We start from the raw sequence: 230,686 nt of genomic DNA, 5'->3' as shown, positions 1-230,686 counted from the left end.
GCAGCGTGGTGCCGATCGAGAGGTGCAGCGGATGACAGAGCACGTACCGCATGCGCTCCCAGCCGTCGCGATCGGACGCCGAGGCGCGTCGCGAGGTGGACGAGCTCTTGGCGGCGCGCGCGCTCGTCAGGGCCCCGGAGGTGGAGTGAAGCTCGAGCGGCATTGCGACCTGAACGAGCACGTAGTCCCGCGCCGCGCGCTCTGGAAGGCAATCGCGCGCGACGCTTGCGCGTGCGCGTGAGGTGGTGCGCGCGCCCACGTCTCCGCGCCGGGAGCTTCCGCGCGTTCTCGCGCTCGTCGATGCTTCCCCGCGCGAGGTGGTCCGATGGCGAAGCCGAAGTCGAAGCTCTTGTCGAGACCCGCAGCGAGGCTCGCGCGCGACGCGCGCGGGCACGACACCAGCGTCCCGGCGCGCGAGAGGCTCGAGCTCTCCGTGACGCTCCCGATCGATCCGAGCGCGCTCTACGCGGCGTGGCTCGATGCGCGCGAGCACGGCGCGTTCACCGGCGGCCAAGCGAGCTGCGAGCCGCGCGTCGGCGGGCGCTTCACCGCGTGGGACGGATACATCGAGGGCGAGACGCTCGAGCTCCACGCGGGCGAGCGCATCGTGCAGGCGTGGCGCACGAGCGACTTCGAGGACGACGACGCGGACTCGCGGCTCGAGCTGCGCTTCGTGCCCGAGGGCGACGGCACGCGCCTCGTCCTCAAGCACACCGAGCTGCCGAAGGGTGGCGCGCACAAGTATCGCGAGGACTGGAAGCAGCTCTACTTCGCGCCGATGTCGAAGTACTTCACGCGCTAACTAGTTCCTCTCCGACTTCGGAGTCGTCCGCTCGAGGGGGAGCGCCAGCGCGCGTGCGGCGCGCTTCGCCTCGCGCGCGGCACGCTTCGCCTCGCGCTGCTCGTCGCGCTCGCGCTTCTTCGCGAGGCGCGCGACGCGCTTCGCGCACGCGTCTTCTCCTTCGACCGCGGCGGTGCGCCCGGCGTGCGCCAGCGCGGCCGCGGGATCGCGCGTGCGGTGCTCGAGGTGCTTCGCGAGCGCGAGGTGCAGAGGCGCACGTCGCGCGTCGTCGGGCGCGGCGTCGAGCGCGTCGCGCAACAGGCGCAGCACCTCGTCGTGCCGAGCACGAGCGCGCGCCGCGGAGCTCGCGACGAGCAGCGCGTCGACCGTCAGCTCCGCATCACCACCGCCGCTCGCAGCCGCTTCCGCGAAGCGCGCCGCGCGATCGAGATCACCGTGCCGCAGCGCGACCCGCGCGATGCCGAGGCGATCCTCGGGCTCGTGGGCGGGCAGCACGTCCTGCCAGCGCTCGCCGAGCGTCGCGAGCAGCGCCGCGAGCGCGACGAGATCGTTCGCGTTGTGCTCGATCACCGGGCTGATCACCGAGCCCTCCGCGCCGCGCACGAAGTCCCAGTAGAGGTGCGGGATCTCCGCGCCGTCGACGTCGCGCTCGCGGCGCATGCCGAGCACCTCGGTCTCGATCTGGACGAGCCGCACCTGGCCCAGCCGTCGCGCGAACACACGACGCGCGCAGTGCAGCAGATCGAGGTGCGCGCGCGGCGTGGGCACCGGCACGCGGTTGAGCACGGCGCGCGTACGCAGCAGCGGCCAGTCGAAGCTCTTCCCGTTGTAGGTGACGATGCACGAGCTCTCGGCGATGCGCTCCGCGAGCCGCGCGAGCAGCGGGCGCTCCTCGCCCGGGCGTCGCAGGAAGAGCTGCTCCACGCGCAGGCTCTCGTCCTCGAACCACGCCATCCCGATCAGGAACGGCAGCGTCCCGGTTCCGCCCGAGAGGCCCGTGGTCTCGGTGTCGAGCAGCAGCATCTTCCGGAGATCGACTCCGTCGAGCGCGGGATCGAGCGCGAGCGCCGCGGCGATCTCGCTGCGCACTTCGAGCGCGCGCGCGATCGCGATGCGCCCGTGGTGGTGCGCGGGCGGGAGGTACTGCACCACGCGATGCAGCGGGCCGTGCGGCGTGTCGTCGAGCGTGCCCGGGAGCGGTGTCTTCACCGCCGCGGGGCGGGGCGCGGTGCGCATCGCGACGCGGTCGCGCGACTCGAGCCGATCGATCGTCGCGCGCAGCCGCGCGATGCGCTCTCGGCGCTCGAGGTCGACCGCGGAGAGGACGGGCTCGGGCGGTGGAGGCGCTGGCTGCGGCGCGGGCCCCGGCGCGCCGAGGCGGGCGAGCTTTCGTTTGAGGTCCAACGGTTCGCCCTCAGTGGGTGGCGCCGACGCCGAGGGCGTCGAGCAGCGTGAGCGCGAGGTGCTTGAGGTCGCTCGATGCGCTGGTGACGATCTCGGCGCGTGCGGCGCTCGCGGGCGGAGGCGAGACCAGCGCGCCGATGCACGCGGGGCATCCACCCGTGCACTCGCAGCCGTCGATCAGCGCGCGGGTGCGGCGCATCAGCGACTCGCGGTCCTCGAACAGACGCGGCGCGAGCCCGACCCCGCCGGGCACCGCGTCGTAGAGGAAGATCGTCGGATCGAACCCGGGCCCTGCAGCGAGGGAAGACAGCGGCTCGCCCTTGCTCGGCAGCTCGCCCTCTCCGCCGCGATCGCCCAGCGTGTGCCCGAGGTCGCGCGGATCGCACATCAGCCCGACCGACGCGACGAGGTGCATCGCGTTCATGACGCCGCGGATCGCGTCGAGCACGATCGCGCGCGGCTGGGGCATCGCGCGCACGACGTCCTCGTCGATCGTCATCCAGCACGCGCTCGTGTGCATCTGCATCTCGGGCAGGCGCACGTCGCCGTAGCCGACGTTCTCGTGCGTGTGGAACTTGATCTTCTTGTATCCGACGACCTTCTCGATGACCGAGACCTCGCCCATCCCGCTCGAGAGGCCGGCGCTCATGACCGCGCCGTCGTCCTCCTGCGTGATCGCGACGCGCGTGTACGTCATCGCGGTCGTGTAGTAGTCGGGCTCGACCTTGCGGACGAAGGCCTTGTGGTTCTCGAAGTCGAGGCGCTCGACCTGGTACTGCTCGCCCTCGTGCTGGTAGATCGCCTGCACGTGCAGCATCGTGTGCGTCGCGCGCCAGTCCATCTCGGCGATGGTCTTGTCGGTGTCGAGGTCGATGACGACGAAGTTGTCCCAGCCGACGCTGCGCAGGCTGACGTGGGTCGCGGGGTACGCGTCGGTCGCCCAGTGGTAGACGGTCTTGCCGCCCGCGCCGGCGCCGGCGTGCACGACCTGGTGCTGCGCGAGGTAGTCGAGCGCGTCCTTCACCGCGGCGGGCGGCACGTCACCGAGCGCCTCGCCTTCTTCGAAGGGCAGCTCGAACGCTGCGCACTTGAGGTGCTGCACGAGGATCTCGACGTTGTCGGGATCGATCCGCGCGTGCTCGACGGGCGCGCCGATCACCGTGTGCGCCTGGAGCGCGAAGAACTGATCGAGCGGCTGGCTCGACGCGACCATCAGCGCGAGCGAGGGATCGCTGCGGCGACCGGCGCGACCGAAGCGCTGCCACAGCGCGGCGATCGAGCCCGGATACCCCGCGCACACGACCGCTTGGAGTGATCCGATGTCGATGCCGAGCTCGAGCGCGTTGGTCGCGACGACGCCGCGGATCGAGCCGGCGCGCAGGCCCTCTTCGATGCGGCGTCGCGTCTCGGGGAGATAACCGCTTCGATAGGCCTGGATGCACTCGGGATCGATGCGATCGGCGGCGAGGCGATCGCGGAGGTACTTGAGCATGACCTCGACCGAGTTGCGCGACTGGCCGAAGACGATGGTCGGCACCTCCGCGCGCAGCAGATCCGCGGTGAGCGAGACCGCCGTCTTCAGGTAGCTCGCGCGCACGCCGAGCTCGGGGTTGAGGACCGGCGGGTTGTAGACGACGACGTGGCGGGGACCGGTCGGCGCGCCGCTCTCGTCGATCAGCGTGACGTCGCGGCCGATCATCCGCTGCGCGTGCTCGCGCGGGTTCCCGATCGTCGCGGACGCGAACACGAACGTGGGATCCGCGCCGTGGAAGCGCGCGATGCGCTGGAGGCGACGAAGCACGTTCGCGAGGTGCGAGCCGAAGACGCCGCGATACGTGTGGAGCTCGTCGACGACGACGTAGCGCAGGCACGCGAAGAAGCGCGCCCAGCTCGCGTGGTGCGGGAGGATGCCCGCGTGGAGCATGTCGGGGTTCGTCAGCAGGATGCCGCTGCGCTCTCGCGCGGCTCTGCGTGCGTCGCCGGGCGTGTCGCCGTCGTAGGTGATCGCGCCGTGGGTGAGGCCCACGTCCTTCATGAGCGTGCGGAGCGACGCTTCCTGATCGCGCGAGAGCGCCTTCGTCGGGAAGAGATAGAGCGCGCGCGCGTCGGGCTCGCGGGCGAGGCGATCGAGGACGGGCAGGTGGTAGCAAAGCGACTTGCCGGACGCGGTGGGCGTCGCGACGACGATCGACTGGCCCTCGCGCGCGAGATCGAACGCGCGCGCCTGGTGGGAGTAGAGGCGCTCGATGCCGCGGCGCGCGAGCGCATCACGGAGCAGCGGGTGCAGCGCGTCGGGGACCTCGGCGTGGTGCGCATCGCGCGGTGGGACGACGTGATGGAGCGCGACGTTGCGCCAGAGCCCGCCGTCGTCCTGCCAGCGCTCGAGGACGGATGGGAGGCCGCGGGCGGACGTCCAAGGCGCTTGGGGGCGAGCGAAGGGCGGGTCGTCCGCGAGCATCGTGGTCGGCACTGTACGAATGTGCCGGGGGACGGGGCAAGTGTTCAGGATGGGGATCTGTCTCGAGATCGGCGACGTGTCGGCGGGGGCGCGGGGGTGGGGGTCCGGCGCGCCGGTGCTCGCGGCTGCCGTTCAGCGAGGGCGCGAGCTTCGGGAGGCGGCGCTTCGCTCGCTCGCGCGCTGCACGCGCAGCGCTCGCTCGCCGACGAGCTCGCGTTGCCGTCGACCCGACCCGCTGCGTGGGCGCGCCGGACCCCCACCCCCCGCGCCGTGACGCGGAGTCTGCCGTCTCGGTTTTGTGGCGGTGGGATGGCTCGCGACCGATCCGCGCTGTTCGCGCGGCTCGGTCGCTCGCGGGTCGCAGCGCGCGCCTGCGGCGCCCGACTGCGCGCCCGGTGGCGCGGGTCTTTGGGGCGCAGAGTGAAGTCGTGGGCGAATTGCTGAACGATTTCCGTGCGTCGAGAGGACTTGGATCGACGGGCGCGACGATTCGGGTCCTCCGGAGGAGGTGGGATCGACGCGCGGGACGATCTGGGTCCTCGAGAGGACGTGGGATCGACGCGCGGGACGATCTCGGTCCTCGGGAGGAGGTGGGATCGACGCGCGGGACGATCTCGGTCCTCCGGAGGAGGTGGGACCCGGCGCGCGGGACGATCTCGGTCCTCGGGAGGAGGTGGGATCGACGCGCGCGTCGATTTCGGTCCTCGGGAGGAGGTGGGATCGAGGCGCGGGACGATCTCGGTCCTGCCGAGGACGTGGGAACGACGCGCGGGACGTTCCGGGTCCTCGGGAGGAGGTGGGATCGGCGCGCGGGAGGGTTCGGGTCCGGGGGTCCACGCCGGACGTTCGCGCTTCGCGCGACGGCTCCGCCGCGTTCGTCGTCACATCCGGGCGCGTCGTCGGCACTCGTCCATCGTGCGGATCTTCGCCTTCCTCGTGTCGCTCGCGCTCGCCGTTCCGACGGTCGTGCTCGCGCAGCCAGTCCCGATGGGGCCGACGCGCGAGGTGCGCGCGCTCGATGCCGGGCTCGTCTCGGTCACGACGACCTGGAGCGAGGCGCGCGGACGACGCGCCGCGCGCGTCACGGCCTCGCTGGGCGCGGCGCGACCTCTCGTGCTCCACGACGGCGCGACCGTGCGCACTGCGATCGGTGGTGAGCGTGACGCGCTGCTCGTCGTCGCGTTCCACGGTGGCGAGCACGCCTTCGTGCGCGCTCGCCTCGCGCGCGTCGTCGAGGGCGGTGCGCTGAGCGCGGGGCCCACGCTCGAGCTCTCTCGCGAGCACGCGGCGCGACGTCCGACGCTCCGTCCGGCGGCCGCGCTCGTCGCGACGACGCCCGACGGGTTCACCGTGCTCGTGCAGGAGCAGGACACGCGCAGCCCCGACGCCGACGTCGTGACGACGATGACCCGCATCGCGCACGACGGCGCGCTGATCGAAGCGCCGCGCGTCGTCGCGATCCCGTGGGCGCTCGGTGCGCTCGCGTGGAACGGGCGCGGGTATCACCTCGCGGTGCTCTGGGGCGGCTGGGGCACCGAGCATGCGGGCACCGCGCGCGTCTGCCTCGTGACGCTCTCCGAGCAGGGCGCCCCGCAGGAGCATCCGTGGTGGGCGAGCACGTTCGACGCGCTCTCCGACGTGCAGCTCGCGCGGCGCGACGACGGCGCGATGGTGCTCGTGTGGCGTCGCGGGGACGCGCTCGCGGTGATGGCGCACGTCTCGAGCGCGCCCGGTCGCTGGGGCGCGGAGCCGGCGCCGGCGATCGAGGTCGCGCGCATCGCGCCCGATGCGCCGTTCGCGCTGCAGCTCGACGGCGAGCGCATCGTCGCGCGCACCGAGTGACGCGCTCCGCGCGCGCGAGCGGGGCCGGCCTCCCGGCAAAAACGCCTCGCCGCGCACACGGGCGTGGTGAGCTGACACGGAAGCGTGGCGAGAAAGCGCGAGAGCACGCGTCTTCGGGCGTGGCCTGCACCTTGCTCAGCAGCGAGGCCCACGGGGAGGCCACGGAACACCATGAACGCGACCGAGCTCTTGTCCGATCGTGCCCGCGATGTCCGCGCACTGCTCGACGCCGTCGAGTCCACCGACGATCAACTTCGTCTCCGCGATCTCGCGAGCCGTCTCGCGGCGCACCTGCGCGTCGAAGAGGAGATCCTCTTCCCGCTGGCGCGCACGAGCGGCGACCTCGAGGACCGCACCGTGTCCGCCGAAGTGCTGCGCCGGATGAGCGCGCCGGGCGCGGACCACGCGAAGCTTTCGCGGGTGATGGAGCTCGCCGAGGCGCGCCTCGACGGCGCGTACGACGCGTATGACGACCTGCTCCACCACGCGATCGACGACGCGACCCTCGAGCGCATCGGCGACGCGCTCGCGGCGCGCTTCGAGGACGGAGTGCGCGGCACCACGCGCGGCCTGCGCACCGGTGCGCGCCGTGCGCCCCAGCGTCGCGCGCGTCCGATGCGCGCGGCGGCGCGGCGTCGCTGATCAGAGCTCGAGCGGCGTCGGACGCGGCGGGACGGCCGGTCGCGCCTCCCACGGCACCGGCGAGTCGGCGAGCCGATCCTCGGGATCGATCTCGACCTCGACCGCCGCGTCCTCGAGCTCGATCGTCGCGCGTGCCATCCGCGAGGCGGGCGCGAGGCCGAAGTCGACGCGCGCGATCACGTCGCGCGTCGCGCTCGCGACCCGCACCTCGACGAGCATCGGGAACGCGCGCTCGCCCGGGCCGCTCTGGGTGACCGTGACCTCGGCGCGCCCTTCGCCGAGCGCGACGACGCTCGCCTCGAGGTGGGGCAGCGGAGGCTCACCCGCGCCGACGATCCACGCACTCGTGTAGGCGTCGAGGTCGCGCCCGGACGCGCGCTCGATCTCGGCGATCAGCGCGTCGGTGTCGCGCGCGCCGCCGTCGCGGAGGAACGCGAAGATGGCGCGCAGCAGCGCGTCGCGGCCGACGAGCGGCTCGAGCTGGAGGAACGTCGCCATCGGCGCGAGCCCGTACGCGACCGCGCGGATGACCGCGGGGTCGGGATGGTCGATCGGGCGCGGGTACGCCGGCGGGAAGCGCGCGTTGCGGTGCCAGGTCGCGCGCGTCGCGTCGGCCTCACCGGGCGGACGGCGCTCGTCCTCGAAGACGTAGACGAGGTACTCCGCGATCGCTTCTTTCCACGCGAAGTCCGCCATGCTCGCGGGCGTGGTGCGATCGCCGGCCCACTGGTGCGCGATCTCGTGCAGCAGCGTGTGGAGCGCCGGACGCGCGTAGCCGGTGTCGGTGCGCGTGGCGAGCGCGTCGTTCAGCACGATGTTCGCGGGGTGCTCGTAGCCGAGCCAGGTCGACGGCATCGTGGCGACGCGCAGCTCGTCGCCGTAGGGCAGGGGGCCGAGCTCGCCGACCAGCCACCGCACGAGCTCGGTCACGGCGCCGGCGTCGATGCTCTGCGCGACGCGGCCATCGCTCGGCTCGAAGAACGTCACGCGCGCTCCGTCGATCTCGGCGAAGGGCCGGGGGACCCATGCATCGCTCGCGGCGAGCGCGAGGGCGACGTAGGGCGGCGCGGGCGTGTCCGCGAGGGTGCATCGGGTGTGATCGTCCGCGACGATCGTGCGCGCACCGGGGCAGAGCACGAGCTGCTCGCGCGCGTGGCGGACGTCGAGCGTGACGTGCTGGAGCGCGCCGATCGTCGCGTCGCAGGGCACGGTCGCGCCGCAGGTGCCGAGCCACGCGGCGAGGCGGGTGTAGCGCCGCCCCGCTGCGTCGGTGAGGCGCTGGAAGCCCGCGTCGGTGCCCGGGACGACGTGCTCGCGGAGCGCCGACTCGAGCTCGAGCGTCGCGCCGCCCGCGCAGGCGCACGCGCCGCAGGCCTCGATCGACGCGCCGTCGCGAGTGACCTCGACGGGCGCGCCGTTCCATCGCGCGCGCTCGATCTCCGGCTCGCACGCGAGCGACGCGCAGCACGCGCCGTCGGTGCGCAGCGCGTGCGTGGCGCGCACGTGGTCGCGCGTCAGATCGATCTCGAGCGTGGTCGCGCGCACGACGGCAGCGCCGGGATCCGGCGCGCATGGCGGCGCGTCGGGAACACACGCGACGAGCACGAGCGCGAGCAGGGCGAGCCGTCGCATCGGGCGAGAACGTGTCGACGATCGCGCGCGACGTCGAGCGCCCGCGTGCGCTATGCCTGTCGCGCGATGCACCTCAAGATCGACGCGCTCGCGCACCTCGATCCGCAGTCGACGCCGCTGCCGCACGGCACCGAGGTCGTCACGCGGGTCGCGCGCGAGCACGGCGAGCGTTGCGTGCCGCAGGGCACGGTGGGGCGTGTGGTCGGCGGCGCGGACGACGCGATCGACGTCGCGATCGTCGGGGTCGGCACGCTGCGCTTCGCGCGCCACGAGCTGACGCCGCGGCGCGTCGGACAGGCGGTGTTCGCGCGGCGTCGCGAGGCGAGCTGGAGCGCGCTGCGCGGGTGCGTGGTGATCGAGACGGTCGTGGGCTCGCGCGCGTGGGGGCTCGCCGGCGAGGGCTCCGACACCGATCGCCGCGGCGCGTTCGCGCTGCCGCTGCCGTGGCGCACCGGGCTGCTCGCGCCGCCGGAGGATCTCGTCAGCGCGGACTCGACCGAGGCGTACTGGTCGATCGACAAGACGATCCGACAGGCCCTCCGCGCCGATCCGAACACGCTCGAGATGCTCTTCGTGGAGTCGGCGACCGCGCGCGATCCGATCGGCGCGTGGCTGCTCGAGGCGAAGGGCGCGTTCGTGTCGCGCGAGATCTACGGGACGTTCGCGCGCTACGCGCTCGCGCAGCTGCGCCGGCTCGAGCAGGGGATGCGGCTCGCGGAGCATCGTCACCTCGTGATCGAGTGGCTGCGCGACGAGCCGGCGCTGGATCTCGACGCGCTCGCGGCGCGCCTCGCTGCGCGCTCACCGCGCGCCGCGCCCGACGAGGCGAGCGCGCTCGCGACCGCGCGGCAGTGGGTGAAGCAGCTCTATCGATCGATGCACGACCAGGGGCTGATCGATGCGTCGGAGCTCGATGCGCTGCGACGCTTCGCGCGCGATCGTGCCGCGGCGCTGGCGCTGCCGCGCGAGCTGCGCCCGAAGAACGCGTACAACCTGCTGCGCCTCCTGATCACGGCCGAGGCGTGGCTGCGCACCGGCGAGCCTTCGTTCGTGGTGCCCGACGCGGCGCGCGATCGCCTGCTCGCGATCAAGAACGGCGAGGTCGCGCTCCATCTCGTGCTGGCCGAGGCCGAGGCGCTCGCGCCTGCGCTCGAGGCCGCGCGCGACGTGTCGCCGCTCCCGATGCGCCCCGACGTGCGACGCGTGGACGCGCTCTCGCGACGCATCGGCGAGGAGCTCGCGCGCCGTTGGATCGAGCGCGCGCCGGGCCCGTTCGGCGCGGATGCGCCGGAGCCGCCCGAGCTCGAATGGCGGGAGGACGCATGATCGAGACGCTGCTCGATGCCCACGCGCGCGACGTCGCGCGCCGTGTGATCGCCGAGGAGTCCGCCCGGCGCGAGCACGTGGTCGTGTACCTCTCGGGCGCGCACGCGTACGGCTTTCCTTCGCCGGACAGCGATCTCGATCTGAAGTGCATCCACGTCGCGCCGACGCGCGCGCTGCTCGGGCTCGCGCCTCCGGTGCCGACGTTCGATCGCGCGGAGATCCTCGACGGAGTCGAGATCGACTACACGTCGAACGAGCTCGGGCACGCGCTCACCGGCATCCTGCGCGGCAACGGCAACTTCCTCGAGCGCGTGCTCGGCAGCGCGGTGCTCGCGCCGTCGTCGATGCTCGAGCGCCTGCGCGAGATCGGCGCGCGCTCTCTCTCGCGGCGCGTGCATCGACACTACCGCGGGTTCGCCGAGAGCCAGCTGCGCGAGCTCGACAAACGACCGACGGTGAAGCGCTTGCTCTACGTGATGCGCACCGCGCTGACGGGCACGCACCTGCTCGAGACCGGCACGCTGATCACCGATCTCCCGACGCTGCTCGACGCGCACGATCAGCGCGACGCCGCGGTGCTCATCGAGCGCAAGCGCGCCGGCGAGCGCACGCCGCTCGAGGATGCCGAGCGCACGCGATGGCGCGCGCGCGTCGACGCGCTCTTCACCGCGCTCGACGATGCGCTCGCGCGCTCGCCGCTCCCCGAAGCGCCGCAGAACGAGGCCGAGCTCGACGCGTTCCTGATCGAGGCGCGCCGCGCGCGTCTCTAGGCGGTCGCCATCGGCGTCGGCACGCCGACCTCGCCGAGCGAGACGTCGCCCTGACGCTCGGGGTGCTTGCCCTTCTTGTCTCGGTAGAACTCGCGCAGCAGCTCGAAGTCGTGCGCGATGTCGCCCGTCGGATGCAGGAGCTCGCCGAGCCCGCCGCGCTTCTTCGCGAAGTCGAGGAAGCCCAGGACGATCGGCACCTCGGCCTCGACCGCGATCCAGTAGAAGCCCGTCTTCCAGCGCTTCGCGACGCCGCGCGTGCCCTCGGGCGGCACGATGAGCAGGATGCGCTCGCTGTCCTTCACCACGTCGGCGATCGCCTTCACGGCGTCGTTCTTCGTGCGGCGATCGACGCCGATGCCGCCGAGCGAGCGCAGGAACGGGCCCCACACCGGCAGCTCGAAGAGCGTGTGCTTGCCGACCCACTTCATGTCGAGGTCGAGCGACCACGCGATCGCGAGCGTGAACGGGAGATCCCAGTTCGACGTGTGCGGCGCCGCGACGACGACCGCTTTCTCGACCGGCGGCGCACCGCCGTCGATCTCCCACCCGAACGCGCGCAGCCACGCTCGTCCGCACGCGTTCCGCACCCGACGACGCAACTTCATCGAGAGACGAATTTACGAGAGCAGCGACCCGCGATCCGTCACGGAATGGTCATCACGAAGACGCGACGCAGCGCGTCAGCGCTTCCGTTCTCGACGCCGCGGCCGTATTCAACGGGCCCATGCGAGACACGCTCTACACCTGGGGCACACCGAACGGCCTCAAGCCCATCCTGATGCTCGAAGAGCTCGGCGCGGACTACGAGCTCGTGAAGGTCCACATCGGCAAGGGCGAGCAGAAGACGCCGGAGTTCCTCGCGCGGAACCTCAACGCTCGGATCCCCGTCCTCGACACGACGATCGACGGCTCGCGCGTGTCGATCGCGGAGTCCGCCGCGATCCTGATCCACCTCGCGGAGCGCGAGGGTCGCTTCCTGCCGACCAAGCCCGCGGCGCGCGCGCGCACGATGCAGTGGGTGATGTTCCAGATGAGCGCGGTGGGCCCGATGTTCGGGCAGGCCGGGTTCTTCCTGCGCCAGCGCGAGCGCAACGAGGGCGCGATCGAGCGCTACGTGAACGAGACGAAGCGCATCCTCGGCGTGCTGGACACCCAGCTGGGGCAGCACGCGCACCTCGCGGGCGACGAGTACACGATCGCCGACATGCTCACGCTGTTCTGGACGCGGAGCCCGTCGTACTTCGGGCTCACGCTCGCCGAGTGGCCGAACGTGCAGCGATGGGTCGCGCAGCTCGAGCAGCGCCCCGCGGTGCAGCGCACGCTGGCCGTCACGTTCCCGTGAGCTGTGTTCTCGGGAGGGGTCTTGGAAGACCACTCCCCCCACCGGCAGAGCCGGATCGGGGCCCCTCTCCCCGAACGCTGCACGCGGGGCCCCAGCCCTGCTTGCCCGCTCCGGGCGCTCGGCTCGATCTCTCGGCATCCGCTGACGTACGCTGCGCGCGCCATGCCGCGCTTCCCGCAGGTCGCATCCAGCTCCGACGGGCTCACCGATCGCGTCTTCTCCCGCCTCGCCGCGCGCGCCAAGGAGCGCGGCGGGCTCGTCCATCCGCTGCACGTGGGCGACACGTGGCTCGAGCCGCTCGACGTCGCGCGCGCGGAGGCGCAGCGCACCGAGAGCTTCCCGCGCCTCCACAACTACGCGCCGGTGCAGGGCGAGCCCGCGCTGATCGACGCGATCCTGCGGCACGTCGATCGGCGCGCGGGGGTGCGGCTCGATCGCGAGCTCGTGCAGGTGATGAGCGGAGCGACCGCGGCGCTCTCGGTGATCGCGGACGCGCTGATCGAGCCCGGCGAGGAGGTGCTGATCCCCGCGCCGTTCTGGCCGCTGATCCGCGGGACGGTGCGGCGTCGCGGTGGGCGCGCGATCGAGGTCCCGTTCTTCGATCGGCTGAGCGATCCCGCGTTCGATCCGGAGGCGGTGCTCGAGGCGCGCGTGACGCCGCGCACCGTCGCGATCTACGTGAACACGCCGCACAACCCGACCGGCGCGATGCTGCCCGAGCGCGCGCTCGCCGCGATCGCGCGGCTCGCGAAGCGGCACGACCTCTGGATCCTCAGCGACGAGGTCTACGAGGATCTCTACTTCACGAGCGCGCCCCCCGAGCCCGCGTGGGCGCGCGAGGACTTCCGCGGTCGCACGATCGTGGTGCACTCGCTCTCCAAGGCGTTCGGGCTCGCGGGCGCGCGCGTCGGGTTCGCGCACGGGCCGGCGGAGGCGATGCAGGCGATCCGCGGCGTGCAGACGTTCTCGACGTACTGCGCGCCGCGTCCGATGCAGCTCGGCGCGGCGCGCGCGCTCGACGAGGGCGCGGCGTGGCTCGAGAACGCACGCCGGCTCTATCGCGACGCCGCCGAGCGCACGGCCGCGACGTTCGACCTGCCGGCCCCGATGGGCGGCACGTTCCTCTTCGCCGACGTGCGCCCGTACCGCCGCGAGGGCGAGGACACGATGGGCTTCCTCGAGCGCTGCCTCGACGAGGGCGTGCTGCTGACGCCGGGCAGCGCGTCTGGCACCGACTACGAGGGCTGGGCGCGCGTGTGCTTCACGTCGGTGCCGCCCGACGATCTGCGCGACGCGCTCGCGCGGCTGCGGCGCGTGCTCGGTCGCTGAGCGCTCATCGCGCGCCGGTCACGCGGCGGGCACGCACCCACTCGCGGTAGGCGTGCACCAGCGCGGCGAGCACGGTCGCGACGTAGGCGTGCTGCGCGCGCTCGGGCCAGATCGCGCCCACGATCGCGGCGCACGCCGCGAACCCCGCGAACAGCGCGAGCCGTCGGAACGCGAGCAACGTCGCGCTCGCCATGAGGATCGCGAGCGCGGCGAGATCGAACACGAAGATCGCGGGGAGCGCGACGTCCTGCGCGAGCCCGAGCGCGCGCACGAAGAGCGAGCTCGCGAAGATGCCGCCGAGCGTCGCGACCGCGCGCGTGTTCGCGGTGTTCGTCAGCAGCGCGCGCCGGAAGTAAGCGACGATCGCGGCGTACCCGACCGCGAGCACGCCGGGCGTGACCAGCACCTGCCAGCGCGCGCTCGCGGAGTCGAGCGAGAGGCGCATCACGATCGCGGTCGTCGCGGTGATCGCGCCGAGCACGCCGACCGCGAGCAGCAGACGGCTGCGCGCGATCGCGTCGGCGTCGAGATCGAGCTCGTGCTCGATCGCGCGGCGCTCCGCGAGCTTCGCCTCGAGCGCGCGCACCAGCGCGTCCTCGTCGCTCGTCGTCGCGCCGAGCTCGCGCAGCTCCTGCAGCGCGACCCGCGCGGTCGCGGGCTGCTCGCGCGTGACCTCGACGCGCACGATCGCCCGCAGCGCGCGCACGCGCAGCGCGGCGACGTCGGGATTGCGCGCCCAGAGGCGCTCGGCCTCGTCGAGCGCGATGCGCGCCTCGAGCATCGCGCGGTCGACGCCGTCGCCGGCGTCTTCGATCGCCGCGACGTGCGCGCGGGCACGCGCGAGCAGCGCGTACGAGTCGCGATGACGGAGCCACTCGCGCACCGCGTCGCGCATCTCGAGCGCGCTCGCGGGGCGCTCCTCGGGACGCGCGCTCGTCGCGCGGTTGCACAGCGACGCGAGCTCCCCGGGCACGTCGGGCCCGTACGCGAAGGGCTCGACCATCGCGGCGCCTCCGAGCGCGGCCTCGACGCTCACCGTGCTGTGCCGCGGCGATCCCACGAGCGCGTGGTGGAGCGTCGCGCCGAGCAGGAACACGTCGGTGCGCTCGTCGATCTCGCGCTCGTCGCCGCGCACCATCTCGGGGGCCGCGTACGTCGGGGTGCCCGCGAACGGCGCGTCGTCGCGCAGCGGTCCGTGTCGATCGAGCGCGACGCCCCAGTCGGTCAGGTAGACCTCGCCGAGGCGGCCCACCATCACGTTGGCAGGCTTGATGTCGCGATGGACGATCCCGCGCTCGTGCGCGACCGCGACGGCGTTGCACACCGCGCCGAAGATCTCGAGGTGCGCGGCGAGCCGATCCTCGCTGCCCGGCACGCGCGCCCAGTGCGGATGATCGGACGCGCGGATCAGATCGAGCCAGCGCACGCCCTCGATGCGCTTCATGACGAGGAAGGGCGCGCCCTCGCGCTCCGAGCGCGCGAGCAGGTGCACCGGCACGACGTTCGGGTGCTCGAGCATCCCGATGATGCGCGCCTCGCGGACGAGGTCGTCCTGCATCGCGCTCGGGTCGTGCACCATCTTGATCGCGACGTCGCGCTTCAGCGATCGCTGGCGCCCGAGCAGCACGCGGCCCATGCCGCCGACGCCGAGCACGCTCGTGACCGCGAGCTCGGCGCCTGCTTCGTCGCTCCCGAACGCGCCGAGCGTCGCGGGCCCGTGCAGCGACACGATCGGCAGCTCGGCGCGCGGGGAGGGCGCGTGCTCCGGAGCTCGCGCGCGCGGGCGCGCCGCGATGGTCTCCTCGGGCGCGCGCTTGGCGGCGCGCGTTCGCTCGTCGTCGCTCATCGGCGCGCCGAGGGTACCCCCGGCGGCGCGATCAACGCTGCGGGATCGGCGGCAGCTCGTCGCCGCGGAACGGCGGGAGCTCGGTGTTCACCACGATCTCGTGGCGCGCGCTGCGCACGCTCTCCGCGTTCTCGCCGAAGCGCGCGCCGATCGAGAGATCGACGAGCACCTGGTAGCGCCCACCGCTCTCGAGCGCGCACGGCGCGGGCAGCGAGACGAACAGCGAGCCGCCGGGCGCGATCGCCGCGGTGTCGGGCACCGCGACGGGCGCGCCGAGGCAGCCCTCGATCGCATCGCCGTTCGCGCGCTGGATGCGCGTGCGCGCCCACGACGACGCGACCGACAGGTCCTGCCCGCCGGTGTTCTCCGCCTCGAGCACGACGCGGTACGCCTCGAGCGCGTCCGCGCTCAGCACGCCGATCGGCGTCGGCGACCAGACGCGCAGCGCGACGCCGTCACCCGGACGACGCGCACCTTCTTCGCCGACCGCGGCCGACGCCGGGAAGACCAGCGCCTCCGCTCCGGCCGAGGGCTCGTCGGGCTTGCCCGCCGCCACGCCTGCGTTCGCGCCGTCGTGCCCGCCGCACGCGATCGCCAGCATCGCGAGCATCAGGATCGTCTTCCGCATGATCGAAGCGCCTCCTGCTCTGGGGGTGTAGGAACGAGTGCGCGATGCTCAACCGGGGCGAGATGTCGCGTGGGGGATGGGCGCCCGGGGCGAGGGCTCGCGACCCCAGGCCGGATCGCGAAATCCACAGTAAAATCGCGAGGCACGGGCACTGCAGCAGAGCGGGCCGGGCGATCAGGGGAGGTGCGATGCAGTCGCTCGGTCAGCTCGACGGCGAGGTCGGTCGGTGGCTCGACACCTACGACCGCGACGTCCGCCGCGCGTTCGAGGAGTGCCGCCGGGGCGACTGGCTCGTGCGCATCGCGATGAGCGTCGGCGTGTCGCGCCCACTCGTCGTGATCGCGGCCGCCGACGCGGCGAGCCTCGCGATCAAGCGGACACGTCCCGCCGATCTCCGGCCGGGACGCGCGGTGTTGACCGCGACGAAGTGGGCACGCGGCGAGTGCGGACCCGCCGACGCGTGGGCCGCGGCGTTCGCTGCGACGCAGGCCGCGGAGGAGATCGCGAGGGACTCGGTGCTCGAGTCCGAGGCGGCGCTCGCCGCCGCGGCCGCGTGCTTCGCCTGCGATCCGCGCGCGGACGACGCGTACTACGCGCAGCGCGCCTACGCGGCGCAGGCCGTCGAGCACGCGGTGCGCGCGTTCGGGACCGAGGCGCACGTCGGCCGGCAGCGCTGTCTCGAAGCGACGCGCGAGCGCATCACGCTCGACGTGCTCGCGGGCGCGGTCTCGCGGGCGAGCGTGCTGCCACCCGCGCGTTGAGCCGGCGGCTCCGCCCGACGAGCGGAGCCGGATCGCTTCAGCTCGCGGGCTTCTCGGCCTTGTCCGACGAGGTCGTCTTCGCGGCGCCGTTCGCGTCGCGCACCCGCACGTCGATCACGCCGACCTTGTCGCGCAGCTCGCGGAGCTCACCGCGCACGCGCTCGAGCTCGTCGCGCAGCGCGGAGACCTCCTTGCCGCGCGCGCTGCGATCGCGGAGGTCGCGCAGCGACTCGCGCGCCTGGCGCCGCACGCGACCATCGAGATCACGATCGACGAGGCGCGCGATCGCGCCGGTGCCCGCGCCGTCACGCAGCGCGACCAGCGCGCGGCACGCGGCGATGCGCACGCCGGGATCGAACGCGGTCATCGTCTGCTCGATCGCCTCGCGCACCTTCACGGTGATCGGGCCCTCGTCGACGATCTCGCGCGCGCGGCCGAGCGCGCCGAGCGCGGAGCGACGCACACCGGGGGCCTGCTCGTCGCCGAGCACCTCCATGAGCAGCGCGAGCGAGCGCGGATCGCGCGTCGCGGCGAGCCCGTCGACCGTGCCCTGGCGCACCACGTCGGCCCACGACACGCCGTCTTCCGCGAGGCGCTTCGAGAGCACGTCGAACGCGCGCGGATCGCGGGTGCGACCGAGCGCACGGCGCGTCTCGCTCTCGACGAGGTAGCTGCGATCGCCGCGCTCGATCCACGCGAGCAGCGCGTCCGCGGCGCGCGATCCGAGATCGCCCGGCGTGATCGCGCGGAAGCGACCGAGCGCCGCCGCGACGGCGCGCCGCACCTTCGGGTTCGCGTCGACGACGCCCGCGAGCAGCGCGCGCAGCGCGTCCTCGGTGCGCTGCTCTCCGAGCGCGCTCGCGCACTCCGCGCGGACCGCCCAGAACGCGTCCGCCGCCGCGAGGCCCTTCGCGAGCGCCGTGACCGCGCGCGGCTCGTTGCGCTTGCCGAGCGCGCGCGCGGCGCGCCAGCGCGGCTGCGCGCTCGTCGACTTCACGAGCTGCTCCGCGAGCAGCGCGGTCGAGAGGCGATTGTCGACCGTGCCGTGCACGCTCGAGCGCGGATCGACGATCACCATCTTCGGCGCGCTCGTGCACTTGAGCGCGAACGTCTCGCGCTGCTTGCTCACCGGCACGCGGTGCTCTTCGCTGCCCTCGTCGGTCACGACGATCACCGGCAGATCGAACGTGAACATCGGGTGGGGCTCGTGTCCCTTCGCCTGCGCCTGCGTCACCGTGAGCTTGAAGACGCCGGACTCGTGCTCGCCCGAGATCTCGAGCTGCGGGTGGCCGGGCTTCATCACCCACTGATCGAAGAACGCCTCGAGCGAGCGACCCGTCGCGTCCTCGATCGCGCGCATCAGATCGCGCGTCTCGGCGCCCTTGCCGCGCATGCGCTCGAGGTAGTGCGCGATGCCGCGCCAGAACGCGTCGTCGCCGAGGTGCGAGCGCAGCGCGTGCAGCGTGAGCCCGCCCTTCTGGTAGAGGTGACGATCGAACACGTCGATCGGCGCGGACCAGATGTTCGTGACGATCGGACGGCGATAGCGATCGCGATCCTCGTCGAGGTACGTGTCGAGGTCCTGCTCGATGCCGTAGAGGTACGCGTCGGCGCCCTCCGCGTGCTCGCGCCAGACGTGCTCGAGGTACGTCGCGAAGCCCTCGTTCAGCCACGCGTGGCTCCAGTCGCGGCACGTGACGAGATCGCCGAACCACTGGTGCGCGAGCTCGTGCGACACGAGCGACTCCATGTCGACGTCGAGCGCGGCGCGCTCGTCGAGCAGCGCGCGATCGAAGAGCGTCGTCGCGCTCGTGTTCTCCATCCCGCCGAAGATGAAGTCGCTGACGACGACCTGCGCGTACTTCACCCACGGGAAGGGCGTGCGCAGCTTCTCCGCGAACACGCGGATCATCTCGGGCGTGCGACCGAGCGAGCGCTCGATGTGCGCGCCGTCTCCGCGCGGCACGTAGTAGTCGATCGGCAGCGCGCCTTCCTTCGTGTGCGCCTCGTCGAACGCGCCACATGCGAGCGTCACGAGGTACGACGGATGCGGGTCGCTCTGTCGCCAGTGGAAGGTCTCGACGTCGCCCGCGGCGCGACGCGACACGAGCTCGCCGTTCGAGAGCGCGAACCAGCCCTTCGGCACCGTCGCGATCATCTCGGTGCGCATGCGCTGGTTCGGATGATCGGCGCACGGGAACCAGTGGCGGTTGTCCTGGTCCTGGCCCTGCGACCACACCTCGCTCGGCTTCGCGTCGGGCGCGGTGCGCGCGCGCAGCGCGCGGCGCGTGACGAAGTAGAGCCCGCGGCGCGGCGTGCATCGATAGCGCACGCGGAACGTCGCGCCGTGCGCGCCGATCGCGCTCGCGTCGATGCGGATCTCGCGCCCGTCGTAGTGGTGCGCGATCGCGGCCCACTGTCCTTCGCCGCGCGCGATCTCCACGCTCGAGAGCTCGAAGTCGATCGCGTCGAGCGCGACCTCGCGCGCCTCGGGATCGATCCGCTTCACGCCGATCTCGCAGTCGCCGTCGACCGCGCGCGCGTCGAGGTCGAGCGCGACACGCACGACGAGCGACTCGATCGCGAAGGGGCGCGGGCGGCCCCACTGCGGCGCATCGCCGGGGAGCGCGAAGGGACGACCGCCGTCGGCCGCGCTCGCGCTCGCGCTGAACATCGCTTCGGAGCCGTGACACGCGCAGAATCGGTGCGACATCGAGCGCGCTTTAGCGCGCCTCGCGCGCGAATCGCAAGAGCGTGCACGCACGTCCTGCGACGACGTGCGCGCGATGCCCGCTCGAAACGACGGTGGCCCCGTCCAGGCCGGCGGGAACCCTACGGAACGGCTTGACGCAAGGCGTCGCGAGCGAGGACACTCGCTCGACCGAGCCGATGGCGATCCCGCCTCCGAGCGCGCCGGACTCCTCCGGCACGCCCTGCCCGCATTGCGGCGAGCCGCACCCGACGTCGTACACGCACTGCCCGAAGACCGGCAAGGCGCTCACGGTCGGGCGGGCGCTCATCGGCCGTCTGATCGCGGGCAAGTACCGCGTGATCGGGCTGCTCGGCGAGGGCGGCATGGGCGCGGTGTACGTCGCCGAGCACACGCTCATCGGGCGCAAGGTCGCGATCAAGCGGCTCCATCCCGAGCTCGCGCAGGACGAGAAGGCCGTGCAGCGCTTCCAGCGCGAGGCGCGCGCCGCTGCGGCGACGGGCCACGAGCACATCGTCGAGATCCTCGACCTCGGGTTCGCCGAGGACAACGCGCCGTACCTCGTGATGGAGTACCTGCGCGGACAGTCGCTCGCCGCGCTGCTGCGCAAGGAGCATCGGCTCGAGCCGCGCCGCGCGTGCGACGTCGTCGGTCAGGCGCTCGCGGGCCTCGACGCGGTGCACCGACAGCAGATCGTCCATCGCGATCTGAAGCCCGACAACGTCTTCCTCACGCGTCGCGCGAACAACTCCGACTGGGTGAAGATCCTCGACTTCGGCATCTCGAAGGTGCGTCGCGAGGAGGGCGACGGGCTCGATCTCACGCGCACCGGCGTGATGATGGGCACGCCGTTCTACATGAGCCCCGAGCAGGCGCGCGGGATGAAGAACCTCGATCATCGCGTCGACCTCTACGCGGTGGGCGTGATCCTCTACGAGTGCATCACGGGGCGCGTTCCCTTCGAGGGCGAGAACTACCACCAGCTCCTGCAGTCGATCCTGCGCTCGGAGCCGCCGCGCCCGAGCCTGATGCGGCCCGATCTCGATCCCGCGCTCGAGGCCGTCGTGCTGCGCGCGATCGCGAAGGATCCGAAGTCGCGCTTCGAGAGCGCGGAGGCGATGCTCGCGGCGCTGATCCCGTTCGGCGCAGAGGCGCCGTCGCCGCACGGCCTCGACAGCATGGAGGGCTCGGCGCTGCCGATCCCCACGATGATGCAGGCGACGACGCCGGTGTCGCCCGCGGGCCACGCGGATCGCATCGCGGTCATGCGCGATGGGCCGCCCTCGCCGATCGAGCCGCCGCCGGTGCTGCGCTCGCCGCCGTCGCGCCCTTCGCTCGAGCCCGCGTCGCGTCCTTCGCTCGATCCGGCGCGCCGCGCCGCTGCGGCGAGCGCGCTCTCGCAGCCGACGATCGCGACGAGCACGCCGACGATCGCCGCGACGCCGGTGCCGAGCGGCGGTGCGCGTTACTTCTTCGCGGCGTCGGACGACTGGGACGAGGCGCGCGCGCGCGCGGCGATCGAGAGCGCGCATCGAGCGACGCCGTCGCGCGAGATGCCCGTCGCGGTGCGCGAGCCGTCGGCGCCGTTCCCGCGCGAGCCGGTGAGCGGCGTGGTGAGCGCGGCGGCGGTGCGCGAGCCCTCGGGCGCGACGCCGATCGGCCGCGACTCGCTCTCGTATCGTGAGGCGACCGGCCCGGCACGCGAAGGGCCGCGCTTGCTCGCGCCGATCGACCCCGAGCCTCCGGTGTCGCGCGAGTCGTCGTTCGCCTCCGCGACGCCGCTGCCGGTCGATCCGTGGTCGGTGCTGACTCCGTCACGCAGCGGCTCGAGCAGCGCGGACGTCGAGATCAAGGGCTCGCTGGTGATCGCGACGCTCGATCACCTCGAGGCCGCGCACGGCGCGGCGGCGGTCGCGCAGATCCGCGAGCACCTCGATCGCGAGTCGCTCGCGCGCCTCTCGGGCGTGATCCTGCCGATGGCGTGGCTGCCGATGGCGCTCTTCGATCAGCTCGTGCGCGGCGCGGAGCGAGTGCTCGGCGGAGGTGACGGCGCGACGTCGACGGGAATCGGACGCGCGATCGCGGATCGCGAGCTGCCGACGACGCATCGCTTGTTCATGCAGACGGCGAGCCCTTCGGCCGCGACGGAGCGGATCCCGCAGCTGTTCAGGCTCTATCACTCGCGCGGTGACGCGAAGGTGCTGCCGACGCCGGGCGGCGGCGTGCGCGTGGAGATCGAGATCGGCGCGCCGGAGTCGCTGTCGTACGCGTGGGCGCTCGCGGGCTTCTGGCAGCGCATGCTCGAGCTCACCGGCGCGCGTGAAGTGCGCGCGGCGGTCGTGAGCTGCCGCGGTCGCGGTGACGATCGCACGGCCGTGGCTCTGCGCTGGCGCTGAGATCCCGTACGGGAAGGGCGCGTGACGCCGATCTCGAACGACGAGATCGGCGCCACGCGCCCGTCCCGTACGGGATCTCAGCTCGTCGTTTCCCCGGGGGCTTCGCCCCCTGTCGACCCCCGCGGGCCGCGCGATGCGCGGCGAGGCGTGCACGATTGGGCGCTCTCGGAGGAGGAGGAGAGCGCGCCACATCGCGCGTCCCGTACGGGCGCCCGTCGCTGGGCGCGGTGGGAGACGACGCTCGCCGGTGATCGCGCGCTGCTACGAAATCCATAGCGCTACGGATTCCGTAGCGAGCCGTCTCGGCGGACAGGAGGACAACAATGCAGAAGAGAGGACGACGGATGTCGCCCTCTCTTCTGGTGCTGCGGGGCCGGCGTCCATCGGCGCTACGAAATCCGTAGCGCGCGGGAGGGTCAGCCCTCTTCTTCTTCTTCGATGAAGCGGTAGAGAGCGGTCATGCCGATCGCGTGCGCACAGCGCTCGCAGAGCGGCGGCTCCTCGCGCTCGACGTGCTCTCCACGCGGGAAGAGCAGGAGCCCGCGCGCGGCAGGCTCGCCTTCGATCGGCGCGGAACAGGCATCACAAGCGGCCTTCGCAGGACGGCGCCTCTGCATGGCGGCGGCGAGGATAACTCGGGAGATCCTGCCTTGCACCACCGAATCGCGTTCCAGCGTCGCGAGAACTCCGCCCGGCCGCGTGCGCTCCTCCTGCCGTTTCCTGGGCGAATCCGGCGCGCGGGCCCGGTCCACCCCCGGACGTGGCTCCCGGCCGGCGCTCCCGCGCGATCCCGATATCCGCCCACACGGAACGCGGGTCATCATGGGGCCATGAACCGCTTCGTCGTCTTCACGCTCGCGACGTCGCTCGCGACCGGACTCGTGGCCTCGCGCGCCGACGCGCAGGAGATGGGGCAGGGCCACGCGCACATCACGACCCGCTCCGACGTGCGCATGTCCCTCGAGAGCGTTCCTGGCACCGGCGCCGCGCGCCTGGCCGCGCTCGGACGCGCCGCGGGCGCGGGCATGGGCGCGATCCGCGAGTGCTACGGGCGCGTCGTCGAAGAGCGTCCGACCGTCACCGGCACCGTGCGTCTGCGCGTGTCGCTCCCCGAGCGCGGCCGGCCCGACGTGAACGTCGAGCAGGACGGCGCGCGCGACCGCGCGCTCGTCGACTGCGTGCGCGGCGTGCTCACGCGCCAGTCGATGGACGGCATCGAGCGCCCCGCCGCGGCGATCGTCGTGCTCGAGTTCCAGAACACCGCAGCTGCCGGCGCTGCCGAGACCGCGCGCCGCGCCGACGAAGCGGACGAGGTCGCGGTCACGCGCGAAGGCGAGCGCGCGGTCGCACGCGGCGAGGCGCCGGGCATCCGCTTCCTCGTGCGCGGTCGCGAGGACGCGCAGGTCGCCGAAGGCCTGCGCGTCGTGCGCTCGCAGATCGCGGGCATGCTCGACTGCCGTCGCCGCGCGTCGCGCCGCGGGATGGATCCGACCGGCACCGTCGCGCTGACGATGCAGATGCGCGCGCGGCACGCGCCCGAGATGACGCCCGGCCGCAGCACGGTGCGCGACGAGCGCGCGCCGGTCTGTCTCGAGCGCGCGCTCGAGAGCTCGCCGCGCACGCCCGAGTCCGGTGCGCGCCTCGACGTCGAGGTCGAGTTCCTTCCGGGCGAGTGAGTGATGTTCACGACCTGGTACGCAGCGAGCGACGAGCTCGTCGACGTCTTGCTCGAGGGCGTCGGCGAGCCCGAGCCCGCATACCTCGACGGCATCGCCGAGCTCGAGCTGATCGAGCTCGGCGAGCTCCTCGATGCGCCGTACCAGCCCGCGCCGGTGCGCACCGACGGATCGCTCGTGCTGCGCATCAACGCGCCGTTCCTCGCGGCGCTGGCGCGCGTCGACGACCTCGACGCGCTCGCGGTGCAGTGGCGCGAGCGCGCGCCGCAGCTCGTCGAGCTCGAGATCGAGCAGATCGTGGAGACGCTCGGAGAGATGCAGCGCGCCGCGCGCGAGGGGCTCGCGGGGCCCGGCGTCCTCTCGATGCCCGCCGAGTGATCAGCCGCGCTTGAACGGACCGCTCGCCGCGAGCTCTTCGATCTCTTGCTGCACCGCGAACGCCTCGCGCGGCAGGTAGTCCTCGATCGCCGCGGCGAGCCGCGGGTGCCGCAGCCAGTGCACGCTGTGGATCGGCGAGGGCATCAACCCTCGCTTCAGCTTGTGCGTGCCCTGCGCGCCCGCCTCGAAGCGCCGCATCTTCTTCGCGATCGCGCGCTCGATGAGCCGGTAGTAACAGACCTCGAAGTGGAGGAACTCGGTGTCCTCCACGCAGCCCCAGTAGCGGCCGTAGAGGTGCGCGCCCTTCTCGAAGTTGATCGACCCCGCGATCGGCGCGCCCTCGCGATACGCGAGCACCGCGACGAGGCGCTCGGCGCTCGTCGCGCGGATGCGCTCGAAGAACTTCGGCGTGAGGTACGGATACGAGCCGTGCCGCGCGCAGTTCATCCGATAGAACGTGCCGAGCGCGCGCCAGTCGTCGTCGTCGAGCTCGGGGCCGACCTTCACGCGCACGTCGACGCCGCTCTCCGCGACCTCGCGTCGCTCTCGGCGCACCTGCTTGCGCGCGGGCGCGCGGAACGCGTCGAGGTACTCGTCGAAGCTCGACCAGCCCTCGTTGTGCCAGTGGAATTGGATCGAGAGACGCGGGCGCAGCTGCGCGAGCTCGATCAGCTCGCGTCGCTCGTCCTCGCTCACGAAGAGCACGTGCACCGACGACGCGCCGAGCTCCTCCGCCGCGCCGCGCGCCGCCGTGAAGAGCGCGCGGATCACCGCCGCGCGATCGACGCCCTCCGCGATCAACAGCCGCCGTCCCGTGGCGGGCGTGAACGGCACCATCGACGTGAGCTTCGGGTAGTACGCGATGCGCGACTGCTGCGCGGCGCGCGCCCACTGGAAGTCGAAGATGAACTCGCCCCAGCTGTCGTCCTTCGCGTAGAGCGGCAGCGCGCCGACGAGGCGCTCGCCCTCCCACGCGGTGAGGTGCATCGGCAGCCAGCCCGTTCCCTCGCCGACGCTGCCGCTCACCTCGAGCGCATCGAGGAACGCGTGCTCGACGAACGGATCGTCGTCTCCGACGAGCGCGTTCCACGCGGCGGCCTCGACCTCCGCGACGCGCTCGATCACTCGGATCTCCACCGCCGAGAGGCTGGGCCGCCCACTCGATCGCATCAAGCGACTCCCACCCGATGGGGCAGGTCCGCGCGACTCCGCATCTCGGGGTCGATTGCCACGCTCGACCGCGAAATCGCTGACGAACGTGTTAGCCGGACTGGCGCGCTGCGCCTCGGAGGCCCCAGTTCGCGGGATTCTTCGCGTGCCGACATCGGCTCACCGTATCCGACCGAATTGACCGTGAGGAAGAACACGCAGCTTGACACCCTCCAGAAAACGAGGGATAACGCGTCGCGTCATGGGCACTCACTCGCACTCGATGCGCGCGCGCCGGCTGAGCCGGACCGACGTCTGCGCAGTGCGTGAAGAGGCCATGAAGAACGACCGCGCGCGTGCCGAGCGCGCGCCGAGCTGGATGCCCAAGTCGATGGGCACGGCCTCGGCGGCGGCGATGACGGCGGCGGCGACGGTGATGGTGATGAACGGCGTGGGCGCTCTGGCTCCCACGCCGTTCTTCTTTGCGGGCATCGGCGGCTTCTTCGCGGGCGGGATCGGCGGCATCGGGCTCCTCGGCGGGCTCGTCCTCCTCATTCTCGTCCTCGTCGTCCTCGTTCTCATCGGCGACGACTGCGGGAGGCCGGCCTAGCGATAGGCAAATCGAGGGAAGACGGCCCCCGCAGCCACGAGGCAGCGGGGGCCGTTGCGCTTCTGCGCGCGCGCATTCCGAGCACGAACGAGCACGACCATGAGCCACGACGACGAGACGACGAAGACGAAGCACCGCTCGGACGCGATCAAGCGCGGCACCGAGCGCGCGCCGCACCGCGCGCTGCTGCGCGCGACCGGCGTGAAGGAAGAGGACTGGGGCAAGCCGTTCGTCGCCGTCGTCAACTCGTACGTCGACATCGTGCCGGGCCACGTGCACCTGCAGCAGTTCGGTCGCGTGGTGAAGGAGGCGATCCGCGCCGCCGGCATGGTGCCCTTCGAGTTCAACACCATCGGCGTCGACGACGGGATCGCGATGGGCCACTCGGGCATGCGCTACTCGCTGCCGAGCCGCGAGCTGATCGCCGACTGCGTCGAGACGATGATCGAGGCGCACCAGCTCGACGGCATGATCTGCATCCCCAACTGCGACAAGATCACGCCGGGGATGCTGATGGCGGCGGCGCGCCTCGACGTGCCGACCGTGTTCGTCAGCGGCGGCGCGATGCGCGCGGGACGCACGCCGGACGGCGAGGCGATCAACCTCGCGACGGTGTTCGAGGGCGTCGCGCAGCTGAAGGCGGGCAAGACGTCGCTGCAGCGCCTGCAGATGCTCGAGGAGAGCGCGTGCCCGTCGTGCGGCTCGTGCAGCGGGATGTTCACCGCGAACTCGATGAACTGCATGAGCGAGGCGCTCGGTCTCGCGCTGCCGTTCAACGGCTCGGCGCTCGCGGGCACCGACGAGCGCAACGACATCGCGAAGCGCGCGGCGTTCGCGCTGAAGGACGCGATCGAGCGCGGGCTGACGGCGCGGAAGGTGCTGACGCTCGAGGCGTTCGACGATGCGTTCGCGCTCGACGTCGCGATGGGCGGCAGCACGAACACGGTGCTGCACGGGCTCGCGATCGCGCGCGAGGCCGACGTCGACTTCGACCTCGCGCGCATCGACGCGATCTCGAAGCGCGTGCCGTACCTGTGCAAGGTCGCGCCCTCGGGCAAGTTCCACATGGAAGACGTGCACCGCGCGGGGGGCGTGCCGGCGATCCTGTCGGAGCTGCGTCGCCTCGGCGTGCTGCACCTCGATCGTCCGGTGGTCGGCGCGTCGAGCTTCGGCGCGACGATCGAGAGCGCGAAGATCCTCGACACCGAGGTCATCCGGCCGCTGGAGAACCCGTACACGAAGCAGGGCGGGCTCGCCGTGCTCTACGGCAATCTCGCGCCCGAGGGCAGCGTCGTGAAGACCGGCGGCATCGAGCCCTCGATGCGCAAGCACGAGGGCCCGGCGCGCGTGTTCGACGGGCACGACGAAGCGATCGCCGCGATCCACGCGGGCGAGATCGTCGCGGGCGACGTCGTCGTGATCCGCTACGAGGGCCCTGCGGGAGGGCCGGGGATGCGCGAGCAGCTCGAGCCGACGAGCGCGATCAGCGGTCGTGGCCTCGGTGGCTCGGTCGCGCTGATCACCGATGGTCGCTTCAGCGGCGCGACGCGCGGCGCGTGCATCGGTCACGTCGCGCCCGAGGCCGCGGCGGGGGGCCCGATCGCGGCCGTGCGCGACGGTGATCGCATCGCGATCGACGTCGAGGCGCGGACGATCGAGCTGAAGGTGGATGCGGCGGAGATCGCGGCGCGCCTGCGCGCGCTCGCGCCGCGCGAGAAGAACGTGAGCAGTCGCTGGCTGCGTCGCTACGCGAAGCTCGTGCAGAGCGCGAGCCGCGGCGCCGTGATGGGCGATTGAGGCGGAGGGAGAGCGCGATGGACGGTTCCGATCCCAGCACGACGAGCGAAGTGAAGCGCGGCGCCGAGGCGATGTGGGAGGCGCTCGTCGCGGAAGGCGTCGAGGTCGTCTTCGGCTATCCGGGCGGCTGCATCATGCCGGCGTACGACGTGATGCCGCGCTACCCGGTGCGCCACATCCTCTGCCGTCACGAGCAGGGCGCGGCGCACATGGCCGACGGCTACGCGCGCGTCAGCGGCAAGGTCGGCGTCGCGATCGCGACGTCGGGCCCGGGCGCGACGAACCTCGTCACCGGGATCGCGACCGCGATGCTCGACTCGATCCCCGTCGTGTTCATCACGGGTCAGGTCCCCTCGAAGTTCATCGGGACCGACGCGTTCCAGGAGACCGACATCACGGGCGTGACGATCCCGATCACGAAGCACAACTACCTCGTCACGCGCGCGGAGGAGGTCTATCCGATCCTCCGCGAAGCGTTCGAGCTCGCGCGCTCGGGTCGGCCTGGTCCGGTCGTCGTCGACATCACGAAGGACGCGCTGCAGAACGTGTGCGCGCCCGTCGCGCCGAAGAAGACGGCGAGCACGCGTGTGTCGCGCGCCAAGCGCGGCCTCGCGCCGAGCAAGCCGATCTCGGAGCACGATCTCGACGCGGCCGCGGCGCTGATCGCGAGCGCGCAGCGCCCGGTGATCCTCGCGGGCCACGGCATCGTGCGCTCGGGCTCGACCGAGCTCGTCACGCAGCTCGTCGAGAAGTGCGACATCCCGGTCGGGCTCACGCTGCTCGGGCTCGGTGGCTTCCCCGCGACGCACCCGCGCGCGCTCGGGATGATGGGCATGCACGGCGAGGCGTGGGTGAACCAGGCGATCCAGGAGGCGGATCTCCTGATCGCGCTGGGCATGCGCTTCGACGATCGCGTGACCGGCAACCTCGCGACGTACGCGAAGAACGCGAAGAAGATCCACGTCGAGATCGATCCCGCCGAGGTCGACAAGAACGTGCGCGTCGACGTCGCGCTGATCGGCGATCTCAAGAAGGTGCTCGAGCGCCTGCTGCCGCGCGTCGCGGACAAGAAGCACGTCGCGTGGAACGCGGCGCTCGACGCGAAGCGCGCCGAGGTCGCGCCGATCGACATCGTGAACACGCCGCACGACGGGCGCCTCTTCGCCGCGCACGTGATGCACGACCTCTATCGCCTCACCGAAGGCAAGGCCGTGGTCGTGACCGACGTCGGTCAGCATCAGATGTGGGAGGCGCAGTACTACAAGCACGATCACCCGCGCGGGCTCGTGACGTCGGGCGGCCTCGGCACGATGGGCTTCGCGCTGCCCGCCGGCATCGGCGCTGCGTTCGCGGCGAAGGAGAAGGAAGTCTGGATCATCGCCGGTGACGGCGGGTTCCAGATGACCGCGGCCGAGCTCAGCACCTGCGTGCAGGACGGCATCAAGGTCAACGTCGCGATCATCAACAACGGCTACCTCGGCATGGTCCGACAGTGGCAGGAGCTCTTCTACGGCGGGCGCTACGTCGCGACGCCGATCGTGAGCCCGGACTTCGTGAAGCTCGCCGACGCGCACGGTCTTCCCGGCATGCGCGTGACGAAGCGCGAGGAGATCCCGGCGGCCGTCGCCGCGGCGCGCGCGACCGACAAGACGTTCGTCGTCGAGTTCCGCGTGGAGGCCGAGGACGCGGTCTACCCGATGGTCCCGGCGGGCGCGGATCTGCACGACATGATCCGCCGTCCCAGCAAGAACAATGGAGGCGCGAAGTGAGCGATCGTGTGTCCCTGCGGACGTTCGTGGTGTTGGTCGAGGACGTGCCGGGCGTGCTCAATCGCGTCGCGTCGCTGTTCCGCCGCCGCAACTTCAACATCGAGTCGCTCAGCGTCGGGCGCACGCACGAGCCCGGCATCTCGCGCATGACGATCGTGGTGCGCGGTGACGACCGGATGGGCCGCCTCGTCGAGGCGAACCTCTACAAGCTCGTCGACGTCGTGCGCGTCGACGACATCACGCACCGGCCGAGCGTGACGCGCGACATCGCGCTGGTGCGCGTGCGCGCGACGCCCGCGGATCGCGCGGCGATCCTGCAGGTCTGCAGCGTGTTCCGCGCGCGCGTCGTCGACGTCGCCCTCGACTCGATGATGATCGAGTGCACCGGCACCGAGGACAAGATCCGCGGGCTCGTGACGCTGCTCGAGCCGTTCGGCGTGCTCGAGATGGTGCAGGCCGGATCGATCGCGATGACGCGCGGTGCCTCTGCGCAGAGCGCGAGCGCGTCCGGTGAAGCGCGCCCGGAGACCGAGGTCGTCGCGTCCGAGGACGACGACGACGTCGATCTGACCGACGAAGCAGCCTGAGCCGACTGCCCACGAGCCAGAGCGACTGCCACGCATCGGAGCGTGCCAGTCGCGAACAGACGATTTTCGACCGAAGACAGGAATCGAGGAGAGACCACAATGCAGATCCGCTACGACCGTGACGCCGACCTGAGCCTCATCCGCAGCAAGAAGGTGGCGATCGTGGGCTATGGCTCGCAGGGCCACGCCCACGCGCAAAACCTGCGCGACAGCGGGGTCCAGGTGGTGATCGCGCTACGGGACGGCAGCGGCAGCGCGAAGAAGGCGAAGGCCGACGGCTTCGACGTGAAGTCGCCCGCGCAGGCGGCGGAGTGGGCCGACGTCGTGATGATGCTCGCGCCCGACACGTCGCAGCCGGCGATCTGGCGCGAGTCGGTCGCGCCCGCGATGCGCAAGGGCAAGACCCTGATGTTCGCGCACGGGTTCAACATCCGGTACGGCACCGTGACGCCGCCGCCGGACATCGACGTGTCGATGGTCGCGCCGAAGGGCCCCGGTCACCGCGTGCGCGAGACGTTCGCGGAGGGCGGCGGCGTGCCCGCGCTGCTCGCGGTGCACCAGGACGCGAGCGGTTCGGCGGACGCGCTGGCGATGAGCTACGCGTCGGCGATCGGCGGTGGCCGCGCGGGCGTGCTGACCACGACGTTCACCGAGGAGACCGAGACGGATCTCTTCGGCGAGCAGGCGGTGCTCTGCGGCGGCGTGAGCGCGCTGGTGAAGGCGGGCTTCGAGACGCTGGTCGACGCGGGCTACCAGCCCGAGCTCGCGTACTTCGAGTGTCTCCACGAGCTCAAGCTCATCGTCGACCTGATGTACCGCGGTGGCCTCCGCTACATGCGCCACTCGATCAGCGACACGGCGGAGTGGGGCGACTACCAGGCGGGCCCGCGCATCGTCGACGAGCGCGTGCGCGGCGAGATGAAGAAGCTGCTGGGCGAGATCCAGGACGGCACCTTCGCGCGCCGCTGGATCGCGGAGAACGAGTCGGGCCGCGGTCAGTACAAGTCGATCAAGCGCTCCGAGCGGAACCACCAGATCGAAGAGGTCGGCGCGGGGCTGCGCAAGATGATGCCCTTCGTCCAGCCGGTCACGGTCGAGGAGAACGAGTGATGTCCACGGTGGAGAGCCAGGACTACGTTCGCATCTTCGACACGACGCTGCGTGACGGCGAGCAGTCGCCGGGCGCGTCGATGACGAGCGAGGAGAAGCTCGAGATCGCGCGTGCGCTCTCGCGCCTCGGAGTCGACGTCATCGAGGCGGGCTTCCCCGCGTCGTCGCCCGACGACTTCGCCGCGGTGCGCGCGATCGCGGAGCGGATCGGTCGCGATCCGGTGCCGGGCCGCCCGCAGGCGGAGCCGCCGATCGTGTGCGGCCTCGCGCGCGCGACGAAGAACGACATCGAGCGTGCGTACGAAGCCGTGAAGGTCGCGATGCGCCCGCGCATCCACACCTTCCTCTCCACCAGCCCGATCCACCGCGAGCACAAGCTCCGGATGACGAAGGAGCAGGTGATCGAGCGCGTGCGCGAGATGGTCGCGCGCGCGCGCGAGCTCTGCGAGGATGTCGAGTTCAGCGCGGAGGACGCGGGGCGCACCGAGCCCGAGTACCTCTGGGAGGTCGCGTCGGTCGCGATCGCCGCGGGCGCGACGACGATCAACCTGCCGGACACGGTCGGCTATCTGACGCCGTTCGAGCTGCACGCGATGATCGCGGGCGTGAAGAAGAACGCGGTCGGCGTCGACCGCGTGATCCTGAGCGTGCACTGCCACGACGATCTCGGGCTCGGCGTCGCGAACACGCTCGCCGGGCTCGAGGCCGGAGCTCGTCAAGCGGAGTTGACCATCAACGGCATCGGCGAGCGCGCGGGCAACGCGGCGCTCGAGGAGGTCGTGATGGCGCTGGCGGTCCGTCGTGATCGCATGAACCTGCGCACCGGGATCGACCCGACGCAGATCACGCGCACGAGCCGCCTCGTCAGCGCGCACACCGGCATGCTGGTGCCGCCGAACAAGGCGATCGTCGGCGCGAACGCATTCGCGCACGAGTCGGGCATCCACCAGGACGGCCTGCTCAAGCACGAGAAGACGTACGAGATCCTGAAGGCCGAGGACGTCGGCGCGAGCGGCACGCGGCTCGTGCTCGGCAAGCACTCGGGGCGTCACGCGCTGGAGAAGCGTCTCGCCGAGCTCGGCGTGACGATGGATCAGCCCGCGCTCGATCAGGCGTTCAGCGCGATGAAGGCGCTCGCGGATCGCAAGAAGCACGTGACCGACGCGGACCTGCTCGCGCTGGTCTCGTCGGAGCGTCGCGAAGAGCTCGGCGGCTGGCGCCTCGAGGCGCTGCAGATCTCGGCGGGCACGCAGGGCATGCCGACCGCGACGGTTCGTCTTCGCGGCGAGGACGGACGCGACGTGACGCAGGCCGCCGTGGGCACGGGCCCCGTGCACGCGTGCTTCCGCGCGATCGACGCGGTGGTCGATCTGCCGGTCGAGCTGCTCGAGTACACGGTGCACGCGGTGACCGAGGGCATCGACGCGCTCGGCGAGGTCAGCGTGCGGGTGCGCGATGCGTCGGGCGGTCTGCACGCCGGGTACGGCGCGGACACCGACGTGCTCGTCGCGAGCGCGAAGGCGTACCTCGCGGCGCTCGATCGCGCGCGCAAGGAACGCGTGGTGGCGAAGGCCAGCGAACAGGCTCGCTTGAAGGAGAGTGCGTGATGAGCGCGACGGCGGATCGTCCTCGGACGATGTTCGACAAGATCTGGGAGTCGCACGTGGTCGCGGAGCACCCGAAGCGGCCCGCGGTGCTCTACGTCGATCTCCACCTCGTCCACGAGGTGACCTCGCCCCAGGCGTTCTCGACGCTGCGCGAGCGCAACATGAAGGTGCGCCGCCCCGATCGGACGCTCGCGACGATGGATCACTCGACGCCGACGCGTCCCGGTGGTCTCGCGGTCGTCGACTCCGAGGGGCGTCGTCAGCTCGAGCAGCTGATGCGCAACTGCGCGGAGAACAACATCGAGCTCTATTCGCTCGGCACGCCGCGCAACGGCATCGTGCACGTCGTCGGTCCGGAGATGGGGCGCACCCAGCCGGGCATGACGATCGTCTGCGGCGACAGCCACACGTCGACGCACGGTGCGTTCGGCGCGCTCGCGTTCGGCATCGGCACGAGCGAGGTCGCGCACGTGCTCGCGACGCAGTGTCTGCTGCAGCGCCGCCCCGAGCCGGTCGAGGTGCTCTTCGGCGGGCGCGCGCCCGAGGGCGTGACCGCGAAGGATCTCGTGCTCGCGCTGATCGCGCAGATCGGCGTCGACGGCGGCACCGGATGCGTCTTCGAGTACCGCGGTGAGGCGGTGCGCCAGCTCTCGATGGAAGGGCGCATGACGCTCTGCAACATGTCGATCGAGGCGGGCGCGCGCGCCGGTCTCGTCGCGCCGGACGACACGACGTACCAGTACCTGCACGGTCGTCCCGCGGTGCCGAAGGGCGAGGGCTGGGATCGCGCGCTCGCGCGCTGGCGCGCGCTGCCGACCGACGAGGGCGCGCGCTTCGCGAAGACGATCACGATCGACGTCTCGCGCCTGGCGCCGATGATCACGTGGGGCACGAACCCCGCGATGGCGATCCCGATCGACGCGCCGGTGCCGCGCCCCGAGGACGCGCCCGACGGCGCCGAGCGCGCCGCGCGACAGCGCGCGATCGAGTACACGGGGCTCGAGCCGGGCAAGCCGCTGCTCGGCAAGAAGATCGACGTCGTCTTCATCGGGTCGTGCACGAACTCGCGCCTCAGCGATCTGCGCGAGGCCGCGGCCGTGCTCGCGGGCCGCAAGGTGAAGGAAGGCGTGCGCGCGATGGTCGTGCCGGGCTCGCACGACGTGAAGAAGGCCGCGGAGGCGGAAGGTCTGCACGAGATCTTCAAGGCCGCGGGCGCGGAGTGGCGCGAGCCCGGCTGCTCGATGTGCATCGCGATGAACGAGGATCGACTGACGCCCGGCCAGTACGCGGTGTCGACGTCGAACCGCAACTTCGAGGGCCGTCAGGGCCCGGGAAGCCGCACGTTCCTCGCGTCGCCGCGCACCGCCGCGGCGTGTGCGATCGCGGGCGTGGTGGTCGATCCGCGGAAGCTCCCGTTCGTTCCGGAGGTGGCGGCATGAAGCCCTTCGCGCATCTCGAGTCGCACGCGCTGCCGCTGCTCGCGGACGACGTCGACACCGATCAGATCATCCCTGCGCGCTTCCTGAAGACGATCGACAAGGCGGGCCTCGCCGAGGGTCTCTTCGCGGAGTGGCGCAAGGACCCGAAGTTCGTGCTGCACAAGCCCGAGCACGCGGGCGCGCAGATCCTGATCGCGGGGCGCAACTTCGGGTGCGGCAGCTCGCGCGAGCACGCGCCGTGGGCGCTCGAGGCGGGCGGCTTCCGCGCGGTGATCGCGCTGGGCTTCGCCGACATCTTCCGCGGCAACGCGACGCGCAACGGCGTGCTCCCGGTCGCGCTCGCGCCCGAGCCGCACGCCGCGCTGGTGAGCGCGGTGCAGGCCAATCCGAAGATCGAGATCGAGATCGATCTCGAGAACGAGCGCGTGAAGTGGAACGGCTGCACCGCGACGTTCCCGATCGACGAGTTCGCGAAGCACTGCCTGGTGCAGGGCATCGACGAGCTCGGGTACCTCGTCGCGTACGCCGATCGCATCCGCGCGTTCGAGCGTCGCCACGATCTCGAGAGCCTCGCGAGCGGTGAGGAGGCGACGTCATGAGCGAGGTCGTCGACGCGCTTCGCGTCCGGATCTACGACACGACGCTGCGCGACGGCACGCAGCGCGAGGGGCTGAGCCTCACCTGCGAGGACAAGCTGCGCATCGCCGATCGCCTCGATCGGCTGGGCGTGAGCTGGATCGAGGCGGGCTGGCCGGGCTCGAACCCGAAGGACGCGGAGCTCTTCGCGCGGGCGCGCGACCACCAGCTCACGCACGCGAAGTGGGCCGCGTTCGGTGCGACGCGCCGCGCGCACGTGCGTCCCGAGCACGACCCTCAGGTCGAGGCGCTGCTCGAGGCGGGCACCGACGTCGTCACGATCTTCGGGAAGAGCTCGCGCCTGCACGTGACCGAGGTGCTGCGCGTCACGCTCGACGAGAACCTCAAGATGATCGAGCAGACGGTCGCGCTGCTCGTGAAGGAAGGGCGCACCGTCGTCTACGACGCGGAGCACTTCTTCGACGGCTGGCGCGAGGACCCGTCGTACGCGCTCGAGTCGCTCACCGCCGCGCGCAACGGCGGCGCGAGCGAGCTCGTCCTCTGCGACACGAACGGCGGCAGCTTGCCGTGGGACGTCGAGGCGATCGTGGGCCGCATGGTCCGCGCGTTCTCGTGCCCGGTGGGCATCCACGCGCACGACGACGGCGGTCTCGCGGTCGCGAACTCGCTCGCCGCGGTGCGCGCGGGCGCGCGGCACGTGCAGGGCACGTTCAACGGGTGGGGCGAGCGCTGCGGCAACGCGGATCTCTGCACGATCATCCCGGACCTCGAGCTGAAGCTCGGCGCGCGCTGTCTGCCCGAGGGCAAGCTCGCGGAGCTCACCGAGACCGCGCGCGAGCTCGTGGAGCTCGCGAACCTCACGCCCGATCCGCACAAGCCCTACGTCGGGCGCAGCGCGTTCGCGCACAAGGGCGGCGTCCACGTCGCGGCGGTGCGCCGCAGCAAGCGCAGCTACGAGCACGTCGATCCCGAGCGCGTCGGCAACAAGTCGCGCGTGGTCGTCAGCGAGCTCGCGGGGCAGGGCAACGTGCACGCGCACGCCGAGCAGATTGGTCTCTCGCTCGAGGACGAAGAGGCGCGTAGCGTCGTGCGTGCGATCAAGGCCGACGAAGCGCGCGGCTACTCGTTCGACGCCGCGGAAGCGAGCGTCGCGATGCGCATCGAGCGCGCGCGTCCCGGCTACGTCGCGCCCTTCCGTGTGCTCGACTACCGCGTGATCGTGGGCCGTGATCGCGACGGGCAGCCGACCGCGGAGGCGACGGTGAAGGTCGCGATCGGCGATCAGGTCGTCCACACCGCGGGCGAGCACCAGGGCCCGGTCGCGGCGCTCGATCGAGCGCTGCGCGCGGCGCTCGAGCCCTCGCTGCCGCGGGTCGCGGCGCTGCGTCTGGTCGACTTCAAGGTGCGCATCCTCGACGGGCGCCTCGCGACCGACGCGGTCACGCGCGTGCTCGTCGACACGAGCGACGGCGACGACACGTGGAGCACCGTCGGCGCGTCGTCGAGCGTCGTCGAGGCGAGCCTCGAAGCGCTGGTGGACGGAATCGAGCACGGCCTCGCGCGTCACGCGCGCGCGAGCGTGCCCCCGCAGGAGAAGGTCGGATGACGAGCGCGCGGATCGTGGTGTTGGGCGGAGACGGCATCGGGCCCGAGGTGACCGAGGCCGCGCTGCACGTGCTCGGTGTCGCGGCGAAGCGCGGCGGCAAGTCGTTCGAGACGCGCGACGAGCTGCTCGGCGGCATCGCGATCGACGCGACCGGGGAGGCGATGCCCGAGCGCACGCGCGAGGCGTGCGTGGCCGCGGACGCGGTGCTGCTCGGCGCGGTCGGCGGTCCGAAGTGGGACGATCCGCGCGCGAAGACGCGCCCCGAGGCGGGCCTGCTCGGGCTGCGCAAGGCGATGGGCGTGTTCGCGAACCTGCGCCCGGTGCGCCTCCACGCCGCGCTCGCGGACGCGTCGCCGCTGCGCCGCGATCGCATCGAGGGCGCGGACATGGTCTTCGTGCGCGAGCTGACCGGTGGTCTCTACTTCGGCACGCCGAAGGGCCGTGCGGTCGAGAACGGCGTCGAGCGTGCATTCGACACGCTCGTGTACGACCAGAACGAGATCGAGCGCGTGGTCGAGCTCGCGTTCCGCCTCGCGGCGCCGCGCAAGAAGAAGGTCACGAGCGTCGACAAGGCGAACGTGCTCGAGAGCTCGCGGCTGTGGCGCGAGATCGCGGTGAAGGTCGGGGCGCGTCACGGTGGCATCTCGCTCGAGCACCAGCTGGTGGACTCCTGCGCGATGAAGCTGCTGACGCACGCCAAGGACTTCGACGTGATCGTCACCGAGAACATGTTCGGGGACATCCTCACCGACGAAGCGGCGGCGCTCGCGGGATCGCTCGGGCTGCTCCCGAGCGCGTCGCTCGGGGAGGGCCCGCGCGGGCTCTACGAGCCGATCCACGGCTCGGCGCCCGACATCGCAGGGAAGGGCCTCGCGAACCCGGTCGGCGCGATCCTGAGCGCCGCGATGCTCGCGCGTCACTCGCTCGGCTGGACCGACGAAGCGGCCGCGATCGAGCGCGGTGTGGACGTCGCGATCGCAAAGGGCGCGCGCACGCGCGATCTCGGTGGCACGCTCGGGACCCGCGAGATGACCAACGCGGTCGTGGATGCGATGTCGCAGGCGGCAGGGCAGGGAGGCGGAGCGTGAGCCAGGGGACGACGACGGATACGGAGCGTGGGGGCCGGGTGACCGGCGTCGTCTCCAGGGCTTCGGGCGCGGCGCGCGAGGTGGAGGTCCGATACGACGCGCAAGGCGCGCCGTACCTCGCGACGACGCTGCGGGGCGCGCAGCTGCTGCGACATCCGCTGACGAACAAGGGCGCGGCGTTCGACCGTGAGGAGCGTCGCGCGCTCGGGCTCGAGGGCCTGCTGCCGCCCGCGATCACGACACTCGAGCAGCAGGTCGAGCGTGCGTACGCCGGCTTCGGGCTGCAGACGACGGCGCTCGGTCGTCATCTCTATCTGCGCGGTATCCAGGATCGCAGCGACGTGATCTTCCAGGCGCTGCTCGCCGCGCACCTCGAAGAGCTGCTGCCGTACGTCTACACGCCGACCGTCGCCGAGGCGATCGAGCGCTTCGATCACGTGCATCAGGAGCCCAAGGGCCTCGTGATCACGTACGACGACATCGAGCGCATCGACGCGCTGCTCGCGGCGTGGCCCGCGGACGACGTGCGCGTCGTCGTCGCGACCGATGCGTCGGCGATCCTCGGGATCGGCGATCGCGGCCACGGCGGCATCGGGATTTCGATCGGCAAGCTCTCGCTCTACGGCGCGGCGGGCGTCGATCCCGCGCGCACGATGCCGGTGCTGCTCGACGCGGGCACCGATCGCGACTCGCTGCGCGAGGACCCGCTCTACCAGGGCGTGCGTCGTGAGCGCGCGCGTGGCCAGGCGTATCTCTCGCTCGTCGACGCGTTCGTCGGCGCGCTCGCGCGGCGTTATCCGCGCGCGCTGCTGCAGTGGGAGGACCTCGCGAAGGACGCCGCGATCGACGTGCTGCACCGTCATCGCCGCTCGATGCCGTCGTTCAACGACGACGTGCAGGGCACGGGCGCGGTCGCGCTCGCGGGCCTGCTCGCGGCGTGCGCGGGCAAGGGCGAGCGACTCCGCGATCAGCGCGTGGTGATCCACGGCGCGGGCGCGGGTGGCGCGGGCGTCGCGATGGCGATCCAGGCGGGCATGCGCCGCGAGGGGCTGAGCGACGAAGAGGCGCGGGCGCGCGTGCTCGTCCTCGACTCGCGCGGCCTGCTGATCGAAGGCGCGAAGATGGAGGCGTACAAGGCGCCTCTCGCGCAGCGTCGCGCAGCGATCGAGAGCTGGAAGATCACGGGCGAGCGCCCCGATCTGCTCGAGACGGTGCGCGAGGGGCGCGCCACCGTGCTGATCGGCCTGAGCGGTCAGGCGGGCGCGTTCGACGAGACGATCGTGAAGCAGCTCGGCTCGCAGTGCGCGCGTCCGATCGTGCTCGCGCTCTCGAACCCGATCACGTCGTGCGAGGCACGCCCCGCCGACGTGCTGGCGTGGACCGAGGGGCGCGCGATCGTCGCGACGGGATCGCCGTTCGCGCCGGTCGAGCTCGGCGGCAAGCGCTTCGTGATCGGCCAGGGCAACAACGCGTTCGTGTTCCCCGGGATCGGCCTCGGCGCGATGCTCTCGGGCGCGTCCGAGATCACCGATCAGATGGTGCTCGAGGCCGCGTACGCGCTCGCCGAGTACGTGCAGGAGCGCCACCTCGCGAGCGGCGCGATGTACCCGCCGATCCGTGAGCTCCGCGAGGTCTCGGCGCACGTCGCAGCGCGCGTGATGCGTCGCGCGGTCGACGACGGAGTCGGCACGTGGCCCGAGGGCGCGGATCCCGATCCCGTCGCGTTCGTGCGCGCGCGCTCGTGGACCCCGCGGCACCTGCCCGTGAGGCCGGCGTGAGCGACGATCCCCGCGCCTCGATCGAGTCGATCATCACGCCGCTTCCGACGCCGGAGAACGGCGTGCCCGTGCCCGATCTCGCGCTGGCGCGGCAGCGCATCGACTCGATCGACGATCGCATCCTCGATCTCCTCGCCGAGCGCGCGGAGGTCGTCGGTGCGGTGCGTCGCGCGAAGCAGGCGAGCGGTGCGCCCGCGCTCGATCCCGAGCGCGAGAAGGCGCTGCTCGAGCGCCTGCTCGAGCGCGGCGCGGGTCGCTTCCCGAAGCCCGCGATCCTCGCGGTGTTCCGCGAGATCCTGAGCGGCTGCGTGTCGCTCCAGGCGCGCGTGACCGTCGCGTACCTCGGACCGCAGGGCACGTACTCGCACGCGGCGGCGCGCGCGCTCTTCGGCTACGCCCCGCAGTACATCGAGGAAGCGACGATCGACGGCGTGTTCGAGTCGGTGCGTCGCGGCCGCGCAGTGTACGGCGTGGTGCCGATCGAGAACTCGACCGAGGGCTCGGTCGCCGGCGCGATCGACGCGCTGATCGAGGGCGGCTGTCGCATCCGGCGCGAGCTCGTGCTGCCGATCAAGCACTGCCTGCTGTCGAACGTCGAGTCGCTCTCCGAGGTGCGCCGCGTGTACTCGCACCCGCAGGCGCTCGCGCAGTGCCGCAAGTACCTCGCGAACAACCTGCCCCAGGCGCAGATCGTCCACACCGCGTCGACCGCGCTGGCGGTGCGCGAGGCGGGCGGTGACGCGAGCGGCGCGGCGATCGGCAGCTCGCTCGCCGGCGAGATCATGGGCGTGCCGGTGCTGCGCGAGGGCATCCAGGACATCGCGTTCAACGCGACGCGCTTCGTGATGATCGGCAAGGACGACGCGAAGCCGACCGGCCGTGACCGCACGACGTTCACGTTCATCATCGCCGACGAGACCGAACGCGGCGCGCTGCGCCGCACGCTCGGCGTGCTCGAGGACAACGGCGTGAACATGACGCGCATCGAGTCGCGGCCGAGCCGCGATCGCGCGTGGCGCTACGTGTTCGTGATCGACGTCGAAGGGCACCGCGAGGACGAGAACGTCGCGGCCGCGCTCGCGGCGCTCGAGACGCGCGTGCAGGCGCTGACGGTGCTGGGCAGCTACCCGCGCTACCCGGATGCCGAGAAGAAGTGAGTCCCGACCGGAGTGCTCGTCCCGCGGACGGTAGGGACGGGACGTCTACGGCGTCGTCAGCGTGACGACGACGCCGTAGATCGGATCGGAGACGGGCGCTTCTTCCTGCGTGACCGTGAGCGGCACCGCGATGCCGATGGCCGCCGCAGCGAGCGCCAGCGCGACGCCCGACCACAGCCACGGGCTCTCGACGATCGGCGTGCCCGCGCTCGGGCCCGAGAGCACGACGCGCATCAGCTCGCCGCTGTCGACGCGCGCGGTGGTCTCGCGTCGTCCTGCGCTGTCGGCGACCGAGATGCGGTACTCGCCCGGCGGGAGGTCGCGGCGGATCGATCCGGCGCCGCGCACCACGCCGAGGATCTCGACGATCGCCTCGGGCGTCGGGCTCTCGACGACGAGCGTGCCGGGGAGCGTCGAGCCGAGCTCGGCGCGGATCGTTCGGCGTGCGCCGCGCTCGACGACGATGCGCTCCTCGTAGCTCGTGCGGCGCGGCGCGGACGCGGTGACGACGTGCTCACCGGGATCGACGGCGGTCTCGACGACGTCGCCGTCGGGCGCGGTCGCGACCAGCACGCCGTCGATGCGCAGCTCGATCGCATCGGCGCCGGTCACGCGCACCGAGAGGTGCCCGAGCTCGCGCCGCGAGCGCACGAGGAACGACTCGACCTCGCGCCGCTGCTCGGGCGAGAGCGCGCCGTAGCGGTCCGCGAGCAGCGCGTCGAACGTCTCGATCGCGCGCTGCAGCTCGCCGGTGCCGCGCAGCGCTATCGCGAGGTTGAATGCGGATCCGACGTTCGACGCGAGCGCGAGCGAGCGCGCGAGCAGATCGCGCGCGGTCGCGAAGTCACCCGAGCCGAGCGCCTCGCGCGCTTGCTCGAAGAGCGCGCGCGCCTCGTCGCGCTGCGCATGCACCATCGATGCGGGCGCGAGCAGCGCGAGCACGAGCACCACGACGAACGTGCGGAGCCGCGTCACTCCCACTCCCACATCGGGATCTTGCTGCTGCCTGCGCCGCTCGCCGTGCGCCGCGGCGTGCGCGCTGCGCGCCGGGATCGCGTCGTGGGCGCGGCGGGCGCCTCCTCCGCGACGTCCGCTTGCGCCGAGTCGTGCACCGCGGGCGGTGCCGCCTCGATCACCGGCACCGGCGCGGGCGCAGCGACCGGCGCCGCCGCGGCGGGCACGATAGGCGTCGTCTCCGCGCGCTGCTCGTCGTCGGGCGTGAGGCTCGCCCACACCGAGATCGCGGCTGCGATCACACCCGCGACGACGCTCGCCGTGAGCGCTGCGCGCGGCCCCCGCGAGAGCGCAGCGCGCGCCGGTGCGCGCGATCGCTCCCGCTGTCGCTGGAGCTCGCCCGCGAACGCCTCGCGGAGGTGCTCGCCGACGTCGAGCCTGCCCTCCGACCCGACGACGTCCGCGAGCACGTCGTCGAGCACGCGCGAGACCTCCAGCGCAGTGCGCGGCCGGTGCGCCGGATCTTTCGCGAGCATCGAGAACACGAGCTCCACGAGCTCCGGCGCCGCATCGGCGCGCACCTCGCCGAGATCGGGCGGCGGCTCGTGCAGGATGCGTCGCACTCCGTCGTGTCCGTCGACGTTGCGATAGAGGCGTCGTCCCGCGAGCAGCTCGTAGAGCACGATGCCGAGCGAGAACAGATCGGCGCGGCGATCGACCTCCTCGAAGCGCAGCTGCTCGGGCGCCATGTAGCCGAGCTTGCCCTTGAGCACGCCGGTCGCGGTGCGCGTCGTGCGACCGAACGCCTTCGCGACGCCGAAGTCGGTCACGCGCGTGACCCCGTCGAAGCCGACGAGGATGTTCTGCGGCGACACGTCGCGATGCACGAGCGCGAGCGGCTCGCCGCTCGGCGCCGTGAGCTCGTGCGCGGCGTGGAGGCCGCGCGCCGCTTCGATGCCGATGCGCAGCGCGAGCTGGAGCGGGACCTCCGCGCGACGCGCGATCGCGTGCTGGACGATCGCCGAGGCCGGCACGCCCTCGACGTACTCCATGACGAGGTAGGGCCCCTCGTCGTCCTCGCCGACGTCGAGCACGCTGACGACGTTCGCGTGGCGCACGAGGCCCGCGATGCGCGCCTCGTCGAAGAACATCGTGCGGAACTCCGCGTCGTCGCGGTGCGCGTCGTGCAGTCGTTTGCGCGCGTAGAGACGCTCGAAGGATCCCTCGCGACGACGCACCAGCTCGACTCGCCCGACGCCCCCGCTGGCGATCTCCGAGAGCGGCTCGTACGCGCTCGCGCGGCGTGAACGGAGCCAGCGCATCGCGCGCCATTGTATCCTCGCCCGCGGTCGCGACCAATGCCCTCGGACGCCCACATCGAGGCCGATCGCGCCGCGATCGCCGCGGCGCTCGCCGGTGATCGCGTGACCTGTGACGCGCGCGTCGCCGCGATGTCGCCATCCCGGCTCCGCAGCGCCGACGACGCCGATCGCGGATCCGCGGTGCGGGTGCTCGCGGCGAGCGCGCGTCACGCGGCGCTCGCGCTCGACGCCGCGCGCGTGTCGGAGCTCGACGACCGGATCGCCGACGCGCGACCCGCCGCGACCGAAGGCGCGCCCGACGTCGCTGCCGAGCTGATCGGCGCGTGGCGCGCCTTGCTCTCGGGCGCCCACGCGCTCGCGCTCGATCTCGCGACGACGTGCGGCGCACGTGCGTCGGAGCGACGCCAGCCCGATCTCGTGGTCGACGCGGCATCGCTCGCGGGGCTCGCGCGCCTCGCGTCGGGCGACGTCGCGTCGGGCGTGAAGGCGGCGCGCCGCGCGTCGCGCATGGCGCGCACCGAGAGCATCCCGCTGTGCGAGGCGCTCGCGCACCTGGTGCTCGCGCGAGCACGCCGCGCGAGCGGGCACGCGCACCTCGCGCTCCGGATCACGCGCGCGCTCGGCGCGCTGCCGGTCACTTCGCACGGGGCGTGGCTCGCGTTCGAGCACGCGCTCGCGGGAGGCAGCGCGTCCTCGCTCGCGCGCGACGAGCTCGCCGCCGCGCTCCACGCGTGGTGCGACGCGGCGGAGTCGGGCGACCGCGCGCGCTTCGACGACGCGACGCGTGTGCTGCAGGCGCGCGCGGCGAGCGCCCCGCCGTTCCTCCGCGACGACGTCGACGCGCTGGTGCTCGCCTGCGATCCGCAGCGCGATCCGCACGGCTCGCCGCTCGAGTCGTTCCTGCTCGGCGCGACGTCCGAGATCCCACCCGCGCTCCACGGCATCGCGACGACGCGTGGCATCGCGTCCGAGTCCGCGATCCTCTACGCGCTCCAGCATCGTGCATCGGCGCCGCGCCGCGTCGTGCGCCTCGGTCGCGCGCTCGTCCTCGACGGCGTGCCCGCGCTGCAGCAGTCGCGACGACATCAAGGGCGCGCGGAGACCGTCATCGCCACGCTCCTCCTCGCCGGGCCTCGAGGGCTCGACGAGGCAGAGTGCTTCCGCGCCGTCTACGGCTTCGAGTTCGTGCCCGAGATCCATCGCGGCGCGCTCGACGTCGCGCTGCACCGCGCGCGCGAGTGGCTCGGCGGGATCGCGCACCTCGAGCGACAGGGAAGCCACGTGCGGCTCGAGGCCGAGCGCGGCCTGGTGTGCCCCGATCCGCGCGCGGGTCGCTCGCTGGCCGACAAGATCCTCGCGGCGCTCGCCGAGGATCGCGGGCGCAGCGCGAAGGAGCTCGCCGAGGCCGTCGGCGCGCCGCTCCGCGCGGCCCAGGCAGCGCTCGCCGCGCTCGTCGAGGACGGCGCGTGCGAGGCGCGACGCGCCGGGCGCGTGCTCGAGTACCACCTCGAAGACACGACCTTCAGCGAGCCGACGTACGTGCGCTGATCACGGGCGGCGGGAAGCATACGCGTCGCGGCGTCGTCACGCGATCGCCCGCGCCGTCGCCGAGCCCGAGCTGGTCCTCGGTGTTCCTGCCCCAGCACCACAGCGTCTCGTCGGTGCGGATCGCGCACGTGTGATCGCGCCCGAGCCCGAGCGCGCGGAACGCTGCGCGCCCCGGCGCGACGACGTCCGCCGGCCGACTGTTCTGATCGGTGGTGCCGATGCCGACCTGTCCGAAGTCGTTGCGGCCCCAGCACGCGAGCGCGCCCTCCGACGTGATCGCGCACGTGTGCGAGCCGCCTCCCGCCGCGAGCGCGTACGGGCCTCCTTCGATCGGCCCGACCGGGCTCGCCACGTTCGCGAGCAACATCGGCCCGGTGCCGAGCTGTCCGTTCTGCCCGCCACCCCAGCACCAGAGCTCGCCTTCGCCGCGGATCGCGCAGGTGTGGAAATCACCCGCTGCGACGGAGATCCAGTCGTCGACGCACTCGCCTTCGATGCAGCCGACCTCGGTGGGCGCGGTGCGATCGACGAAGTCCCCCGTGCCGACCTCGCCCGACTCGTTGAGGCCCCAGCACAGGACGCGACCGTCGGTGCGCAGCGCGCAGTCGTGGAACCCGCCGGTCGCGATCTGCAGGAAGCGATCGTCGGGCGCGAGCAGGCGCGGTGTCGCGACGCCGCCACCGATGTCCTGCTCACCCACCTCGCCGTTGCGGTTGCCACCCCAGCAGTAGAGACGCCCGTCCTCGCCGATGCCGCACGTGTGGTTCCACCCCGAGTCGATCAGATCGAGCGCGGGCTCGGTCACTTCCGTCGGCCCCACCACTTCCTCGCGCATCGTGCCGTCGCCGATCTGCCCGGCGTCGTTCCATCCCCAGCACTGCCGCTCGCCGAACACGCCGAGCACGCACGTGAAGTCGGTGCCGCACGAACCGACCGACCAGAGGTTCGCGGCGAGGCGCGTCGGCACCGCGCGCTGCTCGCCGATCGACGTCTGCCCCGCGCGATCGCTGCCCCAGCAATAGAGCCCGTCGCCCGCGGTCGTCGCGCACGTGTGGAGCTCGCCCGCGAACACGTTGTGCACGCGCACCGCGGCGCGACACGTCCCGTCCTGACAGGTGTCGCCCTCGCATCCGCACGACGTGCCGTCGCGTCGCGGCGCGCACGCGCCGCTCGTGCACGTCTCGCACTCGCCGCAGAGCGGCTGCGAGCGCGCGGTGTCGCCGAGCGGGCCCGGCTCGAAGCACTCGCCGGTGCACACGCCGAGCTGACAGGTGCGCCCGTCGCCGCACGGCTCGATCCCGACGCACTCGCGATCGAGCCACAGGTGCAGCTCGCGTCGCTCGTGGCTGACGTACCCGCCGACCGCGGAGACCTCGACGAGCACCTCGCCGCGCGCGTCGAGGAGCGCGCCCGAGACGCGGAAGCGGCGGCTCGCATCTCCGTCGCGCGGCACGAGCGGAACGCGCGCGAGGTGCGTCACGCCGTCTCGCGACAGCGGATCGGTGCGATCGAGCGCGTTGCCCTCGTCGGTGTCGACGCGCACGCGGATCGAGGTCGCCTCGGCGGCGAGCTCGTCCTCCGCGTGGAAGAAGACGAGCACCTGCGTCGCCGGCACGGTGCGACAGCCGAGCGCCAGACCTGCGAGGCCGGCGAGGAGCCACGCGCGCATCGCACCTTGTCTACCACGGTCGCAGTCCTCGGCGGTGTCAGCGCGATCGAACCGTAAGTGATCGCGCCGCGCAGTTCGCGCACGCTGTCCTCATGAGCGCCGCGCTTCCACGTCCATCGCTCTTGCTCGCGGCCGTGCTCGCGAGCGCGTGCACCGGCGATCTCGGCGGGGGCCCCGCGGGTCCCAGCGGCTCGAGCCCGCGGCCCGGCCCCGGCGGTCCCGGCGAGCCCGTCGCGTGCGACACCGGCATCCCGCAGGTCGCACCCGCGCCGCTGCGCCGCCTCACGCCGCTGCAGTACCGCAACACCGTGCGCGATCTGCTCGGCGATCCCGGCTACACGCCGAACGTCGACGACGAGGCGCCGGTGATCACGGAGCGCGGTGTGCGACAGCTGCGCGACGCGGCCGAGCTCGCGATCGCGCGTCGCTCGAGCTGGTCGCGCGAGATCTTCCCGTGCGACACGAGCGGCGCGGCGAACGACGCGTGCGCGTCGGAATTCATCGACACGTTCGGCGCCCGTGCGTTCCGCCGTCCGCTCGACGACGACGATCGCTCGGCGCTGCTGGATGCGTATCGCAACGCGCTCGCGAACGATCTGACGTTCGGCGAGGCGATGGAGATCGTGCTCGAGGTGATCCTGCAGTCGCCCGAGGTCGTGTACTTCGAGGAGCACGGCGCGCCCGGTGCGACCGACGCGACCCGCCCGCTCTCGCAGTACGAGGTGGCGTCGCGGCTCTCGTACTTCCTGTGGAACACGACGCCCGACGACACGCTCCTCGGCGCGGCGCGCGATGGATCGCTCGACGCCGCGGGGCTGCGCGCGCAGGCCGAGCGACTGCTCGACGATCCGCGCGCCGAAGAGACGCTGCAGTCGTTCTTCTGGGAGTGGCTCCAGCTCGGCGGCGGTCGCCTGCACCACGCGCTCGAGTCGACGTCGAAGGACGAGACGCTCTACCCCGAGTACGACGCGGAGCTCCAGGCCGCGATGCGCACCGAGCTCGAGGCGCTCGTGCGCGACACCTTCGCGCGCGGCGGCAGCTTCGAGGATCTGCTCACCACGCGCCGCGCGTACGTGAACGGCCCGCTCGCCGCGGTCTACGGCGTCGACGGACCGACCTCGGCGGACGACTGGCAGTGGGTCGAGCTCGACCCGACGCAGCGCGCCGGTCTGCTCACGCGCGCCGCGTTCCTCACCGTGTTCTCGAGCGCGACGGTGCAGTCGCCGATCCGCCGCGGCGTGTTCGTCGTCGAAGAGGTGTTCTGCGTCGAGCTCGGCACGCCGCCGCCGAACGCGAGCGACGTCGTCGTCGACGGCGGCGACGACGGCGACGGCCTGCGCACGGTGCGACAGGACGTGACCGCGCGCACCACGAGCGGCACCTGCTCGAGCTGCCACTCGCTGATCAACCCGGTCGGCTTCGCGTTCGAGCACTACGACGGCATCGGGCGCCATCGAACGGAAGAGCTCACGACGGGCCTGCCGCTCGACGCGAGCGGCGTCGTCGCGGGCACCGACGTGGACGGCGCGGTGCGCGACGCGGTCGAGCTCAGCACGCGCATCGCGACGAGCGCACGGGCGCGTGCGTGCTTCTCGAATCGATGGCTCGAGCGCGCGCTCGGTCGTGTGCCCGCGCGCCTCGACACCTGCTCGATGGAGCGCATTTCCGAGCGCTTCCGCGAGTCCGGCAGCATGCGCGAGCTCGTGCTCGCGATCGTCGAGAGCGACGCGTTCCGCTACGTGAACGTCGGAGAGGTGACCCCGTGAGCCATCGTCTTCACTCGGGCCGTCGCGCGTTCCTCGTCGGGCTCGGCGGCGCGATCATCTCGCTCCCGCTGCTCGAGCACACGCACGGTCGCGCGTTCGCGCAGGGCGACGCGCCGAAGCGCTTCCTCACCGTGTTCGAGCACGGCGGGACGATCTCGAACATGTACCGCGGCTGGCCCAACGGAGACGGCGGCTGGCGCGCCGACGGACGCGGCGAGGGCCACGGGCTCGACTACTGGGCGCCCGCGAGCACGAGCGAAGCGCTCGAGCTCGGCCCGATCCACCAGGACCTCGCGCCGTGGGCGTCGAAGCTCCTCGTGCTCCAGGGCATCGACAACCGCGCGGGCATCCTCCAGAGCCAGTACGCCGACGGCGGGCACGGCACCGCGAACGTCACGGCGCTCACGGCCGCGAGCATCACGAACCCCGGCGACGAGGCGAGCTCGCTCGGTCCTTCGATCGATCACGTCCTCGCCGAGCGCCTCGCCGCGATGCAGCCCGCGCGCTTCTCGCGCATCCACCTCGACGTCTCGGGCCATCAGTACGGATCGCCGTACTTCCGCGCCGCCGGCGAGCGCGTCCACGGCGAGCCCGATCCGCGCGCCGCGTTCGACTCGATCTTCGAGGGCGTCACCGGCGACGGCGAGCCCGATCCCGCGCTCCTCCGCCGCATCCGTCGCCGCCGCAGCGTGCTCGACGGAGCGCTCGATCAGCTCGCGCGCTTCCGCACGCGCGTGACCGCGAGCGATCGCGCCGCGATCGACGCGCACCTCGAGCACCTCCGCGCGCTGGAGCGCGAGCTCGACGCGCTCGAGACCCCGCCGATGTGCGCGCCGCCCGACGAGATCGCGGAAGCGACGCGCGCCGACGTGATCGGCCCGCTGCACGTGCGCATCATCGTCGCGGCGCTGCGCTGCGGCCTCACGAACGTCGCGAACCTCGAGATCGCCGACATCATCACGCCGTGGGTCGGCGGGACCGACTGGGGCTACGAGATCGGCCACTCGCTGCACCACTACGCGCGCGAGATCGGCCCCGACGGACCCTCGGCGGGGCAGCACGACCAGTGGGTCTCGGAGATGCTCGCCAACCGTCGCTGGCGCATGAGCCTCGTGCGCGATCTGCTCGAAGGCCTCGACGATCCGACGTTCCTCGAGGGCGACGCGACGCTGCTCGACAACAGCCTCGTGCTCTGCACGAGCGAGTTCTCGAACGGCGCGGTCCACGTCGCGTACAACGTGCCGATCCTCCTCGCGGGGAGCGCGGGCGGATACTTCCGCACCGGGCGCAACATCGACTACGACACCGCGCCCGGCGCGCTCGAGTACACGTCGCGCGAGTCGACGCACAACCTCTTCACGTCGATCCTCCACGCGTTCGGCGGCGAGGACGCGCACTTCGGGAGCGAGCACGCGGTGCACGAGGGCCCGCTCCCCGAGCTCACTTGATCTCGAAGGGCGGGATCACGCGACCGTCGACGTCGGTGAAGCCGTACTCGCGCGCGAGATCGCCGACGCACAGCACGCGCCCGCTCTTCCGCATCACGTCGTCGTCCGCCGCGAGCGCCGCGACCCCGCGTCCCAGGTAACGCGGCGACTCCGTCGACGCGAGCTCCGGGCGCTCGCGCCATCGCTCCTCGGTCGTGTGGTGCCCCGCGAGCACGAGCTCGGTGCGCATCCATCCCGGCGACACCGCGACCGAGGCGACGCCGTGCGGGCGCAGCTCCTCCGCGAGATCGAACGCGAGCCGATTGAACGACGCCTTCGCGAGGTCGTAGAAGAGGTTGCCGCGCAGGTACCGATCGCGATCCCAGAACGTCGTGGTGACGATCAGGCCGCGCTTCTGCTCGAGGAAGATCGGCGCTGCGACGTGGCTCGCGATCACGTGACAGCGCAGACCGCCGTCGAACATCCCGTTCCAGTGCGCGAGCGGCTGCTCCCAGAACGGCGCGGAGAGCGACTCCTTCGTGAACGTCTCGTGCCCGCCCCACGCGTTGTTCACGAGGAGATCGAGCCGTCCCTGCTCGCGCATCACACGCGCGAAGAGCGCGCGCACGTCGTCCACGTCGCGATGATCGCAGCGCACCGCGATGCCGCGCCCGCCCTCGCGCGTGACGTCGTCCGCGGTCTCCTCGACCGAGCCCGGCATGCGCGACATGCCGCTCAGCTCGACGATGCCGCGGTACACGTCGGGCACGGACTCGCGCGTGCTCCGACCGGTCACGTAGACCGTCGCGCCCGCCGCGCCCAGCTCCAGCGCGATGCCGCGCCCTGCGCCGCGGCTCCCGCCCGTCACGATCGCCACCCGACCCCGGAGCACCTTCTCGTTCGTCATGGACGTGCTCGTACGATCACGCGCCGGCCGCGGATTGGAGAAACCCGAACTCGCGGCGCAGCGCGCCCGGCGTGAGGCCCGTGAACGCGCGGACGTCGTGCACGAGGTGCGACTGATCGACGTAGCCGCACGCGATCACCACGTCGGACCACGCGTGCCCTCGTCGAATCAGCGCGAGCGCCGCGCGGAACCTGGCGAGCCGACACGCGGCCTTCGGCGAGAGCCCGACGTGCTGGTGGAAGAGCTGCTCGAGCCGCCGCTCGCCGACGCCGACGTGCGCCGCGACGTCGCGCACCTTCTCTCGACCGCCGTGCTCCACGATGCGCTGCAACGCCGCGAGCGCCGCGCGATGCGGGCTCGCATCCACGCCGCGCAATCGCTCGCCGAGGATCGCCTCCATCACCGCGACCCGCGCGCGTCCGTGCGGCACCGCAGCGAGCCGCTCGCGCGCTTCGTCGGCCGCGCGTCCCCACAGCGCGTCGAGCGACACGCGCTCGCCTGCGAGCTCACCCGCGGGCACGCCGAGCACGTGGCCGATCGCGCCCGCGCGCAGGTGCACGCCCACCTGCTCGACGCGCCCCGCCATCCGGATGATCACGGGCGCGGTGCTCGCGCCGTGCACCTCCGCGTCGAGCGCATCGTCACCGCGCGGCCCCGGCACCGGATCGCCCAGCGTGAACGCGAGGTGCACCGTGCCGTCGGGCAGCACGCGTTCGACGATCTCCTCGCCTGCCGCGATCGGCTCGAGGCAGAGGTGGATGCGCGTCACGTGCGCGCGCAGCGCGAGCGAGGGCGCCCACGCGGAGTAGGGTGCGCTCTCGCTCGGCGGAGGCGACGCCGCGCTCGGATCCTCGGAGACGAAGATCCGCTCGCTCACGCGCGCTTCCGCGCCATCACCGCGACCACCGCGCCCACGCCGAGCGCGATCACCACGCGCGCCGCGGACCACAGCGGATCCCAGTGACCGGGCCGCAGCAGCGCGACGACCGACCACACGCGCGACGTGATCTCCATCGCGCCGAACGTGAAGACGCCCGCGCCGAGCGCGGTCCACGCGCGCGTGCCCACAGCTTCGATCGCGGGGCCGCTGCGCCACGCGCCGCGCAGCGCGCGAACGCTCCCCGCGAGCGCCGCCGCGAGCGCGACGACCGCCCCGAGCAGGACCAGCACGAGCTCCGCGTCGTGGATCGACACGCCCTCGCGCAGGCCGTCGACGAGCAGCGCGAGGAACGTGCCCACGCCGAGCGCCGCGCCGAGCGACGCGGTCAGCGCGCCGCCGATCGCGAGCGGCCGCGCCCACTTCGCGCGACGGTTGATCGACTTCGCGCGGGACGCGCTCACCGGGCGCGCGTCGTCGGTGATCACCGTGCTGGTGCCGCCCGCATCGAACACCGCGATCGCGTGCTCCATCTCGTCGATCGTCGCGAAGCGCGCCTCGGGATCGCGCGCCATCGCGCGCTCGATCACGGCCTCGACGCCCTCGGGGATCGCGGGCTCGATCGTGCGCGCGCGCTCCGGCGACTCCTCGAGCAGCTTCACCAGCGTGACGCTCGCGTCCGCCGAGCCGTAGGGCGCGCGCCCGGTGAGCATCCGGTAGAGCAGGGCGCCCGCCGAGTACACGTCGCTGCGCGCGTCGACGTTCGCCGCGCCGCGCGCCTGCTCGGGCGCCATGTACGCGGGCGTGCCGACGATCGCGCCGGTGCCGGTGAGCTCGGCGTCGCCGCCGATCTTCGCGACGCCGAAGTCGAGGATCTTGAGCGTCACGCCGCCCGCGGGATCGCGCGCGAGGAAGAGGTTCGACGGCTTCAGATCGCGATGCACCACGCCGCGCGCGTGGGCCGCGGCGAGCCCGCGGCACACCTGCCGGAAGAGCCGGATCGCCTTCGCCACCGGCAGCTTCGTCTCGCGCGCGAGGTGCTGCTCGAGATCCTCGCCCTCGAGCTTCTCCGCGACGATGCACGGACGACCGTCGGGCGTGCGCAGCACGTCGACCACGTCGACCACGTGATCGCTGCGCACCTGGCTCATCGCGCGCGCCTCGCGATCGAAGCGCGCGAGCAGATCCTCGCGCCACGCGAAGCCGTGGTGAATCACCTTCACCGCGTAGCGTCGCTCGAGGCGCAGGTGCTCGGCCTCGTACACGAGCCCCATGCCGCCCTCGCCGAGGCGCGACCGCAGACGGAACGTCCCGGCGAGCACCGCGCCGAGCATCGGATCCTCGGCGCCCGGTGGCATGCTCCCGAGCGGTGTGCCGTCGCTGGGGCACACGCGATAGCTCGTCGGATGCGTCGCGCCGCACGTCGCGCAGCGCAGCTCCCCCGGCGAGGTGCTCGCGCTCCCGAGCGCGTTCGGCTTCGCCAGCACCGTGGCGTCGTTCGACGCACCCGTGGCGGTCACTGCAGCGCCTCCTCGCACACGCGGCGATGTAGGCGCCGATCGCCTGCCTTCGACGTCACGCGCGCCTCACCACGCGGGAGCCTCCGAGCACCGATGTCAGGCACGTCTCCAGTCTAGCGCGACCCGCGCCGCGGAAACGTGACGTGGTGTCTCTCTGCAACGGTTCGATCGGAGCGGATGCGGCGCGTCAGTGCTTCTTGCGGCTGAGCTCGAGCGGGATCGCACCGCTCGCGTCGCGCTCGTCCGAGGACGTCCCGAAGAGCGCCGCGCGCACCCGCCTCGCATGCTCGACGTCGAGCGACGACACGCTGCGGCGACCGGTGCCGAGCCCGAGCTGCTCGCGCGCGTCGCGCACCTCCATCGCGATCGCGTGCATGTCCGGCGCCTCGTCGAGGTGGTCGCGCAGCACGCGGCGCAGCGCGAGCCCCATCGCGCGCACGTCCGGGAAGCGATGCGCAGGATCGCGCGCGAGCGCGGTGTGCACGGCCTCGGCGAGCGCGGGCGGCACGTCGGGGCGGATCGCCATGATCGGCGGCACGCTCGCGCGGGCCACCTTCTGCAGGATCTCGACGTCGCTCGCGCCGTCGAAGAGCCGCTCTCCCGCGAGCGTCTCCCAGAGCACGATGCCGACCCCGAAGAGATCGGTGAGCGCCGACGGCGGATGATCGAGCGTGAGCTCGGGCGCGAGATAGCCGAGCTTGCCCTTCACCGTGCCGGGGTTCGTCACGCGCGCGCGATCGGTGGCGCGCGCGAGCCCGAAGTCCGTGATCTTCACCGCGCCGCTGACCGCGAGCATCACGTTCTGCGGCGTCACGTCGCGGTGGAAGATCGGCGCCGCATCGCCGTCGGGCGTCTCGCGGGTGTGGGCCGCGTAAATCCCGCGCAGCACCTCGACGACGATCGCCACCGCGATCGGCCACGCGACCTGCTCCTCGACGAGCGCGTGCGCGTGGACGAGCCGACGCAGATCGAGCCCCTCGACCCACTCCATCACGAGGTAGTGCTCGCCGTGCTCGTCGCTCCCGAAGTCGTGGATGTGCACGATGTTCGGGTGGTCGAGCGTCGCGTTCACGCGCGCTTCTTCGACGAACATCGCGACGAACTGGGGGTCGATCGCCAGCGCGGGATGTGCGCGCTTGAGCGCCACGGGGCGCTCGAAGCCCTCCGCACCGAGCGTGATCGCACGCCAGACCGTCGCCATCCCGCCCTCGCCGGCGCGCTCGACGAGCTCGTATTTCCCGGCGATCCGCCGCCCCGGTTGGTCCCGCCCCACGGGCCGCGAGGATACCAGCCTCGCGTCTCCGCGGAGTCGAGGCGCCCGGGCCATTTCGTTCATCGCTGAAATGCCGCCGCGGATCAGGTACGCTGGCGCTCGCAGGCTGGAGCGGATGGCGGTCGACGCGCCGGGCAGGATCATCGCGGGGAAGTACGAGCTCGTCTCTCCCGCAGGCGAAGGCGGCATGGCCGTCGTGTGGAAGGCGCTGGCGCGCGGCGCCGGGAGCTTCCAGCGCCCCGTCGCGATCAAACGCATCCAGCACGCGAAGCACGCGGATCCGAGCTTCGTGAGGATGTTCGAGGAGGAAGCCCGCGTCGGCTCCGAGCTCCATCACCCGAACGTCGTGCAGATCCTCGACTTCGGCATGGACGAGGAGGGCGGCTACTACCTCGTGATGGAGTGGATCGAGGGGCTGGACATGTTCCAGTGGGTCCGCTCGTTCCCCAAGGGCCTGCGGGAGACGCCGTGGCCGCTCGTCGCCGCGATCGGCATCGAGGTGTGCCGCGCGCTCGCGGCCGCGCACGAGCGCGTCGACGCGCGCGGGCAGATCGTGCCGGTCTACCACCGCGACGTGTCGCCCTCGAACGTGCTGCTCGGCGTGAGCGGCGTCGTGAAGCTCACGGACTTCGGCCTCGCGCGCGCGATGGATCGCGCGAGCATGACGCGACCGAACGTCATCAAGGGCAAGCTCGCGTACTGCGCGCCCGAGCTGATCAGCGGCGCGAAGCCGAGCTCGCAGTCGGACCTCTTCGCGCTCGGCGTGGTGCTCTGGGAGGCGCTCGCGCAGAAGCGTCTCTTCACGGGCAAGAACGACCTCGAGGTCTTGCTCGCGGTGCGCAAGGGCGACGTGCCGAAGCTCTCGGAGCTGCGCCCGGACGTGCCGTACTCGCTCGCGCTCGCGGTGCACACCGCGCTCGAGACGCACCCCGACGCGCGCTTCGAGAACGCGAAGTCGATGGCGCGCGCGCTCGCCGCGGTGCTGCGCGCCGAGGCGGAGCACGCGGACGCGGAGCCGCTCGGCGCGAGCGTGCGCGCAGCGCGCGTGAGGCTCGGCAAGGACGCGCCGGAGGGCGCGCCGCAGCCGGTGCTCGAGGTGCCGACGCCGAAGCTCGGCGCGCCCGCGCTCACGCCGGTCTCGGAGCCCAGCGCGCAGGAGATCTCGCTGACGGAGCTCGAGGCGGTGGAGACGCCGGCCGTGCTGCCCGCGGAGAGCGCGAGCATGTCGGTCGAGAAGGCGCCGAACAAGACGGTGCCGGGCTCGCCGGCGGTGCTGTCGCCGGCGCCGAGGGGCCTGTGGCAGAGCGACGATCGCAGCGTCGCGGAGCCGCTGCCGCTCGTGAAGAAGAAGTAGCTCGTCGCCCGGCGCGATCTCCGCGCGCACGGTCGAGCTTCGCGTTCGCGCCCGACCCGCCACTGTCGAGATGCGTCGTGTTCGTCCATGATCGACGCGTGAAACCAGCCGTCGCCCGCATCGCGTTGGATCCGTCGTCGCGTGGGGTCGCGTCGCTCGCGAGGACGTTGCTCGTCGGGTCGCTGACGCTCGCGGGATGCGAGTGCGGCGCGCGCACCGGGCTCATCGGTCCCGACGCGGCGCCCCCCGATGCGTTCTTGGTCGACGCGGCGGCGGCCCCGTGCGGGCGCGAGCACCCCGACGTCGCGTGTGTGCCCGGCGGAGCGTTCGAGCTCGCGCGCTACTGGTGGTACGGCGAGCAGCCCGCTCCGCTGGAGATCGAGCCGTCGCCGGTCGCGCCGGCGATCCTTCCGACGTTCTGGCTCGATCGCACCGAGGTCACCGTGGACGCGTACGCCGCGGCGGTGCGCACCGGCGTCGTGCCTGCGCCGCCGGACGACTGCGGGGTGCGCTTCGTGCTCGGCGTCGATCCGGACACCGCCGTGATCGACAGCGTGCCCGAGACGTCCGGCTGGCATGGCGGGGTGCCCGACGACGCGCGCGGCGAGCACCCGGTCGTGTGCGTCACGCGCGAAGAGGCAGAGGCGTTCTGCGAGAGCCACGGAGGACGCCTGCCGCTCGCGCCCGAGCTCATGAAAGCGGCGCGCGGGGTTGGTCCCGGATCGCGGCGTTTCCCTTGGGGAGACGCGCCGCCGACGCGCGAGCGTGGCTGGGCGCTCCCCGCGAGCGGCGGCGAAGAGCAGTGGTGGATCGAGCATGCGACCGTCGGGCTCTGGTGGGGCGAGCCGGTGGCGCTGGAGACCCGCGCCGTGGGATCCGCGCCGCTCGGCGCGAGCCCGTACGGCGTGCTCGATCTCAGCGGCAACGTGAGCGAGCACCTGTTCGATTGCGTGGTCGACCTCGAGACCTCGTATGGCGGCGCGTCGACCGCCGTCATCGAGATCACGCGCCCGGCGTGGCGCGCCGAGTGTCCTCCGTCGGATCTCGCGCGCGGAACGATCCTGCTCGCGGGCAGCAACTGGGCGTCGACGACCGTCGGCGCGCTCTCGTTCGGCGTGGTCCAGCTCTCTCCGCTGCCTCGCGACGTCCACGAGCTCAGCAACGTCGGTGCGAGCGAGCCGATCGGTCATCCCGGGCTCCAGTTCGCCGGCGCGTTCGTTCCGGCGGAAATGCCTGCGGACACGAGCGACGTGCCGTCCGCGGCGGAGCGCCGCTCGTGGCTCGTCGGCTTCCGATGCGCGTACGACGTCGCGCCCGCTTCGCGCTGACTCGCTCGCTGCGCTCTTCGCGCGACTCCCGCGCTCGCGGCACGGCGAGCACGCACCACGATCGCTCGCGCGATTCGCGCGCGCACACCGCGACTCCGACTCTGACGGATGACCCCGACGAGGGACCATTCGATGATGCGCCACGGCGCAGTGCGCCCCGTGAATCGGGTCGCGTTCTTGTCGGCGCCACGGCGGTACCTAGCTCTCTCGTCATCAACGGACTTCCTTCGCGCGGCCCTTTTGCCGCCGATACGGGGAGGAGAAATCGATGTCGAGTGGGATGGGCGCGCGAGCGTGGCTCGCGGTCGTCGCCGCGCTCTTCGCGGTGGCTTGTGGTGACAGCGGCGGTGGCGACGTTCCAGCGGCCGACGGTGGTGGTCTGGGGAGCGAGAGCGACTCGGGCCCCGTCTCGTGCACCGCGGAGATGGCGAACGCCGCGTCGACCGTCGGCTGCAACGGCGGATTCCAGGGCGAGCCCGCGGAGAACGAGCCGGGCGGGCGCTGCACGCCGGGCACCGACGAGATGCCGGCGGGCACCTGCTCGACCGAGATGTCGATCTGCATGGGTGACCTCACGGGCAGCGGGATGGGCTGGTGTGTCAACACCTGCGCTCCGCCGGAGGCGCTGATCGACGCGCAGACGTGCCCCAGCGGATATCGATGCTTCCGCATGGGCACCGGCGTCGACGCATACGGCCTCTGTTATCGCGACTGCGATGCGGAGCACCCGTGTCAGGAAGGCTGGACGTGCAATCCGGAGCTGGGGCGCTGCGAAGAGACGCCGCCCTCGTGATCTAGAGCTCTCCACCGCGAGATCCGGGCCGTGCTCGGGTCGAGCGAGGGAATCGAGAGGCCGCCGCCGGATTCGAAGTCCGGTGGCGGCCTCTTCACGTCCGTCGCGGAGCGTGCCAGTCAGCGTGCCAGTCGTCCGATCCTCACAGTGCCAGTTGCGTCGCGAGTGTCGGGCGGTACGGTCGCCGCTTTTTCGCGATCGGGCTGGAGGGAGCTCGTTCGTTCGCGTGGAGGATGGAGACGTGGCTCGGATTTCAGCAGTGGTTCTTCTCGCGCTCGCGCTCGTGGCGTGTGGTGACGACGACGGCGGCACGACCCCGATGAACGACGCGGGTGGCGCGGACGGCGGTGGCGCGGACGCGGGCGGCGGCACCGGCGATGCGGGCGGAGGCGGCGGCAGCGACGCGGGGATCGAGGGCGATCCCTTCGACGCGGTGCAGATGGCGCAGGTCTCGCTCGCGACGACGCTCTGCGGTTGCGACTACGAGGCGCAGGGCTTCGCGAGCGCCGAGGACTGCGTGCTCGGGAACGCGGGCTCGACCGAGGCGCGCGCGTGTGACCGCGCGGGCTGGGAAGCGGTGAGCGACGAGGCGGCGGCGGAGACGTACTTCGCGTGCCAGGCCCACGGAGCCCGTGCGCTGTCGCAGTGCGCGGCCGACGCGGAGTGCGACGCGGAGGCGCTCGAGGAGTGCGGAGGCGCGGAGTGCGCGAATCCGCCCGAGGCGATCGCGACCGCGTTCCTCGGCGCGGTGGCGGAGTGCGTCGAGTCGACGATCGTCGGGACGACCGCGAGCACGTGCCCGGAGGGCGAGACGTCGAGCGCGCTGGGCGAGGCGGTCTTCTCGGGCACCACGACCCTCGCGGGCGCCGATCTCGCGGGCGGCACCGAGGAGTGCGACGGCGCGGACGCGCCCGATCGCGCGTTCCGTTGGACCGCGCCGGCCGCGGGCACTTACGTGTTCGACACGATCGGCTCGACGTTCGACACGCTGCTGTATCTGCGCGCGGCGTGCGACGCGACCGAGAACCTCGCGTGCAACGACGACGTCGACGTCGAGGCGGGCAACACGCGCTCGCGCGTGATGCTGACGGCGACCGAGGGCCAGGAAGTGATCGTGGTCGTCGACGGCTACTCCGACGTCGATGCGGGTCGCTTCGTGGTGAACATCGCGGCCGCGACCGAGTGATCGCGCTCGCGTGAACGGCGAAGAGGCCGCACCGGCTCGAGCCCGGTGCGGCCTCTCTTCGTTCCGTCGTGCGCTCAGCGCAGCTTCGCGATCGCGCCGAGGCGCCACGGGCTCATGCCCGGCGCGCCTGCGCCGCCACCGCCCATCGCCTCGCGCGCTGACTGCTTCGCGGCGCGATCGTCTGAGAGCGCGCGGTGCACCGCGGCCGCGATCGCCATCGCGTCGCCGGTGTCGCGCGTGGAGCCGCTCGTGAGCAGCGTCGCCTCGTTGCGCGGAATGAAGCCCGTGTCGTAGCGGCCGCGCACGAACTCGGGGTGCTCGAGCAGCGCGAGGTGGAACGGGATGTTGGTGCGGATGCCGCCGACGACGTACTCGCTCAACGCGCGCTTCATGCGCGCCATCGCGAGCTCGCGCGTCGGCGCCCACACGCAGAGCTTGCTGACGAGCGGATCGTAGAAGCTCGGGATCTCGAACCCCTCGTACGCGCCGCCGTCGTCGCGCACGCCGGGGCCGCTCGGCGTGCGCAGCACTTCGATCTTCCCGGGGCTCGGGAGGAATCCCGTCGCGGGATCCTCGGCGTACACGCGGCACTGGATCGCGTGGCCGCGCTGCTGCACGTCGGCCTGCGTGTACCCGAGCGGCTCGCCCGCCGCGATGCGCACCATCTCGCGCACCAGATCGATCCCCGTGATCAGCTCGGTGATCGGGTGCTCGACCTGCAGGCGCGTGTTCATCTCGAGGAAGTAGAACGAGCCGTCGGGCGCGAGCAGGAACTCGACGGTGCCCGCGCTGTGGTAACCCACCGCCTTCGCGGCACGGACCGCGACCTCGCCCATCTTCCCGATGAGCTCGGGCGTGCGCACCGGCGACGGCGTCGGCGTCTCCTCGACGACCTTCTGGTTGCGGCGCTGGATCGAGCAGTCGCGCTCGAACAGGTGCACGACGTTGCCGTGCTTGTCGCCGAGCACCTGGATCTCGACGTGGCGCGGCTCGACGATCAGCTTCTCGACGTAGACGTGATCGTCGCCGAACGCGCTCGCGGCTTCGGAGCGCGCGCGCTCCCACGCGCCCTTCAGATCGTTCTTCGAGTGCACGGCGCGCATGCCCTTGCCGCCGCCGCCGCCCGCGGCCTTGAGCATGAGCGGATAGCCGATGCGATCGGCCTCGCGCGCGAGCGTCTCGAAGTCCTTCGCGTCGGCGCCCGGCACGACGGGGACGCCCGCCTCGATCATCCGCGCGCGCGCCGAGGTCTTGTAGCCCATCGCGTCCATCGCCGACGCGTCCGGGCCGATGAACGTGATCCCCGCCGCGGCGAGCGCGCGCGGGAGCTCCGCCTTCTCGCTGAGGAAGCCGTAGCCCGGGTGCACCGCTTCCGCGCCGGTCTTCTTGCACGCGTCGACGATGCGATCGACGAGCAGGTAGCTCTCGCGGCTCGGCGACGGCCCGATGTGCACCGCTTCGTCGGCGACGCGCACGTGCAGCGCATCGCGATCGGCGTCGCTGTACACCGCGACCGACGCGATGCCCATCTCGCGCAGCGTGCGCATCACTCGCACGGCGATCTCGCCGCGGTTCGCCACCAGGACCTTGCGGAACATCTCGGTGCGTCCTCCGTCCGGAAAAGCGGGCGCAGCATGCAGGACGCAGCACGGCGGCACAACCGCGCGTCGCGATCACTCCGCGTCGGGCGGCACGGGCGCGGGGCCGGGCACCGTGAGCTCGAGGCGATGCCCCAGGAGGGCGCCGCAGTCGAGCACGGCGTGGGCGTGCTCGGCGTGCGGCACATCGTCGTGTGCGGCCACAGCAAGTGCGGCACGGTGAGCGCGCTGGAGAGGGGCGAGGTCCCCACGAAGCTCGCTCGTCGACGGCGGCACGAGCGCGCCGATGCAGCGCACGATGAAGAGTCGCCCGGGTGCGCGTTCATCAGCAGCCCCGGCGAGATGCGGCTGTCCGCGCACGTGACGAACATCGTGTGCGGGTGCTGTCCGTCGGGAGGTGCGCGAAGAGCGCGTCGTCGTGCGGCTTCTGCGCCGCGAGCGCGCGCCCTGCTCGACGTCCTCGGCGAGCCCTCTCGGCGCGAACAGCGCGCGCCACTCCGGCGAGAGCGCGCGCACACCGAGGTCCGCGCGTGGGCGCAGCAGCTCCGACGCCATCTCTCCCTTGGACACCGGGTTCCGGTATCCTCCGCGCGCTCGCATGATCACTTGCCCGCGCTGCCGAGCGCAGAACCCACCCAACGCTCAGTTCTGCGCGTCGTGCGGGCTCCGATTCTCCACCGGCGCAGAGGGCGCGCCGATGACGCGCGTCGGCGAGTCGGTGCCGATGCCCGCGCCCGTCACGGTGCCTTCGCCCGCGCCGCGCATGTCCGCGCCGGGCGCACCGCTCGCATCGTCGCCCGGCGTCGCCGCGCCGCGTCCGTCCGCCGTCTCACCGCCGCAGCAAGCCGCACCGCCGCGCACGATGGCGCTCGATCAGGTGAGCGCGCTCGGGCTCGTGGGCACGCCGCCGCCCGCCACCGAGATCACGCTCGGTCGCGATCCGGCGTGCTCGATCGTGATCGACAACTCCGTCGTCTCCGCGCGCCACGCGCGCATCACGAAGACGCAGCCCGCGGGGCTGCAGATCGACGACCTCGGATCGACCAACGGCACGTACGTCAACGGCGTGCGCGTCGTGCGCCAGGCGATCACGTTCCGCGACGACGTACGCCTCGGCTCGGCGCCGGTGCCGCTGTCGGATCCGCGCATCGCGAACCTGCTCGTGCGCGTCGTGCGACGTCCCGCGAAGGGCCAGCCGATCGTGCTCGGCAGCGCGGCACCGAGCGACGTCACGATCGAGTACCCCGACGTGGCGCCGCAGCACGCGCAGATCGTCGAGACGCCCGAGGGCGTGATGGTCGTGCGCGACCTCGGCGCGCCCGCGGGCACGTTCATCGACGGGCCGCACTTCCGCGTGACCGAGGCGCGCCTGCAGCCGAACTCGCTGCTCTTGCTCGGCGGGTTCCCGCTGCCCGTGCCGCTGCTCGATCGACTGCTCAGCGAGGCGGAGTCGGGCGCGTCCGCGCTCGCCGCCGCGGTCACGCAGAACGTCAACCTCGACCGCCCGGTGCTGCACGTCGGGCGCGGCGCCGAGAACGATCTCGTGCTCCCGCACCCGACCGTGAGCACGCGCCACGCGCGGCTCACGCGCGGCAGCGACGGCACGGTGCGCGTCGAGGATCTCGGCTCGACGAACGGCACCTACGTCGACGGCGAGCGCGTCTCCTCGCGCGGCGCGATCGCACGCCCCGGACAGCGCGTGATGGTCGGCGCGGTCGCGCTGATGATCGGCCAGGGTGGCCGCATCGCGGGCGCACAGCGCGCGAAGGTGCGGCTCGATCTCGTGCAGGTCGGGCTCACGGTGCCCGATCGCGGCAGCGGCAAGCCGCGCACGCTGCTCGATCACGTCTCGATGTCGATCTTCCCGGGCGAGCTCGTGGGCATGCTCGGCCCGAGCGGCGCAGGGAAGAGCACGCTGCTGATGAGCGTGCTCGGCCTCTATCGCCCGACGCACGGCGGCGTGCTGCTCAACGGTCGCCCGCTCTTCCAGCAGTACGAGTCGTTCCGCACGAACGTCGGCTACGTGCCGCAGGACGACATCGTCCATCCGCAGCTCACCGTGCGCGAGGCGCTCTGGTACGCGTGCAAGCTCCGCTTGCCGAGCGGCACCAGCAAGAAGGATCTCGACGCCGCGATCGAGCAGACGCTCAAGCAGGTCGGCCTCTGGGAGCAGCGCGATCTGCAGATCGGCAGCGCCGAGGAGAAGGTGCTCTCCGGCGGTCAGCGGCGCCGCGTGAACCTCGCGGTCGAGCTCGTCACCGATCCCTCGCTCTTGATCCTCGACGAGCCGACGAGCGGCCTCTCGTGGACCGACGCCGCCGACGTCGTCGCCACGCTGCGACGCCTCGCGGATGGCGGCCGCACGATCGTCCTCACGATCCACCAGCCCGACTACCAGGAGTACGAGAAGTTCGACACCGTCGCGATCCTCGGTCGCGGCGGCAAGCTGCTCTTCTACGGTCCGCCTTCGCCCGACTCGTACGAGTTCTTCGGCGCGGCGCCGGGCAAGCCGCGCGAGATGTTCGACCACGTCGAGCAGATGCCCGCCGACGAGTGGCGCGGTCGGTTCCAGAAGACCCAGACGTTCCAGCGCTTCGTCACGCAGCGCGCGCCCGGCGCGGACGCATCGACCCAGGGCCCGCCGCCCAAGCCGCGCAGTCGCTCGTCGCTCCGGCAGTTCCCGGTGCTGCTCGCGCGCTCGCTCAAGCTCACGCTGCGCAACAAGACCGCATTGTTGCTCCTCTTGCTACAAGCGCCGCTGCTCGGACTGCTCATCGGCCTCACCACCGCGGGCTCGACGACGTTCGCCGCGGGCTCGTTCGGATGTCGCGACACGACGGGCCCCGACACCGTCGACGAGTGCGCCTCGGAGCACGAGACGATCGCGTGCGATCCCGAGACCGTGCAGAGCGCGGTGCAGGCGCGCGTGATGCGTGGTGAGCCGCCGTTCAGCGACACGATGCAGCGATGGCGCGACGCGCGGATCCGCGATCCCCGCACCGGCCTGCTCGCGATCCTCATGGCGCTCTTCTTACCGATGATCATCGCGAGCTCGAACGTGCTCGTCGCGGAGCGCACGATCTACGAGCGAGAGCGGCTCGCGGGGCTCAACATCATCCCGTACGTGCTCGCGCGGTTCCTCGTGCTCGCGGGCCTCGGCGCGATCGTCGCGACGCTCAACCTCACGGTCGCGCTGCCGCTGCTCGAGCTGCGCGGCAATCCGTTCTGGTATTGGCTCGTCGGCGTGATGGTGACGAGCTCCGCGAGCGCGATGGGCCTCGCGCTCTCCGCTGCTGTGCGCAACCCGGTCTCGGCGCTCTGGGGCATCAACTTCCTGGTCATCCCGCAGCTGCTCTTCGCGGGATCGATCACGCGCCTCACCGGGTTCACCTGGCTCGTGAGCTGGTTCACCACGACGCGCTACGCGCTCGAGGCGCTGAGCAACGTCGATCTGCGCGCGCGCGGTCACCTGCACGTCTGTCAGATCGAGCGCTACATGGAGAATTTCCCGGGGTTCATCCCCTCGCTCCACATGCCGATCGTCTATGCGGCGACCGGCATCGGCACGCTCACGTTCGGCTGCGTGGTGCTCACGATGTTGCTCCTGCGCCTCAAGGACAAGCGCGTGGGATGAAGCGCGTGATGATGGCGATGATCGTGCTCACCGCGTGCAGCGAGCGCGCCCCGCAGCCCGTGACGACCGAGCGTCGCGACGAGCCGACGGAGCCGATCGCGACCCGTCGCGGTGGTCGCGAGGTGCGCGTCCGATGCGCGCTCGAGTGCGAGGGTGCGCGCGACGAGCTCGGGCGACAGCATCGCGCGTGCATCGACGACCCCACGAGCACGCCGCACCACGTCAGCGATCGCGCCGCGATGATCGCGCTCGGCTGCTGCAGCGAGGTGGAGGGCATCTACGCCGAGGCGTGCGGCGTCGAGTCGATCGAGGCGTGCGTCTCGCGCTGGAGCGCCGAGTGCGCGTCGGGGCGGCTGCAGTCGCCGGAGAAGCTGCAGCCCCGAGGAGGAGCAGCAGAGTGATCCGCGCGGAGAACCTCGGTCGTCGCTTCGGCGACTTCGTCGCGCTCGAGGGGCTCGATCTGGAGATCGCGGAGGGCGAGGTCTTCGGCCTGCTCGGACCGAACGGCGCGGGCAAGACGACCACGGTGCGACTTCTGACCGCGGTCATTTCTCCCACCACGGGTCGCGCCACCGTCGCGGGCTTCGACGTCGCGACCCAGGCCGAGCAGGTGCGCGCGCACGTCGGCATCCTCACCGAGACGCCGGGCATCTACGTGCGCCTCGACGCCGTCGAGAACCTGCGCTTCTTCGCCGACATCCACGGCCTGCGCGACACCGACGCCCGCATCCGCGCGGTGCTCGAGCGGCTCGACCTCTGGGCGCGCCGCAAGGAGCCGGTCGGGGGTTGGAGCAAGGGCATGCGGCAGCGCCTCGCGATCGCGCGCGCGGTGCTGCACGAGCCGAAGGTCGTGTTCCTCGACGAGCCGACGAGCGCGCTCGATCCCGCGGCCGCGCGCACCGTGCGCGAGCTCGTGACGGAGCTGCGCAGGGAAGGGCGCACGATCATCCTCTGCACGCACAACCTCGACGAGGCCGAGCGTCTCTGCGATCGCATCGGTGTGCTGCGCACGCGACTGCTGCGCGTCGACACGCCAGCGGGGCTGTGCCGCGACCTCGAGCGCGCGTGCACCATCGTGCGGCTCGCGACCGCGCACGGCGCGATCGCCGACGTCGCGCGCGCGCTGCCCTTCGTGCGTGACGTCGAGCTCGCGGGCGACACGCTGCGCATCGCGCTGGACGATCCCGAGTCGCAGAACCCCGCGCTGGTGCGCGCGCTCGTCGAGGCGGGCGCGGAGATCCGCACCGTCAGCGAAGAGGTGCGCACGCTCGAGCAGGTCTACCTCGAGCTCGTCGGTGCCGCGAAGGAGGCGCGCGCATGAACGTGCACCACGTCCGCGCGGTGATGCGTCGCGAGTGGATCGAGCTGCGCCGCAACCGCCTCGTGATGCTCACGATGGCGATCCTCCCGATGGCGCTGGTCGGCGCCGCGATCTCGACGACTGCGTTCCTCTCGCGCGTCCCCGACGCGGAGTTCCGCGGCGACGTCCCCGCCGGGCTCGCGCCGCAGCTCCAGGCGCTCGGCCGCGGTCGCGACGCGCTGCTCGCGCTCGTCGCCGATCAGTACCTCTCGATGCTGCTCCTGATCGCGCTCGCGCTGCCCTCGACGATCGCGGCGCACGCGATCGTCGGCGAGAAGGTCGAGCGCACGCTCGAGCCGCTCCTCGCGACGCCGATCGCGACGGGCGATCTGCTGCTCGGCAAGTGCCTCGCCGCGGTCGTGCCCGCGACGCTGATGACGCAGCTCGCGTACGTCATCACGCTCGCCGGCTTCCACCAGACGTGCCCGCCCGCGGTGTTCGCGCTCGCGGTGCGCGCGGTGTGGCCCGCGGCGTTCCTCGCGGTGACGCCGGTGCTCGCGCTGCTGAGCGCGCTCGCCGCGATCGTCGCGTCGTCGCGGGTCAACGATCCGCGAACCGCGCAGGGGCTCGTCGGATTCCTGGTGATCCCCGTCATCGTCATGGGGATCTCCACGGTGATGGGCGAGCTCTTCCTCGACGTGCGGCTCCTGCTCTGGGGTGCCGCGGTACTGCTCGGCATCGACGCGCTCGCCCTGTGGATCGCGGTGCGCCTCTTCTCGCGCGAAGCGATCCTCACGCGATGGAAGTGATCACTGCGGCGCGTCGCCCTGCACCTGCGGCTGCTCCATCACCATGAGCCGCGCGGCGCAGCGACCTTCCTGACAGAGGCATCCACCGCCGCAGTCCATCGTGCCGGAGCGGCAGTCCATCGTGCACATCGCGTCGCCGCAGCTCGGCCCGTTCGCGCGCGCGACGCACGCCGCGGCGTGGCAGCAGTCCGCGGGCACGCAGTCCGCGTCGGTCGTGCACGCGTCGGTGCCGACGACGATCTGCCCGCCGCTGGTCTCGCCGCTGGTCTCGCCGCCGCCGCTCTCGCCGCCCTGATCGTTGCCGGTGCTCGTCTCGGAGCCGCTCGTCTCGTCGCTCGGCGCGCTCTGCTCTTCGTGAGGTCCGCACGCCTGCAGCGCGATCACGAGCGAGAGGACCGAGATCATCATGGGTTGACGCATGCGCGCGAGCGTAGTTCCCGAGAGCGTCACGTCGAGTATCATCGCTGCGCGTGTCCGATTCTCCCGACGACACCAAGACCGACTCCGAAGTGCGCCTGCCCGAGGCGCGCGGGTCGACGCCTCCGCGCGCACCGAGCTCGTCCGGCACGCTCCGCGCTGCGCTCCCGCCGCTGCGATCCGCGCTGCCTCCGCTCGCGTCGTCGGCGCGCACCGGGTCGAGCGCGAGCCCGTCGATCGCGCCCACCGCGCTCCCGTCGAGCGCGATCGCGCGCACCGGCACGAGCCCCTCGGCGCGCCCTCCGCAGTCGCTCGTGCGACCGACCGCGCCGCCGCCGCCCAAGCGCTCGTCGAGCCTCCCGCCCGCGCTCGCCCGCGCGTCGACGCCGCCGCCCGGCAGCTCGCCCGACTTCCTGATCCCGCGCCCGCCGAGCGCGCCTTCGATCGCGACCGCGGCGCGCGCGTCGACGGCGCCCGACGTGTCGCTCGATCCCTGGCGCGAGCGCATCGCGCAGCTCGAGATCCAGCTCTCCGCCGCGCGCGCCGCCGCCAGCCGCGCGCAGCAGGACGCGATCGCGAGCCGCGAGCGCGCGGACGCGCTGAGCGCGCGGCTCGATCGCATCGAGAGCGAGCTCGGTGCCGAGCTCGAGCGCGCCGTGTCCACCGCGCGCGACGCGATGGCGCGCGCGGAGCGACCGCTCCCGCTCGAGGCGCTCGACGCGCGCACGAGCGAGGTCGAGACGCTCGCGCACACAGCCCGCGCGGGCGTCAGCGCGTTCCGCTCCGAGCTCGCGGAGAACCGCCGGCTCGACGAAGCGCGCGCCGTGCGTCTCGCGAGCATCGAGGATCGCGTCGCGCGCATCGAAGGCGATCCGCGCCCCGACGAGCTGCGCCTCGCGATCGATCGCATCGAGACGCGCATGCTCGGCATCGAGCGCGAGCAGGCCGCGATGCGGACGCGCGTCGATGCGCTGCTCGACGAGGTGCGCAGCGAGCGCGCGAGGATGTCGAGCGCGATCGAGAGCGCCGAGAAGGCGTTCGCGCGCATCGAGGAGCTCGCGGAGGCGCAGGACGAGCTGCGCACGGCGTCGAGCGTCGACGCGCTGCTGCCGCGGATGGCGGATCTCGAGTCGCTGGTGATCGAGAACGGTCGCAACGACGCGCGGCTCGAGAAGGAGCTCGAGTCGCTGCGCGCTCGGCTCGACGCGGCGCCCGTGCCTGCCGCATCGCCGGACGCCGCGAGCCTTCGCACGATCGCCGGCATCGGCCCCAAGATCGAAGCGAAGCTGCACGCGCTCGGCATCGCGCATCGCGCGGCGCTCGCCGCGCTCGACGACGACGCGATCAAGCGCGTCGCGTCCGAGCTCGCGATCAAGCGCGAGAAGCTCGCGGCGTGGCGCGACGCCGCCCGCGCGTAGTCAGCGCCCCATCCACAGCCCGCGCGAGCGCGCGATCTCCGCCATCACCGCGAGGCGCGGCACGGCGTTCATCACCGCGAGGTGATCGCCGACGCCGCCCTCCTCCGACAAGAAGCGCACGAGGCGCTCCGGGCTCGTGCGCGCGAACAGCGAGCCGAACACCTCGGGCGCGCTCGTCGGATGGCGCCGCAAGTACGCGAGGAACACGCGATCGTAGAACGTCGTGATCGGCGAGCGCACCGCGACCTCGGGCGGCACCGTCTCGCCGCGATCGACGCGCGCTGCCAGCGCTTCCACGTGACGCTGGATGAACGCGAACGCGTAGCCGCTCGACGGCTTCGCGCTCCCCGCGCGCAGGCCGATCGGCACGATGCGCGGATCGCGACGCGGCGTGATCTGCGCCGTGCTCATCGGGATCTGCCCGCGCTCGCGCCGCACGATCTCGACGCCGCCCGCGTGGTGCGCGTCGAGCCACTCGCGGATCCCGCGCTCGTACTCGGCCACCGCGAGCGGCACGTCGCCGAAGTACGTGTCCTCGACCAGCGCTTCGTTCGCCGCGTACGGGAGCACGTACACGAAGTGCGGCCCACGCGACTGCGACACCGAGAAGTCCATCAGCGTCGCGATCCCGGGCTCGAAGATCGCCCGCTCGGTGCGCACGACCCAGCCGACGAAGTGCTGGATCCAGCGCACGTCGTCCTCGCGCGGCCGCTCGTCGGGCCCGCCTCCGCGCGCGTCCCACGCGATGCGCGCGCGCAGCGTCCCGCCACCGGTCTCGATGCGCACCTGCGCGCCCTCGTCGACGATCGCGTCCGCGCGCACCCCGCGCTCGAGCCGCACGCCCTCGCTCGTTTCGACGCGCGCGATCGCTTCCTCGAAGAAGCGCGTCGAGTCCACGTGCTCGTAGGGCCGCCCCGGCACGCTGCGCTCGATCACGCGCCCGCCGGCGATCACGCGCCACCGATCCCAGCGATGCGTGATCGCGCGCTCGAACGGGTGCGGCGCGCCGCGGAACATGCACCACGTGCGATCGCCGCCGAGCTCTTCGCGCGGATCGATCACGAGCACACGCCCGCGCTCGCGCGGCGTGCGCATCGCGAGCCGCACCGCGAGCGAGAGCCCGGCGCAGCCCGCGCCGACGATCACGTGCTCCGCGTCGAGCGTCACGCGCGCGGCACCCACGGCGCGAGCACGCCGCGCGGCGGCACCGTGCGGATCGGCTCTTCCGCGACGCCCAGCGACGCCGCGATGCCGCTCGCCGCGCGGAACCCCGACGCGACCGCGCGCTCCATCAACGCGCTGGGGAACGGCAGCTTCACGAAGTCGCCCGCGAGCCACAGCCCCGGCACCGGCGTCTCCACACCCGGCCGCGTCGCGTGCGATCCCGGCGCGAACGAAGGGCAGTCGCGACGCACGAGATACCGCTCGTCGAGCACCTTCACGTCGCGCGCCTCCGGATAGATCTCGTAGAGCCCGTCCATCAGCGCGCGACGGATCTCCGCCTCGTCCATCCACTCGTCGACCGCGTACGCGTGCAGCTCGACGATCGAGCCGCCGGTGCGCCGCGCCCACTCCGCGCTCTCGCCCTCGAGCTTCTCGTAGATCGACACGTTGTCGAGGATGCCGAGCCCGGTCGTGCCCGCGAACGGCGCGCGATCGGCGCGCAGCGGTCGATCGATCCAGAGCCTCCACACGACGAACGGCAGCGTCACGTCGAGCGACGCGACCTCGCGCGTCCACGCATCGACGCGCGACGACGAGCCGTTCGCTTCGTCGCGCAGCGACGGCGACGCATCGACGAGCGCGCGCAGCGCCGGCACCGTCACCGCGAGCACCAGCGAGTCGCCCTCCTCGCGACCGCTCGAGTGCTCGACCGAGAGGCGCGCGCCGCGACGCACGATGCGCGACACCTCGCTCTCCATCACGAAGCGCACGCCGCGCGCTTCGAGGTACGCGCGCAGCGGCTTCCACAGCGCGGTGGAGAACGGCTCGCGCAGCACGTCGAACACGAGGCCCTCGGGGTTCCCGAGGAAGTAGAAGTGGAACATCGCGAGCAGCTCGGCCGCCGAGTACTCGTGCTCCGGATTGAAGAACGAGTGCGCGAAGACATCGAACAACATCTGCCGTGCGCGCGTGGGGAACCCGAGCGAGTCGAGGTACTCGCGCGCCGTGACGTGATCCCACTTCGCATACGTCGCGCTCGGATCGAACGCGACCATCTCCGTCGCCGGGCGCACGTCGATGCGCGGCAGATCGCGGAGGCGCAGCGACGGAGTGCGCCACACGAGCGCGAGGAGGTTGAGCGGCACGCGCCGCGGCAGACCCGAGAACGACTCGCTCCATCCGCGCGGGCCGAGCAGCGGATAGTCCTCGAGCGGGCGCAGGCACGAGAGCGACGGATCGATCCGCCGCAGCAGCGCGCGGACGTTGTAGTACTGCCTGAAGAACGCGTGGAACCCGCGCTCCATCTCGAAGCGCGTTCCGTCCGCGAGCTGGTCCTCCCACGCGCCGACGCGCCCGCCGAGGTAGCGCTCCTTCTCGATCACGGTCACGCGCACGCCGCGCTCCGCGAGCACCGTCGCTGCCGCGCACCCTGCGAGCCCACCGCCCACGATCACGACGTGCGCGCGCTCGGCTCCTGGACCCCTCGTCGTCATCCGCACCCTTTCGCGAGAGCCCGAGGACATGGGCACGCTGCTGCGCGACGTCGAGACCGCGCGCGCCGCTACTTACCATGCCGCGAGACCTGCTAGGTTCGCGCCGATGTGTCGCGCGCTCGGCTCGCTCGTGATCGCGATCGTGCTCGCTGCGTGTGGTGGTGTCGATCCCGGCGCCGCGTGCAGCGTCGACGGAGACTGCGGCGGGCGCATGATCTGCGTCGTCGTCGACGAGATGCGATCCGCGTGCATGGCGCCGTGCGACGACGCGACGTGGGTGTGCGCGGACGGCAGCGTGTGCCTCGCGTCTCCGTCGAACGGCCGCGTGTGCTGGTTCGGAGGGCCGCTGCCATTCGACGCCGAGTGCGCCGCCGAGCTCGACTGCGAGCCGGGCGGGATCTGTCAGGACGGCGTGTGCACCCAGTCGTGTCAGCTCACGCCTCCGGCCTACCTCGATCCCGACGACGTCCCCGAGTTCGATCCCGCGTCGGTGTGCGACGAAGGACAGGTGTGTCAGCCGCTCGCGTGGGACGGCAGTCGCGGCTACTGCTCGCCGTGACGATCACACGATCGTGATCGTCACGCGCCGCACGTGCTGCGCGGTGCGGTGCTCCCACAGGTACACGCCCTGCCACGTGCCGAGATCGCAGTGTCCGTCGCTCACCGGCAGCGTGACCGAGACCTGCGTGAGGATCGTGCGGACGTGCGCGGGCATGTCGTCGGGGCCCTCGTCGTCGTGCTCGAAGAGCGCGTCGCCGTCGGGCACGAGCCGCGCGAAGAAGCGCTCGAGATCGCGTCGAACCGCGGCATCGGCGTTCTCGCACACGATCAGGCTCGCGCTCGTGTGGTGCACGAACACGTGACAGAGCCCCTCGCGCACGCCGGAGCGAGCGACCGCGCTCTGCAGCTCGCGCGTGATCTCGTGCGTGCCGCGACCGCGCGTCCGGACTTCGATCCTCTCTCGATGCATCGGGCTCCGATCCTTCAATCGAACAGCGATCGATCGAATACGTAGTCGCGATCGGCAACGAGCGTGTGGCACGAGTTGCACGCTCCGTCGGATGCGCCCGGATATCCCGCGCCCGGAGGCGGGCTCTCGCCGCGCCAGACGATCACGACGCGGCCGTTCTCGTCGATCGCGAGATCGAAGAACTCCCATCCTCGCGCGCCCTCGGCGTTGAAGTCGCCCCCACGCTTCACCATCGCGTGGATCTCCCACGTCGATGGCGCGCCGAGCTCGGCCGTCTTCACGAGGATCGTCCCGACCGGGAAGGGCGCGCTCGCGCTCTCGGGCACGTGCGTGAAGTACAGGCGACGCGTCGCACCGTCGTCGTGCGCCATCGTCAGGCTGCCCGGCGGGAGCTCGAACGAAGGCCACTCGAGGAACCCGTCGAAGTCCTCGTCGCGCGCGACGAACCCACCGCCCGCATCGGGCGCTGCGCACGCGCTCACCGAGCACGCGATCACGAGCGCGACGACCCCTCGGAGCATCGCGCCAGGATGACAATCTGCCGTTCGACTTGACAACGTGCTGCGCGCAAATGAGAGTCGTTATCATGGGTTTTCCGACCAAGGGTCAGCTATTTCGTGCTCCTCTGATCGCGCTCGCGCTGGGCGCCTGCGACGGTGAGAGCACTCCATCGGTCACCGCCGAAGAGTCGCTCGAGGTCACCGAGACCTACGCGAGCATCCTCCACGCCGCGTACTCCGACGCGGTCACGGGCGCGCAGACGCTCGACGGCGCGATCGACGCGATGCTCGCGTCGCCCTCCGAGACCACGCTCGCCGCCGCGCGCACCGCGTGGACCGAGAGCCGTCCCGCGTACCTCGAGACCGAGGTCGCGCGCTTCTACGACGGCCCGATCGACGACCCCGAGACCGGCCCCGAGGGTCTCGTGAACGCGTGGCCGCTCGACGAGGCGTACATCGACTACGTCGTCGACGCGTCGGGCGCGCCCGTGGAGGGCGGCTTGATCTACGACGACACGGAGCTGCCCACGATCGACGCAGCCTCGCTCGCGGAGCGCAACCAGGTGGGCTCGGAGGAGAACGTCTCGACCGGCTATCACGCGATCGAGTTCCTCCTCTGGGGCCAGGACCTCAGCACCACGGGCGCGGGCGCGCGCGCGCACACGGACTACGTCGAGGGCGGCGAGGCGACTGGCGTCGCGCGCCGTCGTGCGTACCTCGTGGCGACCTCGTCGCTGCTCGTCACGCACCTCGAGGAGGTGCGCGACGCGTGGAGCGAGTCCGCCGGGAACTACCGCGCCGAGATGATCGCCGCCGCCGACGAAGACCCGCGCGAGCCGCTGCGCCGCATCCTCGTGGGCATGGGCAGCCTCAGCGGCGCCGAGCTCGCGGGCGAGCGGATGAACGTCGCGTACATGACGAAGGAGCAGGAGGACGAGCACTCGTGCTTCAGCGACACGACGCTCCAGGACCAGCTCCACGACGCGATCGGCATCCGCAACGTCTACCTCGGTCGCTACACGCGCACCGACGGCAGCGTGGTCGAGGGCGCGAGCCTCTCGGATCTCGTCGCGTCGCGTGACGCCGCGCTCGACACGCGCATGCGCGAGCAGCTCGACGCGTCGATCGCCGCGATCGAGGCGATCCCGGGGCCCTTCGATCAGGCGATCCTCGGCAACGACGAGGCTTCGGGCCGTGTCGCGATCGCCGCTGCGGTCGACGCGCTGCGCGCGCAGACGCGCACGATCGCGGAGATCGCGGCGCTCCTCGGTGTGACCATCAACCTCGAGGAGTGATGGAACGCGCGGCGCTGATCGTGTCGATGCTCGTGCTCGCGTGCGCGCCCGCGGATCCCTCCGGCTACGAGCCCGGTGAGGAGCGCTCGGGCGGGGACACGACGGTCTTCGACACGTCGCGCGCCGCGTACTCCATCTCCGCGCGCAACCTCACCTTCGACGAGCGCTCGCGCTTCCTCGTCGGCAACAACTTCTTCGGCGACAACTGGGTCGTCGCGCCCTCGTCGACCTCGGCGCGCGACGGCCTCGGCCCGCTGCACAACGCGCTCTCGTGCGGCTCGTGCCATCTCTTCGACGGTCGCGGTGAGCCACCGGGCGAAGGCGAGGAGATGGTGTCGATGCTCGTGCGCCTCAGCGTGCCCGGCCAGGACGCGCACGGAGGGCCGCTCGGCGAGCCGACGTACGGCGGTCAGCTGCAGCCGCGCGCGATCCCCGGTGTGCCCGCCGAGGGCGCGACGCACCTCGCGTGGGAAGAGGTCCCCGGCGCGTACGAGGACGGCGAGGCGTACTCGCTGCGCCGTCCGATCCTCACGATCGACACGCTCGCGTACGGCCCGATGCACGACGACGTGATGACCAGCGCGCGCGTGGCGCCGCCGGTCTACGGGCTCGGCCTGCTCGAAGCGGTGCCCGACGCGACGCTGCTCGCGCTCGCCGATCCGAACGACGCCGATGGCGACGGGATCTCGGGCCGCATCAACCACGTGTGGGACGCGGCGCGCGGCGAGACGGCGATCGGACGCTTTGGGTGGAAGGCGACGCAGCCCTCGATCCACCAACAGACCGCGGGCGCGTTCCTCGGCGATCTCGGCATCACGACGTCGCTCTTCCCGTCGCAGGAGTGCAGCGAACGCGAGGCCGAGTGTCGCGCCGCGACGACCGGCGGAGAGCCCGAGTGCGAGGACGACATCCTCGACTTCGTCGTGTTCTACGGCCAGACGCTCGCGGTGCCTGCGCGACGCGACGCCGACGATCCCGACGTGCTGCACGGCAAGCGCCTCTTCCGCGACGCGGGCTGCGCGTCGTGCCACGTGCCGCGCCTCGAGACCGGCGAGCACGAGATCACCGCGCTCGCCGATCAGATCATCTACCCGTACACCGACATGCTGCTGCACGACGTCGGCGAAGGCCTCGCCGATCATCGCCCCGACTTCGAGGCCGACGGCCGCGAGTGGCGCACGCCGCCGCTCTGGGGGATCGGACTGCTGCAGACCGTGAACCGCCACCAGCTGCTGATGCACGACGGACGCGCGCGCGGGCTCGCCGAGGCGATCCTCTGGCACGGCGGCGAGGCCGAGGCGTCGCGCGAGGCGTTCCGCGCGATGTCGCGCGACGAGCGCGAGGCGCTCCTGCGTTTCCTGGAGTCGTTGTGAAGAAGCTTCGTCCGGCCGTGATCGCGGGCGCGACGGCGATCGTCGCGACGGCGTGCGTGATCATCAGCAGCAACGGTGGCGGCGTCGATCGCGCGCCGGTGCTGCGCGACTCCGCGGAGCTCGTGATCGTGCCCGGCTATCGCGCGCTCGCGGCCGAGGCGGTCACGCTGCGCGAGTCGCTCGACACGCTCTGCGCCGCGCCCGACGCCGAGTCGCTCGAGGGCGCGCGCACCGCGTTCCGCGCGACCTCACGCGCGTGGGAGCGCACGCTGCCGTGGGCGATCGGCCCGATCGTGGACGAGCGCATCGAGGGCGACATCGCGTTCTGGCCCACGCGCCCGACGACGATCGAGTCGAGCCTCGCATCGGCGACGACGATCGACGACGCGTGGGTCGACGGCCTCGGCGCGACCGCGAAGGGCCTGCCGGCGCTCGAGTACCTGCTCTTCGAGCGCGACGCGGTCCTCGAGGACGCGCGACGCTGCGCGTACGCCGCCGCGCTCGGCGCGCACCTCGCGCGCACCACCCAGCGCCTCGTGGACGCGTGGGAGGGCGGCTACACCGAGTCGTTCGCGACCGCGGGGCGCGGCAGCACCGCGTGGCGGACCCAGCTCGACGCGCTCTCCGCGATGCTCACCGAGATGATCGCCGCGGTGCAGACCGCGAAGCTGATGAAGATCGGCGCGCCGCTGGGAAAGGACACCGGCGGCGTGCCCCAGCCGAGCGCGGTCGAGCTCCCGTACGCGCACGTCTCGATCGACGCGATGATCGCGACGCTCGAAGGGCTACGCGCGCTCTGGCTCGTCGAAGGAGGCGAGGGGCTCGACGAGTGGGTGCGCGAGCGCGACCTCGCGCTCGCCGATCGTGTGCTCGTGGAGATCGACGCCGTGATCACCGCGCTGCGCGCGATCCCCGAGCCGCTGTCGACGTACGTGGAGTCCGGCGATCTCACCGCCGGCGAGACCGCGTTCACCGCGCTGCGCGCGCTCGAGCGCACGCTCGCCACCGACGTCTCGGGCGCGATCGCGCTCTCGGTGATGTTCACCGACAACGACGGAGACTGAGTGCGCGCGACGCTCGAGAGGCCCGTCGACGGCGCGTCGCTCGCGATGTTCCGCATCGCGTTCGGCGTCGTGATGCTGATCGCGATCGTGCGCTTCGCCGCGATGGGCTGGATCGACGAGCTCTACGTCCGCCCCACGTTCCACTTCGCGTTCTGGGGCTTCGAGTGGGTGCGCCCCTGGCCGGGCATCGGCATGCACGTCCACTTCGCGGCCCTCGGCGTGCTCGCCGCGATGATCGCGCTCGGCGTGCGCGCGCGCGTCGCCGCGCTGCTCTTCACGATCGGCTTCGCGTACGTCGAGCTCTGCGACGCGACGTACTACCTGAACCACTACTACGCGATCGTGCTCTTCGGCGCGCTGCTCGCGGCGACGCCCTGTGATCGCGTCTTCGCGTGGGACGCGCGCGGCCGTCGCGATCACGACGTGCCCTTCGCCGCGATCCTCGCGCTGCGCGCGCAGCTCGGCATCGTCTACGTGTTCGCCGGGCTCGCGAAGCTGAACGCCGACTGGCTCGTGCACGGCGAGCCGCTCCGCACGTGGCTCCTCGCGCGCACCGACGTGCCGATCCTCGGCCCGCTCTTCGTGCACCACGAAGTCGCGCTCGCGATGAGCTGGGCGGGCGCGCTCTTCGATCTCTCGATCCCGTTCCTGCTCTCGTCGCGTCGCACGCGCGCGCTCGCGTACGTGGCGGTCGTCGCGTTCCACCTCACGACCGCCGCGCTCTTCCGCATCGGGATGTTCCCGTGGGTGATGATCGCGCTGACGCCGATCTTCTTCGCGCCCGACTGGCCGCGACGTCTGCGTCGCGCCGCACCGATCGAGCGCGCCCGCGAGCGGATCGTGATCTCGCCGCTCGTGCTCGCCGCGCTCGGCGCGTGGATGCTCGTGCAGATCGCGCTGCCGCTGCGTCACCTCGCGTACGACCGCGACGTGTACGCGGGCGATCGCCTCTGGACCGGCGAGGGCATGCGCTGGGCGTGGCACGTGATGATCTCGGAGCGAGCGGGGCTCGCCGAGCTGCGCGCGATCGACGACGAGGGCCGCAGCTACACGATCGATCCGTCACGCGAGCTCACGCCGCTGCAGGTGCGGATGATGGCGATCGAGCCCGACCTCTTGCTCCGCTACGCGCACCACGTGCGCGACGAGCACGCGCGGCGCGGCGAGCACGTGCGCGTGCACGCGGACGTGTTCGTCTCGCTCAACGGACGTCGCAGCCGGCGCCTGGTCGACCCCGAGGTCGACCTCGCGTCGCAGGACGACGGGCTCGGCGGATACGCGTGGGTCTACCGCCGTGACGAAGCGCCGCTCGAGTGAGCGCGTCGTTCGCACTTGACGGACCGGGTCGGGATCGCACATACCAGGCGTGAGAACGATTCTCGGATTCGTTCTCTAGGCTCCCGCAGCCATCGACGCAGCACCCAGCATGGACGCAGCAAGCCCCCGGTTGGACGCGGCCCCGGATCTCGCGAACGAGCGCGTCGAGCGCGTCGGCGAGATGCCCGACATCGACGCGGAGCCGCGATCGCGACGCCCACACGGGCCGCGCGTCACGCCGCCTGCGCCGACGCCCCGCGAGCGTCGTGAGCACGGCGAGGCCGGCGCGAGCATCCCGCTCGTCCTGATGGCCTCGCTCGGCGCGCACGCGCTCCTCGCGGTGGTGCTCACCGCGCTGCCCGCGTCCGCGAGCCTCTCGCTCGGCGCGCCGATGATCGAGATCGAGGTCTCCATGCCGGAGCCCACGATCGCGCCGCCCGAGCCCGAGCCCGAGATCGTCCCCGAGCCCGAGCCCGAGGCAGTGCCCGAGCCGGTCCGCGAGCAGCCGCGCGTGGCCGCTGCCCCGCGCCCGGAGCGCGAGCCCGAGCCGGCGGCTGCCGAGCCTCCTCCGCCCGCGCCGGAGCCGCCCTCGAGCGCGCCGCCGTCGCTCGACGAGGTGTTCGGCGAGCCGCCCCCGCCGCTGCCGTCGCTGACCGCAGCGGGTGGTGAGGCCGGAGCCTTCACCGTGGCCGCGGGCTCGCCCGATGGTGCCGCGGGTGGCGTGCCGGGCGGTCGCGGTCGCGCGGTCGGTGCGTCGGGCGTCGGCAGCGGCAACGGGACGGGCGCGGGCACGTCGGGCCCGAGCGCGGAGGACGTGCGGCGCGCGCTCAACGCCTACAAGGAGCGCGTGCGCGACCTGCTCGCTCGCATCGTGCGGTACCCGGTGCCCGCGAGTCGTAGTGGCATCGAGGGCCGCGTGGTGGTCGCGCTGCGCATCGCGAACGACGGTCGGCTCCTGTCGGCGCGCGTGAGGACGTCGTGCGGCTATGCGCTGCTCGACGACGCCGCGCTCGAGGCAGCGAACGAGCTGCGCCAGGTACCGGCGCCGCCGTCGCTCGTGGCGTGGGACAGCAACCGCGACCTCGTCATCCCCGTCACGTTCGAGATCACGCGCTGACGGAACGCGAACGAGCGCGCCCTCTCGCGAGGAGCGCGCTCGTCGTCGTCGTGATCAGGCGCGCGAGATGACGATCTCGTTCAGCGTGATCGGCGTGCGCGGACGGTCCTGCGCGTCGCGCGGCGAGTGCGTGATCTTGCTGATCAGCTCCTGCCCCGAGATCACGTGACCGAACACGGCGTGCTTGCCGTCGAGCCACGGCGTCGGCACCTCGCAGAGGAAGAACTGCGAGCCGTTCGTGTTCGGGCCGGCGTTCGCCATCGAGAGCACGCCCGGACGATCGTGGCGCAGCTTCGGGTGGATCTCGTCGCCGAAGCGCCAGCCCGGACCGCCACGCCCGGTGCCCGTGGGATCGCCGCCCTGGATCATGAACTCGGGGATCACGCGGTGGAAGATCGTGCCCGAGTAGAGCGGGCGCTTCGTCTTCTGGTTCGTCTTCGGATCCGTCCACTCGACCTGACCGGTCGCGAGCGCGACGAAGTTCGCGACGGTGCGCGGCGCCTCCGCCTCGAAGAGCTTCACGGTGATGTCGCCCATCGACGTCTTGAACGTCGCGCGGAGCTCGCCGGTGCCGGGGACGAGTGTCTCGATCGGCGGAGCAGGAGTGTCGGGATTGGCAGCCATCGCTCTAGGTCTCCTCGTTGGCTCGGATGGAGCGCGAGGATGCCATAGGCACGAGCGAGCGGGTCAACTCAGCGTCTTCGCCTCGAGCGCTTCCTGCGCGAGCGCGTCGAAGCTCGCGGCGCGCGCGCGTCGCTCTTCTTCCTCGTCGTAGAGCACGCGGATCACCTTGGGATCGACGCCCATGATCCGACTGATCGCAGGCCCGAGGATCGGACCGCTCACCGGGTGGTTGAAGAGGTCCTGCAGCGCGCGGAGGAAGCGCGTGAACGGGCGGTTCACGTGATCGGTCTTCCGACCGAGCAGCTGGATGCGCTTGAACGCCTCGATCAATCGCCTGTTCGTCGGATCGACGAGCTCCATCGGCCGGAAGAACACGTCACGGAAGAAGGGCTGCGCGTGGTACATGAAGCCCACGAGCGCCCACGCCGCGCGCGCTTCCTCGAGCACCGACTTCTTCGGTCGCGACGCGAGCCACGCCTCGTACTCGGGCGACGCGTAGTACTCGCTCATGTGGTAGTCGACCGCGATGTGCCGCGACTCGTCGCGGTTGATGAGCTTCATCGCCTGGTGGCTCATCTCGTCGTCGACGTAGTCGTCGAGAGAGCGCAGCAGCGCGACGTCGAGGAGCAGCTCGCCCGTCGTGATGTACGCGTTCGCGATGTCCGGCGCGAGGTGCTGGACCGCGTTCACGAAGTGCTTCTGGAAGCGCACGAGGTGCGGGTTCAGCTCGTAGCGCTGGTAGCGATGCACGTCGTAGTGACGCGCGAGCAGCGTCGCGACGCGCGAGTGACGCTCCTCGTCGACCACGAACGTCGAGAAGATCTTGCGCAGCGTGGCGTCGCGCGCCTGATCGCGCTGCACCTCGAAGAGCGCGCCCGCGAGCAGCTCGATGCCGCTCATGTCGGTGAAGTACTGGCAGACCGCGATCTCGTCCTCGCGCGAGAGCGCGCGCGGCGTGACCGACCAGTCGAGGTCCTCGATCCGCCACTGATCGCGACGGCACATCTCGAGCATCCGAGCGACGTCCATGGCGGCACCTCCACGACTTCCGTGGAGCATACGCGCCGCGCGCACGATCGACGAAGTCGAGAGCTCCGCGCGAGCCCGGGAGCTCAGGGCGTCGCAGTCGGCGCCGCGGGGCGCTCGGTCGCCGCGATCATCGCGGTCGGGCCGTCGTAGCCGTCGAGCAGCGCGCCGTGGAGCACCTCGCCGAGGCGCTGGTACCCACGGAGCGTGTAGTGCACGTGATCGCGCTGCGCCCACGCCGGGTCCTGCGCGGCCCACTGCACCATGTGCATCGGGCCTCCGCCGAAGCCGACGAGATCGAAGAACGCGCAGCCCATCTCCGACGCGACGCGACGCTGCGTGTCGATCACCATCGCGGTGCGCGGACGCTCCGAGAAGGTGCCGTCGCGGTTCGCGATCGGACGATCGCTCGGACCGATCAACAAGCACGACGCGTTCGGCGTCGTCGCGCGCGCGCGCGCCACCACGCGACGCAGATCGCGCTCGTAGATCTCGATCGGCTGATCGTCGTCACCGCTCTCGTTCGTCCCGTACGCGAGCACCACGAGATCGGGATTGCGGCGACGCACGTGCTCGGCCCACAGCGTCTCGTCCCAGAGCAGCTGCGCCGCGGCGCGCGCACCGTTGATCCCGAGCGTGTCGATCACCACCCCGGGCACCTCGCGCTCGACGGCGACGCCGTAGACCGTGACGGGCCCGTCGCCGCGCGGACGGATCTCGAAGCTGTGCGGGCCGTCCGGCACCGTGAAGAGCGCGTAGTCGCCGCCGGTGTCCGCGCCGCGCGTGCGCACCCGACCGACGACGCGATCGTCGATGCGCACCTCGAGCGTGCCGCCCTCGGGCTGGCGCAGATAGAAGAGCTCGAAGCGGCTCGCGTGGCGCTCGCCCGTGACCACGCGACCGAACGCGCGCGACGAGCTCGACGTCAGCGCGACGCCCGCGAGCCCGTACAGCCCCGCGACGCTCTCGCCGACGCGCACGCGCGACGCTTCCCAGAGGCGGTGGTTGCTCTCGACGGTGATGTCGAGGTGGCGATAGTGCGGCCACGGATGCGCGGGCATCACGAAGCCGTGGCCCGCGTCCCCGAACTCCTGCTGCAGCATCCGGCGCAGCGTGCCCGTCGCGAAGTCTCCCGCGACGTGCGAGGCGCCGTACACCACGACGCGCGCTTGTCCTTCGCCCATCGCCGCGCGACGCAGCGCCGCGTGGAACGAGCGCATCGCGGTGCCGCTCGGATCGAAGAGCGGCGTCTGCAGGCCGAGGACGATCTCGCCGTTCTCGTCGAGCACCGGCGCTTCACCCTCGATCGATCCCTCGGGGCCGCTCTCTTCGGCGATCGCATCGGCGAGGCGATCGGTGCGGGGATCGAGGGCCGCGGTCACGTCGCCTTCGAGGGGCGCGCCCCTCCGCACCTGCGGCTGCGCCTCCGCTTCCGCGCCACACCCGATCAGGGTGCCCGCGATCAGGAGCGCCGACAGCGCATCGCGCGCCGAGCGACGAGAGAAGCCCACCGAAAGAAAATGTAGAGACGGAGCGGCCTCGTCAAATTCTACGAGGTCACATGTGCGATGCGCTCATTCATGCGAGCACTCGACACGTGTCGTTCGATCGCAGACGCTGCGACCGATGCGCGCCCGACCACTCCTGCTCATCGCGGCGCTCGTGACGAGCGCGTGCGGTTGCCCCGAGACCCGGCCCGAGCCGCTCGCGCAGTGCGACTCGGGCTGCGACGCACCGCTCGTGGTGCAGTCGAGCGACGCACCGGACGCGCCACCTTTCTTCGCGTGCGACGGGTTCGCGGTCCCGTCCGACGCGTGCAACGAGGCGGTCGCGCTCGACGCGACGCATCGATGGTCGGGCGGTCATGCCGACGTGGTCGCGACCACTCCACCGCGCCTGTTCGGTTGGTTCTATCGGCTCGAGAGCGACGCGCGCGATCGCGGCCGCGCCCGTTTCTGCCGCATGCACGTGACCGACGTCCGAGGCGACGAGTGCGAGCCGGGCTACGAGTGCGCGATCTCGGGCGAGGTCGTTCTCACGAGCGGCGGCGGCGGCTCGGTGCGCGCGACGTTCGCGGGCGGCGAGCTCGTCGAGGGCGCTTGGGCCGCGCCCGCATCGACGTGACCCGCGCGCCACCGAGATCGTTGGAGCTCCAACGATTGTCGGGCGGCATGCCGTCGGTCCCGCCGGTGACCAGTCCCGTCTTCGTCATGGCGCGAGGCTATGCGGCCTCACGCCACGACGCGACAGTCCCTCACTCGACGAAGCTGTCCTGGTACGCCGCGTCCTCCACGCCGCGCGCGGCGTTCGTCGGGCGCAGCGGGAGGAAGCAGTCGAGCATCACCGCGAGCTCGTCGGTGCGGTGCGCGCCGCGGCTCTTCTCGTACGCGCCGGGGTGCGGGCCGTGCGGGATGCCGGCGGGGTGGAACGAGACGCTTCCAGGCCCGACGCCGCGACGCGACGTGAAGTTGCCGCGCACGTAGAAGAGGAACTCGTCGACGTCGACGCTCGAGTGCGGGTAGGGGCAGGCGATCGCGTCGGGATGGAAGTCGACGACGCGCGGCACGAACGAGCAGATGAGCCCGCCGCGGATCGCGAACGTGCCGTGCCACGTCGGCGGAAGGTGCACGAGCCCGGCGCGCGGCTGGAAGTTGAGGATCGGGAACGCCCACGGATAGATCGAGCCGTCCCAGCCGACGACGTCGAGCGGCGAGTGCGTGAGCGCGAACGCGTGGAAGCGGCCGTTCTTGCGCACGACCTGGGTGCGGATGCTCTCGTCGACCGGTCCGACGAAGTCGGGGCGGCGGAAGTCACGGTGCGAGTAGGGCGCGTCCATCCGGAGCTGCCCGACCTCGTTGCGCCACTGACGCGGCAGGTGCAGCCCGCCGTGGCACTCGAAGATCAGCCAGCTCTGCGCGCCCTCGGGGATCCACCGGTGCAGGAGCCCGCGCGGCACGAACACGTAGTCGTCCTGCTCGTAGCGCACGTCGCCGAGCATCGTGCGCAGCGTGCCGCGCCCCTCGAACACGTAGACGAGCGTGTCCGCGTCGCCGTCGACGAAGTAGACGGGATCGGGCGTGCTCGGCTTCGCGATCGAGATCGTGACGTCGGCGTTGAAGAGCAGCGGCTCGCGCGCATCGATCGGCGCGGTGCCCTTCACCTTCAGCTCGTTCGTCTTGTAGTGACGCTTGAGCAGGCGGTGATCCTCGGACGCGCTCGCGTTCGTCGGGATCGTCCACCCGTGCGTCGTTGCGACGAGCCGCTGCTCGTGCGGGCGATGCAGGTGGTACGCGATCGTGTACGGGCCCTCGAAGCCCTGCTGCGTGATGCACTCCTCCCATCGCAGCTCACCGTCCGAGCCGGTGAGCGCGATGTGGTGCTTCGCAGGGATGTCGCCGAACGCGAGACGCTCGATCATCGGTGCCTCCGGCGCTCGTAACTGCGCGTGGAGCTCCGAGGCGCGCTGAGGAAGCGCACCTCGATCAAATACGACCTTCCATCTTGTGCTGGCGCTCGATGCTCTCGAACAGCGCGCGGAAGTTGCCGCCGCCGAAGCCCTGCGAGCCCTTGCGCTGGATGATCTCGTAGAAGAACGGACCCGCCTCGCGCTCGCCGTAGAGACCCGCCGAGTCCTGCAGGAAGATCTGCAGCAGGTACTTCTTGAGGCCCTCGCCGTCGACGAGGATCTCGAGCTCGCGGAGGATGTCGCTTTTCTCGTCGATCTCCTTCACGCCGGTCTCTTCGAGGCGCTGCGGGAGCATGTCGTAGTAGGTCCCGGGCGTCGGCATGAAGCGCACGCCGCGCTCGCGCAGGCCGCGCACCGCCGGGATGATGTCCTTCACGCCGAGCGCCGCGTGCTGGATGCCGTCGCCCTTCTGGTCCTCGTGGAAGAGGTTGATCTGCGACGCGCGGAAGAACGGGCGCTTGGGCTCGTTGTTCGCGAACTTCGCGCCGCTCTTGCGATCCCACATGACCGTCGACTTGAGGCCCGAGCCGCTCTCGCGCTCTCCCGCGACGTCATTCGTGTGGAACTGGATGTCCCAGAAGCGCTCGAAGCCCATCACGTGCTCCATCCAGAGCAGCGCGGGCGACATCGTCTCGAAGTTCGACGTGATGTGATCGATGCCGAGGAAGCCGAACGCGTTCTTCCCGCCCTGCGGCGTCGCGTGCTTCTTCATGCCGGGGTACGTGCCGTCGTAGCGATCGCGCTGCACGAAGCGGAACGTGCTGCCGCCGAACGGCGTGGTGATCGAGAACGTCTTGAACGTGCCGAGATCGTCCTTCGTCTCGATCACGTCGGAGATCGGCGTCGCGCCGCGCGACTCGAGCACGCGCAGCGTGTGCGCCGCGTCCTCGACCTCGAAGATCAGCGTGCCGACGCCGTCCGGGTGCTTCTGCAGCCAGCGCCACGCGCGCCCGCCTTCGCCGACCGGCTGGCTGACGAGCACGCGCACCGCGCCTGCCTCGAAGATCACGCTCTTCTGCTTGCCGCGCGCGGCGAGCGCGTCGTCGGACACCGCCGTCTCCGCGAAGTCGAGCGCGCCCGTGTAGAAGCGGCGGCTGCGATCGAGATCGTGGACGTAGTAGTGGATCGCTTCGAGGCGACGAATTCCGACGGGCTCACGCGAGGTCATTGGGTCTCCGGAAAAATCGTTGGAGCTCAAACGGGCTTGACGGCGTCCTGCTGCGCATCGGGGTGCGCTTGCTGGAACGCGGGGAGCGCGAGGCACGCGGCCTCGACGCGGATGAGCAGCGGGAAGCGCGCCTCGAGATCGGGCACCTCGAAGCGGCGCGCCGCGTTGAGCTGGGGCACCAGGCAGAGGTCCGCGATCGTCGGCGAGTCACCCACCGAGAAGCGGCCCGCGACGTCCTTCGCGCGCGCTTCGTACGCGGCCAGGCCGAGCTCGTTGAAGTGCCGCGCGTGCGCGCGCCCCGCGCCCGCCTGGAGCGCGTCCATGCGCGCCATCGGGGCGAGGTTCTGGTGCGGCTGGATGCCCGAGTTGACGATCTCCGCGAGCTCGCGCGCGCGGCAGCGCAGGTACGGATCACGCGGGAGCAGCGCGGGCTCGGGGTGCAGCTCGTCGAGCAGCTCGATGATCGCGATCGACTGCGAGACGACGACGCGCTCGCCGTTCACCTCGAGCTCGAGCGCGGGCACCTGGTCCATCGGGTTGCGCGCGTGGTGCTCCGCGCTGCGCTGCTCGCCCTGCGCGATGTGCACGGGCACGTACTCGTACGAGAGGCCCTTGAGCGCGAGCGCGGTGCGCACACGCCACGACGCGGACGAACGCCAGTAGTTGTAGAGCTTCATGCTCAGACTTTCGTGCGACGCGTGTCGCTGCGCTTCTCGAAAGGCACGACGGTCTGTGCGATTCGGCCGAAGAGGCTCCGTCCCGACGCGTCGCTCATCTCGATCTCGACGCGGTTGCCGTACGTGAGGAACGGCGTGCTCGGCGCGCCCGTGTCGAGGATCTCGCGCATCCGGCGCTCGGCGAGGCACGAGATCCCGCGCGCGGGATCGGCGTTGCTCACCGTGCCGCTGCCGAGGATCGTGCCCGCGCCGAACGCGCGCGTCTTCGTGACGTGCGCGATCAGATCGTAGAAGGAGAAGTGCATCTCCGGGCCCGCCTCGGGATCACCGACGAGGCGACCGTCGAGCCAGGTGCGCAGGCGCAGGTGCACGCGGCCGTCCTTCCACGCGTCGCCGAGCTCGTCGGGCGTGATCGCGAAGGGCGAGAACGCGGTCGCGGGCTTGCTGCCGAAGAAGCCGAAGCCCTTCGCGAGCTCGTCGGGCACCAGGTTCCGCAGCGTGACGTCGTTCGCGAGCATGAGGAGGCGCACGTGGCGCGCAGCCTCCTCCATCGTCGTGCCCTGCGGCGTGTCGCCGAGGATCACGCAGACCTCGGACTCGAAGTCGCAGCCCCACGCGACGTCGGCGAGCGGGATGTCGTCGGTCGGTCCGAGGAAGTCGCTCGAGCCGCCCTGGTACACGAGGGGATCGGTCTCGAGCGTCGCCGGCGGCTGCGCGCCGCGCGCCTTCCGGACGAGCACGATGTGATTGATGTACGCCGAGCCGTCGACCCACTCGTACGCGCGCGGCAGCGGCGCGCGCAGCTGCGCGACGTCGAGCGGGCGCGACTCGATCTGATCGTGCTCGAGCCGATCGGCGACGGCGCGGAGCGCGGGCTCGACCGCGTCCCACTCGTCGAGCGCGCGCTGCAGCGTCGGCGCGATCTCGGTGGCGGGCGCGTAGCGCGTTCCGTCGCGACGAACGACGACGAGAGCTCCGTCGCGCGTGCCGTTCCTCAGCGTGGCGAGCTTCATGGGCGGGGCAGTCTACTCCTCGCTTCGCAGCGAGCTTCGACGGCGATCCGCGCCGGTGAGCATGCTCACCGGATCGACGCACCGCGGCGTGAGAAGAGATGACGCGCGTGGGCGATCAAGGGGTCGCCGACGTGGGTGCTTCGAGGTACGAGCGCGGGCGCTCGTCGAGGTCGACGCGGATCAACATCGCGCGTCGCACGTGCTCGGGGCGCGGCTCGATCGTGAGCGGCGCGATGCGCTCCACCTCGCGCTCGGGGAGCCAGTAGAAGAGCGAGTCGACGGGCGGCACGAACGCCTGTCGCCGCAGCCCTTCGATCTCGGCGCGCGCGCCGCCGAAGAACGACACGTCCCACGCCGCGCGGAACGCCGCGACCTCGGCGTCGGTGAGCGCGAACGTCTCGCGCAGCGCGCCGTAGATCGCGTCGCGCGCGGGATCGATCGCCACGTCGGGCGCGGCGATCGAGACGGTCGCGCCCGGCGCGGGCACGTCGACGACACGCGCGCGCGTCGCGCTCGGATCGTCCTCGCGATGCACGAGCACGAGCCGCCCCGGCAGCGCGCTCTCGCCCGCGTGGTGCACGCGCAGCGTTCCGTCCTCGCCGCGCGTGATCTGGATCGGCAGCCGCGCGGGGAGCGCGCCGCGATAGAAGAGGTGGTTGAAGTCGCGACCGTCGACCTCGAGGCACGCCGCGTCGGACGCTTCGTAGCGACGCAGCTCCGACGCTTCGCAGTAGAAGCGCAGCGCTTCGTCGCACGGTGCTTCTCCGGGCGCGGGATACGACGAGCCGGTGCACGATTCGGTGCGCGCGGTCGCGCGCCAGCGCACCCACTGCGGGCGCTCGTCGTGATCGGAGGTGAGCGGCCAGTGCTCTTCGATCGTCCCGCCGGGGAGCTCGACGCGCACGCTGAGATCGATCGGCGCGTGACCAGGCGGCAGGTGCACGTAGAGCAGCGGCGCGCGCGGACGACCCACCGGAGGATGCGGCGGCGTGGGCGTCGGCGTCGGCGTGAGACCGAGCGGCACCGGCACGTCGCGCATCAGCTCGTCGCGCGGCACGCCGCGCCCCGGCACGCCCGAGAGCGCGAGCGCTCCGAGCGGACCGCGATCCGCGCGCACGTCGATCACGCCCCACTCGTGCACGGCGAGCCCGGGGATCACCTCGACGTCGCTCAGCGGCGCGGGCGTGGGGGCTTCGGTCGTCGTGGGCGCGGGACGATCCTCGCCGCATGCGGCGAGCGAGAGCGCGAGGAGCGCGAGCAAGGCGTGACGCACGGCGCGAGTATGGCGCACGCGTCGCTTTTTTGACCCGCGATCGCGCGGCGTAGTACCGGCGTCTCCGGAGGCATCGCCATGCACCGATCGCTCGTGACGCTCGTGATCTCCGCGCTCCTCGGCATCGGCTGCTCGGCGGCGCACGAGCCGCGCGACGTCGCGACCGGCATCTACGATCTGCGCGTGCGCGGCGAGGTCGATGCGTGCTCGCCCTCGCGCGCCACCGGCGAGATGGGCCTCGTCGGGATCGTGTCGGGCTCGGGCGTGGTGAACGTCGGCGTGCCCGACGTGACGTCGCTCGCGATGTCGCGCGTGTCGCTCGCGGCGACCGCGGGCTTCCACAGCGAGGCGATCACCGCGATCGAAGGGTGCGACGGCGCGAGCGTGCGCCGCGCGTGGACGCTGCTGGAGACGACGTCGTCGGGCTTCGGGCTCGCGATGACCGAGGAGTGGACGGGCCTCGCGGGATGCGACGCGGCGCGCGACCGCATGCCCGCCGCGCCGGAGAGCGACTGCCGCGCCGAGCGTGTGCTCGACTACTCCCTGATGGAGACGTGCGAGGCCCCGTGCGCGGTGCGGGTGAGCGCCGGCGTGGTCGGCTGCAGCTGCGAGTGAGCGGAATGTCTCGGCGCTGACACCAGCGAAAACCGACGTCGTTCCGATACCTTCGAGATTGATCGTCGTTTCCGGAACTTCCTTCGTCAGTCCCGGCACCTCCTCCGCCCGTTCCCCGACTTCGTTCGCCGAGCCGGCGACCTCCTCCGTCGAGACCGGGACTTCCTCCGGGCGGGAAGCGAGCTCCTGCGCCGTCGCCGCGAGCTCCTGCGCCGTCGCCGTGACCTCCTGCGGCGGCGCCGCGAGTTGCTGCGCCGTCGCCGCGACCTCCTGCGCCGCCGCCGCGAGTTGCTGCGCCGTCCCCGTGGCCTGCTGCGCGCGCGCCGCGACCTCGTCCGCCGTCGCGTCGATCTCCTCCGCGGGCCCCGCGGCCTCCCGCGCGTCGCCTCGCTCACCCGCCGCGTCTCGACCCGAGCGCGACGTCGATCACAGCCAGAGGCGCAGGCCGCCGACCGGGCCCGTGAGCTCGACGCCGCCGCTCCCGTTCGTCGCTTCGAGCGCGACGTGGTGCCAGCCTGCGTAGAGCTCGACCGGGCCCATGAGCACGCCGATCGTGCCGCGCGCCTCGAACACCCACGCGTCGCCCACGATGCCGGCCGCGCCCTCGAAGCTCAGCACGAGCGGCTCGCCCGGGAACATGTCGACGCCGGCGAGCGCCTCGCCGCCGAAGCGCGCGCCCTCCGCGTCCTGCCAGTGACGCAGCGAGCCGCCGATGCGCACCTGGATCGCCTCGTCGTCGACCGCGCGCCAGGCAGCGCCGAGGCGACCGAGCGCGACGAAGTCGGTCTCTCCGCGCTCGCGCGGCTCGAGGTAGAGCGAGTACCCCGCGAAGATCTCGGCGGGCCACGGCAAGAGCACGCGCACGCTCGCGGTGCCGCGACCAACGTCGTCGATCACGTACGAGCCCTCGAGCTGCGCCACCACCATCGTCTCGAGCAGCGGCTCGGGCTCGTCGCTCGCGACGTACACCGAGCCCGACGCGTACACGCCGTAGCTCGGCGCGTACTGCTCCTCGACGTACCAGCGTCGCGGCGCGTAGCGCGCGCGGGGGCGACCACCACCGTCGCCGCGCACCGTCGACGACGCGCGGCCGAGCGTCGAGTCGTCGTCGGAGCTGCTGCTGCCGCTGCTCGATCCGGAGTCGTCGTCGCTCGAGCTCGAGCGGCTCGGCTCGTCGGAGCGCACGGTGTCCGACGCACGATCGAGCAGCTGCGCGGCGGCGCGCGGCGAGGGCGCGAGCGCGAGGACCAGGGCGAGCGAGGCGAGCAGGCGTGGGCTCATGGCGGTCTCGCGCAGAGCAACACGAGTGCCGCCGCGATTTCGTCCGCGGGATCGAAGAGACATCGATCCATCGCGTGTGCGGCGCGCGCGACAGTGTGAACGCGCGCTGACGCTTGAGGTCCGGCGCGCGACGCGGTCTCCTCCGTCCGCATGGACTTCGAAGAACGAGAAGAGCAGCGGATGTTGCGCGAGGGCGTGCGTCGCATCGCGACGTCGTTCGGACATCGCTGGTACGTCGAGCGCGCGCGGCGCGGCGAGAAGACGAAAGAGCTCTGGGACGCGCTCGCGCGCGAGGGCTACCTCGGCGTGAGCCTGCCCGAGCAGTACGGCGGCGGAGGGCTCGGGATCACCGAGCTCTGCATCGTGTGCGAGGAGCTCAGCACGCAGGGCTGCCCGCTGCTGCTGCTCGTCGTGTCACCCGCGATCTGCGGGACGGTGATCGCGCGCTTCGGCGACGACGCGCAGCGCGCGCGATGGCTGCCCGGCCTCGCGAAGGGGAGCGCGACGATGGTGTTCGCGCTCACCGAGCCCGACGCGGGCTCGAACTCGCACCAGGTGTCGACCACCGCGGTGCGCGACGGCGACGGATGGCGGATCTCCGGCCAGAAGTACTACATCTCGGGCGTCGACGAGGCCGAGCAGATGCTGCTCGTCGCGCGCACCGGGACCGACGCGCGCACCGGGCGCGGGCAGCTCTCGCTCTTCGTCGTCGACACCGACGCGCCGGGGCTGAAGCGCGATGCGATCCCGATGGAGATCGTCTCGCCCGAGAAGCAGTTCACGCTGTTCTTCGACGACGTGCGCGTGCCCGCGGATCGGCTGATCGGCGGCGAGGGCAACGGCCTCAAGGCGCTGTTCCACGGGCTCAACCCCGAGCGCATCACGTCGGCGGCGTACTGCGTGGGGCTCGCGCGCTACGCGCTCGACAAGGGCGCGGCGTACGCGCGCGAGCGCAAGGTGTGGTCGACGCCGATCGGCGCGCACCAGGGCATCGCGCATCCTCTCGCGCGCGCGTGCATCCAGATGGAGCTCGCGAAGCTGATGACGCAGAAGGCGGCGTGGCTGCACGACGCCGGCAAGGACGCGGGCGAGGCGTCGAACATGGCGCGCCTGTCGGCGGCCGACGCGGCGATCGAGTCGCTCGACGCGGCGATCCAGACGCACGGCGGGAACGGTCTCGCGTCGGAGTACGGGCTCGCGGATCTCTGGGGCTTCGCGCGATTGCAGCGCATCGCGCCGGTGAGCCGCGAGATGGTGCTCAACTTCGTGTCGCAGCACTCGCTGGGGCTGCCGAAGTCGTACTGAAGAGCAGCATGAAACGCAGAGGGCCGCAGAGAGCCACAGAGAAGAGTCTTCTCTGAGGTCCTCTGCGGCCCTCCGTGGTGAATTCTTCAGACCGCCGAGAGCGCGGCCACGAAGCGATCGAGGTCTTCCTTCGAGTGACGCTCGGTCACCGCGACGAGGAGCTCGCGCTCGCGGCCCGGGAACGACTTCCCGAGATCCACGCCCGCGAGGATGTGCTTCGCCGCGAGCGCCGCGAGCAGCGGGGCCGCCGCGCCGTCGTTGCGACGCACGACGAACTCGTTGAACGTCGGCGCCGTCGTCGCGATCGTGAAGCGCCCGGTCTCCGCGATCTTCTTCTTCAGGTACTCGGCCTTCGCGAGGCACGCGCGGCCGACCTGCTCGAAGCCCTTCTTGCCGAGCATCGAGCAGCGGATCGTCATCGCGAGCGCGATGAGCCCGTGGTTCGTGCAGATGTTCGAGGTCGCGCGCTCGCGGCGGATGTGCTGCTCGCGCGTGCTCAGCGTGAGCACGAAGCCGCGCTCGCCCGCCTGGTCGACGGTCTCGCCGCAGATGCGGCCCGGCATCTCGCGGATGAACTCCATCTTCGTCGCGAAGAGGCCGACGCCCGGTCCGCCGAGCTGCGGCGGGCACGCGAGCGGCTGGCCCTCGCCCACCGCGATGTCGACGCCGTACGCGCCCGGCGGCTTGATCACCGAGAGCGCGTAGGGCTCGGCCGTCGCGGTCACGAGCAGCGCGCCCGCGGCGCGCGTCTTCTCGCGCAGCGTCGCGAGATCCTCGACCGCGCCGAAGAAGTTCGGATAGCCGACGATCACCGCGGCCACGTTCCCGTCCAGCAGCTCGACGACCGACGCCACGTCCGTGCGTCCGTCGTCCGCGACCTTCGCGATGCGGACCTCGATCTCGCCGGAGTCGAAGCCGCGCACGTAGGTCTGCACGGTGTGCACGTACTCGGGGTGGAGCGCGCCCGAGAGGATCACGTGCTTCTTGCCGGTCACGCGGCGCGCCATCAGCGCCGCCTCGGCGACGGCGCTCGCCGCGTCGTACATCGACGCGTTCGAGACCTCCATCCCGAGCAGCTCGCAGACCGTCGTCTGGAACTCGAAGATCGACTGCAGCGTGCCCTGCGAGACCTCGGCCTGGTACGGCGTGTACGCCGTGTAGAACTCGCTGCGGAGCAGGAGCTGGTCGACGGCCGGCGGCACGTGGTGGTCGTAGATGCCGGCGCCGAGGAACGAGAGCGCGCGCGCCGCCTCGTTCTTCGACGCGAGCGCCTCGAGGTGCGCCATCAGCGTGGGCTCGTCGAGCGCGGGCTCGACCGCGAGCGGACGCCCGAGGCGGTGCGCCTTCGGGATGTCGGCGAAGAGGTCGTCGATCGACTGCACGCCGATCGTGGCCAGCATCGCGCGGATCTCGTCGTCGGTATGGGGCAGGTACCGCATGTGCCGTCGCCTTTGCTGGAGCCGCTGCCGACGATCGGCAACGGCCCGCTGTGTTAGCTGGTTCGCGGACGCCGCGAAGCGTCAGTGATCGAGAGTTCCCAGGAACGCTTCGTACGCCGCCGCGTCCATCAGGCCGTCGAGGCCACCGGCGGGCTTGATCGCGATCATCCAGCCCTTGTCGTACGGGCCCTCGTTGACGAGCTCGGGCTTGCCGTCGAGCGCGTCGTTCACCGCGACGACCTCACCGGCGATCGGCGAGAAGAGCTCGCTCACGGTCTTCACCGACTCGATGTCGCCGAAGCGCCCGTGCTCCTCGAGCTTCGTGCCCACCTTCGGCAGATCGACGAGCGTCACGTCGCCGAGCTGCTCGACCGCGTACGCGGTGACGCCGACGCGAACGGTGCCGTCCGCCTCGAGACGCGCCCACTCGTGGTCCTTCGTGTACTTCAGATCGCTCGGGTAGCTCGCCATGGCTCTTCTCCTCGAGGGTCGATGCGTGCGACTCGCGAGCCGACTCGAGCGACTCGCGATCGGAAACGGACGGACGCGCGCTCGCTCAGCGAGGGCGCTTGTAGAACGGCGTCTTCACCACGACGGCTTCGATCGAGCGACCGGGACGCACTTCGATCCCGATCCGCGAGCCGATCTCCGCCAGCGCGGCCGGGACGTACCCGAGGCCGATGTTCTTGTCGAGCGTCGGCGCGGGCGAACCGCTCGTCACGAGGCCGATCGTCTTGCCCGGGGTCTCGCTGCCGGTCCACTCGACGATCGCGTGACCGTGGCGCGCGATGCCGCGGCCGAGCATCTCGAAGCCGACCATGCGGCGGTCGTTGCCCGCCGCCTTGATCTTCTGGAGCGCGGCCTTGCCCAGGAAGTCGCGCGGCTTGTCGAGCTTCACGACCCACGCGAGGCCCGCCTCGAGCGGGTTCGTCGTCTCGTCGATCTCGTTGCCGTAGAGCGAGAGACGACCCTCGAGGCGCAGCGTGTCGCGCGCGCCGAGGCCCGCGGGCTCGAGGCCGAGCGGCTTGCCCGCTTCGATCAGCGCGCGCCACAGCGTCGCCGCGTGCTCGTTCGCGCAGAAGAGCTCGAAGCCGTCCTCGGCGGTGTAGCCGGTGCGCGCGGCGATCACGGGCACGCCCGCGATCTTGCCGTCGGTCAGCGAGAACGACGCGAGCGAGGTGATCGCGTCGTCCGCGCCCGCCGCGCGCGCGACGTCGATCGCCTTCGGGCCCTGGAGCGCGATGAGGGAGAAGCGATCCGACGCGTCCTCGAAGCTCGTCTGGCGACCCTGCGCGTGCTTCGCGAAGTGCGCCGCGATCTTGTCGCGGTTCGACGCGTTGCACACGACGAGGAACTTCTCGCGGCCGCGGCGATAGACGATCAGGTCGTCGAGGATCGTGCCCTGCTCGTTGCACGCGACGCAGTACACGGCCTTGCCGTCGGGCAGCTTCGTGAGATCCGCGGTGACGAGCTCGTCGATCACCGCCTCGCTCTCCGGCCCTTCGAGCAGCAGCTCGCCCATGTGCGAGACGTCGAAGAGACCCGCCGCGGTGCGCACCGCGTGGTGCTCCTTGACGAGCCCGGCGTACTGGACCGGCATGCTCCAGCCGGCGAAGGGGACGATGCGGGCGCCGAGCGCCTTGTGCTCGTCGAAGAGGGGAGTACGGCGAAGGTCGGTCATCGAAGGCGCCGGACATTAGCGGCGTGATCGGGCGCGTTCAAGGCGCTCCGAGGCGCCTCCTGCAGGCGTGACGCGCACTGCTCACGCGGGTGCGCAACGGTGGGAGATCGACGCCGATAGCGCGGCCACGCCTATGGAACGGATCGTCCTGCTGAGAGATGGGGAGCCGCTGCAGACGTTCGACCTCGTGGGGCGCGGTCTCGAGGTCGGGAATCGGCCCGGCGTCGACATCGCGGTCTACGACCCAGCGGTCGCGGAGCGACATTGTCTGCTCTACCTGCGCGACGGAGAGATCGCGGTGCTCGATCTGCGCGACGACGGAGCGCGCGCGCCGACGACGCTGCGACCGAACGAGGCCTTCGCGCTGTCGCCGCGTCACGCGCTGCTGCGCATCGTCGACGCGACGGGGCCGCGCGCGACGGGCGCGCTCCGCACCGAGCCGATCGCGGTGCGCGAGCCCGAGCTCGGAAGGCTGACGCTCGTCGTCGGTCACCACGCGGACGCGCGACGTCACGTGCTCGCCGCGCGTGGTGTGACGATCGGCAGCGCGAAGGGCTGCGACGTCCCGCTGCACGATCGATCGGTGAGCGCGCGTCACTGCCGCATCGAGCCGTGCGCCGACGGCTTCGTGGTGCGTGATCTCGACAGCCGCAACGGCACGTACGTGAACGGGACGCGCACGTACATCGCGCGCATCGGGCCGGGCACGCGCCTGCGCGTCGGGCGCACCGAGCTGCGCATCGTCGCGCGGGATCGCAGCGAGGCGCGCGAGGACGGACTGGTCGCGTCGTCGCCGCAGATGCTGAAGGTGCTCGAGAAGGTCGAGCGCTACGCGCCCACGCCGTTCCCGGTGCTCATCCGCGGCGAGAGCGGCGCGGGCAAGGAGGGCATCGCGCGCGCGCTGCACCTGCACGGACGAAGGCCCGACGGACCTTTCGTGACGGTGAACGCGGGCGGGCTCGCGCCGAGCCTGATCGAGAGCGAGCTCTTCGGACACGAGAAGGGCGCGTTCACCGGCGCGATGGGGCAGCGGCGCGGCGTGTTCGAGCAGGCACACGGCGGGACGCTCTTCCTCGACGAGATCGGCGAGCTCCCCGCGGAGATGCAGGCGCGCCTCCTCCGCGTGCTCGAGACCGGCGAGGTGCGCCGCGTCGGGGCCGAGCACGCGTTCCACGTCGACGTGCGGCTCGTGTGCGCGACGCATCGCGACCTGCAGGCGAAGGTGAAGGAGGGCTCGTTCCGGCAGGACCTCTACTACCGCATCGTCACCTTCATGCTCGAGGTCCCGCCGCTGCGGCAGCGCCCCGACGACGTGCGCGTGCTCGCGATGCACTTCCTCGCGACCGAGCGCGGGATGACCGGTCCGCGCAGCCTGAGCGAGGCCGCGCTCCAGCGGCTGCTCGCGCACGACTGGCCGGGCAACGTGCGCGAGCTGCGCAACGTGATCCAGAGCGCGGCGACGGCGTCGTCGGGGATCGTCGACGTGCGCGAGGTCGAGGAGGCGATCGAGGAGATCTCCGGGCCCTCGATGCGGTGCGACGACGACCGTGCGTCGATCGCGGACGCGGTCGCGCGCTACGGGTCGCAGGCCGAGGCGGCGCGCGCGCTGCGCATCCCGCGCAGCACGCTTCGCGATCGCATGCGCGCGGAGACGTCGCGCAAGAAGAACCGGACGGGATGACGGGTCGCGCGTGGCGAGACGCGGGACTATATGCCCTCGGTGTCCGCTGCGAGCTCGATGACCACACGCGCGCGCTGGGCGTTCGCCCTCAAGCCTGCGAGCTGGCCGAAGCTGCTCGTGCCGATGGCGCTCGGACAGGCCATCGGGATCGACGCGAACGGCGAGGTTTCGATCGCGGGCCTGGTGATCGGCGCGCTGTTCACGGTGCTCGATCTCGTGTTCGTCGTGCTGCTGAACGACTGGGGTGATCAGGAGGTCGATCGCGTGAAGCGATCGATGTTCCCCCACTCGTCGAAGAAGACGATCCCCGACGGGGTCCTGCCCGCTCCGACGTTGCTCTTCGTCGGCGGGCTCGCGGGCTTCGGCGCGGCGATGGTCGCGCTCGCGGGCGAGATCGCGCTCGACCGTCCGTGGCTCACCGTCGCGGCGGTCGCGTCGCTCGGGCTCTTCGTCGCGTACACGTTGCCTCCGCTCCGCCTCAACTATCGCGGCGGCGGCGAGCTGCTCGAGGCGTTCGGCGTCGGGATCGCGCTGCCGTGGATCAACGCGTACGCGCAGAGCGGTCGCGCGTTGCCGCCGGCGCTGATCGTGCTGCCGGGGTTCGCCGCGTTCGCGCTGTCGTCGGCGGTGGCGAGCGGTCTCGCCGACGAGCGCAGTGATCGCATCGGCGGCAAGCGGACGTTCACGACGGTGCTCGGCAACACGCTCGCGCGTCGGCTGACGAACCTCCTCGCGCTCGCGGGCGGGCTCGTGTGGGCGCTCACGGCGTGGATCGGTGCGCGCGGGACGCCGACGATCCCGCTCGTCGCGGCGGCGGCGAGCGCGTTGCTCGCGTGGGACGGAGTGCGGCGCGCGAGCGCGGCCGCGGTGACCGATGCGTTCGACGCGCAGCGCAGCTACAAGTCGTCGTTGCACCGGCTCGTCTGGGAATCGAGCATCGTGCTCGCTGTCGGGATGGCGATCGGACCCCTGCTCGGCTTCTGAATGACGACGACCCAGACCCACGCGCACGAAGACATCGAGGCGCTGCTCGCGGAGCGCGACGCGGCGCTCGGCGTGCGCTGGCGATCGCTCTGTCCTGGGCGCGAGCTCGCGCGTCCGCTCCGCGAGCTGATCCCGGATCGCGCGCTGCCGAGCGACCTGCGGCTCGCGGCGGCGCGCGGCATCGCGACGATCGCGGAGGCGGTGCACCGCAACTTCCCGGACAACCTGTTCTGCGATCTCGAGCTCGTGCTCGCGCGGCTCGAGCGCGGCGGCGCGACCCACGGCGTCGCGTGGGTCGATGCGACGGTGTCGACCGTCGTCGACCTCCACGATCTGTTCGGTCACGGGACGTCGATCCAGTTCCGCTACGTGCACGACTTCCTCTACGGGTTCGACTGGGCACGCTGGGTGCGCCGCGATCCCGAGACGCGGCGCGTGATCGGGCCGTTCGATCCCGGGTTCCTCGCGTACGCGCGGAGGCGCGGCGCAGAGCTCGTCGAGCTGATCGCGCAGGACGACGACAAGTACCACCGCATCCCGCGCGGACGGGATCGCAACCCGTTCGCGTTCCAGCGCGACCCCGCGTCGGAGACGCGGCTGCTCTCGGATCTCGCGGTGCGTGGATGGGTCCCCGTCGAGGCGTGGAAGCGCGATGCCGCGCCCCGCTGGGATCGCGACTACACGTACGAGCGCGAGCGACGGGCGCGCGAGCTCGGGCTGACGATCGGCTGAAGCGCGAGTCACCCGCAGGCGAGCGCGATCGTCCACGCGACGAGCGCGCCGGTGCTCGCGGCGCCGGCGACGATCATGAACACCAGGAGCTCGCTCCGGCGCATGACCTCGCGCGGCAGGAGCGGGAGTGACGCGCCGAGCACGCCGAGCGGGAGCGCGGTCGCGACGACGCGCGCGAGATGCGTGGGGAAGGGCAGCACGATCCCGCCGAGCACGATCGCGAGCGCGACGAGCGCGACGAGATCCCGCGCCGCACGCGGCACGCCGCGGCGCACCGCCCAGGTTCGCTTCGACGTCGCGCGATCGGCGGGCTCGTCGGGCAGCGCGGTGAGCACGTTGCCCGCGAGCCCGAGCACGATCGTGGGCACGAGCGCGAGCCACGGGATCGCGCGCAGTGAGGGCTCCTGCGCGTGGAACCCGACGAGCGGGAGCACGAGCCCGACGCCGATCGCCTGCAGCCACTCGCCGCCGCCGCGATACGAGAGCGCGAGCGGCGGATAGCTGTACATCACCATCAGCGCGATCGCGGCGCACGCGAGCACCGGCAGGAGCGGTCGCTCGAGCGCGAAGGGGATCGTGCCTGCGACGAGCACGATCGAGCACGCGATCGCGAGGCCGAGGATCACGCGCGGCGCGAGGCGACCCTCCGGGAGCACGCGTGAGCCGCCGGAGAACGCGTTGAACCCGTCGTTGCGCGCATCGGCCTCACGGTCGGCGAAGTCGTTCGCGAACACGATGAAGAGGTGATCGACGAGCCCGAAGATCTGCGCGAGCGCGAGCGCGCGCCACGAGAACGCACCGGTCATCGCGTACGCGAGCGCCTGTCCGTAGAGGATCGGCGGCGCGACGTTGGCGTGCGCGAGCGGACGAGTCGCCTGGAGAAGAGCGCGCAGCACGGGGATCTCGTACCATGCGCCCTGCGATGGACGACCTGGTCCTGCTGATCCTCTGCTCTCCGTCAGGCGCCGGGAAGACCACGCTGACGCGCCACCTGCTCGACAACCTGAAGGACTTCACGTTCTCGGTCTCACACACGACGCGCAGGCCGCGCGCGGGCGAGCAGGACGGGCGCGAGTATCACTTCGTCGATCGCGTGCGGTTCCAGACGTTGATCGCGGAAGGCGAGTTCGCGGAGTGGGCCGAGGTCCACGGCAACCTCTACGGGACGAGCGTGCGCGAGATCGAGCGCGCGCGCGCCGAGGGCAAGCGCGGGATCGTGTTCGACGTCGACTACCAGGGCGCGCGCCAGATCAAGGCGAAGCTGCGTGATGCGATCGGCGTGTTCGTGCTGCCGCCCTCGATGGACGAGCTGCGCCGTCGGCTCGAAGGGCGCGGCACCGAGGACGCGGCGGCGGTCGAGCGTCGCTTCGCGAACGCGTGGCACGAGATCGAGCACTACGGCTTCTTCGACTACCTCGTCGTGAACGACGATCTCGATCGCGCGAAGGCCGCGGTGCTCGGCATCGCGCTCGCCGAACGTCATCGCCGGTGGCGTCTCGCGCCCACGGCCGAGCTGCTGCTCAAGGCGCGCTGACGATCAGAGCCCGCGGAAGCGGCGCACGCGGAGATCGACGAGATCGCGCGCGACGCCGACGATGCGGTGCCACTGCGTGCTCTTGCTGTGCCCCGCGCGTCGCGGACGACACGCGATGACGACGGTGTCGATGCGCAGTCCCGCCGAGAGCGCGCGGATCGGGAACTCGAAGTTCAGGAAGAACGTGTCGGGGCGCAGCTGATCGGGATCGAAGAGGCGACGCCGGAAGAGATACGGACCGTCGCTCTTGAGCCACACGCCGTGCACCGCGGCGATCAGCGCGCGCACGCCGAACGAGAACACCTTGCGATCGACTCCGTCGTCGCGGCGGTCGTAGACGGAGAGCACGACGTCCGCGCCGCTTCGCGCCTGCGCTTCGCGCAACGTCGCGACCGCGTCGGGCGCGATCTGACCGTCGGCGGGGAGGAACGTGACGAGCTCACCGCGCGCCGCCATCACCCCGGTCTTGAGCGCCGCGCCGATCCCTCGGTTTCGTTCGTGACGGAGCACCGCGTGCGGCATGCCACGCAGCGCGCGACCCGCGGCGTCGGCGGTGCGGTCGCGCGAGCCGTCGTCGACGAACACGATCTCCGCGCCCGGCTCGTGCTGCTCGAGCCACGCCCGCAGCTCGCCGAGCACGGGCCCGATGTTCTCTTCCTCGTCGAACGCGAAGACGATGATGCTGAGCGGGACTTCTTCGTTCATTCGGGGCGCTCTCGGAGCACGCGCGCGGGGTTGCCCGCGACGACGGAGTAGGGCGCGACGTCGCGCGTGACCACCGCGCCCGCGCCGACTTGCACGCCGCGGCCGATGCGCACGCCGGGGAGCACGATCGCGCCGACACCGAGATCGACGTCGTCCTCGATCACCACCGGCGCGAAGTCGATCGGCGCGTGGAGGATCGGGATCGCGCGGCCGGCCTCGCGGTGCGACGACGTGATCACGTGCACGCCCGGGCCGATGCCGACGTTCGCGCCGATCGTGAGCCCACCCGCGGCGTGCAGGAACACGCCCTGTCCGATCCACGTCCCGTCGCCGATGCGCAGGTCGTTCTTGTAGTAGCCCTTCAGCATCGCGAGGTGCCCGACGTAGACGTCGCGACCGAGGTGCACGCGCTCGGGATGGAAGACGAGGCAGCCCTCCTCGAGCACGCAGCCCTCGCCGCACGACGCGAGATCCTCGATGCGGAAGCGACCGGTGCCGTGGCTGCGAGGAGGCATGTCTCAGGCGCTGGGCGGCGTCGTCTCGTCGCTCGGCGGGATGCGCAAGAGCCCTCCGAGCGCGCCGATCAGATAGTAGGTCGCGGCGAGCATCAGCGACGCGGCGGTCGCGTCCTCGAACGACACGCCGACGTGCGAGTAGAGCTCCTGGAACGCGGCTTCGCGCGCGCCTGCGCCGCCCGCCGTGATCGGTAGGTACGAGGTCGACATCGCGAGCGGCACGATCGCGAACGACGTGACGAGCGGCAGCTCCGGGTGCAGCGCCGCGACGAACACGTGTCCGGTGAGCGCGACGAATGACTGCGTCACCAGCGAGAGCGCGAGCGCGAAGACGAACGGCCACGGGCGCGAGATCACCGGCAGTCCCGCGAGGATGCGCGCGATCGGCCCCGGCGCGCGCGCCGCGAGCTGACGGCCGAGCGCGATCGCGAGCACCGCGCCGGCGCCCGCCGCGATGCCGATCGCGCTCCACATCAGCACTCCGTCGACGCCTCGGATCGGATGGACGATCGACGCCGTGCCGACGATCAGGAGCAGACCGACGAGGCCGAGCACGCGCTCGACGAACACCACCGCGACACCGCTCGTCGCGCCCGCGGGACCGAACGCGGCGCGCGACGCGACGCCGCGCACCACGTCACCACCGACGCCGCCGGGGAGCCAGACGTTGTAGAAGAAGCCGATGAGATAGAGGCGATAGAGCAGCGCGAACGAGGGCAGCTTCGGCGCCCCGTACGCCGCGAGCAGCGCGCGCCATCGCAGCGTGCCGACGCCCATGTTCACCATCGTGACCGCGATCGCGAGCACGAACGCGAGCCACGAGACGCGCAGGAACGCAGCGCCGAGCGCGTCGAGGCTGACGCGCGAGAGCACCCACGCGAACGCGAGCACCGTCACGACGACGCGCACGATTCGCCAGATCCACTGGCGCGACGTCGCCTTGGGCGTCGGGGTCTCGCTCATCGCGCCGGGCTTGTAGCACGGGTCATCGGAGACGCGCTCCGAGCGCCTCGAGCTCGTGCTCGCGATCCGGATGGAGCGCGCGGTATCGCGAGACGGCGGCGCGCGCGGGCTCGACGAGCCCGTCTCCGAGCTGGATCCACGCGAGCTGCAGCAGCGCGCGATCGTCCCCGCGCGTCGCTTGTGCTTCGAGGAGCTGCATCGCGCGCTCGGGCTCGCCCAGCGCGACGAGGACCGTGGCGAGGGCGCGCACCGCGTCCTCCGCGGTCGCGAAGATCGCGGTGGGATCGTCGACGCGGGGCGGAGGCGCGCGTCGCGGCGAGGCGGTGATGCCCTCGGCGATCGCGGTCACGTCGGGCGGCAGCGGCGCCGACGCGCGTCGCAGCGCGGCGATCGCGAGCGGCGCGTGATCCCGCACCAGCCATCGGCTGGCGCGGGCGAGCTCGACGTCGCGCACCACGCCGTGCCCGAGACCGCCGTACCACGCGGGCACGTCGCGCATCGCGCGCGCCGACGCGCCCGCGGTGCGCTCCGCGAACGCGCGCTCGACGCCGGTCGCGTCGGTGGGGAGCACGAGGTACGCGCCGAGCACGGTCCCGCGGCCCGACACCGGCTCGTCGTGCTCCGACACGATCGCGACGTGCCCGAGCGCGCGATCGATCGCGCCCCGCACCCACGCCGCGCGCCCGCTGCCCGCGCCGCGCGCGGGCGTTCCGTCGAAGCGCGGATGACCGGCGAGCGACCGCCAGTGCCACGACGACGTCGCGAGCCCTTCGACCATCACCGCGACGTCGGGGCGCGCACCTTCGACGTCGCGCGCCTGCATCCACGCGGCCGCGACGAAGTCGCTGCGCGTCACGACGAGCGCGCGCGGCGGAGGCGCGTCGACCAGCGAGAACGCGAGCGTCTCGAGGTGCGTCTGCTCCGCGCGCAGCGCGCTCGCGACGTCGCTCGTCGCGAGCGGTGCGATCACGAGCGCGAGGGCACCGACCGAGAGCGCCCCGCGATGCGCGCGCGACGTCGCGAGCGCGGCCCCGCCGAGCGCGAGCAGGAGCGCCATCGCGGGCGCGGCGTACGCGACGTTGTCGGGGTTCGCGGGCTCGTGCGGCTGGAGGCACGCACCGACGATCGCAGCGCACGCGGCCGCACCGATCACCACGACGCGCTTCGAGCGCGCGCGCGCGAGCACCGCGATCGCGACCCCAACGCCCGCGCCGATCAGCACGTACACGATCGGCTCGACGATCACCGCGGCCCACGACCCGCTGCGCGCGCCGAGGTTCGCGCCGTACGCGCGTCCCGAGAGGTACGCGACGATGCCGTCGAGCGTCGTGGGATCGCCCCACGTGCGCGCGCCTGCGATCGCGCGGACCGGCAAATACGCGATCGCGCCGAGCCCGATCACGCACGCGAGCGCGGCCCACCCGACCCCACGCCACGCGTCGCGCCGCCACCCGATCAACGCCACCGCGCCGATCGCGACCAGCGCGAGCGCGTGCGGCGGATGCACCGCGACCGCGAGCCCCGCGAGCATCGCCGCGATCCGAAGCGCCCGACGATCTCCGCACGCCCAAGCGATCAGCCGTCGCGCGCCCGCGAGCGCCAGCGCGAGCGCGAGCGTGTACACCTCGGGACGCGCGAGCTGCGGCGCGATCGCAGGCGCGACGAGCACCGCGAGCGCGGTCACCGCCGGGAGCACGCGCGCGCCGCGATCGTCGCGCTCGATCGCGTCCCGCACGATCCCGGCGGCCTCGTGCGCCGCCCAGAGCCCCATCGCCGCGCTCAGCAGCGCGATGCGCCACGCGAGCGGACCGAGCGGCACGAGGGTCGCGGCGTATCCGAGCAGCGCGTGCAGCGGCTGCCCGGGCGGATGCCCCGCGCCCAGCTGCGCGGCTGCCGCGACGAGCTCGCCCGCGTCGAAGACGTGCGGGCTCGCGGCCGCGCCCCACGTGAGCGCGATCCCCGCGACGACGAGCAGCGCTGCTTCGAGCCCGCGGGTCGAGCTCAAAGCGTGATGCGCGTGCGCGTGGTCTGGCCGGGGTGCACGTCGATCTGCATCGTGCGGCTCTGGCCCGAGTCGGGGTTCGTGCACACGACGGTGTGACGGCCCGACGCGACGCTCCGGTTGACGATCGGCGTCTGACCGAGCGGGCGACCATCGAGCGTCACGTTGCACCACGGACGCGCGTCGATCGTCACGTTGCCGGGCCCGCCCGCCGCCGCGGCCTCTCCGCCGCCGCCACCCCCACCACCGCCGCCCGCCGCGCGACGCTCGCGCTCGAGATCGATGCGGAGCTCGCTCTGCTCGCCGCCAGCGAGCGCGATCTCGCGCTCGTGCGTGCGGAACCCGTCACGCGCGACGCGCAGTCGATAACGACGCGCCGGCACGCGCAGCACGTACGGGCTGCCCCCGGAGTGCCACTCGGTGTCGAGCTGCACCCGCGCCTCGGGCGGATCGGTCGTGATCGTCACGAGGTGCTCGGTCGCCGCGAGCGGCGTGCGCTCGAGCGTGAGCCGCACCTCTTGCACGGCGCCCGCCGAGACCATCACCGGCGCCGTCTGGGTGACCCACCCGTCGAGCGACACGACGATCGTGTGCTGCACGCCGGGCTCGATGCCCGAGACCGTCGCGGGCGAGACGAGGTCGGTGTCCGCGCCGTCGAGCAGGATGCGCGCGCCGGGCGGCGTCGTCTCGATGCGCGCCACACCCATCGCGCTCGCGCTCGGCCGCTCGAGCGTCGCCGCGATCTCCGCGCGCGCCGCGCTCTCCGTGAGCTCGACCTCCTGGCGGAACGGCGCGAACCCGTCCGCGGTGATCGTCACCGCGTAGCGCCCGAGCGGCAGGTGCTCGATCGTCGCGGGCGTGCGCTCCTCGCGTCGCGATCCGTCGATCAGGATCGCCGCGCCCGGCGGCGTGCTCGAGAGCGCGAGCACGCCCGGCCCGGTCGGCGCCGACGACGCGCCTTGCGTCATCGCGAACCACACCGCGCCCACGGCCGCGACCAGGCCCATCATCGCCATCACGATCCACGGCGCGCGGCTCGGCTGCTTGGTGCGCACGCCCGAGCTCGTGCCCTCGTGCGAGTGGCGCGCTTCTTCCTCGGCCGCTGCCTGCGCCGCGATCACCTCGGCGAGCTGGCGGCCCTCCTGCAGCATCTGGCGCTGCTGCTGCAGCTTCTCGCCGAAGAGCTGCTGCATCCACGCGGCCAGCGAGAGCGGCGACACCTTCAGCTGGTTCTCGCGGATGTAGTCCTCGAGCTCCGCCTGCATGTCGCGCGCGCTCTGGTAGCGGCGCCCCGGGTCCTTCTCGAGCGATCGAAGGATGATCTGCTCGAGCTTCGGATGGAGGTTCGGGTTGAGCGCGCGAGGGCGAGGATACTGGCCCTCCACGATCATCTTCAGCGTGTCCATCTCGCTCGCACCGCGGAACAGCCGCTTCCCGGTGCAGAGCTCGAACAGCATGATCCCGAGCGAGAAGATGTCGCTGCGCCCGTCGAGCGGGAGGCCCTGCGCCTGCTCCGGGCTCATGTAGGGCACCTTGCCCTTGAGCTGCCCCGAGCCGGTGTCCTCCATGTGACTGCGGCCCGCCTTCGCGATGCCGAAGTCGACGAGCTTCACGTCGCCGGTGAACGTGACGAGGATGTTCTGCGGCGAGACGTCGCGATGGACGATGTTCATCGGCTCGCCGTCGAGGTCGCGCTTCTCGTGCGCGTAGGCGAGACCGGCGCAGCACCCGAGCACGATCGCGAGCGCGTGCTCGAGCGGGAAGGCGGTGACCCCGACCTTCTTCATCTGGCGCACGATCGAGCGCAGGTCCTCGCCGTGGATGTGCTCCATGGCGATGTAGAACTGCCCCTCGACCTCGCCGACGTCGTAGATGTGCGCGACGTTCGGGTGGTTGAGCGTCGCGGCGATGCGCGCCTCGGTGAGCAGGAGCTCGATGAACGAGCGATCCTGCGCGAGGTTCGGAAGCACGCGCTTGACGACGATCAGCTTCTCGAAGCCGGCGACGCTGCGCTGCAGAGCGAGGAAGAGCTCCGCCATGCCGCCGGTCGCGAGCTTGCGCATCAGCGTGTATTTGCCGAAGCGCCGCGGCATCCCGTCGATGTCGCTGGCGCCGCCGCTGCCTGCCGCGCCGGGCGGGACGGGAGGCGGGTTCGGGACGGACGCGCGAGCAGTGGTCACGACGAACCTCGGGGACGGCCCGCAGTATGGCACGCCGAATCGAGCACGTGTCAATCGTGCACGCGTCCGCGCCAGTAGGTCATGTGAGGACCCCCGCGCCCCGAAATCGGGCCGAAACGCTTGGGCTTGGCCCCCATGCGCGCCGTCGGCCCCACGCGCGCCGTCGGCCCCACGCGCGCCGTCGGCCCGTCGTGCGCGGTCGGCCCCGGGCGCGCGGTCGGCCCCGGGCGCGCGGTCGGCCCCGGGCGCGCGGTCGGCCCCTCGGCGGCGCCGCCGCCGGCCCAGCCGAGGAGCCCTACCCGAGCGAGAGCAAGCGGGGCTGGGGCCCCGCGCGCAGCGTTTGGGGTGGGGGGCCCCGATCCGGCTCCGCCGGTCGGGGGGAGGGGTCTTCCAAGACCCCTCCCGCAAACTCAGTGCCCCATCGCCGGGCCGGCCGGATGCGGCACCCGGATCAGCACGACGTCCACGTTCTTCAGCTTCGCTTCCGTGCGGTAGTCGTGGATCGCGTCGATCACGTCGGGGTGGATGAAGCGCGAGCGCGTCCCGTCGATCTCGACCACCGCGCCCGTCGGGATCTCCTGCAGCGCCTTGATCACCGCCGCCTTGTTCAGGAACGTGACGTTCTCCGAGAGCTCGATGCGCACGTAGGGCATGCCCGCGTCCGTGTGCTTCTCCTTCGTGATGTAGAAGGGCATCTCGAAGTTGCGCTTCAGGATGAAGAAGATCGCGACCGCCATGCCGATCGCGACGCCCTTCAGCAGGTCCGTCAGCAGGATCCCGAGGAACGTCGCGAGGAAGGGCAGGAACTCGCTCCACCCGCGCCGGAACATCTGCCGGAACAGGCTGACCGGCGAGAGCTTGTAGCCGACGTGCAGCAGCACCGCGGCGAGCGCCGCGAGCGGGATCAGGTTCAGCACCGCGGGCAGCGCGAGCACTGCGAGCAGCAGCAGCGCGCCGTGGGCGAACGCGCTCGCCTTCGTGCGCGCGCCCGACTGCACGTTCGCCGAGCCGCGCACGATCACCGCGGTCATCGGCAGGCCGCCGATCAGGCCGGCGATCATGTTGCCGAGGCCCTGCGCGACCAGCTCGCGGTTGGTCGGCGTCGTGCGCTTGTAGGGATCGATCTTGTCGATCGCCTCGATGCTCAGCAGCGTCTCGATGCTCGCGACCACCGCGAGCGTCGCGCCCGTCGTCCAGATCGCGATGTCGCCGATGCGCGAGAAGTCGGGGAAGCGCAGCGACTCGAGCAGCGCGCCGGGCCCGCCGGTCGGGAGCTGCACCGAGTGCTCGGCCGTGATCACGAGGCCGGGCGCGATCGCCCCGAACACGAAGTTCGCGACCGCGCCGAGGGTCACGACGAGCAGCGGCGCGGGCAGCCACTTCGGCCTCTTCGCGGCCGGGATGCGCTCCCACCCGAACAGGATCGCCAGGCCGATCGCCGCGACGATCAGCGCGCCGAAGCGCAGGTTCGTGATCGCGTACCAGATCTCCTCGATCGTGTTGCGCGAGTCCGAGCCGACGAACGACTCGTCGCCCATGTAGTCGGTGTCGAGCCCGATCGCGTGGGGGAACTGCTTGAGGATCAGCAGCGCGCCGATCGCCGCGAGCAGGCCGCGGATCACGGTCGCCGGGAAGTACCAGCCGATGATCCCCGCGCGCAGCGCGCCGAGCCCGATCTGGAACGCGCCCGCGAGCACCACGGCGAGCAGGAACGACTCGTAGCTCCCGAGCGACTCGATGCCGCTCATCACGATCACGGCGAGGCCCGCGGCCGGTCCGCTCACCGCGAGCGCGGACCCGCTCACGAGCGAGACCACCATGCCGCCCACGATGCCGGTGATCATGCCGGCGAGCAGCGGGGCACCGGACGCGAGCGCGATACCGAGGCAGAGCGGCAGCGCGACCAGGAACACGACGACCGACGCCGGCAGGTCGTGCTTCAGCTGCGACAGCGGCCTCGGCGGCTCGACGTGCGGGCCGACCGAGGGGCGCGCGGGGGGACGGCTGCTGCGGCCCGACGTGGTGGACGAGGACGAGCTCTCGGCGGAATTGGACGAAGCACTCATCGGCGTCGCGAACCTAATGGACGGCCGGCATCGGTTCCAGACGATTCGGGGAAATTTTCCCCGAATGGGTGGTCGGATGTGCGCAAACCGCGGAATGCTTCGAAGATCAGAGCGTCACGAGCGCCGCGCGCGTGGTGCCGACGAGCTCGGCGGCCGCGCCCTCCACGTCTCCGCGCAGCGCGTGCATCGCCGCGCGCAGCGTCTCACGGTGCGCGGTGTCGATCGCGAGGCGCGGGCGGGCCGCGAGGATCTGGATCAGCCGATCCGCGACCACCTCGGGCTCCCGATAGAAGTCCGGCGTGCCGTGCCCGCGCACCCGCTCGAGCACGCCGGGCCACCGCTCCGCGCCCGGGCCCGACACCCGCAGCGCGGCGACGATCTGCGCGTCGTGCAGCGTCGCGACCGCGTCGAGGTACGCGCGTCGCGTCGCGTCGTGATCGAGGAGCAGCCCGTCGAGCAGCATCTCGGTGCCGACGTGCGCGACCGCGCGCGCCGCGCCCCATCCGATGCCGCGCTGCTCGAGCTCCGCGCCCCACGTCGCGCAGATGCGCACGAACGCCGGCGCCGAGTGGAACGCGTCGTCGGTGCGGTGATGCAGCGCGACGCCCGCCGCGAGCTCGTGGTGCGACGGCGTCTCGAGGCGCGCGCGCGACATCGACGCGAAGTCCGGCAGCATCGAGCCCAGCACGAACGCCGGCGCGTCGCCGTGATCGAGCGCGACGTGCGCGTGGCCCACGAAGTTCATCGCCCGTGCTCCGCGAAGAACGCGCGGATGCGCGCCTCGCCCTCGGGCGAGAGCAGCGTCTTCGCGTCGGTGCGCCACGCGACGTCGGGCTCGTTGCCCAGCCACGTGCGCTGGCGCCTCGTGTAGACGCGCGTCGACTTGCGCACGTGCTGCACGGTCTCGTCCCACGGCACGCCGTGCACGAGGTGATCGCGCAGCTCGCGATACCCGACGCTGCCGAACGGACGAACGTCCGCGCCCCATCGCGCGAGCAGCGCGCGCGCCTCGTCGAGCCAGCCTGCGGCGATCATCGCGTCGATCCTCGCGTCGATCCGGGCATAGAGCTCGTCACGCGGGAGGTCGAGGGCGACGTGCAGGTACGGATAGCGCGGCGCACCGAGCGCGTGCTCCGCGCGCAGCTCGCCGAGCGGGCGTCCCGTCTGCTCGAAGACCTCGAGCGCGCGCACGATGCGCAGCTCGTCGTTCTCGTGGATCGCGGACGCCGCGCGCGGATCGATCTCGCGCAGTCGCGCGTGGAGCGCCGCGGTGCCGAGCGTGCGCGCGTCGGCCTCCAGCCGCGCGCGGATCGCGGGATTGGGCGCCGGCAGGTCGACGAGCCCACGCAAGAGCGCGCGCTGCCAGAGCCCGGTGCCTCCGACGACGATCGCGATCTTCCCGCGCGCGTCGAGATCCGCGATCGCCGCGTCGGCGAGCGCGGCGTACCGCGCGGCGTCGATCTCCTCGTCGGGATCGATCACGTCGACGAGGTGGTGCGCGATGCCGCCGAGCTCCTCGGGCGTCGCCTTCGCCGAGCCGATGTCGAACCCGCGATAGACCTGCACGCTGTCGCAGCCGATCAGCTCGCCGCCGAGCGTCCGCGCGAGCTCGATCGCCGCGCCGGTCTTGCCCGACGCGGTCGTGCCCGCGACCACGAGCACCGGAGGTCTAACGTCCCACACGACGCGCGAGCTCGAGGAACGAGATCTCGTAGGCCACCGGGCGACCGTGCGGGCAGTGCCGCGCGAAGTCGCCCACGCGATCGAGCGCGCGCAGCAGCTCCTCGCACTCGCGCGGCGAGAGCGTGTCGCCCGCGCGGATCGCGCCGTGGCACGCCATCGTCGCGATCGCGGTGTCGATCGCGTCGCCGAACGCGCGCTCGCCGCTCATCGCGAGCTGCGCGAGCACGTCGTGCACGAGGCGCTCGGGCGACGCGCGCTTCACCAGCGCGGGCACCGCGTGCACCGCGAGCGTCGTGTCGCCGATGCGCGCGAGCTCGAGGCCCAGCGCGAGCAACGTCTCCGCGCGCTCCTCGACGAGCGTCGCCTCCGACGGCGCGACCTCGACGCGCTCCGGGATCAGGAGGCGCTGCATCGCGATCTCGCGCGACTCGTGCTGCTGCCTCAGGCGATCGAACCGCACGCGCTCGTCGGCCGCGTGCTGATCGAGCACGTACAGCCCGTCGTGCGCCTCGCACACGACGTACGTGCGCGCGACCTGCCCCACGACGCGCAGCGCGCCGAAGAACCCCGGCTTCGGGAGCAGCGACGGACCTTCCGCGGCGCGCGACGTCAGCGCGCTCAGCGCGGAGTAGGGCAGCGGCGTGCTCGGCGCAGCCGCGGGCTCGATGGTCCTCGCCGGCGCGGGCGAGTCGACCGCGAGCCCCCACGGGTCGCTCTCGGGCGTGCTCTCCTCCTTCGGGCCCACCCCGAGGCGCTGCGCCCAGAAGTCCGCGCCGCGCGACGACGGCCCGCGGAACGGCGACGTGCCGAGCCCCTGCGCGAGCACGCGCGTGATCGCGTCGAGCACCGCGCGCGCATCGTCGAAGCGCACCTCGGCCTTCTGCGGGTGCACGTTCACGTCGACGCGCTCGGGCGCGATCCGCACGTACACCACGCCGACCGGATAGCGCCCCGCGGGCAGCACGCTCCCGTACGCGAACGCCACCGCGCGAGCGAGCGCACGATCGCGCACCGGACGACCGTTCACGTACAGGTGCAGCTGCGCCGCGCCGTTCCTCGCGCGCTCCGGCGCCGAGAGGAACGCCTCGATCTCGATCGCGTCGCGCACGCCCTCGATGCGCGCCAGCGACTCTTCGGGGAAGAGCAGCGCCGCGCGCTTGCCGAGCTCGCTCGTCGGCAGGAGCTCGAGCGCCACGCGCCCATCGCGCACCAGCGTCAGTCGCAGCGACGCGTCCGCGAGCGCCGCGCGCACCAGCGCCTCGCGCACGTGCGCGCTCTCGGTGCCGACCGCCTTCAAGAACTTCCGTCGCGCGGGCACGTTGAAGAACAGATCGCGCACCGTGACCGTCGTGCCCGGCGCGCATCCGATGTCGCGCACGTCGGGCTCGGCGCCGCCCTCGATGCGCACCTCGGTGCCCGCGACCGCGTCGCGGGTGCGCGTCGCCAGCGAGAAGCGCGACACCGACGCGATCGACGGCAGCGCCTCGCCGCGGAACCCGAGCGTCGCGATGCGCTCGAGGTCCTCGCGCGCCGCGATCTTGCTCGTCGCGTGGCGCCGCACCGCGAGGCGCGCGTCGTCCTCGCGCATCCCGTGCCCGTCGTCGCTCACGCGCACGAGCGCGATCCCGCCGCCCTCGATCTCGACCTTGATCGTGCGCGCGCCCGCGTCGATCGCGTTCTCGACGAGCTCCTTCACGACGCTCGCCGGTCGCTCGACGACTTCGCCCGCCGCGATCTGATCGGCGAGGTCGTCGGGCAGGATGCGCACCGGTCGCATGGCGGGCGACTCTACCAGCCTCGCGGATCTGCGCCCAAAGAGCTGGAAATCACACGCGCTTTCACACGATCGACCCAGGTGTCTCGATTGACCCGCCGCGCGGAACGGGTGTAGCGTCGCCTCGCTCACCGAGGGATCCGCTCGTGGCCGTGATGAAGATCTGCCCCGCCTGCAAGACCGAGTTCCAGGGGGGCGAGGTCTTCTGCCCGAACGACGGAGCGCGGCTCCAGACGCCCTCGCAGCTCGCCGTGCCGCCGCTCGACGCGAGCGACGTGATGGTCGGACAGATCCTCGACGATCGCTACCGCATCCTGCGCCGCATCGGCGAGGGCGGCATGGGCATCGTCTACGAGGCCGAGCACGTCATCATCGAGAAGCGCGTCGCGCTCAAGGTGCTGCGCGACGACTTCAGCTCGCGCCCCGAGGTCGTGCAGCGCTTCCGGCAGGAGGCCAAGAGCGCCTCGAAGATCGGCAACGCGCACATCGTCGACATCTCGGACTTCGGCGAGACGCCCGCCGGCGCGATCTACTTCGTGATGGAGCTGCTCGAGGGCGAAGACCTCGCGAACGTGCTCCAGCGCGACTCGACCATCCCGCTCCATCGCGCGGCGGACATCCTCTCGCAGTGCTGCGTCGCGCTCGGCGCCGCGCACGCGAAGGGCATCGTCCACCGCGACATGAAGCCCGAGAACGTCTTCCTCGTCACCCGCGACGGCCGCCCCGACTTCGTGAAGATCGTCGACTTCGGCATCGCGAAGATGAGCGACATCGAGACCCAGGGCGCGCCGGGTCGGAAGCTCACGAAGACCGGCATGATCTTCGGCACGCCCGAGTACATGTCGCCCGAGCAGGCCGCGGGGAAAGAGCTCGATCACCGCGTCGACGTCTACGCGCTCGGCGTGATCTTCTTCGAGATGCTGACGGGACGCGTGCCCTTCGTGGGCGACACGTTCATGGGCATCCTGACGCAGCACATGTTCGAAGAGCCGCCGCGCATGACGGCGGTGAACCCGAGCGTGAGCGTCGACCCGTCGGTCGAGGGCTTCATCGATCGCGCGCTCGCGAAGGATCCCGCGCATCGCTTCCAGACGTGCGAGGAGATGCGCGACGCGCTCTCGCGCGCGCTCGGCGGCGAGGACGTGCGGGGCGGCACGTTCGTCGGCTACGGCGAGCCGGTGAAGTACAAGCCGAAGGGCGCGCGCGCGGTGTCGCCCCAGGCCGTCACGCAGGAGCTCCCCGCCGCGGGCGGCAAGCGCGGCGGGCTCGGCTTGGCGATCGGGATCGGCGCGGGCATCGGCATCGCGACGGTCGCGGGCGTCGGGCTGTGGCTGATGGGCGGCGGCGCGGAGGCGAACGGCGCGACGACGCCGGTCGCCGAGCCGCCGCGCGGATCGCCCGAGGTCGTCCCGAGCGCGACCGACGCGGGCCACGCGGAGGCGACGATCGACGCAGGCGCGAGCGAGGTCGCGACGACGCCGAGCGAGCCCGACGCGGGACCCTCGGCGATCGCGGTGCGCGTCGTGACGCGCCCCGAGGGCGCGCGGGTGTGGGTGGTGGGCCGCGGCGACGTCTGCCAGGAGACGCCGTGCACCTTCGAGACGGCGCCCGGCGAGACGATCACGGTGCGCGCGCGCCAGGGCCGCAGCGAGGGCGAGATCGAGCTCACGCCGGAGGGCGCGACCGAGCTCACGATCCCGCTCCGCGCGGCCCGCGCCGCCGGCGGCGGCGGCCGCACGAAGCAAGACGACGGCGCCGGCAGCGGCGGCCACGGCGACCTGAAGATCCCCGACGTCTTCCGCCGCCCGCGCTGACCGTTCCGCCCGCCTGCGCGGATCACGCTCGAGCGACGACGCGCGCGTCGTTCCCGAACACCACGACATCAGGTCGACCGCGCTCTCCAATCCCGCGCGAAGCGCGCACACGCGCGTAGCGCGGTGCTACGCGCGAGCGTCCGGGCCGCGGCGAAGCGCGGACCGGCCGCGAGCCATCGACACCTCAGCCAGCGAGGCGGCAGACCCCGCGTACCGGGCGTGAGGGGATGGGTCCGGCGGCCTCGTGCGACGGGGGCCTCCGAGGCCGACCACGGACTGACGACAGCATCGCGGCAGAGCGCGAAGCGCGCGCCGCGATGCGCCCACCGCGTCCCGACGCTCACGGCCGCGCGTGAGGCAGCCCGCGAGCACCCGGCTGCCGGACCCATCCCCTCACGCCATCCACCGAGAGCTCACCGCTCTTCCGAGCGCCCTCACCAGGCCAGCCACATCGCGATCAGCACGTACAACGGAACCAGCACCGCGATCGCCTGCAGCGCATACCCGAAGAAGAGCGGCATCCGGTAGCCCGACTCCTCGGCGATCGCCTTCACCATGAAGTTCGGGCCGTTCCCGATGTACGTGTTCGCGCCCATGAAGACCGCGCCCAGCGAGATCGCGGTCAGGAACGTCGCGGGCACGCCGACCACGTCCGCCGGGAGCTGAAGCGCCTGCGCGGCGCTGAGGAACGTCAGGTACGTCGGCGCGTTGTCGAGCACCGACGACAGCGCGCCGGTGACCACGAAGAATTGCCACGGCGCCCCGAGGCCGAGCTCGTCGCCGCGCGCCTCGAGCAGCGCGAGCGCCGGCACCATCGTCACGAAGATCCCCGCGAAGAGGATCGCGACCTCGAGGATCGGCGCCCACGTGAAGCCGTTCGCGGTGCGCGCCTCGCGCGGCGCGGCGCGCAGGCTCAGCAGCGCCATCCCGACCATCACGATCTCGCGCCACGGCGACGGCAGGAACACCGCCGCGATCACGCCCGCGAGGTACACGACGTTGATCGCGCCGCCCACCCGCACCGGCACCGCCTCGGCGCGATCTCGCGCGAGGGTGTCGCGCGTCTCGAGCGCGTACGCGCGGCGATCGACGACCCAGAAGAGCGCGACGAGGTACCCGACCGCGAGCACCCAGTACGGCGCGAGCCCCAGCGTCCAGGTGAACGGCACGCCGCGCAGGTAGCCGAGGAAGAGCGGCGGATCGCCGAGCGGCGTGAGCAGCCCGCCGCAGTTCGACACGATCAGGATGAAGAAGAAGGGGACGTGCGTGTTGTTCTTCCGCTGCTTGTTGGTGCGCAGCAGCGTGCGGATCAGCAGCATGCTCGCGCCGGTCGTGCCGACGAAGTTCGCGAGCACCGCGCCGAGCGCGAGCAGCCCCGCGTTGCGGCCCGGCGTGCCCTCGAGATCGCCGCTCACGTGGATGCCGCCCGCGATCACGTAGAGCGATCCCAGCAGCACGAGGAACGAGACGTACTCGAGCATGCTGTGCGCGAGCGCGTGCGAGTCGACGAACAGCAGCCACAGCGCGATCGGCAGCGACACCGCGGCCGTGTAGATCGCGCGGTTGCGGTTCGACTCCCACCAGTGCGAGAGCGCGAGGGGCAGCACCGCGATCCCGCCGAGCATCAGCGCGAACGGGATCACCGACCAGAGCGGAGTGGACGCGCCGAGACCGTGCATCGCAGCCGCGTTCTAGCGGATCACGAGCGCGAGCACGATCCGGGAGCGATCCGGCCGTCGCGCGCTGCGATCGTCGTCGAGATCGCACGGCGTCGTGCCGAGACTCCGAGCCGGATCGGGCTCGCGAGGTGCGCGAACGCCCCGGAGCCGCAGTGATCGATCGCGATCTCGACGCGGATCGACGTCACGTTCGTGCGATCTCGATCGAGAGTCGACGAGATCGACGTCGGCGGACCTCCGGAGATCGCAGTTTTCTCGGGCAAACCGGCCGATCTCGAGGGACGTCACCATTCTTGGGGTTCGCGGTGGTGATCGGGTGGGGTCCTCGGTGGTGATCCGATGGGGTCCGATCCCAACGATGGTGACGTCCTCGGTGGTCGTCCGACCAGCGCCGTTCCCAACGATGGTGACGTCGGCGGTGGTCGCGCGAGGGGTCGGACCTGGTGCGTGGTCCAGGTCGAGCTGGTGGGTGGTCCAGGTCGAGCCGGTGCGTGGTCCAGGTCGACCTGGTGCGTGGTCCGGATCGACCTGGTGAGCCCACGGGATCGACGTCGCGGTGCGGTGAGATCCGGGCCGCGTGATCACATCATCGTGCAGGCGCCGCCGGTGCAGGTCTGACCGGCGTTGCAGGGCGGGCCGTCGCCGCACTGGCAGTCGCCGTCGACGCACGAGTCGGCGCGCATCGCGTCGCAGGGGCTGTTGCACGCGCCGCAGTGCGCGAGCGACGACGAGGTGTCGGTCTCGCAGCCCGCGGCCGTCGTGCAGTCGTCGAAGTCCGCGTCGCAGCTGCACGTGCTGCCGCTGCAGCCCGCGTTCGGGCCGCAGTCGTTGCCGCACATGCCGCAGTGCGCGTCGGTGGTGCGGAGGTCGGTCTCGCAGCCCGCGGTCGCGGTGCAGTCGCCGAAGCTCGGCGTGCAGCTGCAGTTGCTGCCGACGCAGTCGGAGCCCGGTCCGCACGCGTTGCCGCACATGCCGCAGTGCGCGTCGTTGGTGCGGAGATCGGTCTCGCACCCTGCCGCCGCGGTGCAGTCGCCGAAGTTGGCGGCGCAGCCGCACGCGCTGCCGGCGCACGTGGAGTTCGGACCGCAGTCGTTGCCGCAGCCGCCGCAGCTCGTCGGGGTGATGCGCAGGTCGGTCTCGCACCCTGCGGCCGCGGTGCAGTTGCCGAAGCTCGGCGCGCACACGCAGCCGCTGCCGACGCAGCTCGCGTTCGGGCCGCAGTTGTTGCCGCACATGCCGCAGTGCGCGGCGGTGGTGCGGAGGTCGGTCTCGCACCCCGCGACCGCGCTGCAGTCGCCGAAGCTCGGCGCGCACATGCACGCGCCGCCGGCGCACGTCGCGTTGGGGCCGCAGTCGTTGCCGCAGCGGCCGCAGTGCGCGGCGGTGGTGCGGAGATCGGTCTCGCAGCCCGCGCTCGCGTTGCAGTCGCCGAAGCTGGGGAGGCAGACGCAGCTGCGCGCGCTGCACGTCTGGTTGGCGCTGCACGCGATGCCGCAGCCGCCGCAGTTCGAGACCGAGGTGCGGAGGTCGGTCTCGCACCCGAGCGTCGCGGCGCTGCAGTCGCCGAAGTTGGTGTCGCACGCGCACCCGCCGCTCGAGCACGTCGCGTTGGTGCCGCACTCGTTGCCGCACCCGCCGCAGTGGAGCTCGTCGCTGCGGGTGTCGACCTCGCATCCGTTGCTGTCGACGCCGTCGCAGTTGGCGCGGGCCGCGGTGCAGCTGCCGGTCTGGCAGGTGCTGTCGACGCACACCGCGCTCGCGCCGGCGCGCATGCAGACGTTGCGGCACGCGCCGCAGTGGCTCGAGTCGGTGCGGGTGTCGACCTCGCAGCCGGTCGCGGGGTTCGCGTCGCAGTCGGCGAAGCCGGCGTCGCAGGTGCAGCGGCCGGCGACGCAGCTCGAGCTCACGCCGCAGACGTTGCCGCAGACGCCGCAGTTGTTCTCGTCGGTCTGGGTGTCGACGCAGCCCGCGCCGCAGCACGTCGCGCCGCTGTCGCAGGGGCGGCCGAGCGTGCCGCACGAGCACGACCCGTCGACGCAGCGATCGGACGCGTCGTCGCAGGCGAGGCCGCAGAAGCCGCAGTTGTCGACGTCGGTCTGGAGATCGCGGCAGCCCGCGCCGCTGCAGCACGTGGTGCCGCTGGTGCACGCGCCGAGCGCGCCGCCCTGCGAGCTGCAGTCGCACACGCCGCCGATGCACACGTCCGCGACGACGTCGCCGCCGGGCACGTTGCACGCGACGCGGCAGCCGCCGCAGTGGAAGACGCTCGTGAGGAAGTCGGTGACGCACGCGCCGGTGCCCGCGCACGTCGGGCCGAGGCGCGCGTCGCCGAGCACGCAGCCGCTCGGGCCGTAGGGCAGGCCCGCGACCGGGGTGCCGAGCACCTCGTTGGTGGTGCCGTCGCAGTCGTCGTCGAGCGTGTTGCAGACCTCGGCCTGGCCCGGCGCCTGCGCTGCGTCGTCCGGGCCGCAGTCGGCGGGCGGGACGTACTGATCGGCGTCGGTGTCGCCGCCCGCGCAGTCGACGTCGGCGATGCAGCTCTGCGCGATGCCGTCGCCGCAGCGCTCGGGCGCGCCGGGGTAGATGCTCGCGCTGGTGTCGTCGCAGTCGGCGCCGCCGGCGGCGAGCGACGCGAAGCCGTCGAGATCGGCGTCGCCCGAGGGGCACGCGGAGTCGGTGCCGTTCTGGTCCTCGTCGAGCCCGTTGCCGCAGAAGTCGATCGCGCCGGGGTGGATGCCGGCGTCGCAGTCGTCGCAGTCGCAGTCGGTGCGCGCGCAGCCCGCGCCGGGGGCGACGTCGGTGCACGCGGGCGAGCCGTCGCGGTCGAGATCGTCGTCGGTGCAGTCGGGCGCGTCGTCGACGAACCCGTTGCAGTCCTCGTCGCGCGCGACGGCGTCCGGATCGTCGCGCGGGGTGCACACCTCGACCGCGCCCGGGAAGATCTCGGGGTCGGTGTCGTCGCAGTCGGGCGAGCCGCCGGTCTCGCGATCGGCCTCGAAGCCGTCGCCGTCCTGATCGCAGATGCCGTCGCGGCCGTCGCAGTCCTGGTCGACGCCGTCGCGACAGATCTCGGTCGCGCCCGGGTTGATCTCGCGGACGCCGTCCTCGCAGTCGCAGGTGCCGGGCGCGTCGGCCGCGCTGCAGGAGCGCCAGTCGTCGCGGTCGCGGTCCTCGCACTCGGCGTCGCGGCCGTCGCAGTCCTGATCGACGTCGTCGCGGCAGAGCTCGGGCGCGCCGGGGTGGATCGTGGCGTCCGCGTCGTCGCAGTCGGCGCCCTCGGAGGCGTCGCACGCGAAGTCGCACGACGTGGTGCGGCCTTCTTCGCCGGGGTCGCGGCAGGTCGCGCCGGGATCGACGGGGAACGCGTCGCCGTCGGCGTCGAGGTCCGCGCCGATCGGACCGACGAGCAGCACGGTGTCGCGCACGACGCCGCCCGCGTCGTAGCAGCGCGTGGCGACGAAGCGCTGGGTCGCGTCTCGCCCGGTCGCGACGACGTGCACGAGCGCGCGCATCGGGCCCGGCAGCGGCACTGCGATGCGCACCGGCTCGCCGGTCTGGATGTCCTCGGCGCTGCGGCGCACCGGGCGCGGGCTGGTGCGCGTGGGCGGGCGCTCGCCCGAGAGATCGATGACCGTGACCTGCAGCGTCTCGACGTCGCCCTGGGAGCGGGCCTCGATCAGCACCGCGTGCTCGGGCTGGGCGCAGCCCGGCAGTGTTGCGGCGGTGCAGACGAGGATCGAAGCGAAGAGCGCGCGCGCGCGACCTGGCGACACGCGAGCATCGTATCAGAACCGGCTCTCGCGCACGGTGGCCGCAGCTCTGCGCCCATGACAGATTCGCCGCGGTGACGTTCGGTTACGTCGGATACGTCTGGGCCATCCTGGGCTGCGCGTCGGTCGTGCTGTTCCTCTCGGCGATCGGCATCGGGCTCTATGTGATCGGCAAGCGCGCGGAGCGCCGCGGTCCTCGCACCGTGGTGCGCTCGCTCTCCGGACGCGACGATTCTTCCAATCCTCCCTCGAACGCCACGCGGTGACCATGGAGACGATCGAGACGCACTCGACGCGATCGAGTGCGGAGGCCGGCGATCTCGGCCTCGCGAAGACGTTGCGCGACCTGCAGTGGTCGCGCGTGGTGGAGGCGGTCGCGGCGCGCTGCGCGGGGCCGCTCGGCGCCCGGCTGACCTCGCTCGCGCTCGCGCCCGATCTCGCGACCGCGCGGGTGTCGATGGAGGAGACGCGCGAGGCGCTCGCGCTGCGCAACGACGGCGAGCCGCTGCCGCTGAGCGGGATCCGCGACGTGCGGTCGAGCCTCGATCGGGTGGCGCGCGCGGGCTCGCTCGAGGGGATCGCGCTGCGCGATCTGCGGGTGACGCTGGGCGCGGCGCGCACGCTGCGGCTCTTCCTGGCGCGGCGGCGGGATCGCGCGCCCGCGCTGGTCGCGGCGTGCCCGATCGATCCGACGCTCGACTCGCTCGAGGAGGAGATCGGCGCGGCGATCGAGGCCGACGGGACGGTGAGCGATCACGCGTCGCCCGAGCTGCGCCGGCTGCGTCAGGAGGTCGCGAACCTCCGCGCGAAGATCATCGCGCGCCTCGAGCAGATGCTGATCGAGCACGGCGACGTCGTGCAGGATCGCTTCCACACGATCCGCGACGGCCGCTACGTGCTGCCGATGCGCACCGACGCGCACGACAAGATCCCAGGCATCGTGCACGGCACGAGCGGCAGCGGCGCGACGGTGTTCATCGAGCCGCGCTCGCTGATCGAGCAGCAGAACCGGCTGACGCTCGCGCTCGGCGAGATGGAGGCCGAGGAGGCGCGCATCCTCGCGCAGCTGAGCGAGCTGGTGCGAGAGCGCCTGCCCGAGCTGCGCGCGGCGGTGGACGCGCTCGATCGCGCGGATCTGCGGAGCGCGTCGGCGCGGCTCGCGGAGGACCTGAAGGCGCGGGTGCCGGACCTGGTGCCCGAGGCGCGCATCGACGTGAAGGACGCGCGGCATCCGCTCTTGATCCTCGAGGGGATCGACGTGGTGCCGAACGATCTCGCGCTCGCCGCGGGGAACGCGCTGGTGCTCTCGGGGCCGAACGCGGGCGGCAAGACGGTCGCGCTCAAGCTGATGGGCGTGTTCGCGCTGATGGTGCGCGCGGGACTGCCGGTGCCGGCGCAGGAGGGCGCGGTCGTCGGGTTCTTCGATCCGGTGCTCAGCGACGTCGGCGACGAGCAGTCGATCGAGAAGAACCTCAGCACGTTCTCGGCGCACGTGCGGCGCCTCGCGACGATCCTCGACGAGGCGGGACCGCACGCGCTGGTGCTGCTCGACGAGGTCGCGACGGGCACCGATCCCGGCGAGGGCGCGGCGCTCGCGTGCGCGGTGGTGGACTCACTGTGCCGGCGCGGCGCGGCGCTCGCGGTGACGACGCACTACGAGCCGCTCAAGGCGATGGCGCTGAGCGATGCGCGGCTGCGCAACGCGTCGGTGGGCTTCGACGTGGCGCGCATGGCGCCGACGTTCCACGTGCGGATGGACGTGCCGGGCGCGTCGAGCGCGCTCGCGGTGGCGCAGCGCTTCGGGCTCGATCGTGTGGTGATCGAGCGCGCGAAGGAGATGCTCCCCGAGCAGGCGCGCACGTTCGACGCGCTGGTGCGGCGGCTCGAGCAGCAGCACGACGAGGTCTCGAGGGAGCGCGAGGCGCTCGCGCTCGAGCGTCGCGCGCTCGAGAGCGAGCGGACGCGCGTGCAGGACGAGCTGCGCAAGCTGAAGGAGCGCGAGGAGCGGAAGCTGACCGACGAGGGCCAGCGCCTGCTCAAGATGATCCGCGAGACGCGTGACGAGGTGCGCTCCGCGCGCACGGCGATGCGCAAGAAGGAAGGCGATCAGGCGCTCGTCGAGGAGGCGCGCAAGGCGGTCGAGCGCGCGGCGCTGCGCACGCGCGAGGGCGATCTCGCGGGGGCGATCGCGCCCGAGGCCGCGCCCGAGGAGCGCGGAGCGCCCGCGACGGCGGGCGCGCTCGGGCCCGGCGTGCGCGTGTGGGTCCCGCGGCTTCGCGCGGAGCTCGAGATCGTCGAGGGGCCGACCCGCGGCCGCGTGCGCGTCGCGTCGGGCGCGGTGAAGCTCTGGGCGAACGTCGACGAAGTGCGCGTGCTGGGCGCGGACGGCGGCGGCGAGGGCGCGGCGAGCAAGGCCGCCGAGCCGGCGAAGACCGAGAAGCGTCGCGAGACGCCGACCCCTGCGCACGCACCGCCGCCCGCGGCGGAGCCGATCGCGGTGCGCACCGACTCGAACACGCTCGATCTCCGTGGTCTGCGCGTCGACGAGGCGCTCGGGCTGGCGGAGTCGTTCCTCGATCGCCTCTACGGGAGCGGCGAGAAGATCGGCTTCCTGGTGCACGGCGTCGGCACTGGCGCGCTGCGCGATGCGGTGCGCGACTACCTGCGCGGCGCGACGCGCTACGTGAAGCGATGGCGCCCGGGGGAGAGCGACGAGGGCGGCGATCGCGTGACCGTGGTGCAGATCGCCTGACCCGAGCGCGCGCCCGGCGACGTCGGCCGGGCGCGCTACCGATCGAGCCGCATCGGAGCTCAGCTCTCGGCGACGTCTCGCACGAGCGCTTGCAGCTCCTCGAGGCGGAACGGCTTCTCCACGCGCGGGTTGGGCACGCGATCGAGGAACGCGCGCGCCTCCGGCGTGTACGCCCCGCCCGTCATGAAGATCATGCGGGCGGCGACGTCGGGCAGGGTGCCCGAGAGCCAGTCGTGAAGGTCCATCCCCGAGACGTCGCGCATCGCGAGGTCGCAGAGGATCGCATCGAAGCTCGCGTCGCGCTCGAGCCGCTCGCGTGCTGCGGATCCCGACGTGACCACGTCCACGTCGTGCTCGTCGCCGAGCAGGATCTGAAGCGTCCGCGCGAGGTGCGGCTCGTCGTCGACGATCAGGAGACGCCGACGGCGCCCCTGCCGAGCGGGCTTCTCGGTCGAGATGCTCGCCATGTCCATTTTACCCCCCACTCCCGCCCCCCCGGGCAGAGGGGCAGCCTAGCAACATGAGGGCGCAAAATTCAATCGCCCTTCGCTCACGCTCGATCGCTTCCCAAGCGATCACACGCTGATGCACTCTCGATCGGCGATGCGCTCGCGCGCCGCGTCTCTCGTGCTCGTCGCCATCATGGGGATGGTCGCGTGCGATCGACAGACGTGGCGTGACGCCCCGCGCGCGTGGTCCGACGCGCAAGAGCGATGGCACACGCAGCGCGATCCCGACGCGTGGCGCGCGTGGGACGCGATCGATCGGGCGACGCCCGAGGGACGCGAGGCGCACCGACTGCTCGCCGAGGCGGACGCGCTCTATCGCGAGGGGATCGCGCGCGTCGACGAGGGCGATCCCGACGCGCGGCGATCGTTCGAGGACGCGCTCTTGCTCGCGCCGATGGATCCGCGGCTGAACCTTCCGCTCGCGCGCGCGTTCCGGCGGCGCGCCGATCTGGACCCCGAGAACCCGCACCTCTTCATCCGCGCGGCGTTCACGTACCGGAAGTTCTTGCTGCTCGTGCCCGACGATCCCGACGCGGCGATCGCGCGCCGCGAGCTCGAGCAGCTCGACCCAGAGGCCGCGGCCTGGCTCGACGCGCTGGGGCCCGAGCCGCAAGCGACGAGCACGACGAGCGGCGCGGATGCCGCGTCGTGGCTCGCGCTCACGTCGCTGGTGCTCGCGCTGATCGCGCTCGTGCTCCTGGTGCTGCGGCCGAGCCGTCGGATGCGGTCGCTCGAAGAGCTCGCGTCGTCGCGCCCCGAGCTGCATCCGGCGATCGCGTACCTCGTGTCGGGCCTGCGGCACGAGCTGCTCAAGCATCGCATCGGCGCGGTCGCGAGCGCGGTGGAGGCGCTCGCGGAGGGGCGCGCGAGCGTGCCGCAGCGCGAGTTCGTGAGCGGTCGGCTCTTCGGCGGCGAGCCGCTGCGCGATGCGTGGGACGGGCACCTGCGCGCGTTCGAGCGAGCGCTCGGGCCGGAGCTCGATCTGCATCGGCGCGATCGCGAATTCGCGCGCGCCGGTAAGGCGATCGTCGCGATCGCGAAGCTGGAGGGCGCGCTGCGCGCGGGCGATGCGAGGGCGATGGCGAAGCTGCGCCGCGCGCACGAGGAGCTGCGCGCGCTCGATCGGCGGCTCGCCACGCTCGTCGCGAAGCTGGTGCGCACGAAGGTCGACGCAGGGTTGTTGCGAGACGTCGTCGACGAGGTGCGCAAGGAGTACGCGCCGTCGCGCGTGGCGCTCGACGCACTCGCGATCGAAGCGCCCGATCCCGCGCCGGCGATCGAGGTGTTCCGGGTCGATCTCGTGCTCGTGCTGAAGAACGTGGTGCGCAACGCGATCCTCGCGGTGGGTCGGAGCGATGCGCCGCGTCGCATCCGGCTCGACGTGCGCACCGAGCTCGAGCCGACGGGCGAGGAGAACGTCGTGGTGCGGGTGCACGACACGAGCCCCGACGCGCTGACGACCGAGGCGATCTACGAGCGACGCGTGGGCAGCGGGCTCGGGCTCGTGACCGCGGCGCTGAGCCGATACGATGGCGCGATCGTGGTCGAGCCGGGTGAGACGGGCTGGTCGAAGGCGGTCGCGCTGCGCTTCTTTCGTGTGTACGACGAGCCCTCGTCGCGCGCGGAGGCCGCGTGAAGATCCTGCTGATCGAAGACGGGCAGGAGTACGAGGAGTTCGCGCGGCTCTTCCTGGCCGATGCGTGCGATATCGCGGCGGCGCACTCCGCGTCCGAAGCGCTGTCGCGCGCGGCGGAGACGCGCTTCGACGCGTTCCTCGTCGATCTGCGGTTCGAGCGCGCGCCGCAGGAGGCGCTCGTCGGCGATCTCGAGGACACGGCGCGCCGCCTGTTCGGCGGTGATCGCGCGCGTGCGCTGCGGTGGCTGAAGGATCAGCAGGGCACGCTGGTGCTCGCGGAGCTGCGACGCGCCGGTCACGCGCAGCCCGCGCTCTTCGTGCACGACTTCCCGGCGCAGCGGCTCGCGAACCTGCGTCGTCTCTACGGCGACGTGCGCGCGGTGCCCGGCTTCGACGCGGCGGCGATCCGCGAGGCGCTCGGAGTCGCGCGATGAGCGAGGCGCGACGGCTCGCCGCGACGCTGCTGCACGACGTCGGCAAGTACGTCGCGCGCACCGCGCGCAACCTTCGCGACGGGCAGATGATCGACGGGCTCTTCGCGTCGATGTTGTTGCGCGACGTGTACGAGACGTACCGCGGGGCGCGTGCATCGGCGCGCTTCGAGGAGCTCGCGCGGCCGCTCGCGGCGATCGCGCCCGACGCGCGGCTCGACGACGTGCGCACGCGCCTTCGTGCGATCGACGCGCGCGAGGCCGACGCGCGCGCCGGGGACGCGGCTGCGCTGAGCGCGATCGCCCGCGACGCGCGCGCGATCGAGGAGACGCTGCGCGCGATCGCGCGCGAACGGACGTCATGAGCGCCACCCGCCCCAAGCTGCTCGTCATCGACGACGGGGATCGTTACGTCGAGCTCGCCCACGCGCTCTTGCGCGACTACGACTACGCGACGCGCTGCGATCAGCCCGGGCCTTGCTGGGACTGCGCGCGTCGCACCGGGTGCACGCTGACGCACGCGCACGACGCGCGCGAGGCCGAGGAAGCGCTCGCGCGACACCGCGACGTCGACGTCGTGCTGCTCGACGTCGCGTTCGACGTGCCCGAGGAACGCTTGCTCCCGTCCGACGAGCCGGACCTCGAGCGTCGGCGGCGCCTCCAGGGCATCGACATCCTCGCGCACCTGCGGCGCGCGCGCGGCGAGCTGCCCGTCGTGCTGATGACGTCGGAGGAGGAGATCGCGTTCGAGGACGCGGCGGAGGCGCTCTCGGTCGACGAGTTCGCGACGCTCGCGGGAGAAGCGGCGTACGACGCGCGCGCTCTCTCGCTGCTCGTGGAGCGCGTGCTCGCGCGACGTCGCGACTCGCCGGAAGCGGGCGGGTACACGTGGGGCGGCGCCGCGACGATGGCGCGCCTGCGCCGCGATGCGCTCGCCCTCGCGCGCACGTCGCTGCCGATGTTGATCCTCGGCGAGACCGGCACCGGCAAGAGCGCGCTCGCGGAGCGCGTCATCCATCCTGCGACGCGGCGCACGGGGCCCTTCGTCGCGGTCGACCTCGCGGCGATCCCCGAGACGCTGATCGCGTCGGAGCTCTTCGGCACGACACGCGGTGCGTTCAGCGGCGCGGTCGATCGTCGCGGTCGCTTCGAGGAGGCGAGCGGCGGCACGCTCTTCCTCGACGAGATCGGGAACCTGCCGCCCGAGGCGCAGCGCATGTTGCTCCTCGCGCTGCAGGACGGACGCATCACGCGGCTCGGTGAGACCGCGCCACGCGCGGTCGACGTGAAGCTGATCGCGGCGACGAACGCGGACCTGCGCGCGAAGGTGACGAGCGGCGCGTTCCGCGCCGATCTCTACGCGCGCCTGAACCCCGCGGCGCGCCTCGTGGTGCCGCCGCTGCGCGAGCGGCTCGAGGATCTCGAGGAGCTCGCGCACGTCTTCGTGCGTCGCAAGCTCGCGGCGGGCGCCGATCGCGCGCTGCTCGCGGAGTACATGGAGGTCGCCGGGATCCGCGGGGCGCCGCACGCCGAGCTCCAGATCGCGCGTCGCGCGGCGCCGAGGCCGCCGTCGCGCGGCGTGGGGTTCGTGCTCGCGCGCTCGAGCCTCGACGAGCTGATGCGGCATGCGTGGCCGGGGAACGTGCGCGAGCTCGAGCTGCTGGTCGCGAGCGCGGTCGTGTTCGCGCTCTCCGACGCGCTCGAGGCCGCGCGCGAAGGACGCGGCGCGAGCGGCGAGCCGGCGCGCACGATCCCGATCCCCGCGAAGCTGATCCGCGAGCTGCTCGGCGCGCTCGCGCCCGACGAGACGCCGAGCGGGAAGGGACCTCGCGTGGCCGCGGCCTTCGACGTGCGCCCCGGCGCGACGCTGCACGAGGTCGCGCGGAGCCTCGAGGCGCAGCTCTACGAGCGGCTCTTCGTGGAGACGAAGGGCGACTTCGACGCGATGGCCAAGCGGCTGCTCGCGGGTCGCGATCCGAGCGGCGCGCGGCGGGTGCGGCTGCGCTTCAACCAGCTCGGGCTCCGGGCGCGGAAGCCCGTCGGGCGCGGTCGCAAATCGTAGAATCATCGCTCTGCGATTCATAGAGTCGTTGGCTCGGTCGGGCGCGAATCGCAGGAAATCTCGCGGTTGTCGCGATGGCTCGGAGGCTGCTGAAGAGGTCCGCCAGAGCGCGTGCTGCGGCACGGCGCGGGAGGCGGCGATGGCGACGAGCGAGAACAGCGTGATGGTGGCCCTCTCGGAGCTCCGACAGCTCGAGTCGGAGCGCCTCGAGGCGCAGCGTCGCGAGGCGGACGAGCGACGTCGCGCCGAGGAGGCGAACGCTGCCGCTGCCGCGCGCCGCGAGATCGAGGCGCGCGAGGCCGCGGAGGCGGAGCGAGCGCGCGAGCGGGTGCGCATCGAGGTCGAGGCGCGGCTGCGCGTCGAGGCCGAGGCCGCGCGTGATCGATCGCTCGACACGCTGCGCGCGCAGATCGCGGCGGTGCAGTCGGAGCGCGAGGCGATGCGCGGCGAGCTCGAGGCGCGCATCGCGAGCGCGGAGTCGTCGCCGGCCTCGCGCCGCGGACCGTGGGCGCTCGCGTTCGGGCTCTCGAGCGTCGTCGCCGCGGCGCTCGCGGGCGTGCTCGTCGTCCAGGCGAGCGCGCCACCGCCGAGCGCGCCGCCGACGATCGTGGAGCGCGTCGTGGTCGCGGCGCCGGAGCCCGAGCCGCAGGTCGAGCCGAGCGCCGCGGCGGAGATCGTCGAGGCCGCGCCGTCGCCTGCCGTCGAGGTCGCGCAGCCGGTCCGTCGGCGGCGGGATCGTGATCGCGATCGGGTGCGGGAGGAGCCGCGCGATCTCTCGCACGACCTCGGCCTCGAGGAGGACGGCGACGAGGTGCTGAGCGATCGCTTCCTGCGCGATGCGACGCGCCCTCGCTGACGAGGCGCACGGAGCGCTCCGCGCTCTTCGTCGATGCTCCGAAAAACCCGTGGTTCGCCTTTGGATCCGAGCGTGCGGATCGTCTACGCTGGCCGCGATCCACGGAGGGCGAATGCGCAGACTGATGACGGTGATGGGACTCGTGCTCGCGGTGGGCTGCGGCGGTGGCGGCGGTGGCGCTGCGGCCGGCGGCGAGGAAGCGGGCGGTGGCGAGGCGACGGCGGGCGGCGAGTACGCCGGCGGCGTCACATCGACCGACGTCGCGCTCGGTCAGGAGAAGTACCAGTCGCGCTGCGCCGGCTGCCACGAGGGCGAGGCGCCGCGGCTCGAGAACATCCACTGGACGCCGGAGCGCATGCGGCGTCAGATCCGCGAGGGCTCGGGCCAGATGGCCGCGATCCCCGAGCACCGCCTGAGCGCCGACGACATGGAAGCGGTCATCGCGTACCTGAACACGATCGGCGCGGTGGACTGAGCTTCCCCGGGGGGCTGCGCGCCCCCCTGTCGACCGCCGAGCTGCGCGCGGGCCCCCACCCGCTTGCGCTTCTCGCGACACGGCCACTCGAAAGAGCCCCGTCGATCGCCGATCGACGGGGCTTCCTCGTCTTCGCTCTCTCGCGCGTCAGCGGTAGGGTGACTCGAGCGGATGCTCGAGGCCGTGCACGAGCGGCGATGCGGGGCCCGGACACGACGCGGCGAGACGCTCGGCGCGCGCGCGCGCCTCGGCGTCGAGCTCGCGCAGCAGCGCCCTCGCGCCGTGGGGCTCGCCTCGGCCCGCGAGGACGTGCGCGCGGGCGAGCGCGATCATCGCGCGATCGAGCGGGCTCGCGAGCACGCCGGTGATCCGGCTGATGCCGATCAGCGCACGTCGCGTGTGGCCGTCGACCGCGTCGAGCAGCGCCCAGACCGCGCGCGCCGTCGAGACCTCGGGCGCGCCGAGCGGTGCACGGCCGAGGGCACGGGCCGTGAACTCTCGTGCGCGCGCCATCTCGCCGCGCTCGATCGCGAGCAGTGCGAGGGCCAGCGAGATGCGCGCGGCCTCGCGAGGCGCGAGCAGCGTGCGCGGCAGTCGCTCGAGCGCCTGCTCCGCCTCGCGCGTGCGGCCCATCGCGTCGAGCGCGCGCGCGATCGCGAGCGTGTGATCGACGCGCAGCGCGCTCGCGCCGCGACGTGCTTCCAGCACGCCGAGCCACTCGCGCGCGTCGCGCACGCCGTCGTCGCGCCGCGCGGGATCGCGCATCGCGTCGAGCACGTGCTCGAGCCGCTGCTCGTCACGACGTGCGGCCCAGACCATCAACAAGAGCGCCGCGTCGAACCCCGCGAGCACCAGCAGCGCGACGCCGTACGAGACGAGCATCGGCGGCAGCGCGAGCGCGTGCAGGAAGATCGCCGCGCGCACGTACGCGGCGAGAGCCTGCGCGCTCCGGTCGGGGTCGTGGATCGCGGCGCGCAGCATGAGCGCGCCGACGACGGGAGCCCAGAGCACGAACAGCAGCACCCACTCCACGATCACGATGCTGGACCCGGCGACCGCGCGTCGCAAGCGGCCTCGTCGCGAGGTGGGGGTCTCGTGTACCTTAAACGCCCACGAATCGAGGCATTCGAGAGCGATGAGCCTGCCCCGTACCTGCATCATCGGCGCCGGGTCCTCCGGCATCGCGACCGCGAAGGTGCTGCACCAGCGTGGTCTTCCCTTCGACTGCTACGAGAAGAGCGACCGCGTCGGCGGCAACTGGGTCCATCACAACAAGAACGGGATGAGCGCCTGCTATCGCGGGCTCTACATCAACACGAGCAAGGGCCGGATGGCGTACTCGGACTTCCCGATGCCCGCCGACTATCCGGACTTTCCCCATCACTCGCAGATCGCCGCGTACTTCGATCGCTACGTCGATCACTTCGGGTTCCGTGGCTCGATCCGCTTCGAGACCGCGGTCGAGCGCGCGGTGCGGCGCGCCGACGGGCGCTTCGACGTGACGCTCTCGAGCGGAGAGACGAAGACGTACGACGCGCTCGCGGTCGCGAACGGGCACCACTGGGATCCGCGCTGGCCCGAGCCCGCGTTCCCCGGGCACTTCGACGGAGTGCAGATGCACGCGCACGAGTACGACGAGCCCGACGCGTGGAAGGGCCAGAACGTGCTGGTGCTCGGCATGGGCAACAGCGCGATGGACATCGCGGTGGAGGCCTCGTACGTCGCGAAGAAGACGTTCCTCGCGTCGCGCCGCGGCGCGTGGATCGTGCCGAAGCACATGTTCGGCAGGCCGCTCGACACGATCATCACCGACGCGCGCGTGCCGTTCCGGATCCGGCGCCGCATCGGCGAGACGCTGCTCGCGATGACCGCGGGATCGCCCACGAATTACGGGCTCCCGATGCCCGATCACCGGTTCGGATCGGCCCATCCGACGATCAGCGGGCGCATCCTCGATCGGCTCGCGCACGGCGCGATCGAGTACCGGCCGAACATCGAGCGGCTCGAGGGCGAGCGGGTGCGCTTCGTCGACGGACGCGTCGAGGACGTCGACGTGATCGTCTACTGCACCGGCTACAAGGTGACGTTCCCGTTCTTCGATCCGTCGTTCGTGTCGGCGCGCGACAACGACCTGCCGCTCTTCCGGCGCGTGTTCCACCCGGCGTACCCGAACCTGTTCTTCGTCGGACTGCTGCAGCCGCTCGGCGCGATCATGCCGCTCGCCGAGGTGCAGTCGGCGTGGATCGCCGACTACCTGCTGGGCGAGTACGCGCTTCCGTCGCGATCCGAGATGGAGCGCGACGTCGCGCACGAGCGCGAGGCGATGTTCGATCGGTACGTCGCGTCACCGCGCCACACGATGCAGGTCGACTTCGACGACTACTTGCTGCACCTCGACGCGGAGCGCGCGCGAGGGCGACGGCGGGCGCGCGATCTGCGCGCCGAAGGGCGGTTCGCGGCGGCGCGCTGAGTTGGAAGCGCGTCGGCGCGCGCCTACGACCAGTCACATGCGGCGTGATCGCAGGTGGGAGGCGTTCAAGCGTCGGCTCCGGATGCCGAGCGATCTCGATGACGAGGCGCATCACGATCTCGATCGTCGTGGGCTGCTGTACGGCATGGACGCGCACTCCCACTCGTACGGCGGGCTCGGGCACCTCGACGAGCGCGACTACGGCGCGTTCGCGGAGCACCGTCCGCCGTGGCTCGGGCCTTCGCGCGACGCGCGGATCATGCAGCCGCGGGTGATGCGGCAGCTGCCGCCGCGCGAAGGGGTGCCCGCGTTCCGCGCGACGCGCAGCGATGCGCGCATTCACGACGACGTGTGCGAGGCGATGACGCACGAGGGATGGCTCGACGCGAGCGATCTCGAGGTGCGCGTCGAGCAGCAGCGCGTGACGATCGAGGGCACGGTCGCGGACCGCGAGCAGAAGTGGCTCGCGGAGGAGATCGCAGAGCACGTGCTCGGCGTGCGCTCGGTGGTGAACCGCATCCGCGTGCGACGCGAGACGACCGCGGAGGTCGCGCCGCGCGTGCCCGAGGGGCACGAGAACGGTCGACGCGCGAGCTGAGCGCTCGCCGTGACGAGCGCTACGATTTCCGTAGCGCGCTCGTCACGGGAGCTCGGCGACGTGCGCTCGCCCGGTGCTCGGGAGCTCTGCGCCTGCGTCGTGGTCGGGCTCGCCGAGCGCGGCGCGCGTGCCCGTCGCGTCGAGCGCGACCGACCAGCCGAGGTTCGGCGTGACGGTCGCGGGCTCGCGCGGCACGACGACGAAGTCCTCGTGGAACGCGCCGTCGCGATGGACGAACACGCGCGCGCTGCCGGTGCCCGCGCGCATGACGACGGGCATGTCACCGGGCGCGCCGACGATCGCGCGCGTGCCGTCCGCGCTGAGCGCGACGGCGCTCCCGAAGCGGCTCGCGGGCGATCCGATCAGCGTTTGTTCCTCGGCCCACGTCGTGCCGCTTCGCAGGTACGCGATCGCGCGCAGCGCGTCGGAGTCACCCACCAACGCGCGCGTGCCGTCGCCCGAGATCGCGACCGGCAAGCGGCCCGTCCCGAGCGTGCCCTCGAGGTTCCACGTCGTCCCGTCGCGCACGAACACGCGGACCGCGCCGTCCGACACCACGATGCGCTCGCCGGTCGCGTCCATCGCCACCGTCACCGCGGTGAAGAGCGACGCCTCGCTCGCGGGGATCGGCGCTTCCTCGGCCCACGTCTCGCCGCTTCGCACGAGCACGCGCGCGCTCACCGTCGCGCCCTCGCCGGTCTCGTCCCAGAGCCCACCGACGACGGCGCGCGTTCCGTCCGCGCTCAGCGCCGCGCTGCCGCCTCGTCCCACGAACGTTCCCGGGCCGGGCGGGACCGTGGCCTCGTCGGTCCACACCTCGTTTTCGCGCCGCACGATGCGATCGCCCGCGATGGCGCGCACTCCGTCGCCGCTCAGCGCGATCACGTCGCGGGCGTCGGCCCACGCGATCTCCTCGGCCCACGCGGTCGCGCCGCGCGCGAAGACACGCGCGCTGCCCATCGCGCTCGCGCCCGCGATCACACGCGACCCATCGGACGACATCGCGATCGTGATCCCGACGCGCCCGTAGGTCGTCGGCTCGTCGAGCATCAGCGGCTCGGTCCGCACGATCGCGGGCACGGTCCAGCGCGGGTCGTCGATCGCACGAGCACACGCGTCGCGCAGCGCGCTCGACGTGTCCGCGCCGAGCGTCGGCTCGTCGACGAACGTGCGCGGATCGTCGCCGGTGATCGTCGCCGCGATCACGCATGCGGCGAGGTACGCGCCGCGCAGCGAGGGGTGCGACTCGTCGGGCTCGTAGAGCGCGTCGAAGTCGCTGCCCTCCGCGTACGGGTCGCCGCCCGCGCGCACGACGTCGTCGTGCACGGCGTGGAACGCGCCGCCGACGGGCGCGATGCGCACGTCGACGCCCTCGTCGCGCAGGAGCGCCGCGAGCCCGAGATACCCGGCGTCGAGCATCGCCTGCATCGATCGATACGTCGTGTAGGGCGGGAACCCGCTCGTGTCGCCGCGCTCGCGTCCCCACGTCGCGTAGAGCACGACGCGCGCGCCGCGTGCGCGCGCGAGCGCACCGAGCTCGGAGGCTCCCGCGATCGACGCGATGCGATCGGCGTCGACGGGATAGAAGCCACCGATCTGGCTCTGCTCCTGGAGCACGACGACGTCGAACGCGCCGTCCTCGTCGAGCGCGCGCGCGAGCGCGGTGCCTTCGGTGCGCGCGTCGGCTGCGTGCTGCGCGAACGTGTAGCCGCCCTCCGTCACCTCTTCGACGCGGCCGCCGGGCACGATCGCGCGGTAGTGGCCCGCGACGTCGTTCACGAAGACGTAGCTGTTGCCGACGAAGAGCACGTCGGGCGGCCCGGCGTCGGCCGGCGCATCGGGCGCGTCGTCCTGCGCGACGGCGTCGGGCAGCTCGCTGCCGCCGTCGCTCGGAGCGGCTCGGCCGTCGCACGCCGCCAGCGCGACGGAAACGACGACTGGGGTCGAGATGCGAGCGCAGTACGAGAGCACGCGCGCAGGATAGCTCGACGCGGTGCTACGGAATGCGTAGCGCTACACATTCCGTAGCAGTCGCGCTCAGCGCGCCAGGCTGCGACGGAAGAACTCGATCATGCGCGTCTGGAGTCGACGCGTGACGAGCGGCTCCGGGACCATGTGCGTGAGCCCGGCGAGCGGCAGGAATTCGTGGTCGCGCCCGGCGCGGAACATCGCGTCGCTCAGCTTGATCGCGTGGCTGAAGTAGACGTTGTCGTCCGCCGTGCCGTGGACGATGAGCAGCGGGCGCTGATCGCCCTCGGTGCGCGCGGCGTAGGTGAGCACCGAGCTCTGCGCGTACGCGCCCTCCTGGCCCTCGGCCTCGGGCAGCCCGAGGTACCGCTCGGTGTAGTGCGTGTCGTAGTCGCGCCACTCGCTCACCGGCGCGCCGGCGATGCCCGCGCGGAACACGTCGGGGCGACGCAGCACCGCCATCGCCGAGAAGTAGCCGCCGAACGACCACCCGTAGATGCCGACGCGCTCGAGATCCATCTCGGGATGCGCCGCGCCCGCGGCCTGCAGCGCTGCGACCTGATCCTCGAGCGGCACGGTGATGAAGTCCCCGCGGATCGCTCGCTCCCACTCGCGGCCGCGCCCCGGCGTGCCGCGACCGTCGAACGTCACGACGATGAAGCCGTGATCCGCGAACCACTGGTTGAGCATCCAGCGGTCGCGATCCGCGCTCACGTAGCGCACGCCGGGGCCCGCGTAGACGTGCACGAGCACCGGATAGCGGCGGCCTTCCTCGAAGTTGCGCGGACGCACGATCGCCGCGCGCCACGCGCGCGCGCCGACGTTCTCGATCGTCACGTTCGGCGCGAACGGCGCTTCCTCGGCGTACGAGCGCACCACGCCGGCCTCGGTGCCGTCGGCGCGCTTCACCGTGCTGGTGCGCGGGCCCTCGAGCGTGCGCGAAGTGTGGACCCACGCGCTGCCGTTCCGCGCGACCACCGCCTCGTGCATCGCGCGCCCCGAGGTCATCTGCTCGGGCTCGCCGGTGCCGTCGAGCGAGACGCGATACACGTGCATCTCGCTGGGCTCGTTCGACGCGCCGACCCAGACCTTGCCGCTCGCTTCGTCGACCGCGACGATGCCGTGGTACCCGAATTCCTGCGGCGTGAGCTCGCGGATCAGCGCGCCGTCCGCGGTGTTGCGCAGCTCGAGGCGCCACTCGCCCGAGCGCTCGCTCGCCCAGAGGAATTGCGTGCCGTTCGCGATGAATCGCGGCACGTCCTGATCGAGGTTGAGCCACGCGTCGTCGCGCTCGGTGAGGAGCGTGCGCTGCTCGAGCGAGGTCGGATCGATCGCGAGCAGCAGTTCCTCCTGCTGAGCGCGATCCTGCACGAGGAGCGTGATCGGCGCGTTCTGCGCCCAGCGCACCGTGGCGAGGTACGGGTAGCGCTCGCGGTCCCAGTCGACGTAGCGCAGCGCGCCGCCGTTCGCCGAGACGAGCGCGAGGCGCACGCTCGCGTTGGGCATGCCGGGGCGCGGGTAGGGCGACTCGTGCGCGGACTGCTCGGGGTGCGAGGGATCGAGGATGTGCATCCGCTCGACGCCGCTCGTGTCGGTCTCCTGCACGAGCAGCGAGCGCGAGTCGGGCGACCACCAGTAGCCCTCGTAGCGGCTCATCTCCTCCTGCGCGACGAACTCCGCGCTGCCGTACTCGACGTGCTCGTTCGGGCGCGTCGTGATGCGTCGCTCGCGCCCGCTCGCGACGTCGATCACGTAGAGGTCGCCCTCGCGCACCACCGCGATCTTCGAGCCGTCGGGCGAGAAGCGCGCGTCGACCGGGAAGCCCGCGCTCGAGATCAGCTCGCGCACCGAGCCCTCCTGCCCGGCGCGCGCGCGATCCACGAGGAAGAGACGACCCGAGAGCGGCACGAGCAGCGTGCGTCCGTCGGGCGAGAGATCGAACCCCGCGATCCCGCGCGACGTCATGCGCATGCGCTCGCGGCGCGCGCGCTCTTCCGCGGAGAGCTCTTCCTCGGCGCCGCCGAGCACCTGATCCGCGGTGAGCAGCACGCGCTCGGTGCCGCCCGCGACGTCGAACGTCCACAGGTCGTTCACGAACGAGCGCGGGCCCGATCGCAGGAAGAGCACCGCGTCGCCCTCGGGCGTGAGCCGGAAGCCGCCGGGGTGACCGTGGTTGAAGCGGTAGGTCACTGCGTACTGCTCCAGGAAATCGGGGTCGGCGATCGAAGCGGGCGCGCTCGGCGCCGCTTCGATCGGAGGTGCGGTCGTCGGATCCGCGCCGGTCTCTTCTTCGCTCGCATTCGAACCGCAGCCGATCACCATCGCTGCCACCGCCGCGCTCGCCCAGGGCCTTCTGAACATGGGTCGCGGAGCATAGCCGATCGAAAAAGGGTGCTACGCCTCCCGCCCCCGTGCGCCGTGCGATCGAACAGGAGCTCGCGGAGCTCGCGCGCCTCGCGACCCCGCTGGTGCTCACGAACCTCGGCAACATGGCGCTGAGCCTCGTCGACATCGCGATCGTCGGGCGCCTCGGCGCGTCCGAGCTCGCCGCCGCGGGGCTCGGCAACGCGATCTTCTTCCTGCTCGCGGTGTTCGGGATGGGCCTGATGTTCGGCCTCGATCCGCTGATCGCGCAGGCGGTCGGCGCGGGAGAGCACCGCACGGCGCGACGCATCCTGTGGCAAGGCGTGTGGCTCGCGGTCGCGGTGACGGTGCCGCTCTCCGCGATCGTCATCGCGATCGGCGAGCAGCTGCATCGATTCGACGCGACGCCCGAGGTGCTCTCGCTCACGCGCACCTATCTGCACGCGCGCTTGCCGAGCCTGCTGCCGTTCCTCGTGCTCGCCGCGTCGCGCGCGTACCTCCAGGCGCTCGGCCGCACGCGCTCGCTCTTGATCGCAGTGGTGGTCGCGAACGTCGTGAACGTGCCCGTCGCGATGGGCCTCTCGTTCGGCTACGCGCCGCTCGGGGTGCCGGCGTTCGGCATCGCGGGCGCGGGGTACGCGACCGCGGTCGCGACGATCGTGCAGCTCGTGATCGCCGCGGCGCCGATCACCGTGCTCGACGTGCCCCCGGGCGACGGCTCGCTGCGTGCGCCCGATCGCGTGCTGCTCGCGCGCGCGGTGCGCATCGGCGGCGCGATCGCGGTGCAGTTCCTGATCGAGGCGGGCTCGTTCTCGCTGGTGACGATGCTGATGACGCGCTTCGGCACCGAGGTGATGGGCGGGCATCAGGTCGCGCTCTCGCTCGTGTCGACGACGTTCCAGATCGCGCTCGGCGTGGGCGCGGCGACGAGCGTGAGAGTCGGCCACGCGATCGGGCGCGACGACGCCGTCGCGACCCGGCGCGCGGGCCTCGTCGGAGTCGCGTCGGGCACCGCGATCATGACGGTGGGCGCGCTCGTGCTGCTCGCGATCCCCGAGCACCTCGCGTCGCTCTTCACGCTCGAGCCCGCCGTGATCCGCACCGCGGTGCCGCTGCTCTTCGTGGCCGCGTGCTTCCAGCTGAGCGACGGCGCGCAGACGATCGCGCAGGGCGCGCTGCGCGGTGCCGGCGACACGTTCTGGCCGCTCGTGATCAACCTGAGCGGGCACTACGCGGTCGGTCTCCCGCTCGGGATCGCGCTCGCGTGGGGCGTGCTCGATCTCGGCGCGGCGGGCCTGTGGTGGGGGCTGTCCGCGGGGCTCACTTGCGTCGCGATTGCGATGACGGTGCGCTTCGTCAGGCTGAGCCGGCGCGCGATCGCGCGGGTGTAGCGCTCGACGCATGCAGCGCGTGCATGCGAGCCTCGAAGGCATGCACGCGCGCTCATGGGTGGTCGCGCTCTCGCTCTCGCTCGTCGCGTGCGGATCGAGCACCGGCGTCGACTTCCCGCCGCGGCGCGGCGTCGATGCCGGCACACGCATCGACGCGGGTCGCGTCGACGCGGCGATCCCTCCGTGCCCCGCGTGCGACGACGGCGTCTTCTGCAACGGCGCGGAAGGCTGCGCGCCCGACGGCACCTGCATCGTCGCGCCGCCTCCGACCTGCGACGACGGCGACGAGTGCACGATCGATCGCTGCGATCCCGCGGCCGACGCGTGCTCGCACGTCGCCGAGGATCGCGACCTCGACGGCGACGGAGCCTCCTCGTGCGCCGGCGACTGCGACGACCGCGACGCGAACGTCGCGCCGGGCCGCCCCGAGCGCTGCGACGGCGCCGATCAGGACTGCGACGCGCGCATCGACGAGGGCGCGCTCTCGGAGTGCCTCGACTGTCGTCCCGGATGTCGACGCGTGCCGGTGCCGGGCGAGACCGGATGGGATCCCGACGGTGACGCGGCCGGCGTGACGGTCGATCCGTCGGGCGAGCTCACGCTGAGCACCTCGCGCACCGAGACCTATTTCGCATGGATCGCGAACACCGCGTTCGCGACGATCACACGCGTCGACACGCGCGATGGACGCCAGGCCGCCGAGTACGACTCCGTGCTGCGCGACGGCAGCAACCACGCGTCGCCCACCGGCGAGGAGTGCGAGACCCAGCGACGTGGCGGCAACTGTCCTTCGCGCACCGCGGTCGATCTGCGCGGCGCGGTGTACGTCGCGAACCGCGCGTTCTTCGCGCAGGGCACGGTCACGAAGATCGCGGGCGTCGAGAGCGACTGCATCGATCGCAACGGCAACGGCGTGATCGACACCTCGCGCGATCTCGACGGCGACGGCGTCGTCGAGCGCACGGTCCCGGGTGAGTTCCTCGGACAGCGCGACGAGTGCCTGCTCTGGACCGTCGACGTCGGTGGGGTCGACGGCGTGCCGCGCGCGATCGCGGTCGACGCCGCGGGCACGGTGTGGGTCGGGCTCTTCAACGAGCGTCGTGCGGTGCAGCTCGATCCCGACGACGGTCACGTGATCCGCACCGTCGATCTCCCGCGCACCACGATCGGTGGGTTCTACCCGTACGGCGCGGCCGCGGACGGTCGCGGCCAGGTGTGGTTCGTCGAGATCTCGACTGCGACCATCGTCGCGATCGACACCGCGACCGGACGCGTCGCGCGCATGGACACCGCGCCCGGTCGCGTCGCGGGGTGCACCGGCTCGTACGGCATCGCGGTCGACGCGGACGATCGCGTGTGGCTCGCGGGCTTCACGTGCGGCGCGGTGTTCCGCTTCGATCAGACCTCGCGCGCGTGGAGCGAGTTCGCGCTGCCCGACTCCGGCGTGACACGCGGTATCGCGGCGGACGCGGGCGGGCGCGTGTACGTCGCGTCGTCGCACGAGTACTACCGCGTGCTGCCGGGCGGCGGCGTCGAGGCGAGCCCGCCGATCTCGCGCGTGACGATCCTCGACGCGAACCGCGGCGCCGTGCAGCGCGTCTGGGGCACGACGCTGGATCCGCTCCCGGGGCGAGGCACGACGGGCGTGGGCCTCGACTCCGCGGGGATGGTTTGGTTGGTCAACCAAGAATCGGCGACCGCGACGCGCGTCGATCCTCGCACCGGTGCGTCGCGCGAGTTCCCCACCGGCATCGCGCCGTACACGTACAGCGACTTCACGGGCTACGCGCTGCGCACGTTCACCGCGCCGAACGGCTACTACCGGACGATCCTCGCGGGCTGCGCGGTGGGCCCGACCGAGTGGGAGCACGTGACGTGGGACGCGAGCGTGCCCGCGGGCACGCGGCTCGAGCTGCGCGCGCGCACCGCGGACGACGTCGTCGATCTCGCCAGCGCGACGTGGGTCGGGCCCTTCACCGCGCGACCGACCGACCTCGTCGCGATGCCCGGTCCGGTGGGCACCGGACGTCACCTCGAGCTCGAGCTCCAGCTCTTCAGCGACGGAGGCTCGCGTGCTCCGTCGATCGAGGATCTCGTCGTGCAGTACAACTGCCCGTGACATGACGAGCACCACGATCCAGACACGCGCGGTCGTCATCACGGGCGCGGGCGACGTCGACGTCCTCACGATCGCGGAGCGCGCGATGCACGGGCCCGGGCCCGGCGAGATCCTGGTGCGCGTCAGCGCCGCAGGGGTCAACCGCGCCGACCTCCTGCAGCGACGTGGGCTCTATCCCGCGCCGCCCGGTGCGCCCGCCGACGTGCCGGGGCTCGAGTACGCGGGCCACGTCGAGGCGCTGGGCGACGGCGTGATCGACTGGAAGATCGGCGATCGCGTGATGGGCATCGTCGCGGGCGGCGGCATGAGCACGCACGTCGTGGTGCACGCGCGCGAGGCGATCCCGGTGCCGAGGGGGATGTCGATCGAGGACGCGGCCGCGATCCCCGAGGTGTTCCTCACGACGTGGGACGCGCTCTTCCTGCAGGCCGAGATGCGCGCAGGTCAGGTCGTCCTGGTGCACGCGGCGGGCAGCGGGATCGGCACTGCGGCGATCCAGCTCGCGCGCGCGGTGAGCGCGATCCCGGTGGGCACGTCGCGCACGCGCGAGAAGCTCGAGCGCTGCAAGGCGCTCGGCCTCGCCCACGCGATCGAGGTGCCGCCGAAGACCGAGCCGGCATTCGCGGCTGCGCTGGAGCGCGAGGTCGGTCGCGGCGCCGACGTGATCCTCGACTCGGTGGGCGCGTCGTACCTCGACGAGAACGTCCGCGCGCTCGCGACGAAGGGCACGATCGTCGTGATCGGCATGCTCGGCGGCGTGAACGGCTCGCTGCCGATGGCGGTGCTCCTCGCGCGTCGCGCGCGGGTGATCGGGACCGTGCTGCGCGCGCGTGCGCTCGAGGAGAAGGCGACGCTCGCGCGCATCTTCGCGCGCGAGGCGGTGCCGCTCTTCGAGCGCGGCGTGCTGAAGCCGGTCGTCGGCGACGTGATGCCGATGGAACGGATCGCCGATGCGCATCGCGCGATGGAGCGCGACGAGACGTTCGGAAAGATCGTCATGCGCTGGTGAGGTCTCGCCGCGAGCGCTGCGCTCGTTCGCTCGTGAGCCGGCTACCGACGCTCGGCGCGCGGATCGCGATCGCCGACGTGCTCGACGGCCTCGAGATCTTCGCCTGAGCGCATCGCGATCCCCGGACGCCGAAGCCTCACCTGCGAACCCACCCCACGATCCGTTCGACCGCTTCGACCACCCGCGCGCAGTGGCGCCGCAGGAACGTCTCGTCCAGCGGCTGCTCGCGCGGGATCACGCTCACCGCCGACAGCGCGCGCGCTCCGTCGAAGTCGACGTACGCGAGGCGCGCCGTCAGCTCCTCCTCGGGACGACCGAACACCGATCCCGGCAGCAGCGCGACGCCCGTCTCGTCGAGCAGCGCCTCGCACAACCCGGTGCTCGTCGTGATCCCTCGCGCGCGCATCGCGCCGCCCACGCCACCGAAGTCCGGGAACACGTAGAACGCGCCGACGGGCTGCGCGCAGTCGATGCCCGCCGCGACCAGCCGTCGCGCGCTCCATCGACCGAGCGCCGCGAGCACGCGCCGCACCTGCTGCAGGTAGCGATCGATGTCCTCGCCGCCCTCGAACGCGACGACCGCCGCGTGCTGCACCGGCGCCGACGTCGACGTGTACGTCTCGCTCGCGACGCACGCCATCGCGTCGAGCAGACCGCGCAGCTCCTGCGGGAACACGAACGCGCCGAGCCGCCAGCCACCTGCGCCGAGCCACTTCGAGATCCCGGTCGAGAGGATCGTGCCCTCGGGATACCAGCGCGCGATGGACGCGTGCTGCCCCTTGTGGTGCAGCTCCGCGTAGATCTCGTCGGCGAGCAGCAGCACACCGTGCTTCTGCGCGACGCGCGCGAGCTCGCGCAGCTCGTCGGCGCGGTACGTGAGGCCCGTCGGGTTGCTCGGATAGTTGAGCACCAGCAGGCGCGGTCGATCGCCGCCGCGCTCGCACACCGCCGCGAGATCGTCCGGGCGCAGCAGGTACTGATCCTCGCGCCGCGTCGGGAGCATCACGACCTCGCGTCCGAGCACGCGCGCCTGCGGCACGTACGAGACCCACGCGGGCGTCGGGATCAGCAGGTCGCCGTTGAACGCGATCTGTAGGAGGAAGACGAGCTCCTTGCTGCCCGGTCCGACCAGCACGTCCTCGCCGGTGCGATCGACGCCGAGCCTGCGCTCGACGTGCGCCGCGATCGCGCGACGCAGCGCGGGCAGGCCCTGCGCGGGCAGGTATTCCTTCTCCGCTGCTGCGACGCGCAGCGCATCGACCATGCGATCCGGGATCGGAAACGGCGACTGCCCGAGCACGAGCTTGTACACGTTGTCGCCGCGCGCGCGCATCGCGTCGCAGCGATCCGCGATGCGCACCGCGGGCGAGGTCATCATCCCGCGCACGTGCGGGCTCAGCGTCGAGTCGAGCGGACGTCTCATTCCGAAGGGCGGCGAGCATAGCAGCGGTCGCACGGACGTCGCTCGATCGACACGCGCGCGGCTTCCGCGCATCGCGCCAATGCGCCAAGGTCCTCTCCGATGCGATCGGGCGACGAGATCCTGCGCGCCGGCACCGACGTGCGCGCCGTGCTCTGCGAGCTGTGCCGCCGCTTCCACGCGCTCGGCTGGGCGTCGGGCACCGGCGGCGGGATCAGCATCCGCGAGGGCGAGCGCGTGTGGGTCGCGCCGAGCGGCGTGCACAAGGAACTGGTCGCCGAGGAGGATCTCTTCGCGATCGATCTCGACGGCGCGCTCGTAGTGCCGCCGCGCGATCCCGCGCTACGCCCGAGCGCGTGCACGCCGCTGTTCCTCCACGCGTACCGGCTGCGCGAGGCGGGCGCGGTGATCCACTCGCACGGCAAGAGCGCGATGCTCGCGACGCTGCTCGGGGGCGACGCGCTCCGCATCTCGCGGCTCGAGATGATCAAGGGCCTCGCGGGGCACGGCTATCGCGACGAGGTCGTGGTGCCGATCCTCGAGAACACCGATCGCGAAGAGGAGCTCGCGGACACGCTCGAGGCTGCGATCCGCGCGCACCCGCGCACGCACGCCGTGCTGGTGCGCGCGCACGGCGTGTACGTGTGGGGCCGCGACTGGCGCCAGGCGAAGGCGCACGCCGAGGTCTACGACTACCTGTTCGACGTGTACGTGCGCATGCGCGAGCTCGGGGTGTCGCGATGAAGGCGTTCTGGCTCGACGACCACGGCGCGATCGACGGCGACACGCTGCGCGCCGAGGGCGTGCACCACGATCACCACGACGTCGGCGCGCACGACGCGCCGCTCGCCGCGCTCATGCGCGAGCACCGCTACGTCGAGCGCGACCAGGTCGAGCTGCGCCCGACGACGCCCGACCTCGACGCGCTGCTCGCGAAGTTCGATCGCGAGCACACGCACGACGAGGACGAGGTCCGCTACGTGCTCGAGGGCGAAGCGATCTTCGACATCCGCTCGCGCGACGATCGCTGGATGCGCGTGGTGGTGAGCGAGGGGGACCTCATCGTGGTCCCGAAGCAGCGCCACCACCGCTTCGAGCTCGGCGCGACGCGCACGGTGCGCGCGGTCCGCCTGTTCCAGGACCGCAAGGGCTGGGTCCCGAAGTACCGCTGACGGCGTCGGACGCGAATCCGGTCAAAGAATCCTGGGGCGAGACGGAACGCGAACGGCGGCTCGAAGGATCGAGCCGCCGTTCATCCGTCCGTCTGCCTCGTTCGGATCAGGTCGGGCCCGGCGCGCCCGCGTTGATCCAGTCCTCGATGAGCTGCCGCTGCGTCGCGTTCGCCGGCATCGTCGAACCGCAATCGGTTCCGTGCGTGCGCAGGTAGAGCACCGACGACTCGGGGTCGTTCGGCACCACGCGGACGTCGTGCTCGTTGCAGCTGTCGTGCGTGCGCTCTTCATCCACGAGCTCGGCGTAGACGTCCTCGTCCGAGCCGCTGAGGGTCAGCCCCGCTCGCCCGCCGCCGCTGTGGCACGACGTGCAGGACGAGAGCTCGGCGCGGAGCTCCGCGAACGTCGGTCCGTCGTCACCACCGCCACCGTCCACGCCGGCATCCGATCCGCCGCCGCCCGAGTCCGCACGACCTGCGTCGACCGGAGCCGTGCCCGAGTCCTCCGTGTCGCCGCCGGCGTCGGTCATCGACTGCATGCCGGAATCGCTTCCGCCTGTCCCGGCGTCGTTCATCGGATCGCCGTCGTCGTCTCCCGCGCATCCCATCATCGCCGAGGCGCACACGATCGCACCCAGCACCAAGCGCCAGTTCCTCATTCGATCCCTCCGCTCCCCGTCCCCCAGGGCGGGAGCGCCGTGAGCATAGACGGTGCCGAGGTCGCACCTCTCGTTTCCGCCGTGCTCGTAGCGCGGGGGCCGGCGACCACGGCCTCGCGGAGCATCGGGGGCTCCAGCCCCGCGGCGCATGGAGCGCTCCGCGCTCCGCGTTTGCTCACGACGCGCGCTGGAGACAGGCGATCCCAGTTGGCTCCATGTCCGCGAGCGTCGCGGCCCATCACTTGCGAAGCGACGCGCGCATGAACGCGCCTGCGCGACGCACGCTCTCACCATCGCCGCTGCTCGCCGCGCTCGCCCTACCTGTCGTCCTCACGGGCTGTCAGGGCGAGCTCTTCGACGGCCCGGCCGGCCCCGGTGGACGCGACAACCCGATCTGTCGACAGGCGGAGGGCTGCGCTCCGGCGGAAGAGCTGCCGTCTCCGTCCTCGCGGTTCCCACGGCTCAGCCACCATCAGTACGAGAACACCGTCCGCGACCTCCTGCGGCTCGACTCGACGAACGGCATCACCGACGCGTACCTCGGCGACGCGACCTCGACGACCTTCGACAACAACGGCAACGAGCTGTACGTCGGAGAGGCGCTCTGGGGCGATTACCAACGCGGCGCGGAAGCGCTCGCGCAGCAGGTGACGACCGACGCGACCGCGCTCGCGCGCATCGTCCCCGAGGGCGCGGGCACCGATCCCCGCGCGTTCGTCGAGGGGTTCGGTCTGCGCGCGCACCGTCGCCCGCTGACGTCGGGCGAGGTCGACGCGTACGTCGCGCTCTTCGCGCGTGGCGCGACGGCTTATCCGGAGATGGACACCTTCGCGGGCGGCGTGCGCGTGGTGCTCGAGGCGATGCTGCAGTCGCCGCACTTCCTCTATCGCGTGGAGCTCTCGACGGAGCGCGCCGGCGACGTCGTCCCGCTGAGCTCGTGGGAGATCGCGTCGCGCCTCTCCTATGCGCTCTGGGACACGATGCCCGACGACGCGCTGTTCGAGGCCGCGCGCGGAGACTCGCTCCGCGGTGAAGAGGGCATCCGCGCGCAGGCCGCGCGCATGCTCGCGGACGAGAACGCGACCGACACCGTCGCGGCGTTCCACTACCAGCTCCTCGACATGCCGAAGTACGAGGACGTGTCGCGCTCGACGATGCTCTTCCCCGAGTTCACCGAGTCGATGCGCGCGTCGATGGTGAACGAGACGCAGTCGTTCGTGCGCCACGTCATCTTCGAGGAGAACGCGGGCTTCTCGCGCCTGATGACGGCGCCGTACACGTTCGTCGACGCGGAGCTCGCGACGGTCTACGGCCTCGACGGCACCTACGACGACACGATGGAGCGCGTCGATCTCGACCCCGGGCAGCGCGGCGGCCTGCTGACGCAGATCGGCTTCCTCGCGTCGCACTCGTCGTCGACCGATCCCGACGCGATCCACCGCGGCGTGTTCGTGAACCACCGCATCCTCTGCGCGCCGCTGCCGCCGCCGCCGATGATGGTCCCGCCGCTCCCCGCCGACGAGAGCGGTGCGCTCACGATGCGCGAGCGCATCGACGCGCACACCGGCCCGGGCACGTGCGGCGCGGGCTGTCACGGCACGATGATCAACCCGATCGGCTTCGCGTTCGAGCACTACGACGCGCTCGGCCGCTGGCGCGAGGAGGATCGCGGTCAGCCCGTCGACGCCAGCGCCGAGTACGCGTTCGACGGCACGATCGTCGACTACGAGGACGCGGTCGCGCTCTCGGGCGTCATCGCCGAGCAGCCGATGGCGCACCGCTGTTACGTGCGGCACTGGCTCGAGTACACGTACGGCCGTCCGCCGTCGGCGCGCGACGCCGCGGTGCTCGCGCGCGTCGGCGACGCGTCGATCGACGACGATCTCTCGGTGCAGGAGATCCTGATCGAGCTCGTCGCGAGCCAGGGCTTCCGCACCCGTTCCACCACCGAGCTCGAGGACTGAGCACGATGCGCATCAATCGCAGAAAGTTCCTGATCGGCGCGGCGGGCGTGACCGTCGCGCTCCCCGCGCTCGAGTCGTGGCTCGGCCCTTCGCTCGGCGGCAGCCGCGCGAGGGCGGGCGGTGAGGACCGCGCGCGCTTCGCGGTGTTCGTGCGCGCCGGCAACGGCGTCGCGCAGCAGTGGAACGACGAGCCCGAGCAGTTCTGGCCGCGCGCGACCGGCGCGCTCACGACGGCGGCGATGCGCGAGCAGAACGCGGATCGCGCGACGACGGAGCTCGCCGACTACGCGCCGCGCCTCAACCTCCTGAAGGGCATCCAGCGCCCGTTCAGCACGCCGACCTGCGGCCACTCCGACTCGATCGTGCAGTGCCTCACGGCCGCGCAGATCAACGCGGGCGCGGGCAACGCGGCGCAGGCACGCGGCGAGTCGGCGGACTGGCGCATCGCGCGGGCGATGAACCCGAGCGGTCGCGAGCCGCTGACGCTGATGGCCGGCCCGGGCTCGGCGTACATCGCGGAAGGCCTCTCGTGGAGCGCCGCGGGCGTGCGCACGTCCGCCGAGCGCTCGCCGCTCAACGCGTACATGCGCATGATGGGCCTCTCGTCGGCGCCGCCGGAGATCCAGGTGCGCATCGCCGAGCGCCGCATGAGCGTCAACGACCTCGTGCGCGACCAGATGCAGTCGCTGCTCGGGCGCACCGACATCAGCGCGCGTGATCGCCGCCGCCTGCAGCAGCACTTCGACGCCATCCGCGACACCGAGATCCGCATGAGCTGCGATCTCGACGAGTCGCTCGTCGACGCGATCAGCGCGATCGACAACCCGCAGGCGAACGACGTGCGACCCGACGTCGTGCGCCGGCACATGGACCTCGTCGCGTTCGCGTTCAGCTGCGACATCAACCGCGCCGCGACGATCCAGGTCGGCGAGGGCAACGATCAGACGCAGTACGAGATCGGCGGATCGCGCCTGCCGCGCTTCCACTGGATCTCGCACCGCATCTACTCGGACGGGTCGGACGGCGAGGCGATCCCGAACGCGGTCACGCTCCACCACCAGGTCGACCGCCTGCACCTGCAGATGTTCAAGTACCTGCTCGACCGGCTCGACTCGTATCCGTCGGCGTACGGCGGCACGCTGCTCGACGACTCGGTCGCGGTGTGGCTGAACGATCTCGGCAACGGCCCGCCGCACAGCGGCGACAAGGTGCCGTGGCTGCTCGCGGGGAGCGCGGGCGGCTTCCTCCGGACCGGCCAGTACCTCGACGTGGGCCGCGTCACGATCAACCGCGTGCTGAACACGATCATCAGCGCGGTCGGCGTGCGGAAGGACGACGGCTCGCTGGTCGACGACTTCGGCGACTCGAGCCTGACCGGCGGCCTGATCGATCAGATCGTCGCGACGTGAGTCACGCGTTCGGGCCGAACGCGGTGATCAGGTAGCCGCCGGACTTCTCGTCGAAGTGCGCGTCGAGGAGCCCGCGGCGCACCGCGTCCTCGAGCAGATCGTTGAACGTGCGGTACCCGTGGAAGCGCTCGGAGAAATTCGGGCGCTTCCGCTTCATCGTCTGCTTCACCATCGAGCCCCAGAGCGCGCCCTCGCGGTCCTGGAAGAGCGCCTCGACGATCTCGAGGACCATCTCCATCGCCTCGAGCTGCCGCTGCTCCGGCGTCTTCTCGCCGTGATCCGACGTCGTCGTGCTCGACGCCGGCGTCGTCGCGCTCGGTGTGGCGGCGGGCTGGGCAGGCGGCGCCGACACGCGCGGTGCCGGTGCCTGCTGCGCGGGCTTCGCGGGGCGCGCGGCCTTGTGCTTCGCCTTCGCGTCGCGCCGCGCGCGCACGAGATCGTCGTAGTAGATGAACTCGTCGCAGTTCTCGATCAGCAGATCGCTCGACGAGTTCTTCACGCCGAGCCCGATCACGCGCTTGTTGTTCTCGCGGAGCTTGCTGACGAGCGGCGAGAAGTCGCTGTCGCCCGACACGATCACGAACACGTCGACGTGCTGCTTGACGTAACAGAGGTCGAGCGCGTCCACGACGAGCCGGATGTCGGCCGAGTTCTTCCCCGAGTACGAGACGTGCGGGATCTCGATCATCTCGAAGGACGCCTCGTGCATGGCGCGCTTCGCGGACTTGTATCGATCCCAGTCCGCGTAGGCCTTCTTGACGACGATCTTGCCCTTGTCGAGAAGGCGCTCGAGCACGAGGTCGATGTCGAACTCGTCGTACTTGGCGTCGCGAACGCCGATCGCGACGTTCTCGAAATCGCAGAAGATCGCCATGTTCGGCGCATCGTCGAAGCGGTCGGTCACGGGACGACCCTAGCGCGAAACGACCGTCCAGCGCGCATTCGCTGCGCTCCCTGGAACTTCGGGGCTCTGCGGGTGTCCGAGCCCGTTCGCCGCGGAGGACGCGTTGGCGCGAGGGCAGCCATTCGACGAGGAGATCGATCGCGAGATCGAGTCGTGGCGTGCGGACGAGCGCGGCCGGATGCGGCGCGGGGTGTCGATCGCATCGATGCTCCTCGCGATGGCGTGCCTCTTCGGGTCGCGGTTCGAGTGGATCGACGCGTGGTACCGAGGCGAGATCGATCTGAGCGGACGCCCGCGCTTCGAGCCGTGGTACCCGATCGATCGCGACGCGATCTCGAGGATCGATCTCGAGCGCGTGCACGCGATCGCGATCCCCGAGTGGATCGAGCGAACGAGCGAGGCGAGGACGCGCGAGGATCGCCGGCGCGCGGAGCTCGCGTGGCTCGAGCTGCGCGACGCGGTCGCGCCGGATCGCAACCTCGCGCGCATCTGGGGCGAGCTGCACGAGCGACTGACGCTCTCTCCGATGGCGAGCGCGCGCCGGATCGATTGGTTGCTCTGGGCACACGATCGCTACGTCGACCAGATCGGCGCGCCGTATCGGATCGAGGCCTCGATGCACGTGCGCGGGCGCCACGCGCACGTCGTGGCGCTCGGGTATCGCGTGCTGGCGGAGACGCGCAGCCCCGACGGCGCGCGCGTGCGCGTGATGCGCCGGATCGACCGCAGCCGCGTGGTGGAGGGATGGCTCGGCCACACGCCGCGAGAGGACGACGGCGCGCTGGTGGTCGCGGATCGAGTGCTGCACTTCGCGGTGCGCCACGTGTGGCCGGCGCTCAATCCGGCGCTCGATGGGCGAAGGCCGGCCGCGGAGCGCGGGCTCCTTCCGTGGGTGCGCGACGAGGCCGAGGACGCGATCCCGCCCGAGCACCTCGCGCTCCTCCGCGAGACCGCGGAGGACGAACAGGTGCTGATCGAGATCGCGCACGCGATCCGATCGCGGCACGCGTGCGGCAGCCGTTTCGAGGTGTTCGATCTGCCGTACAAGGGGCTCTCGATCTCGAGCCATCAGGCGCTGCGGCGCGCGCTCTTCGCGAGCCGGTTCTCGCGCTGTCCCGACATCACGGTGGCCGAGGCCGCGCTGCTCGTCGGCGCATCGGAGCGGTTGAGGACCACCGAGGAGCTCGATCCGGCGCTCGAGTCGATGCTCGGCTGGGTCGCGCGGAGCGTGGCGGTGCACGAGGCGCGTCACGTGCTCGACGGGCCGAGCGAGGACGTCGCGTGCGCGGGCTGCGAGCCGCTCACGACGCGGACCGTGCGCGCGGAGCTCTCGGCCTACATCGCGGCGATGGCGACGCCGGGAGTCGGATACCTCGCGACGCTCCACGCGTGCGCGACGCCCGATCACACGCGCGGTGATCACGCGCGCGCGGTCGAGCTCGCGGTGCGCGCGGTGACGCCCGGCGGGTGCGGTGACGATCCTGGGCTCGCGCTCTACGCACGCGCGCGCGCCGCCGAGCGACGCATGTTCGGCGAGCGCGCGGCGATCTCGCTGCCGGGCGACTTCCCGGGCCCGCTCGCGTTCTTCCCGCGCACTCGCCCCGCGGTCGCCGAGCACTGACGCGCGCAACCGCGCGCACGACGCGTCGATGCGGGCGCCGTGCGCATCGACTACGACCGCGGAACCTTGCTGCTCACTGCCGAGCCCGAACGGGCCGCGGCGCTCCCTCACGTCCGATGGGATCCTCGTGTCGGTCGCCATCGCGCGCCGGCATCGGCGTACGCCGAGATCGTCGCGGCGCTGCGCGACGTGCGCTTCGACGATCGCGTGCGCGCGCCCTCGCCAGCGCCACCGCCCGACCTCGCGTCGCCGGAGCTGCGCCCGTACCAGCAGGCCGCGCTCGACGCGTGGGAGGCCGCGAATCGCCGCGGCATCGTCGTGCTCCCGACGGGCGCCGGGAAGACGCGCGTCGGCGCCGCCGCGATCGCGCGGACCTCGGCGCGCACGCTGGTGCTCGCACCCACCCGCGTGCTCGTGGAGCAGTGGCTGCGGACGCTCTCCGAGCTCGGCCTCGGGCCGCTGGGCCAGTGGGGCGATGGCAAGCACGAGCTCGCGCCGATCACGGTCGCGACCTACGAGGGCGCGCTGCGCGCCGCACCGGATCTCGGGGCTTGCTTCGAGCTCCTCGTGATCGACGAGGTGCACCACTTCGGGCACGGCGCGCGCGACGACCTGCTCGAGATGTCGATCGCGCCCGCGCGCCTCGGGCTCACCGCGACGATGAACGAGGACGATCGTGCGCGCGTGCGCATCGAGGAGCGCGTCGGCTCGGTCGTCGCGCGCTCGACCACCGCCGAGCTGACGGGGCGCTGGCTCGCCGAGCTCCAGCACGTCGTGCTCCATCTGCGGCTGACGCGCGACGAGCAGCGCGCGTACGACGCGGAGAAGCAGACGTTCCACGCCGTCGTCGATCCGATCCTCCAGGCGCGCCCCGGCGCGAGCTGGCCCGAGATCGTCGCGCTCGCGACGCAGACCGAAGCGGGCGTCCGGGCGCTCGCCGCGCTGCGCGCCGCGCGCCGGATCACGACGCACGCGGAGGCGAAACGACACGCGCTGGCGACGCTGATCGAGCGGCACCGTGGCGAGCGCACGCTGGTGTTCACCGAGGACAACGCATCCGCGTACGACGTCGCGCGCACGCACTTGATCATGCCGATCACGTGCGACATCGGGCGTCGTGAGCGAGAGCGTGCGATCACGGATCTCCGCGAAGGACGGCTGCGCGCGCTCGTCTCGGCGCGCGTGCTCAACGAAGGCGTCGACGTGCCCGGGGCGGAGATCGCGATCATCGCGGGCGGCGCGCTCGGCGCGCGCGAGCACGTGCAGCGGGTCGGGCGCGTGCTGCGTCCCGCGCCCGGCAAGGTCGCGATCGTCTACGAACTCGTCGTCGTGGGCACGTCGGAGCGCCGTCGCGCCGCGCGGCGGATCGCGGCGCTCGGCCTGGTGGAGGCACGGCCATGAGCGATGTCGAAGCGTCTCCGCGCTGGCTGGACGCGCGCGATCATCGCTGGCTCGCGGCGTTGATCGCGACGTACCAGCGCGCCGAAGGACGTCCGATCCGCGAGCTCGACGAGATGCTCGTGTCACCGCTCGCGCCGCCGCGGCGCGTGAAGCTCGCGCGCAGCGTGCTCGACGACCTCTGGTCCGATCGCGTCGGCGGTGCGCACGACCCCGAGCACGTACGCTCGATCGTGTTCCGAGCCGCGACGTCCGAGGCCTCTCGCGAGGCCGCGATGCTCGCTGCGTCGCGCGCGCTCGCGCTGCCGGTCGCCGCGATCGAAGAGGCGCTGTTCGCCGATCTGCCGAGCGAGCGCCTCGTCGCCGCGCCGCGCACCGTGCCGAGCCCCGCCGATCTCGCGATCCGCTGCAACCACGCGCTCGCGAGGGCGCTCCTCGCGCGTGCATCGAGCGTGCGGCTGGACGTGGAAGGAGACCCGCACGACGTCGTGCGCGCGTGCAAGCGGCGCGGGCTCGTGTGCGTCGTCCATCCCGAGGAGCACGGCGCGCGCCTCGAGATCTCCGGGCCGCTCTCGCTGTTCCGCGCGACGCGCGTGTACGGTCGCGCGCTCGCGTCGCTGCTCCCCGCGCTGGCCGGCGTGCGCCGGTTCCGACTGCGCGCGCTCGTGGCGGGCGACTCGGGGCCGCGGAGCTGGATCGTCCGCGAGCGCGATCCCGTGTTCGTCGAGGGGATGCGAGCGCCCGCCCTCGACGGCGAGGTCGGAGATGCGTTCGCGAAGCGCTTCGCGCGGCTCACGCACGACTGGGATCTCGTGCGCGATCCCGAGCCGGTGCGCGCGGGCGACGTGCTGGTGGTGCCCGACTTCGCGCTCGTGCATCGCCACGACGCACGACGACGCTGGCTCGTCGAGATCGTGGGCTACTGGACTCCCGCGTACCTGCGCGCGAAGGTCGATCGACTGCGCGACGCGGGCATCGAGCAGCTCGTGCTCTGCGTGAGCGATCGGCTCGCGTGCGCGGGCGACGAGGTCCCCGAGGGCGCACCGATCGTGCGCTTCGCGCAGCGCGTCGATCCTCGCGCGGTGCTCGCGGCGATGGGCGATCCCGTCGTGAAGCGGCGGAAGAAGCGGTGACGACGTCACGCGCGCAGGAACGCGCCGATCGTCGCGATCGCAGCGCGCCCTTCGGGCAGCGCGCCGGCGAACGCCTGGAACACGTGGAAGAGGTCGTCGAACACCTCGAGCGTGACCTCGACGCCGGCCTCCTTCGCGCGCGCGGCGAGGCGCACCGAGTCGTCGAGCAGCACCTCGGCGTCGCCGACCTGCAGCAGCAGCGGAGGCAGCCCGCGGAGGTCCGCGTGGATCGGCGAGGCGAGCGGATGCCGCGGATCGATGTCGCCGAGATAGTGGCGGCACCAGCCCTTCAGCAGCGACGCGGGGAGCATCGGATCGACGCCCGCGCGCGACACCACCGACTCGCCGCATGCTTCGAGGTCGGCCCACGCGGAGAGCGTCGCCGCGCGCGCCGGCAGGCGCTCGCCTGCGTCACGTGCCGCGACGAGCGTGGAGATGACGAGCCCGCCGCCGGCGGAGTCTCCCGCGAGCACGACGCGCGTCGCGGGCTGCTCTCCGTCCGGCCCGTGATCGAACGCGTGCGCGAGCGCGACGCGCGCGTCCTCGAGCGCCGCGGGGAACCGATGCTCGGGCGCGAGCCGGTAGTCGGGCACCAGCGCGACCATGTTCGCCGCGCGCGCGATGCGGGTGACGAGGCCGCGATGGGTGCGCGGCGAGCCGGCGACGTATCCGCCGCCGTGCAGATAGACGAGCCGCTGCGTCACGTCCGCGCCGCGGGGCACGACCCACTCCGCGGGCATGAACACCGCGTCCTCGTCGTCGTAGCGCGGATCGTCGGGCGCGAGGTCGCGCATGAGATCGACCTCGCGCACGTCGAGGCCGGGCGTGACCGCGGCCGAGAACGTCTCGAGGGCGCGTCGGACCTGCAGCGGGTCGAGGCCACGCGTCTCCAGATCCGGCGGTCGCAGGGCGCGGAGTTGGGCGATGAGCTGTTCGAGCGCAGGAGAAGGCATGGTGCAGCAGCGGGAGGAGACTGAAGTGCAGCGGACCGAAGGGGAAGGGCGTCCCGCGGCCTCGCCGCCGGCTTGCCCGTGGTCGGGGCGCGCCGCTACACTGCCGGTCGTGCGCTCACCTTTTCGTTCGACGCTTGCGCTGATCCTCGCGCTGGCGGGAGTCGGCTGCGGTGCCGACCCGGTCGGCGTGACCCCGGCGTCGGCGACCGAAGGGTCCGTGGGCGTGCTGCACGTCGAGCGCTTCGCGGGCGAGGGTGAGCTCGAGGCGGGCCCGACGGTGCTGAGCGCGGCCTTCGCGCGATACCGCGGGCTCGACGGCCCATCGGTGCTCGGGCTCCTGGGCAGCGGCGCCGCGGCGTCCCCCGAGAGCTGCGCGTTCGTCGGCGCGGACGATGCGCTCGGGGCCGATCCGTTGGGGGTCGGGAGCGCCGAGGTCGAGCTGCTCGACGTCGGGACGATCCAGGTCCGCGTGGCGGGCACCGAGGCGCGCCTCTCGCCGCGCGCGTTCCCGGACCTCGCGAGCGTGCTCGCCGGCGTGTTCTACGCGGGCGATGCGGAGCTGGCGGTGCCGCGCGCCGATCTCGACGAGTACGCGTTCCGCGCCGCGGGCAGCGACGAGATCGCGGCGTTCGACGCGGTCGTCCCGGCGCCCGCCGAGCCCGCGGAGCTACGCATCGACGGAACGATGGCGGGCGAGGTCGGCTCGCTCTCGCGCGACGGCGGGTTCGACGTGGTCTGGGCCGCGGGTGATCCCCGCGACACCATCGAGATCGAGGTGCGCGCCCACGGCGACGTGCTCGCGTGCGCGGCGAACGACGACGGCGCGTTCCGGGTGGACGCGGAGTCCCTCGCGATCCTCGCGCCCGACGGGGGTGCGACCCTCCGCGTGCGTCGGGTGCGCGTGACGCCGGTGGACGTGCCCGGGCTCGACGACGCGTACGCGCGCGTGACCGTGACGCGCACGGTCGACGTCGACCTCCGCTGAGCTAGTCCTTCTTTCCGCCGAAGATCTTCGAGAAGAGGCCCGCGCCGCCTTGCGTCGCGGGCTTCGTCGCGTCCGGGCGCTTCGTCGCGTCCGGGCGCACTGCGGCGCCGCTCTTCTGCGCGTCGGGCATCTTGCCGCCGCCGCGCATCTGCGCGAGCCGGACCTCGCGCACCGCGTCGAGGTTCTTCGGGTTCAGCGCCGCGGCCTGCCCGAACGCCGCGACCGCGTCGCTCTCGCGGCCGAGGCGACGGAGGATCATCGCGCGATAGAAGTGCGCGCGATCGCTCTTCGGGTTCAGCGTGAGCGCGGTGTCGACCGACGCGAGCATCTCGGACGCGCGCTCGACGCCAGGATCGAGCTGGAACATCGCCCACCCGAGCGTGGCGTGCGCGTCCGCGTCCTCCGGGCTCATCACGATCGCGCCGCGCATGAGCTCGATCGCGCCCGCGAAGTCGCGACGGCGGATCAGCACCTCCGCCTTCTGATGATCCATCGCGGCCTGGAGCACCGCCCCGAGCTTGCGCTCGGACTCGGGCGTGCCGCCGCCGTCGGAGAGCACGCGCATGTAGTTGCCGCGCTTCTTCTCGTCGCAGAGCGCGTCCTGCGCCGATGTGAGCTGGTGGAAGATGCGCTCGACGAACGGCTTCAGCGTCGCGAGCTCCGCGGGCACGCGGTCGGGGTGCCACTTTTTCACGAGCCCGAAGTAGGCCTTTCGCACTGCATCGGCGCCCGCGTCCTTGGGGATCCCGAGCATCTCGAAGTAGCTCTGCCGATCGATCTCGCGCAGCACGCGCGTGACGTCGCGCCAGAACGCGAGGTGATCGGCGCTCAGGCCCGCGGGCGGCTCGGGCGGGAGCTCGAGCTCCAGCATCCTCCGGGCGCGCGCTGCGGCGGAGCTCGCGGCGGCGGGCGGGCGCTCGCTCGTCGGCGGTGCGGCGGGCGCGCTCGGCATCGAGGGGCGCAGCGACGTGCCCGACGACGACGACGTGCTCGCGACCGAGCCTCCGTACGCCTCGAGGCTTTTCGTGACCGCGAAGAGGTAGAGCAAGCGCTTGCCGATCGTCTCGCCGAGCTCGCACTGCGGCGCGAGCTCGCGCACCGACGCGGGCGCGGCGCGGATCACCTCGACGAACGCGCTCTCCTTCGGCAGCAGCTCGAAGCGCCGGAGATCCGCGCCGGGCTTCATGCGCACCGGCACGTCGCCGAAGCCCGCGAGCACCGACTCGACCACGTCGTCGCGCGAGGGGCCGCGCAGCGATGCCGCGAGCAGCACCATCGGATCGACGCGCCCGCTGCGGACCGCGTCACCACTGCCCACGAGATCGACGTCCGCGTAGAACGCGTACGGCCCCGACGCGCGCGCGAAGAGCGGCAGGAGCCCGCGATCGAGCGCGCCCGCGCGCTGCGTGAGACGTGCCGCGACGAGCGCGCCCTTCTCGAAGCGGATGCGCTCCTGGCCCGGCGGCGACTCGTTGCGCTCGGGCCACACCACGAGCGTCCCGGTGAGCTCGCGCTGATGGCAGTAGAGGAGCGCGTGCGCGAAGGGCGTCTTCGCGAGATCGCCCTGAGCCATCGGTGCCGGCAGCTCGCTCATCGAGCTTCCGAGCATACTCGCGTCGGCGCGATCAGGGGATGCGCCAGGTCGTCCCCGTCGGGCCGTCCATGAGCTCGACGCCCATCGCCACGAGCTCGTCGCGGAGCGCGTCCGCGCGCGCGAAGTCCTTGGCGTCGCGCGCCGCGCGGCGCTCGCGGATCTTGTCCTCGACCTGTGCCTCGGTGATCCCGCGCGCCTTCGCGCGACGCTCGCGGATGCGCATCAGCACCGCGTTCGCGTCCTGTCCGCCGATCCCGAGCTCGGTGTCGAGCGCCGCGAGCGCGCGCTCCGCGGCCTCGATCGCGCCGCGCGCGACGGTGCCCTTCTTGCGCTTGCTCTGCTCGACGAGCTCGTTGACCTGCTTGAGCATCTCGCTCGCGGTCGCGATCGCGATCGCGCTGTTGAGATCGTCGTCGAGCGCGCCCGCGAGCTCCTGCGGGAAGCGCGCGATTGCCTCGGGGATCTCGCCGGTCGCGACGATGCGCGCGGGGTCGATCGACGCGAGCCGCTGGCGCGTCGTGTAGACGTACTCGACGCGCTTCTCCGCGTCCTCGAAGAGCGGGAAGCCCGTGACGTTCCCCGCGTCGTCGAGCGTCCAGTCGAGGTTCAGCGGGCTCCGGTAGTGCACCGTCAGCATCGCGAAGCGGATCGCCTCGGGCTCGTGCCGCTCGAACAGCGCGCGCGCCGTGAAGAAGTTGCCGAGGCTCTTGCTCATCTTGGTCTTCTCGACCTCGACGAACCCGTTGTGCATCCAGTGCTTCGCGAACGGCTTGTGGGTCGCGGCCTCGCTCTGCGCGATCTCGTTCTCGTGGTGCGGGAAGACGAGATCGAGCCCGCCGCCGTGCAGATCGAGCGTCTCGCCGAGGTGCTTCATCGACATCGCCGAGCACTCGATGTGCCACCCGGGACGTCCGTGGCCCCACGGGCTCGGCCAGCCCCACTCGTCCGCGGGCGCGCCCTTCCAGAGCGCGAAGTCCGCGGGGTCTTCCTTCTTGCGCGTCTCGCTCTCGTCGACGCGGCCGCTCGCGCCCGACGCGAGCGCTTCGAGCGTGCGGTGCGAGAGCTTGCCGTACTCGGGGAACGCGTGGACGCGGAAGTAGACGTCGCCGTCCTTCGCGTACGCGGCGCCCTTCTCGATGAGCGTCTCGATGAGCGCGACGATCTCCGCGAGGTGCTCGCTCACGCGCGGCTCGATGTCGGGGCGCACGTTGCGCAGCGCGTCCATGTCCTCGAGGAACGCGTCGGTCATGCGCGCGGTGAGCGCATCCGGCGTCTCGCCGCTCTGGCGGCTGCGCGCGAGGATCTTGTCGTCGATGTCGGTGACGTTGCGGACGTACGTGAGCGTCTGTCCGCGCGCGCGCAGGTGACGCACGAGCACGTCGTAGACGACGTAACAGCGAGCGTGGCCCAGGTGCGACAGATCGTAGACGGTCGGGCCGCACACGTAGATCCGCGCGTTCGACGGATCCTGGGGAGCGAAGGGCTCCTTCTTCGACGTGAGCGTGTTGTAGAGGACGAGGGCCATGCGCCGGGGGTGTACCCGTACGGCCCGATCGTCGCAATGATCTCGGAAAATCAGTCCGCGGGGCGCGCGGAGACGCGGCCGCCGTCGCTCTGGGATCGACCGCTGATCGCGCCGCTCGCGGCCACACGGAGATCGTAGTGATCGGTCGAGACGAGCGTGGGATCGGAGCTCTGGTATCCCGCGAGGTCGAGCGCGCCGGTGGCCTCGTCGTAGTGGCCTTCGACGAGCTCCTCGGCCTGGTGGCCGATGCGCGACTGGAAGTCGGGCCGGGGCGTCTCGAGCAGGCGCCACTCGATCGTGCCCGACGCGTCGCGGCCGTCGCGGCGGAGCGCGATGGTGATCGCGTAGCGCCAGCCCTGGCCGCTCCACGTGCCGCGCCATCGACGTCGCGCGCCCTCGGACCAGACGAAGCGCGTGACGTCGTCGCCCGGCGGCGTGGGATCGCGCTGCACCTCGCTGCGCGCGCGCGACGCGTGGGTCCCTGCATCGTGCGCGGTCGGCGCGACGATCACCGGGCCGGAGTCGGCGATCGCGAGCGCCGCGTCGGCGTGCGCGCCCGCGTCGATCTGCGCCTGCGCGCCCGCGTCGATCTGCGCGTGCGCGACGAGGCGCGGCGGGGGCGGCGCCTCGCGCTGGGCGAAGCGCTGCCACAGCACCAGCCCACCGAACGCGCTGAGCCCCGCGCCGACGAGCGTCGCGACGAGCCCGAGCGCGAGCGCGATGCTGCGCGTGGTGGTCGATCGCGACGCGGGCAGCGACCCGGTCGCCGTCGAAGGGGAGTGCACCGCGTACGGCGTGCTCGCGTGCGGGTGTGGCGCCCAACCCTGCGGCGCGTACGGCGTCGGCGCGTGCGGGTGCACGGGCGAGGGCGTCATCGCGACGGTCGGCGGCACCACGCGACGATGCTCGTGCGTCATCGGGACGTGCGGCGCATCGTCGCGCAGCGAGAGGCCGGGCGAGAGCGACGCGAGCGCGACGCGCGCGTCGGGGAAGCGACGCTCGGGATCGCGGTCGAGGCATCGAGCGAGCCACGCGTCGAAGCCCGCGGGCACGAGATGACCGACGCCGAGCTGCGCGGCGCGCACCGACGCGGGCTCGAGCGGCGTGACGAGCACCTCGGTGAACAGCGCGGTGAGGCGCACCTCGGGGTGGTTGGCGACGCGCCAGTAGGAGCGCCCGGTGAGCAGGTAGAACGCGACGAGACCGAGCGCCCAGACGTCGGTCGCGGGACGGATGCGCGCGTGCTGCTCGGTCTGCTCGGGCGCCATCCACATCGGCGAGCCGACGGCCGCGGTGGTCGACGCGGTGGCGCGCGACTCCTGCGTGAGCTTCGCGATGCCGAAGTCGAGGATCTTCAGCGTGAAGGGCACGCCGCGGCGGCGGCTCACCGCGATGAACAGGTTCTCGGGCTTGAGATCACGATGGACGATGCCCTTCGCGTGCGCCGCACCGAGGCCGTCGCCGAGCTGCTGGAGGATCTCGAACACCTCGCTCGGCGGCAGCGCGCCGCGCTCGCGCAGCGCGTGCGAGAGATCGCGCCCTTCGAGCAGCTCCATCGCGAGCCAGGGCAAGCCCGTGGGCTCGTCGATGCCCGCGGCGACCGTCTCGACGACGTGCTCGCTCTCGATGTGCGCCGCGATGCGCGCTTCTTGCGCGAAGCGCTCGCGCGCGCGCGCATCGACGACGAGCTGCGGGAGCATCGCCTTCAGCGCGCGTCGCTTGCCGGTCGAGAGCTGTTCGACGACGTACACCGCGCCCATGCCGCCTTCGGCGAGCAGATGCAGGATGCGGAAGTCCCGCGCGAAGACGTGTCCGGGGACGAGCTGGGCCAGGGCGGGCACGTGAGTCGAGCTTAGTCGCAAACGCGCGGGGAGGGCTTGGATCGTCGCTGGCGGATCCGCAGCGCGATCGTGGCGGCGACGAGGAACGACGTGACGGCCGTCGTGTGCGTCCGCGCGCCGACGCGGCATCCGCAGCTGCCCGAGATGCTCGCCGGGTCGCGCGCTCCCGCGTCGAGCGCAGCGCCGCCGTCATCGCCGCGGCAGAGGAGATCGCCTCCCGCGCAGTCCTGATCGATCGCGTCGCCGCACGTGTCGATCGCGCCGGGGTGGACGTCGGGATCGGTGTCGTCGCAGTCGAGGTCCGCGCTCGCACCGTCGGCGTCGGCGTCGGGCGCGGGGGCGCACGCGTCGTCGGTACCGGACGGCATCGAGATGCAGCCCCACGCGCAGGGCTCCGTGGTGTCGACGCCGTCGACGCAGCGACGTCGGGCGGTGCGCGCTTCGTCGCACGTCCAGATCGGGAACGTGCCGTCGGGGCACGTCGGCGCTGCGCCGCACGTCGCGCTCGGGATGCCGCGGTGCGCGCCCTGCTCGCTCCATCGTGACGGCGACGTCGGCGAGCACGCGCCGGCGAATGGATCGAACGCGCTCGCCGAGGCACCCCCCGGTGGTCGCGTCTCGAAGTGCAGGTGCGCGCCGGTGCTGCAGCCCGAGCTGGCGATCTGTCCGAGCACTTGCCCGCACGTCACGCGATCGCCGGGCGCGACGCGCACGCTGCCGTTGCGGAGGTGCGCGTAGACGACGCGGGTGTCGCCGTGATCGATCACGACGTGGTTCCCGTATCCGAACCCGAACGCGGTGCCGCAGTTGTCGCCGCCGCACGCGGTGCAGCGATCGAAGAAGCCGTCCTGTGCGCGCACGACCTCGCCGTCGGCGGCGGCGACCACGTCGTGCCCGACGTCGATCGCGGCGAGCCCTCCGCGCAGCGAGAAGTCGGTGCCGCGATGCCCTTCGTAGGTCGAGCCCTCGCAGCTCCAGTCCTGGGTGCCCGCGGTCTCGCCGGTGTGATCGAAGTAGAACCAGTTCGCGATGCACTCGTCGCACGCGAAGGGGCGACGGAACGTCTGCGCCTCGGCGCGCGCCGGCGCGAAGAGCACGAGCGCCGCGAGCAGCACGCGCTTCATCGGGGCACCCGGTGCGTCACGCCGTCGGCTGCGACGAACACGACGTGCTCTCCGTCGCGATGGATCGACGCGCCCGACGGAGGAGGCACGTAGTCGTCGCCCCACGCGCGTCCGGTGCGAAGCGCGCAGTTCGTCAGGCAGCGAAGCTCGTCGTCGAGGATCCAGAGCCCTGCGACGCCGCCGTTCGTGCTGCCGACGAGCGCGATCGAGCCGTCCTCGAGGATCGCGAGCGGCGCCATCGTGCCGGGCGCGCGCGCGAGCTCCACCGGCTCGGCGTCGCGCAGCTCGAATATCGTCGCCTGGGCGTCCGACCACACGAGCCGCGATCCGTCGGTGATCGGCGGTGCGAGCACGTCGTCGCCGAGCGAGCGCTCGCGCCCCGCGCCGTCGATCACGACGAGGCGCCCGTCGCGCGCGAGGTACGCGGCGCCTTCGCCGAGGCGCACCGCCGCGCTCGCGCGACGAGCCACGACGCGCCCGTGGAGCACGACGTCGACGCTCGGGCGCTCGTCGGTGCCCGCGCTCGGGTCGATCTGCGACGCGACGAGCTCCGTCTCGTGCACGGCCGCATCCGGCGCGCACGCGCCCAGGCACGTCAGGAGCGCGAGCAACCGGCGCATCGAAGCGTGAGCATACCGGAGCCCCGCGCGCGCTGGTTCGCGTCTAGACTGCGCCGCATGTCGCTCGCACAGCGCTCGATCGTCGAACGAAAGGCGTGGCTCTCACGGCTCGCCGGCAGCACGCCGAGCGTGCCGATCGACGACCCCGAGACCGGCTGCACCATCTGGCTGAAGCTCGAGTACCTGCTGCCGAGCGGCTCGACGAAGGATCGTGTCGCAGCGTTCATCCTGTCGCACGGCGTCGAGACCGGCGTCATCCGCGAGGACTCGATCGTCGTCGAGGCGTCGAGCGGCTCGACGTCGATCGCGTTCGCGATGGCGTGCGCCGCGCTCGGCGTTCGCTTCTGCGCGGTGATGCCCGAGAACGTCAGCCGCGAGCGCATGCTGATCATCAAGCGCTACGGCGGCGAGTGCGTGCTCACGCCGCAGGCCGGCGGTCTCGTCGGCGCGATCGAGGAGACGCGCGCGATGGCGGCGCGCGATGCGCGCGTGTTCCTCGCGCGTCAGTTCGAGAACCCGCTCAACGCGCGCGCGCACGAGCGGCACACCGGGCCCGAGCTCATCGCGCAGGTGGGCACGACGATCCACGGCTTCGTCGCGGGTGTCGGCACGGGCGGGACGCTGATGGGGATCGCGAGCGCGCTTCGCGACGCAGGTCATCCGGCGCGCGTCGCGCGCGCGATGCCCGAGAAGAACAGCCCGTGTTTCTCGGGCCAGCCCGAGATCTGCGGCGGGATCCCCGGCGTGGTCGACGGGCTCTCCGCGATCCTCGATCCCGCGCGCATCGGGCTCGACGACGACGTGCGCGTGCTCGAGCGCGACGCGATCGACGCGGCGCGCTCGCTCTGTCGTCGCGGCTTCCCGGTGGGCCCTTCGAGCGGGCTCAACTACGCGGCGGCGCGCGCGCTCGCGCGTCGCCTCGGGCCCGGGCACACCATCGCGACGGTGCTGTGCGATCGCATGGAGCGCTACTTCAGCACCGATCTGTTCCAGGACGTCTGCGGCTGACGGAACGAAGAAGGCCGCCCGGAGGCGGCCTCTTCGCTTGGTCGGCGGCAGCGATCAGAGCTGGCTGTTCGCGTGGTCCCAGTTCACCAGGTTCCACCACGACTCGACGTACTTCGCGCGCGCGTTGCGGTAGTCGACGTAGTACGCGTGCTCCCAGACGTCGCACGTGAGGATCGGCTTGCGATCCATCGTGAGCGGCGTGCCCGCGTCGTGCGTGTCGACGATCTCGAGCTTGTCGCCGTTCTTCACGAGCCACGCCCAGCCGCTCGCGAAGTGACCGACGGCCTTCGCGCTGAACTGCTCCTTGAACGTCGCGAACGAGCCGAAGCTCTTGTCGATCGCGCCCTTGATCGCGCCCGTCGGCTCACCACCGCCGCCCGGCCGCATCGAGTGCCAGTAGAACGTGTGGTTCCACACCTGCGCCGCGTTGTTGAACACGGGGCCCTTCGACGTGCGGATGATGTCCTCGAGGCTCTTGCCCTGGAGCGAGGGATCCTGGTCCACGAACTTGTTCAGGTTCGTGACGTAGGTCGCGTGGTGCTTTCCGTGGTGGAACTCGAGCGTCTCGGCCGAGATGTGCGGCGCGAGCGCGTCCTTCGCGTAGGGGAGCTCGGGGAGCGTGAAGGCCATGATCTTCCTCCGGGGTCTCTGCTGGGATGCGGCGTCGGGGCTCTCTAGGACCCGAGGCTCGCATCGAAAGAGGCCCTCGCGACCACCGCGCCGAGGGCGCGCGCGAGAGCCCGCACGTGCGGGAGACGGGAGCCTAGGAGGAACGCACCGCGGGAGTAAAGGCCCGCTCCCGTGCGCTGGCGCGATGCCAACCCATTGGCGTCGTGCGCGCACGCGGCGCGCACCGTTCGCGCACGCGCTCGCGGCGCACGAGATCCCGGAGATCATGAACGATCGCTCAAGAGCACGGCGTGGCACCTCGGTTGCTCTAGCGGTGGCCCACGATGAACGCGACGATCGAATGGGCGCAGCTCACACCGCAGCTGCGCGTGATGGCGAGCGAGGAGCGCGCGCTGATCGTGCGCGCGGACGTGCAGCAGGACGCGCCGACGCTGCGCTTCGCGAGCGACGACGAACACGAGCGCGCGACGCGATGGCTGCTCGACGGCGCGATCCGCGCGGCGTTCTCCGCGGCGCGCGAAGAGCTCGTGCCCGCGATCACGCCGGTCCGTTGGGCGTGGCGCCTCGTGGGCCTCTATCACCTGACGCACTCGACGCCGCGCTTGCTCGAGGAGGCCGCGACGCGCTTCGAGGCGCGCGGGCGCCACGCGCTCGCGACGTGGGCGCGCGACCGAGCGCGCGAAGAGACGTCCCACGATCGGCTCGCGCTGCGTGATCTCGCGGCGATGGGCTACGACGCCGAGCGCGTGGTCGCGTCGATCATGCCGCCGATCGCAGCGCGCCTCGTCGAGATCTTCACGCGCTACGCGACCGCGCCCGATCCGATCCGCTGCGTCGGGTACGCGTACGCGCTCGAGCGCCTCGCGACGACCGTGCGCGCCGAGGACGTGAGTCGCATCGAGGCCGTCCTCGCGCCCGGCGTGCGCGCGACGCGCTGCCTGCGCGTGCACAGCGCGATCGGCAGCGACGGAGATCACGTCGCGGAGACGGTCCGCGTGGTGGCGCGCTCCAGCGGGAGCGAGCGACGAGAGGTCGCGATCGCGGTGCACGAGACCGCGCGCCTCTGCTTCGCGCCGCCGCCCGACGGACATCCGCCGGACGAAGAGATCGCAGCGCTGCTGACGCGCTGAGCGCGATCACCACCCGACGAGAAGAGCACGCGCGGGCCCGAGGGCTCGACGCGCGAACGGACGACGTGTGTCCACGACCCCCCAAACCAACCACCGCAGGAGAGAGAGCACATGGAGCGCAACGACAGCCAGCAGCAGCACGACGCGACGATCGACATGGAGACCCGCGAGGCGCGCGAGCGCTTCGAGGTGAAGGAGAGCGCGGAGACGCTCGAGGTCGTCGAGCTCGAGAGCGCGCCGCTCACCGACGTGAACTTCGGCTTCTGAGACGCGCTGCCCTCGGGCTCGTCGCGCACGAGCCCGAGGGCGCTTGCCCTTTTCGATCACCAGGAGAGAGAGACGATGGCGACGAGCGTGGAGATGGTGGACTGCGTCGTGCTCGGGGGAGGGCCCGCGGGCAGCACGTTCGCGGCGATCGCGAAGAAGTACGCACCCGAGGCGCGCGTCCTGGTGCTCGAGAAGGAGCGCTTCCCGCGCTGGCGCATCGGCGAGTCGACGATCCCCGCTGCGAACGGCGTGTTCAAGGATCTCGGCGTCTACGAGACGCTGCTCGCGTCGCCCTTCGTGAAGAAGATGGGCGTGACCTTCGTGTGGGGTCGCGATCGTCAGCCGTGGAACGCGGACTACCTCACGCTGCGCACCACGACGAAGCACGACGGCGCGGAGATCATCGAGGTCACGGGACAGGACTTCGAGGCGCTGCTCGGCGACGGCAACAAGCGCGACACGCCGTATTCCGCGTTCAACGTCGAGCGCTCGAAGTTCGACGACATCCTGCTGCGCAACGCGGAGCGCTTCGGCGCCGAGGTGCGCGAGGGCACGCGCGCGACCGCGGTGACGCGCGTGCCGGGAACGAGTGCGCACGTGATCGCGTGGGAGGACGATCAGGGCGCGCGCGGGACGATCCGCGCGGGCTTCGTGATGGACGCGAGCGGTCTGTCGAGCCTGCTCACGCGAGGTCAGCGAATTCATGACGACTCGCTCAACAACTTCGCGGTCTACGGATATCTGCGGAACGCGGAGTGGAAGGTCACGTACAGCGGCACGAAGGATCGCTCGACGGTCTTCATCGCCGCGGTCGAGAAGGGATGGATCTGGTACTTCCCGCTCGGCGAGGACCTGATGACGGTCGGCGCGGTGACGAACACGCGCCACTTCAAGGATCGCTTGAAGGACGTCGATCTCGAGACGTTCTTCTGGGAGATGCTGCGCTCGTGCCCCGAGGTCGCGGGGCTCGTCGAGAACGCGACGCTTCGCGACGACGTCCTGCCGGGCAACGCGCGCGTCGGCGCGTGCCGAGACTGGTCGTCGTGGGCGCGCGAGCCGGTCGGCGAGGGCTGGGCGGCCGCGGGTGACGCCGCGATGTTCGTCGATCCGATCCTCTCGACGGGCGTGACGCTCGCGCTGCAGACCGGGCATCGCGCGGCGTACACCTGGCTGACCGCGCGTCGTCGTGCCGATCTCCCGGCGAGCTCGTTGTGGCGCGCGTACGCGGACTACCTGCGCGGCGAGTACGGCGCGTTCCTGCGCCTCGCGCGCTACTTCTACGGCAACAACAAGGCGGCGCCCTCGTGGTGGTGGGAGGCGCAGCAGCTCGTGAACGCGTCGGGGCGCCTCTCGCTGAGCGATCGCCAGGCGTTCACGATGGCGACCGCGGGCTTCTTCCCGGTGCCGCGCGCGCTCGGTGCCGCGGCCGAGGTCGTGGTGCCGCTGCTCCAGGGCATCACGGGCGGAGGGCGCGGCCTCGAGCGCATCTACCACGTGCCCGGCGTGCCCTCGCACGACGTGCTGCCTGCCTGCGCGCTCGAGCTGGTCGCGCCGTTCCGCGTCGATCTGCGCACCGAGCCGAACCTCGAGCGCGGCGTGATCGGATCGCTCGAGGTCTATCACGACCTCGTCACCGAAGAGCCCGACATGACGCACCGTCTCGCGGCCGTCCCGGCGCGCATCGATGCCGCGCTCGCGCCGATCGCCGAGGTGCTGCAGCGCTGTCGCACGGTGAGCGAGCTGCTCGAGCGCGCGCCGAGCGTGATGCCCGCGGGCACCGATCCGCGCGTGGTGCGCAAGGCCGCGCTCGACCTCGTGCGCATCGCCGCGCTGAAGGGGTTCGTGCGTGTCGTGGAGCCTCGCGCGTCGGTGATCGAGGGCGGGGCGTGCGGCTGACGATCGAGCTCGCGCCGCGTGATCCGATCGCGCTGCGCGAGCTCGCCGACGCGGTGTCGGATCCGAAGAGCCCGCAGTATGGCGCGTACCTCGACCGCGCTGCGCTCGAGCAGCGCGTCGTGATCGACGCGAGAGAGCGCGCAGCGATGCGCGCATGGCTCGGTCGTCACGGCGCGTCGCGTGCGGCGCGCGCGGTCGACGGGCCGCGATCGATCTCGGTCTCGACCGACGCGGCAGCGCTCACGTCGATGTTCGGCGCGGCCATCGTGCGCACGCTGATCGCGGAGCGACGCCTCGGGCCCGAGCTCGCGCTCTCGCTGCCCGAGCCACTGCGCGGTCGCGTGCGTGCGCTCGCGCTCGCCCACGATCACGTCGCCCCTCCGGTGTCTCGAGTGCGCGCGACCGAGCGCGTCGTCGCGCCGCCCGAGCGCGGTATCGCGCCCGCGGACGTGCGGCGCGGGTATCGCTTCGATCCGATGCTGCGAGGACGCGGCGAGACCATCGCGGTGATGGCGCTCGGCGGGGTGCCGCGCGCCGAGGATCTGGACGGGTTCTGGCGCGCGCACGACGTACCGCTTCCCGAGATCGATCTCGTGCCCCTCACCGCGCTCGGCGCGTGCGCGAGCGATCCGAGCGCGCGCTTCGAGACCACCATGAGCGTGCAGTGGATCGGCGCGCTCGCGCCGGCCGCGCGTGTCGTCGTGTACGTGATCGATCCCGCGCTGGTCGCGGATCCGTGGAGCACGTTCCTCGAGGCGGTGCTGGACGATGCCGCGCGCGCCCCGACGATCGCGGTCACCAGCTGGAGCACGCCCGAGCGACAGCATCGACGGGTGCACGGCCGCGAGGGCTTCGCGGCGCTGCTCGATCAAGCCGCAGTGCTCGGCGTGAGCGTGATCGCGGCGAGCGGCGACTGGGGCGCGTGCGGCGGGTTCCCGCGGGTGCTCACGCCCGCTGGACCGGTGTGCGCGTCGCTCGCGCCTCACGCGACGTTCCCGGGCTGCGAGGCCCGCGTGCTCAGCGTCGGTGGCACCCAGGTCATCGACGTCGAGCGCTGGCGCGAGCGCGCGTGGAGCGCACCGGTCTCGGACGCGATCCGCGACGCGGTGCATCTGCCGCATCTGGCGAGCAGCGGCGGGTTCAGCGAGACCGTCGCGATCCCCGCGTGGCAGCGCGACGTGCTCGCTGCGTCGTACGCACGCAGCGACGGAACCGCGGTCGTTCCGCACGGACGCGCGCAGCCCGACGTCGCGCTCGCTGCGTGGGGCCCCGCGCACGCGTACCGCGCGCTGCTCGACGACGCGTGGCGCGACGACGCAGGCGGGACGAGCCTCGCCGCCCCGATCTGGGCCGCGATCCTCGCGTGCGCGAACGAAGCGCGACGTCGCGTCGATCGACCGCGCGTCGGCCACGTCGCGCCGTTGCTCTACGCGATGCGCTCTCTCCACCCGATCACCGAGGGCGCGACCGATCTCGATCTTCCCGCGCTCGATGCGCGTGGGCGTCGCACCTGGAAGCGCGTGCCCGGCTACGTCGCGACCAGCGCGTGGAGCCCCGCGACCGGCCTCGGCGTGCCCGACGTCGGCGCGCTCGTCGCCGCGATCACCTGCAGAGAGGAGCCTCCGATGCGAGCCGCCATGTACCAGCGCAAGCACGTCCGCAGCCCGAACGCCGCCCCGAAGGACTACGACTTCATCCGTCTTCCGATGCAGGTCGACGTCGCGCCGCTCGTGGACGAGCTCGAGCGCGCGGGCGCGCTGCCGTACGTGTCGAGCCTGTGGAAGTGGCATCGCGGTACGAGGTTCTGCGTGCTGCGGGCGGGCCCGCCGGGCGCGCTCCCGGGCGACGAGCTCATCACCGGCAAGGACGTCGACGCGCCGATCCTCGCGACGCTCCCGCGCGTATGCGCGCTGCTCGACGAGGCGTTCCCGGTGCGCGCGCCGCTCGCGTGGATCGGTCTCTCCCCCGCGCGCTCGCAGATCCGGATGCACGTCGACAACACGCAGCACTGGGACGAGCACCACCGCATCCACGTGCCGCTCGTGACCACCCCGGGCGCGCGCCTGATGGTCTCGGGTGGCTTCGTGCACATGCCCGCGGGGAGCGTCTGGGCGTTCAACAACAGCCGCCCGCACGGCGCGATCAACACCGGGCCCGATCGACTGCACCTCGTGATCGATCTCGCGTCGACGCCCGAGGTGGAGGCGATGCTCGCGCGCGGCGAGCGCGTCCGCGGCGAGCGCGATCGCGACGCCGTGATCGCGCTCTCGCGAGATCCGCTGGGCGATGGCGGCGCCGGGGAGCGACCCGAGGTGCTCGCGCGCATGCGAATGCAGTGAGAATCGCGCGATTTACACGTTGACCAATCTCATTGCCGCGCGTTTACAGGCGTGGCATCCCGCTGCCCATGCGCGACGCGCACGAGGCGATGGGGCGACGGCTGCGCGAGCTGCGGCTCGAGCGTGATCTGCAGCAGGCGGACGTCGCGCGACGTCTCGGGGTGTCGCCCGCGTACCTCTCGCTGATCGAGAAGGGCAAGCGCGCAGTGCAGCTCCCGCTGCTCTTCCAGGCGCTCGAGCTCTACGGCGTCGGCATGGAGGACTTCATGTCGTCGCTCGGCGAGCCGCGCGTCGACGACGGGCTCGCGCGTCTGCTCGACGAGCCGCTCTTCCGCACGCTCAATCTGTCGCGCGAGGATCTCGCGACGCTCGGTGCCGAGCCGAAGGTCGCGACGACGATCACCGCGCTCTTCAACCTCTACAAGAACACGCGCTCGCAGCTCGATCACCTGCTGCGCGATCTCGCGAAGCAGGAGCGCGATGCGGGCGTCGCCGCGGTGCCGGTGAGCGGCGAGCGCGACGAGCCCTACGGCTTCGACTACTCGCCGTTCGACGAGGTGACCGACTTCCTCGAGGAGGTCGGCAACTGGTTCCCGTCGCTCGAGGAGCGCGCGGATCAGTGGCGTCGCGATCACGGCCTCGCCGAGGTCGAGCGCGTGACCGCCGACGCGCTGACGCGCGCGCTGCGCGAGCAGGACGTGCACGTGCAGCTGGTGCGTGGCGAGACGAGCTCCGTCATCCGGCGGCTCGATCGCGAGGGCGGTGTGCTGCGCATCTCGCGCGACGTGCCCGAGCATCGTCGTCTCTTCCAGCTCGCGCACGCGATCGGGCTGCGCCTGCTCGACGACGAGAAGCTGCACGAGCCGATCATCGCCGAGACGACCGCGGGTCACTCGCAGACCGCGCGCCTCCTCAAGATCCACCTCGCGAACTACTTCGCGGGCGCGGTGCTGCTCCCGTACGAGACGTTCTTCCGCGAGGCGCAGCGACTTCGCTACGACGTCGAGCGCCTCGCGCACGTGTTCGACGCGTCGTACGAGACCGTCGCGCATCGGCTCTGCAACCTGAGCGACCCCAAGCGGCGCGCGGTGCCGTTCCACTTCCAGCGCGTCGACGTCGCCGGGAACATCTCGAAGCGCTACAGCGCGACGGGCCTGAAGTTCCCGCACGGCACGGGCAGCTGTCCGAAGTGGATCGTCCACACCGCGTTCCTCACGCCGCACGCGATCGCGAAGCAGTACTCGCTCTTCCCCGACGGCTCGATCTACTTCTGCTTCGCGAAGGTGATCGCGGAGCCGATCGGTGGCTCGCTCGCGAAGGGCACGTGTTACGCGATCGGGCTCGGCACCCACGCCGACAACGCGAAGCACCTCGCGTACGCCGACGAGATGCCGTTCGTCGACCCGCAGAAGATGGTCGTGCCGGTGGGCACGACGTGTCGCTTCTGCGAGCGCACCGACTGCAACCAGCGCGCGGCACCGAGCTACAAGTTCGCGTTCCGTGTCGACGAGTACATCAAGAAGGACAACTTCTTCTCTCCGCTGGTCGTCGAGGACGAGCTCACCCCCGCGCAGAGCGAGCCGCCGCCCGACGTGGCGATCGCGAGGCTGCGCAAGAGGCGCTGAGCAACGCCGCGCGCCGCGCGTCGATGGGGCGGCTTTCACTCCGGAGGAGACCGTGAGACCAGTCCTGGTGTTGTCGTCGTGTGTGCTCGTCGCCCTGCTCGCTGGATGCGAGTGCGAGGTCGCGTGTGGCCCCGACCTTCGTTTCGATCGCGACCGGGGCATCTGCGCATGTCCGAACGGCGGCGAATGGCGCGCCGAAGATCGCACGTGCCTGTTGCCGGACGGCGCAGTCGTCCCGTTCGACGATGGCGGCATGGGCGACGGCGGGATGCCCTGCGAGACGCAGATCTTCCATCGCGACGCCGACGGCGACGGATTCGGCAATCCCGCGCAGACGATCGGAGCGTGCGACAGGCCGACTGGCTACGTCATCGACGCGAGCGATTGCGACGATGAGTGCGAGTCGTGTCGGCCGGGCGGCACCGAAGTCTGCGACGCCGAAGAGCGCAACGAGGATTGCGAGGGCGGCGCGAACGAGGGCTGCGCGTGCGCGGGCACCGGGGCGCGCGCCTGCGCCGGAGGAACGGAGGAGGGCGAGTGCGCCGCAGGCACGCAGTCGTGTGTCGACGGCGCGTGGAGTGATTGTGTCGGCGCGGTCGGACCGGTCGCGGAGGTGTGCAACGGGCGAGATGACGATTGCGATTCTGCAATCGACGGCCCGTCTGCCTCGGCCGCCTGTCCGGCCGTGTCGCGCTCGACTGCCCGCGCGTGCTCGGCAGGCGAGTGCATCGTGAGCGCGTGCGCGGCCGGATACGACGACTGCGACGGCGTCTATTCGAACGGTTGCGAGGAGTCGCTGACGGTTTCCAACGCGCACTGCGGTAGCTGCCGCAACCAGTGCGGAGTCGGCAGTGTGTGCGAGGCCTCGACCTGTGTCGTGCTCCCGCGCCAGCAAATGCAGCGGCACGTCGATCTTCCGTCCGGCGCGCCGAGCGCGTTCTTCAACGATGTCGCGGTCGACGCGAACGGCGACATCTATGTCGTCGGCGGATTCAGTCAGCCGCTCGCCATCGGATCGACGCTCCTGACGCGCACCGGAATTGCGAACGGCTTCCTCGCGAAGTTCTCATCGGCTGGGGCACCGCTCTGGGCGGTGCAGACCGGCGGGACTGGCGCCGATGCGCTTGGGGCGGTGGCGCTCGACGCCTCGGGCAATCCGATCGTCGCGGGCAGCGAGGGTGCGCCGATTTCCTCTGACCCCTACACCGAGAACCGTGTGCTCGTCGCTTCGTTCACTGCGGCGGGCACGCTCCGTTGGACGCAGCGCTTCGCCGCCGCGTCGGCGTACTACACGGGTGCCACCGACATCGCGGTCGCCGGTGACGGCACGATCTACGTCATCGGAACGTTCGGACGGTCGCTCACCATCGGGGCGACGACGCACACGTCGTCGGGCACCAACGACGCGTTCGTCATCGCCCTCGCGCCCGGTACCGGAGCGATGGTGCGCGGCCGTGTGCTCGGGGCGAGTGGCGGCGAGCGCGCCTCTACGCTCGCTGTCGACGGGAGCTCTGTGTACGTCGCAGGGAACTTCACCGGCACTTCCTCATTCGGCGGCCCCTCGCGCACTGCCGGCGGCGCAGACGGTTTCGTCGTTGCGCTGACGAGCACGCTCGAACACCGCTGGACGACCACGTTCGGAGGCGCTCAGTCCGACAACGTGCGCGGGCTCGTGATCCACCCGAGCGGCTCGCTCTTCGCTGCCGGAGCGTTCGACGGGAGCGTTGCGTTCGGCGCGACGAACCTGGTCGCGATAGGCCAGGACGCGTTCGTCGCGATGCTCTCGCCGACCGACGGGTCCTTCGTCCGAGCGGCGCGCTTCGGCGGCAGCGGCACGGAGCAGTTCACGAGCATCGCGATCGACGGTGCGGGGCTGCTCTACGGCATCGCAGAGAGCAGCGACGCGGCGACGTTCGGCGGCGCATCGCTCGGTGCGCTCGGGGGCTACAGCGATGTCGTCATGGCGTCGTACTCCGTGGATCTCGCGCATCGCTGGTCCGCTCGATACGGAGGAGCGGGATGGGACACCGGTGCGATCGCGGTAAGCCCGGAAGGCCTCGTGACGCTCGCCGCGAACTTCGAGGGCGACGCATCGTTCGGCGGTGCTCCGTTGAGCGCGACGGGACGTGACGCGGTCGTCGCCATCTATCGGGGGCGCTGAGAGGACGTCCGTGACGGAACACGAAGGGGCAGCGGTCACCCGCTGCCCCTTCGCGACGACTGACGCTTGAGCTCAGATCCCGAGGTTGTCCTGCCAGGGGATCACCGTCGGTCCGAGGCGATCCTGACAGCGCATCGCCGCGTTGCACACGAGGGCCGCTGCCGGGAGGGTGGGGTTCAGCCCCGCGCACTCGTCCGCGTCCGCGCAGCTGCCATCCGCCGGCTGAACGAGCGGCGCCGCGCGCCCAGCGGCGAACACGGTGATGACCTCGCCCTCGTCGAAGCTCGACTGGAGATTCGCGGGCGTCGCCGGCACCGGGAGCGGGACCGGAATCGGGCCCAGCGCGCGGGTCGCTTCGGCGCACGCCGGCGCGGCCGCGTTGTGGATGTGCACCGCGAAGGTGGCGCCCGCCGGGGTCGGGTCGATCTCGATGTAGTCCTCGACGTCGCTGAACGCGACGTCGTCGAAGATTCGCGTCGGCTCGCCCGCGCCCGCGCCGTCCGCGTCGTAGCAGACGTCCACGTTGCCGGGGAGGTTCGGCACCGCGTGGAAGAGGCGCACGCGGGCCTTGCCCGCCGCGGGATCCGAGAGGTCGTCTACGGAGATGATCAGCTGCGGCGCCTGCGCGCCCGCGCCGCCGGGCAGGCCGATCGCCGCCACGGTGTGATACGCGCCGGGGGTGAGGTCGGTGCTGACGTCGATCTCCGTCGTGATCAGCGGCGTCGGCGTCGTCGCGGTCTCCGCCGGACACGGCTGCGCGGCGGCTTCGTTGATATCCGCCGCGTTGTAGACGCGCACGGTGTACGGCAGCGAGAGCAGCGGCAGGGCGTTCGTGTAGTTCGAGACGCCGGGATACGGGACGGCCTGCGGAGGCGGCGGGCTCATCATCGTGTTCCGCGTGATGAGGGCGAGCGTGCCGGGGACGCCATCCGCGTGGATGCAGACGTGGACCGGCGGTCCGCCGGGGATCAGGTGCGCGAGGCGGATGTAAGGACGCGGCGTGCCCGCATCGCTGCCGGCGTCGCCGGTGTCGCCACCGCCGTCGGTGCCCGAGTCCATGTCTCCCGTCGTGCCCGAGTCGCGGCCGGCGTCCGCGCGGCCCGCGTCGCTGCCACCGCCGTCGTCATCGTCTCCACAGGCTGCGGTCATGCCGCCCAGAGCGAGCAGCGCCGCGCAGATCGCGACCCTCTTCGTGGTTCCGATCATTCCATTCCTCCTGAAGTTACGCCCGGCCGGTCTCACCCCTCGGTTCGCCGCAGAAGCGAGGCGAGCCGTTCGGCCGATCCAAGCGTCGTGCGCCCCCACGCGCGCACTTCGTCCAGCGTACACCAACCCGATCGGGGAGTGACAAGACCCCGGCGAGTAATCCAACCTCGCTGGATCCATCGGGCTCGTTGGAATCGCAGCGCCGCCCGCTATAGAGTGCGCGCGACATGAGCGTCGCTCCCACGGTCTGCGCCGCCTGCGGGCACACGATCTCGACGGACGCGCGGTTCTGTGGACGCTGCGGCGCGCCGGTGAACGTCGAGATCGCGGCGCCGCCTCCGGCCTCGCGCGGCGGTCACGCGACGATGATCGGCGCGTCGCTCGACGAGCTCCCCGGTGCACCGCAGAAGGAGCCCGCGCGCACGCTGATCGACGCGCCGCTCCCGCCCCCGCCCGGCGCTGCGCCCCTGCCCAGCTCGCCGTTCGCGCCCACGCCGCTGAACAAGACGATGCTCGGCGTGTCGCTCCAGCCGCCTCCCGGCGAGCGTCCCGACACGCTTCCCGATCTGCCGCAGCAGCCCGAGCCCGCCGCGCGCGCGCCACAGAACCGCACGATGCTCGGGATGCCGGCGATCGACGCCGCTGCGATCGCCGCCGCCGCGCAGCGCGCGAGCGCACCACCCGCGCAGCCCGCATCGACCGCCGCGCCCGCCGCGCTCGCACCCCCGGCCGCCGCCCCGGCCGCACCGATGCCTCCCGCGGCCGCACCGATGCCGCCCGCGGCCGCACCGATGCCTCCCGCGGCCGCACCGATGCCCTCCGCGGCCGCACCGATGCCCTCCGCGGCCGCGCCGATGCCGCCCGCGGCCGCACCGATGCCGCCCGCGGCCGCACCGATGCCGCCTGCTCCCGCTCCGATCGCGCCCGTCGCCGCCGAGCCTGCGCCCGCGGCGTCCAAGCGCGCTGCGCTCGGCCCTTCCAACCGCACGATGCTCGGCGTCGTCGTGCCGACCGCCGACCCCGCGCGCGCCTCGCTTCCCCAGGCGCCCGCACCCGCGCCCGCTGCGCCTCCCGCGCCCGCCTACGCGGCGCCCGATCCGCTCGACGCCACCGGCGACATGTCGATCGCCGGTCTGCCCTCGCCCGCGAAGCGCGGTCGCGGGCTCCTCCTCGCGATGCTCGCGATCGGCGTGCTGGTGATGCTCGGCGTCGTCGGTGGGCTCGCGTGGTGGCGCTTCGGTCCGCGCGACACGCCGATCCGCGCGACCGTCGCGCAAGGCGAGCAGGGCGAGGTGCTCGACGTCGAGGTCCCCGGCGCGCCCGAGGGATCGCGCGTCCGCTTCGGCGGCGCCGAGCAGCCGCTCGCGTCCGGCCGCGCGCGCCTGCCGCTCTCCGCCGAGGCGCTGCACGTCGGCGACAACCCGCTCTCGATCGACGTCGTCGCGCCGGACGGCGCGGTCACCACGCATCGCGTGACCCTCACGCTCGAGCTCCGCGTCCGCGCCGATCTCTCGACGCTCGACGCCGCCGAGCCCGCGATCACCGTCGTCGTCGAAGCGCTCCCCGGCTCGACCGCGACGCTCGACGCACAGCCCCTCGCGCTCGACGCGCAGGGACGCGGCTCGCGCGCGTATCCGATCGCCGCGATCACGCCCGGCGCCGATGGGTCGCTCGCGCACCAAGCGCGCTGGACCGTGCAGCCGCCGAGCGGCGAGGCCGCGCAGGGCACGCTCGACACGCGCGTGCCGCTCACGACGATCCAGATCGATCGCCCCGGCGATCAGGTCGTGACCGATCGCGACCGCATCGAGATCGCCGGCGCGGTGCCGCCCCAGGCGACCGTGACGATCGACGGCCAGTCGGTCCCGGTGAACGACGGACGCTTCCTCCACGTGTACCCGCTCGCGCAGGTCGGTGACGCGACGCCGCGCATCGTCGCGCGCGCGCCCGGTCGCGCGCCGGCCACGCGGACGATCACGATCCGTCGCGTCGCGGATCTCGCGCGCGAGGCCGCGAGCTTCGAGGTCGATCGCGCGCTCACCTACGCGCGCATCGCGCAGGCGCCCGCGCACTTCCAGGGCCAGCGCGTCGCGCTCGAGGGCCGCGTCTACAACGTCGACGTGCAGAGCGGGCGCAGCGTGCTCCAGATGCTCGTGCGCGACTGCCCCGCGGGGCAGCGCTGCCCGCTCTGGGTCACGTACCCCGCGGCGACCGAGGTGACCGTCGAGAGCTGGGTGCGCGTGCTCGGCACCGTCGCGGGCGAGCAGCAGTTCCGCAGCGAGTCGGGCCAGGTCCGCACCGTGCCGCGCGTCGACGCGACGTACGTCCTGCCCGCGAGCCCCTGATTGCGCGCGGGCGCGCTCGTCGGTGATCCTCTCGGCACGTGGACGCTGCGGCCGAGCCCGACGTGATCGAGCGCGCATGCCCGCGCTGCGCGCGCCCGAACCCGCACGACGCGCGCTACTGCGCCGGCTGCGGGCACCGCTTCCTCGGGGACGACGCCGAGCCCGAGCCGATGGCCGATCCGCTCGTCGGTCGCACGCTCGCGGATCGCTATCGCATCGAGCAGATGATCGGTCGCGGCGGCATGGGCGTCGTCTACCGCGTCGAGCACGTGCGCATCGGCAAGCTCATGGCGATGAAGCTCCTGCACGGCGAGCTCTCGCGCGAGAAGGACGTGATGCGTCGCTTCCGCCGCGAGGCCGAGGCGGCGAGCAAGCTCGATCATCCGAGCACCGTCCAGGTGTTCGACTTCGGCCACGCCGACGGGCTCACGTACCTCGTGATGGAGCTGCTCGGCGGGAAGGATCTCGGCGCGATCGTCGAGCACGAGGGGCCGCTCCCCTTCGCGCGCGTCGCGCGCATCGCCGCGCAGATCGCGGGCTCGGTCGCGCAGGCCCACGCGCGCGGCATCGTGCATCGCGACCTCAAGCCCGAGAACGTTCGCGTGCTGCACCACGAAGCGGGCGAGGGCGAGCTCGTGAAGGTGATGGACTTCGGCCTCGCGAAGCTGCGCGAGCACGACGACGCGGCGGGCGCGAGCATCACGCGCGCGGGGCTCATCGTCGGCACGCCGTACTACATGGCGCCCGAGCAGATCCGAGGCGACGGAGCGGAGCCGCGCAGCGACGTCTACGCGCTCGGCGCGCTCATGTACAAGTGCCTCACCGGCGTGCCGCCGTTCTACGCGCCGACGCCCGTCGGGGTGCTCACCAAGCACCTCACCGAGCCCGTGGTGCCGCCGAGCGCGCGCGGCCCCCGTCGTGATCTCCCGCCCGAGGCCGACGCGATCGTCCTCCGCGCGCTCGCGAAGGAGCCCGGCGATCGACCGGCGAGCATGGAGGCGCTGCGCGACGAGCTGCTCGCGTGGCTGCGCGCGGAGGGCGAGGACACCGGCGCGTTCGCGGAGCGCGCGACGCTGCCCGCGATCGAGACCGACTCGGGGCGCAGGGTGCAGGTCGCGACGCGCTCGGACGTCGATCGCTACGAGCGCTCGCTGCGCGCGCAGAGCTGGGCGCTCCAGGCGATCGGCGTCGCGGCGATCGCGGCGGTGATCGCCGGCGCCGCGTTCGCGTATCGATCCGCGTCGGCGACGGTCGCGACCACCTCGCGCGCCACGAGCGAGCTCGAGCCCAACGACGGACCGGCGCAGGCGAGCGAGCTCCCCGAGGGGCGCGAGCTCGCGGGACAGCTCGGTCGCCGCATGGACGCCGAGCACAGCGACGCGGACGTGTGGTCGCTCGACAACGCGGCAGGACGCGGTCGCGCCGTCGCGATCGACTTCTCGGGCCTGCCCAACATGGACACGGTGCTCGAGGTGTTCCGCGCGGGACAGAGCGAGCCGCTGCTCGTCGTCGACGGCGCGGGCATCGGCGGCGCGGAGCGCGTGCCGAACCTCGTGCTGGTCGATCCGCGCTACTTCGTCCGGGTGCGCGAGCAGTGGCTGCCCGGGCGTCATCCCACCGAGAACGTGTCCGACGCGTATCGCCTGCGCTGGAGCTACGTCGAGCCCGCGCCGGGCGACGAGCGCGAGGTGAACGACACGATCTCGCTCGCCGAGGAGCTCCCGCTCGGCAGCGCGCGCCAGGGCTTCGTCGGCTGGAGCGGCGATGCCGACGTGTTCTGCGTCGGCGCGGACGCGCCCGAGGCGCTCGCGATCCTCGAGCCGGTGCCGCGCCTCGATCTCGTGCTGCGCGTCGAGGAGCGACACCTCGGCACCTCGCGCACGATCGACGCGAGCGGTGCGAGCGGGGGCGAGCAGGTCGCGCTCTCGGACGTGCGTCGCGGCTCGACGTGCCTCGTGATCTCGGCGCGCGACGGCGAGGGCGCGGCGTCGAGCGATCCGCGCGAGCGCTGGTCGCTGCGCGTGATGCAGGGCTCGCGTGCGACGCCGTGATGCGCTCGTCGCGCTCGGCGTGATCGCGGCATCGAGCCGCGCGCACGCGTGGCCGGTGCGCACCGGTCGCTACGCGGAGCTCGCGCACGGGATCGACCCCGCGCACCCCGAGCCCGGCGAGCACGGCGGCGCGTCGCGCGCGGGGCAGCTGATCGGCGACGTGCCGATGCAGGAGCCGCGCATCGTGTGGACGCGCGACAGCGATCCCGCGGCGCGTGCGCGCTCGCGCGAGCCGATCGTCGCGGCCGACGGAACGATCGCGGTCGCGACGGGGCAAGGCCTGTCGGTGATCGGCATGGACGGCGCGGAGCGCTTCGCGATCGCGCTCGGCCCGGTCGACGGCGCGCCCGCGCTGATGCCGGGCGACGGCATCGTCGCGATCTCGCGCGCCGGGCGCGCGGTGGTCGTCTCGCGCGCGGGCACGGTGCGCGCGCAGGCCGAGCTCGGCTTCGGCGTGTCCGAGTCACCGCTGGTGCTCGACGACGGATCGATGATCGTCGTGGGCACCGATCGCTCGCTGCGGCGCATCGATCCTTCGCTCTCCGAGCGCTGGCGACTCGAGCTCCCGAACGGCATCGGCAAGGCGCCCACCCGTGATGGCGATCGGGCGATCGTCGTCGCGGGCGAGGACCTCGTCGTCGTCACGCTCGACGGCGAGATCGAGCGCGTGATCCCGCTCGGCGGTCGCGCTCACGCGTCCGCGTCGCGCGCGGGCTCGGGACGGCTGTGGGTGCCGCTCGTCCCGGGCGAGCTCGTCGCGATCGACGAGCGCCGTCGCATCGCGCAGCGCATCGCGCTCGGCGCGCGGATGGGCACCGCGGAGCGCATCGCGATCGCGCCCGACGGATCGCTGCGCGTCCCGAAGCGCCAGCAGGGGCTCGTCGCGATCGGAGCGAGCGGCGCGGACACGTGGTCGCTCGCGGCGGAGCTCGCGTTCGACTTCCCGGCGCGCGTCGATCGACACGGCGTGACGCTGGTCGCCGATCGCGGGCCGCGCCTCGTCGCGATCGAGCGCGACGGAACGGTGCGATGGCGCGCGCGCCTCCCGATGCACGTGATGAGCGGCGCGATCGTCACCCGCGAGGGCGCGATCGTGTGCGTCGGCATGGAGGGCTCGGTGTTCGCGATGCGGTGATCGCGACCTGCCGGGCGCGTGGTGGGCCGGCCCACGGGGCGATCCCCACGATGCGGGGAGGGGGTAGAGCCGGCCCACGGGGCGATCCGCAGCGTGGGGATCGGGGGTGGAGCCGGCTCCACGGGCGATCCGCAGAGTCGCGATGGGGGGTCGCGCCGGCCCACGGGGCGATCCGCAGGGTGAGGATCGGGGGTAGAGCCGGCTCCACGCGCGATCCGCAGTGTTGCGGGTGGGGGTAGAGCCGGCCCAACGGGCGATCCGAAGAGTGCGGATCGGGGGTAGCGCCGGCTCCACCCCCGTTCGCGCGCGTTCCGTCGGCCGTAGCGGAGCCCCCTTGATACGTCGCGAGCGGGCGTCCTCAGTGCGCGTGGCAGCTCGGCGGCTCGCCGACGTCGGCGCGCAGGCTCGGCAGCGGCCGCAGCACCGTGATCAATGCGCCGACCGCGAGCACCGCCGCGAGCGAGCGGCGGAACGTCACCGACGATGCCGTGCGCGCGCCGATCGCGCCGGCGAACGCGAGCGCGGCGCCGCTCGCGGACGCGAACCCGATCATCGCGATGGCGCCCGCCGCGATCGATCCCGCGCCCGCCGCGACGATCAGCGCCGACCACGACGCGCCGCACGGCAGCAGCGCCGTGATCGCGCCGAGCACGAAGGGCTCGCGCGGGGCGCGCGCCACGAGCCGCGAGGTGAGCGAAGGGTTCGCGCGACCGCGCGTGAGGCGCGCCGCGCCGACGTCCGCGGTGCGCGCCCACCACCGCGGCGCCCACAGTCGCACCGCGCTCAGCAAGAGCGCCGCGGCGAGCGTGAACGAGAGCGCCGCGCCCGCCCACGACGACGGCGCGAGCGCGCGCAACGCTTGCGCCCCCATCGCGCCGGCGCCTGCGCCGAGCGTCGCGTACGCGGCGAGACGACCGAGCTGCCATCGCAGCGGCCGCGACGCGCGCGCGCTCGTCGTCGCACCGCGCGGCGGCATCGCCGCGAAGGCCGCGAGAGGCCCGCACATCCCGAGGCAGTGCGGCGCCGAGACGGCGCCGAGAGCGAGGCCAGCGAGCAGCGCGGCGATCATGTCGGACGCGCTCTCGCAAGCGAGGTGCCGCGTGGGATCGGACGCGTTCGCAGCGTCGCGCGCATCCGTTGCGCGCGGCGCCGTCGCCCGCGCGAAAACGATGCGCGCGTCGGCGATTCGTTCGAGAAAACCAGGCGAGAGCACGATGGCCCACGCGATGCACAGCGGCGCCGCGTGGCCCTCGCCGAAGCATCGCTCGCCGGCTCGCCGGACGACCGTCGCGCACTCTCGACGCCGCACGCGAGCGCGGCGGACACGACCTGCGCGCACTGCGGCTCTGCGCTCGGCCCCGGCGCGATCGACGCGTACTGCTGCGCGGGATGTCGCGCGGTCGCCGAGCTCCTGCGCGCGAGCGGGATGGAGCGCTTCTACGATCTGCGCGGGGGCGCGGGCGCGCCGGTCGCGCTCGCCGATCCGGCGCGTCGCGACCTCGGGTGGCTCGCGCCGATCGACGCGCAGCGCGCGGAGACGAGCGGCGCGTGCCGCGTCGCGCTCGACGCGCAGGGCATGCACTGCGCGGGCTGCGTGTGGCTCGTCGATCGGCTCTTCGAGCAGCACGACGACGCCCTCCGCGTGATCGCGAATCCATCGCTCGGGCGCATCGAGCTCTGGGTCGGTCCGCGCTTCGATCTCGGCGCGTTCGTGCGCGAGGTCGAGCGCTTCGGGTACCTGCTCGGCCCCGCGCTGAAGAAGGGCGCGCCGCGCGAGGACGCGCTGCTGGTGCGCACCGGGGTCGCGGTCGCGCTCGCCGCGAACGCGATGATGTTCGCGCTCGCGATCTATCTCGGGCTGCGCGAAGGGCCGCTCTTCGAGCTGATGCGCACGCTCGAGGTGGTGCTCGCGGCCGCGACGGTCGCGGTGGGCGCGCCGATCTTCGCGCGCGGTGCGATCGAAGGGCTGCGCCGCGGCGTGCTGCACCTCGATCTGCCGATCGCGCTCGGCATGTTCCTCGCGCTCGCGGGCACGATCTGGGCGTACTTCGCGCGGCCGCACGCGTCGTACGGCGACACCGTCGCGATCTTCGTCGCGCTGATGCTGCTCGGGCGCTGGCTCCAGCAGCGCGTCGTCGCGCGCAACCGCGATCGACTGCTCGAGAGCGAGGGCGCGGACGGGCTCTTCACGCGCCGCGTCGAGGACGGGCGCATGACGATGGTGCGCTGCTCCGAGGTGCGTCGCGGCGACGTGCTGCTGATCGCGCCGGGCGAGCTCGTGCCCGTCGACGCGCGGCTCGAGGGCGCGGAGTCGGTGAGCGTGTCGCTCGACTGGATCCACGGCGAGAGCGCGCCGCGGCGCGTCGAGCCGGGCGCGGTCATCGCCGCGGGCGCGTTCTCGGCCGGGATGCGCGCCTTCACGGTGCGCAGCGAGAGCGCGTTCGCCGACTCGCCGCTGGTGTCGCTGCTCGGGCGCCCGGTGCCCGAGACCGACGCGCGCACCGCGAGCCCGTGGTGGGATCTCGTCTCGCGCGTGTACGTCGTCGCGGTCCTGGTCGTCGCGTCGCTCTCGCTCGCGGCGTGGTGCCTCGCGACCGGCGATCTCTCGCGCGCGCTCGAGGTGACGACCGCGGTGCTCGTCGTGACGTGCCCGTGCGGGATCGGCATCGCGACGCCGCTCGCGTACGAGCTCGCGGGCTCGGGGCTGCGCCGCCTCGGTCTCTACGTGCGGCGCGAGCGACTGCTCGATCGCGTGCCCGCGATCCGCCGCGTGGTGTTCGACAAGACCGGCACGCTGACGACCGGCGCGCCCGAGCTCGTCGACGTCGCCGCGCTCGCGGCGCTGCCGAGCGACGCGCGCGCCGCGCTCGCGGATCTGGTCGCGCGCAGCACGCACCCGAAGAGCCTCGCCGTGCGACGCGCGCTGGGCGGGTCGGTCACGCTGCGCGAGGACGTGATCGTCGACGAGCACCCGGGCTGCGGCCTCGAAGCGCGCATCGACGGCGCGACGTGGCGGCTCGGCCGCGCGGGCTGGGCGGGCGAGGCCGACGCCGAGATGCTGCTCTCGCGCGACGGCGTGGTCGTCGCGGCGCTGCGCACGCGCGAGGCGATCCGACCCGACGCGCGCGAGGAGGTCGCAGCGCTCGCGGCCGAGGGGCACGAGGTCTGGATCCTCAGCGGCGACGAGCCGGCGCGGGTCCGGGCGCTCGCGGCGCAGCTCGGGATCGCGAGCGAGCGGGCGATCGGTGGGTGCTCGCCGGAGGGAAAGGCGGCGTGGATCCGCGAGCACGATCGCGGCGACACGCTCTTCGTGGGCGACGGGATCAACGACGGACCGGCGGCGGAGATCGCGTTCACCTCGGGCACGCCCGCCGTCGATCGCCCGTTCCTCCCGTCGCGCGCCGACTTCTGGTTCACCACGCCGGGCCTCGGGCCGATCCGCGCGCTGCTGCACGTCGGCTCGCGGATGCGGCGCATCGCGCGCCGCAACCTCGTGATCGCGGTCGCCTACAACGGGCTCGCGGTCTCGCTCTGCGTCGCCGGGCTCATGCAGCCGTGGCTCGCGGCGGTGATGATGCCGGCGAGCTCGCTGGTCGTGATCGGCGCGACCGCGCTCTCGCTCTCCCGCGGTGCAGCGTGGCAGTCGCGCGGTGCAGCGTGGCAGTCGCGCGGCGCAGCGTCGGAGTCCGAATCGCGAGACGCGACTCGAGTGGTGTGTACCTGAGGAGACGCGGATGGACGTCCTCATCCTGCTCGTGTTCGTGAGCCTGACGCTCGCTGCCTCAGCGGTGGGCTTCTTCGCGTGGCTCGTTCGGCAACGCACGTTCCAGCACGCCGACCGCCTCGCGCTGCTCGCGATCGAAGAAGACGCGCGCCCCGGTGCGACGACGAAGTCCGCTCGGCGCGCTTCGAAGGTGGAGTGAAAGAGAATGGAAACGAAGAGGATCGTCTACGACGACCAGGTCGTCCGCGCGTTCGTCCTCGCGTCGGTCGTCTGGGGCATCGTCGGCATGCTGGTGGGCGTGATCGTCGCGCTCCAGCTCGCGTGGTGGCCGGCGAACGTGCACGAGATGCTCTCGTTCGGTCGACTGCGCCCGCTGCACACGAACGCGGTGATCTTCGCGTTCGTCGGCAACATGATCTTCGCGGGTGTCTATCACTCCACGCAGCGCCTGCTCAAAGCGCGCACCTGGAGTGACAAGCTCACGTGGGCGCATTTCTGGGGCTGGCAGGCGATCATCGTCGCGGCCGCGATCACGCTCCCGCTCGGGCTCACGCAGGGCAAGGAGTACGCGGAGCTCATCTGGCCGATCGACGTCGCCGTCGCGGTCGTATGGCTCGTCTTCGCGACGAACTTCTTCATGACGCTCAAGGAGCGGAACGAGAAGCACCTCTACGTCGCGATCTGGTTCTACATCGCGACCATCGTCACGATCACCGTCCTCTACGTCGTCAACAACCTGCAGCTGCCGACGTCGCTGGGGCACAGCTACGGTGTCTTCGCGGGTGTCCAGGACGCGCTGGTGCAGTGGTGGTACGGCCACAACGCAGTCGCGTTCTTCCTGACGACTCCGATCCTCGGGATCATGTACTACTACCTGCCGAAGGCGGCAGAGCGACCGGTCTATTCGTATCGACTCTCGATCATCCACTTCTGGTCGCTGGTCTTCATCTACATCTGGGCGGGCCCGCACCACCTGCTGAACACCGCGCTCCCGGACTGGGCGCAGACGCTCGGCATGATCTTCTCGGTCATGCTCTGGGCGCCGAGCTGGGGCGGCATGCTCAACGGCCTGCTCACGCTGCGCGGCGCGTGGGACAAGCTCCGTGACGATCCGGTCCTGAAGTTCTTCGCGGCGGCCGTGACGTTCTACGGCATGGCGACGTTCGAGGGTCCGATGCTCTCGATTCGCTCGGTCAGCTCGCTCGCGCACTACACCGACTGGATCATCGGGCACGTCCACGCGGGCGCGCTGGGCTGGAACGGCTTCATGGCCGCCGGCATGTTCTATTGGCTCGTTCCCCGTCTCTACGGCCGAGAGCTGTACTCGAAGACGGCGGCGAACTGGCACTTCTGGATCGGCACGTTCGGAATCCTCCTCTACATCGTCGCGATGTACATCAGCGGCGTCACGCAGGGCCTGATGTGGCGCGCGGAGGCGGACGGCGGCGGTCTCCTCTATCCGAACTTCGTCGAGACGGTGACTGCCGTCGTTCCGATGTACTGGATGCGCCTGATCGGCGGCACCGTGTACCTGCTCGGCTTCGTCGTGCTGGGGTGGAACCTCCTGATGACCGCGCGGCACGGGAAGCCCGTCGAGACCGCGGTCGACGTGCCGGTCGAGCCCGAGGAGCCCAAGGCGCCCTGGCAGGAGATCGTGTTCGGCAAGCCGGTGATGCTCACCTTCGTCCTCGGCGTGCTGCTCGTCGCGATGGCGGTGGTCAACGAGCTCGCGTCGACGGTGATCGCGGTCGTGGCGCTCGCGGTCGCGCTGCTCGGCACCATCGCCATCGGCTTCGGCAAGGCGAAGCACGGCGAGAAGACGTGGCACGGCATGCTCGAAGGGCGCGGCCTGCTCTTCACCGTGCTCACCGTCGTCGCGGTGCTGATCGGCGGCGTCGCGGAGATCCTGCCTTCGGTCGCGATCGGCGTGCACGACCGGAGCACGACTCCGCAGCAGCCGTATACCGCGCTCGAGCTCGAGGGCCGCGACGTCTACGTCGCCGAGGGCTGTTACACGTGCCACTCGCAGATGATTCGTCCGTTCACCTGGGAGAGCGCGCGATTCGGCGCCATCTCGGACGACGACGACAGTCTGTGGGACTACCCCTTCCAGTGGGGAAGCAAGCGGACTGGCCCTGATCTGGCGCGCGAGGGCGGTCGTTATCCGGATCTCTGGCACGTGAATCACATGCTCGATCCGCGCTCGACGTCGCCGGGATCGATCATGCCCGCGTACGCGCACCTCGGGCGCAATCACGTCGACTTCGATCGCACCCGCGGAAAGCTGCTCGCGCTGCAGAACCTGGGCGTGCCGTACTCGCACGAGCAGGTCGCGCACGCGGCCGACGACGCGCGAGAGCAGGCGCGCGGGATCGCAGAGCGCTTGTCGCGCGACGTCGAGGTCGACTCGGACTCGGAGCTGGTCGCGCTGGTCGCGTACCTGCAGCGGCTCGGTCGAGTGCGCAGTGAATTCGAGCCCACCCGCGCGCCGGACGGCGAGGGCGGTGTGGAGGTCAGTCGGGCGGGAGGTGCGCGATGAGAGCGATTGCGTCGGACTTCTTCGCGACGAGCCCGCTGATGGCGGGGCCGCAGATCGCGATGCTCATCTTCCTCGCGATCTTCGTGCTCGTCGCGGTGCGGATCGCGCGCGGTGGAGCGAGGCAGTGGGACGCAGCAGCGCGACTGCCGCTCGAGGACGAGAAGGAGAGCCGTCATGAGTGAGTCGCGGCAGAGGGATCCGATCCAGGGCGAGATCGTCCACGAGTACGACGGCATCCTCGAGGCGGACAATCGACTGCCGAACTGGTGGCTCGCGACGTTCTTCGGCGCGATCGCGTTCGGAGCGCTCTATTGGTTCGCGTACGAGTCGTGGCACTTCGCGCAGAGCCCGCGTGAGGAGTACGCCGCCGCGATGGAGGCCGCGGCCGAGGCCGGCGGCGAGGTCACCGACGAGATGCTCGCGCTGATCGCCGACAACGATCAGCGGGTGTCGGATGGGCGGAATGCGTTCGCGTCGAACTGCGCCGCTTGTCACGGGCAGCGCGGAGAGGGGCAGATCGGTCCGAATCTGACGGACGCGAATTGGATCCACGGCGGCGCGCCCACGAGCCTCTACGCGACGGTGCGCAATGGTGTGCCGAGCGCGGGAATGCCGGCGTGGGGACCGGTGCTCGGCGAGCGGTCGGTGCAGTCGGTCGTCGCGTATCTGATGAGCATCCGCGACACCAACGTCCCGGGACGCGAGCCGCAGGGCGAAGTCTGGGTGCCGGGCGCGGCGCCGAGCGAGAGCGAGCCCGCGGCGCCGAGCGAGCCCGCCGCGCCGAGCGACGCCCCGAGCGCCGCTGCTCCTTCGGCAGCCGCGCCGAGGATCTGAATCGAGAACGGGGGCGCAGAGGGTCAGAGTCATGAGCACGCCGATTCGCAGCTCCTCCGCGCAACCGCCGACTGGCAAGCTCCATCTGCCCGTCGTGAGCTCGCTGCGGAACGACGGCTCGCGCGCCTATCCGTACCCGGCCGACGTGGGCGGGCGATTCACGTGGGCGCGCCGCGTGACCTTCGCGGTGCTGATCGCGATCTGGGCGGCGCTGCCGTGGATCCACGTGAACGGGCGTCCGGCGATGTTCCTCGACGTGGCGTCGCGCCGATTCTTCCTCTTCGGCGCTTCGTTCAACGCGCAGGACTTCTGGCTCGTGTTCTTCGTCACCACCGCGCTGCTCTTCGCGCTCGTGGTCGTGACGACCGTGCTCGGGCGCGCGTGGTGCGGATGGACGTGCCCGCAGACCGTGTTCCTCGAGGCGCTCTATCGCCCGATCGAGCGCTGGCTCGAGGGGCCGCGCAACGAGCGCATGAGGCGCGATCAGGCGCCCTGGGACTTCGACAAGCTGTGGCGCAAGGGGCTCAAGCATCTCCTCTACGTGTTCGTGAGCCTGTTCGTCGCGCACGTGTTCCTCGCCTATTTCGTCTCGATTCCTTCGCTGTTCGAGATGATCACGCGCAGCCCGGCCGAGCACCCCGAGGCGTTCGGGTGGATGCTCGCGACGAGCGCGATCTTCTGGCTCGACTTCGGCTGGTTCCGCGAGCAGCTGTGTCTCGTCGTCTGTCCGTATGGCCGCCTGCAAGGAGCGCTGATCGACGACGACTCGCTGGTCGTCGGGTACGACGTCGGCCGCGGCGAGCCGCGCGGGAAGGGCAAGCGCAAGGACGGCGACTCGCGCGGTGACTGCGTCGACTGCCATCGCTGCGTGGTGGTCTGCCCGACCGGCATCGACATCCGCAACGGCCTCCAGGTCGACTGCATCGCGTGCACGCAGTGCATCGACGCGTGCGACGACGTGATGGACAAGGTCGGCAAGCCGCGCGGGCTGATTCGCTACGACTCGCTGCGTGGGCTGCGCGGCGAGACGCGCAAGCTCTGGCGCCCGCGGCTCGCGTTCTACGGCGTGCTCGGCGTGCTCGGGATCGTCGCGGCGTCGCTCGCGCTGCGCGCGCACGCACCGTTCGAGGCGAACCTGGTCCGCATGCAGGGCGCGCCCTACGTCGTCGAGCGCGCGGAGGTCGCGGCCGACGACGTGATCCGCAACCAGTTCCAGATCCACCTGGTGAACAAGCAGGACCAGCCGCGCACGTTCCGCCTCGAGGTGATCGACGGCAGCGGCGCGGAGGTCGTGCTCGCGCTCTCGGAGGTGATCATCGAGGCGCTCGGCGATCGACGGATCTCGCTGATCGCCCGAGAGCGTCGCGCCGACTTCGCCGCGGGCGAGCGCATGCGAGTGCGGGTGTCGATGGAGGGAGAGACCGAGCCGCGCGACGTCGAGGCGCCGCTCCTCGGTCCGACCCGCTGAGCGCCCCTGGGCATCCGGCCCGGGCTGCCCCATGAACGCGCCCGCATGAGCGAGGCGCTGCAGGGCAAGGTCGCCGTCGTCACGGGCGCGACCGGCAACGTGGGGTGGGGCGCGGCGCGGGCGTTCCTCGACGCCGGTGCGGAGGTGATCGCGCCCGTGCGATCGGAGTCTGCGCGCGCGCGGCTCGAGCTCGCGGGCCCGCGCGTGCACGCGGTGAGCGCAGACGTGTCGACGGAGCAAGGCAACGCCGCGCTCGCGTCGTTCGTGAAGCAGCGCTTCGGACGCCCCGATCACGTGGTCGCGTCGATCGGCCCGTGGTGGCAGAAGGGCCCGGTGATCGCGCAGTCGCTCGAGGAGCTCCGCGAGGTCATGACGACGTTCGTCGAGAGCCACTTCCTCCTCGCGAGGACGCTGCTCCCGCTGCAGCGCGACGTGCGCGGCACGAGCTACACGATCGTCACCGGCGCCGCGGGCGAGGGCACGATCCGCGGCGCGGGGCTGCTCGTGACCGCGGTGGAGGCGCAGTTCGGCCTCTCGCGCATGCTGCGCGCCGAGCACGCGGGCGACGCGGTGCGCGTGAACGAGCTGCGGATCCACGCGCGCATCGAGCGGCACGCACGCCCCGGCGTCGTGCCTTCGCGGGTCGCCGGCGATGCGTTCGTCGCGCTCGCGATGGGCGACGCGCGCAGCGAGCTGGTGCGGTACCGTGGCCCGGAGGCCGCGCTGCGGCCGGAGGTGGAGTCGTGAGCACGATGAACGAGAACGAGCCGGCCTGCATCGAGCGCGATCACGCGCCGCTCGTGATCGCGAGCCGCCCGCGCGATCTCGGTGGCTTCGCGGTGCGCAGGGTGTTGCCCGCGGCGAAGCGGCGCTTGGTCGGGCCCTTCATCTTCTTCGACGAGATGGGGCCCGCGGAGTTCGAGGTCGGGCAGGGCATGGACGTGCGCCCGCACCCGCACATCGGTCTCTCGACGCTCACCTATCTCTTCGAGGGCGAGGTCACGCACCGCGACAGCCTCGGGACGACGCAGGTGATCCTGCCCGGCGAGGTGAACTGGATGACCGCGGGCCACGGCGTGGTGCACAGCGAGCGCATCTCGCCCGAGGTCCGCGCGCGCGGCGCGTCGCTGCACGGGATCCAGGTGTGGATCGCGCTGCCTCGCGAGCACGAGGAGATCGATCCCTCGTTCGAGCACCACGCCGCGGGCGCGCTGCCGCGCTTCACGCACGGCGACGACGCGATCGAGATGACGCTGATCACCGGGCACGCGTACGGGCATCGATCGCCGGTGAGCACGTACTCCGACACGTTCTACGTCGCGGCCGACGCGCCGCGCGGCGGCACGCTGCGCCTGACCAGCGAGCACGAGGAGCGCGCGATCTACGTCGTGCGCGGCGAGGCCGCGTGGGGCGAGGACGACGGCATGCGCATCGGTCAGGGCGAGATGGTCGTGATCGACGGCAAGCGCGACGTGCCGATCGAGGTGACGCCGGGCTCGCGCGTGATGTTGCTCGGCGGCGCCCACCTGCCGGGCGAGCGCATCATGTTCTGGAACTTCGTCTCGACGTCCGCAGAGCGCATGGAGCGCGCGAAGGCGGACTGGAAGAGCGAGAAGTTCCCGAAGGTGCCGGGCGACGAGATCGAGCGCATCCCGCTGCCGGAGTGAGCGTGCTCTTCGGAGATCCGCAGCGCTTCGCGGTCGAAGCTCGAGTCATCGTTCCTGCCGAGCACACCGGGCCGGAGCACCTGGCCGAGCACGATCGCTTCGTGTACGGGCACTGCTGCTTCTGGGTAGGCGGAACGCAGGTCGGGCGGCTGGCGGAGATCGAGTCCTTGCGCGTCATGCAAGGCGCTTGCGACTCCCTCCTTCGCCATCGTGACGACCGAGAGGCGCGGGAGCTCGCGAGTTGCGAGCCAGCGGAGCTCGTCGCGTTTCTCGATGAGAAGCTCTACGGAGGGCTCGAGCGTTCGCGCTCCGAGATCCGGAGGGACACGCGCATCTACTGGCGCCACAACCTGCATCCGCAGGGCGTGGAGTCGTTCGACCGCATCGGGCGGCTGTTCCTCGTCGAGAACGACGCGGACGCCCGGCTCGTGTATTGCGGCATCGATGCGCAGCCGCTGGAAGTCGAGCTCGAGACGGGCTTCGTCGACGACGTGCTCGCGCAGTTCGTGCGGTGGTTCGACGAGCAGCACCCGCAGAGCCGCTGAGAGCGCAGGCCTTGCCACGCGTGGCGGAACGCTTCACATCTGCCGGCTCCCGTGGACGCACGTGAGCTCGACTTCGATCTCCCCGAGGACCTGATCGCGCAGACCCCGCCCGCGGAGCGCGATGCAGCGCGGCTCCTCGTGCTCTCGTGCGACACCGGCGCGATCGAGCATCGTCGCGTGCTCGATCTGCCCGAGCTGCTCGCGCCTTCGTTGCTCGTCGTGAACGACACGCGCGTGCTCCCGGCGCGGCTCTTCGCGACCAAGCCCACTGGAGGGCGCGTCGAGATCCTGCTGCTCGAGCGCACCAGCGCGCCCGGCACGCGCGAGTCCTGGAATGCGATCGCGCGCGGGACGAAGTCGCTGCGCGCCGGGATGCGCCTGTCGATCGCGAGCGGCTTCGACGCCGAGGTGATCGCGCTGCACGAAGGAGGCGAGCTCGACGTCGCGCTCTCCGCGTCTCCTTCGGTGCGCGACGCGCTCGCGGCGCACGGCCACGTGCCGCTCCCGCCCTACATCCGCCGCGCCGACGACGCGAGCGATCTCGAGCGCTACCAGACGGTCTTCGCGAAGGACGAGGGCTCGGTCGCCGCGCCCACCGCAGGGCTCCACTTCTCGGATCGTTTGCTCGCTGCGCTCGACGCGGCGGGACATCGCATCGCGCGCGTCACGCTGCACGTCGGCCCGGGCACGTTCGCGCCGCTGCGCACCGAGACGCTCGACGAGCACGTGATGCACGAGGAGCGCTGGGAGATCGCGGACGAGACCGCGCGTGCGATCGCGGAGGCGCGCGCCGAAGGACGTCCGGTGGTCGCGATCGGCACCACGGTCGTGCGCACGCTCGAGTCGGCGTGCGACGAGCACGGCATCGTGCGCGCGGGCGCGGGTCGCACCCGCATCTTCATTCGTCCGCCGTATCCGTTCCGCGCGATCGACGCGCTCTTCACGAACTTCCACCTGCCGCGCTCGACCTTGCTCGCGCTCGTGATGGCGTTCGCGGGCATCGAGCCCACGCGACGCGCCTATCGCGAGGCGGTCGATCAGCGCTATCGATTCTTCAGCTACGGCGACGCGATGCTGATCCGAGGCAAGAAGTGAGGACCGAAGGCTTTTCGTACCGCGAGATCGCGCGCGACGGCGACGCGCGACGCGGTGTGTTCACGACGCCGCGCGCGGTGGTGCAGACGCCGGTGTTCATGCCGGTCGGCACGCTCGCGACGGTGAAGTCGCAGTCGCCCGACGAGATCGAGGCGACGGGCGCGCGCCTGATCCTCGCGAACACCTATCACCTGTGGCTGCGACCCGGCGCCGAGATCGTCGACGCGATGGGCGGCGTGCAGAAGTTCCAGAGCTGGCCGCACGCCGTGCTCACCGACAGCGGCGGCTTCCAGGTCTTCTCGCTCGCGGATCTGCGCACGATCGACGACGAGGGCGTCTCGTTCAAGTCGCACCTCGACGGCCGTCCGCTGCGCCTCACGCCCGAGGAGTCGATGCGCATCCAGGCGCTGCTCGGCTCCGACGTCGCGATGGCGTTCGACGAGTGCCCGCCCGGCGGCGCGGAGCGACCGATCATCGAGAAGGCGCTGCGCCGCACCAGCGCGTGGGCGCGTCGCTGCTTGCTCTCGCCGTGGCGCGAAGGACAGGCGCGCTTCGGCATCGTGCAGGGCGCGACGCACGTGGATCTGCGGCTCTCGCACCTCGACGAGATCGCGGGCATGGAGGCCGGCGGGCGCGAGTTCGACGGCATCGCGCTCGGCGGGTTCTCGGTGGGCGAGCCGATCCCCGAGATGTACCGCGCGCTCTCCGAGATCACGCCGAAGATGCCGACCGACAAGCCGCGCTACCTGATGGGCGTCGGCACGCCCTACGACCTGCTGCACGCGATCGGGTGCGGCATCGATCTGTTCGACTGCGTGCTGCCGACGCGCAACGCGCGCAACGCGCAGGCGCTCACGTGGTCGGGCCGCGTGAACATGAAGCAGGCGCGGCACAAGCGCGACGAGTCGCCGATCGATCGCGAGTGCGACTGCCCGGTGTGTGCACGTCACTCGCGCGCTTATCTGCACCACCTGATCCGCGCCGAGGAGATGCTCGGCGCGCGGCTGCTCACGCAGCACAACCTGTGGTTCTACGGCGCGCTCACGCGGCGCGCGCGCGAGAAGATCGAGGCCGGCGGCTACCATGCGTGGGCCGCCGAGGCCGCGGCGAAGATGCGCGAGGGCGACGAGGTCGGGAAGGGCGCGCGCGAGAAGCCCCGCTTTCCGGGTGAAGGAGACGGATGATGGACGCGATGGAGCTGCTCCTCTCACGGCGATCGCTCGGCAAGCTCGGTGAGCCTGCGCCCGAGGGCGCGGCGCTCGATCGCATCCTGCGCGTGGCGCTGCGCGCGCCCGATCATGGCGCGCTGCGCCCGTGGCGCGTGCTGCTGATCCGCGGCGAGGCGCGCGCGCGCTTCGGCGAGGTGATGGCGGACTCGCTGAAGCGGCGGAAGCCGTCGGTGAGCGACGAGGACCTCGCGCGCGAGCGCGACAAGGCGCTGCGCGCGCCGCTGCTCGTGATCGTCGCGGCGTCGTACAAGACGGGTGGGAAGAACATCCCCGAGGTCGAGCAGCTGCTGAGCGCGGGGTGCGTCGCGTACGGGCTCGAGATCGCGGCGCAGGCCGAGGGCTTCGGCGCGATCTGGAAGACCGGCGACGCGGTCTACGATCGCGCCGTGCACGAGCGGCTCGGCCTCGGCGAGAGCGAGCACATCGTCGGCGTGCTCTACGTCGGGACCCCGACGATGGTTCCGCCCGACGGCGCGCGCCCGAGCGTCGAGAGCATCGTCAGCGAGTGGCGGGGCTGAGCGAGCCTTGCGGGAGTGCTCGTCCGGCGGTCCCGGACGGGAGCGCGCGGAGCGCGTTGGGACCCGCGGGCGAGCCGGATTTCGACAGTCGTCCAGCGCTACGGAATCCGTAGCGCTACGGATTCCGTAGCAGCTTCGCCATCACCAGGGCCCGCCGCGCTTCGAGCTGCGCGCGCGCCGGGCCGTCGCCGACGACCTCGATCGCGCGCTCGATCACCTCGCGCGCCGCGTCCCAGGCCTCTGCCTTCTCGGCGAGCTCGAGCGCGGCGCGCAGCGTGGCCGCGTCGTGGGTGATCGCGCCGGCGCGAGCGAGCGCGCGGGCCGCGTCGCCGAGGCGCCCGCTCGCGCGCAGCCGCTCCGCGATGCTGCGGGCCGCGAGGGCACGCGCATTGGGATCGCCGTCGCCGCGCTCCGGTGCGTCGCGCTCCAGCGCGTCGAGCGCCCCGGCGTCGAGCGCGTGCTCGAGCGACGTGACGTCCTCGCCCGCCCGGCGCAGCGCGTCGATCGCGGCACGCGCGCGCACCTCGGCGCGCTCGTCGATCGCGGCGCGCGCCATCGCGTGCAGCGCGCGCACGAGCGTGGTCCCGGCGCCGCGCTCCGCGAGCTCCAGGATGCGCGCGTCGGCCTCGGCGGCTGCTTCGCGCGCGCCGCTCGCGCGACGGATCGCGGACAGCGTCGCGAGCGCCTCGAGCTGCAGCGCCTCGGACTCGGCCTGCGCCGCCGCGTCCTCGAGCCGCGCCGCCGCGCCGCGCAGGTGACCCGCGGCCCGCGCGCGCTCCGCGGCGTGCATCAGCGCGCGCGCCGCGGCGTCGCGATCCTCGTGCAGCGCCGCCGCGCGATCCCACGCTGCGAGCGCCTCGTCGTTCCGGTCGCGCCGCGCGAGCGATGCCGCGAGCCCTTCGATCGCGACCACGTCGCCGGGATCGATCCGCGCGGCCTCGTCCCACGCGCGCGCGCCCTCGTCGATCTCACCCGCGCGATCGAGCAACGCCGCCGCCGCGCGCAGCACCTCGCCGCGCCGCGGGCCCGCGATCGTCGCCGCGAGCGCGCGCACGCCGCCGACCAGCGCGTCGCTCTCCGGCGCGTGCGCGACGCGCTCCAGCCACGCGAGCGCGAGCTCGGGGTCGCGCGGACGACGCGCCAGCGCACGTGCCGCGAGATCGGCCGCGGTGCCCGGATCGTCGTCGCGCGCGAGCCGCGACGCCGCGGTCAGCCCCTCGATCGCGAGATCGTCGCAGCGCTCGACCGCCGCGAGCGCGCGGGCGTGGCTCGCGGCGCCCTCGACGTCGTGGGACGCGAGCGCCTCGCGCAGCGCCACGCTCGGATCGCGCGCATCGCGCGCTCGCTCGAGCTCTGCGCGCAGCGCCTCGGCGGCGTCGCAGCCCTGGACCGCGTGCAGCTCCCGCCGCGCGACATCCTCGCGATCGATCGCCAGCGCCGCGAGCACCGGCGCGATCACCCGCGCGTCCTCGAGCGCCGCGCGCACGGCCGCGCTCACCTCGCCGCGCTCGCCGAGCCGCAGCCGCAGGTGACGCGCTTCGAAGCGCGGCGCCTCGCGTCGCGCGCCGCGCACCAGGGGGACGCGCTGTCCGTGCGGGACGAGCGCCTCGGTGAGCGCGCGACGCAACGGATCGTCGATGCGCGCCAGGCCGCGCGTGGGATCGAACGGCGCGCGCATCGAGGCGAGCAGCGCGAGCGCGTCGCCGAACGTGGTGCGTGGCCCGTCGATCGCGGCGCGTGCGCCGCGCAGCGCGAGCACCAGATCGTCTCCGTCCCACGCCGGCACGAGCTCGACGACGAGCGTTCGCGTCGCGTCGCGGAGCGCGACGGTCAGCGACTCGCGCGTCGTCGCGATCGTGCGCACCTCGATCGCGTCGGTGCTCAGCGCGCCCGCGAGCGCGTCGAGATCGATCCGCACGTCGAGCCGCGTGACGTCGCCGCGACGATGGCGGAACCGCGCTGCGCCGGCGCGCAGATCGATCGCGCCGCCCAGGCGCCCGAGATCGATCTCGAGCTGCTCGATCTCGCCCGCGCCGAACGCGAGCGGACGCGCGAGCGCGAGCACGCCGCGCCCCGCCTCGAAGCGCAGCGCGAACCGCGGGCGGCCGCGCGCATCACCGGGCGCATCGCCCGGAGGAGCTCCACGCGCCCGCACGGGCGCGAGCGCGTCGCGAGTGCTCACGGCCGCATCTTACATCGAGGGCGGACTCGGCAACGAGGGAGTGATCACCCGACGTACTGGCGGTAGCGCATCCAGGCCTCGCCGAGCGCGCCGATCGCCTCTTCGCGCAGCTCGCGCACCCGCGCGTCGCTCACGCCCTCTTCCGACGCCTCGTCGACGCACGCCATCACCGCGAGGTGGCGCTGTCGCGCCGCGAACGACGACGCGAGCAGCGGCAGCACGTCCTTCTTCGGCGCACCGAGCTGGATCGCGCGGCGGAACAGGCCGATCGCCTCGCCGTGCCGATCGCGCGACGCGTGCGCCTCGCCGAGCCGGCGGAACAGATCGCCCGCCGCGGGCCCGTCCTGGCCCCACTGGATGCCGAGCCGCAGGACCTCCTGCGCCCAGTCCACACGATCGACCGCGACGTACGCGCTGCCGAGCACGCCGAGCGCGCGCGCGAGCGTCGCGCGCACCTCGGGCGAGAGCGACTGGCCCTCCGCGGTGCGCAGGAGCAGCGAGAGCGGGCCCGGCCACGCGCCGATCAGATCGATCACGCGCTCGTGATCGTTCGCGTTCGCCGCGGACAGCACCGCGGGCACGACGTTGAGATCGATCGCGAACGGCGAGGGCGGGCGCGCCTTCTGCGACTCCGCGCGGATGCGGTCCTTGATCACGTCGCGCAGCTCGCGCACCGGGATCTCGTCGATCGCACCGCCGAGATCGACGACGACTCCGTTGCGCCCGTCGGGGTGCATCCGCAGCTCGCGCAGCTTGATCCCGAAGATCGCGCTGAGCAGCACCCAGCGGAACCCGATGAACGCGGTGAGGTCGTCGCTCTTCGGCTTCGCCGGGAGCGGGCGCTGCGGCTCGTCATCGGCGAGCAGCGCGGACGCGAGGCGCCGCCGGAACTCACCGAGCTGCAGCCGCTGCGCGGGCCCACCTTCGCCGAGCGTGAACTCGATCTGCGACGCGTCCTGCACGCGCGCATCGACGCTCACGGACGTGATGCGGACTCCCGCGACCACCGCGAACGCCACGAAACGTGGGCCGACGACGTCGCACAGCTGTGCGAAGGTCGGCGAGCCTTCGCCGAGGCGCTCGAACCAACCGTCCGCTCGCACGTCGTCGAGCCGGAATGCGCGCGCTTCACCGCTCAAGGGACAACCGATCCCGATGCTCTCTTCGATGCGAAGCCGCCGTCAAGCGCCGGCACGCGCGAGCTTCTCGCGATACCACGCGATCGTCCGCGCGAGGCCGTCCTCGAGATCGACGTGCGCGCGGAAGCCGAGGAGCTTCTCCGCCTTCTTCACGTCGGGGATGCGCAGCTCGACGTCGGGGAAATTCCACTCGACGAATTCGATCGGCGACTGGCTCCCGCAGAGCTGAACGACGAGCCGCGCGAGCTGGTAGATCGTGATCGTGCTGCGCGGGTTGCCGACGTTGAACGACTGACCGATCGCCTCGTCGCGCGTGAGCGAGAGCAGGATCGCGTCGACGATGTCGTCGATGTAGCACCACGATCGGATCTGATCGCCTTCGTTGTGGATCGTGATCGGCTTGCCCTGGAGCGCGCGCACGACGAACGCGTGGATCGCGCCTTCGCCGACCTGGCCGGGCCCGTAGATGTTGAACGGGCGGATCGAGCACGTGGGAAGACCGTGCTGCTTCCAGTAGTTGTGCGCGAGGTGCTCGGTCGCGAGCTTCGACACCGCGTACGTCCAGCGCGCCTCGCCGACCGCGCCGAGGCTCGTCACGTCGGCCTCGCGCACGCGGAACGCGTAGCTGCCGAACACCTCGCTCGTCGAGAAGTCCACGAAGCGCTTGAGCCCCGGCACCTTCAGCGACGCGCGCAGCGCGTTCATCGTGCCCTCGAGGCTGATCTCCATCGTGAGCACGGGGTTCTTCAGCACGGTGTCGACGCCGGCGATCGACGCCATGTGCACCACGTAGTCGACGCCCTGCGCCGCGTGCTCGAGCGCGCCGAGATCACGCACGTCGCCGACGACGAGCTCGACGCCCGGCGCCTTGTCGAGGCCCGCCTCGGCGAGCGCGTTGCGGCGCAGCGTGTCGAACACGCGCACGCGGTTGCCCGCTTCGAGCAGGCGGCGCGTGAGCGCGGTGCCGATGAACCCGGCGCCGCCGGTGAGCAGGAGCGTGGAATCGCGAACCATGGCCGAGCGCTAGCATTCCGAGAGGGGTCTTGGAAGACCCCTCTCCCCGAACACTGCGCGCGGGGCCCCAGCCCCGCTTGCTCTTTCGTGCGCGTCGAGTCGACGACCGCGCGCGCACCGACGCGTTCGCTTCCTAAAGCGCGAGCGCCGTGGCAACCTGCGATCTCGCGGAGCGGAGAAGGCGATGGGCATCTTCGATCGTTTCAACCGGGTCCTGAAGTCGAACCTCAACTCGTTGGTCGACCGCGCCGAGGATCCCGCGAAGCTCCTCGATCAGACCGTTCTCGATATGGAGAACGAGCTGAAGCGCGCGAAGAAGGAGCTGGTCACGCAGCTCGGCACCGCGAAGCGCCTCGAGAAGAAGGTCGCGGAGCACGGCGACGAGGTGAAGAGCTGGGAGGACAAGGCGGTCCTCGCGCTCCGCTCGGGTGACGAGCAGCTCGCGCGCGAAGCGCTGAAGATGAAGCAGAAGGCGAAGTCCACGCAGGACAACGTCCAGAAGCAGGCCGACGCCGCGTTCGGGAGCGCGCGCGATCTGCAGAGCACGCTCGAGCAGATCGAAGCAAAGATCGAGGACCTCAAGGCGCGCAAGACGACGCTCGCCGCGCAGGTGCGCCGCGCGCGAGAGAGCAGCAGCGCGGGCGGCGCCGGTGGCGGCCGCTTCGGCGCGGAGACGCTCGACGGGCTCGATCAGCTCTCGGGCCGCATCGATCAGCTCGAGGCCGAGGTCGAAGCATCGAACCTGCTCGACGATCCCGAGCGCGCGGCGGTCGAGCGTCGCTTCCGCGATCTCGAGAAGAAGAGCGGTGGCGCGGCCGTCGAGGACGATCTCGCGGCCCTCAAGCGCAAGCTCGAAGGCTCCTGACGCGTCGCGGAGCGGCCGCTGGGCACGGTCGAGCGACTGATCGTCTGGCATCGCCTCGCGACGCGCGGGCGGGACGATCTCAGCCAACCCGGCGTGATCGTGGGGTGGGCGCGGACCGTGCGCGCGCGCTTGCTCGCGGCGGGCGGAGAGATCCTCGCGACGATCTCGGGCACCGTGGTCGGCGCGTTCGATCCCGGCGACACGTCCGACGTGCTCGACGTCGCGATGGATCTGGTCGACGAGGCGGAGCGACAGCAGCTCGCGATCGTGATCGGCGTCGCGCTCGGGACGCTGCAGGACGGAGCGGGACGCGCGGTCGAGATCGCGGAGGCGCTCGCCGCACGCGCGCAGTCGGGCGAGGTCGTGCTCGATCCCGCGGCGCGGGAACGCGCGGAGGGGCTCTTCCTGTTCGGACGCCAGGTCTCGACCGGCGTCGGTGGGCCGCGCGGCTCGGTCGTCGATCGCGCGCACCGGCTCGACACCGTGGGCGAGGCGATCGGCAAGCTCACGCGCCCGCCGATCGCGCCGATCACCGCGGAGCACCTCGAGTCGCTCGTGTCGATGCTGGGCTCGCGCGAGGCGCCCGCGGTGGTGCTGCGCGGGCCGGTCGGTGCGGGCGCGATCGAGCTGGTGAGCGCGGCGATGGCGCGCCTCCGGCCGCGCTTGTTGCTGCCGGTCGGGAGCGCGGCGGGCGGCATCGCGCCGCTCGCGAGCCTGCGCTACGCGCTCGGGCGGACGCTCGGCGCGGACGACGCGGTGATCGCGGCGTGCGGAGACGACGCGGCGGGGCGCAGCGCGGGACGCGTGCTGCGCGTGACGCTGCGCGGCGGTCTGCCTCCGTGCGATGCCGTCGCGGACGCGCTCGCGACGCTGCTCTCGCGCGTCGGTGATGGCGGGCGCGACGCGCGCAGCTGGGTGTTCCTCACGCCGCTCGCGATGGTCGACGCGGCGAGCCTCGACGTGCTGCTCGGTGCGCGCGCGATCGGCGCGCCGATCGCGCTGATCGCGCGGTATCCCGTCGACGTGAAGCTCCCGACCGGTCTCGCGGAGCCGGTGCGCGAGCTCGTGCTGCCGCCGCTGCGCACGTCGGACGCGCGCGCGGTCGCGCAGACGGTGCTCGGTGACGCGACGGATCCCGAGCTCGCGCGCCGCATCGCGGTGCTCGGCGGCGAGACCCCGCTCGGCGTGGTCGAGGTCGCGCGCGCGCTGATCGCGTCGGGGGACCTCGTCGTCGAGGGCGACGGGTTCGTGTGGCGCGGCGCGCCGCGCGGCGGGATGAGCGCGATCCCGCTCGAGGAGGTCGTCGACGAGCGGATGTCGCGGCTCGAGGACGAGCCGCGCCGTCTGCTCGAGGCGGTCTGCGTGTCGCCCGAGGGCGCGACGCGCGAGCTGATCGAGGCGGTCGCGTCGCGCGACGGAGTGAGCGAGAAGGCGAGGGCGCGCGCGCTCGATCGGCTCGCGCGCGAGGCGTGGCTCTCGCCCGACGGTGGATGGCCCGCCGGCGCGGCGCCGCACGGCGTGATGCGGCCGCACCCGAGCTCGTCGTTCCTGCGCCGGTTCGTCGTGCAGGGCATGCCTCCCGCGCGCGCGGCCGAGCTGCATCGCTTCGTCGCGGAGGCACTGCTCGAGCGAGGTGCCGACGACGTCGCGCTGCCTTCGCTGCGCGCCGAGCTCGCGTACTACGAGATCGAAGGCGGGCTCGAGGAACGCGGCAGCGCGCGGCTGATGGAGATCGGTCGCGCCGCGCTGGAGACGGGCTACCGGCGCGCGGCGTCGCGGATCGCGATGCTGCTCGGCCGGCTCGGCACGGGCGCGTCGCACGACGTCGATGCGCTCTCGCGCGCGTCGGCGACCGTGCCGCCCAAGTCCGACTGGGACGAGGAGGACGCGGCGCCGCCCTCTGCCGAGATCGCGCTCGACGAGCTCGAGGGCACGGGCAAGCACCCGGTGCGCGACACCGAGCCGCCGACGGAGCAGGTCTCGCTCGCGGCCCACGATCTCGCGTCGACGCAGTCGGGCGTGATCGACTCGCGCGGCGAGGAGGACGATCGTCGCTCGTCGTTCGCGGCGGCCGCGGAGGAGGCGGTGCGCTCGCACGATCTCGTCGCGCTCGATCAGCTGCTGCAGCGCGCGGTCGCGTCGGGCAGCGACATGGCCGCGGTGTCGCGCTTCCGTGCGCTCGCGGATCTGATGCGCGGCGATCTCGGCGCGGCGCGGCTCTCGCTCGCGAAGGCGCGGGGGTATCGCGGGGCGGCGAAGGACGCGGATCCGCGGCAGCCGCTGGCGGAGGGCGCCGTCGCGCTGCGCGGTGGGGACGCGACGGGCGCGGTGCGGCTCGCGCTGCGCGCGCTGGCGCTCGCGCGGCGTGCCGGGGATCGCAAGGGCGAGACGACCGCCATGCGCATGCTCGCGGCGTGTCTGCGCGCGCTCGGTCGTGCGGACGACGCGTCGCGCATCGAGTCGGTCGCGCAGGACGCCTGATTGCCAGTGCCACCGTGGCACTGCCAGTGCCACCGCGGCACTCAGCGACGACGCGCGACGAGCACCACGTCGTCGAGCACGTGGAGCGGCGCGTCGCGATCGCCCCGCGCGAGATAGGGCGCGCGGGTCCACCGCTCGACCTCGAGGCCGCGCGGCGCGAGCAGCGTGTCGACCAGCGACACCAGCGCGTCCTCGAAGCCATCACCCTCGACGCCGAGCGGCTCGTCGGGATCGACGGTGTGCCCGCCCACGTCGACGTGCGGTCGCATCGGCAGCGGTGACGCGATGATCAGCGCGCCGCGCGGCTCGAGCGCCGAGAGCGCGGCGTCGAGCAGCGAGCGCGGGCGCGCGCAGCGATCGAGCACGTCGAGCAGCGCGACGGCGCGGAAGCGCGTCGTCGCATCGGGCAGCCGCTCGGTCGCGAGATCGATCGGGTGCGCGTCGAAGCCCTTCGCGCGCAAGCGACGCACCATCGGGCGCGACGTCTCGGTCGCGACGACGCGATCGAAGAGCGGCGCGAGCGTCGCGGTGACGTCGCCGTTGCCCGCACCGACGTCGAGCAGCGCCCCGCCGACGTGCTCGGCGCCGAGCAGCGCGCGCCACGACGTCGTGCCGAGCAGGTGCATCGGGTGCATCCCGAGCCACGCGTCGACGTCGTAGTCCGACGCGACGCGGCGCAGCGCGCGATGCAGCGCGGTCGCGAGCGCGCCGTGGGGACGCGATGCGTTCGCATCGAGCCAGGCGCGCGTGTCGGGATCGTCGGGGCGCGCGAGGTGACGCGATGCGAGCGACGCCGGCAGCGCGTCGAGCGCGGGCGCGCTCAGGCGAGCGAGATCAGCGCGATGCGCGTGACCCACGAGATCACGGAGAGCAGCGCGAGCACGATCGCGACTTTCTCGGCGTGCACGCGATCGAGCGCCGACACCACCGACCAGCCGCGCACGAAGCCGAGCGCCGCGAACGGGATGAACAGCGCGACCGCGAGGAAGAGCGCGATGCCGAACGGGTTCGCGTGCCACGCCCCGAGCACGTCGAGGCGGATCATGTACGAGAACGCGGTCGTGAGGCCGCAGCCCGGGCACGGGTACCCGGTGAACACGAGGAAGCCGCACGGCGGAAGGCCGAGCTGCGTGTGCGTGCCGTGCCCCTCGGGGTTCGGCGTGAGCCACGCGGCCGTGATGAACACCGCCGTCGGCAGCGCGAAGAGGATCGCCCAGGTCAGCCGGGAGACCCACGTCCCGGGCTCGATCCCGAGCCCCGTGGGGGCCGGCATCGGACGAGCGATCGGCGTCGGGACTGCGTTCTCCACGCGGGTGAGCGTGACGCTGGGCATCGGCTGGCGTCAAGCGCGCGAACGCGGGATCCAGCGGCGCGCGCGCACCACGTGACGGCCCTCGCGCGCAGGCACGAACATCAGCTCGTCGACCGCGCGCGACACCGCGCCGAGCCCGCGTCCCAGGCCCTCGTGCCACGGGTCGTCGGGGCCGAGCGCGCGACCGCGCGACCAGCCGTCGCGCACCGCCGCGTCGGGGTCGGGGATGCCCTGACCCTCGTCGGAGCAGGCGAGCTCGACGCCCACACGCGCACCGTCGCGCAGCACACGCACCTCGAGCACGCCGCCACCACCGTGCCGCACCGCGTTCGACGCGAGCTCGGCGGCCGCGATCGCGAGCTCGAGGCACGCGCGCGGCGGGAACCCGAGGGAGCCCGCGAACGCGCGCACCACGATCGACGCGACGAGGCGATCGCGCGCGTCGCTGCACACGACGCGGCGCGCCTCGCCGTCAGGCATCGCGCGCGTCGCGCTCGCCTTCACCCTCGTCCTCGTCGTCGCGCCCGTCCAAGAGCTCGTCCCAGACGTCGTCCTCCTCGTCGGGGCTCTCGGCGTGCACGCCGAGCTGCTCCAGCGCCTCCTCGAGGCCGAGCGCGGTGCGGATGCCCTCGAGCTCGATGCCCATGTCGAGCAGCGTCGTGACCACGTCGGGGCCGAGCCCGCAGAGCAACGTCTCCGCGCCCATGAGGCGCGCCGCGCGCGCGATGCGACCGACCATCGAGCAGAGATGGCTGTCGAGCAGCCACACGCCCGAGGCGTCGATCACGAGCCCGCGCGCGCCGCGATCGCGCAGCCGCGCGAGCAGACGATCGCGGAGCTCGTCCATCTGCGAGTCGCGGATCTCGCCCTGGAGCGGCACCACGAGGTTGCCCCAGAGCTCGAGGATCGGGATCGTCGTCGTCGCGGACCGATCGTAGGTCGTCGTCGTCCTCGCCCTCACAGCGCCACCTCCGTCTCCACGGTCGTCCCGTTCGGACCCGTCTTCACCTCGAACCGCAGCGCGATCCGCTTCACGCCGAGCAGGCCCTTCCCGAGCCCGGTGCGGCTGCGGTACGCGCCGCCGAGCACCTCGTCGAGCATCGCGATCCCGGGGCCTCGATCGACGGCGCGGATCGCGAGCGTTCGCTCCCCGCGTCCCGGCTCGAGATCGACGCTGCCCGGCGGCGCGTACGCGACGATGTTGCGCGCGAGCTCGCTCGTGACCGTCGCCGCGCGCTGCGCGCCGAGGCTCGTCGCGCCGAGCTCGAGCGCGAGCTCGCGCGCCCGGATGCGCACGCGCGAGATGTCCTCCTCCGTCGTGATCGCGTGCGACTCGCGCGCCGGCACCGGCCGCGGGCCTTCGAGCGCGGCGAGCTCGCGCATGAGCGCGGGCTGCAGCGCAGGGTCGACGAAGAGCTTCACGCCCTGCTCGAGGCGGGGCACGAGCCGCGAGAGATCCGCGACGGCGAGCGATCCTTCGGCGATCCCGAGCGCCGCCTGGGCGCGACGCCGCACCGAGTCGGCGAGGATCTCCGAGAGATAACGGCGCAGCGTGATCGCGACCGCGTGCTCGACGTCGTTCGTACGAGCGCCCGTCCGCACCGGCTCAGCGCCCCTCGCGGGCCGTGCCGCGCTCGCGCTCACGGTCGCGCGTCTTCAACGCGCGCCGCGCGCGCATCGTGTGCTCGAGCGCGTGGCGCAGGTTGCGCTGCGTGTCGAGCCCGGAGAACTCCACGCCCAGCTCGACGAGCGTCTGCGCGACCGCGGGCTGCAGGCCGCTCAGCACGCAGCTCGCGCCGAGCAGCTCGACCGCGCGCGCGAGCTTCGCGAAACGATCCGCGGTGCCGGTGTCGATCAGCTCGACGCCGGTGAGGTCGACGATCACGTGCTTCGAGCGCGTGCGCACCACCTCTGCGAGCAGGCGCTCCGACATCGCGGCGCTGCGCTGGGTGTCGACGAGGCCGATCACCGGGAGCACGAGCACGTCCTCCGCGACCTCGAGCACCGGCGTCGAGAGCTCGTCGAGCGCGACGCGCAGGCGCTCGATCAGCTCGCGGTTCTCCTCCTCGCGCTTCGCGAGCGCGTCGTTCCGCGTCGCGAGCTCCGACTCGAGCTTCACGCGCTCGGTCACGTCACGGAAGACCGTGATCGATCCGCCGCCCGGGAGCGGGCGCGCCGAGCACGAGAGCATCACGCCGTCCGGCGCCGTCGCGCCCACGCAGTAGAGCAGCTCGTCCACGATCGTCTCGCCGCGCGCGGCGCGCACCGCCGGGAGCTCGTCGAACGACTTGCGAGTCACGCGATCCGCCGCGAAGTAGCCGAAGCCCTCGGACCAGTCGCCCGGCGCGGTGTTCGCCGGCACGGCCCCGAGGACGCGGCTGCCCACCTCGTTCGTGTTCATCGTGCCGTCCGCCCCGAGGATCGCGATCCCGTCGGGGTTGTTGTCGAGCAGGAGCTCGACCAGCGTGCGCTTCTGCGCGAGCTCGGCGCGCAGCGCCTGGAGCTCTGCGTGGATGTCGGTCGTCGTCGCGGTGCTCTCCATCGTTCCTCCCCTGTCGTCTCTCTCAACGAGCGGCGCGGCGCGCGCGGAAGACCGCGACGCCCGCGCCGTGTGGCAGCGGACGCGCCACGGCGACGAGCGCCGTCGGCACGAGCTCACCGGGCGCGCGCAGGTGCACGGCCAGCTGATCGATCGCCTCGCCGCGCGCGGCGCGTTCGTGCGGGAGCGCGTCGCCCGCGAGGCGCTCGCCGGTCGCGAGCGTGAACAGACCGGCGCCGGGCGCGCGCGTGGCGAGCGCGTCGAGGATCGGCGCGCCGCGCGAATTCGCGAGCGTTCGTCCGCCCGGCGTGCGCGTGAGGATCGCGTCGTCGCTGTTCCAGAGCAGCGGCTCGAGCGCGTGATCGATCCGGCGGCTCTCGCGTCGCAGCGACTCGAGGCGCGCGTCGAGCTCGGCCGACACGGCGTCGAGCTCCGCGATCTCGTCCTCGATGCGCGTGCCTCGCACGGGCTGGACGATCACCAGCCGCGCGCGGAGTGGCGGCAGGTCCGGGGTGCCGCCCGCGAGCGCAGCGAGCGTCGTGGCGAGCGCGTGATCGCTCTCCACCTCGCGCTCCAGCGCCCTGACGTCGCGGGTCAGCCGTTCCACCACCTGTACGAGCGTGTCGCGCAGGCGTGCGAGCTCTTCGTTCATGGATCCAGGGGCTCGCGCTGCGGCAGGCGGGCGCGAGGGGAGACGTCGAGCGCCGCGCGCTCGCTGCGGGTCGGAGGACGGAGCGGCGTCGCGCCGAGCGGGGCGCGCGACGCGGGGCGAGCGCGCCTCGTCGGGTGCTCGTGGCGGGTCGTGTGCGCCGCGCGAGCGTCGGGGGACTCGTGAGGAGGACTGCTCATGCGCGCCCCCCTTGAGCAGGTCTCGTGCCGTTCGCCGCAAGGGGGACGGATCGTGGATTCACGGAAAATTTGCACGTACCTCGCACGCGCTCGCGGAATCTCGCGCGCAGGCACGGATTCCCGTGCGCAGGAACGAAGTGTCGCGAGCGCTACGAACGTCGGTAATGCCGCGCTTCGATCCCGAAGGCGCGCATGCGATCGCGAAGTGTGGACGGACGGACGCCGAGCACCTCGGCGGCACCGCCACGGCCCGCGATGCGCCCACCTGCGCGCTCGAGGGCGGCGAGGAGGTTCGCGCGCTCGAGCTCCCGCAGCTCGCTCTCGGTGCGGATCGGTGCCGGCGCGGGCTTCTCGGGCTCGTCGCGCGCTGCGCTGGGGACCACCGCGGGCGGCGTCGCGACGGGCGTGGTGCGCGCGCGCTTGGGCATCGCGAGATCGAGCCGCAGCTCGGAGCCCGAGGAGAGGATCACCGCGCGCTCGATCACGTTCGCGAGCTCGCGGACGTTGCCCGGCCAGTCGTGATCGATCAGCAGGCGCTCGTGGACGCGGGTGAGCTCCAGGGGGCCACGACCGAGGGCCTTCACGGAGCGCCGCAGGTAGTAGCGCGCGAGCGGGAGCACGTCCTCGGCGCGCTCGCGGAGCGGAGGCACCTCGAGCGGGAACACGCCGAGCCGGTAGTAGAGGTCGCGCCGGAAGCGGCCCGCCGCGACGTCGGCCTCGAGGTCGCGGTTCGTCGCGGCGATCACGCGCACGTCGACGCGCCGGGTGCGCGGATCGCCGATGCGCTCGAGCGCGCCGTCCTGCAGGACGCGGAGCAGCTTCGACTGCATCTCGAGGGGAATCTCGCCGACCTCGTCGAGGAAGAGCGTCCCGCGATCGGCGAGCTCGAAGCGCCCGACGCGATCCTCGAGCGCGCCCGCGATCGCGCCGCGCACCTGTCCGAAGAACTCGCGCTCGAACAGCTCGTGCGGGATCGACGCGCAGTCGACCTTCACGAGCGGGCGCTCGGCGCGCGGGCTGCGGGCGTGGATGGCGCGCGCGATGAGCTCCTTGCCCACGCCGGTCTCGCCGCGCACCAGCACGCTCGCGCTGGTCGACGCGACCGCCTCGACGCTGGTCATGACGCGCTGCTGCGCCGCGCTCTGCGCGACGATCGCGTGCACGTCGTGCTCGCCGCGGATCTCCTCGCGGAGGTAGTCGCGCTCGCGCTCGAGCTGCGCCTTCATGCGCTCGAGCTCGTCGAACGCGGCGCGCCGTGCGAGCTCGGCGTCGCGGCGTGCGAGCGCGTGCGCGACGACGTCCTCCATCAGCAGGATGCGCGCGCGGAACGTGCCCTCGAAGGCGCGCTCCTCGCGAGAGAGGAACACGAGCGCGCCGACGACGTCGTCGTGCCGGCGCAGCGCCGCGGCGGCCGCGCCCACGATCCCTTGGCGCTCCCACGTCTCGCGCAGGCGCCCGGGAGGGAGCGCGGCGGTGCGCACGAGGTGGACGCCGCGCGAGAGCGTCGGCGCGAGCGCGCCCTCGAGCTCGCTCCGCGGCTGATCGACGCCGACGTCGAACGCGGCCGGCGCGCCCGCGTGGTGGGTCACGCGGAACGTGCTCGCCGCGCGATCGAAGCGCATGACGAGGGCGCGCACGAGGCCCAGCTCCACGCAGATGCGCGCGAGCGCGCCGCCGAGCTCCTCGTCGATGCGCTCCGCGGGCGCGTCGATCAGCGCGGTCGAGATCGTCGCGAGCAGCGCGTCGATCCGCTGGCGCTCCGCGGCGAGGCGCTCGAGGCGGCGTCGATCGACGGCGCTCGCGAAGATCTCGCCGACGAGCTGTGCGCGCGAGACGACGACGTCGGACCAGGCGATCTCGCGGCGCGTGTCGGTCCCGACGATGCCGATCAGACGATCGCCGACGCGCATCGGCGCGATCAGCAGCGAGCGCACGCCACCCGCGAGCAGGACGTCGCGCTCGGCGGCCGCGCGCTCGGGCAGCTCCTCGACGCGCGGGACCACGAGCGCACGACCGGCGCGGAGCTCGGCGAGGCCCCACGCCGCGTCTTTCGCGAACGACCACACGCGCGTCTTGATCTCGGGCACGCCCGGCTCGGCGTGCTGGTACACCGAGCGCGCGGTCGCGGTCTCCTCGTCGATCTCGTAGACGTACGCGCGATCGACCTCCATCGCCTGGGCGAGCATGCGCAGCGCGGAGCCGATCGCGTCGTCGAGGCGGGCCGCGCTCGCCTCGATCAGGCTCGTCGAGATGCGCGAGAGCAGCTGCTCGAAGCGCAGCCGATCGTGCGCGGTGCGCTCGAGCTCGCGGCGATCGAGCGCGGTCGCGATCAGCTCTGCGACGGTGCGCAGGCGAGCGCGCAGCAGCGGCGTCCAGTCGCGCGCCCGCTCGCGCCACGAGAACACGACGATGCCGAGCGTGCGCGGACCGACGCGCAGCGGCTCGATCGCCGTCGAGCCGGGCCCGTCGAGGTGCAGGAGCAGCCGCTCCGCCTCGGCGTGCTCGGGCAGGCCCTCGAAGTTGCTGGAGAGCACCGGCTGGCCCGCGAAGAGCTTCTCCGACGCCCACGGGAACGCGGCGACCGGCATCGGCACCTCGAGCCCGGGCAGGGCCTCGAGGTCGGCGCGATGCCACTCGTGCGTGCGCCGGATCGTCGCGCTCTGCGCGTCGAGGAGCATCACCAGCGCGCGATCGGCGTCGAACGTCGTCGCGACGGCTTCGAGCGACTGCTCGAGCGTGCGGTCGAGGCGCTCGGGCGAGACCTCCGCGAGCTCCGCCGAGAGGCGCGCGACGAGATCGTCGAAGCGGAGGCGCCCGAGCAGTGACGCGTCGCCCGAGCCGCTGCGATCGACGCAGACCACCGTGACGCCGCGGGAGCCGTCCCGCAGGCGCATCGGGAAGAAGCTCGCGAGCACCTGCGCGCGCTCGGTCGGCAGCGCGACGTCGAGCCGCGGCTCGCCACGCTCGAGCACGCCCTTCAGCAGCGGGACGAGCACGGGCGCGAGCGACGGCATCACGTCCTCGACGGTGCGCCCGACGTGCGCCTCGATCGGCGCGCCGTCGAGCGCGGCGACCAGCGCGTTGACCCGCACGAAGCGGAGATCCGCGTCGAGCAAGGCGAGGCCGACCGAGGGGCTCGTGAAGAGCGCCTCGAGCATCGCGTCCGACTCGGACGAGAGCGATCGGGGCTCGCGTCGCGTGGGCAATCCGGTCGTTGTGTTACGCGGGGACCGCATCGCGACGCAAGCGCCTCGGACGGGCGGGATCGCGGTACGCTCGCCCCGATGGCAGTCGGGATCCCGCTCGGCCCCTACCGGCTCGTACGCCGGCTGGCCGCCGGCGGCATGGCGGAGATCTTCCTCGCGAGGCAGGAGGGCAAGGACGGGTTCGCGCGCGACCTCGTCGTGAAGCGCATCCTGCCGCACCTCGCGGCCGATCCCGAGTTCACGCGCATGTTCCGCGACGAGGCGCGCCTCGCGGCGCTGCTCTCGCACCCGAACGTCGTGCACGTGTACGACTTCGGCAGCGAGCCCGACGTCGAGGGCGAGGTGCTCTGGCTCGCGATGGAGCTGGTGCGCGGCGTCGATCTGCGCGCGCTGATCGTGCGCGCGGTGGAGCAGGGCAGGGCGTTCGGGCGCAGCGGCGGTCTGCCGCCGCACCACGCGGCCAAGATCGTGTCCTTCGTGTGCGAGGCGCTCGCCCACGCGCACGCACTGCGGGTCGACGGGCGCCCCGCCGGCGTGGTGCATCGCGACGTGACTCCGTCGAACGTGCTGGTGTCGTTCGACGGCGCGGTGAAGCTCGCGGACTTCGGCATCGCGAAGGCGCGCACCGGCGGCAAGTCGCGCGAGGCGACCGAGCACGGCGTGGTGAAGGGCAAGCTCGCGTACCTCTCGCCCGAGCAGGCGCGCGGCGACACGCTCGACGCGCGCAGCGATCTCTTCAACGTCGGGATCCTGCTCTTCGAGTCGGTGCTCGGTGAGCCGCTCTTCCCGCACGACGACTTCCGCGCTGCGAAGACGATGAGCGCGAAGGGCACGATCCCGGCGCTCGAGCGGGTCGACCGCATGCCGAGCGCGCTCGCGACCGTGGTCCGGCGCGCGCTCGCGCCGCGGCCCGCGGATCGGTACGCCGACGCGCTCGCGCTGCGCGCCGATCTCGAGGCGTACCTGCGCAGCGGCGTCGAGCCGACGGGCACGGTCGAGCTCGGTCGATACGTGCGGCACCTCTTCCCCGACGCGCTGGAGGAGGACGCGCGCGCGCCGCGCGCGGCGGGCACGGTCGCCGCGAAGTCCTCGGAGCGCCCGCCGCCGGGCACGCAGCCGATCGTGTCGGGCAGCGAGCCTCCGCGCGCGACGCGGCGGATCCTCGACGTGCCGACGGGAGACGAGCTCGACGCGACGGTGGTCGCGCGCGCTCCTGCCGCGGTGCCGCTCGCGCCACCGACGCCGCCGCGCGGCACGCCTCCTTCGTTCGCGCGCGCCCCCGACGTCGAGCCACAGCGGTCGTCGCGCACGCGCATCGCGCTCGTCGCCGGCGCGCTCGTCGTGACGCTCGCGGCCCTCGCCGGCGGCGCGATGGTGCTCGGCGCGCCCGAGGCGCCGCCCGATCCGCCGACGACCGCGCCGAGCGCGCCGCCGCCGTTGCCTCCCGCCGCGGCGGCGACGCCGCGCGCGCCTGCGGAGCTGCGCGTCTCGAGCGTGCCCGCGGGACATCCGCTCTTCGTCGACGCGCGGCCGCTCGGCCCGACGCCCGCGATCGTCGCGCTCGAGCCGGGCGCGCACCGCATCGAGATCCGCGACGCGAGCGGCGGGCTCGTCGCGAGCGAGCAGATCACGGTCGAGCCCGGCGAGATCCGAGAGCTGACGATGCAGCTGCCCGCAGCCGCGGCGACCGCGAGCCTGCGCGTGGACTCGACGCCGCCGGGCGCGTCGGTGCGCATCGACGGCACGCGCATCGGGACGACGCCGCTGATCGCCGAGGTGCTGCCGGCGCGCCATCGCGTGGTGCTCGAGCACGACGGGTACCTGCCCGCGGAGAACGAGGTCGAGCTCGCGCGCGCCGGAGAGCACGCGACGCTCAGCTTCGCGCTGACGCCTGCGCGTCGCGAGGAGCCGCGCCGCGATCCGCCGCGTCGGGGCGGCGGTGCGGCCAGCGCGCGCGCGACCGCGAGCGGTGCGCTGACCATCGCGACGACGCCGTGGTCCGAGGTGTACCTCGGTGGTCGTCACCTCGGGACCACGCCGCTCGCGAACGTCGCGCTGCCGGCGGGCACGCACGTGATCACGCTGCGCGCGCCGGGCCGCTCGCCGCAGCGCACGACGGTGACGATCCGAGCGAACGAGACCACGCGCGTGCGCCTCGAGCTCTGATCCGAGCGCGCGGACGGCGTCGCTCCGCCGGCTCGCCGGGGTAGAGCGACGCGACGCACGGCGTACCGATCGACGTGGAGCGTCTCGTCGTCGCCGAGCCGCGCACCGTGCTCGGCGCGATCGAGCAGGGCGCGTGGACGGGCGCGCTCGTCGCGCCGATCGTGAGCGCGCCCGCGGCGCTGCTCTATCTCGCGCGCTTCCACGCCACCGAGCCGCTGCCGTGGCTCGCGCTGATCCCGCAGTTCGCGACGTTCGTCGCGCTGACGGGCGCGTCGTACGCCGCGACGATCGCGGGCGGCGTGGCGCTGGCGCGACGCGCGCTCTCGCGGATCGTGCTCGGTGCGCTCGGTGGTGCGCTCGGCGGCGTCGCGCCGGGCGCGTTCGCGGCGTGGCACTTCGGGCGCATGGACGCGCCGTGGTTCGGCGGGCACGGCATCGCGATCGCCGCGGCGCTCGCGGCCGTGGTGATGGGCACCGCGCTGGTGCGCGTGGTGGTGCCGGCGCTCTCGCCGCTGCGGGCGTGGCTCTTCGCGCTCGCGCCGCTCCCGATCTTCGCGCCCATCATCGGCGTCGCGATCTCGCTCGGCGCGCGCGAGCTCGACTACGACGCGCTCCGGCTGCTGGTGCTCCAGCTCGGCGTGCTCGGGTGCGGCGCGGTGACCGGTGCGCTCGTGGGCGCGCTGCTGGGTGCGTGGATCGGCACCAGCGCCGCGCTGGCGTCGCGCGCGTGACCCGCGGATGCTCGCGCGATGGCGCACGATCTCCAGCGGCGGTTCGGATGCCCGGTCGAGCTCTCGATGGAGGTGCTCGGGGGCAAGTGGAAGACGGTGCTCCTCGCGCGCCTCAAGGACGGCCCGCTGCGCTACGCCGAGCTGCGCGCGCTCGTGCCCGGGTTGAGCGACAAGGTGCTCACCCAGCGGCTGCGCGACATGGAGGAGCTCGGCCTCGTCGAGGTCACGCGCCGGGCGGGCACGTCGACGTATCGCACGACCGCGCGCGCGGAGCGCCTCCGCCCCGCGCTCGACGCGCTCTACGCGTGCGGTGTCGCGCTCGCGCCCGAGGTGGGCGCGAGCGTCGAGTGATCACCGGTCGTCCCAGCCCCACGTGGGCACGCCGGCCTGCGCGTTCGGGACGCGCTCGGGCGCGGAGTTCTCCTGCGCGACCCGCGCGCCCCACGCGACGTAGCGGACGATCGCCTCCCGCGCGCGCACGTCCGCCACGACGTGCGCGGCCGCGTCCGCCGCGACGCGCACGAAGCGCTCGCGCTGCGCGTCGTCGATGCGCAGCCCCGCGTGGCGCCGGAGGATCGGCGCGATGTCGCCGAGGGTCTCGCTGTAGAGCTTCGGTCCGCCGAACACCTCGACGAGCCACATCGCGAGGTGCGGCACGTGGCTCTCCGCCGCGCGCGCGAAGTGCGGCCCGAGCAGCGCGTCCGCCTTCATGCGCGCGTGCATCTCGTGCGCGAGCCGGAAGAACGTCGCCACGCCGCCGGCTGCGTCGAAGATCGTGGATCGCGAGCCGACGCCGGTCGGCGCGTAGTGCTCCATCTCCTCGATGTCGGCGATGAACGGCCGCACGTGCGCGACGAATTCCGCGAACGCCGCGCTCTTGCGGAAGCCCTCGAGGTGGCCCTCGGGGCTGTCCCACTCGAGCCGCACGACGTAGCGGGCAGGGTCCTTCGCGCAGCGTGTGAGCTCGTACGCGAGACAATGCGGTGATGCGCGGAGCAGCGCAGACGCCTCGCGCCAGGCCTGCTCGAGGAGCGCGCCACGCTCGGGCGCGACGCGATAACGAACGTACTCGACGATCATCGCGCGCACGGTACGCGCGCTGCGCGTGCTCCGCCACGCACCGAGCGGTGCGTGCGAGCCGGGGCGTGTCCGCTCGTGCCCCATGCGCACGGCGTCGGCGCGACGTCGTGCACCCCGTCCGCGCAGCGGCGGGACCGAGCGCGGCGAATCGCCGTGGCACGCACGATGCCGCGTCGGGTCGCCGAGGTGCACGTGACCGGCTCGCCCCGACGGACGCCCGACGAGCTGCGTGGGATCGCACGTCGACTCCCGCTCGAGATGCACGTCCCGCGCGCGCCGGAGCGGCTCGTCTACGGTGCCGCGCGCGAGGTCGAGATCCACCCCGATCGCGACGCGCTCGTGCACGCCGCGGCGGAGCACGTCGTGGCGCTCGCGCGCGCCGCGGTGGCCGCGCGCGGTGTGTTCACGATCGCGCTCGCAGGCGGCGCGACCCCGCGGCCCGTGTACGAGCGCCTCGCGCAGCCCTCGTTCGTCGGGCGCATCGACTGGTCGCGCGCGCGCATCTTCTTCGGCGACGAGCGCTGCGTGCCGCCCGATCATCCGGAGTCGAACTATCGGATGGCGCGCGAAGCGCTGCTCGATCGCGTGCCGATCCCTGCGGCGAACGTGCACCGCATCGCGGGCGAGGACGAGCCCGAGCACGCAGCGCGCGCGTACGAGCGCACGCTGCGCGCGTGCTTCGGCGACGTCGAGGGGCCGCCTGCGCGCAGCTTCGATCTCGTGCTGCTCGGGATGGGCGACGACGGGCACACCGCCTCGCTCTTCCCCGGCGCGCCGGCGATGAACGAAGCGCGTCGCTGGGTCGTGCCGAGCGAGATCGCGCGCCCGCACCCGATGTGGCGCATCACGCTCACGCCGGTCGTGATCGACGCGGCCGCTGCGGTCACGTTCCTCGTCGACGGCGCGAGCAAGGCAGAGCGGCTCGCACACGTGCTCGAGGGGCGCGATGGCGCCGAGCGCCTTCCCGCCGCGCGCATCGCTCCCACCCACGGCGCGCTCCGCTGGATGATCGACGCCGAGGCGGCGTCGCAGCTGCGAGGACGGTCGTGACGTCGCGCGCGCCTTCGGACGAGCACGCGCGCTGGAAGCGCGACGCCGCGGAGCACGCGGCCGAGTGGGTGCGCTCGGGCATGGTGGTCGGGCTCGGCGCGGGCTCGACGGCGGACTTCGCGCTGCGATCGATCGCGTCGCGCCTCGCGAGCGGCGCGCTCTTCGACGTGCTCGGCGTTCCGTGCTCGCGCGCGGTGGGCGACGCCGCCGCGCGGCTCGGCGTGCCGCTCACGACGCTGGAGGCGCATCCCGTCGTCGATCTCACGATCGACGGCGCCGACGAGGTCGACCCGACGTTCGCGCTGCTGAAGGGCGCAGGCGGCGCGCTGCTGCACGAGAAGATCGTCGCGCAGGCGAGCCGCCGCGAGGTGATCGTCGTCGACGCGTCGAAGCCGTCGCCGTGCATCGGGACGCGCTGCGCGCTCCCCGTCGAGGTCGTGCCGTTCGGTTGGCGCGCGGAGGCGCTCTACCTCGAGTCGCTCGGCGCGCGCGTGCGCGTCCGATCGGGGGCCTCCGGCGCGCCGTTCCGCACCGACGAGGACAACCTGATCCTCGACTGCGAGCTCGGACCGATCCGCGCCGCGCACGAGCTCTCGCGCCGGCTCGCCGAGCGCGCCGGCATCGTGGAGCACGGGCTGTTCCTCGATCTCGCGACGGACCTCGTCATCGCCGGCGCGGACGGAGTTCGCCATCTCACGCGCGCTGACGAAGGAGCACGGACATGAGGATCGGCATCGTGGGACTGGGTCGGATGGGCGCGAACATGGCCGCCAGGCTCCTCGACGCGGGCCACGAGATCGTCGCGTGGAACCGCTCGCCCGCGCCGGTCGAAGCGCTCGCGAAGCAGGGCGCGATCGGCGCGAGGACCATCGAGGATCTCGTCGCGAAGCTCCACCCGCCGCGCGCGATCTGGCTGATGCTGCCCGCCGGCGTCGTCGACGAGATGATCGCGACGCTGCGCCGTCTCCTCGCGCGCGACGACGTGATCGTCGACGGCGGGAACTCGCACTACCGCGAGGATCTCCGTCGCGCGAGCGCGCTCGCCGAAGACGGCATCCACTTCGTCGACGTCGGCACCTCGGGCGGCGTGTGGGGCCGACACCGCGGCTACTGCCAGATGATCGGCGGCGAGCGCGAGATCGTGCAGCGCCTCGATCCGATCTTCGCCGCGCTCGCGCCGCCGATCGACGCGGCAGCGCGCACGCCGGGTCGCGCGGGAACGCCGTCGCCCGCGGAGCACGGCTACCTGCACTGCGGGCCCCACGGCGCCGGGCACTTCGTGAAGATGGTGCACAACGGCATCGAGTACGGGCTCATGGGCGCGTACGCCGAGGGCATGAACATCCTGCGCCACGCGAACGTGGGCAACGCGCCGCGCAGCGTGGACGCGGAGACGACGCCGCTCGAGAGCCCCGAGCTCTATCGCTACGACTTCGATCTCCCCGCGATCGCCGAGGTCTGGCGTCGAGGCAGCGTCGTCGCGTCGTGGCTGCTCGATCTCGTCGCGTCGGCGCTCGTGCGCGACCCGGATCTGGCCGACTTCCACGGCCGCGTGTCGGACTCGGGAGAAGGACGCTGGACGCTCAAAGCCGCGATCGACGAGAGCGTGCCCGCGCCGATCCTGTCGACGGCGCTCGGCGAGCGCTTCGCATCGCGCGGAGAGGCCGAGTTCGCGAACCGGCTGCTGTCCGCGATGCGCTTCGAGTTCGGCGGGCACCAGGAGAAGCAGCCGTGAGCGCGCCGCTGCGCTCCGACGCGTTGGTCGTGTTCGGCGCGACGGGCGACCTCGCGTACAAGAAGATCTTCCCGGCGCTCCAGGCGATGGTGCGTCACGGCACGCTCGACGTGCCCGTCATCGCCGTCGGACGCGCCGAGCGCTCGATCGACGACCTGCGTGCGCGCGTGCGCGAGAGCCTCGAGAAGTCCGGCGGGCTCGATCGCGCTGCGTTCGAGAAGCTCGGCGCGCTGCTGCGTTATGCGCCGGTCGACTTCACCGATCCCCAAGGATTCGGCGGGCTCCAGCGTGCGCTCGCGGGCATCGAGCGGCCGCTGCTCTATCTCGCGATCCCGCCGAGCGTCTTCGCGACGGCCGTCGCGGGCCTTCATCGCGCGGGCTGCACCGAGGGCGCGCGCGTCGCGCTCGAGAAGCCGTTCGGTCGCGACCTCGCGTCGGCCCGTGCGCTCGACGTGATCCTCCACGAGGTGTTCGACGAGTCGTCGATCTTCCGCATCGACCACTACCTCGGGAAGGAGCCGGTGCAGAACCTGCTCTACTTCCGCTTCGCGAACACGCTCCTCGAGCCGCTGTGGAACCGCGACTTCGTCAGCAGCGTGCACGTCACGATGGCGGAGCGCTTCGGCGTCGAGGGGCGCGGCGGCTTCTACGAGGAGGCGGGCGCGATCCGCGACGTCGTCCAGAACCACTTGCTGCAGGTCGTCGCGATCCTCGCGATGGACGGGCCCGTCGGCCAGGACGTCGAAGCGATCCGCGACGAGAAGGCGCGCGTGCTCAAGGCGATCGCGCCGATCGATCCCGCGCAGGCCGTGCGCGGACAGTACCGCGGCTATCGCGAGGAGCGCGGCGTCGCGCCGGGCTCGACGGTCGAGACGTTCGCCGCGGTGACGCTGCGCGTCGACACGTGGCGCTGGGCCGACGTGCCGTTCTTCGTGCTCACCGGCAAGCACCTGCCGGCCACGCTCACCGAGGTGCTCGTCGAGCTGAAGCGACCGCCGCGCGACATCTTCGGCGAGCACGTCCGCTGCGCCGACTACTTCCGCTTCCGGCTCGCGCCGGAGGTCGTGATCGCGCTCGGCATGCGCGTGAAGCGCCCGGGGATCACGTCGGGCGAGACGATGGTCGGGCGCGCGCGCGAGCTGCTCGCGTCGGAAGATCCCGCCACCGAGACGCTGCCTTACGAGCGCCTCCTCGGCGACGCGATGCGCGGCGATCCGAGCCTCTTCGCGCGGCAGGACGCGATCGAGGCGCAGTGGCGCGTGGTCGAGCCGGTGCTCGGCGACGTCGTGCCGCTCCGCATCTACGAGCCGGGCACGTGGGGACCGCCCGAGGCGCAGCAGCTCGCGCCGTCGGGCTGCATCGACCCGAACACGCTCTCGAGGATGCCGTGACGAACGAGCGCGAGCTCGATCGGCGCGCGATCGACACGATCCGCTTCCTCGCGGTCGACGCCGTGCAGAAGGCGGGCTCGGGGCACCCGGGGATGCCGCTCGACGCCGCGCCGATGGCGTACGTGCTGTGGTCTCGCTTCCTGAAGCACGATCCCGCGGACCCGCGCTGGATCGATCGCGACCGCTTCGTGCTCTCCGCCGGGCACGGCTCCGCGCTGCTCTACGCGCTCCTGCACCTCACCGGCTACGAGGAGATGACGCTCGAGCAGCTCGAGCGCTTTCGTCAGTGGGGCAGCCTCACGCCGGGGCATCCCGAGTCGCACCTGACGGGTTGCGTCGAAGCGTCGACCGGCCCGCTCGGACAAGGCATCGGCAACGCGCTCGGGATGGCGATCGCGGAGGCGCACCTCGCGGCGCGATACAACCGCCCCGGCCACACGATCTTCGATCACCGCACGTACGTCATCGCGAGCGACGGCGACATGATGGAGGGCGTGCAGGCCGAGGCTGCGTCGCTCGCCGGACACCTCGCGCTCGGCAAGCTGATCGTCCTCTACGACTCGAACCGCGTGACGCTCTCGGGCACGACGTCGATCACGTTCACCGAGGACGTCGCGGCCCGCTACCAGGCGTACGGCTGGCACGTGCAGACGGTCGACGACGGCAACGACGTCGACGCGCTGTCGCGCGCGATCCGCGCCGCGCGCGACGCGACGAGCCAGCCCTCGCTGATCTGCGTGCGCACCGTGCTCGGCTTCGGCGCGCCGAACAAGGCAGGCAGCTTCGAGGCGCACGGCAACCCGCTCGGACCCGACGAGGTGAAGCGGACGAAGGAGCACCTCGGATGGCCCGAGGAGCCGCCCTTCTTCGTGCCGCGCGAGGTGCTCGTTCATCTCCGCGCCGCGCTCGAGCGCGGGAAGACGGCGCGCGAGGGATGGAGCCGGCGCTTCGCCGACTATCGCGAGGCGTTCCCCGAGCTCGCTGCCGAGATCGAGCGACGCTTCCGCGGCGCGCTCCCGGCGGGCTGGGACGAGGGCCTGCCGCAGCTGCCGGCGGACGCGAAGGGCATGGCGACGCGCAAGGCCTCGGAGACGATCCTGCAGTCGCTCGCGCATCGGGTGCCCGAGCTCGTCGGAGGCTCTGGCGATCTCGATCCGTCCACGTTCACCTGGCTGAAGCAGGACGGGGACTTCGAGCCGCCGCAGCGCTTCGACGCGAGCGCGCAGGGGACGGTCGGAGGCGGCTGGAGCTACGCCGGGCGCAACATCCACTTCGGCGTGCGCGAGCACGCGATGGGCGCCGCGGTGAACGGGCTCGCCTATCACGGCGGCGTCATCCCGTTCGGCGCGACGTTCCTCGTGTTCTCGGACTACATGCGCGCGTCGATCCGCCTCTCCGCGATCGCGCGGCTCCACACGATCTGGGTGTTCACCCACGACAGCATCGCGGTCGGCGAGGACGGCCCGACGCACCAGCCCGTCGAGCAGCTGCTCGCGCTGCGCGCGATCCCGGGCCTCGTCGTGCTGCGTCCCGCGGACGCGAACGAGACGCGCTGCGCGTGGCAGGTCGCGCTCGCGCGCACCGAGGGACCGACCGCGCTCGCGCTCACGCGACAGCACGTGCCGACGCTCGATCGCACCGTGTACGCGCCCGCCGAAGGTCTGCGACGCGGCGCGTACGTGCTGAACCCGGAGCTCGCCGATCCGCAGATGATCCTGATCGGCACGGGCTCCGAGGTATCGCTCGTCGTCGCGGCCGAGCGCGTGCTGCGCGAGCGCGGCGTGCGCGCGCGTCTCGTCTCGATGCCTTCGTGGGAGCTGTTCGCCGCCGAGAGCGCTGCGTATCGCGAGAGCGTGCTGCCCGCGTCGGTGCGCGCGCGTCTGGCCGTCGAGGCAGGGCGCGCGATCGGATGGGAGCGCTGGGTCGGATCGTCGGGCGACGTGCTCTCGGTCGATCGTTTCGGCGCGTCGGCGAAGGGCGACGTCGTGATGACGCAGTACGGGCTCACCGCCGATCACGTCGTCGCGCGCGCGCTCGCGGTGCTCGCGCGCTGAGGTCGGGGACACGCATGGCCGGCGACATCGCGCTCGTGCTCGCCGACGTCGACGGAACGCTCGTGACGTCGTCGAAGGAGCTCACGTCGCGCACGCTGGACGCCGCGCGCCGGCTGCGCGAGCGCGGCATCGAGCTCGCGATCACGAGCGGCCGCCCGCCGCGTGGCCTGGCGATGCTCGTCGAGCCGCTCGGGCTCGTCGCGCCGATCGCCGGGTTCAACGGCGGGCTGATCGTCGAGCCGGATCTGCGCACGGTGATCGAGCAGCGCACGATCCCGCTCGCGGTCTCGGTCGAGGTCGTCGAGCTGCTCCTCCGCGCCGGCCTCGACGTCTGGATCTATCGCGGCGACGAGTGGTTCGTGCGTGACCGCTCCGCGCCGCACGTCGCGCACGAAGAGGCGACGGTGCGGTTCGCGCCGACGGTGATCGCGGATCCGGGCGCGGTGCTCGAGGGCGCGGTGAAGATCGTCGGCGTCGGCGACGATCACGCGCACCTCGCGCGCTGCGAGGCGGCGCTGCGCGAGCACGTCGCGGGGCACGCGTCGGCCGCGCGCTCGCAGCCGTACTACCTCGACGTCACGCATCCCGACGCCAACAAGGGCATGGTCGCGCGCGACCTCGCGCGCCGGCTCCACGTCCCGCTCTCGCGCATGGCGGCGATCGGCGACATGCCGACCGACGTGCTCATGTTCGCCGTGACCGGCACGAGCATCGCGATGGGCAACGCGACGCCCGAGGTGCAGCGATGCGCGCACTTCGTCACGAGCTCGAACGACGACGAAGGCTTCGCGCGCGCGATCGAGCGCTACGTGGTGCCGAGCACGGTCGAGCTCGGCGTGCCGTCGTCGGTGCGCGCGCTGGTCTTCGATCTCGACGGAGCGATCGCGACGTACGAAGGCTCGGTGCGCTACCTCCGCGCGGCGCGCGAAGCGCGCCTCGCGACCGCGCTCGTCTCGTCGAGCGAGCGCTGCCGCGAGGTCCTGGCGTCGGCAGGCATCGAGGAGCTCTTCGACGTGTGCATCGACGCAGCGGAGCAGCGCCTCTCGAGCAAGCCCGCCCCGGACGCGTTGCTCGCGGCGGCGCGTGCGCTCGCGGTCGATCCGTCACGCACCGCGGTGTTCGAGGACGGGCTCGCCGGCGTCGAAGCGGCGCGCGCCGGGCACTTCGGCTACGTGGTCGCCGTCGATCGCGCCGGTCGGGCGGCGGCGCTGCGGAGCCACGGCGCGGACGTGGTGATCGAGGATCTCTCGGCGCTGCTCGACGCGTGAAGCGCGGCTCAGTCGAGGGTCATGCGCACGCGGACCATCACCTGACTCACGACGGTCTCGGGATCGATGTGCGTGAACCGGATCTCGTGCTGACTGAGGAAGTTGCTGAGGAACGGCTGTCCGGGAACGCCGTCGAGCCCGACGTGGAGATCGCCGAGCGCGATGCCGTCGCCGAGGGTGCGCCCGAGATCGTCGAGCCCGGACGGCGCTGGGGCGGCGAGATCGAGCTCGAGGTGGAGCGAGCCTGCGTCGATCGACACCTCGCGCGCGCGCTCGAGCACGCTGCTCGGAAGGAGCAGCGCCGGCACGGGGAGCACGCCGCCGATGGCGAGGAGGAGAAGCAGACCCGACATCTCGCCCGCGCGCCTATCAGTTTCCGTGCCGACGCGCCACACGCGCGAACCTGCACGAAAATTCCTCCAGGCCGCGTCGATCCGACCGAGTTGCGCCGACATCGGTGTCGGGATCTCCGACATCGTGTGAACCAGGTTTCTCGATCGACTGGCAACTCGCCCGGCCACCCGGGCGAACGGATCACGCTCCGTTCCGGCAGTCCGCTACCCGAACGGCGAGGTCGGTGGCGCCGGGCCGGGGCCGCGCTCGTAGGCGGGGATCGGCTGACGGCCGAGCACGCGCAGGTGGCCCCCGAACACGACCGCAGCTGGCGAGACCTCCGCGTGCGGCGCGGCCCTACGAGGCCTTCTTCATCTCCTCGACATCCCGAAGCACCTGCTCCACGCGATCGAGCGCATCGCCCGCGAGCTCCACGCCGAACCGCTTCGTCAGCTTCATGTCCGGCGACAGCCGCCACGGCGACCGCGGCAGCCCGACCTTCGCCATCACCTTCGCGGGATCGAGCGGCGTGTCCTCCCTCAAGTGCAGCGTCACGCGCTCGCGGTTCGCCTCGCACCCGAGCACGCGCAGCGCGCGCAGCACCGTGCGCAGCCCCATCGCGCGCACGAACGTCAGCGCCGCGGGCGGCGGCGGACCGAAGCGATCCTCCATCTCGCTCGCCAGCTCCGACACCTCGCTCTCGCTCTCCGCGTTCGCGAAGCGCTTGTAGAACGAGAGCCGCAGCCCGACGTCGCTCACGTAGTCGTCCGGCAGGTAGAGCGGCTCGTCGAGCGTGATCTCGGTGTCGACCTCGTGGACGATCGGCTCGCCGCGCAGCTGCGCCACCGCGTCCTCGAGCATGTGCAGGAAGAGGTCGAACCCGACCGCCGCGAGGTTGCCGCTCTGCTCCGCGCCGAGCACGTCGCCCGCGCCGCGCAGCTCCATGTCGAGCGACGCGACCTGGAAGCCCGATCCGAGCTCGCTGAAGCGCTCGAGCGCCTCGATGCGCGCGCGCGCCTCGTCGGTCATCGCGTTCGGCGGCGGCGTCACGAGGTAGCAGTACGCGCGCTCGCGCGACCGACCGACGCGCCCTCGCAGCTGATAGAGCTGCGCGAGCCCGAACGTGTCGGCGCGATCGATCAGGATCGTGTTCGCGCGGGGGATGTCGAGGCCGCTCTCGATGATCGCCGTCGCGCACAGGATGTCGAAGCGACCCGCGACGAAGTCGGTCATCGTCTGCTCGAGCGCGGCCTCGCCCATCTGTCCGTGCGCCACCGCGAAGCGCGCGTCGGGCACGAGCTGCTGCAGCTTCTGCGCGCGCTCGTAGAGACCCTCGATGCGGTTGTAGACGAAGAAGCACTGACCGCCGCGCGCGAGCTCGCGCTGGATCGCTTCTTTCAGCAGGTGATCGTCCCAGCGCGTCACGAACGTGCGCACCGCGCGTCGATCCGCGGGCGGCGTCGTGATCAGCGACAGATCCCGGAGGCCACCCACCGCGAGCTGCAGCGTGCGGGGGATCGGGGTCGCGGTCAGCGTCAGCACGTCGACCTCGGTGCGCAGCTTCTTGATGCGCTCCTTGTGCGTCACGCCGAAGCGCTGCTCCTCGTCGACGACGAGCAGCCCGAGATCCTTGAAGTGGATGTCCTTGCTGAGGAGGCGATGGGTGCCGACGACGATGTCGACCTTCCCCTCCTTGATGTCCGCGAGGATCTTCGCCTGATCCTTGCTGTCCACGAAGCGCGAGAGCACCTCGATGCGCACCGGGTACTGCCGCATGCGCGCCGCGAACGTCTGGTAGTGCTGCTGCGCGAGCACGGTCGTCGGGCAGAGCACCGCGACCTGTCGTCCCGTGAGCGCCACGCGGAACGCCGCGCGGATCGCGACCTCGGTCTTCCCGAACCCGACGTCGCCGCAGACGATGCGATCCATCGGATGGCCGCGCTCGAGATCCGAGAGCACGTCCTCGATCGCCTTCATCTGATCGGCGGTCTCGTCGAACGGGAACGTCGCCTCGAACTCCGCATACGTCCGGTCCGCGGGCGCGAGCGCGTTGCGCTTCGTCGCCGCGCGCTGCGCGTAGAGACGGAGCAGCTCGTCCGCCATCTCCTGGACGTGCTTCTTGACCTTCGCCTTGGTCTTCGCGAACGTCTGTCCGCCCAGCCGATCCATCTTCGGCGTGGCGCCTTCGCCGCCCGCGAACTTCTGGATCTGGTGCAGGCGCGTGACCGGCAGGAAGAGCCGATCGCCGCCCGCGTACTCGACGACGAGCACCTCGACGCTCGTCGCGGACACGCCGCGCAGCTCCTCGCCCTTCGTCAGCCCGAGCGTCTTCTTCTCGAGCCCGAGGTACTTGCCGACGCCGTGATCGACGTGGACGACGTAGTCGCCCGGCTGCAGCTGCCGCAGGTCCTCGACGAACGCGTCGCTGCTGCGCCGCTTCTTCTTGCCCGCGACCTCGCGACGGCGATGCGCGCGCGTGCCGAAGATCTCTTCTTCGGTGACCAGCGCGAGCGCCTCGGTCGCGACCACGAACCCGCCACCGACGCCGCCGATCACGATCTCCGTCGCGCGCGGCGTCTTGCCTTCGAGCATCGACGGCGCGAACGGCGCGGGCTTTCCCGCGATCGGGATCTCGTAGCCGCGCAGCAGCGACGCGAGGCGGTCCGCTTGGGTGCGCGTCCGCGCGGCCATCAGCACGCGCATGCCCGCGTCGAGCCACGCGCGAGTGCGGGTCGCGAGCGGACGCAGCGCGTCGTCGCGTCCTTGTCCCTGACGTCGCTGCGAGAGCTCGGTGGTGAGCGGCGTCTGATCCTCGGCGCCGAGATCGAGCACCTCGTCCGCGCTCTTCACGCTCTCGAGCGCGGCGAGCGGTGACTCGCCTTCCTCCGGCGCGCCGAGCGCCGCCACGCGATGCACGATCGCGACGCGCGTGCTCGTGATGCACGACGCGAGCTCGGCCTCGCCGGCGTAGAGCGCGTCCATCGGGAAGGCGGGCGCGCGCGACGCGACCTTCGCCGATCGATCCGCGTCCGCGGCCTCCATCTCCTCGCGCATCGCGCGCGTCACCGCGCTCGGATCGACGACCACGCTCGACGTGCCCGCGGGCAGATAGTCGAAGAGCGTGTCGAGCTTCTCGTAGAACGCGGGCAGGAAGCCCTCGATCCCGAGGAACGTGCGGCCGCTCTCGAGGTCGTCGATCAGCTGGCGCGTGTTGCGCGTCGGCATGTCGATCGCGTCGCAGAGGTCGCGCACCCGGGTGCGCGCGAGCGCCATCTCCTCGGGCCCCATCAGCTCCTGCCGCGCGGGGTGCACGAAGATGCGATCGATCGTCCCGACGGTGCGCTGATCCTCGGGCTCGAAGAGCTTGATCGACGTGACGAGCCAGTCGTCGAGCTCGATGCGCGCGGGGTGCCGCGAGTGCGGCGGGAACACGTCGATGATCGATCCGCGGACCGCGAACGTGCCGGGATCCTCGACCACCGGGACGCGCAGGTAGCCGCCCTCGGTCATCACGCGGATCAGCCGCTCGCGATCGAGCTCGTCCTCCGCGCGGACCACCATCGAGCGCTCGACGAGGCTGGCCTTCGGCGGCACCCGCCGCGCGAGCGCCGCGATCGGCGCGACGACGAATTCGAAGGGCAGCCCCTGCGCGAGGTGGAACAGCGCAGCGAGCCGCTCCATCGCCGCGCGTCGATCGGGCGCGACGTCGGCGAACGGCGTCACGTCGCCGCCCGGATAGACGAGCACGCGCGCGCCGCCGCGATCGCTCACGCCCTCGCCGTCGGTCGCGTCTCCGTCGGTCTCGCTCTCGCTGCCGAGGAAGAACGTCAGGTCCGCGGCGGTGCGTCGCGCCGCGTCCACGTCGGCGACGATCACGAGGAAGGGCGCCTTCGCGCGCTTCGCGGCGCGCGCGAGCAACATCGCGGCAGCCGACGGCGGGAGCCCCGCGAGGTCGGTGCGCGCGCGCGTGAGGACCGCGTCGACGGCCTGCGGCACCCGCGCGTTCGCGCGAGAGAGGCCTGACAACACGGCGAGGCCCGGCGTGGGCTCGAGCTCCTCGGGGTCCTGTTCCACGCGCGCGGATATGAGGGACGCCTCCGCCCACCGCAATCGGCTCCGGAGCGCTCGCGTGAGGTCGCGTGATCATTGCGAGCAGGTGTCGGCCCGGGAACTTCGCGCGACGTGCCCACGTTCGCGGGGCGCGACGCGCGATGCCGGTCGCCATGCTGCGCGCGCTCGACGCCATCGAGTCGAGCGATGGGGGAAAGACATGCTGAACGGCAGTGGCAGCTTGGTGTTCCAGCGATCGATCATCGACGATCCCGAGTACCGACGGATCCACGGCGACAGCGCGCGCGATCGCGCGCAGGTGCTCGACCGGCGCATCCCGGTGCTGCGCTTCGCGCAGACCGCGGACGGATGGGCGTACAGCCCGGCCGCGGCGTACGTCGCCGCGACCGCGTCGGCGTGGGCGTACTCCGATCCCGAGACACTGCGCGCGCAGATGGAAGACCTGCTCGAGGTGCCGATCACCGGCGCGGTGTTCCCCGCGACGAACGCGCCGATGTACCTCGACACCAACGCGTTCTTCCTGCGCACGACCGAGCAGGATCCGAGCAAGCGCCTCGGCATCCTCGTCTATCGCGGCACCGAGCTCACGAGCGTCGGAGACGTGCTCGCCGACGCGTTCGTCGAGACGGTGCCGTTCCCCGCGCGCAACTTCCGCGTCGGCAACGTGCACGGCGGCTTCTACTTCGGCATGGAGGCCGTGTGGAAGCGCGTCTACAGCATGCTCGTGCACGAGCGCGTCGGTGAGCTGATCATCGCGGGTCACAGCCTCGGTGCCGCGATGGCGGTGCTCACCGCCGCGCAGATCGTGAAGGAGGCCGAGCAGGATCGCGACCGCCGCTTCCGCGACGTGCGCGCGTCGCTGCGCGGCGTGTACACGTTCGGACAGCCGGCGGTCGGCGACGCGGGGTTCGCGCGCTGGATGGACGAGAAGAGGCTCGGCCAGATCGTGTTCCGCCACGCGTACGGCGCGGACGTCGTGCCGTACCTGCCGACGTCGGACGTCGCGGGCAACTTCGAGCACTTCGTGTCGGGCGTGTGGACCGCGCCGCGCCACGAGTCGGCGCTGTGGATCGGGCCGAACCACACGTCGACGTTCCCGGTCGCGCGCTGGTTCGCGGCGGCGCTCGCGACGGCGGGCGTCGACTTCGTGCGGCGGCGACTGCCGTTCAAGCTCGCGGCGTCGCGCTGGCTCGCCGATCGGCTCCTGCGCTTCTCGTTCGACGATCACTCGCCGGCGAACTACCTGCGCGTCTCGAAGGACAGCTTCCTCACCGACCTCGAGGCGCCGCCGCCGGCCCCTCCGCCGCCGCCGTCGCCGACGGCGTCGTGAAACGCGAGAGGGGCCTCGGACGTGTCCGAGGCCCCTCGACGACGCGATCACGCCGCGCCGAGCGTCAGCGCGCGACGGCCTGCCAGTGGCCCTCGTAGAAGACCCACTGACCGTTCTGCACCTCCCAGCGCGCGTCGACCCACACGTAGCCCACGCGCGGCTGGTCCCAGTGGCCGTCGACCCACACGTACTGCGCGCCGTTCCACTGCCAGTAGCCCTCGACCCACACCGCCTCGGTGCGCGGCGGGGGCGGGCGCACGACGACGCGCGGGCGCGGCGGCGCCTGGCGCACGACGATGCGGGGCGCGCGCGGCGGCGTCACCACGATCGACGCGCGCGGCGGCGTCGGGGGCGCCACCACGATCGACGCGCGCGGCGGCGTCGGCGCGGTCACCACCACACCGGCGCGCGGCGGCGTCGGCGCCACGACGACGACGCGCCCGTCACGGCGATCGCGTCGATCATCGCGGCGGTCACGACGATCCTCTCGCGCCTCGCGTCGATCCTCACGACGCTCTCGACGGTCCTCGCGCCGCTCGCGACGATCCTCTCGCCGCTCGCGCCCCCCACGCTGTGCGCTCGCCGCATCGGGCATCGCAAGGAGCAACGTCGCTCCGAGGAGCGCCACGATGACGGCGCGCAGCTTCGACATGGTCATGCTCGAACCTCCTGCGTGCATTGGACGGGCTGCGACGCGCATCGTTCAAGCCCGAATGTGAAGATTCGCCTCGATCATGTGCGCTCATCTCGGGAGCGCGGCGACGATCTCCTCGGTGCGCGCCCACAGCTTCTTCGCGATCTCGGGGTCGCGCGCGTCGGCTCGCGGCTTCGCGACGTTGCAGTGCGAGAAGTACTCGCCCGACACGCCCGCGACCCCCGGATGCGCCGCGAGATGACACTGCGTCGCCGCGCCCTCGCCGACGCTCTTCAGCGCGATCGGTCCCGCCAGCGCGAGCGCGACCGTCGCGGAGATCGGGTTGATGTGCCGCGCCAGGTTCGTGCGGATGATGCCCGGATGCAGCGCGTTCGCGGTGCGCTTCGATCCCGACGCCGCGAAGCGCTGCGCGAGCTCCTTCGCGAACAGGATGTTCGCGATCTTGCTCTGCCCGTACGCGACCCACGGCGAGTAGCTCTTCTCGGCGCCGAGGTCGTCGAAGCGGATCGTCTCCTTCGGCGCGCTGCGGTGCGCTTCCGACGACACGATCACCACGCGCCCGTCGTCCGCGAGCACGTCGAGCAAGCCGGTCACGAGCATGAAGTGCCCGACGTGGTTCGTGAACAGCTGCAGCTCGATGCCGTGCGCGGTCTCGCGCTTCGGCAGCGCCATGATCCCCGCGTTCGCGATGATCACGTCGAGCTCGCGGCCGCTCGCCTTCACCGCGTCGACGCAGGCGCGCACCGAGCGCGGATCGGAGAGCTCGCACGCGAGCCCCGACGTGTCGCCCTGCACGCTCTTGCCCGCGTCGCGCGCCTTGTCCGCGGTGCGCGCGGTGCCGATCACGTGCGCGCCGCGCTTCGCGAGCACGCGCGTCGTCTCGAGCCCGAGCCCGGAGTTGCAGCCGGTGACGAGGATGGTCTTGCCCGCGAGCGAGACGCCCTCGGTCACGTCCTCCGCGCTCGAGCCGTAGCCGAACCCGCTCGGGCCCTTGCCCGCGAACATTCCGTAGAGCGACATGCGGCGAGCATGGTTCCGCATCCGACGCGCCCGTGTGAAGAGGCGTCGCCGGCCGCAGCGACGATCACTCCGGGTCGCAGGGACCGTCGCAGGTGTGCGTCACCACGCCGTCGGCTCGCAGGAACGCATCGACCTGCTCCTGCACCCGCGGGTTGCGACGGATCGACTCGTGGATCGCGTTCGCCTCGTCGGGGATCTGCGCGGTCGGCACGATCTCGATCCCGAGCTCGTCGAGGTAGTCGAGCTCGACGAGCGCCGAGGGCACCGGTGCGGTCGCCGTCTGGAGCAGCGGCGGCGTGAACGGGGAGGGCGTGAGCAGCGGGATGCCGAGCTCGCGGGCGTGCAGCTCCGCGGCGAGGTGGGTCACCGCCTCGTCGCCGGGCCCGGTGTGCAGCAGCACCTGCTTCTCGGGCGCGCCCTCGAGCGGCTCGCGCGACACGAAGCGCGCGTAGTTCACCGGGTCGATGCGATCGAGCCAGTGCTGGAGAAGGAGCGCGACCTGCTGCGTCTCGAGCGGCCCCTCGATGTTCAGCTCGAGCAGCGCGCGCAGCGCCGCGAACGCGCGGCTGCGGAACATGATCAGCGAGAAATTCGCGCCGCCGACACCCAGCACCGAGCGCCGCACGTGCGGGCTGATCGCGGTGTAGACGCCGCCCAGGATGTGCCCCTGCGAGTTGCCCCAGAAGAACACGTCGCTCGGATCGACGAGCGAGCTCCCGCCCTCCGTCGCCGCGAGCTCGGGCAGCGCCGCGATCACCTCGGCCGCGCCCGCGAGCACGATGAAGTTCACCATGCCCTGGTGCGTGCGCTCGATGAACGCGAGCAGCTCGCGAGCGCGCCCGGCCGCGAGATCGCCCGCGACCTCGTTGCGGTCCTCGAACATCATCCCCCACCAGTCGGCCGCCATCGCGACGAACCCGTGCTCGTTCGCGAAGTCGTCGACGTACCCGCCGGTCATCTCGCCGCGCGATCCGAAGAAGCCGTGCCCGTACTGCAGCAGGCGCGCGGGCGTGCCCGCGTCCGCGACGCTCTGCGGCACGAGGATCGTCGCCGCGAACGTCACGGTGCCCTCGGTGCGCACCCGACCTTCGTCGTCGCGCAGCAGGTAGCCTTCGCCCGCCGTCGCGCTGGTCACGATCCGCGGCGCGTCGACCTCGATCTCGATCTGGCGCGCCGTCGAGCCGCGCAGGTTCTCCGCGAGCGCGTCGCCCTCGATCACCCGGAGCACGCGCACCGCGGGCGGCGCCGCCGCGAGCGCGTCGATCGCGATCGCGCGCGCCGCGAGCATGTCGCCCGTGAGCCGCTCTTCGCTCGCGGTCGTGAAGTCCCACGCGAGCTGCAGCGTGTCGCGCGCGAAGCCGGCGTCCTCGAGCACCGGGAAGATCGCGTCCTCGTAGCGCGCGAGCTCGCCCTCGTTCTCGTCACCGTCGCGCAGCCGGCGGAAGCCCTCGGGCGCCGGCGCGGGCGCGCCGTCCTCGTCGACGAGATCGCGCAGCCCGACGACGTAGCGCGTCTCCGCCGCGAGCCGCACCAGCGGCCGCAGGATCAGCACGCGGCGCAGCGGATCGGCGCTCGACGCGTCGAGCTCCGCGAAGTGCGGGACGAGCTCGCCGCTCGCCGCGTCGACGATCACGGTCGGGCCCTCACCGCGCTGCGTCGCGGTCACGTCCTCGTCCCAGCGCACCAGCGGCTCCGCGTCGAGCGCGACCGGGAAGTACGCGAGGATCGGCGTCGCCGGGCTGAACCCGTCGATCGCGCGATCGGCGAACGCGTCGAGCGGCTCGGCGCCGAACGGGACGCGCGCCGCGAGCGGGAGATCGACGCGGTGCCCGCTCGGCAGCGACGGATCGTCGACGAGGAAACGATCGCTCGGGAAGGGCAGCATGCAGTCCCAGTCCGCCGCGAGCGGGTTGCATCCCTCGGGCACGACGTAGGGGTCGGGATCGTTCGCGCAGCTGCAGAGAGCGACGAGGAGCGCACAGCGGACGACGTGAGCGGCGTACTGCATTTCGCGCGCAGCGTACTCACCTTCCGCGCCCGAACGTCGGGAAATCCACGTGAAACGGCGTTGACACTGCGTTCTCTCGCTGGCTACGGTCGCCCTTCGTACGCCGGGAGGACGCCATGAAGAGGCATCAATTCGCGCTCACGCAGTATCGCCTGATCGCTGCGTGCGCGATCGCCACACTGCTCGCGCTCGCGATCGGCTGTCACGCCGACGCCAACGATCCCGCCGGTCAAGCGGGTGAGCTCTCCGATGCGGTGCGACGCGAGAACGCGATCGCGAACCTGCATCGCCTCTACACCGACGCGCTCTCGCGCGCGGATGGAGATCGCAGCGCCGCGGGGCCGCGCGCCGTCGCGGACGCGTCGATCCAGCAGCTCACGTCGACCTACGTCGAGCACCCCGAGGACATGCAGAACGGTCTGCGCATCCTCGATCTGCTCGTCGAGATGCGCGATCCGCGCTCGCTGCCCGCGCTGACGAAGGCGCTCGACTGGCGCCCCGAGGTCACCGAGGAGCACGCGATCCGCTCGGCGCGCGTGCTGCAGCAGATCGAGCTCGACGACGCGCAGAAGGGCGAGGTCGTCGCGGCGATCTCGCGCGCCCTCGAGCAGGTGCGCCAGAACCGCGGCGTCGACAACCGGATGCGCATCGAGTTCATCCGCGCGCTCGGCACGATCGGCGATCGCCGCGCGACGCCCGCGCTCACGCGCGTGCTGCTCACGCAGAGCGAGACCCAGGACTTCCTGATCAACCGCCTCGCCGCCGAGCAGATGGGCCGCATCGCGGATCCGGAGTCGGTGCCGTCGTTGATCCAGGCGCTCTATCTGTTCGCGCCGAACAACCCGGGCATGCGCATGAACGACGTCGCGGGCCAGGCGCTCGTGCGCATCGGTCGGCCCGCGCTCGAGCCGCTGCTCGCGACGCTCCGCGGTGAGAACGCCGAGGCGAACCAGATCGCGGCGCAGTACATCGCGGCGGTCCGGCAGCGCGACGCGAACGCGGCGGGCCAGATGTCGCAGCAGTCGATCGTCTCGAACGAGGCGGCGTTCGCGCTCGGCCAGCTCGGCTTCCGCGAGTCGATCGATCCGCTGATCGCGGAGACCCGCGTCGGCGCGACCGGCGAGCTCAGCCCGCAGGACGCGGGCCGCGTGATGGGCGCCGCAATCGCGCTCGTCTCGATCAACCGCGACGAGGCGGACACCCAGAAGATCCGCGAGGCGCTGCTCGCCGCGTACAACCGCGTCGAGCTGCCGAGCCAGATGCAGCTGCTGGTCGGCATGCAGCACTTCATGGATCCCGGCCTGCTGCCGTTCTTCCTGCAGAAGGCGGGTCGCCCGCGCAGCGCCGAGGACGAGATCCCGGATCAGCGCATCCTCGCGTACCGCGCGTACGCGTTCCTCGCGAACGGCGACGAGGTCGCGGCGCTGCGCCAGCTCCAGGGCGCGGAGCCCGAGGGCATCACCCGCGACGCGTGGGCGGACTTCGATCCGATCCTCGCGTCGACGACCGAGTGCAACGCGGAGCTCGCGTGCTGGATCCGCAAGCTCGGCGACAGCAACGCGCTCGTCGCGCGCAAGGCGGCGTACATGGTCGCGCGTTACGGCCGCGGGAACCCCGAGGCGATCAACGCGCTCGTCGGCCAGCTCGGCCACGCCGACGAAGAGGTGCGCGGCGAGGTGCTCTACGCGCTCGACTACGCGGCGAGCAACGGCAGCCCCGAGGCGATCGCGCGCATCGACGAGCTCGCGCAGCAGGAGCAGGGCCGCGCGATCTGGTCGCACACCGAGTCGCTCGCCCGCGCGATCCAGGCCAGGCTCCAGGCACGCACGTCGCGGTGATGCTATCGAGGGGGTCCCGCGTCGAACCGGCGCGGTCCTCCTCATTTTCCAGGCCGCCCCGCCTCCGGACGCCTACTTGCGTCGCCGGCCGCGGGGCGGTGATGCTCCCGACGGGTTCATCACGTGATCCATCTCGAGGTCGTCGACGGTCAGGACAAGGGACGCGCGCTCGAGACGCGCGCCGACCTGGTGCGCATCGGTCGCGCCGAAGAGAACGAGCTCGTCCTGCCCGACTGGCACGTCTCCGGCGAGCACGCGCAGCTCCTGCTCGCGGGCGATCGCTGGGTGGTGCGCGATCTCCAGAGCACGAACGGCACCCGCATCCTCCGCGGCGAGGAGAGGCTCGATCTCGCGGCGGTCGAGGGCCGCGAGTCAGCGCTGGCGAGCGGCGACGTGCTCTTGCTCGGCGACGACGAGCGCCCGGTGAAGGTGCTCGTCACGATCGACGAGGATCCCGATGACGCGCGCATCGTCTCGGTGCGCAAGGTCGCGGAGCTCGGCGAGGTCGAGAAGGACATCGGCGCCGACTCCGAGGTGCTGAAGACGCTCTACGTCGCGCAGAAGGAGATCGGCGCGACGCTCGAGCTCGGCGGGCTGCTCGACGTGGTCGCGCAGCAGGTGTTCCGGTTCCTTCCGCGCGCGACGCACGTGACCGTGGCGCTCCGCGAAGAGGACGACCCGGGCACGCGCCGCGGCGCCGGACGTTACGTCCCGATCGGCACGAAGGTGCGCGGCGGGGCAGGGCGCGACGCGGTGCCGATCACGCGCAGCGTGTTCCGCAAGGTCGTCGCCGAGCGCGCCGCGGTGCTCGCGGCGGACGCGCGCCGCGACGTCGGCGAGACGGCGTCGATCATGGGCGCGCAGATCCAGTCGACGATCGGCGTCCCGCTCTGGGCGGGCGACGACATCATCGGCGTGCTGCAGGTCGACAACCGCGATCAGGCGGGCATCTTCCGCGAGCGCGATCTCGACGTGCTCGCGCTCCTCGCGCAGAGCGCGAGCCAGGCGTTCCGCCACGCGCGCGTGTACCAGCGCCTGCAGATCGCCGAAGAGAAAGAGCGCAAGGAGAACCTCTACCTCAAGAAGCGCGAGCAGAGCCGGCGCGAGGGCGCGATCATCGGCGAGGCGGGCTCGATGCGTCGCCTCTTCGAGCAGCTGCGCAAGGTCGTCAACACGCGCGTCACCGTGCTGATCGAGGGCGAGACCGGCACCGGCAAGGAGCTCATCGCGAGCGCGGTGCACTACTGGAGCGATCGCCGCGAGCGCCTCTTCGTCGCGCAGAACTGCGCGGCGATGCCCGAGAACCTGCTCGAGAGCGAGCTCTTCGGGCACAAGAAGGGCTCCTTCACCGGCGCGACCGACGACAAGAAGGGCCTCTTCGAGCTCGCCGACGGCGGCACGCTCTTCCTCGACGAGGTCGGCGAGATGCCGCTCAACCTGCAGGCGAAGCTCCTGCGCGCGCTGCAGGAGGGCGAGATCCGGCCGGTCGGCGCGGCGAAGACGATCAAGGTCGACACGCGCATCGTCGCGGCGACGAACCGCGATCTCGAGAAAGAGGTCGCGGAGGGCCGCTTCCGCGAGGACCTCTTCTATCGACTGAAGGTGTTCCCGATCCGCGTGCCGCCGCTGCGCGAGCGCCACGAGGACATCCCGCTGATCAGCGCGCACTTCCTCCGCAAGTACTGCCAAGAGTTCGGCCGCAGCATCAGCGGCTTCTCGCAGCAGGCGATGGAGATGCTCCAGGCCTACAAGTGGCCGGGCAACGTGCGCGAGCTCGAGAACGAGGTGCAGCGCCTCGTGATCCAGGTGGACGACGAAGCGTTCGTGCAGCCCGAGCACCTCTCGCCGAAGATCCGCCAGGTCGAGAACATCCTCGACCGCGTGCACCCGACGAAGGGCACGCTGAAGGAGATGGTCGAGCAGGTCGAGAAGTGGATCCTGCTCGAAGCGCTCAAAGAGCACGGCAACAACAAGAGCCAGACCGCGAAGACCCTCGGCATCACGCGCGAAGGCCTGCACAAGAAGCTGAAGCACTTCGGCATCTCGTGACTTGCTGACCGTGCGGCTTCGGTGTGCACGTTCGCGCAAGGGCGCGCTGGCGCGCGAGCCGCTCGTGGTGGGGTTGCGTTGCGGTGAGCGGATCTCGAGTCCCCGCGGATCGTGCTCGGGGCGGTGGCCTCGAGAACGCGCGCGTCGGCTCGCAGTGGATCTCGAGGACGCGCTCGTCGCTTGCGCGCGCGTGATCTCGAGAACGAGCTGGGTACTGACCGTGAGGCTTCGGTGTGCACGTTCGCGCAAGGGCGCGCTGGCGCGCGCTCGCGCTCACCGCTGTTTCGTTTGAGTCTCGTCGCGCGGGCCGCTCGTGGTGGGGTTGCTTCGCGGTGAGCGGATCTCGAGTCCCTGCGGATTGTGCTGGAGGCGGTGATCTCCGGCCGCGGTCGGGCTGGGCGTGCGGTCCGTGCTACGCGCTCCGTCGTGACCTCTTGGAGCTCGCTGCATGGGATCGCGGAGACGCGTGTCGCGTCACGACGCGGTCGGGTCGCGCTCGAGCTGAGCCTGGGTGCGTGACGTGGTGATGCTCCAGGAGCACGACGGCTTCGATGCGCCCGGTGGCTCGGTGCGGTGCGACATCTGCGGCGCGCCCGGCGAGCGCAATGCGTTCCTGGTGCGGGTGCGCGTGCCGGGAGGGAAGGTCGACGTGCAGGCGACGCACTGCG

The 230,686-nt window shown here is 72.2% G+C and carries 187 protein-coding genes and 1 pseudogene (2 of these 188 only partly in view); 108 read left to right on the top strand and 80 right to left on the bottom strand.

What is annotated here, in order from left to right; translation table 11 throughout:
• Positions 1-52 carry the beginning of a hypothetical protein gene (locus tag DB32_RS25630; protein ID WP_053235272.1) on the bottom strand. Its footprint begins 860 nt before the window's first position, so the window shows 52 of its 912 coding nt (coding positions 1-52); the start codon lies at positions 50-52; the stop codon falls past the left edge of the window.
• 273 nt (positions 53-325) lie between these two features.
• Between DB32_RS25630 and DB32_RS25625 the strand changes: the two genes are divergently transcribed.
• Positions 326-802, top strand: a complete 477-nt coding sequence (locus DB32_RS25625) for an SRPBCC domain-containing protein (protein WP_053235271.1) — start codon at positions 326-328, stop codon at positions 800-802.
• On the opposite strand, the gene DB32_RS25620 is transcribed toward DB32_RS25625, so the two are convergent.
• Entirely contained in the window at positions 803-2,206 is a 1,404-nt protein-coding gene (locus DB32_RS25620) for a ribonuclease H-like domain-containing protein (RefSeq protein WP_083457762.1), read from the bottom strand.
• Between the two features lie 10 nt (positions 2,207-2,216).
• Positions 2,217-4,664, bottom strand: a complete 2,448-nt coding sequence (locus DB32_RS25615; RefSeq protein ID WP_053238954.1) for a DEAD/DEAH box helicase — start codon at positions 4,662-4,664, stop codon at positions 2,217-2,219.
• 915 nt (positions 4,665-5,579) lie between these two features.
• On the opposite strand from DB32_RS25615, the gene DB32_RS25610 reads away from it, so the two are divergent.
• Both DB32_RS25610 and DB32_RS25605 read left to right on the top strand, forming a co-directional pair.
• A complete protein-coding gene (locus DB32_RS25610) occupies positions 5,580-6,506 on the top strand; it encodes a hypothetical protein (RefSeq protein ID WP_053235270.1) in 927 nt (308 codons plus the stop codon).
• A 171-nt stretch (positions 6,507-6,677) separates the two neighbouring features.
• Complete coding sequence (locus DB32_RS25605; protein ID WP_053235269.1) at positions 6,678-7,148, top strand: hypothetical protein; 471 nt, start codon at positions 6,678-6,680, stop codon at positions 7,146-7,148.
• Here DB32_RS25605 and DB32_RS25600 read toward each other — a convergent pair whose 3' ends face one another.
• Positions 7,149-8,780 carry a M1 aminopeptidase family protein gene (locus DB32_RS25600; RefSeq protein WP_075097623.1) on the bottom strand — a complete coding sequence of 544 codons (1,632 nt, stop codon included), beginning with the start codon at positions 8,778-8,780 and terminating at the stop codon, positions 7,149-7,151. It abuts the gene before it with no gap.
• Positions 8,781-8,846: 66 nt separating this feature from the next.
• On the opposite strand from DB32_RS25600, the gene DB32_RS25595 reads away from it, so the two are divergent.
• Positions 8,847-10,106 (top strand): DNA polymerase beta superfamily protein, encoded by a 1,260-nt coding sequence (locus DB32_RS25595; RefSeq protein WP_053235267.1) that lies wholly within the window; start codon positions 8,847-8,849, stop codon positions 10,104-10,106.
• Positions 10,103-10,876, top strand: coding sequence for a nucleotidyltransferase domain-containing protein (locus tag DB32_RS25590; RefSeq protein ID WP_053238953.1), 774 nt, complete (start codon positions 10,103-10,105; stop codon positions 10,874-10,876). The genes DB32_RS25595 and DB32_RS25590 overlap by 4 nt, the downstream gene beginning before the upstream one ends.
• Here DB32_RS25590 and DB32_RS25585 read toward each other — a convergent pair.
• Positions 10,873-11,481: a 1-acyl-sn-glycerol-3-phosphate acyltransferase gene (locus DB32_RS25585; protein ID WP_053235266.1), complete on the bottom strand. Its 609-nt coding sequence runs from the start codon at positions 11,479-11,481 to the stop codon at positions 10,873-10,875. The two genes, DB32_RS25590 and DB32_RS25585, sit on opposite strands and share 4 nt — an antisense overlap.
• A gap of 119 nt (positions 11,482-11,600) precedes the next feature.
• Here DB32_RS25585 and DB32_RS25580 point away from each other — a divergent pair, with 119 nt between their 5' ends.
• Together DB32_RS25580 and DB32_RS25575 are read left to right on the top strand one after the other, a co-directional pair.
• Positions 11,601-12,218: a glutathione S-transferase family protein gene (locus tag DB32_RS25580; protein ID WP_053235265.1), complete on the top strand. Its 618-nt coding sequence runs from the start codon at positions 11,601-11,603 to the stop codon at positions 12,216-12,218.
• A gap of 162 nt (positions 12,219-12,380) precedes the next feature.
• Positions 12,381-13,547 (top strand): pyridoxal phosphate-dependent aminotransferase, encoded by a 1,167-nt coding sequence (locus DB32_RS25575; RefSeq protein ID WP_053235264.1) that lies wholly within the window; start codon positions 12,381-12,383, stop codon positions 13,545-13,547.
• 4 nt (positions 13,548-13,551) lie between these two features.
• Here DB32_RS25575 and DB32_RS25570 read toward each other — a convergent pair whose 3' ends face one another.
• The gene (locus DB32_RS25570; protein WP_053235263.1) at positions 13,552-15,393 is read right to left on the bottom strand and encodes a serine/threonine-protein kinase; all 1,842 of its coding nucleotides are present in this window, start codon (positions 15,391-15,393) and stop codon (positions 13,552-13,554) included.
• Between the two features lie 31 nt (positions 15,394-15,424).
• A complete protein-coding gene (locus tag DB32_RS25565; RefSeq protein WP_053235262.1) occupies positions 15,425-16,021 on the bottom strand; it encodes a hypothetical protein in 597 nt (198 codons plus the stop codon).
• Between the two features lie 188 nt (positions 16,022-16,209).
• Between DB32_RS25565 and DB32_RS25560 the strand changes: the two genes are divergently transcribed.
• On the top strand, positions 16,210-16,782 hold the full coding sequence (locus DB32_RS25560; protein WP_053235261.1) for a hypothetical protein: 573 nt from the start codon (positions 16,210-16,212) through the stop codon (positions 16,780-16,782).
• Positions 16,783-16,819: 37 nt separating this feature from the next.
• Here the strand turns inward: DB32_RS25560 and DB32_RS25555 are convergent, their stop codons facing one another.
• The gene (locus DB32_RS25555; protein WP_053235260.1) at positions 16,820-19,495 is read right to left on the bottom strand and encodes a M1 family metallopeptidase; all 2,676 of its coding nucleotides are present in this window, start codon (positions 19,493-19,495) and stop codon (positions 16,820-16,822) included.
• 131 nt (positions 19,496-19,626) lie between these two features.
• Here DB32_RS25555 and DB32_RS25550 point away from each other — a divergent pair, with 131 nt between their 5' ends.
• The gene (locus DB32_RS25550) at positions 19,627-21,888 is read left to right on the top strand and encodes a serine/threonine-protein kinase (protein ID WP_157069388.1); all 2,262 of its coding nucleotides are present in this window, start codon (positions 19,627-19,629) and stop codon (positions 21,886-21,888) included.
• A gap of 416 nt (positions 21,889-22,304) precedes the next feature.
• Here DB32_RS25550 and DB32_RS25545 read toward each other — a convergent pair whose 3' ends face one another.
• Entirely contained in the window at positions 22,305-22,505 is a 201-nt protein-coding gene (locus DB32_RS25545) for a hypothetical protein (protein WP_053235258.1), read from the bottom strand.
• Between the two features lie 213 nt (positions 22,506-22,718).
• Here DB32_RS25545 and DB32_RS25540 point away from each other — a divergent pair, with 213 nt between their 5' ends.
• Both DB32_RS25540 and DB32_RS25535 read left to right on the top strand, forming a co-directional pair.
• Positions 22,719-23,564, top strand: coding sequence for a hypothetical protein (locus tag DB32_RS25540; protein ID WP_053235257.1), 846 nt, complete (start codon positions 22,719-22,721; stop codon positions 23,562-23,564).
• Positions 23,565-23,567: 3 nt separating this feature from the next.
• Positions 23,568-23,942: a hypothetical protein gene (locus DB32_RS25535; RefSeq protein ID WP_157069387.1), complete on the top strand. Its 375-nt coding sequence runs from the start codon at positions 23,568-23,570 to the stop codon at positions 23,940-23,942.
• Here the strand turns inward: DB32_RS25535 and DB32_RS25530 are convergent, their stop codons facing one another.
• Complete coding sequence (locus DB32_RS25530; protein ID WP_053235255.1) at positions 23,943-25,079, bottom strand: GNAT family N-acetyltransferase; 1,137 nt, start codon at positions 25,077-25,079, stop codon at positions 23,943-23,945.
• A 349-nt stretch (positions 25,080-25,428) separates the two neighbouring features.
• On the opposite strand from DB32_RS25530, the gene DB32_RS25525 reads away from it, so the two are divergent.
• The 12 genes from DB32_RS25525 to pheA all read left to right on the top strand — a co-directional run bounded on the left by DB32_RS25525 (position 25,429) and on the right by pheA (position 40,236).
• Entirely contained in the window at positions 25,429-25,701 is a 273-nt protein-coding gene (locus DB32_RS25525; RefSeq protein ID WP_157069386.1) for a hypothetical protein, read from the top strand.
• Positions 25,702-25,800: 99 nt separating this feature from the next.
• The gene (gene ilvD / locus DB32_RS25520) at positions 25,801-27,498 is read left to right on the top strand and encodes a dihydroxy-acid dehydratase (protein WP_053235253.1); all 1,698 of its coding nucleotides are present in this window, start codon (positions 25,801-25,803) and stop codon (positions 27,496-27,498) included.
• 17 nt (positions 27,499-27,515) lie between these two features.
• Positions 27,516-29,267 carry a biosynthetic-type acetolactate synthase large subunit gene (gene ilvB, locus DB32_RS25515; RefSeq protein WP_053235252.1) on the top strand — a complete coding sequence of 584 codons (1,752 nt, stop codon included), beginning with the start codon at positions 27,516-27,518 and terminating at the stop codon, positions 29,265-29,267.
• Positions 29,264-29,854, top strand: coding sequence for an acetolactate synthase small subunit (gene ilvN / locus DB32_RS25510; protein ID WP_205627081.1), 591 nt, complete (start codon positions 29,264-29,266; stop codon positions 29,852-29,854). Before ilvB ends, ilvN begins: the two co-directional genes overlap by 4 nt.
• A gap of 42 nt (positions 29,855-29,896) precedes the next feature.
• A complete protein-coding gene (gene ilvC / locus DB32_RS25505; RefSeq protein WP_338054938.1) occupies positions 29,897-30,964 on the top strand; it encodes a ketol-acid reductoisomerase in 1,068 nt (355 codons plus the stop codon).
• A complete protein-coding gene (locus DB32_RS25500; protein WP_053235250.1) occupies positions 30,964-32,571 on the top strand; it encodes a 2-isopropylmalate synthase in 1,608 nt (535 codons plus the stop codon). The genes ilvC and DB32_RS25500 overlap by 1 nt, the downstream gene beginning before the upstream one ends.
• Positions 32,571-34,010 carry a 3-isopropylmalate dehydratase large subunit gene (gene leuC / locus DB32_RS25495; RefSeq protein WP_053235249.1) on the top strand — a complete coding sequence of 480 codons (1,440 nt, stop codon included), beginning with the start codon at positions 32,571-32,573 and terminating at the stop codon, positions 34,008-34,010. The genes DB32_RS25500 and leuC overlap by 1 nt, the downstream gene beginning before the upstream one ends.
• Positions 34,007-34,609, top strand: coding sequence for a 3-isopropylmalate dehydratase small subunit (gene leuD / locus DB32_RS25490; RefSeq protein WP_053235248.1), 603 nt, complete (start codon positions 34,007-34,009; stop codon positions 34,607-34,609). Before leuC ends, leuD begins: the two co-directional genes overlap by 4 nt.
• Entirely contained in the window at positions 34,606-36,213 is a 1,608-nt protein-coding gene (gene cimA, locus DB32_RS25485) for a citramalate synthase (RefSeq protein ID WP_053235247.1), read from the top strand. Before leuD ends, cimA begins: the two co-directional genes overlap by 4 nt.
• Entirely contained in the window at positions 36,210-37,301 is a 1,092-nt protein-coding gene (gene leuB, locus DB32_RS25480) for a 3-isopropylmalate dehydrogenase (RefSeq protein WP_053235246.1), read from the top strand. The genes cimA and leuB overlap by 4 nt, the downstream gene beginning before the upstream one ends.
• Before the next feature lie 38 nt (positions 37,302-37,339).
• Positions 37,340-39,079 carry an oxaloacetate-decarboxylating malate dehydrogenase gene (gene maeA, locus DB32_RS25475; RefSeq protein WP_053235245.1) on the top strand — a complete coding sequence of 580 codons (1,740 nt, stop codon included), beginning with the start codon at positions 37,340-37,342 and terminating at the stop codon, positions 39,077-39,079.
• A complete protein-coding gene (gene pheA / locus DB32_RS25470; protein ID WP_240481253.1) occupies positions 39,076-40,236 on the top strand; it encodes a prephenate dehydratase in 1,161 nt (386 codons plus the stop codon). The genes maeA and pheA overlap by 4 nt, the downstream gene beginning before the upstream one ends.
• A 45-nt stretch (positions 40,237-40,281) precedes the next feature.
• On the opposite strand, the gene DB32_RS25465 is transcribed toward pheA, so the two are convergent.
• Positions 40,282-41,211 (bottom strand): tetratricopeptide repeat protein, encoded by a 930-nt coding sequence (locus DB32_RS25465; RefSeq protein WP_157069385.1) that lies wholly within the window; start codon positions 41,209-41,211, stop codon positions 40,282-40,284.
• Positions 41,208-42,512, bottom strand: coding sequence for a serine/threonine-protein kinase (locus DB32_RS48515; RefSeq protein ID WP_053235243.1), 1,305 nt, complete (start codon positions 42,510-42,512; stop codon positions 41,208-41,210). Before DB32_RS48515 ends, DB32_RS25465 begins: the two co-directional genes overlap by 4 nt.
• Before the next feature lie 36 nt (positions 42,513-42,548).
• On the opposite strand from DB32_RS48515, the gene DB32_RS48510 reads away from it, so the two are divergent.
• Entirely contained in the window at positions 42,549-44,060 is a 1,512-nt protein-coding gene (locus tag DB32_RS48510; protein ID WP_053235242.1) for a hypothetical protein, read from the top strand.
• Here the strand turns inward: DB32_RS48510 and DB32_RS25450 are convergent.
• On the bottom strand, positions 44,035-45,729 hold the full coding sequence (locus tag DB32_RS25450; RefSeq protein ID WP_053235241.1) for an RCC1 domain-containing protein: 1,695 nt from the start codon (positions 45,727-45,729) through the stop codon (positions 44,035-44,037). The genes DB32_RS48510 and DB32_RS25450 overlap by 26 nt on opposite strands.
• Positions 45,730-45,821: 92 nt before the next feature.
• Here DB32_RS25450 and DB32_RS25445 point away from each other — a divergent pair, with 92 nt between their 5' ends.
• Entirely contained in the window at positions 45,822-47,495 is a 1,674-nt protein-coding gene (locus DB32_RS25445) for a DUF1592 domain-containing protein (RefSeq protein ID WP_053235240.1), read from the top strand.
• Positions 47,492-48,943 carry a DUF1552 domain-containing protein gene (locus DB32_RS25440; RefSeq protein ID WP_053235239.1) on the top strand — a complete coding sequence of 484 codons (1,452 nt, stop codon included), beginning with the start codon at positions 47,492-47,494 and terminating at the stop codon, positions 48,941-48,943. Before DB32_RS25445 ends, DB32_RS25440 begins: the two co-directional genes overlap by 4 nt.
• On the opposite strand, the gene DB32_RS25435 is transcribed toward DB32_RS25440, so the two are convergent.
• The 4 genes from DB32_RS25435 to DB32_RS25420 all read right to left on the bottom strand — a co-directional run bounded on the left by DB32_RS25435 (position 48,936) and on the right by DB32_RS25420 (position 53,643).
• Positions 48,936-49,829: an SDR family NAD(P)-dependent oxidoreductase gene (locus DB32_RS25435; RefSeq protein WP_053235238.1), complete on the bottom strand. Its 894-nt coding sequence runs from the start codon at positions 49,827-49,829 to the stop codon at positions 48,936-48,938. The two genes, DB32_RS25440 and DB32_RS25435, sit on opposite strands and share 8 nt — an antisense overlap.
• Positions 49,830-49,845: 16 nt before the next feature.
• Positions 49,846-50,706, bottom strand: coding sequence for a helix-turn-helix domain-containing protein (locus DB32_RS25430; RefSeq protein ID WP_075098012.1), 861 nt, complete (start codon positions 50,704-50,706; stop codon positions 49,846-49,848).
• On the bottom strand, positions 50,703-52,226 hold the full coding sequence (locus DB32_RS25425) for a serine/threonine-protein kinase (protein WP_053235236.1): 1,524 nt from the start codon (positions 52,224-52,226) through the stop codon (positions 50,703-50,705). The genes DB32_RS25430 and DB32_RS25425 overlap by 4 nt, the downstream gene beginning before the upstream one ends.
• 187 nt (positions 52,227-52,413) lie before the next feature.
• Positions 52,414-53,643, bottom strand: a complete 1,230-nt coding sequence (locus tag DB32_RS25420; protein ID WP_169791552.1) for a serine/threonine-protein kinase — start codon at positions 53,641-53,643, stop codon at positions 52,414-52,416.
• On the opposite strand from DB32_RS25420, the gene DB32_RS25415 reads away from it, so the two are divergent.
• From DB32_RS25415 to DB32_RS47070, 4 genes are all read left to right on the top strand, one after another.
• On the top strand, positions 53,615-54,853 hold the full coding sequence (locus tag DB32_RS25415) for a serine/threonine protein kinase (protein WP_053235234.1): 1,239 nt from the start codon (positions 53,615-53,617) through the stop codon (positions 54,851-54,853). The genes DB32_RS25420 and DB32_RS25415 overlap by 29 nt on opposite strands.
• 98 nt (positions 54,854-54,951) lie before the next feature.
• On the top strand, positions 54,952-56,181 hold the full coding sequence (locus tag DB32_RS47075; protein WP_169791551.1) for a formylglycine-generating enzyme family protein: 1,230 nt from the start codon (positions 54,952-54,954) through the stop codon (positions 56,179-56,181).
• Between the two features lie 268 nt (positions 56,182-56,449).
• The gene (locus tag DB32_RS25405) at positions 56,450-56,974 is read left to right on the top strand and encodes a hypothetical protein (RefSeq protein WP_157069381.1); all 525 of its coding nucleotides are present in this window, start codon (positions 56,450-56,452) and stop codon (positions 56,972-56,974) included.
• 259 nt (positions 56,975-57,233) lie between these two features.
• Positions 57,234-58,160: a hypothetical protein gene (locus DB32_RS47070; protein WP_053235231.1), complete on the top strand. Its 927-nt coding sequence runs from the start codon at positions 57,234-57,236 to the stop codon at positions 58,158-58,160.
• A 74-nt stretch (positions 58,161-58,234) separates the two neighbouring features.
• Here the strand turns inward: DB32_RS47070 and DB32_RS25395 are convergent, their stop codons facing one another.
• On the bottom strand, positions 58,235-59,758 hold the full coding sequence (locus DB32_RS25395; protein ID WP_053235230.1) for an acetyl-CoA carboxylase biotin carboxylase subunit: 1,524 nt from the start codon (positions 59,756-59,758) through the stop codon (positions 58,235-58,237).
• A gap of 36 nt (positions 59,759-59,794) precedes the next feature.
• Here DB32_RS25395 and DB32_RS50290 point away from each other — a divergent pair.
• The 5 genes and pseudogenes from DB32_RS50290 to DB32_RS25365 all read left to right on the top strand — a co-directional run.
• Positions 59,795-59,947, top strand: a pseudogene (locus DB32_RS50290) (hypothetical protein); the annotation flags it as partial.
• A 508-nt stretch (positions 59,948-60,455) separates the two neighbouring features.
• Complete coding sequence (locus tag DB32_RS25380; protein ID WP_169791550.1) at positions 60,456-63,392, top strand: FHA domain-containing protein; 2,937 nt, start codon at positions 60,456-60,458, stop codon at positions 63,390-63,392.
• Positions 63,389-63,793, top strand: a complete 405-nt coding sequence (locus DB32_RS49645; protein WP_053235226.1) for a hypothetical protein — start codon at positions 63,389-63,391, stop codon at positions 63,791-63,793. Before DB32_RS25380 ends, DB32_RS49645 begins: the two co-directional genes overlap by 4 nt.
• Complete coding sequence (locus tag DB32_RS25370; RefSeq protein WP_053235225.1) at positions 63,790-64,713, top strand: ABC transporter ATP-binding protein; 924 nt, start codon at positions 63,790-63,792, stop codon at positions 64,711-64,713. Before DB32_RS49645 ends, DB32_RS25370 begins: the two co-directional genes overlap by 4 nt.
• Positions 64,710-65,501, top strand: coding sequence for an ABC transporter permease subunit (locus DB32_RS25365; protein ID WP_053235224.1), 792 nt, complete (start codon positions 64,710-64,712; stop codon positions 65,499-65,501). Before DB32_RS25370 ends, DB32_RS25365 begins: the two co-directional genes overlap by 4 nt.
• Here the strand turns inward: DB32_RS25365 and DB32_RS25360 are convergent, their stop codons facing one another.
• Entirely contained in the window at positions 65,502-65,921 is a 420-nt protein-coding gene (locus DB32_RS25360) for a hypothetical protein (protein ID WP_075097620.1), read from the bottom strand.
• Between the two features lie 50 nt (positions 65,922-65,971).
• On the opposite strand from DB32_RS25360, the gene DB32_RS25355 reads away from it, so the two are divergent.
• Positions 65,972-67,336 carry a hypothetical protein gene (locus tag DB32_RS25355; protein WP_053235222.1) on the top strand — a complete coding sequence of 455 codons (1,365 nt, stop codon included), beginning with the start codon at positions 65,972-65,974 and terminating at the stop codon, positions 67,334-67,336.
• Here the strand turns inward: DB32_RS25355 and DB32_RS25350 are convergent, their stop codons facing one another.
• Positions 67,337-68,518: a lycopene cyclase family protein gene (locus DB32_RS25350; protein WP_053235221.1), complete on the bottom strand. Its 1,182-nt coding sequence runs from the start codon at positions 68,516-68,518 to the stop codon at positions 67,337-67,339. It lies immediately after the preceding gene.
• Positions 68,500-69,993 (bottom strand): FAD-dependent oxidoreductase, encoded by a 1,494-nt coding sequence (locus DB32_RS25345; protein WP_053235220.1) that lies wholly within the window; start codon positions 69,991-69,993, stop codon positions 68,500-68,502. Before DB32_RS25345 ends, DB32_RS25350 begins: the two co-directional genes overlap by 19 nt.
• Positions 69,994-70,099: 106 nt before the next feature.
• On the opposite strand from DB32_RS25345, the gene DB32_RS25340 reads away from it, so the two are divergent.
• A complete protein-coding gene (locus DB32_RS25340; protein ID WP_053235219.1) occupies positions 70,100-70,552 on the top strand; it encodes a hypothetical protein in 453 nt (150 codons plus the stop codon).
• Between the two features lie 3 nt (positions 70,553-70,555).
• Here the strand turns inward: DB32_RS25340 and DB32_RS25335 are convergent, their stop codons facing one another.
• The gene (locus DB32_RS25335) at positions 70,556-70,963 is read right to left on the bottom strand and encodes a secondary thiamine-phosphate synthase enzyme YjbQ (RefSeq protein ID WP_053235218.1); all 408 of its coding nucleotides are present in this window, start codon (positions 70,961-70,963) and stop codon (positions 70,556-70,558) included.
• Between the two features lie 14 nt (positions 70,964-70,977).
• Positions 70,978-71,484: a hypothetical protein gene (locus DB32_RS25330; RefSeq protein ID WP_053235217.1), complete on the bottom strand. Its 507-nt coding sequence runs from the start codon at positions 71,482-71,484 to the stop codon at positions 70,978-70,980.
• A gap of 65 nt (positions 71,485-71,549) precedes the next feature.
• Here DB32_RS25330 and DB32_RS25325 point away from each other — a divergent pair, with 65 nt between their 5' ends.
• From DB32_RS25325 to DB32_RS45585, 5 genes are all read left to right on the top strand, one after another.
• Positions 71,550-72,758 (top strand): imelysin family protein, encoded by a 1,209-nt coding sequence (locus tag DB32_RS25325; RefSeq protein WP_053235216.1) that lies wholly within the window; start codon positions 71,550-71,552, stop codon positions 72,756-72,758.
• Entirely contained in the window at positions 72,758-74,131 is a 1,374-nt protein-coding gene (locus tag DB32_RS25320) for a di-heme oxidoreductase family protein (protein WP_053235215.1), read from the top strand. The genes DB32_RS25325 and DB32_RS25320 overlap by 1 nt, the downstream gene beginning before the upstream one ends.
• On the top strand, positions 74,128-75,195 hold the full coding sequence (locus DB32_RS25315; RefSeq protein WP_053235214.1) for an imelysin family protein: 1,068 nt from the start codon (positions 74,128-74,130) through the stop codon (positions 75,193-75,195). Before DB32_RS25320 ends, DB32_RS25315 begins: the two co-directional genes overlap by 4 nt.
• Positions 75,196-76,512: an HTTM domain-containing protein gene (locus DB32_RS25310; protein ID WP_053235213.1), complete on the top strand. Its 1,317-nt coding sequence runs from the start codon at positions 75,196-75,198 to the stop codon at positions 76,510-76,512.
• Positions 76,513-76,642: 130 nt separating this feature from the next.
• The gene (locus DB32_RS45585; protein WP_053235212.1) at positions 76,643-77,629 is read left to right on the top strand and encodes a TonB family protein; all 987 of its coding nucleotides are present in this window, start codon (positions 76,643-76,645) and stop codon (positions 77,627-77,629) included.
• A 54-nt stretch (positions 77,630-77,683) separates the two neighbouring features.
• Here DB32_RS45585 and DB32_RS25300 read toward each other — a convergent pair whose 3' ends face one another.
• From DB32_RS25300 to DB32_RS25290, 3 genes are all read right to left on the bottom strand, one after another.
• Complete coding sequence (locus DB32_RS25300) at positions 77,684-78,253, bottom strand: peptidylprolyl isomerase (protein WP_053235211.1); 570 nt, start codon at positions 78,251-78,253, stop codon at positions 77,684-77,686.
• A 63-nt stretch (positions 78,254-78,316) separates the two neighbouring features.
• Complete coding sequence (locus tag DB32_RS25295; protein WP_157069379.1) at positions 78,317-79,282, bottom strand: hypothetical protein; 966 nt, start codon at positions 79,280-79,282, stop codon at positions 78,317-78,319.
• Between the two features lie 83 nt (positions 79,283-79,365).
• Positions 79,366-80,790, bottom strand: coding sequence for a GDSL-type esterase/lipase family protein (locus DB32_RS25290; protein ID WP_053235209.1), 1,425 nt, complete (start codon positions 80,788-80,790; stop codon positions 79,366-79,368).
• 115 nt (positions 80,791-80,905) lie between these two features.
• Here DB32_RS25290 and DB32_RS25285 point away from each other — a divergent pair, with 115 nt between their 5' ends.
• The gene (locus DB32_RS25285; protein WP_053235208.1) at positions 80,906-81,403 is read left to right on the top strand and encodes a hypothetical protein; all 498 of its coding nucleotides are present in this window, start codon (positions 80,906-80,908) and stop codon (positions 81,401-81,403) included.
• Between the two features lie 130 nt (positions 81,404-81,533).
• Here the strand turns inward: DB32_RS25285 and DB32_RS25280 are convergent, their stop codons facing one another.
• The 5 genes from DB32_RS25280 to DB32_RS25260 form a co-directional block, all read right to left on the bottom strand.
• Positions 81,534-82,697: a homogentisate 1,2-dioxygenase gene (locus DB32_RS25280; RefSeq protein WP_053235207.1), complete on the bottom strand. Its 1,164-nt coding sequence runs from the start codon at positions 82,695-82,697 to the stop codon at positions 81,534-81,536.
• Positions 82,698-82,761: 64 nt separating this feature from the next.
• Positions 82,762-83,913, bottom strand: coding sequence for a 4-hydroxyphenylpyruvate dioxygenase family protein (locus tag DB32_RS25275; RefSeq protein WP_053235206.1), 1,152 nt, complete (start codon positions 83,911-83,913; stop codon positions 82,762-82,764).
• Positions 83,914-83,939: 26 nt separating this feature from the next.
• Complete coding sequence (gene maiA, locus DB32_RS25270) at positions 83,940-84,590, bottom strand: maleylacetoacetate isomerase (protein ID WP_053235205.1); 651 nt, start codon at positions 84,588-84,590, stop codon at positions 83,940-83,942.
• 2 nt (positions 84,591-84,592) lie between these two features.
• Positions 84,593-85,603, bottom strand: coding sequence for a fumarylacetoacetate hydrolase family protein (locus DB32_RS25265; protein WP_053235204.1), 1,011 nt, complete (start codon positions 85,601-85,603; stop codon positions 84,593-84,595).
• A 115-nt stretch (positions 85,604-85,718) separates the two neighbouring features.
• A complete protein-coding gene (locus tag DB32_RS25260) occupies positions 85,719-86,876 on the bottom strand; it encodes a hypothetical protein (RefSeq protein ID WP_157069378.1) in 1,158 nt (385 codons plus the stop codon).
• Between the two features lie 78 nt (positions 86,877-86,954).
• Between DB32_RS25260 and DB32_RS25255 the strand changes: the two genes are divergently transcribed.
• Entirely contained in the window at positions 86,955-87,491 is a 537-nt protein-coding gene (locus tag DB32_RS25255; protein ID WP_053235202.1) for a hypothetical protein, read from the top strand.
• Between the two features lie 426 nt (positions 87,492-87,917).
• Here DB32_RS25255 and DB32_RS25250 read toward each other — a convergent pair whose 3' ends face one another.
• On the bottom strand, positions 87,918-88,772 hold the full coding sequence (locus DB32_RS25250; RefSeq protein ID WP_053235201.1) for a hypothetical protein: 855 nt from the start codon (positions 88,770-88,772) through the stop codon (positions 87,918-87,920).
• 150 nt (positions 88,773-88,922) lie between these two features.
• On the opposite strand from DB32_RS25250, the gene DB32_RS25245 reads away from it, so the two are divergent.
• On the top strand, positions 88,923-90,077 hold the full coding sequence (locus DB32_RS25245; protein ID WP_053235200.1) for an acyl-CoA dehydrogenase family protein: 1,155 nt from the start codon (positions 88,923-88,925) through the stop codon (positions 90,075-90,077).
• Positions 90,078-90,163: 86 nt separating this feature from the next.
• On the opposite strand, the gene gcvPA is transcribed toward DB32_RS25245, so the two are convergent.
• The 3 genes from gcvPA to gcvT form a co-directional block, all read right to left on the bottom strand.
• Positions 90,164-91,516 carry an aminomethyl-transferring glycine dehydrogenase subunit GcvPA gene (gene gcvPA, locus DB32_RS25240; RefSeq protein WP_053235199.1) on the bottom strand — a complete coding sequence of 451 codons (1,353 nt, stop codon included), beginning with the start codon at positions 91,514-91,516 and terminating at the stop codon, positions 90,164-90,166.
• 81 nt (positions 91,517-91,597) lie between these two features.
• A complete protein-coding gene (gene gcvH, locus DB32_RS25235) occupies positions 91,598-91,987 on the bottom strand; it encodes a glycine cleavage system protein GcvH (protein WP_053235198.1) in 390 nt (129 codons plus the stop codon).
• 85 nt (positions 91,988-92,072) lie between these two features.
• The gene (gene gcvT / locus DB32_RS25230) at positions 92,073-93,197 is read right to left on the bottom strand and encodes a glycine cleavage system aminomethyltransferase GcvT (RefSeq protein WP_053235197.1); all 1,125 of its coding nucleotides are present in this window, start codon (positions 93,195-93,197) and stop codon (positions 92,073-92,075) included.
• A 133-nt stretch (positions 93,198-93,330) separates the two neighbouring features.
• Between gcvT and DB32_RS25225 the strand changes: the two genes are divergently transcribed.
• From DB32_RS25225 to DB32_RS25215, 3 genes are read left to right on the top strand one after another with little or no spacing between them, the layout of a single operon-like run.
• Complete coding sequence (locus DB32_RS25225; RefSeq protein ID WP_053235196.1) at positions 93,331-94,878, top strand: sigma 54-interacting transcriptional regulator; 1,548 nt, start codon at positions 93,331-93,333, stop codon at positions 94,876-94,878.
• Positions 94,879-94,917: 39 nt separating this feature from the next.
• Complete coding sequence (locus DB32_RS25220) at positions 94,918-95,862, top strand: prenyltransferase (RefSeq protein WP_240481251.1); 945 nt, start codon at positions 94,918-94,920, stop codon at positions 95,860-95,862.
• On the top strand, positions 95,863-96,594 hold the full coding sequence (locus tag DB32_RS25215; RefSeq protein WP_053235194.1) for a hypothetical protein: 732 nt from the start codon (positions 95,863-95,865) through the stop codon (positions 96,592-96,594).
• Positions 96,595-96,602: 8 nt separating this feature from the next.
• Here DB32_RS25215 and DB32_RS25210 read toward each other — a convergent pair whose 3' ends face one another.
• Positions 96,603-97,490 (bottom strand): prenyltransferase, encoded by an 888-nt coding sequence (locus DB32_RS25210; protein WP_053235193.1) that lies wholly within the window; start codon positions 97,488-97,490, stop codon positions 96,603-96,605.
• A 26-nt stretch (positions 97,491-97,516) separates the two neighbouring features.
• On the opposite strand from DB32_RS25210, the gene gmk reads away from it, so the two are divergent.
• Positions 97,517-98,128 carry a guanylate kinase gene (gene gmk, locus DB32_RS25205; protein ID WP_157069377.1) on the top strand — a complete coding sequence of 204 codons (612 nt, stop codon included), beginning with the start codon at positions 97,517-97,519 and terminating at the stop codon, positions 98,126-98,128.
• A gap of 3 nt (positions 98,129-98,131) precedes the next feature.
• Here the strand turns inward: gmk and DB32_RS25200 are convergent, their stop codons facing one another.
• From DB32_RS25200 to mutL, 9 genes are all read right to left on the bottom strand, one after another.
• Complete coding sequence (locus tag DB32_RS25200; protein ID WP_053235191.1) at positions 98,132-98,833, bottom strand: glycosyltransferase family 2 protein; 702 nt, start codon at positions 98,831-98,833, stop codon at positions 98,132-98,134.
• Complete coding sequence (locus DB32_RS25195) at positions 98,830-99,348, bottom strand: acyltransferase (protein WP_053235190.1); 519 nt, start codon at positions 99,346-99,348, stop codon at positions 98,830-98,832. Before DB32_RS25195 ends, DB32_RS25200 begins: the two co-directional genes overlap by 4 nt.
• Positions 99,349-99,351: 3 nt before the next feature.
• On the bottom strand, positions 99,352-100,311 hold the full coding sequence (locus DB32_RS25190; RefSeq protein ID WP_053235189.1) for a lysylphosphatidylglycerol synthase transmembrane domain-containing protein: 960 nt from the start codon (positions 100,309-100,311) through the stop codon (positions 99,352-99,354).
• A 22-nt stretch (positions 100,312-100,333) separates the two neighbouring features.
• Positions 100,334-102,316 carry a protein O-mannosyl-transferase family gene (locus DB32_RS25185; RefSeq protein WP_053235188.1) on the bottom strand — a complete coding sequence of 661 codons (1,983 nt, stop codon included), beginning with the start codon at positions 102,314-102,316 and terminating at the stop codon, positions 100,334-100,336.
• The gene (locus DB32_RS25180; protein ID WP_157069376.1) at positions 102,313-104,493 is read right to left on the bottom strand and encodes a serine/threonine-protein kinase; all 2,181 of its coding nucleotides are present in this window, start codon (positions 104,491-104,493) and stop codon (positions 102,313-102,315) included. Before DB32_RS25180 ends, DB32_RS25185 begins: the two co-directional genes overlap by 4 nt.
• A gap of 410 nt (positions 104,494-104,903) precedes the next feature.
• The gene (locus tag DB32_RS25175) at positions 104,904-106,559 is read right to left on the bottom strand and encodes a SulP family inorganic anion transporter (protein ID WP_083457747.1); all 1,656 of its coding nucleotides are present in this window, start codon (positions 106,557-106,559) and stop codon (positions 104,904-104,906) included.
• 106 nt (positions 106,560-106,665) lie between these two features.
• Complete coding sequence (locus DB32_RS25170; protein ID WP_053235186.1) at positions 106,666-107,304, bottom strand: ACP phosphodiesterase; 639 nt, start codon at positions 107,302-107,304, stop codon at positions 106,666-106,668.
• Positions 107,301-108,242, bottom strand: a complete 942-nt coding sequence (gene miaA / locus DB32_RS25165; protein ID WP_169791549.1) for a tRNA (adenosine(37)-N6)-dimethylallyltransferase MiaA — start codon at positions 108,240-108,242, stop codon at positions 107,301-107,303. Before miaA ends, DB32_RS25170 begins: the two co-directional genes overlap by 4 nt.
• Positions 108,229-110,019, bottom strand: a complete 1,791-nt coding sequence (gene mutL, locus DB32_RS49135; protein ID WP_053235184.1) for a DNA mismatch repair endonuclease MutL — start codon at positions 110,017-110,019, stop codon at positions 108,229-108,231. Before mutL ends, miaA begins: the two co-directional genes overlap by 14 nt.
• Before the next feature lie 152 nt (positions 110,020-110,171).
• Here mutL and DB32_RS25155 point away from each other — a divergent pair, with 152 nt between their 5' ends.
• Positions 110,172-111,830 (top strand): serine/threonine-protein kinase, encoded by a 1,659-nt coding sequence (locus DB32_RS25155; protein ID WP_157069374.1) that lies wholly within the window; start codon positions 110,172-110,174, stop codon positions 111,828-111,830.
• 434 nt (positions 111,831-112,264) lie between these two features.
• Here DB32_RS25155 and DB32_RS25150 read toward each other — a convergent pair whose 3' ends face one another.
• Both DB32_RS25150 and DB32_RS25140 read right to left on the bottom strand, forming a co-directional pair.
• Entirely contained in the window at positions 112,265-113,509 is a 1,245-nt protein-coding gene (locus DB32_RS25150) for a sodium:proton antiporter (protein ID WP_053235182.1), read from the bottom strand.
• Positions 113,510-114,090: 581 nt separating this feature from the next.
• Positions 114,091-117,282 (bottom strand): MopE-related protein, encoded by a 3,192-nt coding sequence (locus DB32_RS25140; RefSeq protein WP_053235180.1) that lies wholly within the window; start codon positions 117,280-117,282, stop codon positions 114,091-114,093.
• 71 nt (positions 117,283-117,353) lie between these two features.
• Between DB32_RS25140 and DB32_RS25135 the strand changes: the two genes are divergently transcribed.
• Positions 117,354-117,545, top strand: coding sequence for a hypothetical protein (locus DB32_RS25135; protein ID WP_053235179.1), 192 nt, complete (start codon positions 117,354-117,356; stop codon positions 117,543-117,545).
• 2 nt (positions 117,546-117,547) lie between these two features.
• Positions 117,548-120,031, top strand: a complete 2,484-nt coding sequence (locus DB32_RS25130; RefSeq protein ID WP_053235178.1) for an endonuclease MutS2 — start codon at positions 117,548-117,550, stop codon at positions 120,029-120,031.
• 59 nt (positions 120,032-120,090) lie between these two features.
• On the opposite strand, the gene DB32_RS25125 is transcribed toward DB32_RS25130, so the two are convergent.
• Positions 120,091-120,498 (bottom strand): response regulator, encoded by a 408-nt coding sequence (locus tag DB32_RS25125; RefSeq protein WP_053235177.1) that lies wholly within the window; start codon positions 120,496-120,498, stop codon positions 120,091-120,093.
• A 118-nt stretch (positions 120,499-120,616) separates the two neighbouring features.
• Here DB32_RS25125 and DB32_RS25120 point away from each other — a divergent pair, with 118 nt between their 5' ends.
• The 6 genes from DB32_RS25120 to DB32_RS25095 all read left to right on the top strand — a co-directional run bounded on the left by DB32_RS25120 (position 120,617) and on the right by DB32_RS25095 (position 126,000).
• Positions 120,617-122,176 (top strand): ATP-binding protein, encoded by a 1,560-nt coding sequence (locus tag DB32_RS25120; protein WP_053235176.1) that lies wholly within the window; start codon positions 120,617-120,619, stop codon positions 122,174-122,176.
• On the top strand, positions 122,173-122,610 hold the full coding sequence (locus tag DB32_RS25115) for a response regulator (protein ID WP_053235175.1): 438 nt from the start codon (positions 122,173-122,175) through the stop codon (positions 122,608-122,610). Before DB32_RS25120 ends, DB32_RS25115 begins: the two co-directional genes overlap by 4 nt.
• Positions 122,607-122,972: a hypothetical protein gene (locus DB32_RS25110; RefSeq protein ID WP_053235174.1), complete on the top strand. Its 366-nt coding sequence runs from the start codon at positions 122,607-122,609 to the stop codon at positions 122,970-122,972. The genes DB32_RS25115 and DB32_RS25110 overlap by 4 nt, the downstream gene beginning before the upstream one ends.
• Entirely contained in the window at positions 122,969-124,669 is a 1,701-nt protein-coding gene (locus DB32_RS25105; RefSeq protein WP_053235173.1) for a sigma-54-dependent transcriptional regulator, read from the top strand. Before DB32_RS25110 ends, DB32_RS25105 begins: the two co-directional genes overlap by 4 nt.
• Positions 124,670-124,808: 139 nt before the next feature.
• Positions 124,809-125,525, top strand: coding sequence for a hypothetical protein (locus DB32_RS25100; protein ID WP_053235172.1), 717 nt, complete (start codon positions 124,809-124,811; stop codon positions 125,523-125,525).
• A gap of 124 nt (positions 125,526-125,649) precedes the next feature.
• On the top strand, positions 125,650-126,000 hold the full coding sequence (locus DB32_RS25095) for a c-type cytochrome (RefSeq protein WP_053235171.1): 351 nt from the start codon (positions 125,650-125,652) through the stop codon (positions 125,998-126,000).
• A gap of 147 nt (positions 126,001-126,147) precedes the next feature.
• Here DB32_RS25095 and DB32_RS25090 read toward each other — a convergent pair whose 3' ends face one another.
• Positions 126,148-127,161: a hypothetical protein gene (locus DB32_RS25090; protein WP_157069372.1), complete on the bottom strand. Its 1,014-nt coding sequence runs from the start codon at positions 127,159-127,161 to the stop codon at positions 126,148-126,150.
• Between DB32_RS25090 and DB32_RS25085 the strand changes: the two genes are divergently transcribed.
• Both DB32_RS25085 and DB32_RS25080 read left to right on the top strand, forming a co-directional pair.
• Entirely contained in the window at positions 127,136-128,470 is a 1,335-nt protein-coding gene (locus tag DB32_RS25085; protein WP_053235169.1) for a flavin-containing monooxygenase, read from the top strand. The two genes, DB32_RS25090 and DB32_RS25085, sit on opposite strands and share 26 nt — an antisense overlap.
• Before the next feature lie 82 nt (positions 128,471-128,552).
• Positions 128,553-129,068 (top strand): BON domain-containing protein, encoded by a 516-nt coding sequence (locus DB32_RS25080; RefSeq protein WP_169791548.1) that lies wholly within the window; start codon positions 128,553-128,555, stop codon positions 129,066-129,068.
• 42 nt (positions 129,069-129,110) lie between these two features.
• On the opposite strand, the gene DB32_RS25075 is transcribed toward DB32_RS25080, so the two are convergent.
• Entirely contained in the window at positions 129,111-131,039 is a 1,929-nt protein-coding gene (locus DB32_RS25075) for a YncE family protein (protein ID WP_053235167.1), read from the bottom strand.
• 66 nt (positions 131,040-131,105) lie between these two features.
• Entirely contained in the window at positions 131,106-133,397 is a 2,292-nt protein-coding gene (locus DB32_RS25070; RefSeq protein WP_240481250.1) for a S9 family peptidase, read from the bottom strand.
• A 50-nt stretch (positions 133,398-133,447) separates the two neighbouring features.
• Between DB32_RS25070 and DB32_RS25065 the strand changes: the two genes are divergently transcribed.
• From DB32_RS25065 to DB32_RS25055, 3 genes are read left to right on the top strand one after another with little or no spacing between them, the layout of a single operon-like run.
• Complete coding sequence (locus DB32_RS25065; protein ID WP_053235166.1) at positions 133,448-134,791, top strand: MATE family efflux transporter; 1,344 nt, start codon at positions 133,448-133,450, stop codon at positions 134,789-134,791.
• A 10-nt stretch (positions 134,792-134,801) separates the two neighbouring features.
• Complete coding sequence (locus DB32_RS25060) at positions 134,802-136,910, top strand: MopE-related protein (RefSeq protein ID WP_053235165.1); 2,109 nt, start codon at positions 134,802-134,804, stop codon at positions 136,908-136,910.
• A gap of 1 nt (position 136,911) precedes the next feature.
• Positions 136,912-137,919 carry an NAD(P)H-quinone oxidoreductase gene (locus tag DB32_RS25055; RefSeq protein WP_053235164.1) on the top strand — a complete coding sequence of 336 codons (1,008 nt, stop codon included), beginning with the start codon at positions 136,912-136,914 and terminating at the stop codon, positions 137,917-137,919.
• Positions 137,920-138,055: 136 nt separating this feature from the next.
• On the opposite strand, the gene DB32_RS25050 is transcribed toward DB32_RS25055, so the two are convergent.
• Complete coding sequence (locus tag DB32_RS25050) at positions 138,056-139,342, bottom strand: pyridoxal phosphate-dependent aminotransferase (RefSeq protein WP_053238948.1); 1,287 nt, start codon at positions 139,340-139,342, stop codon at positions 138,056-138,058.
• 99 nt (positions 139,343-139,441) lie between these two features.
• Here DB32_RS25050 and mtnB point away from each other — a divergent pair, with 99 nt between their 5' ends.
• Together mtnB and DB32_RS25040 are read left to right on the top strand one after the other, a co-directional pair.
• The gene (mtnB, locus tag DB32_RS25045) at positions 139,442-140,083 is read left to right on the top strand and encodes a methylthioribulose 1-phosphate dehydratase (protein WP_053235163.1); all 642 of its coding nucleotides are present in this window, start codon (positions 139,442-139,444) and stop codon (positions 140,081-140,083) included.
• Positions 140,080-140,511, top strand: a complete 432-nt coding sequence (locus tag DB32_RS25040; RefSeq protein ID WP_053235162.1) for a 1,2-dihydroxy-3-keto-5-methylthiopentene dioxygenase — start codon at positions 140,080-140,082, stop codon at positions 140,509-140,511. Before mtnB ends, DB32_RS25040 begins: the two co-directional genes overlap by 4 nt.
• Positions 140,512-140,617: 106 nt before the next feature.
• Here DB32_RS25040 and DB32_RS25035 read toward each other — a convergent pair whose 3' ends face one another.
• A complete protein-coding gene (locus DB32_RS25035; protein WP_053235161.1) occupies positions 140,618-141,169 on the bottom strand; it encodes a hypothetical protein in 552 nt (183 codons plus the stop codon).
• A 260-nt stretch (positions 141,170-141,429) separates the two neighbouring features.
• Here DB32_RS25035 and DB32_RS25030 point away from each other — a divergent pair, with 260 nt between their 5' ends.
• Both DB32_RS25030 and DB32_RS25025 read left to right on the top strand, forming a co-directional pair.
• Positions 141,430-143,133, top strand: coding sequence for a DUF1592 domain-containing protein (locus DB32_RS25030; protein WP_083458563.1), 1,704 nt, complete (start codon positions 141,430-141,432; stop codon positions 143,131-143,133).
• Positions 143,134-143,138: 5 nt separating this feature from the next.
• Complete coding sequence (locus tag DB32_RS25025) at positions 143,139-144,542, top strand: DUF1552 domain-containing protein (protein WP_053235159.1); 1,404 nt, start codon at positions 143,139-143,141, stop codon at positions 144,540-144,542.
• A gap of 1 nt (position 144,543) precedes the next feature.
• On the opposite strand, the gene DB32_RS49640 is transcribed toward DB32_RS25025, so the two are convergent.
• Positions 144,544-145,446, bottom strand: coding sequence for an NYN domain-containing protein (locus tag DB32_RS49640; protein ID WP_075097618.1), 903 nt, complete (start codon positions 145,444-145,446; stop codon positions 144,544-144,546).
• 103 nt (positions 145,447-145,549) lie between these two features.
• On the opposite strand from DB32_RS49640, the gene DB32_RS25015 reads away from it, so the two are divergent.
• Genes DB32_RS25015 through DB32_RS25005 form a run of 3 tightly spaced genes read left to right on the top strand, consistent with a single transcriptional unit; the run spans position 145,550 to position 149,598 of the window.
• The gene (locus DB32_RS25015) at positions 145,550-147,067 is read left to right on the top strand and encodes a hypothetical protein (RefSeq protein WP_053235158.1); all 1,518 of its coding nucleotides are present in this window, start codon (positions 145,550-145,552) and stop codon (positions 147,065-147,067) included.
• 39 nt (positions 147,068-147,106) lie between these two features.
• Complete coding sequence (locus DB32_RS25010) at positions 147,107-148,468, top strand: DEAD/DEAH box helicase (RefSeq protein ID WP_053235157.1); 1,362 nt, start codon at positions 147,107-147,109, stop codon at positions 148,466-148,468.
• A complete protein-coding gene (locus DB32_RS25005) occupies positions 148,465-149,598 on the top strand; it encodes a DUF790 family protein (protein ID WP_053235156.1) in 1,134 nt (377 codons plus the stop codon). Before DB32_RS25010 ends, DB32_RS25005 begins: the two co-directional genes overlap by 4 nt.
• A gap of 5 nt (positions 149,599-149,603) precedes the next feature.
• Here the strand turns inward: DB32_RS25005 and DB32_RS25000 are convergent, their stop codons facing one another.
• The gene (locus DB32_RS25000) at positions 149,604-150,551 is read right to left on the bottom strand and encodes an alpha/beta hydrolase (RefSeq protein WP_053235155.1); all 948 of its coding nucleotides are present in this window, start codon (positions 150,549-150,551) and stop codon (positions 149,604-149,606) included.
• Positions 150,552-150,774: 223 nt separating this feature from the next.
• Between DB32_RS25000 and DB32_RS24995 the strand changes: the two genes are divergently transcribed.
• Positions 150,775-151,536, top strand: a complete 762-nt coding sequence (locus DB32_RS24995) for a hypothetical protein (protein WP_169791547.1) — start codon at positions 150,775-150,777, stop codon at positions 151,534-151,536.
• A gap of 1 nt (position 151,537) precedes the next feature.
• Here the strand turns inward: DB32_RS24995 and DB32_RS24990 are convergent, their stop codons facing one another.
• The 5 genes from DB32_RS24990 to DB32_RS24970 are packed head-to-tail and all read right to left on the bottom strand — an operon-like array spanning position 151,538 to position 158,240.
• Entirely contained in the window at positions 151,538-153,130 is a 1,593-nt protein-coding gene (locus DB32_RS24990; RefSeq protein ID WP_169791546.1) for a J domain-containing protein, read from the bottom strand.
• A gap of 31 nt (positions 153,131-153,161) precedes the next feature.
• The gene (cysS, locus tag DB32_RS24985; RefSeq protein WP_053235152.1) at positions 153,162-154,655 is read right to left on the bottom strand and encodes a cysteine--tRNA ligase; all 1,494 of its coding nucleotides are present in this window, start codon (positions 154,653-154,655) and stop codon (positions 153,162-153,164) included.
• Between the two features lie 50 nt (positions 154,656-154,705).
• Positions 154,706-156,496 (bottom strand): serine/threonine-protein kinase, encoded by a 1,791-nt coding sequence (locus DB32_RS24980; RefSeq protein WP_053235151.1) that lies wholly within the window; start codon positions 156,494-156,496, stop codon positions 154,706-154,708.
• A gap of 11 nt (positions 156,497-156,507) precedes the next feature.
• A complete protein-coding gene (locus DB32_RS24975) occupies positions 156,508-157,620 on the bottom strand; it encodes a M23 family metallopeptidase (protein ID WP_053235150.1) in 1,113 nt (370 codons plus the stop codon).
• Positions 157,617-158,240: a hypothetical protein gene (locus tag DB32_RS24970; RefSeq protein ID WP_157069370.1), complete on the bottom strand. Its 624-nt coding sequence runs from the start codon at positions 158,238-158,240 to the stop codon at positions 157,617-157,619. The genes DB32_RS24975 and DB32_RS24970 overlap by 4 nt, the downstream gene beginning before the upstream one ends.
• A 57-nt stretch (positions 158,241-158,297) precedes the next feature.
• On the opposite strand from DB32_RS24970, the gene DB32_RS24965 reads away from it, so the two are divergent.
• Complete coding sequence (locus DB32_RS24965; RefSeq protein ID WP_053235148.1) at positions 158,298-159,248, top strand: PLP-dependent cysteine synthase family protein; 951 nt, start codon at positions 158,298-158,300, stop codon at positions 159,246-159,248.
• Positions 159,249-159,302: 54 nt separating this feature from the next.
• Here the strand turns inward: DB32_RS24965 and DB32_RS24960 are convergent, their stop codons facing one another.
• Positions 159,303-159,878, bottom strand: a complete 576-nt coding sequence (locus DB32_RS24960) for a superoxide dismutase (RefSeq protein ID WP_053235147.1) — start codon at positions 159,876-159,878, stop codon at positions 159,303-159,305.
• Between the two features lie 323 nt (positions 159,879-160,201).
• Between DB32_RS24960 and DB32_RS24955 the strand changes: the two genes are divergently transcribed.
• The 6 genes from DB32_RS24955 (at position 160,202) to DB32_RS24935 (ending at position 169,296) form a co-directional block, all read left to right on the top strand.
• The gene (locus DB32_RS24955) at positions 160,202-161,008 is read left to right on the top strand and encodes a hypothetical protein (protein ID WP_053235146.1); all 807 of its coding nucleotides are present in this window, start codon (positions 160,202-160,204) and stop codon (positions 161,006-161,008) included.
• A 111-nt stretch (positions 161,009-161,119) separates the two neighbouring features.
• Positions 161,120-161,275 carry a hypothetical protein gene (locus DB32_RS47065; RefSeq protein WP_157069369.1) on the top strand — a complete coding sequence of 52 codons (156 nt, stop codon included), beginning with the start codon at positions 161,120-161,122 and terminating at the stop codon, positions 161,273-161,275.
• A 75-nt stretch (positions 161,276-161,350) separates the two neighbouring features.
• Positions 161,351-163,171: an NAD(P)/FAD-dependent oxidoreductase gene (locus DB32_RS24950; RefSeq protein WP_053235145.1), complete on the top strand. Its 1,821-nt coding sequence runs from the start codon at positions 161,351-161,353 to the stop codon at positions 163,169-163,171.
• Positions 163,162-165,510, top strand: coding sequence for a protease pro-enzyme activation domain-containing protein (locus DB32_RS45580; RefSeq protein ID WP_053235144.1), 2,349 nt, complete (start codon positions 163,162-163,164; stop codon positions 165,508-165,510). The genes DB32_RS24950 and DB32_RS45580 overlap by 10 nt, the downstream gene beginning before the upstream one ends.
• Before the next feature lie 68 nt (positions 165,511-165,578).
• Positions 165,579-167,135: a helix-turn-helix domain-containing protein gene (locus DB32_RS24940; protein ID WP_053235143.1), complete on the top strand. Its 1,557-nt coding sequence runs from the start codon at positions 165,579-165,581 to the stop codon at positions 167,133-167,135.
• A gap of 67 nt (positions 167,136-167,202) precedes the next feature.
• Positions 167,203-169,296 (top strand): NHL repeat-containing protein, encoded by a 2,094-nt coding sequence (locus DB32_RS24935; protein ID WP_169791545.1) that lies wholly within the window; start codon positions 167,203-167,205, stop codon positions 169,294-169,296.
• Between the two features lie 72 nt (positions 169,297-169,368).
• On the opposite strand, the gene DB32_RS47060 is transcribed toward DB32_RS24935, so the two are convergent.
• On the bottom strand, positions 169,369-170,502 hold the full coding sequence (locus DB32_RS47060; RefSeq protein WP_053235141.1) for a DUF4397 domain-containing protein: 1,134 nt from the start codon (positions 170,500-170,502) through the stop codon (positions 169,369-169,371).
• A gap of 227 nt (positions 170,503-170,729) precedes the next feature.
• Here DB32_RS47060 and DB32_RS24925 point away from each other — a divergent pair, with 227 nt between their 5' ends.
• From DB32_RS24925 to DB32_RS24915, 3 genes are read left to right on the top strand one after another with little or no spacing between them, the layout of a single operon-like run.
• Entirely contained in the window at positions 170,730-172,847 is a 2,118-nt protein-coding gene (locus DB32_RS24925) for a zinc ribbon domain-containing protein (protein ID WP_053235140.1), read from the top strand.
• A 38-nt stretch (positions 172,848-172,885) separates the two neighbouring features.
• Positions 172,886-174,898 (top strand): serine/threonine-protein kinase, encoded by a 2,013-nt coding sequence (locus DB32_RS24920; protein ID WP_053235139.1) that lies wholly within the window; start codon positions 172,886-172,888, stop codon positions 174,896-174,898.
• Positions 174,885-176,033 (top strand): outer membrane protein assembly factor BamB family protein, encoded by a 1,149-nt coding sequence (locus DB32_RS24915; protein WP_053235138.1) that lies wholly within the window; start codon positions 174,885-174,887, stop codon positions 176,031-176,033. Before DB32_RS24920 ends, DB32_RS24915 begins: the two co-directional genes overlap by 14 nt.
• Before the next feature lie 358 nt (positions 176,034-176,391).
• Here DB32_RS24915 and DB32_RS24910 read toward each other — a convergent pair whose 3' ends face one another.
• Positions 176,392-177,102, bottom strand: a complete 711-nt coding sequence (locus tag DB32_RS24910) for an urease accessory protein UreH domain-containing protein (protein WP_157069367.1) — start codon at positions 177,100-177,102, stop codon at positions 176,392-176,394.
• A gap of 174 nt (positions 177,103-177,276) precedes the next feature.
• On the opposite strand from DB32_RS24910, the gene DB32_RS24905 reads away from it, so the two are divergent.
• Genes DB32_RS24905 through DB32_RS24855 form a run of 12 tightly spaced genes read left to right on the top strand, consistent with a single transcriptional unit; the run spans position 177,277 to position 189,652 of the window.
• The gene (locus tag DB32_RS24905) at positions 177,277-179,757 is read left to right on the top strand and encodes a heavy metal translocating P-type ATPase (RefSeq protein WP_053235136.1); all 2,481 of its coding nucleotides are present in this window, start codon (positions 177,277-177,279) and stop codon (positions 179,755-179,757) included.
• Between the two features lie 10 nt (positions 179,758-179,767).
• A complete protein-coding gene (locus DB32_RS24900; RefSeq protein WP_053235135.1) occupies positions 179,768-179,956 on the top strand; it encodes a hypothetical protein in 189 nt (62 codons plus the stop codon).
• Between the two features lie 6 nt (positions 179,957-179,962).
• Positions 179,963-182,296: a cytochrome-c oxidase, cbb3-type subunit I gene (gene ccoN / locus DB32_RS24895; RefSeq protein ID WP_075097617.1), complete on the top strand. Its 2,334-nt coding sequence runs from the start codon at positions 179,963-179,965 to the stop codon at positions 182,294-182,296.
• Positions 182,293-182,478, top strand: coding sequence for a hypothetical protein (locus DB32_RS47055; RefSeq protein WP_157069366.1), 186 nt, complete (start codon positions 182,293-182,295; stop codon positions 182,476-182,478). Before ccoN ends, DB32_RS47055 begins: the two co-directional genes overlap by 4 nt.
• The gene (locus DB32_RS24890; protein ID WP_053235134.1) at positions 182,471-183,130 is read left to right on the top strand and encodes a c-type cytochrome; all 660 of its coding nucleotides are present in this window, start codon (positions 182,471-182,473) and stop codon (positions 183,128-183,130) included. Before DB32_RS47055 ends, DB32_RS24890 begins: the two co-directional genes overlap by 8 nt.
• A 31-nt stretch (positions 183,131-183,161) precedes the next feature.
• A complete protein-coding gene (gene ccoG / locus DB32_RS24885; RefSeq protein WP_083457736.1) occupies positions 183,162-184,598 on the top strand; it encodes a cytochrome c oxidase accessory protein CcoG in 1,437 nt (478 codons plus the stop codon).
• A gap of 45 nt (positions 184,599-184,643) precedes the next feature.
• Positions 184,644-185,345, top strand: coding sequence for an SDR family NAD(P)-dependent oxidoreductase (locus DB32_RS24880; protein WP_053235133.1), 702 nt, complete (start codon positions 184,644-184,646; stop codon positions 185,343-185,345).
• Between the two features lie 5 nt (positions 185,346-185,350).
• Positions 185,351-186,265, top strand: a complete 915-nt coding sequence (locus tag DB32_RS24875) for a pirin family protein (protein WP_053238945.1) — start codon at positions 185,351-185,353, stop codon at positions 186,263-186,265.
• Positions 186,262-186,810: an Imm42 family immunity protein gene (locus DB32_RS24870; protein WP_053235132.1), complete on the top strand. Its 549-nt coding sequence runs from the start codon at positions 186,262-186,264 to the stop codon at positions 186,808-186,810. The genes DB32_RS24875 and DB32_RS24870 overlap by 4 nt, the downstream gene beginning before the upstream one ends.
• 51 nt (positions 186,811-186,861) lie before the next feature.
• Positions 186,862-187,905 carry a tRNA preQ1(34) S-adenosylmethionine ribosyltransferase-isomerase QueA gene (gene queA, locus DB32_RS24865; protein ID WP_053235131.1) on the top strand — a complete coding sequence of 348 codons (1,044 nt, stop codon included), beginning with the start codon at positions 186,862-186,864 and terminating at the stop codon, positions 187,903-187,905.
• Positions 187,902-189,089, top strand: a complete 1,188-nt coding sequence (gene tgt / locus DB32_RS24860) for a tRNA guanosine(34) transglycosylase Tgt (protein ID WP_053235130.1) — start codon at positions 187,902-187,904, stop codon at positions 189,087-189,089. The genes queA and tgt overlap by 4 nt, the downstream gene beginning before the upstream one ends.
• Positions 189,090-189,097: 8 nt before the next feature.
• Entirely contained in the window at positions 189,098-189,652 is a 555-nt protein-coding gene (locus DB32_RS24855) for a nitroreductase family protein (protein WP_169791544.1), read from the top strand.
• A gap of 115 nt (positions 189,653-189,767) precedes the next feature.
• Here the strand turns inward: DB32_RS24855 and DB32_RS24850 are convergent, their stop codons facing one another.
• From DB32_RS24850 to DB32_RS24840, 3 genes are read right to left on the bottom strand one after another with little or no spacing between them, the layout of a single operon-like run.
• Entirely contained in the window at positions 189,768-191,834 is a 2,067-nt protein-coding gene (locus DB32_RS24850) for a hypothetical protein (protein WP_053235128.1), read from the bottom strand.
• 44 nt (positions 191,835-191,878) lie between these two features.
• A complete protein-coding gene (locus DB32_RS24845; RefSeq protein ID WP_053235127.1) occupies positions 191,879-192,973 on the bottom strand; it encodes a hypothetical protein in 1,095 nt (364 codons plus the stop codon).
• A gap of 42 nt (positions 192,974-193,015) precedes the next feature.
• Complete coding sequence (locus DB32_RS24840) at positions 193,016-193,987, bottom strand: NAD-dependent epimerase/dehydratase family protein (protein WP_053235126.1); 972 nt, start codon at positions 193,985-193,987, stop codon at positions 193,016-193,018.
• A 184-nt stretch (positions 193,988-194,171) separates the two neighbouring features.
• Here DB32_RS24840 and DB32_RS24835 point away from each other — a divergent pair, with 184 nt between their 5' ends.
• Entirely contained in the window at positions 194,172-194,852 is a 681-nt protein-coding gene (locus tag DB32_RS24835; RefSeq protein WP_053235125.1) for a PspA/IM30 family protein, read from the top strand.
• 117 nt (positions 194,853-194,969) lie between these two features.
• The gene (locus DB32_RS24830; RefSeq protein WP_169791543.1) at positions 194,970-197,333 is read left to right on the top strand and encodes a hypothetical protein; all 2,364 of its coding nucleotides are present in this window, start codon (positions 194,970-194,972) and stop codon (positions 197,331-197,333) included.
• 41 nt (positions 197,334-197,374) lie between these two features.
• Here DB32_RS24830 and DB32_RS24825 read toward each other — a convergent pair whose 3' ends face one another.
• From DB32_RS24825 to DB32_RS24790, 8 genes are all read right to left on the bottom strand, one after another.
• Positions 197,375-198,190: a methyltransferase domain-containing protein gene (locus DB32_RS24825; protein WP_053235123.1), complete on the bottom strand. Its 816-nt coding sequence runs from the start codon at positions 198,188-198,190 to the stop codon at positions 197,375-197,377.
• Positions 198,154-198,606 (bottom strand): DUF2752 domain-containing protein, encoded by a 453-nt coding sequence (locus DB32_RS24820; RefSeq protein WP_169791542.1) that lies wholly within the window; start codon positions 198,604-198,606, stop codon positions 198,154-198,156. Before DB32_RS24820 ends, DB32_RS24825 begins: the two co-directional genes overlap by 37 nt.
• Positions 198,607-198,675: 69 nt before the next feature.
• A complete protein-coding gene (locus DB32_RS24815; protein ID WP_157069364.1) occupies positions 198,676-199,125 on the bottom strand; it encodes an ATP-binding protein in 450 nt (149 codons plus the stop codon).
• The gene (locus tag DB32_RS24810; RefSeq protein WP_053235120.1) at positions 199,118-199,606 is read right to left on the bottom strand and encodes an STAS domain-containing protein; all 489 of its coding nucleotides are present in this window, start codon (positions 199,604-199,606) and stop codon (positions 199,118-199,120) included. The genes DB32_RS24815 and DB32_RS24810 overlap by 8 nt, the downstream gene beginning before the upstream one ends.
• Positions 199,603-200,247 (bottom strand): ATP-binding protein, encoded by a 645-nt coding sequence (locus tag DB32_RS24805; protein ID WP_240481249.1) that lies wholly within the window; start codon positions 200,245-200,247, stop codon positions 199,603-199,605. Before DB32_RS24805 ends, DB32_RS24810 begins: the two co-directional genes overlap by 4 nt.
• Before the next feature lie 4 nt (positions 200,248-200,251).
• On the bottom strand, positions 200,252-201,187 hold the full coding sequence (locus tag DB32_RS45570) for an STAS domain-containing protein (RefSeq protein WP_053235118.1): 936 nt from the start codon (positions 201,185-201,187) through the stop codon (positions 200,252-200,254).
• 22 nt (positions 201,188-201,209) lie between these two features.
• Positions 201,210-201,836, bottom strand: a complete 627-nt coding sequence (locus DB32_RS24795) for a hypothetical protein (protein ID WP_053235117.1) — start codon at positions 201,834-201,836, stop codon at positions 201,210-201,212.
• 346 nt (positions 201,837-202,182) lie between these two features.
• Positions 202,183-205,239 (bottom strand): sigma 54-interacting transcriptional regulator, encoded by a 3,057-nt coding sequence (locus DB32_RS24790; protein WP_053235116.1) that lies wholly within the window; start codon positions 205,237-205,239, stop codon positions 202,183-202,185.
• Between the two features lie 78 nt (positions 205,240-205,317).
• Between DB32_RS24790 and DB32_RS24785 the strand changes: the two genes are divergently transcribed.
• The 3 genes from DB32_RS24785 to DB32_RS24775 all read left to right on the top strand — a co-directional run bounded on the left by DB32_RS24785 (position 205,318) and on the right by DB32_RS24775 (position 208,487).
• The gene (locus DB32_RS24785; protein WP_083457730.1) at positions 205,318-207,405 is read left to right on the top strand and encodes a serine/threonine-protein kinase; all 2,088 of its coding nucleotides are present in this window, start codon (positions 205,318-205,320) and stop codon (positions 207,403-207,405) included.
• Positions 207,406-207,479: 74 nt separating this feature from the next.
• Positions 207,480-208,136, top strand: coding sequence for a hypothetical protein (locus DB32_RS24780; protein ID WP_053235114.1), 657 nt, complete (start codon positions 207,480-207,482; stop codon positions 208,134-208,136).
• A gap of 18 nt (positions 208,137-208,154) precedes the next feature.
• A complete protein-coding gene (locus tag DB32_RS24775; RefSeq protein WP_053235113.1) occupies positions 208,155-208,487 on the top strand; it encodes a winged helix-turn-helix transcriptional regulator in 333 nt (110 codons plus the stop codon).
• Here the strand turns inward: DB32_RS24775 and DB32_RS24770 are convergent, their stop codons facing one another.
• Positions 208,488-209,216 carry an antibiotic biosynthesis monooxygenase gene (locus tag DB32_RS24770; RefSeq protein ID WP_075098002.1) on the bottom strand — a complete coding sequence of 243 codons (729 nt, stop codon included), beginning with the start codon at positions 209,214-209,216 and terminating at the stop codon, positions 208,488-208,490.
• Positions 209,217-209,381: 165 nt separating this feature from the next.
• Here DB32_RS24770 and pgl point away from each other — a divergent pair, with 165 nt between their 5' ends.
• Genes pgl through DB32_RS49125 form a run of 6 tightly spaced genes read left to right on the top strand, consistent with a single transcriptional unit; the run spans position 209,382 to position 216,714 of the window.
• Complete coding sequence (pgl, locus tag DB32_RS24765; RefSeq protein ID WP_240481248.1) at positions 209,382-210,266, top strand: 6-phosphogluconolactonase; 885 nt, start codon at positions 209,382-209,384, stop codon at positions 210,264-210,266.
• The gene (gene rpiA, locus DB32_RS24760; protein WP_075097616.1) at positions 210,263-210,991 is read left to right on the top strand and encodes a ribose-5-phosphate isomerase RpiA; all 729 of its coding nucleotides are present in this window, start codon (positions 210,263-210,265) and stop codon (positions 210,989-210,991) included. Before pgl ends, rpiA begins: the two co-directional genes overlap by 4 nt.
• Positions 210,988-212,001, top strand: coding sequence for a phosphogluconate dehydrogenase (NAD(+)-dependent, decarboxylating) (gene gnd / locus DB32_RS24755; RefSeq protein ID WP_053235111.1), 1,014 nt, complete (start codon positions 210,988-210,990; stop codon positions 211,999-212,001). Before rpiA ends, gnd begins: the two co-directional genes overlap by 4 nt.
• The gene (zwf, locus tag DB32_RS24750; protein ID WP_053235110.1) at positions 211,998-213,392 is read left to right on the top strand and encodes a glucose-6-phosphate dehydrogenase; all 1,395 of its coding nucleotides are present in this window, start codon (positions 211,998-212,000) and stop codon (positions 213,390-213,392) included. The genes gnd and zwf overlap by 4 nt, the downstream gene beginning before the upstream one ends.
• Complete coding sequence (gene tkt / locus DB32_RS24745; RefSeq protein WP_053235109.1) at positions 213,389-215,446, top strand: transketolase; 2,058 nt, start codon at positions 213,389-213,391, stop codon at positions 215,444-215,446. The genes zwf and tkt overlap by 4 nt, the downstream gene beginning before the upstream one ends.
• Before the next feature lie 14 nt (positions 215,447-215,460).
• Positions 215,461-216,714: a Cof-type HAD-IIB family hydrolase gene (locus tag DB32_RS49125; RefSeq protein WP_075097615.1), complete on the top strand. Its 1,254-nt coding sequence runs from the start codon at positions 215,461-215,463 to the stop codon at positions 216,712-216,714.
• A gap of 8 nt (positions 216,715-216,722) precedes the next feature.
• On the opposite strand, the gene DB32_RS24735 is transcribed toward DB32_RS49125, so the two are convergent.
• Entirely contained in the window at positions 216,723-217,190 is a 468-nt protein-coding gene (locus tag DB32_RS24735; protein ID WP_157069362.1) for a hypothetical protein, read from the bottom strand.
• Positions 217,191-217,404: 214 nt separating this feature from the next.
• The gene (mfd, locus tag DB32_RS24730) at positions 217,405-221,121 is read right to left on the bottom strand and encodes a transcription-repair coupling factor (RefSeq protein WP_053235107.1); all 3,717 of its coding nucleotides are present in this window, start codon (positions 221,119-221,121) and stop codon (positions 217,405-217,407) included.
• Between the two features lie 196 nt (positions 221,122-221,317).
• On the opposite strand from mfd, the gene DB32_RS24725 reads away from it, so the two are divergent.
• Positions 221,318-222,448, top strand: a complete 1,131-nt coding sequence (locus tag DB32_RS24725) for a lipase family protein (RefSeq protein WP_053235106.1) — start codon at positions 221,318-221,320, stop codon at positions 222,446-222,448.
• A 64-nt stretch (positions 222,449-222,512) separates the two neighbouring features.
• Here the strand turns inward: DB32_RS24725 and DB32_RS24720 are convergent, their stop codons facing one another.
• From DB32_RS24720 to DB32_RS24705, 3 genes are all read right to left on the bottom strand, one after another.
• On the bottom strand, positions 222,513-223,106 hold the full coding sequence (locus DB32_RS24720) for a YXWGXW repeat-containing protein (protein WP_240481247.1): 594 nt from the start codon (positions 223,104-223,106) through the stop codon (positions 222,513-222,515).
• 84 nt (positions 223,107-223,190) lie between these two features.
• The gene (locus DB32_RS24710) at positions 223,191-224,123 is read right to left on the bottom strand and encodes an SDR family oxidoreductase (RefSeq protein ID WP_205627078.1); all 933 of its coding nucleotides are present in this window, start codon (positions 224,121-224,123) and stop codon (positions 223,191-223,193) included.
• A gap of 64 nt (positions 224,124-224,187) precedes the next feature.
• Positions 224,188-226,131, bottom strand: a complete 1,944-nt coding sequence (locus tag DB32_RS24705; protein ID WP_053235102.1) for a hypothetical protein — start codon at positions 226,129-226,131, stop codon at positions 224,188-224,190.
• Between the two features lie 116 nt (positions 226,132-226,247).
• On the opposite strand from DB32_RS24705, the gene DB32_RS24700 reads away from it, so the two are divergent.
• The 3 genes from DB32_RS24700 to DB32_RS24690 all read left to right on the top strand — a co-directional run.
• A complete protein-coding gene (locus DB32_RS24700) occupies positions 226,248-227,969 on the top strand; it encodes a HEAT repeat domain-containing protein (RefSeq protein WP_053235101.1) in 1,722 nt (573 codons plus the stop codon).
• A 123-nt stretch (positions 227,970-228,092) separates the two neighbouring features.
• A complete protein-coding gene (locus DB32_RS24695; RefSeq protein WP_053235100.1) occupies positions 228,093-230,018 on the top strand; it encodes a sigma-54-dependent Fis family transcriptional regulator in 1,926 nt (641 codons plus the stop codon).
• 511 nt (positions 230,019-230,529) lie between these two features.
• Positions 230,530-230,686, top strand: partial view of a hypothetical protein gene (locus DB32_RS24690; RefSeq protein WP_157069361.1) — the 5' end (the start) only. It continues 386 nt past the right edge of the window; 157 of the gene's 543 nt are visible here — the first part of the coding sequence; its start codon is at positions 230,530-230,532; the stop codon falls past the right edge of the window.

Source organism: Sandaracinus amylolyticus, assembly GCF_000737325.1.
In the GTDB taxonomy this organism is placed as follows: Bacteria; Myxococcota_A; Polyangia; order Polyangiales; family Sandaracinaceae; genus Sandaracinus; species Sandaracinus amylolyticus.
Note: the sequence above shows the minus strand (reverse complement) of the source record. Positions and strands in the feature narration are given on the sequence as shown.

What these genes read in the sequence shown, in the direction of transcription:
- DB32_RS25625 (WP_053235271.1), top strand. Translation starts at nt 326, where the DNA reads ATGGCGAAGCCGAAGTCGAAGCTCTTGTCGAGACCCGCAGCGAGGCTC.
- DB32_RS25615 (WP_053238954.1), bottom strand. Translation starts at nt 4,664, where the DNA reads ATGCTCGCGGACGACCCGCCCTTCGCTCGCCCCCAAGCGCCTTGGACG.
- DB32_RS25605 (WP_053235269.1), top strand. Translation starts at nt 6,678, where the DNA reads ATGAACGCGACCGAGCTCTTGTCCGATCGTGCCCGCGATGTCCGCGCA.
- DB32_RS25600 (WP_075097623.1), bottom strand. Translation starts at nt 8,780, where the DNA reads ATGCGACGGCTCGCCCTGCTCGCGCTCGTGCTCGTCGCGTGTGTTCCC.
- DB32_RS25595 (WP_053235267.1), top strand. Translation starts at nt 8,847, where the DNA reads ATGCACCTCAAGATCGACGCGCTCGCGCACCTCGATCCGCAGTCGACG.
- DB32_RS25590 (WP_053238953.1), top strand. Translation starts at nt 10,103, where the DNA reads ATGATCGAGACGCTGCTCGATGCCCACGCGCGCGACGTCGCGCGCCGT.
- DB32_RS25585 (WP_053235266.1), bottom strand. Translation starts at nt 11,481, where the DNA reads ATGAAGTTGCGTCGTCGGGTGCGGAACGCGTGCGGACGAGCGTGGCTG.
- DB32_RS25580 (WP_053235265.1), top strand. Translation starts at nt 11,601, where the DNA reads ATGCGAGACACGCTCTACACCTGGGGCACACCGAACGGCCTCAAGCCC.
- DB32_RS25575 (WP_053235264.1), top strand. Translation starts at nt 12,381, where the DNA reads ATGCCGCGCTTCCCGCAGGTCGCATCCAGCTCCGACGGGCTCACCGAT.
- DB32_RS25570 (WP_053235263.1), bottom strand. Translation starts at nt 15,393, where the DNA reads ATGAGCGACGACGAGCGAACGCGCGCCGCCAAGCGCGCGCCCGAGGAG.
- DB32_RS25565 (WP_053235262.1), bottom strand. Translation starts at nt 16,021, where the DNA reads ATGCGGAAGACGATCCTGATGCTCGCGATGCTGGCGATCGCGTGCGGC.
- DB32_RS25560 (WP_053235261.1), top strand. Translation starts at nt 16,210, where the DNA reads ATGCAGTCGCTCGGTCAGCTCGACGGCGAGGTCGGTCGGTGGCTCGAC.
- DB32_RS25555 (WP_053235260.1), bottom strand. Translation starts at nt 19,495, where the DNA reads ATGTCGCACCGATTCTGCGCGTGTCACGGCTCCGAAGCGATGTTCAGC.
- DB32_RS25545 (WP_053235258.1), bottom strand. Translation starts at nt 22,505, where the DNA reads ATGCAGAGGCGCCGTCCTGCGAAGGCCGCTTGTGATGCCTGTTCCGCG.
- DB32_RS25540 (WP_053235257.1), top strand. Translation starts at nt 22,719, where the DNA reads ATGAACCGCTTCGTCGTCTTCACGCTCGCGACGTCGCTCGCGACCGGA.
- DB32_RS25535 (WP_157069387.1), top strand. Translation starts at nt 23,568, where the DNA reads ATGTTCACGACCTGGTACGCAGCGAGCGACGAGCTCGTCGACGTCTTG.
- DB32_RS25525 (WP_157069386.1), top strand. Translation starts at nt 25,429, where the DNA reads ATGAAGAACGACCGCGCGCGTGCCGAGCGCGCGCCGAGCTGGATGCCC.
- ilvD (WP_053235253.1), top strand. Translation starts at nt 25,801, where the DNA reads ATGAGCCACGACGACGAGACGACGAAGACGAAGCACCGCTCGGACGCG.
- ilvB (WP_053235252.1), top strand. Translation starts at nt 27,516, where the DNA reads ATGGACGGTTCCGATCCCAGCACGACGAGCGAAGTGAAGCGCGGCGCC.
- DB32_RS25500 (WP_053235250.1), top strand. Translation starts at nt 30,964, where the DNA reads ATGTCCACGGTGGAGAGCCAGGACTACGTTCGCATCTTCGACACGACG.
- leuC (WP_053235249.1), top strand. Translation starts at nt 32,571, where the DNA reads ATGAGCGCGACGGCGGATCGTCCTCGGACGATGTTCGACAAGATCTGG.
- leuD (WP_053235248.1), top strand. Translation starts at nt 34,007, where the DNA reads ATGAAGCCCTTCGCGCATCTCGAGTCGCACGCGCTGCCGCTGCTCGCG.
- cimA (WP_053235247.1), top strand. Translation starts at nt 34,606, where the DNA reads ATGAGCGAGGTCGTCGACGCGCTTCGCGTCCGGATCTACGACACGACG.
- leuB (WP_053235246.1), top strand. Translation starts at nt 36,210, where the DNA reads ATGACGAGCGCGCGGATCGTGGTGTTGGGCGGAGACGGCATCGGGCCC.
- DB32_RS48515 (WP_053235243.1), bottom strand. Translation starts at nt 42,512, where the DNA reads ATGCGCTGGCTCCGTTCACGCCGCGCGAGCGCGTACGAGCCGCTCTCG.
- DB32_RS48510 (WP_053235242.1), top strand. Translation starts at nt 42,549, where the DNA reads ATGCCCTCGGACGCCCACATCGAGGCCGATCGCGCCGCGATCGCCGCG.
- DB32_RS25450 (WP_053235241.1), bottom strand. Translation starts at nt 45,729, where the DNA reads ATGCGCGCGTGGCTCCTCGCCGGCCTCGCAGGTCTGGCGCTCGGCTGT.
- DB32_RS25445 (WP_053235240.1), top strand. Translation starts at nt 45,822, where the DNA reads ATGAGCGCCGCGCTTCCACGTCCATCGCTCTTGCTCGCGGCCGTGCTC.
- DB32_RS25435 (WP_053235238.1), bottom strand. Translation starts at nt 49,829, where the DNA reads ATGACGAACGAGAAGGTGCTCCGGGGTCGGGTGGCGATCGTGACGGGC.
- DB32_RS25415 (WP_053235234.1), top strand. Translation starts at nt 53,615, where the DNA reads ATGGCGGTCGACGCGCCGGGCAGGATCATCGCGGGGAAGTACGAGCTC.
- DB32_RS25420 (WP_169791552.1), bottom strand. Translation starts at nt 53,643, where the DNA reads ATGATCCTGCCCGGCGCGTCGACCGCCATCCGCTCCAGCCTGCGAGCG.
- DB32_RS25405 (WP_157069381.1), top strand. Translation starts at nt 56,450, where the DNA reads ATGTCGAGTGGGATGGGCGCGCGAGCGTGGCTCGCGGTCGTCGCCGCG.
- DB32_RS25395 (WP_053235230.1), bottom strand. Translation starts at nt 59,758, where the DNA reads ATGTTCCGCAAGGTCCTGGTGGCGAACCGCGGCGAGATCGCCGTGCGA.
- DB32_RS25380 (WP_169791550.1), top strand. Translation starts at nt 60,456, where the DNA reads ATGACGCGCGTCGGCGAGTCGGTGCCGATGCCCGCGCCCGTCACGGTG.
- DB32_RS49645 (WP_053235226.1), top strand. Translation starts at nt 63,389, where the DNA reads ATGAAGCGCGTGATGATGGCGATGATCGTGCTCACCGCGTGCAGCGAG.
- DB32_RS25365 (WP_053235224.1), top strand. Translation starts at nt 64,710, where the DNA reads ATGAACGTGCACCACGTCCGCGCGGTGATGCGTCGCGAGTGGATCGAG.
- DB32_RS25360 (WP_075097620.1), bottom strand. Translation starts at nt 65,921, where the DNA reads ATGCGTCAACCCATGATGATCTCGGTCCTCTCGCTCGTGATCGCGCTG.
- DB32_RS25345 (WP_053235220.1), bottom strand. Translation starts at nt 69,993, where the DNA reads ATGACGACGAGGGGTCCAGGAGCCGAGCGCGCGCACGTCGTGATCGTG.
- DB32_RS25340 (WP_053235219.1), top strand. Translation starts at nt 70,100, where the DNA reads ATGTGTCGCGCGCTCGGCTCGCTCGTGATCGCGATCGTGCTCGCTGCG.
- DB32_RS25335 (WP_053235218.1), bottom strand. Translation starts at nt 70,963, where the DNA reads ATGCATCGAGAGAGGATCGAAGTCCGGACGCGCGGTCGCGGCACGCAC.
- DB32_RS25330 (WP_053235217.1), bottom strand. Translation starts at nt 71,484, where the DNA reads ATGCTCCGAGGGGTCGTCGCGCTCGTGATCGCGTGCTCGGTGAGCGCG.
- DB32_RS25325 (WP_053235216.1), top strand. Translation starts at nt 71,550, where the DNA reads ATGGGTTTTCCGACCAAGGGTCAGCTATTTCGTGCTCCTCTGATCGCG.
- DB32_RS25320 (WP_053235215.1), top strand. Translation starts at nt 72,758, where the DNA reads ATGGAACGCGCGGCGCTGATCGTGTCGATGCTCGTGCTCGCGTGCGCG.
- DB32_RS25300 (WP_053235211.1), bottom strand. Translation starts at nt 78,253, where the DNA reads ATGGCTGCCAATCCCGACACTCCTGCTCCGCCGATCGAGACACTCGTC.
- DB32_RS25295 (WP_157069379.1), bottom strand. Translation starts at nt 79,282, where the DNA reads ATGGACGTCGCTCGGATGCTCGAGATGTGCCGTCGCGATCAGTGGCGG.
- DB32_RS25285 (WP_053235208.1), top strand. Translation starts at nt 80,906, where the DNA reads ATGCGCGCCCGACCACTCCTGCTCATCGCGGCGCTCGTGACGAGCGCG.
- DB32_RS25280 (WP_053235207.1), bottom strand. Translation starts at nt 82,697, where the DNA reads ATGATCGAGCGTCTCGCGTTCGGCGACATCCCTGCGAAGCACCACATC.
- DB32_RS25275 (WP_053235206.1), bottom strand. Translation starts at nt 83,913, where the DNA reads ATGACCTCGCGTGAGCCCGTCGGAATTCGTCGCCTCGAAGCGATCCAC.
- maiA (WP_053235205.1), bottom strand. Translation starts at nt 84,590, where the DNA reads ATGAAGCTCTACAACTACTGGCGTTCGTCCGCGTCGTGGCGTGTGCGC.
- DB32_RS25265 (WP_053235204.1), bottom strand. Translation starts at nt 85,603, where the DNA reads ATGAAGCTCGCCACGCTGAGGAACGGCACGCGCGACGGAGCTCTCGTC.
- DB32_RS25255 (WP_053235202.1), top strand. Translation starts at nt 86,955, where the DNA reads ATGCACCGATCGCTCGTGACGCTCGTGATCTCCGCGCTCCTCGGCATC.
- DB32_RS25250 (WP_053235201.1), bottom strand. Translation starts at nt 88,772, where the DNA reads ATGAGCCCACGCCTGCTCGCCTCGCTCGCCCTGGTCCTCGCGCTCGCG.
- DB32_RS25245 (WP_053235200.1), top strand. Translation starts at nt 88,923, where the DNA reads ATGGACTTCGAAGAACGAGAAGAGCAGCGGATGTTGCGCGAGGGCGTG.
- gcvPA (WP_053235199.1), bottom strand. Translation starts at nt 91,516, where the DNA reads ATGCGGTACCTGCCCCATACCGACGACGAGATCCGCGCGATGCTGGCC.
- gcvH (WP_053235198.1), bottom strand. Translation starts at nt 91,987, where the DNA reads ATGGCGAGCTACCCGAGCGATCTGAAGTACACGAAGGACCACGAGTGG.
- gcvT (WP_053235197.1), bottom strand. Translation starts at nt 93,197, where the DNA reads ATGACCGACCTTCGCCGTACTCCCCTCTTCGACGAGCACAAGGCGCTC.
- DB32_RS25225 (WP_053235196.1), top strand. Translation starts at nt 93,331, where the DNA reads ATGGAACGGATCGTCCTGCTGAGAGATGGGGAGCCGCTGCAGACGTTC.
- DB32_RS25215 (WP_053235194.1), top strand. Translation starts at nt 95,863, where the DNA reads ATGACGACGACCCAGACCCACGCGCACGAAGACATCGAGGCGCTGCTC.
- gmk (WP_157069377.1), top strand. Translation starts at nt 97,517, where the DNA reads ATGGACGACCTGGTCCTGCTGATCCTCTGCTCTCCGTCAGGCGCCGGG.
- DB32_RS25200 (WP_053235191.1), bottom strand. Translation starts at nt 98,833, where the DNA reads ATGAACGAAGAAGTCCCGCTCAGCATCATCGTCTTCGCGTTCGACGAG.
- DB32_RS25195 (WP_053235190.1), bottom strand. Translation starts at nt 99,348, where the DNA reads ATGCCTCCTCGCAGCCACGGCACCGGTCGCTTCCGCATCGAGGATCTC.
- DB32_RS25190 (WP_053235189.1), bottom strand. Translation starts at nt 100,311, where the DNA reads ATGAGCGAGACCCCGACGCCCAAGGCGACGTCGCGCCAGTGGATCTGG.
- DB32_RS25175 (WP_083457747.1), bottom strand. Translation starts at nt 106,559, where the DNA reads ATGAGTGCTTCGTCCAATTCCGCCGAGAGCTCGTCCTCGTCCACCACG.
- DB32_RS25170 (WP_053235186.1), bottom strand. Translation starts at nt 107,304, where the DNA reads ATGAACTTCGTGGGCCACGCGCACGTCGCGCTCGATCACGGCGACGCG.
- mutL (WP_053235184.1), bottom strand. Translation starts at nt 110,019, where the DNA reads ATGCGACCGGTGCGCATCCTGCCCGACGACCTCGCCGATCAGATCGCG.
- DB32_RS25155 (WP_157069374.1), top strand. Translation starts at nt 110,172, where the DNA reads ATGAAGATCTGCCCCGCCTGCAAGACCGAGTTCCAGGGGGGCGAGGTC.
- DB32_RS25150 (WP_053235182.1), bottom strand. Translation starts at nt 113,509, where the DNA reads ATGCACGGTCTCGGCGCGTCCACTCCGCTCTGGTCGGTGATCCCGTTC.
- DB32_RS25130 (WP_053235178.1), top strand. Translation starts at nt 117,548, where the DNA reads ATGGAGACGATCGAGACGCACTCGACGCGATCGAGTGCGGAGGCCGGC.
- DB32_RS25125 (WP_053235177.1), bottom strand. Translation starts at nt 120,498, where the DNA reads ATGGCGAGCATCTCGACCGAGAAGCCCGCTCGGCAGGGGCGCCGTCGG.
- DB32_RS25120 (WP_053235176.1), top strand. Translation starts at nt 120,617, where the DNA reads ATGCACTCTCGATCGGCGATGCGCTCGCGCGCCGCGTCTCTCGTGCTC.
- DB32_RS25110 (WP_053235174.1), top strand. Translation starts at nt 122,607, where the DNA reads ATGAGCGAGGCGCGACGGCTCGCCGCGACGCTGCTGCACGACGTCGGC.
- DB32_RS25105 (WP_053235173.1), top strand. Translation starts at nt 122,969, where the DNA reads ATGAGCGCCACCCGCCCCAAGCTGCTCGTCATCGACGACGGGGATCGT.
- DB32_RS25100 (WP_053235172.1), top strand. Translation starts at nt 124,809, where the DNA reads ATGGCGACGAGCGAGAACAGCGTGATGGTGGCCCTCTCGGAGCTCCGA.
- DB32_RS25095 (WP_053235171.1), top strand. Translation starts at nt 125,650, where the DNA reads ATGACGGTGATGGGACTCGTGCTCGCGGTGGGCTGCGGCGGTGGCGGC.
- DB32_RS25085 (WP_053235169.1), top strand. Translation starts at nt 127,136, where the DNA reads ATGAGCCTGCCCCGTACCTGCATCATCGGCGCCGGGTCCTCCGGCATC.
- DB32_RS25090 (WP_157069372.1), bottom strand. Translation starts at nt 127,161, where the DNA reads ATGATGCAGGTACGGGGCAGGCTCATCGCTCTCGAATGCCTCGATTCG.
- DB32_RS25080 (WP_169791548.1), top strand. Translation starts at nt 128,553, where the DNA reads ATGCCGAGCGATCTCGATGACGAGGCGCATCACGATCTCGATCGTCGT.
- DB32_RS25070 (WP_240481250.1), bottom strand. Translation starts at nt 133,397, where the DNA reads ATGTTCAGAAGGCCCTGGGCGAGCGCGGCGGTGGCAGCGATGGTGATC.
- DB32_RS25060 (WP_053235165.1), top strand. Translation starts at nt 134,802, where the DNA reads ATGCAGCGCGTGCATGCGAGCCTCGAAGGCATGCACGCGCGCTCATGG.
- DB32_RS25055 (WP_053235164.1), top strand. Translation starts at nt 136,912, where the DNA reads ATGACGAGCACCACGATCCAGACACGCGCGGTCGTCATCACGGGCGCG.
- DB32_RS25050 (WP_053238948.1), bottom strand. Translation starts at nt 139,342, where the DNA reads ATGAGACGTCCGCTCGACTCGACGCTGAGCCCGCACGTGCGCGGGATG.
- mtnB (WP_053235163.1), top strand. Translation starts at nt 139,442, where the DNA reads ATGCGATCGGGCGACGAGATCCTGCGCGCCGGCACCGACGTGCGCGCC.
- DB32_RS25040 (WP_053235162.1), top strand. Translation starts at nt 140,080, where the DNA reads ATGAAGGCGTTCTGGCTCGACGACCACGGCGCGATCGACGGCGACACG.
- DB32_RS25035 (WP_053235161.1), bottom strand. Translation starts at nt 141,169, where the DNA reads ATGAGGAACTGGCGCTTGGTGCTGGGTGCGATCGTGTGCGCCTCGGCG.
- DB32_RS25030 (WP_083458563.1), top strand. Translation starts at nt 141,430, where the DNA reads ATGAACGCGCCTGCGCGACGCACGCTCTCACCATCGCCGCTGCTCGCC.
- DB32_RS25025 (WP_053235159.1), top strand. Translation starts at nt 143,139, where the DNA reads ATGCGCATCAATCGCAGAAAGTTCCTGATCGGCGCGGCGGGCGTGACC.
- DB32_RS25005 (WP_053235156.1), top strand. Translation starts at nt 148,465, where the DNA reads ATGAGCGATGTCGAAGCGTCTCCGCGCTGGCTGGACGCGCGCGATCAT.
- DB32_RS25000 (WP_053235155.1), bottom strand. Translation starts at nt 150,551, where the DNA reads ATGCCTTCTCCTGCGCTCGAACAGCTCATCGCCCAACTCCGCGCCCTG.
- DB32_RS24990 (WP_169791546.1), bottom strand. Translation starts at nt 153,130, where the DNA reads ATGAGCGAGCTGCCGGCACCGATGGCTCAGGGCGATCTCGCGAAGACG.
- cysS (WP_053235152.1), bottom strand. Translation starts at nt 154,655, where the DNA reads ATGGCCCTCGTCCTCTACAACACGCTCACGTCGAAGAAGGAGCCCTTC.
- DB32_RS24975 (WP_053235150.1), bottom strand. Translation starts at nt 157,620, where the DNA reads ATGAAGCGCGTGCTGCTCGCGGCGCTCGTGCTCTTCGCGCCGGCGCGC.
- DB32_RS24970 (WP_157069370.1), bottom strand. Translation starts at nt 158,240, where the DNA reads ATGCGCCGGTTGCTCGCGCTCCTGACGTGCCTGGGCGCGTGCGCGCCG.
- DB32_RS24965 (WP_053235148.1), top strand. Translation starts at nt 158,298, where the DNA reads ATGTCGCTCGCACAGCGCTCGATCGTCGAACGAAAGGCGTGGCTCTCA.
- DB32_RS24960 (WP_053235147.1), bottom strand. Translation starts at nt 159,878, where the DNA reads ATGGCCTTCACGCTCCCCGAGCTCCCCTACGCGAAGGACGCGCTCGCG.
- DB32_RS24955 (WP_053235146.1), top strand. Translation starts at nt 160,202, where the DNA reads ATGAACGCGACGATCGAATGGGCGCAGCTCACACCGCAGCTGCGCGTG.
- DB32_RS47065 (WP_157069369.1), top strand. Translation starts at nt 161,120, where the DNA reads ATGGAGCGCAACGACAGCCAGCAGCAGCACGACGCGACGATCGACATG.
- DB32_RS24950 (WP_053235145.1), top strand. Translation starts at nt 161,351, where the DNA reads ATGGCGACGAGCGTGGAGATGGTGGACTGCGTCGTGCTCGGGGGAGGG.
- DB32_RS24940 (WP_053235143.1), top strand. Translation starts at nt 165,579, where the DNA reads ATGCGCGACGCGCACGAGGCGATGGGGCGACGGCTGCGCGAGCTGCGG.
- DB32_RS47060 (WP_053235141.1), bottom strand. Translation starts at nt 170,502, where the DNA reads ATGATCGGAACCACGAAGAGGGTCGCGATCTGCGCGGCGCTGCTCGCT.
- DB32_RS24925 (WP_053235140.1), top strand. Translation starts at nt 170,730, where the DNA reads ATGAGCGTCGCTCCCACGGTCTGCGCCGCCTGCGGGCACACGATCTCG.
- DB32_RS24910 (WP_157069367.1), bottom strand. Translation starts at nt 177,102, where the DNA reads ATGATCGCCGCGCTGCTCGCTGGCCTCGCTCTCGGCGCCGTCTCGGCG.
- DB32_RS24900 (WP_053235135.1), top strand. Translation starts at nt 179,768, where the DNA reads ATGGACGTCCTCATCCTGCTCGTGTTCGTGAGCCTGACGCTCGCTGCC.
- ccoN (WP_075097617.1), top strand. Translation starts at nt 179,963, where the DNA reads ATGGAAACGAAGAGGATCGTCTACGACGACCAGGTCGTCCGCGCGTTC.
- DB32_RS47055 (WP_157069366.1), top strand. Translation starts at nt 182,293, where the DNA reads ATGAGAGCGATTGCGTCGGACTTCTTCGCGACGAGCCCGCTGATGGCG.
- DB32_RS24890 (WP_053235134.1), top strand. Translation starts at nt 182,471, where the DNA reads ATGAGTGAGTCGCGGCAGAGGGATCCGATCCAGGGCGAGATCGTCCAC.
- ccoG (WP_083457736.1), top strand. Translation starts at nt 183,162, where the DNA reads ATGAGCACGCCGATTCGCAGCTCCTCCGCGCAACCGCCGACTGGCAAG.
- DB32_RS24880 (WP_053235133.1), top strand. Translation starts at nt 184,644, where the DNA reads ATGAGCGAGGCGCTGCAGGGCAAGGTCGCCGTCGTCACGGGCGCGACC.
- DB32_RS24875 (WP_053238945.1), top strand. Translation starts at nt 185,351, where the DNA reads ATGAACGAGAACGAGCCGGCCTGCATCGAGCGCGATCACGCGCCGCTC.
- DB32_RS24855 (WP_169791544.1), top strand. Translation starts at nt 189,098, where the DNA reads ATGGAGCTGCTCCTCTCACGGCGATCGCTCGGCAAGCTCGGTGAGCCT.
- DB32_RS24840 (WP_053235126.1), bottom strand. Translation starts at nt 193,987, where the DNA reads ATGGTTCGCGATTCCACGCTCCTGCTCACCGGCGGCGCCGGGTTCATC.
- DB32_RS24835 (WP_053235125.1), top strand. Translation starts at nt 194,172, where the DNA reads ATGGGCATCTTCGATCGTTTCAACCGGGTCCTGAAGTCGAACCTCAAC.
- DB32_RS24820 (WP_169791542.1), bottom strand. Translation starts at nt 198,606, where the DNA reads ATGCCGGCCCCCACGGGGCTCGGGATCGAGCCCGGGACGTGGGTCTCC.
- DB32_RS24815 (WP_157069364.1), bottom strand. Translation starts at nt 199,125, where the DNA reads ATGCCTGACGGCGAGGCGCGCCGCGTCGTGTGCAGCGACGCGCGCGAT.
- DB32_RS45570 (WP_053235118.1), bottom strand. Translation starts at nt 201,187, where the DNA reads ATGGAGAGCACCGCGACGACGACCGACATCCACGCAGAGCTCCAGGCG.
- DB32_RS24795 (WP_053235117.1), bottom strand. Translation starts at nt 201,836, where the DNA reads ATGAACGAAGAGCTCGCACGCCTGCGCGACACGCTCGTACAGGTGGTG.
- DB32_RS24785 (WP_083457730.1), top strand. Translation starts at nt 205,318, where the DNA reads ATGGCAGTCGGGATCCCGCTCGGCCCCTACCGGCTCGTACGCCGGCTG.
- DB32_RS24775 (WP_053235113.1), top strand. Translation starts at nt 208,155, where the DNA reads ATGGCGCACGATCTCCAGCGGCGGTTCGGATGCCCGGTCGAGCTCTCG.
- DB32_RS24770 (WP_075098002.1), bottom strand. Translation starts at nt 209,216, where the DNA reads ATGATCGTCGAGTACGTTCGTTATCGCGTCGCGCCCGAGCGTGGCGCG.
- pgl (WP_240481248.1), top strand. Translation starts at nt 209,382, where the DNA reads ATGCCGCGTCGGGTCGCCGAGGTGCACGTGACCGGCTCGCCCCGACGG.
- gnd (WP_053235111.1), top strand. Translation starts at nt 210,988, where the DNA reads ATGAGGATCGGCATCGTGGGACTGGGTCGGATGGGCGCGAACATGGCC.
- DB32_RS49125 (WP_075097615.1), top strand. Translation starts at nt 215,461, where the DNA reads ATGGCCGGCGACATCGCGCTCGTGCTCGCCGACGTCGACGGAACGCTC.
- DB32_RS24735 (WP_157069362.1), bottom strand. Translation starts at nt 217,190, where the DNA reads ATGTCGGAGATCCCGACACCGATGTCGGCGCAACTCGGTCGGATCGAC.
- DB32_RS24725 (WP_053235106.1), top strand. Translation starts at nt 221,318, where the DNA reads ATGCTGAACGGCAGTGGCAGCTTGGTGTTCCAGCGATCGATCATCGAC.
- DB32_RS24720 (WP_240481247.1), bottom strand. Translation starts at nt 223,106, where the DNA reads ATGACCATGTCGAAGCTGCGCGCCGTCATCGTGGCGCTCCTCGGAGCG.
- DB32_RS24710 (WP_205627078.1), bottom strand. Translation starts at nt 224,123, where the DNA reads ATGTCGCTCTACGGAATGTTCGCGGGCAAGGGCCCGAGCGGGTTCGGC.
- DB32_RS24705 (WP_053235102.1), bottom strand. Translation starts at nt 226,131, where the DNA reads ATGCAGTACGCCGCTCACGTCGTCCGCTGTGCGCTCCTCGTCGCTCTC.
- DB32_RS24700 (WP_053235101.1), top strand. Translation starts at nt 226,248, where the DNA reads ATGAAGAGGCATCAATTCGCGCTCACGCAGTATCGCCTGATCGCTGCG.